The organism is Rhodococcus sp. PBTS 1 (assembly GCF_001620025.1).
Lineage (GTDB): Bacteria > Actinomycetota > Actinomycetes > Mycobacteriales > Mycobacteriaceae > Rhodococcoides > Rhodococcoides kroppenstedtii.
Map to the genome: position 1 here is coordinate 3,656,268 of NZ_CP015219.1, position 230,686 is coordinate 3,886,953.

Genomic DNA, 230,686 nt, shown 5'->3' on the forward strand with positions numbered 1-230,686 from the left:
GTACTCGTCGTCGATGTCGCCCAGCCCGCCGCGCAGCAGGAACTGGCCGTGGTCCATCGCAAGGACCACCTTGTAGGACAGGGACGGAACAACTCCTGGTTCAGTCATGGGGTGCACGCTGCCATGTCGCGCGTATTCATGCTGCGGGTCATGCCCGGTCTTTCGGGTCTGCGCTCAAGATGAGCGAAGGTGGGGAATGACCGCCGAGGGCTAGAATGCCGCAGCATTACAGTCAGCCAAGTGCGCCGGATGCTCAGTGAACGTTCCGCTCATCGAACTCGTGCTGGTTACGACCTCCGCTGAGGAGCATCCGGTCGGGCGACGCCGAGGGTGGTCGCGCCCGTAGCGCGCTGTTGATGACCGCCAACCACGACCCGCCTGTCGACGTCCAGTGGTTCGATCAGCAGCATCACAGGTCAGGTCGGTGGCCCGCTACGCACACCCGTCAGTCCCACGGCGCGCAGTTCCAGCTCCGCGAGCTCGTGTATCGCGGTCACGTCGCCGGCGCGCCACCGTCCCGCCGCATTAGGGCACGCGGCGATCACGTCGGTCGGTCGACGCAACGTCAGCGCCCGTAACGCCAACAGATCCTCGACACCTGGCGAGGTGGCCGACAACTCGGCAACTTCCCTCGCGCGCCGCACGAATCGGAGACGGCTCCGCAACCACACCAGCATCACGATCGAAATCGGAACGGCCGCCACGATCACCGACAGCCCTGTCGCGACGGTCTCGACCGCAGCGATCTGCGTCAGCCCTGCATCGCGAAGGGTTGTTCCGGCACCGCTCGCGCGGTCGAAAGGATCCCGCACTCGATCGCCGACGAGCGGAATGCCCGCGACGGTGTCACCCGCTTGACGGAGGTTCGACGACAACGACGTTCCGGCGTCGGCGATACGTCGACCGGGCTCTGCGAAGAGCTGAGGGGCGTCGTGGAGACGCATTCCGACTCGGATCCAGAGGACGACCCACAGCAAGACCACGACATCTACGACTATCTGACGGGTGCGCATCGCGGGTGTGCTCGCGTAGAAGATCATCCTCCGAGGCTAGGGCCGGGCTGTCACCGAGTGCAGCGGCAGCAGCGCCGCTGGGACGTCACCAACACGAGTCGTGGCGAACCTACTGGCCGACACCCACCGTCACTGTCAGCGCCGGGTCGATACCAGCGGGCCTGATCATCTCCGCGGACGGCCGCGTCACCGGTACCCACCGCTGTCGATGCAGTTTGCCGCTGCGCTCACCGCCGCGAACACCGCGGGGTCTCAGGACCTTCCGCTCATCATCACGGACGACCGGGCCCCCACGCCGCCGCTGCCGTGCCCGGTCGCAGGGTCGTCCTGCTTCGACGGTTGAGCGTCGACACCCACCTTGCCCTCGTCTTCCGCCGCGTCGGACGACCGACGCCCACCCGTATCGGAGTACGCCATGACCGACGACCGCGCCGTGATCGACGACCACGTCGATCGCGTTCGATGACCGCACACTCGACGCCGATCCCCGGCCGATGACGCCGAGCTCGTCGCACCCGATGACCCCTTCGCCGCTACGGCTCAGCCGTGACGTTCCGGTGGAGTGCCCCCTACCTGGTCGACCTCGACGCGAAGTTCCTGCGGTCCGAACACCTGCACTTCGGCCGACTCGACTTCCTCGCCCAACTCGGACTCGTCCCGAATCGAACGACGACGACCCCGCGTCCGGCCAACGCACGCCAGAATGCGGACATGTTCGACGGGTTCGACGAATCGGTGATCGACGTCCACGACGCGTCGATCCTGACGAGGACGGGTGGTGCAGGCGGGTTCCCGGTCCTTCTCCTGCACGGTCACCCCCGCACCTCGGCCACGTGGCACCGTGTCGCACCGCTTCTTGTGGCGGCCGGCCACACGGTGGTGTGCCCGGATCTCCGCGGCTACGGGCGATCACGCGGACCCGCCCCGACCCCGGACCACGGCGCCCAGTCCAAACGAGCCATGGCCGCCGACATGGTGCAGGTAATGACGCACCTCGGGCACGACCGGTTCGCGCTCGCCGGTCACGACTGCGGCAGCTACGTCGCCCTCCGACTGGCGCTCGACCACCCCGACAGAGTCGCCGCGCTGAGTCTCCTCGACTGCATCCCCATCACCGAGCACCTCGACCGGATCACGAGCGACTTCGCGACCAAATGGTGGCACTGGTTCTTCTACGCCCAGCCCGAACTCCCCGAACAGGCCATCGGCGCCGACCCCGAACGCTGGTACCGAGGTGATCGAGACCGGATGGGCGAGGACAACTACCAAGAGTGGCGTGCTGCGATTCACGATCCCGCCGTCGTTCGGGCCATGCTCGAGGACTACCGCGCCGGCCTCACCATCGACGCCGACCACGAGCGCGCCGACCGAGCCGCGGAACGCACCCTGACGATGCCGACCCAAGTGCTCTGGTCCACCCGCGACGACCTCGAAGACCTCTACGGCGATCCTCTTGTCATTTGGCGACCGTGGGCCCCGCACGTCGTCGGCGGGGGGATCGACTCCGGCCATCACATGGCCGAGGATGCCCCCGCCGACCTCGCCGCATCCCTCATCGACCTCATCGCGTCGGCAATCGACGGATCATCACCTTGAGTCCGGCGGTCAGGGCCGGGCCGACGACACCACCCTGCTCAACATCTGGCCACACGCCAACCGACAGCCGTTTGTCGGGCGTCAACGCACCGGGATTGTGCGATACCGAACGCGCTCGTCCGTGTTTCGATGATTCACGTGACACCGAGCTTTTGCGCGGCGAACGACACACCTGGGTACCGGGAGTGGCCGTCGACCTCCGGTCTGATCAGAACCTGTTGGCGGGTCCTGGCCGATCGCGACGGTACCTGGACGACCGGCGGCGCAGAGTACTGGGGTTTGGTCTTCTCCGAGAACCCCGACGGTGCGGTCAATGCGCAGGTGATAGGCCCGTCCGTGCGGCCGCGACCGATGACGGTGCGCGCCGGGGACCTGTCGTGGGGAGTCGACTTCGAGCCGCACGTCGTCGGCCGCGGCGTCGTGAAGAGCGACATCATCGACGGGGACCTCGACCTCCTGACCGAGATCGTCGGGGAACGGTGGTGGTTCACCCTGGGCGGGGTTCGCCTCCCAGTCCCCCGCCACGACGAACTCGACGCCGCCGTAGAGCACATGGCGGACGCCGGTGCACTCGAGCTGGATCCGACAGTCCGCACGGTGCTCGACGGCACCGAGGTCGACCTGTCCGACCGGACCGTGCGACGCCAATTCGCGCAGACGACGGGGCTCCGTCGAGGACAAGTTGCGCAAATCCGCCGCGCCCGTCGGGCGTTCGCCCTGCTGCAGCAGGGCATGTCCCCCGCGGAGGCCGCCGCCGCTGCGGGTTACGCAGACCAAGCCCACATGACGCGACAGCTCCGCATCCTCACCGGCTCGACTCCCGGGGCTCTGCCCGGACGTGACGGGTTCTCCATGTCCTGACCGCGTCGGGCCGGTGACCGATTCGTTCAAGACCGACGGCAACGCCGGGCGGCATCGTGTCCGCCATGACGACGACTGCTGCCACCGACCGCGTGACTCCCTTCGAATGGCGCGTGCCGCAACGAAAGCTGGACGATCTGACCGCTCGCCTCCGACAAGCCCGCCTACCCGGAGTGCTCGGGGACGGCACCGACGAAGTCGGCTTCAGCACCGCCGCCGCCCGCGACATGCTGACCTACTGGCGCGAGCACTTCGACTGGCGCCAGGTCGAAGAGAAGATCGCCACGCTCGATCACGTGCTGGTCGACGTCTCCCACACGACGGGCCGCCCGGGCCAGCGAGTACACGTGGTGCGGGCAACCGGAAAGCCCGTCACTGCTGCCGCCGCGCCGATCGTCTTGCTTCACGGGTGGCCCGATTCCTTCCTGCGTTTTCGGCACCTCCTCGCGCCTCTCACCGCCGCCGGTCACGACGTCTACGTTCCTTCGCTTCCCGGTTCGGGATTCTCCGAACAAGTTCCGGGCCCCGCTACGGTGGCAGCGGCTGCGGGAGCGATCGCGGCCGCGCTCGTCGAACTCGGGGTGACCCGGTACGCAGTGCACGGCGGCGACTGGGGCAGCGCCGTGGCCGAGGCGCTGGCAATCGACCACCCTGACGTGGTGACCGCCGTACACCTGCAAGACGTGCCCTGGCGGCACTACTTCGCCGCGGACCGCACCGACGCGACCCCGGCCGAATCGGCGTTCTACGAAACGGCCGACGCCTGGGCCGACCAGGCCGCCTACGTCGCCGTGCAATCGACGCAGACCACCACACTCGCACTAGCCCTGGCAGACTCACCGCTCGGACTCGCCGCCTGGTGGGCCGAAAAATACCTTGCCTGGACCGACACCCCGGTCGGGTGGGACGAAATCCTCACCCAGGTCTGCCTGACCTGGTTCACCCGCACCGAGCACTCCGGCATGCGGTGGTACTCGGGATTAACCGAGTCCGACGAGGAGGTCGAATGGAGTTCGGAATCGACGTGGACCGCGGCCGTGCGGCAGCCGGTAGCCGTGGCGATCTTTCCCGCCGACATCCATGTGCCCCCGCGCGAGTACGCCGCCCGAGCATTCCCCACCCTGCAGCGCTTCACGATCATGCCCGAAGGCGGACACTTCGCTGCTCTCGAACATCCCGACCAGCTCGCCGCGGACATCGCCGCGTTCCTGGCGGACCTCGGCTGATTGGGCTACTCCGCAACTGTTCGTCGTCACCGGTCGCCGCCAATCCCGTCGACCAAGAAGGCGACTTTGCAGCAGCAGCATCTACCAGGTCCAATGCAGTCGCCCTGATCGTTGCCCCTCGTTCTGGTTCGTCGAACTCGTGTGTGCCCACCCAGAAGGCTTGTTAACGCACCAACCTACTTGGGCCCTTCAACACGTTCCCATCAAGCCGAGGACGGCAATCAAACACAGGGTGCGATCCGAGACGCACCTAAGCCACGGCTGCGTTCACGTCGCCGTCAATCCCAGTAGTCACTGATAGCTCACCTACAGCTATGGACCCGGTCGCCGCCCGAGGAGCAGTCGCTCCAACCATCGAACCCGCATGCGAGGCTTCTCGAGACGATTCATAGCGACACCGATAAGCCACCGGATGCCGGCGATTATGCCGGCGACAGTGGCCAGGCCGAAGAAAGACACCGCAAATTTCCCAATTGACCGCACGTGCTCAGCGGTTACTACCGAGATCCACCCCGAACGCGCCAGAGCTGCAGCAAGCAATAACGCTATGATCGACCAGAACATGATTTTTGCCTTGTTCAGGTGGCGGTCATAGGTGGCAAAAACCCGAAACGGGTTGTCTGGTGAAATATTCGGTTCGCTGCGCCAGTAGTACACCAACTGAACGTTCGCCGGGTGCATGTAGGCAACACGCTGGAGGTAATTACTCCATGCCCGGGTCTCCAGAATGCGCATATTGCGCGTCTCGGGGCTGGCCGTCAGCAGTTGGTACTGGTCGGGCAACATGGCGAAGAAATTTACTTTCTCAATTGGTACGATCTGACTACGAAGAGTTACCTCACGAGCACGATTTCGACTTTCACGTACATCAGCGATTCGGAAATCCAGGATGACCCCGCCAAACGGACTCCGCGGGGTCAGCAGCGGCCTGTTAGCAAAAACACGCAGTCGGAACCGCACATAAACCTTAGAACCCGGCAACACTGGAGATGCCAGCGGAACGCGGTAGTGGGATGAGCGGTGAAGTTGGTCCGATTGATTGATCGCAGTCACGTTTGCGGTATCGACATGACGAAGTTGAAACTCGGCGCCGGACGTGAGCCTCAGCGTGTGGTCTGGGTTCGTACCCGAGATGTTTACCGGTTCACCGAATATGAGCTCCGCCGTCTCGGGGTGCAGCAGCGTGTCGTGCAGGTCCATACAGCCCTGAAAATGGTCGCCTCGGTAGCCATCTTCGACCTTAAACGGGAGGAGAAGATCCACAGCGTCGACCGACTGCGAACCATTAGCCGAAATTTCCAGGCCTAAGTCGAAGTAAAGGAGCCGCCGACCGGGAAGGAATGAGCGCAGCACCCAGATGTTGATATGACATTGGGTGATGGCAAAGTTAGCGTTACTCGGATCCAAGACTGCAAAGTACCCCACTGCGTCTCTACTTCGACGCAGTAAAGACGTAGGATTGCGGTGCGGACTTCACTCCAAGCGATTGCAACAAAAGTGGGCGATCGAGACGCCATGGTTGAGCAATGCCAATCGCAGTAGGGCGGCTTGCTCCAAGTAGATAGGATTGAACGAAGCTACGCTCCCCACTGTCTTCTTCCAGCTCGCGCAAATCAACGCCGGTAACATCAACAATTTTGTCGACCGAAAAATAACCTGTTACCGCCTGCACAGGTGCCGGCTCATAAATGTACACCTTAAGGCCCGAACCAAACCGCGGACGTCGACGGCGGAATTCAAACCGTTTGCATCCTGCGTAGATACGGTCCGCGTGCCAAGTCCGAATCGACATCACTGCGCTCAATGCAGCTCCGTTGGCAGGCAGGTCATGACGTACTCGCTGCGCTCCGGGCCATACCGATGCCATTCATGGGCCACAGTAAGAAACCCGACCGGACGGAGAGCTCGATTGAGCTGATCGTGGTTGTTCTCAGCCACCGTGACATGGACCTGCTGGACCCGCTCAAGCACCCAGCGGTCGTGGAGGGCGCGAATGAAGGTTCCGCCCAGCCCGCAATTACGGAACTCGTCTGCGATCAAGAATGTACTGAGCTTGAGCCGCCCGGACCCCTTCGGCGTTTCGATAGCGACGCCCGCCACCGCGTTGTCGACCTCAACGAGAGTGCAGCGAGCCCTACCCGCTAATGCGTCGTCCAGACGACGCTCTAACCATGCATCGCCGTGCGGGTACAGCTCAGGCAACACCGCTAGCAAGTCGCGCGTGCGCGGTAGATCGTCGCGACTGAGGCTACGCGTTGCGGGTTGCCCTAGCCGAGCAGGGAGGCCCTGCGATCGACGAGTACGCATCAACAGTGCGTCCTTCCTCCCGCCGCGACGAACCTAACCGTGGGCACCAGAGTAGCGCTGCACCAGGACAAGAACCCGGCATTGCACGGTTGCGCCGCGTGTCCGAGCTGCGGCTGCCCCGCGGCTTGGCGTAGCTCACACAACGCCTCAAAGTCAGACTGTCTGGTTTGAGGCGCAACGCGGCCAGCATCTATCTGAACCTGTAGCAGGTCTGCACCGGAACGATTCGTCGGTCATCGGGGGACTCGACGAACAGTTCGAGCTGCTAGACCGGCCAACACCTGGCACTGGAGAGCTGCCGGGCTACCCTAACGACGTCATAATCCAATTTCAATGACGGCGTTCCTCATCAGGGGTGCATGCTCCCGTGCGTAGCGTTCGAGCATGGCGGGTGTGGTGTGGCCGGTCTGGCGCATGATGGCGTGGGCGTCGGCGCCGTTGCGGAACGCTTGTGTCACAAAGCCGGCTCGCAGTGAATGTCCACCGAGCTGAGCGACGAGGTCGGCGTCGTAGTTGGCGCGTTCGGCACGGCGTCGGATGGTCTTGTGGATCGCAGCCCCGGACAGGGGCGTGATGCCGAGGTTGCCATTCTTCGCGATAGCTCGGAACAGCGGTGCGCGTGCCGCGGTGCGAGGCACTCCCCCGCGGCACACATGCTCGTCGAACGGGTCGCGGCCGCGCAGTAGCCGGATGACGGAAAGGCGGCCGCCGGCGTCAAACGCTGACACAACCTGCACCCACCGCACGTACGCACACGGTGGGCAGGTGGTGTGTGAGTCGGTGGCGGGTAGCGCCCGGACGACACCGCGGCCTTCCTGGTCGGTCTTCGTTTTACGCAGTCGGATGTGCAGACCGTCCTCGCGATGCAGTGTGACGTCGCGGCATTCGAGGTCGGCGAGTTCGGAGCGGCGAAACGCTCCGGCGAACCCCAGCAGCAGCAACGCGGTGTCGCGGCGCTCCAGCACATCGTCGGCCCAACCGCCGCACTGAAAGCGGGCGGTATCGACGAGGTGCCGTATGTCGGATACGAGCAAGGGCGCCCGCTGGGCACGAGGTCGGTCGCCAGCGGCGGCGTAGTCGCGGCGGATGCCGGCGAGCGTGGCGGCGACGAGTTCATGGGCCGACGGCGGCGGGTACCCGGCGGTGCGGTGGTAGTAATTGAGAGCCGCCAACCAGGCCGACAAAGTGCTGGCTGCGTACTCTTTCTCCCCCACCGCGGTGACGGTGTCCGCAGCGTCGACGAGGTACGCGGCGACAGTGACGGGGTGCGCCGGCAGCGCAACGTGCCCGTTGAGGGCGCACCACTCGGTGAAACGGCGCCACCCGGATCCGTAGGCGCGGCGGGTCCCGGCCGACTGGGACGATTCGACCGCGCCAGCGATGCGCGCAGCGACCGCAGGGGGTATCGCCGGCTCTGCCGCGCCCTCGGAGGGACCCGAAACAGTCGCGAGAGGTGTCACCGGGGCCGGTTCGGCTGGTCGAAAGTCCACATTCGCAGCCTAGACCACTTGACCGACACGGTTGAGGGACGAAACTGTGCTGAACTGGCAATTCACCCGAGACGGCGCGATAAGTGGAATTATCGGGGCCGCTCCTGTCGTATCGCGCCGAACTACCGGATGCGTGGCCCCCTCTGCAGCGGCCCACTCCGTTGCGGAAAGGGCCGTCCTTCGTTGTGGGTCAACTCCAGGTAGTCGATGTATCGCTCCACCGCCTCTGCAGCGAGGTCGGACGGGCCCCGAGGTGCCCCGGGTGTGGCCATCAACGCTTCGGCCGCGTTCAGCAATCGTTCACTGGTCTCGACGTAAAAGTAGAAGGTCCTTTTGGTCTTGGTAGGCCTGTCCGTCGCTGACGGCTTCGGTGCACTCGCCTCTAAATTTGCTACTGGCGCGGGCAACGGATCGAGGGGGCTGGAACTGCCCAAGCTACTTTTCAGGCGTTCAGGGCGTGCCACTGCCGACTCCCTCCATGAGGAGCTCCGACGTACGGCGGTAGATGCCGGCTAAATTGCGGGCATCCGTCGTACCCCAGTCGAGGAGACTGGTCTGCGCCTCAGCGGAGTCCTTCAACACCACTCGCTTGGGAACAGGGTCTCCGATGATTGCGATGCAGTCAGCGATTTCAGCCAGCTGCTCGCGACCGGCGACGGTGTTGCGTTCGTGGAGGTTGATGATCGCGCCCACCAGCTCCAACGTCGGGTTGTAGCTGCGGCGAACCACGTCGATGGTTCGGCGTAGCCGTGCCAGTCCGTTCGCAGAGAAAAGTGCAGACTGACTTACCACGACGGCTCGCCGGGCCGCGACCAGCGCATTGATCGTCAACAGGTCCAGGCTCGGCGGGCAGTCGATCACCACCAGCTCGTAGCTCGGAGCTAGTAGCTCGAGCGCATCGCGGAGCCGTCGCTCGCGGCCAGCGCCACCCAGGATCAACTCGTCCCGTACGAAAGCAAGGGATTCCGAGTTCGGATCGGTGGCCACCAGATCGACGCCGCCCCAGATGGACGGTGCCACCACGTCTGCGAGGGTTGCGTCCGACCTGCCTGACAGTGCATCCGCAATCCCCGCGTCGCCAGGAGATGACCCACCGGAGCTGAGGACTGTACTCAGGTTTCCTTGCGGGTCCATGTCGAGCGCCAGAACTCGGTGGCCGGCGCGGCGGGCGGCATCAACGATGTGGAAGGTGGTTGTCGTCTTACCTACTCCACCCTTCTGATTACAAAAAGCAAGCACGTTGTGTGACATGTGCATGTCCTCTCACTGGTGGGTGATTCCTGAGCGCTGGTTTGCCTTACGCGCAATACCTGAAATACGGGTAAAGGAAGTTCGGCAAGGGATGACTGCATCGGACGTCTGGCAGCACCGCAATCCATACACGCCATACCAGCCACGCCCGATACCGGTAAGTACTGATTGGGATGCGTTACCCGCACGGGACTAATTACCCGTAATGCAAACGCTGCGGGAATAACTGTCAATGCTGCGAACACCTCCTGCAGAGCAATGACCGGTAATTCGTGTGAGGTCATCGAACCCACACCGAAGTCGGTCGTACGCTGGACCTGCTGCGCGTTCTGCGGGCACCGCGGATCGAAATTGTGAACATCGAGGTTGGTCCCGTCTACTACGTCGGACTTCGTGCTGCTTCACCCGGACCCCCCAGGGGTGAACCCCATCGTCCGCACCCACGTTGTCCGCTCCACGCCCTCTGGCCCCGCGTCGTGACGACGCGTGGCTGATCGGTATCGCCACCCTGTGAATGATCAGTTCGCAGAAGTGGTGCCTCGCGGCCGGTCGACGAGGATCGCTAAAGGGTGCACAGGCAACGGCGGCAGGCTGGTTATCGTCGGGCTCTGCCTGAAAACGACGCGCCGACGAGATGCCTGCATCATGTCCATGACGATGCGGGCATGTCGATCGGCTGTGAGTGTGCGATAGCGGGACGAGTCACCGCCTCGGAGGCCTTTTCCACGAATGGTAAAAAATGCCTTGAAGGAAATCGCTCGCTGATCTAGAGTCTTCTTCTGAAGCCTTCTTCCTTGCAGGTGGTGGGCCTGGTGCCCTCGGCTCCGGTGCTCGACACACCGGGTTCAGCCGAGGGCACCTTCGTCTCGAGAAGGGCCGGCGTCAGCGCCACTCAGGCAACGCCCGCGTCGCCAGTGCTCTGAGACTCCAGACGTTCGATGTACTCGTCGATGGCCGTGTCCGGTATCAGGCGGCGCTTGCCGACCTTGACGCTCCGGATCTCGCCAGACGCGATCTTGTTGAAGAAGCTGGATCGACCGAGCCCGGTGCGGGACATGCCTTCCTGCACCGAGAAGAGCTGCCTGCTCATCACATCCTCCTGCCGTGAATCACCACCGGCTTCCCGCTCTTGCGGTTGGTCTCGAGTGGTTCCACCACAAGATAACTCCATCGTCGATTCACCGCAATATAAGGCGATCCCTGCCGTAAGATGCGTGTACATGACGCAGGAGTGGACCCAACAGCTGGTCGACAGGGTGGGGAAAGAGGTACGCCGTGCGCGAACCGCCTCCTCTCCACCCCTGTCGGGCCAGGCACTCTCAGACCGTACGGCGGAGCTGGGCCACCCGATCTCGCGCGCCGTCATATCCGACTTGGAGACGGGTCGGCGCCGCGGTCTCGACGTTGCCGACCTCATTGTGTTGGCGGCCGCGCTGCGAATATCCCCCGTGCAACTGCTGTTTCCCGAACTTCCGCGCGGCTCTGTGGACGTCCTGCCCGGGCGACCGCACGAGTCCCACGACGCGGTGCGATGGTTTGCCGGCGAGGCCGGCTTGTTCGTCTCGTCGGGCGAGTGGGAAACAGGAACCGGCGAGTCTGCAAAGGTGTGGACTCGGGAAGAGCTGGCGCCGGAGATCGACCGCATCACAGTTACGCGTCAGTGGCTCAGGGCAATCGCCTCGATGAGGGGGGCGCAATCGCAGATCAAGCGAGCTCTCGCATCCGAGGAACCACGGGAACAGATCAGCACTCTGGAAGATCTGTACGACGACGCACGAGATCGCGCTGAAAAGCTGGTCAGGCAGATGATTGAGCTCGGCATGGACGTCAGGGAGGGCGATCCCCGTGTCTGACTTGTCGTTTCTTCGGGTCGCCGGGAATCGGGCGCCGAAATTCCCGCTGGCGCGAGTCGGTGAGAACCCGCCATCTCCGAGACCGGTCCATCGTCGTGGCTAGGCAACAACTGCCACCGCAGATCAAGAAGATCTCAGTCCACGACAAGCGCACTGGTGCAACGGTGACCCGGTACGAGGTTCGCGTTGATACGCCCAACCCCGCAGCCGCGTCCACGTCCTCGGATGGAACCCTCACTCCACCCCGTCGTTCGCAGAGTCGACGACGATTCGCCACCGAGAGGGAAGCGCGCGCTGCGCTCACTCGTGCTTTCGATGACCGCAACGATCCCATGTACGTTGCGCCGTCCACCGTAACGGTCGACGAAGCCTGCTCGGCTTACCTTTCCGGTCGACACAATCTGAAGCCAACGACTCTCGTTTCCTACACGCAAGCTCTCAAGCCCATCCGGCTCGTACACGGGGACACCCCAATACAGAAATTGACCAAACAGCATCTCGACACGCTCGTTCGTGACCTTCTCTCCGGTTCGATGCCGAAGAGCGCTGGTCGCCGGAAGCCGTGGAAAGCCATCTCGGTGAACCACATGTTGAACGTCGTGTCCATGGTGCTCACCCAAGAGGTCAAACAAGGGCGATTGGTGCGCGACGTCGCTGCCCTGGTCGACCGATTGCCCCGTGAACACCACAAAACCGAGACGTACACCCAGGACGAAGTCGTGCTGATCTTGGATGCCGCGTCCAGCTCGCGCGTCGGGCACGCTTGGGTGCTGGCGCTCTACGGTCTTCGACGAGGTGAGATCTGCGGGCTTCGGTGGCGGGACGTGGATCTCGAGCTGGGCACGATCACGATTGCCAACAACCGAGTCAGTGTCAACGGCCGAGCGTCGGACGGAGCACCCAAATCACGAAGCTCACGGCGGACGCTCCCCTTGACCGACGCACTCCGAAGAAGCCTGCTCAGCGCGAGGGAAACGCAAGCGGGCGAGTCGACAGCAGCCGGTCGGGACTACCAGGAGGGGAGCCACGTCGTCTGCGACGAGTTGGGCCGCGCCTACCACCCGGACAGCATTTCCGGCCTATGGGAGAGGTTCACCCTCCGCGCAAAGGTACGACCTCTGAGGTTGCATGATTGTCGACACTCGTGCGGAACTCTGATGCACCTTCAAGGTGTTCCGATAGCAGTGATCGCAGCCTGGTTGGGGCACAGCGACAACGCGTTCACCATGCGCACGTACGTCCACGCTCAGGGCGATGCAATGTTGGACGGCGCCGACGTACTACAGACCATGATGACAGCCCGGACTGCAGCCGACTCGGACAGGGATCCGCAACCTCCTTCCCAGGAGTGAGCACCCACGTCACGCTCGCGCAGGGCTTCGTCCAAGGTCGTACAAAGTTGCCAAGGCGGTACGCAAGGACCAGTTCGGTTCGGGATGTGTCATTCTGTGTCACCCTGACGCCCTTGAAGTCCCCAACACAGAAGTACCTGACCAGCATCGTGGCTGGTCAGGTACAGGATGTAGATGGAGCCGCCTTGGGGAATCGAACCCCAGACCTTTTCATTACGAGTGAAATGCTCTACCGACTGAGCTAAGGCGGCGCGGCCCCGCGAGGAGCCGGGACGAGTCTAACCACTCGCCCCGGCCACCACCAAAACGGGCCCCTACCTCGCCGCCGCGCCCAGCGTGGCCACCATCGCGTCGACGGCGAACTTGGGCTTGACGTTCATCTCGAGCGCCTCCCGGCACTGCAGGATCGCCTCGATGCAGGTCAGCAACGACTCCGACGAGCACACCGACGCCAGCCCCCGCGCCTGGTCGACCATGTCCGGGTGGGTGAGCGTGGACTCGGCACCGAACGACTGGGCCAACGCGTCCCGGTAGAGCCCCGCGAGGTCGATGAGCGCTCGGTCCAGCGCGTCGCGGCCGGTGCGGGTCCGGCGGGACTTCTGCCGCGCCTCGAGCTCCTTCAGCACGCCTGCCGAGCCGCGCAGCGCGCCCGCCGCACCCTTGCCGGTGCCGCCCGCGCCGAGCGCGGTGCGCAGCTCCTCGGTCTCCTGCTCGTCGCGCGCCGCGTTGAGCTCGACCGCGTCGAGTTCGGCAGCCTTCACCAGCTCCTCGACGACGGCGTACTGCGTGGCGGGACGCAGCGCGGCCTTGGCGATGCCCAGGGCCCGCTGGCGGCGGTCGCGCGCGTCGGCGTCCGTCGCGAGTCGCCGAGCCCGACCGACGTGCCCACCGCCGACGGAGGCCGCCCACGCGGCCGTCTTCTCGTCCAGACCGTCGTTCCCGCGCAGGACGCGGGCGATGTCGTCGGGCTTGGGGGTGACGAGCGCGACGTGGCGGCACCGCGAGCGGATGGTGACCGCGATGTCCTCCGGATCCACCGACGGCGCGCACAGCAGGAAGATGGTCCGCGCCGGCGGCTCTTCCACCGCCTTGAGCAGAGCATTGTAGGCCCGTTCACCGAGCCGGTCCGCGTCCTCGATGACGACGATCTGCCACAGTCCGGTGGACGGACGACGCGCGGCCATCTGAACGACGTCCCGCATCTCCTTGACCGAGATGGACAGGCCTTGCGGGACGATGCGCCGCACGTCGCCGTGCGTTCCGTGCAGGGTGGTGGTGCACGCGTGGCAGCGGCCGCAACCGACGACGTCCGGATCGGTGCACTGCAGCGCGGCGGCGAAACAAACCGCGGCGATGGACCGGCCCGAGCCGGGCGGGCCGGTGAAGAGCCACGAATGCGTCATGCGCGACCCGATGTCACCCTCGCGGGCGGCGTGCGCCGCGTCGGTCAGCTCGGCCACCACCTCGTGCTGGCCGACCAGCCGATCGAACACTCCCGCCATGACGGCGAGCCTAGTGCTGCGCTCCGACACTGCCCGACCGACGGCCGCGCAAGCGCGCGATGCCGGCCAGGACGGCCACCACGATCGAGCCGACGATCAGACCCAGCAGCGCCGAGAACAGCGTGTTGACGATCCAGGCGAGGACTCCGCCGATTCCGCCGACGCCGTGCACCGCCTCCTCGGCGTGATGCACCAGCTCGTACAGCGGGTGGAAGCCGAGCTCGTCGATGCCGACCAGCAGAATGTGGCCACCGACCCACAGCATCGCCGCGGTGCCGACCACGGACAGCACGCTCATGACCTTCGGCATCCCGCGGACCAGACCGCGACCGACGGTCTGCGCGATGCCCGACGACGTGTCGGCGAGACGGAGGCCGATGTCGTCCATCTTCACGATCAACCCGACGACGCCGTAGACCACCACGGTGATCACCACGGCGACGACGGCGAGAATGATCAGCCGCGACCAGAAGCCCTCCGAGGCGATGGTGTCGAGAGCGATCACCATGATCTCGGCGGAGAGGATGAGGTCGGTGCGCACGGCTCCGGCGACGACGGTGTCCTCGTCCCGCGGGCCGTCCTCCTCGTGATCGTGCGCGCCGTGACCGCTGATCGCGCCCCAGATCTTGTGCGCCGCTTCGTAACTCAGGTACGCGCCGCCGACCATGAGGATCGGCGTGAGCAGCCACGGCAGGAACTGGCTGAGGAGCAGCGCGATCGGCAGGATGATGATCAGCTTGTTGCGCAGCGAGCCGACCGCGATGCGCCTGACGATCGGGAGTTCCCGCTCCGCCGCCAGGCCCCGGACGTACTGGGGCGTGACCGCGGTGTCGTCGATGACCACTCCGGCGGCCTTCGCGGTGGCCTTTCCGGTGGCGGCGCCGACGTCGTCGATGGACGCCGCCGCCAGGCGCGCGAGCGCGGCGACGTCGTCGAGCAGGGCAACCAGTCCTCCGGCCATGGGCCGACCTTACGCCGTACTCGGGTCGGCCGATCAGCCGTCCGTGGCCTCCGACGCCGTGGACTTCGCCGCGGCCGTCTTCTTGGCCGGTGCCTTCTTGGCCGCCGTCTTCTTCGCGGTGGCCTTCTTCGCGGCCGTCTTCTTCGCCGGGGCTTTCTTGGCCGCCGTCTTCTTGGCTGCGGTCTTCGTGGCTGCCTTCTTGGTGGCCTTCTTCTTCACCGGACCGCGCGCGCGACGGTCGGCGAGGAGTTCCATCGCCCGCTCGTCCGTGATCGTGGCGACCTCGTCGCCCTTGCGCAGGCTCGCGTTGGTCTCCCCGTCGGTGACGTAGGGGCCGAAGCGGCCGTCCTTGATCACCATCGGCTTCTCGCTCACCGTGTCCACACCGAGCTCACGCAACGGCGGAGTCGCCGCACCCTGACGGCCGCGACGCTTCGGTTCGGCGTAGATCTTCAGTGCCTCGTCGAGCGTGACGGTGAAGATCTGCTCCTCGGTCGCCAGCGAGCGCGAGTCCGTGCCCTTCTTCAGGTACGGGCCGTAGCGGCCGTTCTGGGCGGTGATCTCCTCCTTGGACTCGGGATCCACACCCACCACGCGCGGCAGCGACAGCAGCTTCAACGCGTCCTCGAGCGTGACGGTCGCGAGGTCCATCGACTTCAGGAGCGAGCCGGTGCGCGGCTTGACGGCCGCCGCCTTCTTCGCGGCCTTCTTGGCCGGCGCCTTGGCCTTGGTGGCCACGGCGGTTCCGCCGCCGTCGGAGCCACGTTCCACCGGAACAATGTCCGGGACCGGCTCGGGCTCCTCGGGGACGATCTCGGTGACGTACGGGCCGAAACGCCCTTCCTTGGCGACGATCTCGTGTCCGCTCGCCGGATCGACACCCAGCTTGCGGCCCTCCTGCGGCGTCGAGAACAGCTTCTCGGCGTACTCGACGGTCAGCTCGTCCGGCGGCAGATCGTCGGGCAGGTTGGCGCGCTGGGAGATCGGGTCGCCGTCGGGATCGTCGGGGTTCTGCACCATGCGCTCGAGATAGGGCCCGTAGCGGCCCACGCGCACGTGGATCTCGCGTCCCTCGGCGTCGTCGAACAGCCGGATGGAGTTGATCTCGCGGGCGTCGATGTCCTCGAGGTTGGTGCCCACCATCTTCTTCAGGCCACCCGAGCGGGCAACCGACCCCTCGGCGCCGGTCTCACCGCCGAAATAGAACGCGGTCAACCAGTTTCCGCGACGCTCGCGGCCGTCGGCGATCGCATCGAGGTCGTCCTCCATGCCGGCCGTGAAGTCGAAGTCCACCAGGCGGCCGAAATGCACCTCCAGCAAACCGATCACGGCGAACGCCACCCAGGACGGGACCAGCGCGCTGCCACGCTTGTAGACGTAGCCGCGGTCGAGAATGGTCTTGATGATCGACGAATACGTCGACGGGCGACCGATTCCCAGCTCTTCGAGCGTCTTGATGAGCGACGCCTCGGTGAAGCGAGCGGGCGGGTTGGTGGTGTGACCGTCGGGATCGAGGCCGGTGGCCGTGACCGCCTGCCCCTTCTCCAGTGCGGGCAAGCGGGATTCGGCGTCGTCGGACTGACCGCCGGCCTGATCGTCGACACTCTCGACGTAGGCCTTGAGGAAGCCCGGGAACGTGATCGTCCGGCCCGACGCACTGAAGGTGCAGTCCTCACCGGTTCCCGCGGTGCCCGAGATCCGCAGTGACAGCGTGGTTCCGCGCGCGTCCGCCATCTGCGACGCGACGGTGCGCTGCCAGATGAGTTCGTAGAGACGGAATTCGTCGGTGTCGAGAGAGCTGTGCAGCTGGCCCGGCGTGGCGAAGGAGTCGCCGGCCGGTCGAATGGCCTCGTGCGCTTCCTGCGCGTTCTTCACCTTGCGGGTGTACTGCCGCGGGGAGTCGTGCACGTACTCGGGGCCGTACAGCTCGGTGGCCTGACGACGGGCGGCATCGATGGCCGACGCCGACAGGTTCGTCGAGTCGGTACGCATGTAGGTGATGTAGCCGTTCTCGTACAGCCGCTGCGCGATCCGCATGGTGCGCTCGGAGGACATACGGAGCTTGCGTCCGGCCTCCTGCTGCAGCGTCGACGTCATGAACGGCGGGTACGGGCGCCGCGTGTACGGCTTCGACTCGGCCGAGGCGACGGTGAGATCGACGCCGTCGAGGGCCTCGGCGAGACGACGGGCATGGGCCTCGTCGAGCACGGTGACACCGTCGGACTTCAGCTTGCCGTCGGCACCGAAGTCGCGGCCCGTCGCCACGCGGGCACCGTCGACCGACACCAGCCGAGCGCCGAACGCCCGCGGGGTCGCCTCGGCGCCGGCGTCGAGCTGGGCCGAGATGTCCCAGTATTCGGCTGAGCGGAACGCCATGCGCTCCCGCTCGCGCTGGACGATGACGCGCGTCGCCACCGACTGCACGCGGCCCGCCGACAGCTTCGGCATGACCTTCTTCCACAGAACCGGCGAGACCTCGTACCCGTAGAGGCGGTCGAGGATGCGGCGTGTCTCCTGGGCGTCGACGAGGTCGGTGTCGAGGTCGCGGGTGTCGTCGGCCGCGGCGAGGATGGCCGGCTTCGTGATCTCGTGGAAGACCATCCGGCGGACGGGCACCTTGGGCTTCAGCGTCTCGAGCAGGTGCCAGGCGATGGCCTCGCCCTCACGGTCGGGGTCGGTGGCGAGGTAGAGCTCGTCGGCGTCCTTCAGGAGCGACTTGAGCTCGCTGACCTTCCCCTTCTTCTCGGGGCTGACGACGTAGAGGGGCTCGAAGTCGTGATCGACGTCGACACCGAGACGCGCCCACGATTCGCCTTTGTACTTGGCGGGCACGTCGGCGGCACCGCGTGGGAGGTCGCGAATATGACCCACCGACGCCTCGACCACGTAGTCCTTGCCCAGGTAGGGCGCGATCTTGCGGGCCTTGGTGGGCGACTCGACGATCACCAGACGACGGACGCCGCCGGACGACGACCCCGTCGACTTGTCCCCTGCTGCCACGTGCTGCCGAACCTTCCTGGCCTCGCCGGACGAGACCCCTTCCAACCACGGTCGACGCCTCGAACCGCTCGAGGTCGACACCATACAGAGTGACACACGTGCACCGATCCGCCGTTTCGGCGCGATCGGCGGGGGCGTCCGCGCCTGTCACGACGCGTGGGCGGTGCCCGGTCTCACGGCGCCGTGGGCGCACGGTGTCACGGCGTCGTCGGCCACTCCACCACACCCGGCGGCGCCTCGCCCACCGTGTCGACCAGGCGCCCGAGCCGTCGTCGACCCGTGATGCGCAGTTCGGGCGTGGATCCGCGGGCTCCGGCCAGCGTCGGCGCGATGCCGACGCGCATCAACGACTCCGCGAGGACGGGATGCGTGTCCGGTGCGTGCGGGTCCAGGCCGAACGCGAAGCGGGACCCGTCGGCGGCGAGCCGGCCCGAGGCGAGCGCCCAGGCGCGCAGTGCCCGCGGTCCGGGTGTCCACCCGGCGGGCACCGCCTTGACCGCCCCGCGGGTCCAGGACCGCGCCGTCGGCATCAACTCGGGAGTCGGGGCGGACCTGACCAGCGGGTGACCCTCGTCGGTGTCCGCGATCTCGGGTGTGATGCCGCAGTCGGCCATCATGTCCGCGATCGCCTGCGCTCGCCACAGCCGGTCGACGACGACGGACACCCGCGCTCCGCCCGCGACCGTCACCACCTGACCCGGAGCAGCCAGCAACCCCGCGAGGTCGTCCACCGCGGGCGGTGTCGACTCGGCGGAGAAGAAGGACAACTGACTCACAGTCGCGACAGTAGGTCACCGATGACCCCGGCGGGCGGCGACGGGTCGAGAGCACATCGGGCCCGTGACGGACGAATCCCCCGCCACCCGGAAGGGGTGACGGGGGATTCGCGCCTCGTGCGTGGATCCGATCCGAGGATCAGACTGCGCGGACGCCCGTGGCCTGGGGGCCCTTGGTGCCCTGGCCGACCTCGAACTCCACGCGCTGGTTCTCCTCGAGGGTGCGGAAGCCGCTGCCCTGGATCTCGGAGTAGTGGACGAAGACGTCAGCGGAGCCGTCCTCGGGTGCGATGAAGCCGAAGCCCTTTTCGGCGTTGAACCACTTCACAGTTCCCTGTGCCATGCTTGTCTATCCTTCTTCTTGACCACCGGATGCGGTGAACGGCACTTACAGTTCACCGGGCCGGTTCCGACCGCCGACGTGATTTCCCCCCGGAGGGTGGAGCTTCACGCACCGCGCTCGCAACAATAGATCCTGCGAGCGTGAACACGAACACAGAAGCTGCGACCGAGAACAGTGAACCACGTCGCGCGTCCGCACGCGACAGTCGCGCGCAACAAGTTCGTAAACCTTGTCGGGGCCCGCCGTCGGTGCTCGCACCTACCATCCGACCTGCGTCCCCATCGGCATCAGAGAACAGGACAGAACAGTTGAGCGCCACCGTCGACACGTCCGCCACCAGCTTCGGCGGCGCGTTGTTGGACCGTGCTCTGGCCGGGACGCCGACGGGGGAATCGCCGCTGACCCACTCGGTCGAACTGCCCGGTCGCGAGGCCCGGACGGCACCGTGGCCGGAGTGGCTCGATTCCCGGATCGTGCGCACGTTCGTCGACTGCGGCATTCCCGAACCCTGGAGTCACCAGGCCGACGCGGCGACGCTCGCGAAAACCGGCCGGCACGTCGTCGTCTCCACGGGAACGGCGTCGGGCAAATCGCTGGGTTATCGCATGCCCATTCTGTCGACGCTGTCCGAGAATCCCCGCGCCACCGCGCTGTACCTCGCCCCCACCAAGGCGCTCGGATCCGATCAGCTCCGGGCCGCGGTGGACATGACGGACACTCTCGCTCGCGCCGGATTTCCCGACATCGCGCCCAGCGATTACGACGGTGACACTCCCGTCGAGGTCCGCCGTTGGGCGCGCGCGAACTCCCGCTGGATCTTCACCAATCCGGACATGCTGCACCTGTCGCTGCTGCAGGGCCATCGTCGGTGGGCGCACTTCTTCCGCAACTTGGCCTACGTCGTGGTCGACGAGTGTCATTCCTACCGGGGGGTCTTCGGTTCGCACGTCGCCCTGGTGATGCGTCGACTCCGCCGCATCGCCGCGCGGTACGGCGCGAATCCGACGTTCGTGCTGGCCAGTGCCACCGCGTCGGCGCCCGGCGCGGCGGCGAGCCGCCTCATCGGAGCGCCGTGCGTCGAGATCACCGAGGACGGCTCCCCGCACGGTCCGCGCACCGTCGCTCTGTGGGAACCGCCGCTGCTGGACGTGACCGGCGAGAACGGCGCTCCGGTACGCCGCGCCGCCGGGTCCGAGGCCGCGCGCATCATGGCCGATCTGGTGGTCGAGGGCGCCCGCACGCTCACCTTCGTCCGGTCGCGGCGCGGCGCGGAACTCACCGCCCTCGGCACATCGAGACTGCTCGCCGACGTCGACCCGGACCTGCCGGGTCGCATCGCGGCGTATCGAGCCGGGTACCTCGCCGAGGACCGACGCGCCCTCGAGCGCGCCCTGTCCGACGGACGACTGCTCGGCGTGGCCACGACGAACGCGCTGGAACTCGGCGTCGACATCGCCGGCCTCGACGCCGTCGTCGTCGCCGGCTTCCCCGGCACCGTCGCCTCGTTCTGGCAGCAGGCCGGTCGCTCCGGACGTCGTGGTCAGGGATCTCTGGTGGTCCTGGTCGGGCGGGACGACCCGTTGGACACCTATCTGGTCCACCATCCGTCGGCGTTGCTGGACAAGCCGATCGAAGCGACGGTCACCGACCCCACCAACCCCTACGTGCTCGGGCCCCAGTTGCTCTGCGCCGCAGCGGAACTGCCGCTGTCCGACGACGAGATCGCCGAGTGGAACGCCGAGGACGTCGCCCACCGCCTGGCGGAGGACGGCGACCTCCGCCGTCGGCCGCACGGGTGGTACGTCACCTCCGACACCCCGCCGCACGGCGAGATCGACATCCGCGGTGGCATCGGCTCGCAGATCGCGATCGTCGACGGCACCACCGGCCGCATGCTGGGCACCGTCGACGCCGGCCGCGCCCCCGCCACCGCCCACCCGGGCGCGGTGCACATCCATCAGGGCGAGTCGTTCGTCGTCGACACGCTCGACTTCGACGACCACGTCGCCGTCGTGCACCCCGAGGAACCCGACTGGACGACGTCGGCACGCGAGGTCACCGAGATCGTCGTCGAGGACTACCTCGCGCACCGTCGGCACGGCGAGGTCGACGTCGCCCTGACGCGCGTGCAGGTCAGCCATCAGGTGGTCGGCTACCTGCGGCGGCTGCCGTCCGGGGAGATCCTCGACTCCGTCGAACTCGACATGCCGGTCCAGACCCTGCACACCCGAGCGGTGATGTACACGATCACGCCGGAGCTGCTCGCCCGCGCCGGCGTCGGGCCGGAGCGCGTGCCGGGGTCGCTGCACGCCGCCGAGCACGCGGCCATCGGCATGCTCCCGCTGGTGGCCACGTGCGACCGGTGGGACATCGGCGGCGTGTCCACCGCGCTGCACGGGGACACCGGCCTGCCCACCGTGTTCGTCTACGACGGGTACGACGGTGGGGCAGGCTTCGCCGACCGGGGACACGCGGTGCTCGCGACCTGGCTGGCCGCGACCCGGGACGCGATCGCGTCGTGCGAGTGCCGATCCGGCTGCCCCTCGTGCGTGCAGTCACCGAAGTGCGGCAACGGCAACGATCCGCTGGACAAGGACGGCGCGGTCCGCGTGCTCGACGCCGTGCTGGGCGAGCTGGCGGACTAGGCGTCCACCGTCGCGGGCTCGCCCAGCGAGACGGGCAACGACGAATATCCGTGCAGGACACGGGTGTTGCGACGAGTGCCGGCCCCGACGGTGGTGAGGTTCGGGAAGCGATCGAACAGGGTGCGCAGCGCGACCTCGCTCTCGGCGCGAGCCAGCGCCGCACCGAGGCAGAAGTGCCGACCTCCCGAGAACGAAAGGTGCTTGTTGGCATTGGGCCGGCCGACGTCGAAGCGGTCCGGGTCCTCGAAGACCTTCGGGTCCCGGTTACCCCCGGAGAGGGCGCACACCACGATCTTGCCCTTGTCGATGGTCTTACCGGCCATCTCCACCTGATGCCTGGCCACGCGCGCGGTCATCTGCACCGGCGTCTCGAGGCGCAGCATCTCGTCGATCGCGTTGGCCCACAACGACGGATCCTCCTGCAGGCGCGCAAGCTGATCGGGGTTGCGCACCAACAGGTCGATGCCACTGCCGAGCAGATTGACGGTGGTCTCGAAGCCGGCGGCGAGGACCAGACCGGCCGTCGCGCGCAGCTCCTCGTCGTTCAGGTAGACGCCGTCCTCGGAGGCATCGATGAGCTGGCTCATCAGGTCGTCGCCCGGGTTCTTCCTCAGCTCGGCGATGTGCGCGGACAGCCACGCGTCGAATCCCCGCAGGCCCTTCTCGACTTCCTCGAACTGCGGCCACGTGAGGCCCAGATCGAGGCTGGGAGCGGCCAGCTCACCGAACTCGAGCACCCGCTGCTGCTCGCTCGCCGGCACGCCGAGGACGTCACTGATGACGGCGACGGGCAGCTTGGCGCAGTACGCGGGCACGATGTCGACGGTGGACGCCCCGCTCGCCACCAGCTCGTCGAGAAGGGTGTCGGCGACCTCCTGGACACCGTCGCGCATCTTGTTCACGGCGCGCGCCGTGAAGACGGACGACACGAGCTTGCGGTACCGGGTATGCGAGGGCGGCTCGACCGCCAGCAGTGACGGCGGGGCCAACGGGTGCAGCGCGCCCGATCGCGTTCGCTTCTCGATGAGCCGCATCGGCGCGGGCATGTTGCTGCCCTGGTTGACGGTGCGGAAATCGTCCGACCGCAGCAGGTCGAAGATCAGCGCGTGGTCGACGGTCAGGAAGGCCACTTTGCCCTTCACCAGGGGTCCGCGCTCACGGAGCTCCTGGTGGATGATCTTCGGGTTGGCGCGTGTCGCGGGGTCGGCGATCAGCTTCGCCTGCGGATCTCCCGTACGAACCCCCAGCTTGGCGACCGTACGCACCAGCCCGTGTACCGCGGCCCAGCGCAGTCGCGCCTTGGCTCCGTCTAACAGTCCTCCACCGTGTGTCATCTACTCGCCCCCGTCGTCGTCGTCGCGCACCCCAGCACGAACACTTCTCTCACTATGCGCAGTTCGCGCCGGACTGTCTACCGTCCGAGGCATGCGTTTGCGCCGTGCCGTCGCCGCCCTGTGGGTGAGCACCGTCCTCTACTGGCCCGCTCAGGTCCTGGTCGCCAAGGCGTGGCCCACCCCGTACAGCTGGCGCGACGACGTCATCAGCGCACTCGGCGCCGCGACCTGCACCGAGTACTGCTCCCCCGATCACGCGCTGATGAACGCCACCTTCGTCGCGGTCGGCGCCCTCACCGCCGCGGGGGCTGCCCTTCTGGTTCCGCAGACCACGGGTCGCGATCGCGCCGGCTGGCTCCTGATCGCTGCCTCCGGACTGGCCACCTCCGCCGTCGGGTTCCTCCCGCTGGACGTCTCGTCCGCCGCCCACAATCTGGCCGCGCAGATCCACTGGGCACTCCAGGTCGCAGGCATGATCGTCCTCGCCACCGGGTCGGTCGGACGAGACCGACGTGCACGGGCCCTGGCCGCCGCGTGCACTGCCGCCGCCGTGATCGGCGGCGCCGCCTTCCTCACCCCCGGCACGTGGGGGCTCGGAGCCGGGCTGTCCGAGCGGATCGCGCTGGACAGTCTGAACGTCTGGACCATCGGCATGGGTGTGCTGCTGCTCCGCGGCCTGCGACCGGTGAGCCCTTCCCGCTGACCGCTCCTGCTCTCGCGGACAGTGCACCATCCGCAGCTGCACGAACCATCCGCGGAAAGCGCCGCTCACTCCACCGGCCCCGCCCGCGACACCGCAACGGCCTCCCGGACCCCGAACCGCCCCAACCGCACGGTCACTCGGAATCGCACCTCGAGATCCCACCCCTCGGCGGCGCAGGTCGCGAGCACCGCTCCCATGCGGTCACCCACGACCCGCGCCGCCGCGCACCCCGCCGCGTCCCCCTCGACCAGGGCCGCGGCCCCGGCCAGCGCGGCGAGATCCGCAGCCGCCTGCACTCGATGTCGTGCAGCAACGGCTGCCCCCACCCACATCACCGTCGCGGTGACCACCACGAGCGACAGCACCACGAACGCCCCGATCACCGAGGCCGACCCGCGATCCCCCTCGCTCACCGCGGGTCCGCCTCGGGTTCGACCACTGCGACCGCCTCGGCGGCGACCTCGACTCCGGGCAGCGGCGACGCCGCCTCGACCCGCACCGTCACCCACTCCCCGTCCCGCGTCACCACCACCTCGGAGTCCCGCGGCGCGACGCGACGGGCAGCGACGACGGCATCTGGATCCCCCAGCGCGGACAACCTCGCCCCTTCCCGCGCCGCATCGACACAGCGGATGTGCGCGGTGACCGTCACCAACGCCCCCACGCACAGCACCACCACCGCCACGATGGCGGCGATGGCCAGTGCCGCCTCGACGGTCACCGCCCCGGCGTCCCCCCTCAGACCGTGGTCTGCAGAGCCCGGTCGATGATTCCGGTGAGGGCGGAGACGATCGAGTCGCCCGTCACCACCGTGTAGAGCACCGCCCCGAAAGCGGCGGCCGCGATGGTGCCGATGGCGTACTCCGCCGTCGACATCCCGTCGTCCTCCGCGAGGACCTCGAGCATCCTGTTCTGCACCCTGTGCACCACGGACATGTTCTCCCCCTTCGTGATCCGCCGAGGCCGATCCCCGACGGCGTTTCTGTGGACCCGTCACGGGATCCCGCCTCCCTGAAGCACCGACCCGGCCAGTCCGACGACCACCGGCACGATGCCGAGGCAGACGAACGCGGGCAGGAAGCACAGCCCCAGCGGACCGGTGACGAGGACCCCGGCTCGATCCGCGCGGGCGACGGCCTCGTCCTCGGCCCGACGACGCTGTTCCGCCGCGGAGCCGGCCAGCGCATCGGCCACCGAGGTCCCGGACCGTGCGGACCGTCGCAGCGCACGGGCCACGGTCTCGGTCGCCGGGTGTTCGGCCAGTGGAGCCCACGCCGATTCCGGTTCGGCACCCAGAGCGAGCAACGCACCGGCGCGGGTCAGCGCGGAGGCCAACGGCTCGGGTGCGAACTCGGCGACCGCGTGCGCGGCTGCCGGGACGGTGGCGCCGCCGCGCACGCAGGCGGCGAGGAGATCGAGGGTTCCGGCGACCGCGTGCGCATCACAGCTCGGCGATGCCGTGGCCGGGGCCGACGGCTCCCGAACCGACCCACGCCGGCACACGGACCGAGCGGGGGCGACCAGCACGGCGAGCGCGAGCAGGATCGCCGCCCCCGTCACCGGACCACTCCCGCCACGATGCGATCGGTCCACAGCAGCCCCGCGCACACCAGCGTCACGCCGACGACGCCGAGCACCCCACCCGCGCCGTCCCCGCTGAGGACTGCGAGTGGCGCCGCCCCCATCGCCTGGCCGAGAGCGATACCGAGCACCGGCAACACCGAGAGCACGGTGGCCGTCGCCCTCGCCCCGGCCGTGGACGCCTCGGTGCGACGACCGAACCGCACCCGCGCGTCGAGATCGTCCCGCACGGACCGCAGGACGACGGCGGGCGCGAGGCCGTGCCGCTCGCAGATCACCCAGGCGGAGGCCATCCGAGTCCAGTCAAGCCGGCTGTCTCCTTGCTCTCCGGCGCCGGTGAGCCCGGTGGACAGGGCCCCGCCGAGCTCGGAATGGGCTGCGGCCGCGGCGAATCGGGAACCCACCTCACCGGGGTGATCACGAGCGACCGCCCGACAGGCCGCCGCGGGATCGGCACCCACCGCGAGTTCCGCGACCATCGTGTCCACGCCGCCGACCAACGCTGCGGTGACGGCGCGGTCGGCCCGGCGGCGCGTCGTCGCCCGCCGGCGCAGGAATACCGTCGCCGTGACGACGGTGACCGCGATCGCCGGCGCCGGGCCGAGCGCAAGGACGGTGGCGAGCACGACGGCCGCAGCGGCGATCACCGGTAACCGCCCGGAGCCGATCCGGACGACACGGCGTGGCCCGTGCACCACCCGTCGGCGCGGCGGTCGCGACGGCCACACCAGAAGCGCCGCGGCGAGAACCAGCAGGCTCACCGTGCCCCCTCCGACCCGAGAAGCTCCTGCAGTCGCGCCCGGCCCGGCCCCGTCGGTGCGTCCCGCGACCACGCCGGGAGCACGCGACACACGCCGTCGTCCCCCGGCGTCACGACGCCGATCGAGGCGAGCACCCGGCGGCCGTCGTCGAGTCGCGCCGTGTGCAGCACCACGTGGACCGCGGCGGCCAGCTGACTGTGCAGGGCGGCGCGGGACAAGCCACCGAGCGCCGCCAGGGCTTCGAGGCGCGCAGGAACCTCCTCGGGCGAGTTGGCGTGCACCGTCCCGGCTCCCCCGTCGTGCCCGGTGTTGAGCGCGGTCAACAGGTCCACCACCTCCGGCCCGCGCACCTCCCCCACCACGATGCGATCCGGCCGCATCCGCAACGCCTGGCGGACGAGGTCGCGCACGGTCACCTCGCCGACTCCCTCGACGTTGGCGGGGCGGGCCACCAAGGTGACGACGTGGGGGTGGGCCGGGGCAAGTTCCGCCGCGTCCTCGACGCAGACGATGCGCTCGCGGGGGTCCACCTCACCGAGCAGTGCCGCGAGCAGGGTCGTCTTCCCGGTTCCGGTGCCACCGACCACGAGGAACGCGACCCGGCGAGAGACGATGCGCCGCACCAGATCCTCCGCGCCGTCCGCGAAGGTGCCGGCCGAGGCGAGCGCGCCGAGCCCCTGCGACGCCGGGCGCAGGACGCGCAACGACAGGCAGGTGCCGCCGCGTGCGACGGGCGCGAGGACGGCATGCAGACGCACCCCGAAGGACGCAGAATCGACCCCCGGCAGGCGGCCGTCCACCCACGGCTGGGCGTCGTCGAGGCGGCGTCCGGCCGCGACCGCCAGCCGTCCCGCGAGCCGCCGCACGGCCGCGTCGTCGTCGAACCGCACGTCGGCGCGTTCCAGTCCGCGGCCGCGGTCGACCCAGACCTCGTCCGGACCACTGACGAGCACGTCGGTGACACCCGGTTCGTGCAGTACCGCGTCGAGGACGCCCGCTCCGCGAAACTCCGTGTCGAGGACGTGCAGGACACGGAGCAGCTCCGCGTCCCCCACGACGCCACCTGCCTCGGCGCGGACGGCGGCGGCGATCGCGGCGGGCGTCGGCTCGGAGCCGTCCGCGGTCAACCGGTCGCGGACTCGCCTCAGCAGATCACCGGTGACCCAGCCCGTCACGACGGACCCCCCACCAGGGCGAGGACGGCGGCTGCAGCGGCGGCGAGCGGCGACCGGGGTCGCAGATCCAGCCCGCCGTGGTCCAGGGTTGCGGCGAGACGACGCTCGGGGCGCATGGTGGCCAGGACCGGTGCCTCCGCGGTGCGCTCGACGTCGTCCGCACGCAGTCCCCCGGGGGCCGGGCCGCGAATCACGAGACCGACGTTCGCGGTGCGACTCTGCAGAGTCGCGACGACGGCGCGGGCCGCCCACGAACCCCGCACCGTCGCCGGCACGACGACCGTGACCAGGTCGGCCGCCTCCACGGCAGCCCACTGCTCGGGCCCGGGCGAGCGCGGTGCGTCGCAGACGGCGAGTTCGCCCGCACGCCGAACGGACGCCAGCACCGCGGTGAGGGCGCCGGGGTCGACGTCCGAAGGTCGGCCTCGTGCGCAGGACAGCACGGCGAGGCGATCACGCGCGGGCAACGCGTCGTGCAGGGCACGAGCGTCGACGCGGCCGCCGACGACCAAGTCGGGCCACCGCAGTCCCGGCCGATCGTCCACGCCGGCCGCGAGGTCGAGTCCCCCACCGCACGGATCCGCGTCCACCAGCACCGTGAGCGCCGAGCGTGCCGACGTCAGGGCGAGTGCCGTCGCGAACACCGAGGCCCCGGCTCCGCCGCAGCCGCCGATCACCGTGACGACGGCGCCGTCCGCGTCGCGTCCCGGAACGGCCGCGATCAGCGCCATGAGGTCGGCTTCACGGTTCGGCAGGTCGAGCACGTGCGGTGTCCCGAGGGTGGCCGCGCTCTGCCACGCCGTCACGGTCGGCGCGCCGTCCGAGACCACGACGACGCCCGGACGGCGCGGGTGCCGTCGGCGCACCGCGTCGGCGGCAGCGGACTCGGAGAGCACGACGGTGGTCGCGCCGAGCCACCCCGCTCGGTCCGGGACCGTCGGCCGCACGTCGACCGCACGTCCTGCCGCGGCCACGACCCGTCGCACGTGGTCGGACAGGGTGGGCTCGTCGATCACGACGGTCACGGCGGCGTCGGACGCGGCAGCGGGGGTCGGCGCGGAGAATTCGGGCGAGGTCACGCCGCCGATCGTGCGCCGAGCGGGAGGTCGGGTGAGCCCGCCCACTCCCACCCCGGGGATGACGACGAGGCCCGGGGAGAACGCCGTCGGCGAGTCGGACCGGCGTGCTAGGCGACCGGCGAGAGACCCCGGACATGGGACGACCCCCGCCAGGGGGGGGGAGGAGGCGGGGGTCGTCGACGTTCAGCCCCGGGGGGTCGGGCTGAACGCGCCCGATTCGTGACCGGGCACAACGAAGTCTACACCCGACTGCGCTCGGACCACATCGCCGCGCGGCGAGTCGTCACAGCAGGTCCGGCGGACTTTCGAAGACCTGCAGGCCTGCCCGTTACCCTGGCCGAGTGAGCAGCCCCGAGGCACCCGGACGCATCGCCGCGTTCTTCGATCTGGATAAGACGATCATCGCGAAGTCCTCCACCCTGGCGTTCAGCAAGCCCTTCTTCGACGGCGGACTGATCAACCGGCGCAGTGTGCTCAAGAGCAGCTACGCCCAATTCCTGTTCCTGGTGTCCGGTGCGGACCACGATCAGATGGAGCGCATGCGCATCCACATCGCGAGCATGTGCACCGGGTGGGACGTCGAAACGGTTCGCACCATCGTCGCGGAAACCCTGCACGACATCGTGGATCCTCTGGTGTTCGCCGAGGCCGCCGATCTGATCGCCGACCACAAGTTGCGCGGTCACGACGTGGTGATCGTGTCCGCGTCCGGCGAGGAGGTGGTCACCCCGATCGCCGACGATCTGGGCGCCGACCATCACGTCGGTACGCAGATGGCGATCGAGGACGGCAAGTACTCGGGCGAGATCTCGTTCTACTGCTACGGGCCGGGCAAGGTCGAGGCGATGGAGAAGCTCGCCGCCGAGCACGGGTACGACCTGTCCCGCTCGTACGCATATACCGACTCGGTCACCGACCTGCCGATGCTCGAGGCCGTCGGGCACCCGACGGCGGTCAATCCCGATCGTGGTCTGCGCAAGGAGGCCGCGAGCAAGGGGTGGCCGATTCTCACCTTCTCGAACCCGGTCTCGTTGCGCAGCCGGTTCACCGCGCCGTCGTCGAGCACCGTCGCCGGGGTCGCTGCCTCGCTCGCCGCAGTGGCGGCCGGCGCGGTCTCCTACGGTGTGCTGCGCCGCCGTCGCTGACGCGACCACTGCGACGAGCTGCTGAATCGATCGGGCCGCGGAACCTCTTGCTGTGGCGTCGATCACAGAGTAAGAATGGACGCACGGAAAGACGGAAGGCCAAGAGCGAGCCGGAAGAGAAGGAACGCTCTCCCAGCCGGGCTTTCCCGGCACGGACCGACGGTACCCACGCGTAGCGCGCCGCTATGGAGGCACAAGTGTTGTGGGCCTGCGGAATTCGGGCGGACGACGTGAGAACTCTGCACTGGTTGCGGACACGAACGAAGGTCGCCACGCATTCTCGCCGAGGCCACGTGGAGTTTCTCCACCGCAACCCACCCTGCACGCCTGGTAACCGCGGATTCCGTGCCGACGGGCGACGACGCCGGAGTGAGATCCCGGCACCGTCGCCCGTTGTCATGTGCGGGCCCGTCGGGTCGCCTCAGGCCGGCTGCGCGTTCTCCGCGATCGTCGTCGCCTCGGCGGCACCCGCCTCGAACGACCCGCAGCACAACAGGACCCAGCTCCCCACGCCGCGCTCGGTACCGCCCGCGAAGCCCTCGACACCCGTGCGGTAAGCGGCGAGCCGCTTGGCCCAGCTCTCCTCCGGCACACCCAGATTGTGGGGATCGAAGCCGGACGCGACGGCCACCAGCCGAGACGCCGCGCGCGCGACCACGCCGTCGGCCGTCCCGAACGGCCGCAGGGACACCAACTCTCCGTGGACGATCGCCGCGACCACCGGCGCCGGCGCCCGCGTCCCGCCGGTGACGAGGTCGGCGAGGATCGACAGCCGCTGCGCGACGTCGTCACCCGCCCGCGGACGACCCAGCTGGTCCTGATCGTCGACGAGGTCCGCCGCAGCCAACAGATGGAGACGAGCCAACGCCTGGAGCGGGGCGCGTCGCCACGTTCCGACGGTGCTGGTGAGCGCGTCGCCGTCGAGTGCCTGCGCCACCCGGAGCGCACCGGCGAGGATCGGCGGGGCCGTGCCGTCGTCGGCGACGGCGGTCGAGGACCCCGCGATCACCGCCGACGCGCGGGCCGCCCGCACCGCCGCCTCGGCGGCCGTGGCCGGCCACCCCCGTCGGTTCGTCTTGTGCCGGTGTACCTCGGCGAGCGCGTCGCGAGCCCGGTCGGCGGCGTCCCGGACGCCCGGTAGGTCGAGGATCGGAGCCAGCGGATCGGTCACGGGGCGAATCTACCGACCGCCCGCCTGCTCGGCGGCCAGCAGTTCCGCCCGCTCCCGGCGCCGCACGGCCTGCTGCTCGGGGTCCGGCACGGGCACGGCCGCGAGCAGACGCTTGGTGTACGGGTCGGACGGCGAGCGCAGGATGCGGTCGGTGCGGTCGAACTCGACCAGCTTGCCCTTGCTCATCACCGCGATGCGACGGGCCAATACCTCGACGACGGCGAGGTCGTGACTGATGAACAGGCACGCGAACCCGTATTCGCGCTGGAGCTCCTGGAACAGCTCGAGCACCTTGGCCTGCACCGAGACGTCGAGAGCCGACGTCGGCTCGTCAGCCACCAGCAGAGTCGGTTCGAGGGCGAGGGCCCGGGCGATGCCCACGCGCTGCCGCTGACCCCCCGAGAGCTGGTGCGGGTACCGGTTGCGCATGTCGCGGGACAGGTGCACCTGGTCGAGGAGCTCCTCCACCTTCTTGTTCCGCTGCGTGCGGTCCATCTCGGTGTGCAGGAGCATCGGCTCCGCGATGGACTGGCCGATGGGCCAGCGGGGGTTCAGCGACGACCCCGGATCCTGGAAGACGATGCCCACCTTGCTGCGCACCGGGCGCAGCGCACGGGTGGACGCCGACGTGATGTCGGTACCCGCCACGGACAACGACCCGGAATGCAGCTTCAGCAGACCCACCGCGGCCTTGCCGATGGTCGACTTGCCGGAGCCGGACTCGCCCACCAGGCCGACGACCTCGCCCGGCTCGATGGACAGGCTGACCCCGTCGACCGCGCGGAACCCGCCGGTGCGGCGGGAACCGGGGTACTCGATGACGGCATCGGTGAGCTCGAGGGCGTAGGTGACGTCCGGGGTGTCGTCGGTGCCCTGCTCGCCCGCGCGCGATCCCAGATGGGGAACGGACGCGAGCAGCTCGCGGGTGTAGGCGTGGTCCGGGCGGTGGAAGATGTGGTCGGCGGTGCCCTGCTCGACGATGTCACCGTTCCGCATCACCAGGATGCGGTCGGCCATGTCGGCGACCACGCCCATGTCGTGCGTGATGAGCACGATGGCGGCGTCGACTCGGCCGCGCAGATCCCGCATGAGCTCGAGGATCTCGGCCTGCACGGTCACGTCGAGCGCCGTGGTCGGCTCGTCGGCGATGAGCACGGCCGGCTCGGACGCGAGCGCCTGAGCGATCATGGCGCGCTGACGCTGACCACCGGACAGCTGGTGCGGGTAGTAGCCGACGCGCTTCTCGGGCTCCGGCATCTCGACCAACCGCAGCAACTCGATGACGCGGTCCTTGGCCTGCGCCTTGGTGACGTCGCTGTGCGCGCGAATGGCCTCGGTGATCTGCCAGCCGATGGTGTAGACCGGGTTCAGGGCCGTCATCGGCTCCTGGAAGATCACGGCGATGTCCTTGCCGCGCACGCCGTTCAGCTCGCGTTCCTTCAGGCCCGTGAGTTCGCGACCGTTCAGCGTGATGCTGCCCGCGACACGGCTGTTGTCGGCCAGCAGCCCCGGGATGGCCATGGCCGTCGTGGACTTGCCCGAGCCGGATTCGCCCACGATGGCGAGGATCTCCCCGCGCGCCACCTCGAAGGACACGTCGCGCACCGCCGTGCGCCAGGTCTTGTCGACCTCGAAATCGATGGTCAGACCGGAGACACCGAGGATCGGGGCCGCCGCGTCCGATGTTGCCTGTTCCGTCATCGTCAGCTCCGTTTCGGGTCGAGCGCGTCACGCAGCGCGTCGCCCATGAGGATGAAGGCCAGCACCGTCACCGACAGGAAGGCTGCCGGGAAGAGCACCAGGTGCGGCGAGGTGGAGATGTAGTTCTGGCCCAGGTTGATCTGCAGGCCCCACGAGATCGCGGGCAACTGCAGACCGATACCGAGGTAGGACAGCGTCGCCTCCGCGGCGATGAACGTGCCGACGGCGATGGTGGCGTACACCAGTACGGGCGCCAGGGCGTTCGGCAGGATGTGCCGGACCAGGATGCGGTAGGTGCTCGCACCGAGAGCCTGTGCGGCCTGGACGTATTCGCTCTGCTTGATGCTGATGACCGACGAGCGGACCAGACGCATAGCGGTCATCCAGCCGAAGGCCACCAGGGCCAGGGCGACCGTCACGACGGTGCGCTCGCTGGTCACGGTGAGGAGCACCAGGGCACCGAGAAGCAGCGGGATACCGAAGAAGATGTCGGTGAACCGCGCCAGCAGGCTGTCGAGGAAGCCGCCGAAATAGCCTGCGAGAGCGCCGATCAGCACGCCCACGATCAGGACGCCGATCACGGCGAGCAGGCCGATGGTGAGCGAGATCCGCGCACCGTAGATGACATTGGCGTAGTAGTCGCAACCCTGCAGGTCGGTACCGAACCAGTGCTCGGCGCTCGGCTTCAGCCGGGTGTTCGTCAGGGTGCAGTCGCGCGGATCGATGCCGCGGGCGAACAGCTGCGGCACCACGGCCATGAGAACGAGGACCAGGGTGATGACGGCGCCGAACCAGAAGAACGCGCTGCGCCGCAGCTTCTTCCACGCGTTGCCCCAGAGGCTGGCCTGGCCGACGAGGTCCTGCGCCTCACCGGTGACGACGTTGCCCGGCTCGCCCTCGGCGGCCGCGTGCTGTGCATCGGAGGTCATGGTGCCTACTCGTATCGGATTCGGGGGTCGAGCAGTGCGTAGAGCACGTCCACGACCAGGTTGAAGAAGATGTAGAAGAACACCATCAGCGTCACGATGCCGACGACGACGGCGCCCTCCTGGTTCTGCACGGCATCGAAGATCGCGCGCCCCAGACCGGGAATGTTGAACACCGACTCGGTGACGATCGCGCCGCCGAGCAGCGACCCGACGTCGGCACCGATGAAGGTGACGACGGGAATCATGCTGTTGCGCAGGGCGTGCCGGAACACGATGCGTCGGTATCCGACGCCCTTGGCGCGGGCGGTGCGGATGTAGTCCGCCGCCATCGCCTCCGACACCGCGGTGCGGGTCAGTCGGGCGACGTACGCCATGGACAGCGCCGCGAGCACCAGGCCGGGCAGCAGGTAGCTGTACCAGCCGGCGTTGATGCCGGCGATGGGGAACAGATCCAGCTTGTAGCCCAGCAGGTACTGGGCGACGAAGCCGAGCACGAACACCGGCACCGACACCAGCAGCGTGGTTGAGACCAGCACCAGGTTGTCGAAGAAGGAGTTCCGGCGCAGGCCGCTCAGGACACCGGCGGCGATACCGATCAGTGCCTCGAAGACGATAGCCACGATCGTCAGCCGCACCGTGACGGGCAGGCGCTGCGAGATGGTGTCCAGAACGGGTCGGCCGGCGAAGTCGGATCCGAAGTCGCCCTGCAGAAGTCCGCCGACGTACTTGACGTACTGCACCAGGAACGGATCGTCCAGGTTGTACTGCGCACGCAACTGCGCGACGACGGCGGGGGCGAGCGGGCGATCGCCCGCCAGGGCGCGAATGGGGTCGCCCGGCAGGGCGTAGACCATCGCGAAGATCAAAAAGCTGGCGCCGATGAGGACCGGAACGGTCAACAGCAATCGGCGAGTGATGAAGCGACCCACTTCGGTTCTCCTCGACAGGGGCCTCGCGCCGTGCGGCACGGGCCGACAGGTCACGCACCGGTGGGGCGCTCTGCTGTCAGGCAGAACGCCCCACCGGGTGGTCGATCAGTTGACCGTGACGTCCGCGACCTCGATGTCGCCGAACAGGTCGATCTTGACGTTGTCCACGCGGTCGCTCCACACGGCCTGGTTCAGGCCGTAGAACAGCGGGGTGGCCGGCAGGTCGCGGAACAGGATGTCCTCGGCCCGCTGGTACTGCGTGGTCGCGTCCTCCAGGCTGTCGGCGTTGTTACCGTCCGACAGGGCCGCGTCGAACTCCGGGTTGGAGTAGAACGGCTTGTTCGACCCCGCCGGCGGGAGAGCCGCCGTGCTGTACGTGGGAGCCAGGAAGTTGTACAGCGACGGGTAGTCCATGATCCAGCCGGAGCGGAACGGGCCGGTCATGCCCTTCTGATCCTGCAGCGGCAGGTACTGGGCGAACTGGAGGTCGCCGCGCAGGACGTACTCCACGCCGAGGTTGGTGCGCAGCTGGTTGCCGATGGCGGTCATCCAGGTGTCGTGCGCCGCACCGGCGTTGAACCACAGCTCCACCGGCTGGGACCGGTCGAAGCCGGCCTCGTCGAGCAGCTGGTTCGCGCGATCGACGTTCAGCTCGCACTTGCTGCCGCAGGCGTCCTCGCGGTACCCGTCGACCACGGGCGAGCCGAAGGACGTCGCCGGGGTACGGGTGTTGGTGAAGATCGCCTCGGTGATCGCCTGGCGGTCGATCGCCATCGAGAATGCCTCGCGCACACGCGGATCGGAGTACCGCGGGTCGTACGTCGGGAACCCGAGAGCCGTGATGTCGGGACGCGCGCGCTCGGCGTAACGGTCACCGAACTGGTCGCGGGCGGTGGCCCACGCGTCCGACGGCAGGTCCAGCATCACGTCGAGACCGCCGGCCTGGACGTCGGTGTAACCGGTGTTCAGCTCGGTGTAGACCTTGAACTGCACGCCCTGCGCCTGCGCCGGGTCGTCGCCCTTGTAGTCGTCGTACTTGGTCAGGGTGATGCCCTGGCCCTGCACGAAGTCCTGGTCGGCCTTGAACGGGCCGTTGCCGATCGGCTTGCGGCCGAACGCATCCGGGTCCGCGTAGAACGATTCGGGCAGCGGCGAGAACGCCGAGTAGCCCAGCGTCACCGGGTAGATCGCGAACGGCTCCTTCAGCTGCACGCGAATGGTGGTGTCGTCCACCGCCGTCAAGCCGGACATCGCCGTCGCGGCGGGCGCGGCGCCGTCGGCGGCCTGCAGATCGTCGTAACCGGCGACGTTCTCGAAGAAGTACGACGCCTGGTACGCGTTGGTCGAATTCGCCGTGTAGTTCCACGCGTCGACGTAGGACTTCGCGTTCACCGGCGTGCCGTCGTGGAACGTCCAGTCCGGCTTCAGCTTGATGGTCCAGGCGACCTGGTCGTCCGACTCGACGGACTCGGCGACGCCGTTGTACTCGACCTCGCTGGTCTCGTCGTTGTAGGTCACCAGCGGGGTGAACAGTGCCTTGAGGACCTGGTTGCCCTCGCTCTCGGTGGTGTTGCCGGGAACCAGCGGGTTCTCGGGCTCGCCGATGTAGAGGCTGTAGACGCCCTCCGCGCTGGAGGAACCTCCCCCGCCACCACAGGCCGCGAGCATGCCGACGGCCACGAAGCCGACCGACACGATCGCGAGCGCGCGCTTGATCCTCACAATCGATCCTCCATACATGTCCTGCGGGACAGGGTGCTGCCCTCGACAGATCCGTGGACGTCCACGGGCTCGGGTGTGGCCGCATGCGATGGTGCGACCCGGATATTCGCTTGACTGTAGACACACTCCGCACCCGTGTCGTCGACTCCCCCGAAATTGGCGGCCACCGAAACACAGCCGTAATTCGGGCAGGACCGGACCTGTCCGGTCGGACAGCCTGATGGGACGGTTTTTCGGACCCCTCGCCGCCCGTCGCCGCAGACCACCGCCCATCGCGCTCAACCGACCTCTCGGCGCACGCGCCGTCGTGCTGCCCGATGCAACGGTGCGGCGCCCGTCACACGTGACTACCCTCACACCCGTCAGAGAAGACCAGTCCGAGAGGGGCCAGGAGCACCATGACCGAGACGGTGACCGGCGGCGACGCAGCCGCGGCAACGACCGACACGACGGAGTCGGAACACCCCGTCTCCTACGCTCCGAGCGAGGAGTTCGTCCGCCAGGCCAACGCCGGCAAGGAGCTCTACCGGGCCGCCGAGCAGGACCGACTGGCCTTCTGGGCCGAGCAGGCGAACCGCCTCCACTGGCACACCCCCTTCGAGAAGGTCCTCGACTGGTCGGATGCACCCGTCGCCAAGTGGTTCGTCGGCGGCGAACTCAACGTCGCCTACAACTGCGTCGACCGGCACGTGCACGAGGGCCGCGGCGACCAGGTGGCCATCCACTGGGAGGGCGAGCCCGGCGACAGCCGCGACCTCACCTACAGCGATCTCCTCGCCGAGGTGAGCCGCGCCGCCAACGCCTTCACCGACCTCGGCCTCGTCGCCGGCGACCGCGTCGCCATCTACATGCCGATGGTCCCCGAGGCCATCGTGTCGATGCTCGCGTGCGCGCGACTCGGCCTCACGCACAGCGTCGTCTTCGCCGGCTTCTCCTCGTCCGCGCTGCGTTCGCGGATCGACGACGCGCAAGCCAAGCTCGTCGTCACCACCGACGGACAGTGGCGTCGTGGCAAGGCGGCACCGCTCAAGGAATCCGTCGACGAGGCCGTCGACGGCGCGGAGTCCATCGAGCACGTGCTCGTGGTCCGGCGCACCGAGATCGACACCCCGTGGACGGAGGGCCGCGACCTCTGGTGGCACGAGACCGTCGGGCAGGCGTCCGCGGAGCACGAGGCGCAGCCGTTCGACAGCGAGCATCCGCTGTTCATCCTCTACACCTCGGGAACCACGGGGAAGCCGAAGGGCATCATCCACACCTCCGGCGGCTACCTCACCCAGACCGCCTACACCCACCACTACGTCTTCGACCACAAGCAGGGCCAGGACGTCTACTGGTGCACCGCCGACATCGGCTGGGTCACCGGCCACAGCTACATCGTCTACGGCCCGCTGGCCAACGGAGCCACGCAGGTGGTCTACGAGGGAACGCCGAATTCGCCCGACGAGCACCGTCATTGGAACATCGTCGAGAAGTACGGCGTCACCATCTACTACACCGCGCCGACGTTGGTCCGCACGTTCATGAAGTGGGGCCGCGAGATTCCGGATGCCCACGACCTGTCGTCGATCCGCCTGCTGGGCAGCGTCGGCGAGCCCATCAACCCCGAGGCGTGGCGGTGGTTCCGTGACGTCGTCGGCGGCGGCACCGCACCCATCGTCGACACGTGGTGGCAAACCGAGACCGGCGCCATCATGGTCTCGCCGCTTCCCGGTGTCACCCACACCAAGCCGGGATCGGCGCAGACGCCGCTGCCGGGCATCTCCGCCAAGATCGTCGACGACGACGCCAAGCCGCTCGGTCCCGGCGGCAACGGCTACCTGGTGCTCGACGAGCCGTGGCCGTCGATGCTCCGCGGTATCTGGGGCGACATGGAGCGGTACAAGGACACCTATTGGTCGCGCTACGCGACCGAGGGGTGGTACTTCGCCGGCGACGGGGCCCGGTTCGACGACGACGGCGACCTCTGGGTTCTCGGACGCGTCGACGACGTCATGAACGTCTCCGGCCACCGCATCTCCACCTCCGAGGTGGAATCCGCCCTCGTGAGCCATCACGGGGTGGCCGAGGCGGCCGTCGTCGGCGCGTCGGACGAGACCACCGGCCAGGGCATCGTGGCCTTCGTCATCCTGCGCGGCGGCGTCGAGAACACCGGCGACGAGCTGATCGCCGAGCTCAAAGCACAAGTGAGCAAGGAAATCTCGCCGATCGCGAAGCCGCGCCAGATCACGGTGGTGCCGGAGCTGCCGAAGACCCGGTCCGGCAAGATCATGCGCCGCCTGCTGCGCGACGTCGCCGAGGGCCGCGATCTGGGCGACACCTCGACACTGGTCGACCCGGCCGTCTTCGACGCGATCAGTCAGGCCAACGCGAAGTAGTTCCCCGCCTCCCCTTCCGCGCTGCCACCGTGCACCGGCGCTGCGAGCATGCAGCGCGCGAGCACGGTGGCAGCGCGGGAGTCGGTTCAGACCCGGTCCAGGTCCGCATCCCGCGTCTCGCGCATGACCACCAGCGCGAAGAGCGTCAGCGCCGCCGCCACGGCGAGGTACACCCCGACCCAGGCCACGCCGTAGGAATTCACGAGCCAGGTGGCGATGAACGGCGCGACGGCCGCACCGAGGATCGAGGCGGTGTTGTACGAGATGCCCGAGCCCGTGTAGCGCACGTTGGTCGGGAACAGTTCCGGCAGAACGGCACTCATCGGTCCGAACGTCAGACCCATCAGGGCCAGACCGACGCACATGAACACCAGCATGCGGCCCGCGGTGGCCGTCTCCGGAGCGGCGACCCACCCGAAGCTCAGGCCGAACACGATGATCGCCGACGTCACCACGATCAGCGTGATGCGACGTCCGAACCGGTCCGCGAGCCAGCCGGAGACGGGGACGAACGCCGCGAAGAACAGCACCGAGATCAGCTGCAGCCCCAGAAAATCCGTGTAGGCGATGGACACGGCGACCCCGCTGGCGTCGACCACCTTGCCGGTGCCGTAGCTGACCACCCACGTCGTCATCACGTAGAACAGCGTGTAGGTGGCCAGCATGACGAAGGTGCCGAGGACCAGCGGCCGCCAGCTGGTGCGGAAGACCTGCGCGGCGGGCGTCTTGACCCGCTGCCCCTGCGCGACGGCGCGCTTGAACACCGGGGTCTCCTCCAGCTTGAGCCGGACGTAGAGGCCGATGATCACCATGACGGCGCTGAGCAGGAACGGCACGCGCCAGCCCCACGTGAGGAAGGCGTGATCGGACGCCGAGGTCTTGGCGTCGTAGTCCATCAGCGTCATCAGCACGAGGAAGATGCCGTTGGCCATGAGAAAGCCGATCGGCGCGCCGAGCTGCGGCCACATCGCGGCCCACGCTCGCTTGCCCTTCTTCGCGGTCTCGGTGGCCAGCAGAGCCGCCCCGCTCCATTCCCCACCGAGGCCGACACCCTGCGCGAAGCGCATCAGCGCCAACAACATCGGAGCGATGATGCCGACGCTGTCGTAGGTGGGCAGGAGCCCGATGAGGAAGGTCGCGATGCCCATCGTGAGGAGCGACCCGACGAGGGTCGCCTTGCGGCCGATGCGGTCGCCGAAGTGACCGAAGAGGATGGAGCCGACCGGCCGAGCGACGAACGCCAGGCCGAAGGTGGCGAAGGAAGCGAGCAGCGCCGTGGTGTCGTTACCCGCCGGGAAGAACAGGCGAGGGAACACCAGCACAGCGGCAGTGGCGTAGATGTAGAAGTCGAAGAATTCGATGGAGGTACCCACCATCGAGGCGACGACGATGCGGCTACGGGGAACCCCGTCGACCACGTCGGCGTCGGTTGTCGGACCGTCGGTGGGAACCTGGTCCGCGGAAGTGCTGGTCACGTGTGTGCTCCTGCGGCATGGAGATCGGAAGTACGAGAAGACCCGACCGGGGCGGGTCGACCCGGGAAAAAATACCCGAGTGCTCGCTCGGGCGGACCGAATCCCGCTGCGCGCGGTCGGTGGGACTCGGGGAAGATAGGGTGAGCCCCGACGGGGTATGGATCCCATCGGGCGTGCCGGACGGCACGCGAGACGAGAGAACGTCGAAGGGGACACACGTGAGCAGCAGCCGAGGCAACTCCCACGCCGACACCACCGTTCCGGCCGGCGTGTCCTCCATTCCGCTCACGGACGTCGACAGTCGGTCGAACCCGGCCACCGCCAGCATCGGAGCACTGGTCAAGGACGCCACCACCCAGGTCTCGACGCTGGTGCGCGCCGAGGTCGAGCTGGCCAAGGCCGAGGTCACGGGCGAGATCAAGAAGGGCCTGCAGGGCAGCGTCCTGTTCGTGCTGGCCCTCGCCGTGCTGATCTTCAGCTCGTTCTTCTTCTTCTTCTTCCTGGCGGAGCTCCTCAACACCTGGGTCGTGCGGTGGCTCGCGTTCCTCATCGTCTTCCTGATCATGGTGGCCATCACCGCGCTGCTCGCCTTCCTCGGCTACCTGCGGGTGAAGAAGCTGCGCAAGCCCGAGAAGACCATCGACTCGCTCAAGGCCACCGCGACCGTGATCCCGGGTCAGCGCGGCTCCGACGCTCCCGAACTGGCCGCGAAGGACGTTCGCGCCCCGCTCACCCGCTGACGCCGGCGGTGCCCGCACCGGATCCCGCCACGGTTCGACTTCCGGGACCGTGGCGTCACCGCGACGTGCGGGCCAACGGCATCAAGTTCCACGTCGCGGAGATCGTCCCCGACCGGTCGATCGACGACCCCACGCCCGAACTGGTCCTGCTCGTCCACGGGTTCGCCGACCTCTGGTGCTCCTGGCGCGCGCAGGTGGTCGACCTCGGCGCCGCCGGCTATCACGCCGTCGCCGTCGACCTACGGGGCTACGGGGACACCGACAAGCCACCGCGCGGGTACGACGGCTGGACCCTCGCCGGCGACATCGCCGGATTGATCCGCGCGCTCGGCCACACCGACGCCCACATCGTCGGCCACGCCGACGGTGGGCTGGTCTGCTGGGCCACGGCGGCGCTGCATCCTCGCTCGGTGCGCAGCATCGCCCTGCTCGCGTCCCCGCATCCCCTGGCGCTGCGCCGCGCGGCCGTGCGTGACCGCGGACAGCGACGGGCGCTGCTGCCCACCTTCCTGCGGTATCAACTCCCCCGCGTCCCGGAGCGCGCCCTCACCGCGCGGGACGGCGCAGAGGTGGAACGGCTGGTTCGCGAGCGCTCGTCGGAGAGGTGGCAGGGCTCGCCGGACTTCCCGACGACGGTGGACGTCATGCGGCGGGCCATCCTCGTGCCGGGGGTCGCCCACAGCACGCTGGAGTACCAGCGCTGGGCCTTCCGGAGCCAGTTCCGACCGGACGGGCGCCGGTTCGCGTCCGTCGTCGACACCGTTCTGGACCTGCCGGCACTGCAGATCCTCGGCGGCGCCGACCCCTACGTCGTGAGCCGCACCGCCCGCCGCGACGCCCACTGGGCTCCCCGCATCACGACGCACGAACTCCCCGGCGTCGGCCACTACGTGCACCACGAAGCGCCGGAGCGCGTCACCGAGTTGCTGCTGGAGAATCTCCGCCGCTCGTGAGGGGGTCCTCGAGGTGGGCCACCGCCGCGTCGAGACCGACCCGCAGTCGACCCGACGGCGGCGCCTCGCCCCGCACGAAGGCCCGGACCGCGGCAGCCACCGACGCACCGCCGAGCGCCACGTCGCCCGCCAACTGCGGCCACGTCGACAACGACGTACCGATGTGCGGCAGCGACGCCGCCATGCGCGGCGTGATCGACTCGGCGCCCAGGATGCGGGGGGCGAGACGAGCGCGGTCCTCCGCCGACAACGACGCGAGTCCGGCGAGGTCGAGATCGCCGAGCAGGCCGTGGAAGAACGGGCGGGCACCGTCGAGATCGAACCGTTCGACGTCGAGGACCCCGCCGTCGCTGGTCTCCATGATCACCGGGATGCCCCGCCGACGAGCGTGCTCGCGCACGAGGAACTTCGCCGCGACGGAATCGCATTCCTCGATGACGAGGTCGAGGCCGTCCAGGAAGTCGTCGATCACGGCTTCGTCCACTCCCGTCGGGAAGGTGCGCACCGTGAGATACGGGTCCACCTCGGCGATCCGCCGCGCAGCGACGACCGACTTGTTCACGCCGAGGTCGAACACCGTGGCCGGGACGCGGTTGAGGTTCGACAGGTCGAGTTCGTCGAAATCGGCCAGCCGCAACTCACCGCACAGTCCCTCGAGCGCGAGGGTGTGCGCCACCGCGTGACCGACGCTGAGCCCGACGACGCCGATCCGGACATCGAGGGCGCGGGCCTGCTCGTCGAGCGTGAGTTTGTCCCGGTTCCGGTCGAGCCGCAGGCGTCGGAAGCCGACCGGGCCGAGGACCCGGACGAGCGAGCGTCGCCACGGATAGTGCACCCACCGCACGGGCTCGTCCGGACCCGCGACGGGCGTGGGCAGGAGAGCCCCGAGCGAGAGTGCCTGCTCCGCCGTCGTGTCGATCACGGTGGTCGACTCGTCGTGCAGCAGCACCTCGGCGGCGCGGGTGTCCGCATCGTCCCGGGGATCGAACACGCGGTGGGTCACACGGACTCCGTTCTGTCGGCGACGACGACCGGTCGGCCGGCCGTCACGACGCTCCTCGCCGCAATACCTCGAGGCGATCGCGCCGGGACGAGATTCCGCCGAGCGGCCACTCCACCGGGTCCTCCAGGGCGAAGGCGACGCGGTCCCGGCCGGAGGTCTTCGCGGTGTACAGCGCGCGGTCCGCGGCGTAGGTCAGGCGGTCCAGCGTGGTCTCGACATCGACCACCGCATCTGCCGAGCCGGGCCGCACGTCGGCCTGAGCGACGCCGATACTGACGGTCACGTCGCAGGACGAGCGCACGGCCTCGAGAATGTGCTCCTCGAGTCCGGTCACCGTGGCGGCCACCCGCAGGACCAGGAACTCCTCACCACCGAGCCGGGCGACGACGGCGTCGGACGGCACCTGCCGCGCGATCGCCTCCGCGACGGTCGTCAGCACGTCGTCACCCGCGGCGTGGCCACGGGTGTCGTTGACGGCCTTGAAATGGTCGACGTCGACGAGCGAGACCACGACGGCCTTCCGCGTGAGGCACGCACGGGCGAGGAGCGCTTCCACCTCCGGCAGCATTCCGCGACGGTTCAACAGACCGGTGAGGGGATCGGTGTTGGCGAGAGTCTCGAGACGCTCGGTGACCGATTCCAGGGACGTTCGCATCGCGGCGATGAGCAACGCCGGCACGATCACGGTGGTGACCGCGGCGCCCGCCGCGACGTAGCGGACCACTCCCTCGGCACCGTTGATGCTCAGCGCGACGGCGAGAATCACCGCGGCACCGGTCAGGGACAGCGTGACCCGGCGAGGCGATCCCGACGCCGCGAGCGCCGGCACGACCGCGAGCATGGCGGTGACGGCACGCGCGCCCGACGGGTCCGCGATGAGGAACGCGCACACGGCCACGCCCAGCATGCCGCCGGATCCGAGCACCGTGAACTGACGGTCGGTCAACGTACCCACCCGCACGGTGAAACCCACGGTCACGACGGTGAAGACGACGATGCCGACCAGGATCGGCAAGGTTCCGGGACGGAGGAACGTCGGCTCGAGTACCGCGATCAGCAACAGCGGCAGCGCACCGCCGGCGCTGAAGATGACCCCCTTGGAGCGTGTGTCGAAATGCGACTCGCGCTCCGGCCGGAGACGCCGGTCGGCACGGCGTGTCATGCGTGCCTCACCTCCCCGGGGGACGATGCGCCGACGGAACACCGATGTCACCTCGTACCGACGAACGAGTCCGGCCACCCCCGACAGTGCGGACCCACGTCGCCACCGTACGCGGGGAACGCTCCCCGCGGCACCTTCGTCGCACGATCCTCAGACGACACAGGCGCCGGTTCCGACGGCGTTCCCGTTCTGCAGGCCCAGAGCGACCTCTTCGGCGACTTCCGCTGCCGTGAGCACGAATCCGGTATCCGGATCGTCCACCGCCGCACCGAACACGACGCCCAGAACCAGACCGTCCGTGCTCATCAACGGACCGCCCGAGTTGCCCTGCCGGATCGACCCGCGCACCGTGTACACCTCGCGTTCGACGGTGCCCGTGCGATAGATGTCCGGGCCCGACAAGTTCAACGTCTCGCGCACGCGCGCGGGCGACGCCGTGTACGGCCCGCCGCCCGGATAGCCGAGCACGACGGCGTCGGTGCCGGGCTGCGCTCGGTCGGGGGCGAACTGCAGGACGTCCGCGCGCAGACCGGGCACGGCGAGGACCGCGACGTCGATGGACGGATCGAACAGCACGACGTTCGCGTCGAGCGGACCGTCCTGCGTGTCGACGGCGACCGACGACGTCCCCGCCACGACGTGGGCGTTGGTGATGAGCCGTTCGGGTCCGATGACGAACCCGGAGCCCTCCAGCGCGCGCTGGCAACTCTGCGCGATCCCGCGAACCCGCAGGACGCTGTCCGCGACGTCGGCGGCCACCGGCGACTGCGCGACGCTCGGGTCGGGCGGGCCCACGTCCGCGACCGGGGTGCGCCCGAAGGGGCCGATGACGTCGGGCAGTCCTGAGGTGTCGAGCAGCGCGGAGAAGTCGTTGGGAATCTCGCGCACCCAGTCCGGCGCGAGTCGGTCCACCGCGCCGAGCACCGCCGACCCGCGGACCGCGGCGGCGATCTGCGGTTGCGAGGTGGCCGTCAGGGGCACCGCGAGCAGCCATGCAGCCACCAGTACCGCCACGGCCTGCAAACCGGCGCCGATCACGCTGTCCACGCCGCGGGCCACCGGACTGTGGATGCCGCTGCGCAGCGCGCGCCCCAGCACCATGCCGGCGATCTCGCCGACGACGACCACGACCACGATGAGCCCGATACCGGCGAGAATGCGCAGGCGAGGTTCCTCGACGTGGACCAGCACCTTCGGGGCCAGCAGGATGCCCGCCACCGCGCCGATGACGACGCCCAGGAAGGCGAAGGCCGACGCGACGGCGCCCTGGCGCCACCCCGAGGACGCCGCGAGCACGGCGACCAGCACGACGACGATGTCGAGCCACGTCGATCCGGTGACCGTCACAGCAGCTCCGATCCCGCGGCGGCCAGGGCGGTCTCGAGATCTCGCACGTCCGCGGTGTCCCAGGGGACGGTCCATCCGGCCGTGTCGAGAATGCCCGCCAGCACGCCGGCGGTGAATCCCCACACCAACATGCCGCGTACGTCGAACGCCGGTCCCCGGTAGCCCAGCGGATGCCGGACGACGAATCGACGAGCCGGATCCAGCAACTCGCGCAGCGGTACCGCCTCGACCCGCGCCACCTCGGCCGTGTCGATCACCCGGACCGGCCCGGGCCGACGCCAGTAGGCCAGCACCGGCGTGACCTCGAATCCCGACGGCGGCACGAAGATCGGGTCGAACGTCGCGAGTGGATCGACCCCGTCGGAATCGAGGCCGGTCTCCTCCGCGGCCTCGCGGAGGGCCGTCCCCACGGCGCCGCCGTCGCCCGGGTCCGCGGCTCCGCCCGGAAACGCGACCTGACCGCTGTGCTGGCGCAGCGAGGACGCCCGTTGCGTCAGCAGGACCGTCGCGTCGTCGGGCAGGGAGTCCGCGGCGGGGTCACCGCCGAACAGCACCAGCACGGCAGCAGGCCGTCCGTCCGCATCCGGCGGTGTCTGCAGCCGGGTGATCGGATTGTCCGGGTGCTGCGCCATCGATCCGGCGTCGACGAGACCCTGCAGCCACGACGGCCCGCTCACGTGGTCACCCCCAGTCGCGTGCGGACCGCCTCGGCGATCTCCTCGACCGACCGGAACGGTTGCGGCAGCACGGCGGCGACGTCGCCGGACGGGTCCAGCAGCACGGACACCGGCAGCACCGCCGGCGCGCCCACCGCCGCGGCCACGGACTTGCCGTCGTCCTGCACGCCGGGGAGGCGAACGCCGTAGTCGGTGAGTCGGGCAAGCGCGCTGCCCTGCTGCGGATCCTCGTGCACCGTCAGAACGGTAACCGCATCACCGGCGCGCGCCGCGTACTGCTGCAGATACGGCAGTTCCTCGGCGCACGGTTCGCACCAGTGCGCCCACAGATTGAGCACGACGGGCCGACCGGCCACCGCGTGCCCGAGATCGATCGGTTCGCCGTCCGCGAGGCACGTCACCTGCAGGCCGGCCAGCGGGCCGGTGGACTCCGCGGCACCACCATCGGCCGGCCGCGGACACTCCGCGAGACCCGCCGCGGCCCGCTCGGCGCCGAGGTCGACGGTCGGCGCGTCACCGGTGGCGGTGGTGCCCGCCCGGTCGCGGTACTCGGCGAAGCTGCCCGGCGTCGACACGTCGTCGTCGCGAGGCCAGATGGCGACGATCAACGCGATCACCACCACGAGCGCAGCGAGCGACCACCGAGCGGCCGACGACGGTCTCACCGCTCCACACCGGCCAACGCGAGAATGTGGTCGGTCTCGGGACCGCGCACGAGGGCGGCGGCCTTGCGCGCGTCCGTGGGCCCGGTGCCGTTGGCGGGACACAGCGGAGCGAGCGGACAGACGCCGCACGCGGGCGTCCGGGCATGACAGACCCGGCGGCCGTGGAAGATCACGCGGTGCGAGAGCACCGTCCAGTCCTTCTTCGGAATCAACGCACCCACCGCGTGCTCGACCTTGACCGGATCTTCCTCGGCGGTCCATTCCCATCGGCGCACGAGCCGACCGAAGTGCGTGTCGACGGTGATCCCCGGGACGTCGAACGCGTTGCCGAGCACGACGTTGGCCGTCTTGCGACCGATCCCCGGCAGGGTGACCAGGTCCTTCAGGCGGGGCGGGACCTCGCCGTCGAACCGCTCGAGCAGCTCCCGACCCAGGCCGATCAGCGACGTCGCCTTGTTCCGGTAGAAGCCGGTGGAGCGGATGTACTCCTCGAGTTCCGTCCGGTCCGCCTCCGCGTAGTCCCGCGCCGAGCGGTACCGGGCGAACAACGCGGGCGTCGTCTCGTTCACCCGCTTGTCCGTGCACTGCGCCGACAGGATCGTCGCCACCGCGAGCTCGAGCGGCGTGGTGAAGTCCAGCTCACAGTAGACATGCGGGAACACCTCGCCCAGCTGTCGGTACATCCGCCGGGCGCGGCGCGTCAACGCCAGCGGAGTCTCCGACCGAATACCCACGTGAGGGCTGTTTCCGGGTGTTCTGGGCACGACCACGACTCTACGGACACGCTCCGACAGAGCCCTCGATCCGTCCGGCGGACCACCCCGCCGCCGTGGCCGAGGCGGGTCGCCACCGTGTTCTCCCCGTGACCGAGGCAGTGTTTACTCCTCGGTATGCAAGCTCTCGCTGTGGTGCTGTTCCCGGTCTTGCTGATGCTGTTCGCGCTCGCCATGGAGCGCTTCGAGGTCCGCCTCAACCGCGTCGGCGTCCGCGAGCAGGAAGTGCAGGAGTTCCTCGACGCCGCCAGCTCCTCCGAGGTGGCGACGCTCGCGGCCGAGGGCTTCCCGCACGCCCTCGCGCGCTTCAAGACCCGTCGTCGGCGCGGCGGCGAGGTCGCCGACGACGACATCGCCATGCTCGACGACAGGGCGCGCCGCGCCAGCTGACACACCCGTGGGTGGCCGTGCTCACTCCCCGACCGCCCGAGCGACGTAGACTTCCCTCCCGGTACGACTGGACGCAGTCGGATGGCTACGAACGGCGCAGTCATTCGCGGATCGGCAAGGAGCACACGTGGACGAGGTTCTGGCACGGGCCGGCATCTTCCAAGGGGTCGAGCCGTCGGCGGTGTCGGCGCTCACGAAGCAGCTGCAGCCCGTCGACTTTCCGCGTGGACACGTGGTCTTCAACGAGGGCGAGCCCGGGGACCGCCTCTACATCATCGTGAGCGGCAAGGTGAAGCTCGGCCGCCGCTCCCCGGACGGCCGCGAGAACCTCCTGACGATCATGGGACCGTCCGACATGTTCGGCGAGCTGTCCATCTTCGATCCGGGCCCGCGCACGTCCACCGCCACCACGGTCACCGAGGTCCGCGCCGTGAGCATGGACCGCGACGCTCTGAAGGCCTGGATCGATCAGCGTCCGGAGATCGCCGAGCAGTTGCTCCGCGTGCTCGCACGTCGCCTCCGTCGCACCAACAACAGCCTCGCCGACCTGATCTTCACCGACGTGCCCGGTCGCGTCGCCAAGGCACTGCTGCAGCTCGCGCAGCGTTTCGGCACCCAGGAAGCCGGCTCCCTGCGCGTGGTGCACGACCTCACGCAGGAGGAGATCGCGCAGCTCGTCGGCGCCTCCCGCGAGACCGTCAACAAGGCGCTGGCCGACTTCGCACACCGGGGTTGGTTGCGCCTCGAGGGCAAGAGCGTTCTGATCTCCGACTCCGAGCGCCTGGCGCGTCGCGCCCGATAGTCGCAGCGCGTCGCGCCCGATAGTCGCAGCGCGTCAAGCCCGACAGTCGCGCCCGATGACGACAGCGGTCAGCTGCGCAGGTACTCCAACTGCGCCTTGACCGACATCCGGGCCGCCGGCCACAGCCGCTTGTCTACGTCCGCGTAGACGTGGCGTACCACGGCCCGTGCCGACGCGTCCGCACCGAGGACGTCCAGGGCCCCACGTACCTGGTCCAACCGCTGTTCGCGGTGCGCGCGGTAGGCGCGAGCGAGCACGGCGGTGTCGGGATGGTCGGGTCCATGGCCGGGCAGGACGGCTCGCCCCTCCCCCAGTTGTTCGAGCCGGTCGAGGGAGGCGAGATAGTCGCCGAGGCTCCCGTCCTTACCGTCGAGCACCGAGGTCCCGCTGCCCAGCACGGTGTCACCGGTGAGGACGGCGTCGGGCAACAGGAAGCTCACCGAGTCGGCGGTGTGACCGGGCGTGGCGACGACGGTGAGGTCCAATCCGGCCGCGGTGATCACCTCGCCGTCTTCGAGCGGTGCGGCGTCGCCGCGAAGGTAGGTGGAGGTCACGGCGCGTACGGGCGCGCGAGTCAGGCGGTGCAGCCGGGCGATGCCGCCGGTGTGATCGTGGTGGCGGTGGGTGACGAGCACGAGGGCGACGGGTCCGCACGCGGCGACGGCGTCGACGTGGGCGCGGCTGCGCGGTCCCGGATCGACCACCACGCACCGGTCCTCGCCCGGTGCGCGCAGAATCCAGGTGTTCGTCCCGTCGAGGGTCATCTTGCCGGGGTTGTTCGCCAGCAGGACCGACGCCGTGGGTGTCACCCGGCGGAGTTGCCCGTAGGCGGGATGCGCGAGACCGGCCATGATCCCACCCAACCACACCCCGGATCGGCACAGTCGGGGTGCAGCTCGAGAAGAACGAGGAGAGAACCGTGCGTATCGGACTCGTCGGCGCCGGCCCTTGGGCGCGCCAGGCCGCCGTTCCCGCCCTCACGGCACACGACGGCGTCGACTTCGTCGGCATCTGGGCGCGCCGCCCGGAGGCCGCGGCGGAGGTGGCGCCAGGGGTGCCGGTCGTCGATTCGGTCGACGCGCTGATCGACACGGTCGACGCGGTGGCGTTCGCCGTGCCGCCCGACATCCAGGCGGACCTGGCGGTGCGGGCGGCGGAGGCGGGCCGACACGTGTTGCTGGACAAGCCGATCGCCGGGACGGTCGACGATGCCGAGCGGCTGGCGGCGGCCGTGGATCGGGCCGGCGTGGGCTCGATGGTGACGCTGACGCGTCGCTTCGCCGAGGAGACGCGTTCGTTCCTTCGCTCGGCCGGCGCGCAACGCACGGCCGGCGTCACCGCGACGTGGCTGTCCGGGGCGTTGCTGGGCGGTGAGTACGCCGGCTCGACCTGGCGTCACGACGGCGGCGCGCTGATGGATGTCGGTCCGCACGTCGTCGATCTGGTGGAGGCCGTGCTGGGCCCGGTCACCGACGTGCCCTTCGCGCGTCGTGACGTCGACTCCGACACGTGGGCGATCACGCTCGACCACGACGGCCGGGTGAGCCAGGTGACGCTGTCCATGCGAACGCCCGTGCGGCCGTCCGTGCTGCGTGTGTCCGCGAGCGGGCCCGACGGGCTGGTGGAGCTGCAGGAGCGCACCACCCCGCCGGACCGGTGCTACGCGGTGTTGCTCGACGAGTTCCTGGCGTCGGTGCGGCTCGGAGTGCCGCACGAGTGCTCGGTGCACCGCGGCCTGCACCTGCAGCGCGTCCTGGCGCAGGTGACCGCGCGGCTCACCGAGTAGGGCGGCTAGGTCCGCACCTCGACGATCAACTCCACCTCGACGGGGGCGCCGAGCGGCAGTTCGGCGACACCGACCGCGGATCGGGCGTGGACACCGGCGTCGCCGAAGACGTCACCGAGCACGTGGGAGGCGCCGTTGATCACGCCGGGTTGTCCGGTGAAACCCGGTGCGGAGGCGACGAATCCGACCACCTTGACCACGCGGGTGATCGACTCGAGACCGACCAGCGCGTCGATCGCGGCGAGCGCGTTCAACGCGCAGAGTCGGGCGGCCTCCGTCGCGACCTCGGGATCGACCTCGGCGCCGACCTTGCCCGTCGCGTGGAGAGCGCCGTCCACAATCGGCAGCTGCCCGGACGTGAAGACGTGGTTGCCGCTGCGCACGGCCGGGACGTAGGACGCCACCGGCGGCACGACCGGCGGCAGGGTCAGGCCGAGCTCGGCCAGGCGCTCGCGGATCATCAGCCGACGGGACGCTTGAAGTAGGCCACGAGCTGCTCGCCGGTGGGCCCGGGGGTCACCGTGACCAGTTCCCAGCCCTGGGATCCGAAGTTGTCGAGGATGGTCTTGGTGTTGTGGATCAGAAGAGGTGCGGTGAGGTATTCCCACGTCGTCGATGCGCTCATGGGTGCAAACCCTAGCGAAGACCCGTGAAAGACCCTCGCCAACCGGACTTTCTATAGGCTCGGCGCTGTGTCCGACAAGCCCGACATTCCCGAGAACCCGGCGACGCACGAGTCCACCGGCTGGCCACCCGAGGCGGCGCGGGCGCGTCTGCACTTCGTCTCCGGCAAGGGTGGCACCGGGAAGTCGACCGTCGCGGCCGCGTTGGCCCTCGCTCTCGCCGCGGGCGGCCGGAAGGTCCTGCTGGTCGAGGTGGAGGGCCGCCAGGGCATCGCGCAACTCTTCGATGTCCCGCCGCTGCCGCCCGTCGACACCAAGGTCGCGTCCGCGGAGGGCGGCGGCGAGGTGTACGCCCTGGCCGTCGACATCGAGACCGCGTTCCTCGAGTACCTCGACATGTTCTACAACCTCGGTTTCGCGGGGCGTGCGATGCGGCGAGTCGGGGCGATCGAGTTCGCCACGACGATCGCGCCGGGGCTTCGCGACGTGCTGCTCACCGGCAAGGTGAAGGAGCGCGCGGTCGCGACGAGCAAGGACGGTCGCCCGCTCTACGACGAGATCGTGGTCGACTCGCCCCCGACGGGCCGGATCGGCAGCTTTCTCGACGTCACCACGGCCATGCGGGATCTGGCGAAGAGCGGGCCGGTGCGGTCGCAGAGCGAAGGCGTGGTGCGCCTGCTGCACTCCGAGCAGACCGTGGTGCACCTGGTGACGCTGCTCGAGGCCCTGCCCGTGCAGGAAACCGCCGACGCCGCAGCCGAACTCGCCGCGGCCGACCTACGGCTGGGCACCGTCGTGGTCAACCGGAGTACCGCGTCGTACCTGCCGGACGCGGTGTTGGACGAGGCCGCCGACGGTGTCATCGATTCCGCCGCGGTGCAGCGCGTGCTCGCCGGGGCGGGAATCACGTTGTCCGAGGACGACTTCGCCGGATTGCTGACCGAATCCATCGAGCACGCCGCGACCGTGCGCACGCAGCGGGAGAGCGCGCGCCGGCTCGAGACGCTGCCGGCGGCGCGGCTGGTGCTGCCCACGCTGCCCGACGGGATGGATCTCGGCGGTCTGTACGAACTGGCTGCTCACTTGACCGAACAGGGAGTCCGCTGATGGCCACCGTGCCCACTCTCGACGTCGCGTCCATTCTCGAGCACCCCGCATCGCGCATCGTGGTGTGCTGCGGTTCCGGCGGCGTCGGCAAGACGACGACGGCCGCGTCGATGGCCCTGCGCGCCGCCGAAAGCGGCCGAAAGGTGGTGGTGCTCACCATCGATCCGGCCCGACGGCTCGCACAGGCACTCGGGGTGGGCGAGCTCGACAACAGCCCGCAGCCCGTCGCGCTGGGCCCCGAGGCCACGGGCGAACTGCACGCGATGATGCTGAACATGCGGCGCACGTTCGACGAGATGGTGATCGAACACTCGACGCCGGAGAAGGCCCAGCAGATCCTGAACAATTCCTTCTACCAAACCGTGGCGTCGTCGTTCTCCGGCACGCAGGAGTACATGGCGATGGAGAAGTTGGGGCAGTTGGCCGCCGACGGCGAGTGGGACCTGGTGGTGGTCGACACCCCGCCGTCCCGTAACGCCCTCGATTTCCTCGACGCACCTCAGCGGCTCGGCTCGTTCCTCGACGGCCGCATGATCAAACTGCTGATGGCCCCCGGGCGGGGTATCGGCCGCGTCGTCACCGGCGCCGTCGGGCTGGCGATGCGGGGCGTCTCGTCCATCGTCGGCTCTCAGATGCTGTCGGACGCTTCGGCGTTCGTGCAGTCGCTCGACTCGATGTTCGGTGGCTTCCGCGAACGCGCACGCCACACGTACGAGCTGCTCCGCCACGAGGGCACCCATTTCGTGGTGGTGGCGGCGGCCGAGCCGGACGCCCTGCGAGAGGCGTCGTTCTTCGTCGACCGCCTCAGCGCCGACGGGATGCCCCTGGCCGGCCTGGTTCTCAACCGAACGCACCCGACGCTGAGCTCGCTGTCCCCGGACCACGCGTCGAGCGCGGCGGACACGGTCTCCGGCTCCGGCGATCCCGACGACGAGCTCGCCGCCGGGATCCTGCGCGTACATGCCGATCGGTCCCGCACGGCCACCCGCGAACTGGCCTTGCTGCGCCGCTTCACCGCGGCACATCCGCGGGTGCCGGTGGTGGGTGTGCCGTCGTTGCCGTTCGAGGTCTCGGACCTGACCGCCCTGCGCGCCGTGGGCGATCAGCTCACCGGAACGGCCTGACCGACCGGCCGGAATCCTGCGCCCGTACCGCCGGTCCGGTTGACCTCGTGCACGATCGATTCCATGGTGGTGACCACCGCCGGGCCGACGCAGGGCACGCCGAGGTAGGCGTTCACCATGCCGATCACGGCGTCGCCCTCGACCACCGGCGCACCCGAATCACCCTGTCCGACACAGAGAGCCGAGAAGGCCTGCTGCGTGCCGAGCACGTCGCCGACGGTGAGTCCGCACGTGCGGCCCGTGGACCGCCCCTGCTTGCACACCGCGTCGGCGAACGACGGCGGGGCGCCCACCCCAGTGATGGTGGTCTCGCCGATCGTCGTGACGGGGAGCGTCTCGCCGGCATCGAACTCGATGACGGCGGTGTCGTAGTCGGGCAGGACCCGCACGATGTGTCCGACCACGCGGTCCCGGTCGAACTCCGGGGTCACCGCGTCGCCGGGACCACCGCAATGACCCGCGGTGAGTCCGACGCTCCGGCCCGCGTCGTCCGTTCCCACGGCCGTCACCGTGCAGATGGATCGGTCGGCGATCACCACGGGAGAGCCGCCGCCGACGGGCACCGGGTCGGCAGCGGAGGCGATGCCTCCGCTGCCGACCACGAGACCGGCGAGCACGACGGCCGACGCTGCGACATGACGCGCTCGCACGGCGCCTACTTCTTCGGAGCCGGGGGCGCCTGCAGCAGCGTCACGAACTGCTGAGCGTTGCCCGCGACCGCACCGAGACCGCCGATCGCCGTGCCCGCCAGGGACGCGCCCGAGCCGAGCAGCACCGCGCCGCCGATGCAGCCGGCGAGCGGGCCCGCTCCGAAGAGGAGCGCCACGGGTGCCGACACGACGCCGGCCGCGGTGGCGCCGAGGAGGCAGCCGCCGACCAGACCGCTGGCGGCACCGAGGAATCCGCCCACCGAGGCGCTGAGCGCGATGTTGTCCTTGACGCCGGCGACGGCGGCCGGGAGGTCGACCGGCACGGTGCCGGGGAGGTCGTAGACCGGGGTGGTCGGCGCCGCGGCGTCGACGGCGAGGGTGGCGGTGTTGCCGTCCACCTGCGCGGAGACGGGGTGGACCACGCCGTCCAGCGCCAGTCCGAGCGGAACGGAGTCGACGACGACACCGGCGGCGTCGCGCACCACGAGGTGCTTGTTCTCGGTGCTCAGGGTGCCCGAGTCCGTCGTCACCAGGACGCCGGTGCCGGCGGCCACCGCGTTCCAGTGCACCTCGGGTGCCGTCGGGTTCGCATACGCGGTGGCCGACGCCCCGCCCAGAGCCACGATCGTCATGGCGGCGACCGCCGCCATCCTGTTGAGCTTCATGCCAGTCCTTTGCCGCGTCGAGGTCGAGCCCGGGTGTCGGGCCGACGAATGCGGAGCCGTCGAGCTCCGGGCACGGCGAAACAGACCGTCTCGTCAGAGGTGAGGTAGTCGAAAGTCGCTGTGCCGACGGAAGTCTCGGTGGGGCCGGGGCGCGTGTCAATCGACGGCGAGGTGTCCGCCGGGCGACGGAACGGCGGCGGGACGGACCGGGGACACGGGACCGGAACGAGCGGTCCGCGAGCGATGGAGCGGGCGGGCTGTCGGCGGCGCGTCGAGTGGCGGGCGACGGCGTCGACAGGGCATCACCGCAGGTGACGGGGCCACGAGGCGGCGGGAGGCGGCGAGGTGATCCCGCTCGGCGGACCGACGAGGATCGGGCAAACGGGACGGACCGGCGGGCGAGAGCACGAGACCGCATGACGACGAATCGGGACGGATCGGACGACACCGTCGCGGCGGGACGGCGATACCGGCCCCACCCGTCCGTCGTCCGTTCACCGAGAATTCATGCTCCGGCGGACCGCAACATGGTGGCCGATAGTGAACTGTCCCACCGCAATTCGGACATCGCGGTGGGACAGGACAAGCGTGCGTCGGATGCGGAGTCAGACCGCCGACTGGTGCTGACGCTGCGCCTCGAAGAATTCGGCCCACGACTCGACGTCGGGGTGCTGCTTGATCAGAGCGCGCCGCTGACGCTCGGTCATGCCGCCCCAGACACCGAACTCGACCCGGTTGTCCAGAGCGTCGGCTCCGCACTGCATCAGAACGGGGCAGTGACGGCAGATGGTGGCGGCCTTGCGCTGCGCCGCACCGCGAACGAAGAGCTGGTCGGGGTCCACACCCCGGCACCGCGCCTGCGAGACCCACGCGATGCGCGCTTCGGCCTCTCCGATGTCGAGCGCGGAGTTCGACGTTCCTGCGTGCATTCGAAGATCCCTTCACCGTCCGAGAACACCGGGACCAGCCGGTGTCCGGTACCGCTGCCGTGATGCGCCACCTGCTGCACACCCACCCGAGCGCTACCCCACTAACCGGAGTGATTGTTAGCTGAATCACAACGGCCTGATCAATGTAAGCGACAGCCCAGCAGCGAAGCAAGGTGGGCGGTCAGATTTCTGGTACGGGCGTGCGGACTGTGACGTAAGCCCAGGTCACGGGGTCGACGCGGGCGGGCTGCCGCCGAGACCACCGGACCGCGGCCCGGCGACCCGTACTCTGTTCAGCGTGTCGATCGCCAGAACAGTCGCCAAGCTCGCCGGGTGCAGCGCCCTCGCGGGTGCCTTGCTCGCCGGAGTGATGTTTCCGCTCGCCGGTGGGTTCGGCTACGCCTCCAACCGCGCGGCCGACACCGTGGACAACGTCTCCGCCGAGTTGGTCGAGGGCACGGTTCCGGCGGTGTCGACCATGGTCGACGCCGCGGGCAACCCCATCGCCTGGCTGTACGAGCAGCGCCGATTCGAGGTGCCGAGCGATCGCATCTCCAACGAGATGAAGCTCGCCATCGTCTCCATCGAGGATCGTCGCTTCGCCGAGCACGACGGCGTCGACTGGCAGGGCACCGTCCGTGCATTCCTCACCAACACCACCAGCGGCCAGGTGGAGCAGGGCGCATCGACGCTCGATCAGCAGTACGTGAAGAACTATCAGTTGCTCGTCGTCGCCAAGACCGACGCGGAACGTCGGGCGGCGATCGAGACGACCCCCGCTCGCAAGATCCGTGAGATTCGCATGGCGCTCACGCTGGACAAGCGACTGACCAAGGACGAGATCCTCACCCGCTATCTCAACCTGGTGCCGTTCGGTAACTCGTCGTACGGCATCCAGGACGCCGCCCGGACCTACTTCGGGGTGGACGCGGCCGACCTCACGCTCACCCAGGCCGCCATGTTGGCCGGCATGGTCCAGTCGAGTTCCGCGTTGAACCCGTACACGAACTACGACGGCGTCATGGACCGTCGCAACACCGTGCTCGACACGATGATCCAGAACATCCCCGAGCGCGCCGCGGAGATCGAGGCCGCGAAAGCCGAGCCCCTCGGTGTCCTGCCGGAGCCGAATCAGCTTCCGCGCGGATGCATCGCGGCCGGCGATCGCGGGTTCTTCTGCGACTACGCCCTCCAGTACCTCGCCGACGCCGGCATCAGCAAGGAGCAGGTGGACAAGGGCGGGTACCTCATCCGCACCACGCTCGACCCGGAGGTGCAGGCCAGCACGTCCGCCGCCTTGACCGGGAACAGCAATCCCAACCTCGACGGCGTCGCCACGGTGATGAACGTGATCGCGCCGGGCCAGGACGATCACCGCATCCTCGCGATGGGGTCGTCGCGTCGCTACGGACTGAACGGCGACGCCAACGAGACGGTGCAGCCGCAGCCGTATTCCCTGGTCGGCAGTGGCGCCGGATCGATCTTCAAGATCTTCACCACCGCGGCGGCCATGGAGAAGGGACTCGGCACGTCGGCCGTCCTCCAGGTCCCCAGCCGCGTCGAGGTCAAGGGCCTCGGCGACGGCGGTGCGCGCGGCTGCCCGCCGTCGACCTACTGCGTCACCAACGCCGGAACCTATCCGGCGGCCCTCTCGGTGACCGACGCTCTCGCTCAGTCGCCCAACACCGCGTTCGTGAAGCTCATCGAATCGGTCGGCGTCACCCCGACCGTCGACATGGCCGTCCGCCTCGGACTGCGGTCCTACACCCTGCCGGGCACCGCCGGCCAGGGGACGGACCAGAGCCTCGCCGACTACCAGAAGGAGGCCAACCTGGGCTCCTTCACCCTCGGCCCCACCTACGTCAACCCGTTGGAGCTGTCCAACGTGGCCGCCACCATCGCCTCCGGGGGCAAGTGGTGCCCGCCGAACCCGATCGACAGCGTCTTCGATCGCAGCGGCAAGCAAATCCCGGTGACGCACCAGGCCTGTGAGCAGGTGGTCGAGCCCGGGTTGGCGAACACCCTGGCCAACGCGATGAGCAAGGACGACCAGCCGGGCGGGACCTCCGCGTCCGCGGCCGCGTCTGTCGGATGGACGCTGCCGATGGGCGGCAAGACGGGGACCACGGAGTCCCACCGGTCCTCGGGCTTCCTCGGCTTCACCAACCGCTACGCGGCGGCCGCCTACACCTACGGCGACTCGCCGACGCCCAGCGAGATCTGCTCGTTCCCGCTGCGCCCGTGCGGATCGGGCAACCTGTTCGGCGGTAACGAGCCCGCCCGCACCTGGTTCGACGCGATGGATCCCGTGGCCACCAAGTTCGGCGACGTCTCGCTTCCCCCGGTCGATCAGAAGTTCGTCCGCGGGTCGGCCAACGGCCAGGTTCCGGACGTGGTGGGACTGAACCAGGGGTCGGCACAGTCGCAGGTGCAGGCCGCCGGCTTCCGCGTGTCCATCGCCACCACTGCATCGTCGGAACGACGAGGCACGGTGGTCAGCACGTCGCCGTCCGGTTCGGCGATCCCCGGCTCGACGATCACGCTGTACGTGTCGGACGGTTCCGTGCGTCCGTCGCCGGCCCGGCCCGCGCCCGGCCTCACGCTGCCGTCGTTGCCGCCGGACGTGACCATCCCGCCGATCCCCGGCCTCACCGCACCCCCGCGGTAGGGTCCGGCCGGGGCTCGGCCTCCGGAGCTCGCGTCAGAGGCGGGCGCGCACCGCGGCGGAGAGCCGTGAGCCGTCGGCCTTGCCCGCGGCAATGGCGGTGGCGGCCTTCATGACCTGGCCCATCTGCCGCATGCCCGGCCGCTCGCCGAGCTCCTCGGCGACCTGCGCGATGGCGGTGTCGGCGACGTCCGCGAGTTCGGCGTCGGTGAGCGGGGTCGGCAGGTACTCGTCGATGATCTGTGCCTCGGCGCGCTCCGTGGCGGCGAGTTCGCCGCGCCCGTTCTGGGTGTAGATCTCGGCGGACTCGCCGCGCTTCTTCGATTCCTTGGCCAGCACCCGCAGCACGTCGTCGTCGGTCAACTCGCGTGCTTCCTTGCCGGCGACCTTCTCGGCGCCGATCGCCGACAGCAGCATGCGCAGCGTGGCGGTCCGCAGCGCGTCCTTCGCCTTCATCGACGTGGTGAGGTCCGCGCGCAGGCGCTTTTCGATGTCAGAGTTCTCGGCCATGCTCGAAACGGTATCCTCGACGAGGTGTCCGGCAAATCCGCGTTCCCTTCTCGTCCGGCCTCCGCCGCGTCCGTCGGTGCTGCCTCGTCCGCTCGCGCGGCCCGTGAGGTTCTGTCCACCCCCGCCGGCGTCGCCGCCCTCGCGGTCGGCAGTGCGGCCGCGGGACTGACGTACGCGACGGCCGTGGAGCGCAACGCCTTTACGCTGCGGGAGGCGACCCTCCCCGTCCTGGCGCCCGGCAAGCCCTCGCTGCGGGTGCTCCACATCAGCGACCTGCACATGATGCCGAACCAGAAGCTCAAGCAGACCTGGCTGCGAGAGCTCGACCGTCTCGAGCCCGATCTGGTGGTGAACACCGGGGACAACCTGTCCCACCGGAAGTCGGTTCCGGCGGTGGTGCAGTCCTTGGGCGGTCTGCTCGGTCGGCCCGGCCTGTTCGTCTTCGGCTCCAACGACTATTTCGCACCGGTGCCCAAGAACCCCCTGAAGTACTTCCGGAAGAACCACCCCCGCGTGTTCGGCGACGCGCTGCCGTGGCAGGACCTGCGCGCCGCGTTCACCGAGCGCGGGTGGCTCGACGTGACCCACGTCCGTCGTGAACTCGAGGTGTCCGGTGTGCGGATCGCCACCGCCGGCGTCGACGACCCCCATCTCCAGCGCGACCGGTACGACACGATCGCGGGCAACCCCAACCCGGTGGCGGACGTCAGCATCGGACTGACCCACTCCCCCGAACCCCGCGTGCTCGATCGCTTCGCCGCGGACGGGTACGACCTGGTTCTGGCCGGGCACACGCACGGGGGGCAGCTGTGCCTGCCGTTCTACGGTGCGCTGGTGACCAACTGCGGACTCGACCGATCGCGGGTGAAGGGTCCGTCGCGGTGGGGCGCGCACACACGTCTGCACGTCTCGGCCGGCCTGGGCACCTCGCCGTACGCCCCCTACCGGTTCTGCTGCCGCCCCGAGGCCACCCTGCTCACGCTCGTGCCGAGCGGTCGCGCACGGGAAAGTGCGCCCGAGGTGGGCGTTTCGCGTTCCGAGGCGGTCGTGCGTTAGAGTGATGCGGCTGCCCGCGAGGGTGGTGATCACGGGGTGTGGCGCAGCTTGGTAGCGCGCTTCGTTCGGGACGAAGAGGTCGTGGGTTCGAATCCCGCCACCCCGACTCGTGGTTGAGACACGAAGGAAAGGCCCTGCGCCGGGATGCCGGTGCGGGGCCTTTTCGCTTCCCCGGGCGCACCGCGCGGTTTGCTTATCATGACGGCATGACCCGTACCCGGCTCGTCGTTGCGATCGTCGCCCTCGGGGTGGTTCTGGGGCTCACCGGATGTTCGACGTCGTCCTCGGCGGACGCTCGCTTCGACGGGCTCGTCGCCGGTGAGCGCGTCTACGACCGGACGGGGTTCTCGCTCGACGGCGCGGAGACGGACGCCCTCGACCGACGGCTCGAGTCACTGCGGGCGGAAACGGGCGCCGACGTCGTCGTCTACGTGCGCGAACTCGACGCCGATCCCGACGAGACGCTCGACCAGGTGGAAGCGCTCCAGCAGGCCTGGGTCGCGGCCACCGGCGTCGACCAGGACGTCGCCGGTGCGATCCTGATCAACCGCGAGCCCGGCACCACCGACGAGGCCCGCGCCGGCATCTTCGTGGGGTCCCGATTCGACGACGGCAACGTCCCGTCGAACGAGCAGGAAGCCATCGTCGAGGACGCACTGATCCCGCCGCTGAAGGACGGGGACGTGGCGGGCAGCCTGAACGCCGGTCTCGACCGGCTGCAGTCGTCCATCGTGAACGGCCCGCCGGTCACGGCGCTGGATCGATTCGCGGACGGGCCGGGGTCGACCTGGTTGCCCTGGACCGGACTGGCCGTGGTGCTGGTCGCCGCCGTCGCGGCGTTCTCGCTGTACCGTCGTCGGCCACGGCCGAGTCTGCCCCCCGAGTCGCCGACGACGCACCGGCCGGACCACCGCACCGACCCGGCGGTGGCCACGGCACTGGTGCACCGCAGCAACCAGGCGAGCGCCACGTCGGCCACCGTGCTGGCGCTCGCCGCCGACGACGCCGTCGCCTTCGAACCCGACGGGAAGAAGCACGGGAAGCCGACGATCCGCGTCCGACTCCTGGACGAGAGCAAGGCCCGGGGAGAGGTGCCCCGCGCCGTGTGGGGCCGGCTGGCCGAGCACGCCGTGGACGGCGTCGTCGACCACGCAGCGCTGACGAAGGTCGCGTCGAACACCCGCTCGATCGGTCGGGTGGTCGAAGCCGAGTTGGACGCGCGGGGGTGGCGTGCCCACGGAACCGGACCGGTGCGCTGGGCGTTCGGTGGACTCGCCTTGCTCGGCGGCGCGGTCATGGTGGGCGCGGCGGTGGTCGCCGCGGCCGGGGCACCGATCATGCTGGTCGCGGCGATTCCGGGCGGGTTGTTGCTCGTGACCGGCCTGATCATGACGGTGGCCTACCCGGGCCTGACCGCCGCCGGCCTCGACGCCGCCCGGCCGTGGGAGGCGTACCGGGACGGCATGAAGGCGGCCGCGAAGAAGGACGACACGGCCGTCGACCTCGACTCGGCGCTGCCCGACATCGTCGCTCTGGGTCTCGGTTCGGCGTACCGGAAGCGTCTCGAGTCGGGCCCGGAACTGCGGGCGTTCACCGCGCCCGCCGGACTGCCGCTCGCCGTCGATCCGTCGGTGGTGAACTGGGCCGCGTTCACCGCGACGTTCGGAGCGAGCTCGTCGTCCGCCACGGTGTCCGGCGGGGGCGCCGGGGGCGGGGGCGGCGCGGCGGGCAGTACCTGAGCCGGCCCCGTCCTCACCGCGGCGCCGGTCAGGACGACGCTGCCCGCAACTTCTCCAGCAGCGGACCCGCCGCCTCGGCCAGGAAACGCTCCTGTGTCTCGTCGCCCACCTGCACCAGGGCGATGTCGGTGTAGCCCGCCTCCCAGTAGGGCTTCACCTTCTCGACGATCGCGTCGAGGTCCGGTCCGCACGCGATGGTGTCGGCGACGTCCTCGGGCCGCACGAACTGCGTGGCCCCGGCGAAGCCCGCCGTGGTGGGCAGGTCGGCATTGACGGCCCACCCGCCCGCGAACCACCGAAACTGCTCGTGCGCCAGCGTGATCGCCGCCTGCTCGTCCGGACCCCAGCAGATCGGGATCTGGCCGATCTTCTTCGACTTCTGTGCGAGGCCGGTGCCGACGTGCCGCGCCTTGTCCCAGCCCTCGATCAGCTCGGGCTTGGGCTCGGTGGAGATCATGTGGTCGGCCAGCGGGGCGAACCGCTCGATGGACTTCTCGCCGCTGACCGCGACGCCGATCTCGAGCGGGGTGTCGGGGGTGTCCCACAGCCGCGCCGAATCGACGCGGTAGTGCTCGCCCTCCCACGTGATCAGCTCGCCGGACTGCAGCTGTCGGATGATCTTGACGGCTTCCTCGAACATGTCCTGCCGCTTGTCCACCGACGGCCAGCCCTGGCCGACCACGTGCTCGTTGAGGTTCTCACCGCTACCGAGACCCAGGGTGAAGCGTCCGTCCGCGAGGATCTGGAGGGTGGCGGCCTTCTGCGCGACGACGGCGGGGTGATAGCGGATGATCGGGCAGGTCACGTACGTGTAGAGCTCGACCCGCGAGGTCACCTGCGCGACCGCGCCCAGCATCGTCCAGGCGTAGGACGCGTGGCCCTGCGCCGACAACCACGGCGAGTAGTGATCGCTCGAGACCTCGAAGTCGAACCCGACGTTCTCGGCCTTTTGCGCGTAGTCGACGAGCTGCTTGGGCCCGCTCTGCTCGGTCATGAGGGTGTATCCGAAGCGTGTCATGTGTTGTCCGTTCGTGCGTCGAGTGTTCGGGACCTAGATGGTGGCGACGGATCCCGAGTCGACGCGGTAGTTGCTGCCGTTGACGAAGGCGGCGCGCTCGGAGCACAGGAACGTCACCACGGCCGCCACTTCCTCCGGGGTACCCCGCCGACCGAGTTCCATGAACGGACGTTCTTCCTTCAGGAAGCTCTCGATTGCCTCGTCACGATCGGTGCCACGCTCGTCGGCACGCTTGTCCATCATGGCGTCGGTCATCGGCGTGTGAATGAAGGCCGGTGACACGGCGTTCACCAGGACACCCTCCGACGCGTAGGTCTTGGACAACCCCTTGGTGAGCGAGAGGATGCCGGCTTTGGCTGCGCAGTATGGCAATTCGTCGATGTAGGGCTGCTCGGCGTCCTCGGAGGCCAGCAGGACGATGCGACCCCATCCGCCCTGGCGGAGTTCCGGGAGGAATGCGCGGATCAGCCGCACCGGTCCGAGCAGGTCGATCTCGACGGTCGACGCCCACCCGTCGTCGTCGATCTCGTGGAACAGTCCCTGCGCACCGGTGACGCCGGCGCTCTGCACGAGGATGTCGACGGAGCCGAGGGCCTCGACGGCACGCCGATGCAGGTTCGCGACCGACTCCGGATCGGTCACATCCGCCGCGATCGCGGTGACGGCGCCGTCCGGTCCGGTCAGCTTGCCGGCCGACTCGGTCAGCTTCTCCTCGTCCTTGTCGCTGACGACGACGCGAACGCCCTCGTCGAGCAGCATCTGTGCGGTGCACCAGCCGATGCCCGAGTCGGCACCCGTGACGACGGCCGTGCGGCCCTTGATTCCGAGATCCATGAGTGCGCTCCAGTTTCCTTGTGGGTCAAGCGGTGTGGTCGTGTCCGCGAGCGAGGGTCAATGCGGAATTGATGAGGGCCAGATGGCTCAGGCCCTGCGGAAAGTTGCCGAGGTGGGTGGTGGTGCCGCGGTCCGGAGTGCGGTGCGGATCGACCATCTCCGCCCACAGCCCGACATCGTTGGCGCTGGTGACCAGGCGATCCATGAGATCCGACGCCTCCTCCTCGCGGCCGATGTGCGCCAGGGCGTTCACCACCCAGAACGAACACGCCACGAAGGTGCCCTCGACGGTCTGCATCCCCGAATAGCGATACAGGTGATCACCCGCACCGAGTTCGGAGCGGAGGGCGTCGATGGTCGACGACATGCGTGCGTCGTCGGTGCACGGGCTGCCGGCGTGCAGCAGGACCGACGCGTCCAACTGATCGGTGCCGGGGTACCAGACGTAGGCCTGTTTGTCCTCGGACCAGCAGTGGACGCGAATCCACTCGGCGATGCGGTCGCGTTCGGTGACCCAGCGGTCCGCGATGCCCGGGATCATGCCCTGCTCGGACAGGTGGACGGCTCGGTCGAGGGCGTGCCAGCAGCCCATTTTCGACGACGTGTAGTGCTGTTCGCCCGGAAGCTCCCACAGTCCGGCGTCCTTGCTGCGCCAGATGTCGCACGTCGTGTCCGCGATGGCGGCGAGCAGTCGACCGGTCGGCGCGTCGAGGATGTTGCCGGCGTCGACGTACAGGGAGACGATGTCGAACAGATCGCCGAAAATGCCCTGCTGCAGCTGGGTCGCCGCGTCGTTGCCGGCGATCACCGGGCCGATTCCACGCCAACCCGGAACATCGGGATACGAACTGCCGCCCGGGATTTCACCGTTCAGCGTGTAGAAGACCTGGGTGAGCTTGTCGTTGCGGCGGATGATGCGCAGCAGCCAGGCGACCGCCGCATGCACCTCCTCGCGCAGACCGAACCGGATCATCGCCTTGATCGTGTACGCGGCGTCGCGCACCCACGCGTAGCGATAGTCCCAGTTCTTCGCACCCGCCCACCGCTCCGGGAGCGAGGTGGTCGCGGCAGCAGCGATTGCCCCGGAGGGGCTGTACAGCAACAGTTTCAGAGCCAGCGCGCTGCGGTGCACCGCCTCCTTCCACGGCCCGTCGTACCGGAATTCCTCCGACCAGTGCTGCCAGTTGCGCACGGTGCGGTCGATGCCGGCGTCGACTTCCTCCGGGGTGGGCAGGTACAGCGGTTCGACCTCGGTTCCGACGACGGCGATCGTCGACCGCGAACCGTCCGTCGCAGTGAATCGCCCACGGATGGACCGGGTGTCCTTGTCGACGTCGTCCGCGTTCAGGGTGCGGACACCGAGAGTGATGCCGTCGACCCGCAGGACCGTGCCGTGCACGGTGTCGTACGCCCACGGCGAGGCGTTGCCCAAGCAGGTTCCGGGGACGACGGCCCACTCCATGTCGACGGTGCCCGACACGCCCTCCACCCGACGGGCGAGCTCGGTCCACGGAAGACGTCCCGCGACACCGGTGTTGAGGGAGTCCGTCATCCGTGCCACGCCCGTCTCGGTGGTGAACGTGGTGATGAGGACGTTGGTGCCGTCGTAGTAGGAGCGCTCGGTGGTGTACTCACCCACCGGATGCAATGCGATGTAGCCGCCCTCGTCTGCGTCGAGCAAGGCCGCGAACACCGGCCGGGTGTCGAGGTTGGGGACGGGGAGCCAGTCGATCCGCCCGTCCGCAGCGATGAGAGCCACCGTCCGACCGTCGCCGATCGCCGCGTAGTTCTCGATTCCGGTGTAGCCGTCGTGCCTCATCGTCGGTCGAGCAACCGTGCGATCGCCGAATCGTCCAGCGAGGACCGAAGATCCGCGGGGTCGTCGTACACCTCGATCGCCCCGGCGTCCCGCAGTTCTGCGGCCGAGATGCCGCCGCTGCGCACCCCGATGCAGTCGACCTTCGCCGACCTCGACGCCTCGACGTCCCACACGCTGTCTCCGACGAACACGGCGCGATCCGCCGGCACACCCGCACGCTCGAGCGCGATGTCGACGATGTGCGGCTCGGGCTTGGCCGTCTCGACGTCCTGCGACGACGTGGACTCCGAGACGATGTCGTCGACACCCAGAACGTCACGGAGGATGGACAATTCGTTCTCCGGCGCCGACGTCGCAAGCACCACCTGCAGGCCGCGTCGCTCGATTTCGGCGAGAAGCTCGCGCGTTCCGGGCAGCGGCTCGAGCATCGGAGCAAGTTCCTCGTAGTACTGCGTGTGGAGTTCCTTCGCGTGCTGCGCTCGCTCCTCCTCGGCGTCACCGGTGAGCGACTCGAGGAGCTTGCCGCCGTCCATGCCGATCGACCGATGCGTCCGCCACGCCGCCACCGGAATCCCCGCCTCACGGAAAGCGCGGGTCCAGGCGTGGACATGGGCGTAGTTCGAGTCGACGAGGGTGCCGTCGATGTCGAAGAGCACGGCGGGGGACATGGTCACCCCGGTCGGCTACCCGGCGGTCCATTTTCACAAACGGTCGGGGGGCACGACCTGCTGCTTTCGGTGGTGCACCTGCGCAGGTTGCAGCCAACCTCACCGGTTGCAACCCGCGCACGTGGCGGGAACCTGAGCAGGTGCAGCCGCCACCGCGAACCTGCTCCCCTTTCCGCAACCTGCTCCGGTTACAACAGGAGCAAGTTGCGGAAGCCGGAGCAACTTCAGCCGCGGACCGCCGACACCACCCTGACCGGCGCGCCGTCGGTCGTGCGGGGCGTCCACACACCCTGCACCGTTGCGGCAGCGACTGCTACCGGGGTCACCGCGTCGGCAGGAACGGTGGTGCCGTCGTCACAGCTCAGCCCTCCCCCATCGTCCGCGGTGCAGACCACTCCGTCGGCTGTGGTCAGCCGAGTCACCGCGTCCCCCGCCGAACCCGTGAAGGTCGTCGCGGGTGCGGTCGTCGTGGTGGGAGCGGTCGTCGTCGTGGTCGGCAAAACACTGGTCGTGGTCGGTAAGACAGTGGTCGTGCTCGGCAATGTGGTCGTCGTGGTCGGCGTGCTCGAAGCGGCGCCCGTCGTGGTCGGCGCGGCGGTCGTCGTAAGAGTCGAGCTGGTGGTCGCTGCGACCGTTGAGGTCGGAGTAGCGACCCCGGTGCTCGTGGTCGTGGATGGCGAGGACGTCGTTAGGCGTTCGACGTTTGCAGACCGTAGAGCGACCCCGCTCGGTGCGACAGCTGCCGAGGTCAGAGCCGAGGCACCTACGCCACAGACTGCTTCGACGAGAACCACGGAAAAGGTCAGGTCCAGGAGAGGCACTCCAAGTGCGGAAACTCGACTCACACGACCGTCGACGGTCAGCCTCGAACGTGCGCCCTGACTATCCGCACTGACGACACTGCTGATCGTTCCAGTGACGCCCGGCGACAGGTCGACGGTCCCCTGGCTTACATCGAAACGAGCTGAGGAATTGGCTGGAGGAACAGCAATGGGCGCGCCCTTGATCGACACCGTTCCTCGATTACCCGCGCCCGCGTTGGCCGCAGACGGCGTACCAGCGACCGTGACGGCGGCCGGGGCTGACAGGTCGCAGGCCACAGAAGTGGACACGGGCGACGGAACCGCCACCGCATCGATCGAGGTGAGGCCCAAGAGAAGATCGGCCCGAAGAACGTACGAACTCAGTGTGCTCGACGCGAACACTTTCTGAGTCGCCTGCGGACAGCCCGCCGGCGCTCCAGGCCCCCATGTGTACGAAGCGCAGCCAACCCCCCCGATACTCGCGTTCGGGGACGCCGAGCCGCGGGAAGCAACAGTATTCACAGCCCCCAGAATTCCGCCCATGCGGTACGGCCCGCCGGTGGACCCGGGAGAACTACCCGGAAGCGACTGATCGCGCGAAGCATTCGGCCCGAGCCACGGCAGGTTCGGTCCAGCGGCCAGAAGACCGACAGACGGGGTCACCGACGTCACCGTCCCCGCCTGCGCGGCGGCGCTTCCCGACGTCGGCCAGGACCCGGCAGTGACGTTCGCGCTCAGGTGATCTCGACCGAACCAAGCGGCGTCGGTGGCCTCCACCGGAACCGTCCACACCGTGAGGACCGTGGCGGCGCCGAGCACGAGGGCCGCGAGACGACGGCGGCGGTTCATGTCCGCTGCTTCGGGGTGCGTGGCCAGAACACGACGACGACCAACACCGTCATGGCGATCGTGAGCGCGCCGAGCACGAACGGGTTGGAGAACCAGACGACCACGCGAGCCAGACCCGGCATCGACCACAGCACCTTGCGCACCTCGGTCACGGAATACCCTGCGGGATCGGGGTAGTCGTTGGCGTCGCCCTTGAGTTCGAGCAGCGTGGCGCCGCCGGCGCTGGGCGACGTGCGCACCACGCGGTGCGTCACGGGGAGTTCGCCGACGCGCGCCACGGTCACCACGTCACCGGGCACTACCGACGCCGCGGGCACCTCGCGCACCACGGCCAGCGATCCTGTAGGGATGGTCGGCGACATCGACCCGGTCTTGAACATGATGAGCGAGATGTTCATGGTCACCGACAGCGCCACCGCCACGATGCACACGACGCCACCGGCCGCCAGGACGCTCAGCACGGCGTCCGCGATGCGGGCGGCGAGACGTCGGTCCGGGCGCCGGATGCGGTGAGTGGTCATCGAGTCAGCTCCCGTTCGGCTGCGCGGTGCCGTCGAGCGTCCAGCGCACGGTGGTGGAGGATCCCGGAAGGGAGGGGTCGGTCCAGACTGCTGTGGTGTCCGGGAGGGTAAGGCGAAAGCACAGCGGCACAGTCGTTCCCGTTGCTGTGGGGGTTCCCGCCGGGAGAAGGACGACGCCCTCCGCGGAACCGGTGGCCACCGGAACACCCGCCGCGGCGGACCCGACGACGACGTCGGATGGCGGTGCGCCGGACACCGCGGCGGCGGTGCACGTGGCCGATCGAACCACGGTGTAGCGCAGCGCGGACCCGAGCGCGTTCTGCGGAGCTGCGCCGACCACCGTGATGCCGACAGCGGGGGAATCCGTGGTCGTACGGAGCGTCACGGGCCAGAACACGGATGTGCCGGGCAGCATCGCGGGGGCGGCGCGGTTCACCACGGCCGGAGCGTCCTCCGCGTGCAGCGCCCACGGTTCGACACCGTCGACGAGGGATTCGAACGCGACGTCGGCCGCGGTGAACTCGGCGCTTCCCGAGACGCGGTCACCCCACGCCGCGACCACCTCGGACGATCCGACGACGACGGCACCCGCACCGGCCAGCAGGCCGACGGCGGCGAGTGCCTGCACTCGCCGCCCCGCTCCCCCGTGAAGTCGGAATGGGGACATGCGCAACTTATTCGACGGCGGTGGCCGCGAACTGCCAGACGACCGGACCGGTGGTGGTGCCGGCCGAGGCGGCTGCGCCCTCCTGAGGTTGGAAGTAGACCTCGAAGCAGAGGTCGACGACGGTACCGTCGGCGAGCAACCTGAACGGCGAACCCGGTGTGTCGAGCGGCGCGTCCGACACGATTCGCGTTCCGCCCGTCCGATCACCGTCGGGAACGCACGCTGCGCGTGGTACGTCGATGTACACCGAGTACTGGAGGAAGGCACTCAAGGGACTGGATGCGGGGAGTTGTGCGCCCTGCAGAATCACGTTGGCGTCGAAATCACCGCCGTCGCCGTCGCCGACGCGCAGCGACAAGGGCGCGGTCACCAGGTCGTCGGGCGCGAGGTCACCGAATCCGGGTGAGAAGTCGAAGGTCCCAGCATCTTCGGCAGTGTCATACTCGGCCCAGTCGGATCCGGTGAAGTTGCCCTGGATGTTCCAGTTGGAGGCCGAGAATTCGGCCTGCCCGAACACGTTGTCCGTCCACGCCGCCAGGGTGACGGCCGCGCCGACGCCGAGGACGAGACCGCCGGCCAGCAACGCGCGGACCTTGCGGCGGCGGTCGGAGCGGTCGTCGCGCTCCGATTCGTGTGAGAGATCGGTAGTCATGACGGGCCCCTGTTCCCTTCGCTGCGCCATTCCAGCAATGGCTGCGAGGGCACTGTAGAACCAAATGGAGCCCATCACATTCCAAACGTTCTCCTTATTCCGGGTAACCATCCGGCGGAACCCGGGGTAGCACCAACCGGACGCGATGATAGAGACCGAGAAACTCGGACCGGCCGATCGTTCGGCACCCGCACTCGGTACCAGTCGCCGCAGCAGGGCCGCAAAGCGCGATTGCGACAGGCTTTCGGACACGCCCGCCCTAAACGTGATTTACGTCACACATAGGTACACCCCACCCCGGCGGACCGGGGTGGGGTGCGGGGACCTGCAATCAGACCCGAGCAGCCTCGTCCGCGGGGTCGTCGACGGCACCGGCTCCGGTTGTGGGAGCGGTCTCGCCCTGCCCGGCGCGCACACCCTCCTCGACCTTCTTGCCGATCTCGGGGTCGACGTTCCGCCAGTACTCGAACACGCGCAGCAGCACCGGCTCGGTCACGCCGTTGAGGGCGTGGCCGACGATGTTGTCGACCAGCCGATCACGGGCGTCGTCGTCCATGACCTCCCGCACCAACTGCCCGGCCTGGACGAAGTCGCCGTCCTCCGGGTGCTGGACGTAGTCGGTGCGCACGAACCGCGGCTCGAAGTCCCACGCGCCGTCGTCGCCGTAGCGGTTGCTGTCGGCAGCGGGACCGTTGTACGAGTTGGGCGCGTACACCGGCGTGTCCGCCGAGTTGTAGTGGATGTTCATCGCGCCCTCCTTCGAGTAGGAGTTGATTTCCGCCTTGGCGCGGTTCACCGGCAGCTGCGCGTAGTTGGTGCCGATGCGGTAGCGATGTGCGTCCGCGTAGCTGAAGATGCGGCCGAGCAGCATCTTGTCCGGGCTCACGCCGATGCCGGGCACCAGGTTGGACGGCTCGAAGGAGCTCTGCTCGATCTGGGCGTGGAAGTTTTCGGGATTGCGGTTCAGCGTCATCCGGCCGACCTCGATCAGCGGGTAGTCCTTCTGCGACCACACCTTGGTCAGGTCGAACGGGTTGAACCGGTAGTTCTCCGCCTCGTCGTACGGCATGATCTGCACCTTCACGGTCCAGCTCGGAAAATCGCCGTTGCGGATGGATCCGAACAGATCCTGACGGTGGTGATCGGGCGACGTGCCGGCGAGTTCGTCGGCCTTGTCCTGCGTCAGGTATTCGATGCCCTGATCGGTCTTGAAGTGAAACTTCACCCACGACTTGGTGCCGTCCGCCGCGATGAACTGGTAGGTGTGCGAACCGAAGCCGTCCATGTGGCGGAACGACTTCGGGATGCCACGGTCGCCCATGAGCCACGTGACCTGGTGCGCCGACTCGGGAGAGAGCGTCCAGAAGTCCCACTGCATGTTGTTGTCTCGCAGACCGGAGTCCGGCATCCGCTTCTGGCTGCGGATGAAGTCCTGGAACTTGAGCGGATCGCGCACGAAGAAGACCGGCGTGTTGTTGCCAACCATGTCCCAGTTGCCCTCGGTGGTGTAGAACTTCAGCGCGAAACCGCGCGGGTCACGCCAGGTGTCCGGGCTGCCCTGCTCACCGGCGACGGTGGAGAAGCGCGCGAGGACCTCGGTGGTGGCGCCGGGCTGGAACACCGCAGCCCGCGTGTACTTCGAGATGTCTCCGGTGACCTCGAACGTGCCGAAGGCACCCGATCCCTTGGCATGCACCACGCGCTCCGGCACCCGCTCCCGGTTGAACTGCGCCATCTTCTCGATGAGGTAGTGATCGTGCAGGAGAATCGGCCCCTGCGCACCGGCGGTCAGCGAGTGCTCATCGCTCGGGACGGGAACTCCCGCGTTGTTGGTGGTGGGCTTGGGCGTCGTCATGGATCCACTGCCTCCTGCTGATCGGGGGACGCGGGGGCAGCCGCGTCATCGGAACGGCTACCCGCTCCCCCGCTCACGCAACCGTGACCCGGTCCGAACATCGTCCGGACCGGGCTGGGGCCGAGTGAGGACCGGGCAGCGTCAGCGATCCTGACCGACCACCGTCAGCGGCAACCGGAGAGCGCCCGGTGCGTGCGCCGGCACCACCGGTGCGGCCGGCGTCTGCGGCGGCAGGGACACGTAGTCGCCCTGCATCGGCGGACGACGGTCCTCCTCGCCCTTGTTCGGCCACAACGCCAGAGCGCGCTCGGCCTGGGCGGTGATGGTTAGCGACGGGTTCACCCCGAGGTTGGCGCTGACCGCGGAGCCGTCCACCACGTGCAACCCCTCGTACCCGTACACCCGGTGGTAGGGATCGATGACGCCGCGCTCGGGCGTGGCCCCGATGACGCACCCGCCGAGGAAGTGCGCCGTCATCGGAATGTCGAAGACGTCGGCGAAGGACCCGCCGGGATCGCCGCCGATCTTGTCCGCCGCCTTGCGAATGGCGACGTGACCCTCCGGGATCCATTTGGGCGGCGGGGTGCCACCGCCGGGCCGCGAGGTGAGCCGCCGACCGAATCGGCCCTTCTTCGACCCCAGTTCGAGCGAGTTGTCGTCCGTCTGCATGACCAACGCGATGACCGTGCGCTCCGACCAGTTGCGCACCGACAGGCTCCGCAGCGTCGCAGCCGGATGCCGCACGGCGACGCCCAGGGTCTTCAACGGCCGGGGCAGTCGACCGCCACCGTCGCTGAGCACGGTCTGCAGGAGCCCGATGGCGTTGCTGCCCTTGCCGTATCGCACCGGCTCGATGTGCGTGTGGTCGTTCGGGTGGAACGACGACGTGATGGCCACGCCCTCGGTGAAGTCGATCTGGCGGTCGCGGGCGGTGGCCGCGAGCACCGCCTCGGAGTTGGTGCGCACCACCGAGCCGAGTTTGTCCGACAGGCGGGGCAGCTCACCGCTCTCCTTCATGGCGAGCATGAGCTTCTGGGTGCCGTAGGTGCCGGCCGCGAACACCACCTGAGAGGCGGTCATCACGGTCTCGCTGCGGCGCAGCTTCGCGCCCGTGCGGCGCACGCGTACCTCGTACCCACCGCCGGACCGAGGGCGCACCGAGGTCACCGTGGTGAGCGGATGCACGGTCGCCCCGGCACGTTCGGCCAGGTGCAGGTAGTTCTTGACCAGCGTGTTCTTCGCACCCACCCGGCAGCCGGTCATGCAGGACCCGCATTCGCTGCAGCCGGTTCGGGTGGGACCGACGCCCCCGAAGTAGGGATCGGGAACGTCCTTGCCCTTCTGTCCCGGCGCACCGAAGAACACGCCGACGGGCGTCGTGCCGAAGGTGTCGCCGACGCCCATCTCCTCGGCGATGTCGCGCATGATCTTGTCGGCGGGGGTGATGGTGGGATTGTCCTCGACGCCGAGCATGCGCTTGGCCTGGTCGTAGTACGGCGCCATCTCCTTCTCCCAGTCGGTGATGTCACCCCACTGCGGATCCCGGAAGAAGGGGGTCGGCGGCTGATACAGGGTGTTCGCGTAGTTCAGCGACCCACCACCGACACCCGCACCGGCCATGACGAGGACGTTCGGCAGCAGGTGGATCCGCTGCAGCCCGTAGCACCCGATCAGCGGCGCCCACAGGTACTTTCGCAATCGCCAGCTGGTCTTGGGCAGTTCGTGATCCTCGAACCGTCGACCCGATTCGAGGACGCCCACTCGGTAGCCCTTCTCGGTGGCGCGCAACGCCGCGACGCTGCCGCCGAAGCCGGACCCGATCACGATGACGTCGTACGTGTCCTTCATGCCTCCACCTTCTCGGTCGCGCGGTCGTCCTGCGTCGCAGCCACCGGACGCAGCGTCCGGTAGTTCTCTCGATCGAAGTTCTTGGTGGCCCGACGGAAGAGCCAGGTGAACGTCGGCCACATCGCCGAATTGCGGCCGCTGGCATCGAGATACCAACTCGAGCACCCGCCCGTGTTCCACACCGTGCCGGCGAGATCGCGGTCGAGGCCGGCGTTCCAGGCGTCCATCGCGTCCGGACGCACGTCCACCGCGTCGACGCCGGCGTCGGACATCTCCCGCAACGCGGATTCGAGGTAGGCCGACTGCGATTCGAGCATGTAGACGATCGAGCTGTGCCCGAGGTTCGTGTTGGGCCCGTACATCATGAACAGATTGGGGAAACCGGCGACGGTGGTGCCGCGGTACGCCCGCGGGCTGCCCTGCCACCGCTCGGCGAGCGTGACACCCTCCCCGTCGCGGATCAGGTGCGCCACAGGGGGTTCCGTCGGGGTGAACCCGGTTCCGAAGACGATGACGTCGACCTCGCGCTCGCGACCGTCGCGGTCGACGACGCCCGTGGGCGTCACCGCCGTCAACCCGGAATCGACCAACTCGACGTCGGGACGCTGCAGCGTGTCGTACCAGTCGTTGGAGAGCAACATGCGCTTGCAGCCGATGGTGTACGACGGCACGATGCGCTCACGCAGCGTCCGATCCCGCACCTTGCGACGGAGGAAGGCCGTGGCCACCAGATGCGCTGCGCCGAGCAGCTTCGGGCGACGGGCCATCATCTCCACGTACATCTCGCGGTAGGCGTAGATGGCGCCGCGCTGCGCCTTGAGCGTCCAGGGCGCGCGGCGGTACAGAGCGCGCTCCAGCGGTCCCCTGGTGCGGTCCGCGCGCGGGACCACCCACGCCGGGGTGCGCTGGAACACGACGGTGCGGTCGGCGATCGGCGCGATCTCCGGCACGAACTGGATGGCCGAGGCCCCCGTCCCGACGACGGCGACCCGCTTGCCGGCGAGTTGCACGTCGTGATCCCAGGTGGCGGAGTGGAAGGTCTCTCCCTGGAACGTGTCCAGACCCGGGACCGCGGGCAGCTTGGGGGTCGAGAGGGTGCCCGTCGCGGCGACGAGGACGCGCGCCGTGCACTCGCCCTTCTCGGTGGTCACCTGCCATCGGCAGCGATCGTCGTCCCAGCGCGCCTCCACCAGGGCGCACCCGGTGATCAGCCGCTCGCGAATACCGTGTCGGTCGGCCACCCCGCGCAGGTACTCGTGGATCTCCGGTCCCCGCGCGAAGGTGTGCTTCCAGTCGGCGTACGGGGCGAACGAGAACGAGTAGAGGGACGTCGGGACGTCGCAGGCGACACCGGGATAGGTGTTGTCCCGCCACGTGCCCCCGACGTCGTGGGCCCGTTCGATCACGGTGATGTCCGCGGCCGGGTTCTGCCGCAGGACGCGGGCGACGACGCCCATCCCGGCAAACCCGGACCCGACGACGAGAATGTCGGTGTGCGCGGGCAACTCTCGCGTCGACGGATCGAGTGAGGTGGTCATGCCTCCGTCACCGCCTTCTCCCACACCGGCAGCAGTCGTGCCCGCATGTCCTTCTCCTCTCCGGGTGAGCGCAGGATGGCGGACACCGCCATGCCCCTGGCCAGTTCGATGCTCAGTTCGAAGGCGGCGGGACTCATCCGGTCGCCGTAGATCTCACGTCCACCGAGTTCGAGCGCCTCGGTGACCTTGCGTTCGAGCGGCAGTACGGCCGCGTGCAGCGACGGATCCGTCCGGGCGGCCACCCACAGCTCGAGAGCCGCGTGGAACAGCGGCCCCGAGAACGCCTCGAGCAACAGCTCGAGCCCGGCCGCGTCCCGATCGACGGTCAGGAATTCCGCGAGCCGACGGTCGACGAGGTGCTCGACGGCGGCGACCACCAGGGCCTCGCGAGTGGGGAAATGGTGCAGCTGCGCTCCGCGCGAGACGCCGGCGCGACGGGCGATCTCCTGGGTCGACGTCCGGGCGTAGCCGAGGTCGACCAACACGTCGATCGCGGCGTCGAGCAACCGCGCGCGGGTCGACGCCGTGCGCTCTGCCTGGGTGCGCCGCGCCGGGACCGTAGTGGTGTCGCTCACATCGACGACGATAGCGACAAACTTACAAACAGTCCAGACTGACTTTAAGTTGCTCGACGCGCCGCGTCGGCCAGGATGCCCAGCATCGCGTCGACGGCGACAGGCCACGCGAACTCCTCCGCGCGGGCACGGGCGGTGTGCCGGCCGCCGCCCGGCAGGGTCAGCGCCTCCGCGATGCCGTCGGCGAAGTCACGCCCCGTGTTCGCCACGGCCGCGCCGCACGCCGGGGTGACGATCTCGGCGGAGGCCGACGTCGCCGAGACCACGGCCGGCGTGCCCGACGCGAGGGCCTCGAGCGCGGCGAGCCCGAAGGTCTCGTGGGGACCGGGCGCCAAGGCGACGTCCGCACCTGCGAGCAGGCGCGCCACCCGGATCCGATCGTCCACGAAACCGGTGAACTGCACCGGCAATCCGGCCGCTCGACGCTCCAACGCCGCCCGACGCGGTCCGTCACCGACCACGGTCAGCTCCGCGTCGACGCCCGTCCGTCGCAGGTGGGCCAGGGCCTCGATACTGCGTTCCGCGTGTTTCTCCACCGACAGCCGCCCGCAGTGCACCAGGCGGACGAGGCGACCTTCGTTCCGACGACGCCGTCGCGGATGGAACAGGTCGAGATCGACGCCCAGCGCCACCCGCCGGGCGTCGACGTCGATGCGGTCGAACTCCTGTTGCGCGAACTCGGTGGTGCACACCACCGCGTCGTGACCGGCCGCGCTCCGACGGTTGGCCAGGTCCGCCAGCCGCCGCGCCGCGGAGCCGGGCAGTACCTGACCGAGCAACCGGTCCAGCCGCTCGTGACTGATCATCACGCTCCCCACGCCCCGCTCGCGCGCCCACGCGCCGAGCCCGCGCAGCGTCAGCCGGTCCGACACCTCCAGCACGTCCGCGCCGATCTCATCGACGACCTCGGCCGTGGGTCCGGGGCGCGCGGCGCGATAGCCCCCGGTGAACGGCAGTCCCGACGACGGGACCTCGATCCGTCGCACCCCGTAGGCCGTCGTCGACTCGGCGTACGACGTCCCCGGCACGATCAGTGTCACCCGGTGGCCGCGGGCGACGTAGCCCGCGCCGAGCTGGTCGACGGCGGTCCGGAGCCCGCCCGATCGCGGGCCGTAGAAATTGGCCACCTGCACGATGCGCATGGCGGGAGTATCGGCAGGCGGGGTCCGAGAACCGGTGTACGGCGACGGGCCGTGCGGCGAACGTCGAACGAAATCGCCGCGTCGGGCCCGCCGAGGTGACCGACCCGGTCGCGCCGAGGAGACCGACCCCGGCCGGCCGCCGGGGAACCCGCGCCCGACCGGGCGCGTTGTCTCGATGACCGATCGCCCGACCCGGAGGACTCGCCATGACCACGCCCGCACGTCGCCTCACCCGTTCCCGTCGCAGCAAGGTCGTCGCGGGCGTCTGCGGCGGACTGGCCGAGCGGTTCGGACTGAGCCCCAATCTGGTTCGGCTGCTCTTCGTGCTCTCGTGCATTTTGCCCGGACCGCAGTTCGTGGTGTACCTCCTGCTCTGGATCGCGATCCCCAAAGCGGCATACTGACCGACCCGGTCCGCGCACCTGCCGATCGTCCCGATCGGACCCCCGAATCACGGGAGTCCGATCGTCCCGATCGGACCCCCGAATCACGGGAGGATGGACACTTGCGCCCATTCCCGAGGGCGTCCTAGTGTCGTTGCGACGCCCGCGCCGGGCCCGCCTCGCGGCGGCGATCCGGACGGGCCACCCTCGCTCGTGACGATCGAACCCGCGTCGTCCGCGCACGTGCCCCGCCGATCACGATTCGCCCTCACCCTTCCGGGCGATCCGAGGACGCCGATGCCTGCTCTACCCCCGAACGACCCGTCGGTCCCCCCGCCCGACCCCGCTGGGGCGCGCTACGCCTGGCGGTCGCTGGACCGACACGACGCCGCTCGCCTGTGGGACGACCTGGTGGACTGGGTTTGGTGGCTGCGTGATCGGTACGAACTCACCGAGACCGTTCCCGGGTGCTGGTACCGCCACGGCCCGGTGGTCGAGGAGTTCACCGCATTGTTCGCCTGGTGGCGGGCCGCTCACGCCGCTGTCGACGTGCCCGGACAGCAGGACGACGCCGCGATGCGACGCCTGGCCGACTGGCACTCCGACGGATTGTGGGCCCTGATCGACCGGCTGCACCGCCTCACCGATTTCGATCGCTGTCGCGCCGAGGGCTGCACGCACACCTCGGGGTTCCTCCACGCACCGGACGGGGCCGCCGAGTCGATGGAACCGATCGAGATCGAGCCCGTGACGATCGACGCGGACTACGCGGGCGACTACACCGGCGACGACGTCGCGGACGCGGACGTCGTCGCCGTGCTCGGCGAGAACCTCATGCTGTCGGCCGTCGTCCGCGGCGAGGCCACGGCTCTGGACACCGACTCCCGACACGGGCGCTACCGCATGGGCGGCCGGTTGTGGTCCTGGAGTCCGATTCTCGGCGGGTACATCCCGTCGGAGGATTCGATCTCCCGGAACTGACGCCGCCGCGTCAGGTCGCGAGCAGTTCCGCGATCTGAATCGTGTTGAGCGCGGCACCCTTCCGCAGGTTGTCGCCGGAGACGAAGAGCGCGAGACCGCGTCCGTCGGGCACGCCCGGGTCCTGCCGGATGCGACCGACGAGCGACTCGTCGATGCCCGCCGCCGCCAGCGGCGTCGGGACGTCGGTGACCCGCACGCCCGGTGCCGACGACAGCAGTTCCGTCGCCCGCTCGACCGACAGCGGCGAGGCGAACTCGGCGTTGATCGACAGCGAGTGCCCGGTGAAGACGGGCACCCGAACGCAGGTGCCGCTGACGAGCAGGTCCGGCAGACCCAGGATCTTCCGGGACTCGTTGCGCAGCTTCTGATCCTCGTCGGTCTCGCCGCTCCCGTCGTCGACCAGCTTGCCGGCGAGCGGCAGCACGTTGAAGGCGATCGGGGCGGTGTAGACCTGCGGATCGGGGTAGGTGAGCGCGCTGCCGTCGTGCACCAGCTTCTCCGCGTCGGCGACGACGGCGCGGGCCTGGGTGGCCAGCTCCTCGACGCCGGCGAGACCACTGCCGGACACGGCCTGGTAGCTGGAGACGATCAGACGCTGGAGGCCGGCCTCGTCGTGCAGCACCTTGAGCACCGGCATCGCGGCCATGGTGGTGCAGTTGGGGTTGGCGATGATGCCCTTCGGCAGGTTCCGGACGGCCTCCGGATTGACCTCGCTGACCACCAGCGGCACGTCGGGGTCCTTGCGCCATGCCGACGAGTTGTCGATCACGGTGACGCCCGCCGCGGCGAACCGCGGAGCCTGCTGGCGGGACATGGTGGCGCCCGCCGAGAACAGGGCGACGTCCAGACCCGTCGGGTCCGCGGTGGACGCGTCCTCGACCACGATCTCGCCGTCGCCCCAGGGCAGCGTCTTCCCGGCCGACCGGGCGGACGCGAAGAAGCGCACCGACGCGGCGGGGAACTTCCGCTCCGCGAGGAGCGTGCGCATGACCGCGCCGACCTGTCCGGTGGCGCCGACGACGCCGATGTTCAGTCCGCTCATGGTCCTACCGTCCTGTTCCGCCGTGGACCACGGCGAGCTCGTCGCCGCCCAGTCCGAACGCCGCGTGCAGCACGCGCACGGCGTCGTCGAGCTCGGAGTCCTTGGTGAGTACCGAGATTCGGATCTCCGAGGTGCTGATGAGGTCGATGTTGATGCCGGCCTCGGCGAGCGCCTCGCAGAACGTGGCCGTGACGCCGGGGTGGGACTTCATGCCCGCACCGATCAGGGAGACCTTGCCGATGTGGTCGTCGTAGAGGACCTTCGAGAACCCGATCTCCTCCTGCATCGCCGTCAGCTTGGTGACGGCCGTGGGGCCGTCGGTCTTCGGCAACGTGAAGGTGATGTCGGTCTTGCCGGTCTCCACCTTCGAGATGTTCTGCAGGACCATGTCGATGTTGATCTCGGCGTCGGCGACGGCGCGGAAGATCTTGGCCGCGTAGCCGGGCTCGTCGGGCAGGCCGACCACGGTCACCTTGGCCTCGCTGCGATCGTGCGCGACGCCGGTGAGGATGGCTTCTTCCACTGGGATGTCCTCCATGGATCCGGACACGATGGTCCCTGGCTTGGTGGTGTACGACGAGCGGACGTGCACCGGAACGTCGTACCGGCGGGCGTATTCGACGCACCGGAGCATGAGCACCTTGGCGCCGCACGCGGCCATCTCGAGCATCTCCTCGAAGGAGACCTTCTCGAGATGACGGGCGTCCGGAACGATGCGCGGATCGGCGGTGAAGATGCCGTCGACGTCGGTGTAGATCTCGCAGACGTCGGCGTTCAACGCGGCCGCGAGGGCGACGGCGGTGGTGTCCGACCCGCCGCGACCGAGGGTGGTGACGTCCTTGCTGTCCTGGCTCACGCCCTGGAAGCCGGCGACCAGCACGATCGACCCCTCGTCGAGGGCGTCCCGCACCCGGCCGGGGGTGACGTCGATGATCTTGGCGTTGCCGTGGACGCCGGTGGTGACGACGCCGGCCTGCGACCCGGTGAAGGACCGCGCCTCCGCGCCGAGCGAGTGGATGGCCATCGCGACCAGCGCGTTGGAGATGCGCTCGCCGGAGGTGAGCAGCATGTCCATCTCGCGGGCGGGCGGGGCCGGGCTGACCTGCTGGGCGAGATCGAGCAACTCGTCGGTGGTGTCGCCCATCGCGGAGACGACCACGACGACGTCGTCGCCGCGGCGCTTGGTCTCGACGATCCGCTCCGCCACGCGCCGGATGCGCTCGGCGGTGGCCACCGAGGACCCCCCGTACTTCTGGACGACGAGTGCCACGCTGGTACTACCTCCTGCTTGTCGACGAGATCGGTACGGTGCTGACTTCGCTCCTGGTCGGGTCGGCGAGTCAGCCTACCGAGAACGCCTCCGATCGGGGCAATCGCGTGCTCGCTCCTACCATCGATCCGTGACCCGACCCGATTCCCCAGCCCTTCCGCCGCGGCAGGGATTGCGACGGATGTTCGTCGAGGTCCCCCCGCGCGGCCGACGGTGGCCCGCCGGTGTCCGGGCCGCTCTGGCCTTCGGCGTTCCGGCGTTGGTCCTGCTCGCGCTCGGTCACCAGACGGAGGCGCTGCTCACGGCGGCGGGCGGATTCGCCGTTGTCTACGGCGAGGGACGCGCGTTCCGGGCGCGGTGGGCGGTGGTGCTCGTCGCCGGTGCGGCCCTCGTGGCGTCGGCGGCCGTGGGCGGCCTGGTCGGGCAGTACGCCCCCGCGCACACGGTCACGGGCGGCGCGATCCTCGTCGTGGTGCTGGCGGTGACCGCGGTGATCGGCGCGGTCGTGGTCGATGCGCTGCGGCTGGGTCCGCCCGGCCCGTTCTTCTTCGTGTTGACGTGCGCCATCGGATCGGTGGTGCCGCTCGCGGGGGTGTCGTGGGCCGTCAACGCCGGCTGCGTCGCGATCGGCGCGGCCTGGGCCGCGATGGTGTCGATGTCGCCGGCGGTCCGAGACCCGATCCGGAGACGACGCGCCGACCCCCGCCGGGCCCCCGAGCGTGACGCAGTCGCCGCCGCCGAGCGTGCGGTCGCGGCGTTCCTCACCGCTCGCGACGACACCGCTCGGGACGATGACGGCTCGGACGGCACCGCCGGTCACGAGCATGCGTCCGGCAATCGCGTCGTCTCCGCTCGACATCGGGCGGCCACAGCCGTCGACACCGCCTGGGCGACGCTGCACGACGCGCGGATGCCGGCCCGCCGACCGGACGATCCGCTGGTCGCGCGCCTCCTGACCGTGCACCACACGTTCGCGACGGCCGGCGCCGGCCTGCCCCCGAGCCCCGACCACGCCGCCGACGCCGTGCACGACGGCATCCCCATGGCTCGACCGTCGGTCGCCTTCCGACTTCGCCGGGCCCTCCACCCGCACTCGCACGCGACCACCACCGCGGTGCGCGTCGGCGTCGCCTCGCTCGTCGCAGGCGGTCTGGCCGTCGCCGCCGGGCTCGGCCGACCCGACTGGGCCGTGGTCGGTGCGGTGCTGGTGCTCCAGCAGGGGCCGGATCGACCACGGGGCCTGGTGCGTGCGGCCCACCGACTCGCGGGGACCGCGCTGGGCGTGGTGCTCTTCGCGGCGATCTTCTCGCTGCACCCGTCGGGGTTCGTTCTGGTGCTGATCCTCATGGGACTGCAGTTCCTCGTCGAGTTGGTCATCGCCCGCAACTACGGCATCGCCGTCGTCTTCATCACCCCGCTGGCCCTCCTGATCGGCGGCGCCTCGCACCCCGGCGCGCAGGCGTGGCCCCTGGCGGCGGAACGGCTGCTCGAGACCACCATCGGCGTCGCGTGCGCGGTGGCGGCGCTGTGGGTGGTCCTGCACCGGGCTCACCGGCGGTGCTTCGACTGGTGCCTCGTCCGGACCGTCACGGCCTGCGAGACCCTGCTGGTCCACCTGCGCGGCGCCACGGTGGACGCGCCCTCGTCGATGGCCCTGCGCCGGGACGTCCAGTTCGAATTGACCGGGGCCGCGCTGGCCGCGGAACACGCCGTCGGGGACGACCGTGCGTGGGCGTCGAGGCAGTGGAATCGCTACCTCCGAGTGGACACCGTCGGGCACGGCCTGCTGGCGGCGTGCCGGACCCGCGGCGTGGGCACGATCGATCCCGCACCGTGGCTCACCCGACTGCCACGAGAGAACCCCCGGGATGTTCCGAGCGGCGCATCGGAGTAAGGTGACGCCCATGTTCGGCGCCGGGTACGCCCTCCTCCTTCGTCGCCGCGACGGGGTCTGACCACCAGACCGGCACCCTGTCGCGGGTCTTTTCGGCGCCGGTCGACCCCTCATCTCGCCAACGGAGAGTCACCATGTCACCCGCCGACGCATTCGTATCCGGTTCGCGCACCGTCACCACCCCGACGAAGCCCGCGCCCTCGGACCAGCCCGCCTGGAACACCCAGAAGACCTCGTCCATGCCGACGTTCCGGTACCGGCCGTTCGCCGACGAGGTCGAGACCGTCACCCTCCCGGACCGCACCTGGCCCGACAAGGTCATCGACCGCGCCCCCCAGTGGTGTGCCGTCGACCTGCGGGACGGCAATCAGGCGCTGATCGATCCCATGAGCCCGGCCCGCAAACGGCGGATGTTCGAACTGCTGGTCCGCATGGGCTACAAGGAGATCGAGGTCGGGTTCCCGTCCGCGAGTCAGACCGACTTCGACTTCGTCCGCGAGATCATCGAGGACGGCGCCATTCCCGACGACGTGACCATCCAGGTGCTCACGCAGTGTCGGCCCGAGCTGATCGAGCGCACGTTCGTCGCCTGCGAGGGCGCGAACAAGGTGATCGTCCACTTCTACAACTCGACGTCGATCCTGCAGCGGCGGGTGGTCTTCCGGGCGGACGCCGACGCGATCGAGAAGATCGCGACGGACGGTGCCCGCAAGGTTGTCGAGGAATCGCTGAAGTTCCCCGACACCGACTGGCGGTTCGAGTACTCCCCCGAGTCCTACACCGGCACCGAGCTGTCCTACGCCAAGCGGGTGTGCGACGCCGTCACCGAGATCATCGCTCCCACTCCGGAGAAGCCGATGATCCTGAACCTGCCGGCCACCGTCGAGATGACCACGCCGAACGTCTATGCGGACTCCATCGAGTGGATGCATCGCAACCTCGCCCGGCGGGACTCGATCGTGCTGAGCCTGCATCCCCACAACGATCGCGGAACCGGCGTCGCCGCAGCCGAACTCGGCTACGCCGCGGGCGCGGACCGCATCGAGGGCTGCTTGTTCGGCAACGGTGAGCGCACCGGCAACGTCTGCCTGGTCACCCTGGGCCTGAACCTCTTCACCCGCGGTGTCGACCCGCAGATCGACTTCTCGAACATCGACGAGATCCGCCGTACGGTCGAGTACTGCAACCAGCTGCCCGTCCACGAGCGCCATCCCTACGGTGGCGATCTGGTCTACACCGCGTTCTCGGGCAGCCACCAGGACGCGGTCAACAAGGGTCTCGACGCGATGAAGGTCGCAGCCGACGAGCAGGATCGGGACGTCGACGACATCCTGTGGCAGGTGCCGTACCTGCCCATCGATCCGAAGGACGTCGGGCGCACGTACGAGGCCGTGATCCGGGTGAACTCGCAGTCCGGCAAGGGCGGCGTCGCCTACATCATGAAATCCGATCACGGTCTGGCCCTGCCGCGTCGGCTGCAGATCGAGTTCTCCTCCGCCGTCCAGCGCGTCACCGACGGCGAGGGCGGCGAGGTCTCGCCCAAGGCCATGTGGGACGTCTTCGCCGAGGAGTACCTGACTCCGATCACCCCGCTCGAGCGCATCCGTCAGCGCGTGGCGGCGTCCGAGGTGGACGGGGGCACCGACTCCATCACCGCCACCGTGAAGATCGACGGCACCGAGCAGGAGATCACCGGCGCCGGCAACGGCCCGTTGGCGGCGTTCGTCGACGCGCTCGGTTCCACGGGGTACGACGTGCGCGTGCTCGACTACTCCGAGCACGCGATGTCCGCCGGGGACGACGCGCAGGCCGCCGCGTACGTGGAGGCCTCGGTCACCCTGCCGGGCGGCCAGGAGCACACGGTGTGGGGCGTCGGCATCGCCACGTCCATCACCACCGCGTCGCTGCGGGCCGTGGTCTCGGCGGTCAATCGGGCCGCACGACGCAACTGACCACATTTCGCCCCCGCACCGCCCACGGGTGTGACAGGCTGCAGGCCTGTGGGCGGTCGCGGTGGGCGAACTGCGCCCCGGACCCCATCCGAGACCGGCGCGGACGTGGGTGAGCCGAGCGGAGTCGAAGGGGAGGGTGTTGGCCGAGCGTGACCCGGGCTCGATGTCGAATCCCGTCGTCGCCGTCGTCGCCGAACACACCGAGCAGGACCTCCGGATCGTCACCGTCCGCGGCACCCTCGACCTGAGCTCGTCGATCCACCTCGCGCCGGTGGACACGTCCGTGCGGGCGGTCCTCCTGGACCTGCGCGATGTCGACTTCCTCTCCTCCGCGGGCATCGCGGCGCTCATTCGCGTGCGCAACGACGTGCCCCCGCACACCCCTCTCGTGGCGGTCGCCGATCACCAGGAAGTGGTGCGGCCCTTCGAACTCAGCGGCCTCGATCGGCTGATTCCGGTGGTTCCGGACCTCGAGACGGGCCGTCGCCGGGTGGAGTGACGGCGTCCAGCAGCGAGGCCACCTCGTCGTCGAACGCGCGCAGGACCGCGCGCACGGCCGGGCGAAGATCCGCGCCGGGCCGGATGGCGACATCGTAGACCCGCGCCGCGCGCACCCCGGCCAGGCGACACCGCGCCACGGCCGGGTGGGCCGAGGCGTACCGCGGCATGAGGGCGATGCCGTGGCCGGCCGAGACCAACTCCTCGATCAGCCGAAAATCGTTGATACGCATGACCACTCGCGGCTCGACGCCCGTCACCGCGGCCACCGAGAGCAACACGTCGTCGACCGGGAAGCCGCCGCGCACGCTGATCCAGCGCTCGTTCGCGAGCTCACGCACTTCCACCGACTCCCGTCCGGCCAACGGATGGTCCGGGGGCACCACGAGATCGATGGGCTCGCGCAACACGGTGCGCACCGCCACGCGCTCGGAGGCGATGGTCGGGGCCCGCTCGTCGCGATGGGTGAGCACGACGTCGTAGTCGGCCAGCAATCGCGGCACCGCAGAGGCCGGCACGTCCTCGTCACGGGCGTCGACGGTGACGCCCGACGTCGCCATCCGGTGCAGCACGCGGGGCAGGAGCAGGGCTGCACCCGACGGGAACAACGCCACTCGCACCGTGCCGCGGGGCGTCTCCGAGAACGAGTCCATCTCCGCCACGGCCCGGTCGAGTGCGGACAGCACCTCGTCGACGTGCGGCAGCAGTGCCCGACCCGCCGCCGTGAGTCGGAGCCGACGCCCGTCGGGCTCGAGCAGCGCCACGCCCGCCTCCCGGGTCAGCACCTTGAGTTGCTGCGAGATCGCGGACGGGGTCGTGGACAGCGCCGCCGCGGCAGCGGCGACCGTGCCGCGATCGGCGACCTCCCGCAGCACCCGCAGACGACGGACATCCATGTAGTGAAACTACATGGACAGGTCGGAACAATTCGATGGTGCTACAGCCACGCCGGCCTCACCATGAAGGTCATGACCACCCGCGACCGCCTCCTCGGCCTCACCGTCGTCATCCTGTGGGGCCTGAACTTCCTGGCCATCCGCGCCGGTCTCGACCAGTACCCCCCGTTCTTCTTCGCCGCGCTGCGGTTCGCGGTCATCGCCGTTCCCGTCGTGCTGTTCGTCCGCCCGCCCCGCGTCCCGAAGCGCTGGCTTCTGCTGTACGGCACCGGGTTCGGGCTCCTGCAGTTCGCCTTCCTGTTCGCTGCCATGAACGCCGGCATGCCCACCGGACTCGCCTCGCTGGTCCTGCAGTCCTCCGCCCCCTTCACGGTGGTGCTCGGGGCGCTGCTGCTGCGCGAGCACGTCGGACCGCGGCAGTGGCTCGGCATCGGCGTCGCCGTCGGCGGCATGGTCCTCATCGGCTGGGACCGCGCGCAGACCGCCACCCTGATCCCCGTCCTCCTCACCCTCCTCGCCGGGCTGAGCTGGGCCTTCGGCAATCTCGGCAACCGCCTGGCCAAGTCCACCGAACCGATGCGGCTGATGCTGTGGATGACCGTCGTCCCGCCACTGCCGCTCTTCGCGCTGTCCGCCGCCGTCGAGGGCCCGACGGCCGGCTGGTCCGCCCTCGCCGTGTCCGTCACCACCGGACAGCTCTGGGGCCTGGTCGGACTCGCCTACATCGTTCTTCTCGGCACCATCGTCGGCTCCGGGCTGTGGACCGTGCTCATCGCCCGCAACCCCGCCGGCGTGGTCGCGCCGTTCTCGCTCCTGGTGCCGGTGGTGGGCATCGCGGCCTCGTGGATCGTGCTGGACGAGACACCGTCGGTGCTCTCCCTCGTCGGCGCCGCCGTCGTCATCGGTGGTTGTCTATGGGGTCTCGGGACCACCCGGCGCGGCGCCGAGCTGTTACGGCCGGAACTGGCGGCGGTCGGTCCGGTCGACGACACGGACCGATCGCATGCTCCGGTCAGCGACATGGACCGATCGCATGCTCCGGTCAGCGACATGGACCGATCGCATGCTCCGGTCAGCGCTGATCGACCGACCGTGAACTGCGCGCCACGATCGACGTGACCACGGTGAGCACCGCGACCGCGATCATCGCGACGAAGGTCCGCCCGTAACCGTTGAGCAACTGGTCGACGGCGGACTCGCCGATCTCGCTGATGGTCCCGGCGAACACGAAGCGGCGCAGCTCGATCGGCAACGTGCTGGTGACCACCGACAGGATCACGGCGGTCCCCACCACGAAGCCGCTCGACTGCAGCAGCAGCCGCATGGCGTTCGCGATGCCGAGACGCTCGTCGGGAAGGTCGCGCATCAAGGCGGTCGCGTTGGACGGCATGAAGAGACCGGAACCGATTCCGGCGAGCGACAATCCGACCAGCAGCACGGCGACGTGCAGTCGACCCGTCGCGGCCGCGAACAGCACGACGAGCGCGATCACGGTGACGACGTTTCCGGTCACCGTGAGGGTCGACGCGGAGATACGGCGTTGCAGCGGACCCGACGACAGTGATGCGATCAGTGCCGCGACGGCCACGGGCAACACCATCACTCCCGCGACGACCGGTGAGACTCCCAGCACCGCTTGGAAGTACAGCGCCATCAACAGGACCACACCGCTCTGCGAGATGGAATTCAGGAACGACGCGACGAGGCCGAAACCGAAGGGCCAGTACAGGAACAGTGCGGTGTCGATCAGCGGATCGGGCACGGTGCTCTCGTACCAGAGGAACAGGGGTATCACCACACAGCTCAGGGCGATGCCCCCGATCACCAGGGGGTGACTCCACCCCAGCGACGTCGCCTGCGACAGAGCGGCGAGACCCCCGGTCAGAGCGACCAGGATCATCGCGTTGCCCCGGAGATCGAGGGACTGCCGAGCACGTTCGGTCGGGACGGACTTCAGCGCCACCGCGCCCCAGATCAGGCACAACACGCCGATGGGCACGTTGAACCAGAACACCCAGCGCCAGCCGGCCGACTGAGCGAGCAGACCGCCCAGGGTCGGGCCGGCCAGTTGCGCGATGGAGAACGAGGCGAGGTAGATGCCCATCCCCTCGCCCAGTCGGTGCCGAGGGAACGCGGCCGTCACCAGCGCCGCGCTGTTGGTGAGCAGCATGGCGCCGCCGGCCGCCTGGATCACTCGGAACCCGACCAGCCACCACGCGCTCGGCGCCAGCCCGCACGCCACGCTGCCCAGCGTGTAGAGCGCGAGACCGGTCAAGTACATCGTGCGCCGACCGAACATGTCCGCCAACCGGCCGAAGACCACGAGCAGGACGGTGTTGGTCAGGAGGTACGCGAGCAGGATCCAGCTGGCCGCGACGCTGCTCGCGTCGAAGTGCCGGGCGACCGTCGGTAGCGCCACGTTCAGCGCGCTCCCGGACATGCCCGAGACCATGCTGGCGAACGCGACCACGCTGAGCGTGCGCCAGGCGTCGCGCATGACCTGCGGATCGTCTCGGATCGGTGCACCCGCCGCCGCGGCGAGGTCCGTCTCGCCGGCGCGAGTGGTCACGCGCGGGCCTCCGAGCCCACCGGTTCGGACGCTGCGAGGTACCGCTGAATTGCCTCGACGGACGACGCCGCAGCCCGGCGGACGTCCGGATCGGTGAGGTTCGGGTACATCGCGGTCACCAGCTCATCGACCGTCAAGCCGCTGTCCTCGTCGGTGAGCGCCGCGACCTGGGCGATCCGACGCAGGCGTGCCGCCAGCCGGCGGTTCGCGGCGTCGGCCAGGCTGTCCAGGACGGGCCCGTGCCCGGGGCGCACGGTCACGTGCGAGCGAGCACCCAAGTCCGCCAGAGTGCGTAGCGTCCGCAGCATGTCGGCCATGAGCGAGGGCCGGACCATCGGTGATCCGGAGCCGAGAATGGTGTCGCCGGTGAAGATCTCGCGGTGAGCCGGGAGGAGTATGCACACGGAGTCGCGGGTATGGCCGGGTGTCGACAGGACGGTCGCGTCGATCCCGTCCGCGACCGTCACGCTGCGCTGCGCCGATCCCCGGGGCGCCGTCGTGGACACGGCGGTGGTCGCGTCCAGCAGGGTCGCCCCGCTCCACCGCAGTACGGCGTCGGTGGCCCCGTGGTGATCGTCGTGGTCGTGCGTGATCAGCACGGTCGACACCGACCGGCGACCCACCGCGCGACGCAGGGCCTCGACGTGGCGGGCATCGTCGGGACCGGGGTCGATCACCGCGCACGTCGACCCGCCGGGCACGCCGACGATCCAGGTGTTGGTGCCCTCGAAGGTCCAGGCACTCGGGTTCGGCGCCAGCAGCCACTCCACACACGACGCCACGCGCATCGGCTCACCGGCCGCGGGTACCTCGCCGAGATACGTCCCCATGTCGAGCACCTCTCTAGAAGTTACTTCTAGAATTGTACTCGACTATCGGCCACTGGGGCACAGAAGATCTCGAGATCGAATACCCGGCCCACCCACGCGAGAAGGGCCGGCCCCACGGCGGGGAACCGGCCCTTCTCGCGCTCGGTCGGACGGCGGTCAGACGGAGAGCTTGCGTATCAACTCCTCCATGAAATCGGCCACCACCGTGGCCTGTTTGCGGGTGCGGCAGTGCACCACCACTTCTCGCGACGACTCGACGATCACGTCCGTGAGGACGCCGAGCGTGATGCGGTTGCGGCTGGTGTCCGCCGGACCGAGCAGGGCCGAGTTCTGCCGGATCCACTCGATCCGGCCCTCCCGCCGGCGACGTTCGAACCCGGGCGGCCCGTCGTTGTCCAGGAAGACCGCGGCCACGTCACGACGCTGCCAGCTCCCGGCGAGGAACGCCCGAGCTCCGACGCAGAACAACTCCAGAGGGTCGTCGGTGCCGGCCCGGCGCTCGGCCGCCACGGCCGCCCGGACCTGCTCGAGGTGCGCCGAATTGTGCCGGTCCCAGAGTGCGGTGTAGAGCTCGGACTTCCCCCCGAAATGGTGATAGAGGCTGCCCGTGCTCGACCCAGCCCGCTCGACGATGTCCGAGATGTTCGCGTTGAGGAAACCGGACTCCGCGAAGACGTCCTGGGCGGCGTCGAGCAGACGACGTTGCGTCTCGCCGGTCTTGCTCCACTGCCACGACGCGGCCTGCTTCTCGGCCATGATCTCCCCCTGGTTCGACGTCCCGACTCCAAAGCGTAATTCTAGAATTCGGGTCCGTCAAGCAGGTCAGGCGGCGCCCAACACCAACGTCGCCCCCGCGGCGAACATCCCTCCGTTCCCCTGCACGAGCGAGGTTCGGACATTCGGCACCTGCGCGGCGGCCTGGCCCCGCAGCTGGCGGACCGACTCGATCACCGCGAACATCCCGTACATGCCGGTGTGGGTGTACGACAGTCCGCCGCCGTTGGTGTTGACCGGAAGCGAACCCCCGGGCGACGTGTTGCCCTCGCGGACGAAGTCGCCGGCCTCGCCTCGTCCGACGAACCCCAGGTCCTCGAGGCCGTAGAGGGGCAGGTGCGCGAACGCGTCGTAGATCATGACGTGGTCGATGTCGTTCGGCCCCAGGCCGGCCGAGGCGAACGCCGCCGCGCCGGACCGCGCGAAACCCTTGAAGGACGTCATGTCCGCCATCATCGAGATGCCGGGGCCCTCGTATCCCTCGCCGCTGCCGAGCACGTGCACCGGCGCGACGTCGAGGTCGCGGGCACGATCGGCCGTGGTCAGGATCAGGGCGCCACCCCCGTCCGTGACCAGACAGCATTCGAGCAGATGGAACGGCCAGGCGATCCACGGCGACGCCTCGACGTCGTCGACGGTCAGTGGATCGCGGAACTTGGCCCGCGGGTTCATCGCCGCCCACTTGCGTTGCGCCACCGCCACATCGGCCAGATGCCGGCGTTCGGTTCCCGTCTCCTTCATGAACCGCACGAAGGGAAGAGTGAATCGGCTCGGCGGACCCGTCACACCGTACGGCGCCTCGAACTGTCCCACCGGGGAGGCCGGATCCGGTGAGTAGCGCGGCGTCCCGACCCGGGAGCGGCCCGACTCTCCGTGCGTGATCAGCACCACCGAGCACTGCCCGGCCTCGAGTGCGGCGACGGCGTGCCGCACGTGGGTCAGGAACGAGGTCCCGCCGACGCTGGTGGTGTCCATCCACCGCGGCTCGAGCCCGAGGGCGTGGGCGACCGTCAGCGGGCCCGGTGCGGACACACCCGCGATTCCGTCGATGTCCTTCGGGTCGATCCCGCTGTCCGCGATGGCGTTCCGCGCCGCCTCGGTGTGCAGCATCAACGTCGAGTGGTCGGGAAGACGCCCCAGGGTGTCGGTCTCGGCCGCACCCACGATTACCACCCCGCCACTCATCGCGCTGCTCCGGTCGCCGGCTCGAACATCGGGACCGCGATCTCGCCCCGTCGTTCGAAGACCACCGTCAGCGGCATGTCGAGATCGAGCAAATCCGGATCGGGCTCGATCCCCACGATGTTCGTCATCATGCGCGGTCCCTCCTCGAGGTCCACGACGGCCACCACGTAGGGCAGGTCGTCCTCGTAGCCGGGGCCCGGCCGGTGCTCGATCACGAAGGTGTGCAGGGTCGCTCGACCCGAGCAGGGCAACCAGTCGACGTTCGTCGACAGGCACTCCGGGCAGAAGTCCCGGGGATAGAAGTACGCGACGTCGCAGTCGAGGCACCGCCGGACCACGAGCCGGCCGGCGGCCGCCTCGGTCCAGTAGAACTCCGTGTCGGGGGTCGGGGTGGGCACCGGACGACGGGACCGGGTGCCGGTCGCGTCCGTCGTCCGAGGCGTCGAGATGGTGCTGGTCATGCTCACTCGTTTCTCGTCGAGGGCGGAGCCCGGCACGCGGCGCCGGGCGAGGGGCGAGGGGCGGGTCAGTACGGCAGGGCCGCGGCGGAGGCGCTGCCGATCCGACCCGTGACGTCGTGCAATGCGCAGGTGGACACGGCCACACCGTCCGTGACGACGCGATCGATGTTCTCGAAGCCGATCCACGGTCCGACCGGGAGGCGCGAGAGATACAGCGTCACATCGCCGTTGATGTAGTGCAGGCGTGTCGCTCCCATGTTGGTGAACGGGCTGACCCAGTCGGCGGCCATGGCAGCCACCTCGAACGGACTGCCCGCGGTGTTCTCCACCATCGGCGCCGTCTCGCGGAACCACGCGAAGCGGCGGTCGTCCGGATCGGTCACCCGTCGGACCTCCCCGAAGTGGCGCGGAGCCGTCCGCGTGGGCGGCGCGACCAGATCGGGATTCGGCGGGCGATGCGAGATGTGCGTCCAAGCCACCTCCTCGTCGGCCGCCCCGGAGCGCAGTGCCAGCACCGAGGCCCGTGCCACCACGATCCCGTCGACCGACGCGTCGACATCGATCACCCGAATGCGGCGTCCGTCGCGGACGGTGTGCGCCGCGATCGTGATCGGCTGCAGGGGGATGGGGCGGAACAGGTCGACGGTCATCCGACTAGGGACGAATCCCTCGGCCGGGAGGGCGTTCTCGACTTCCCTGGCCATCAGACCGCAGACGAGCCGGCCGGCGACGAGGCTCTCCGACCACGGGCTACGGGCGTGCGCCCGCGGCTCGTACCGGCCGTCGCCGCCGACGAAGAACGCCTCGAGGGAGCCGCCCGGGGCCTCGGCGGAGCCGCCTGCGGCCGTCCCGTCCTGCACGGTGGCGGTCATGCGACCACCGCGCTGCCACGATCGAGCACCACGGTCCCGTCGTCCAGCGACGTCCGGAAACGAATGCCGTCGGGCATGTTCCACACCTCGACGGTGAGGCACTGGCCGGGTCGGACGGGACGGGTGAAGCGTCCCGACATGGAGGTGAGGCGGTCACCGTCGGACTCGCAGGCCGTCCGGATCAGTGCCCGGCCGGTGATCCCGTAGGTGCACAGCCCGTGCAGGATCGGGCGGTCGAATCCCGCCCGCGCCGCGAACGACGGATCGGAGTGCAGCGGGTTCCGATCTCCCGAGAGCCGGTAAAGCAGAGCCTGTTCCGGCCGGGTCGGATACGTGACGACGGCGTCGGGGGACGTCGTCGGCAACGCTTCGGCGGTCGGCGGCGCGATTCCCCGCCCCGCCACCGTCTCGCCCCGGACGAACATCGACGACCGAGTGGTGACCATCGGTACGCCGCCGTCCGCCGTGCGCGACGACGACTCGACCGTGATCAGCGCACCGGACCCCTTGTCCACCATCGAGGTCACGGTGGACGTCACCTCGACGTCGCCCTCGACGGGCAGGGGCGCGTGCAGCTCGAAGGATTGTTCCGCGTGCACGAGCATCGCCGGATCGAAGGATCCCATCGGCCGGCCGAGCCCGCCCTGCCCGACCAGGACGCCGTAGGTCGGCAGGACCTTCTGCTCGACGCCGGCCGAGTTCTCGGTGACGTACGGCAGGTCGGCCGGGTCACCGGCCTGCCCTGCCCCCACCCCCACTGCGTAGAGCAGCGCGTCCGCCGAGGTCCACCGGCGCCGTCGGGTGGGGCCGGGCGATCCCACGAGGTCGGTGTCGAGACTCATGGTCCGACCGTCTCGGGAACGAGGCCGTTCATGCCCGCGTTCGGGGCTGCCTCGGCCACCAGGCCGGGGATGACCGACCCCAGCTCGCCCGGGTTCCAGCGTCCGCCCCGGTCGACAGTCGGGCCCGCCCGCCAGCCTTCCGCGACGCTGATCCGACCGCCGCGGACGTTGAAGACCCGCCCGGTGACCCCCGCCGCCTCGGGGCTCGAGAGCCAGACCACGAGCGGCGCGATGTTGTCGGGGGCGCTCTCGTCGAAGGCGCCCTCCGGCACCGTCGGTCGCGCCGACGCACCGGGGAGGTTCTCGGTCATGCGGGTCAGCGCAGCCGGTGCGACGGCGTTGACGGTGACGCCGTAGCGGGCAAGTTCCATCGCGGCGATGACCGTAAGGGACGCGATGCCGGCTTTCGCGGCGCCGTAGTTGCCCTGACCGATGTTGCCGTAGATGCCCGACGACGACGTGGTGTTGACGACGCGGGCGTCCACCGCGGCACCGGCCTTGGACCGGTCCTTCCAGTGGCGTGCCGCGTGATGCAGGCAGAGGAACGTTCCACGCAGATGGACGCGGATCACGTCGTCCCATTCGGCCGCGGACATGTTGACCAGCATGCGATCCCGCAGGATACCGGCGTTGTTCACCAGCGCGTGCAGCTCGCCGTACGTCTCCACCGTGCTTTCGATCAGCCGGCGTGCGCCGTCCTCGTCGGACACGTCCGATCCGTCGACGCGCGCAGTGCCACCCATCGAGCGGATGAGGTCCACCACCTCGCCGGCGGGTCCGGCGGCGGTGCCGGATCCGTTCACGTCCGCACCGACGTCGTTCACGATCACCGTGGCGCCCTCACGGGCGAACTCGAGCGCGTGCCCGCGCCCGATGCCACGGCCGGCGCCGGTCACGACGACGACGCGTCCTTCGCACAGTCCACTCACAGCGTGTTCTCCGTTCCGGGGTTCGGCAGAGTCCAGGTGATCAGCGCGTCGAGTGCCTCGCACTCGCCGCCCGTCACGGACAGGGGATTGATCTCCAGTGCCTGCAGGCGGTCGCCAAGTCCGTGAGCGACCGCGGCGATGCGCTCGACGACGAGGGCGAGCGCCTCCACGTCGACCGGCGCCCGACCACGCGCACCGCGCAGCAACGCCGTGCCACGCAGGCTCTCGATCGCGCGCACGATCTCGCGACGCCCGACGGGGAGGACACGAATGGCCGCGTCGTCGAGGATCTCGACCCAGACGCCGCCGAGACCCACGGCGAGCGTCAGGCCCCACACGGGGTCCCGCACCACGCCCACCAGCATTTCGAGTCCGTCCTGTGAGCGGTGCGGCTGCACCAGGAGCGCGACGGGCGTGGTGGTGCGCCCGGACAGAGCGTCGAACACGGACCGGGCAGCGTCCGACACCTCCTCCGGCGTCCGCAGATTCAACTTCACGCCGCCGATGTCGCTCTTGTGACCCAGCCCGTCGGCCGAGGCCTTGACCACCACGGGGTACCCGAGGGCCTCGGCTGCCGCGACGGCCTCCGCCACCGTGCTGACCCGCTCGGTGGGGACGACGGGAACTCCGTGCGAGGCAAGGAATCGCCCCGCCTCGTACTCGGTCCACATGCCGCTGGGTTCGCCGTCGAACACGCTCGGCCGAGGCTCGGGTGCGGCGTCCGCGCCCAGGGCGCGACGCCGAACCTCCTCCCACCGAACGGCATTGGCGATCGCCGAGATTCCGTGCTCGATCCCGCCCACGACGTGCGGGAAATTCGTGCGCTGGGCGACCTCGCGTCCGTACTCGGTGACGTCGGTGAGCACGGTGGACAGCACCACCGTGGGAACCGCGGTCCCGCGCACGCTCCGCGCCGAGTCACCGTAGGCGGTCAGGGTCAGCTCGGGATCGTTGCCGGGTACGCGCGGCAGTTCCGAGAGCAGGACCGCGAAGTCGACCTCCGGGTCGCGGGCGACCACCTCGAGGGAACGACGCATGAGGGTCCGGTCGATCACCACGTAGCCGGTGACGTCGAGTGGATTCTGCACGGTCGCGAACGCCGGCACGATCGCCTGCAGCTCGCGCGTCGTGTCCGCGCCGAAGGTCGGGAGGACGAGGCCCTCGTCCTCGGCGCGGTCGGCGATGATCTCCGACGCGCCGCCCGAGGGCGTCACGACGCCCAGTCGTGGGCCCGGAAGTCCGCCGCCGAGACCCGCCATCAGTCCGGCGGTGAGGATCAGGTCCTCGAGGGACCGCACCCGGACCACGCCCATCTGCTCGAACGCGGCGTCGATGACGGCGTTGTCGCCGACCAGGGCGCCGGTGTGCGCCAGAGCGGCGCGGGCACCGAGCGCGCTGCGCCCGATCTTCAAGGCGACGACCGGCTTGCCGGCCTCCAGCGCCCGCCGTGCGACCCGCCGGAATTCGTCCGGGTCCCGGACGGATTCGAGGAACAGCGCGATGACCGAGGTCGCGTCGTCGTCGACGAGGTAGTTCATGACGTCGGTGACCGACATCATGGACTCGTTGCCCATCGCCGTCAGGAAGCTGGTGCCGATGTTGCGCGACTGCGCGAACTGCAGCACCGAGCTGGCCAGGGCACCGCTCTGCAGCACGAATCCCACGGACCCGGTGATCAGGGGTCGCCCGATCGGCAATCCGTACGGGGTGATGCCGGCGGAGGCGTTGATGAAGCCGTTGCCGTTGGGGCCCAGCACCGTCAGGCCGGAACTGCGGGAGAACCGCACGATTTCGTCCTCGAGTGCCTTGCCCTCGGGACCGGTCTCACCGAATCCCGAGGTGAGGATCACCGCGGCGCGGACCCCGCACGTCACCGCGTCCTGCAGGGTGGGTAGGACCGCCGTGGTGGGGACCATGACGAAGACGAGGTCCACCACCTCGGGAAGGTCGGCCAACGACCGGTAGGTGCGTTCGCCGTGCACGACGTCGGTCGAGCGGTTGACGAGGTAGAGCGACCCGCCGAAGTTGCTCCCTCTGATGTTCTGGAAGGTGTTGAGCGACCAGGGCGATTTGTCGGTCGCCCCGATCAGCGCGATGGAGCGCGGCTCGAAGAGCGCGCGGAGGTCGAGGTCGCCGAGAGCCGGATCGGTCGCCGTCGAGGTCGTCACCGTCGGATTCATCACCTCAGTGCCCGAAGCCTTCCGTGTTGACGTGTCCCTTGATCAGGTTGCGTGCGATCGTGCGACGCTGGATCTCGTCGGTTCCCTCGAAGATGCGCAGGAGTCGCAGCTCGCGGTACCAGCGCTCGATGGGCAGCTCCTTGGTGTAGCCCATGCCGCCGTGGATCTGCAGGACGCGGTCCACCACGTTGTTCGCGGTGATCGATCCGTGCAGCTTCGCCACCGACGACACGTGCCGGGCGTCCATCCCCTGCGCCACCGTCCACGCGGCTCGCAGGGTGAGCAGCTTCGTGGATTCGATCTCGATGTGGGAGTCCGCGATCTGCCACTGGATCGCCTGGTACTCGGCAATCGGGTGACCCATCGACACCCGGTTCTTCGAGTGCTCGATGGCCATCTGCAGCAACCGCTCCGCCGATCCGATCGCCCGTGCCGGAATCATGTACCTACCCTGCCCGATCCAGGACATCGCGAGGTCGAAACCCTTGCCGACTTCGCCGAGGACGTTCGACTCGGGCACCCGGACGTCGACGAACGACAGGGCGGCGGGCCCCCACTGACCCATGGTGGGGATCGGCGTGGACGTCCACCCCATGTCACGGTCGACGATGAAGCAGGTGACACCGCCGTTCGCACCCTTGTCGCGGTCGGTGACGGCGAAGACCATGACGAAGTCGGCCTCGTTGCCGCCGGTGATGAAGATCTTCTCACCGTTGATCACCCAGTCCGATCCGTCCTTGACGGCGCGTGTGCGGATGTTCCTCGCGTCGGAGCCGGCGCCCGGTTCGGTGATCGCGAAGCAGGATCGCCGCTCGCCCTCGATGGTGGGAATCAGGTAGCGCTGCTTCTGCTCGTCGTTCGCGCCGTAGAGGATGTTGTCCGCGGACCCGCCGAAGGAGAACGGCACGAACGTGCGGCCGGCCTCGGCGGCGATGATTGCACTCATCACCGGTCCGAGTTCCGCGCCGCCGTATTCCTCGGGTGTGTTGATTCCCCAGAATCCGGATTTCCGCGCCTTCGCGCGCAATTCTTTCACCACGGAATCCTCGAGACCGGGCCGGCCCTCGCGTTCGTTGCGCAGCACCTCGGATTCGAGCGGGATGACTTCCTTCTCCAGGAATGCGCGGACGGACTTGCGCATCAATTCTTCTTCTTCGTTCAGTGCGAAATCGACCATGTCGCGTGCTGCCTTCCGAGTGGGGCGTACGGGTCGGCCGGGCCGGAACGCGGTGTCGAACGTGCGCCGGAGCCGAGCCAGAACGGGATTCTAGAACTGCGATCTAGGGCAGCGTGCGACAGCCGATCCGGTTTGTCAACCCCCGCCGGCCGGGGCCCCGGTATCGCTTGACACCCGGGTCGTTTTAGAACATTCTTCTAGAAATCGCACTGAGACGCAGATCACTCCACCGGTGGTGCAGGACTCGGTTCCGCACTCTCCCAGGCTTTTCGACTCACGGCGACGACAGCCCCCACACCACTCGAACGCTTGTTGGAGGGAGAACCCGATGACGCGACGATCGGCTCTGAAACGAGTCCTGACGTTGCTGACCGTCTCCGTACTCGCCGCCTCGTGCGCGGACATCGACCAGCGCACTTTCGACCCCGCCGCTCTCGACCGCGACGCGTCCGTCGTCTACGCCCAGATCGTCGTGCCGAGCAGCATGGATCCGCACCGCGGCGTGACGGAGAACGACCTGCCGCTGCTCCAGGTCATCTACGACCGCCTCACCGACGTCGACACCGACGGCAATCCGATCCCCATGCTCGCGGAGTCCTGGGAGCTCGACGACACAGCCGGCACCTTCACCCTGACCATGCGGGACGGTGCGACGTTCTCCGACGGAACACCCGTCGACGCGGCCGCGGTCAAGGCGAACATGGACCGCATCCTCACCGACCCGCAGTCCACCATTCGCAGCCAGGTCGATCGGACCATCGGATCGGTGACCGTTCTCGACGAGCGGCGAGTGCGCTTCGATCTGGTCGGGCCCGGCGGCGCACTGCCGACGCTGCTCGCCTCGCGGCCGGGCATGATGGTCTCTCCCGCGGCCCTGAACAATGCGGACCTGGATCAGAATCCGGTCGGCGCAGGTGCATTCGTGATGACCAGCAGCATTCCCGGCACTGCCTATCATTTCGATCGACGCCCGGACTACTGGGACGACGACGCCTACCGATTCGCGAAGCTGACGTTTCTCATCCAGCTCGACACCGCGACCAGAATGAATTCGCTGCGCGCCGGCGAATCCACCATGACCGGTGTCGTGGGTCCGCAGAAGGAGGAGGCGCGAGCCGGCGGACTGCAGGTCTTCACTGCGACGGGGGCCAGCACCAGCATGGCCCGCATCTCGCTGAACTCCGCCCGCAGCGAATTCGGTGACAAGCGCGTCCGGCAGGCGATGAATCTCGCGATCGACCGCGAGGCGATCTCGCGCGTTCTGTACTCCGGGGACTGCATCCCCGGGGCGCAGCCCTACCCCGAGGGCTACTTCGCGCACAGCGACGCGCTCGACGACTCCGGCTGGGCCGACCACGACCCCGACCGCGCCCGCGCGCTGCTCGAGGACGCGGGCCTGGCGAACGGATTCACCTTCACCGCAGCGGTTCCCAGCCTGTCCATCTACCAGAACAACGCCCAGGTGGTGCAGCAGAATCTCGCCGACATCGGCATCGACATGAAGATCGAGGTCATGGACGCGACGCAGTCGCGGGCCCGGTTCGTCTCCGGCGAGGCCGACGCCCTGGTGGGCCAGTTCGGCGGCGGGACCGACCCCGGCCTCTATGCCCGCGCCGCGTACCTCCCGACCGGCGGCGACAATCCCGGCGGCCTCACCACCGACCGCATGCCCGCCCTGCTCGAGAGCACGGCGCGCAGCACCGACGTCGACGAGCGGGCCCGCGCCTACCAGGACCTGCTCGCCGAGGCCTTCGACATGGGACCGGCCCAGATCGTGCTGTGCCACTCGGTGACGTCCGTGGCCAGCCAGGGCAACGTCGGCAACTACGAGTTCTACAAGACCGGCGGCACCGGGCTTCGCACCATGGACGTCAGCCGATGACCACCCGACCCCCGACCACCGAGGTGACGTTCCCGTGCTGATCTTCGTCCTGAAAAGACTTCTCGCCGCCGTCCCCGTCCTGCTCATCGTGACGGTGCTCAGCTTCTCGATGATTCACCTGATTCCCGGCGACGCCGCCGTCGTCGCCGCCGGCGAGAACGCCTCGGCGGACCAAGTGGCCGCCACCCGAACGCAATTGGGACTCGACCGCAACATCGTCGTCCAGTACGTGTCCTGGGTCGGCAATCTCGCGACCGGCGACTTCGGTACGTCGCTGCTCAGCAGTCATCGCAACATCGACGCCATCCTCGAAGCCCTGCCCGTCACGCTCTCCCTGGCGTTCGTCGCGTTGTCGTGGTCGCTCCTGGTCGGCGTCGTCGCCGGTGTGCTCGCCGGACTGCGCCGCGGCACCTGGATCGACCGGACCCTGACCGGCCTCACCACCCTCGGCATCTCCATGCCTAGCTTCTGGCTCGGCATGATCCTGGTGACACTGTTCTCGCTGCAGTTCCGACTGTTCCCCGCCACCGGCTACTCCCCGCTCGGCGACGGCGTCGTGTCCTGGTTCTCGCACCTCGCGCTGCCGGCCTTCGCGCTCGGCACGGTGACGGCGGCCGAGATCGCCCGGCAGGCCCGTGCCGGCGTGGTCGACGTCCTCGAACGGGACTACATCCGTACCGCCACCGCCAAGGGCCTTCCCCGATGGAAGGTCGTCATGAAGCACACGACCAAGAACGCCGCCGTCCCCGTCGTCACGGTGTTCGGCCTCCAGACCGCCGCGCTCATCGGCGGCGCGGTGATCGTCGAGCAGGTGTTCGGCATGCCCGGGCTCGGATCCGTCGCACTCAAAGCCATCCTCGAGCGCGACTTTCCGGTGATCCAGGCCTTCGTGGTCGTCATCACTCTGTTCGTCCTGATCGTCAACCTCCTCGTGGACGTGTCGTACGCCTACTTCAACCCGAAAGCGCGGCAAGCATGACCATCAGACAAGTTGCGTCACCGCTCGACACGGTGCGACCACGCGTCGCGTCGCCGTCCCGGCCCACCGGCCGCCGCACCACACCGTCCCCGGGCCGCGCCTTCGCCCGCCGGGTGTGGTCCTCGCGGACCAACAAGGTGTGCCTGATCTTCCTCGGCTTCCTCGTCGTCGTGGCCGCGGCAGCGCCTTGGATCGCGCCGTACGATCCGGCGCACCAAAAGTTGGCGTCCGCCTTCCTGCCGCTGTTCTCGGACGGGCATCTCCTCGGCACCGATCAGCTCGGCCGCGACACCCTGAGCCGGCTGATCCACGCGACGCAGATCTCCCTCGTCGCCCCGCTCATCGCCGTCGGCTTCGCCGTCGTCACCGGTCTGCCGCTCGGTCTGCTCGCCGGATACCTCGGCGGCCGATTCGACTGGATCGCAGGGCGTGTCGCCGACGCCCTGATCGCGTTGCCCGCCCTCGTCCTCGCCCTCGCCATCATCGCGATCTTCGGTCCCGGACTGGTCAACGCGATGCTCGCCGTCGGCGCGGCGTCGGCACCCCGCCTGTTTCGCGTGGTGCGGGGGTCGACCATCAACGTGCGCGAGGAGACCTACATCGAGGCGAGCAAGGTGGTCGGATGTTCCACCGCCCGCACGGTGCTCACGCATGTCCTCCCCAACGTCCGGTCTCCGCTGCTGGTGCAGGTGACGCTCATGATGTCGCTCGCTCTGCTGGCCGAGGCCGGCTTGAGCTTCCTGGGTCTCGGCGTCCAACCCCCCACGGCCAGTTGGGGTTCGATGCTGCGCAGCGCATTCGACAACCGGTTCCAGAGCCCGTGGATGGTCGTCCCTCCCGGCATCGCGATCGTGTTGACCATCCTCTCGCTCAACATGCTGGGCGACGGCATTCGTGACGCCGTCGGTCAGGAAAGGAGAAAGTCGTGACGCTGCTCGACGACGCCCCCCACTCCCTCGGGACCGGCGATTCGCTCCTCGCCATCGACGGACTGCGGGTCGAGTTCCGCACCGAGGCGGGCTGGACCCCGGTGGTCACCGACGCTCATCTCGACCTCGCCCCCGGCGGCACCCGCGCCCTGGTCGGCGAATCCGGATCGGGTAAGACGGTCACCGCACTGGCCGTGCTCGGACTGCTCCCGAAGCACAACAGTCGTGTCGCGGCAGGGTCGATCGAGTTCGGCGGCGACGAACTGCTGGGCAAGTCCGAGCGGCAGATGCAGCGCATCCGTGGACGGGAGATCGCCATGATCTTCCAGGAGCCGATGACCAGCCTGAACCCGGTCTTCACCGTCGGCGAGCAGATCGCCGAAACCGTGCGGATCCACCGCGGCACCACCCGCAAGCGTGCCTGGGCGCGCGCCGTCGAGGTGCTCGATCTCGTCGGGATCCCCGCCGCCGCACGACGCGCCAAGGACTACCCGCACAGCTTCAGTGGCGGCATGCGCCAGCGCGCCATGATCGCGATGTCGATCGCGTGCGAGCCGAAGCTGCTCATCGCCGACGAGCCGACCACCGCCCTCGACGTCACCGTGCAGGCCGGCATCCTCGCCCTGCTTCGACGTCTGCGTTCCGAACTCGGCACCGCCGTGTTGCTCGTGACCCACGACCTCGGTGTCGTCGCGGACTTCTGCGACGAGGTCACGGTGATGTACGCGGGCGAGCCCGTCGAGACGGGTCCCGTCGGCCCGCTCTTCGCGGACCCGCTGCACCCCTACACCTCCGGGCTCCTGGCGTCGCTCCCCCAGCGGATCGCGCCGGGCGACGATCTGGTGGCCATCCCCGGCATGGTGCCGCGGCCGGAGCAGATGCCCGTCGGCTGTCGGTTCGCGCCGCGATGCACCCATGCTCGGGCCGGCGTCTGCGACGGCGACCACCCGCCTCTCGTGCCGATGGGTGGTGACCGCAGCACCCGCTGCGTCCGGGTGGTCGGCGGCGACGTGACCGACCTCCTGCCGCCGCTGTCCGCCCGAGCGGTGCCCGCGCGCCGTGCGGAGCCCCTCGAGGCCGCGGACCCGACCGACACCGGAACCCCGAACACGACCACCCCCGACAGCACGGAGACTCGAGCATGACGATCACCGCGGACTCCTCCGTCCTCCTCGAGGTCAGGGACCTCGAGAAGTCCTTCGTGCGGTCGCGCGACCTTCTCGGCCGGCCGCGCGAGCAGGTCCGCGCGGTGCGCGAGGTCGACCTCACCCTTCGCGCCGGCGAAACCCTCGGCATCGTGGGTGAATCCGGCTCGGGCAAATCGACGCTGGGTCGCTGCATCCTCGGACTGGACACCCCGGAGAAGGGTGAGGTGGTCTTCCAGGGCGAGAACCTGATGACCCTGTCCCGCCGTGCGCTGCGCCGCCGGCGCCGCGATCTGCAGATGATCTTCCAGGACCCGTACGCCTCGCTCGACCCGACCAAGACCGTCGGACATGCGATCGCCGAACCGATGCGCATCTTCGAGCGCACTCCGCGTCACGAGGCCGAGGCCCGCGTCGCCACGCTGCTGACCAAGGTGGGCCTGCGGACCGAATTCGCTCACCGCTATCCGGGTGAGATGTCCGGCGGCCAGCGACAGCGAGTGGCCATCGCCCGCGCACTGGCGCTCGACCCCAAGGTCATCGTGGCCGACGAGGCCGTCTCCGCGCTGGACGTCTCCACGCAATCGGAGGTCATCAACCTCCTGGTGCACCTGTCCGCGGAGTTCGATCTGACCTGTCTCTTCATCTCGCACAATCTCAGCGTGGTGCGGCACGTGAGCGACCGGATCGCCGTGATGTACCTCGGCCGGATCGTGGAGATCGGTTCCGCGGAGGAGGTGTACGAGCGCCCGACGCATCCGTACACCCGAGCGCTGCTGTCGGCCATCCCCGTTCCCGATCCCGCGATCCAGCGTGCGCGACCCAAGACGATCCTCGAAGGCGACGTTCCCGACCCCGCCCACCCGCCTGCCGGGTGCGCCTTCTCGAGCCGTTGCCCGCTGGCGCAGCCCGTGTGCCGTACCGAACAGCCCGCCTTGCTCCCTCGCGCGAACGGCACTCTCTCGGCCTGCCACTTCGCTCTCTAGGCTGCGTCTGTCACCCCCGTCACCCCCGCCGTCCGCCGCCCGGGCGGCGCGGTCGGGGTGTGGGAGGATCGATCACCATGGTCGACAGCACTTCGTCCCGGCGCGCCGCCGCCCCCCGCGGCTCGATCGGCCTGCGGGGCCGGATCGCCCTGGGAGCCGCCTCGGCCACCGCCTGGGCGTCCCGGAAGGCCGGTCGCGGTCAGGGGTCGATGATCGGTGGCCTCGTCGCACTCAAGATCGACCCCGCGCTGATGACGCGCCTGGGTCGCGGGCGCCGCACCGCCGTGATCACCGGCACCAACGGCAAGTCCACGACCACTCGGATGACGGCCGCCGCCCTCGGCACCCTCGGCGAGGTGGCCACGCAGGCCGACGGCGCCAACATGGACGCCGGCATCGTCGCGGCGCTGACGGCCCGTCGCGCCGCCCCCCTGGCTGCGCTCGAGGTGGACGAGCTGCACGTCCCCCACGTCTCCGACGCGGTGAACCCCGAGGTCGTCGTGCTGCTCAACCTCAGCCGCGACCAGTTGGACCGCGTCGGCGAGATCAACATGATCGAGCGGAAATTGCGAGCGGGCCTGGCCCGTCACCCCGAGACGATCGTTGTGGCCAACTGCGACGACGTCCTGGTCACCTCGGCGGCGTTCGACGCGCCGAACGTGGTGTGGGTGGCCGCGGGCGCAGGCTGGGTGAGCGATTCCGTCAGTTGCCCGCGCACCGGTGAACCCATCGTGTGGGACGGACCCCGCTGGCGCAGCACGGCGCCCCTCGCGGACGGCCGCGAGTTCGCCCGGCCGGAGCCGTCGTGGTGGCTCGACGACGAGAACCTGTACGGCCCAGACGGTCTCGTGCTGCCGATGTCTCTCGCGCTGCCGGGCCGCGCCAACCGCGGCAATGCCGCCCAGGCCGTCGCGGCCGCCGTCGCGATGGGTGCGCGTGCCGAGGACGCCGTCGCCGCGGTGTCCACGGTCGGTGAGGTCGCCGGACGCTACGGCACGGTGCAGTACGGCCCGCACACCGTCCGAATGTTGTTGGCCAAGAACCCCGCCGGGTGGCAGGAAGCCCTGTCGATGATCGACCCCGACGCCGACGGTCTGGTCATCGCCGTCAACGGTCAGGTCCCCGACGGCGAGGACCTCTCGTGGCTGTGGGACGTGCGGTTCGAGCACTTCGAGAACACCCGCGTCGTCGCGTCGGGCGAGCGAGCGACCGACCTCGGCGTGCGCCTCACCTACGCCGCCGCCGAGCACGAGGTCGTCGCTGATCCGTTGCGCGCCATCGAGTCCTGCCCCCCTGGCCGGGTCGAGGTGCTGGCGAACTACACCGCGTTCCGCGACCTGGGTCGCGCACTGGCCCGCGAGACCGCCAAGGAGGCTCCCGGTGCCTGACACCGTCCGCATCGGCCTGGTCCTGCCCGACGTCATGGGCACCTACGGCGACGGCGGCAACGCCCTCGTTCTGCGGCAACGCCTCCGGATGCGAGGGCAGGACGCCGAGATCGTCTCCATCACGCTGAACGACCCGGTCCCGGACTCCCTCGACGTCTACGTCCTGGGTGGCGCCGAGGACTCGGCGCAGCGGCTGGCGACTCGGCACCTGACTCGGTATCCCGGACTCCAACGTGCCGCCGAACGAGGGGCGCCCGTGCTCGCGATCTGCGCCGCCATCCAGGTGCTCGGCCACTGGTACGAGACCAGTTCCGGGGAGCGCGTCGACGGTGTCGGCATGCTCGACCTCACCACCGCGCCGCGGACCGAACGCGCCATCGGCGAGGTGGTCACCCGGCCCGCGACCTCGGCACTGAGTCAGACCCTCACGGGCTTCGAGAACCACCGCGGCGGAACCACTCTCGGGTCCGACGCCGCCCCGTTCGCTCGCGTCGAGCGTGGGGTGGGCAACGGTGTCGGCGACGGGACCGAGGGTGTGGTGCAGGGCTCCGTCATCGGCACCTACATGCACGGGCCGGCCCTCGCGCGGAACCCCGAGTTGGCGGATCACCTCCTGGAGACGGCGCTGGGGCGGACGCTGGAGCCGCTGCACCTGCCCGACGTCGAGCAGCTGCGCACGGAGCGTCTGCGCCGCTGACGTCCGCGGGCGCCGGTGCCCACAACTCGCCCGCTCCGACGGGATCCCGGCGATCCGACCGAGTTGTGGACGATCGGGCCCGGTTCCGGCGCGAGTTTCGCCACCCGATCCGCCCCGAACCCGCGAATCCGCGGAACCTCCCTCGAGAATGTGCCGAAACTCGCGCGCCGGGCGCCGGTGCCCACAACTCGCGTCGGGCCACGGGATCCCGGCGATCCGGCCCAGTTGTGGACGATCGGGCCCGGCGCTCAGACGCCGACGGACTCCTGACGCCGTGAGGCCCGCCGGGTGAGGAGCGTGGCGATCACGGGCGCGGCGATCAGCATGAGCACCAGCCGGATCAGCTGCACGCAGGCGACGAAGGTGACGTCGGACCCCGTCGAGGCGGAGACCGCGAGCACCGCGGCCAGGCCGCCGGGGGTGGTGGCGAGGTAGCCGGTGAGCATCGAAGTCCCGGTCAGCTCCGCGAGCAGCCACCCGAACAGCGCGCAGACCACACCGACGCCGACGACGAGGGCCACGGCGTAGGGGAACAGGCGGCCGATCAACCGCAGACTCTGCAGGGTGAAGGCCAGCCCCGCCTGCCATCCGATGATCAGGAACGCCACCGGCAGCACCGCCGCCGGAACGTCGAGGTCACCGGGCCAGCCGGACAGGGCGCACGCCCCGGACACGAGCAACGGACCGAGAGTGGCCGGCGCAGGGAGGCGCAGCAGCCGGCCGACGACGATGCCCACCACGACCGCGGCGACGACGAAGCCGAGGGCTGCCCACCACGGGTACGACCGGCCGCCCGTGTCCGACGCTGCCACCGCGTGGGTGTCGGCGTGGAACGCGAAGGTGACCACCAGCGGCATGGTGACCACCACGAGCGCGACGCGCAGGTACTGCACCACGGCGACGACCCGCTCGTCCCCGCCGAGTTCCCGCGCCGCGGCGACGAGTCCGGTGGCGCCGCCCGCGATGAGCGACAGCATCCCCGTTGCGGCGGTCACCTCGCGGTTCAGTGCGAGAAGGGCGCCGGCACCCGCGCTGACCACCAACGTCGCGACGCCGACGAGCACTGCGGGAATCGCGTTGTCGCCCAACGACCTCAACGTGTCAGGATCGATCATGAGCCCGATCGTCACCGCGAGGGCACCCTGCGCCGCCATCGATCCGAGACGCGGCACCCGCGCGGGCCCCAGCCCGGTGAGCGCGAAGATCACCGCGACCACCAGGGCCGCGAAGAGCGACGGGGCCGTCAGACCGGCGGCGTCGAGCGCGACCCAGCCGGCCACGGACACGGCCGTGAGCGCCACCCAGCGGGCGGCGCTCACGGCGACGGTGCGAGCTCGGGTCACTTGACCAGCAGCACCGGAATCGAGGTCTCGAGCAGCAGTCGCTGCACCGACTGACCCATGAGGAACTTTCCGACGGCGGAGCGGTGACGCGAACCCACCACCAGCAGTTCGGCTTTCGCGTCCTCGACCAGTCCCAGGAGGGTGCTGACGGCGTCGGGATCCGGCTGGCCCGCCAGCAGCGTCCAGGCCGCGTCGGGTTCCCCGATCTCGTCCAGGCCGGCGAGCACGGCGTCCCTGACCGCAGCCGATTCCTTGGCCTCGGACGCCGGGTCCGGCGATCCCGAGAACGCATGCAGAACAACCAGATCGGTGCCGAGCACGCGAGCCTGGGTGAGGCCCGAGGCCAGCGCGCGACGCCCTTCTGCGGCGGTGTTGTGGACGACGGCGACACTCATGACGTGGTCTCCTCTCGACGGTCCGGGTCAGCCCATGGGGATCTGGCCGAGGAGCACACCGACGGCCAGCATCGCCAGCGAGACGACGGTCGCGCGCCAGAGCACCTTCTTGTGGTGGTCGGCCAGCGAGACACCGGCGAGGGTGACCAGCAGCAGGATGGCCGGGACCAACGGGCTCTGCAGGTGGACGGGCTGACCGGTGATGGAGGCCCGCGCCATCTCGACGGGCTCGATGCCGTACTGCGCGGCGGTCTCGGTGAGCACCGGGAGGATGCCGAAGTAGAAGGCGTCGTTGGTCATGAAGAACGTCAGCGGGATCGACAGCACACCGGTGATGACGGCGAGGAACGGACCCATCGAGCTCGGGATCACGCCCAGCAGCCACTCGGCCATGGCCTCGACCATGCCGGTGCCCGAGAACACGCCGGTCAGGACGGCCGCGGCGAGCACCATGGCGACGACGGAGACGATCGAGGCGGAGTGCCGAGCGATGGCCTCGCCCTGCTCCTTGACCTTGGGGAAGTTGACGGTCAGCGCGATCGACGCCGCGATCATGAACAGCACCGGGATGGGCAGGATGTCCATGACGAGGACGACGAGCAGAGCGACGGTCAGAGCCGCGTTGAACCACAACAGCTTCGGGCGCAGGGTGTCACGCTGCGGGTCGAGTCCGTCGATGAACTGGCCGGCACCGCCGTCGGCGTCGCCGCCCGCACCGCCACCGGTCCGACGCGCGGGGCGAGCCGTGTCGCTGCCGCCGCCACCGACGGACACCATCTCCTGGTCGAAGACGAGCGAGCCGAGACGACGCCGCTCCATCAGACCGAGGTGGACCGAGAACAGCAGGACGATCACCAGGCCGGCGACGAGCGAGGGCACCATCGGAACGAAGACCTCGGACGGCGAGATGCCGAGCGCGGACGCGGCCCGCACCGTCGGTCCACCCCACGGGATGATGTTCATGGTGCCGTTGGCCAGACCGGCCACCACGGTCAGGATGACCGGGGAGACACCGAGTTTCAGGTAGAGCGGCAGCAGCGCGGACGTGACGATGATGAACGTCGTCGATCCGTCGCCGTCCAGCGAGACCACCATGGCCAGCACGGCGGTACCGACCACGAGCTTCATGGGGTCGTTGCGCACCAGTCGCAGAATGCCGCGCACCAGCGGATCGAACAGGCCGACGTCGATCATGATGCCGAAGAAGATGATCGCGAAGAACAGCAGGGCGGCGGTGGGGGCCAACGACTTGATGCCGTCGGTGATCATGTCCCCGATCCCGAGCCCCGCGCCGGCGAACAGGCCGAAGATGACGGGCACCAGGATCAACGCGACCACGGGGGTCGCGCGTTTGGTCAGGATCAGGAACATGAAGGCGGCCACCATCAGGAAGCCGAGAATCACCAACATGGGGTCACTCCTCGTTCGGGGTCGGGCAGGGCAGCAGGACGCAGCAGGGCAGGGGTGGAATGGGTGGGCCGCGCTCAGGCGGCGGGATCGAGCGTGGCGGCGACCATGTCCGCCTGATCGCGCAGGAAGGCGCGGAAGTCGTCACCGGTCAGGAGGGCGTTCTGCCATCCGTTCCGTTCGGTGAGGCGGGCCCAGTCGTCCGAGGCGACCAGCTCGCCGACCTGCCGGATCAGGGTCCGAACCCGGTCCGGCGGTAGGCCCGGCGGCGCCATCAGACCCCGCCAGTTGTCGAAGACCAGGTCGACGCCCTCCTCGCGCAGGGTGGGTGCGTCGACCCCCGCGACGGCGTCGTCCGAGCTGACGGCCAGCGCACGGACGGTGCCCGACGCGAGCTGGTCCAGGTATTCGCTGACGCCCGTGGTGGCCACGTCCACCTCGCCGGTCAGCAGCGCGGGGAGAAGCTCACCGCCGCCGTCGAAGACCCGGTAGCCGGTGGCGTCGGGATCGACGCCGATCGCGCGCGCCAGCCGCGTTCGGAACAACCCGTCGGGCCCACCGGTGGCGGATCCGCCGCCGAAGCGGAGGTCGTCGTCGGCGCGCCAGCGAGCCACCAGATCGTCGAGAGTGCGCAGCGGCGACGCCGCCGGCACCAACACCACCTCGGGCTCGGTGACCAGGCGGGCGATCGGCGTCACGTCGTCCAGCGTGTACTCGGACGGAATGGTCGCCAACGCGCCCACGAGCCCGAGGCCCATCATGAGCAGCAGGTGTTCGTTGCCGCGTTCCGCGGCGAGCCGACCGAGACCGACCACACCGCCCGAGCCGGGCAGCACCAGGACGTCGTCGACCGCGACGCCCTGTGCCGCCCAGGCTCGGGACACGCTGCGGGCGGTCAGGTCGTAACCGCCTCCGGCGACCGACGGGGCGATGATGCGCAGCCCGGGTTGGGTCGCACCGGTCACCATCGACGTGACCGACCCACCGCACGCGGACAGCGCGAGGGTCAGCGCCGTGAGCATCACGAGGATGCCGCGGCGAACACGTCGGATGTCGGTCACGAGTCTCACTCTGACGCAGCTTGTGACTGTGGTCACCCTTTGGTGCACAGTTCGCGTTGTGTTCATTCTGCGCGCTCCGTCCGCGCGTAACCCTGACGCGGCCGGATCGACGTCCGTACCGGACCTCGAATGCTTCTGGCGGGACGAGAAACCGTCGGGTGTCTCGATCGGCGGGGTTTGAATCGCCGGGTTACCGAGGACTTGCCCGAACCTGGATTCGTCGGCGGAGCGCCGGTCACGTTTCTTCCCCGACCACGGACAGTCCACCGAAGTCGTCGGAGCCACGGAACCGACGCGACCGTCTGGACGAAAGACTTCGTAATGTGCTGTCCAACAGGCTAACTCACTGTTCTACTGCGTCTCAAAATACCGAAACACGGGGGCCGTTCCACGCCCGTCCTATCGGACCTGGCGTTACCGTCCGAGACGTCGTCCACCGTTTCCGTGTAAGGAGCGAATCAATGTCGGATTTCCGGATCATGATCATCAATCAAACGCCACACACCCTGGTGGCCTTGGACTCACGCGGAACGTCGTGGTCCGGCTACAAGCGGGAGGACGTGGGCGTCTCGGTACAGCCCGCCGAGGTCGCCTGGCTCCACGATCCGACCGGCGACGCCGGCAATCCCGGCAACAACTGGGGGTGGCTCGACTACGAGGTCGGCGCCGGCGGCAACCGCATCCAGGTGTACGCGTGGCACGGCCACAGCCGGGACGCAGCCCAACTTTCGGTCGGTTGGTACAACGAGCAGTCGAGCAACGACAACCCGCAGCCCGCCGGGGCGCTTCCCGGTGATCTGGGCTTCGTTTACCTGAACGCAGCCGGCAACGACGGTCTGATCGTTCTGGGCGGCACCCGGTGGGCCGGCTAGCGCCAGAGCGCTTCTTGCGAAGGACCCCGGCCCGACACCGAGGTGCTTCGTAGGCCGTTCATGCTGTTCATCGTCACGCCGGCGGTACCGTGCAGGTCGTGAGTCGACGGCTGCGGGTCAGACGGACCCTGTCGGCGCAACTCCTCGCGCTCCAACTCCTGATCGTGGTGGCGGTGCTCGTGGTGGTGGGTGCGCTGTCGCTGGCGCAGTCGTCGGCGACGTTCCAGCGTGAGCAGGGTCTACGGGTGCAGTCGGCGGCGGAGAACCTGGCCGCGAACCCCACGGTCCGACAGTTGCTGCCGAGTGCCCAGCCGCGCATCCGCTCGGGACTGCAGGGCGCGCTCGACTCGGTTCGTGCGGTGTCCGGCCTCGACTACGCACAGCTGACGGACACCGACGGCCGGATCGTCGCCGCGACCGACCCCACGCGCATCGGGGAGACCTCGGCCGACGAGGGCGCGGGCGCACGCGTCGGGCGCAGTTGGACGGGTCTGGCCGAGACGAGCGAGAACACGGCGCTCGAACCGGGGAAGTCGGTGCAGTCACAGGTTCCCGTGCTCGGTCCCGACGGGGGCATCGTCGGCGTTGCGATCGTGGGTCGCGAGTACCCGTCGGTGTGGTCGAGGCTCGCGCAGTCGACGCCGGACCTGGTGATCTACCTCGCCGTGGCGACGCTGCTGGGAGCGGTCGGCTCGATCCTGCTGGCCCGGCGGGTCAAACGGCAGACGATGGGCCTCGAGGCGGGCGAGATCGTGGACCTGGTCCGCCAACGCCAGGCGATGCTCGAGGGTCTGAAGGAAGCCGTCGTCGCGCTCGACCCGAAGGGCACGGTGCTCCTGCTGAGTCGCAGCGCCCACGACATGCTGGGACTCGGGGCCGACAGCGTGGGCAAGCAGGTCGACGACCTGGGCCTCGACGACCGCATCGAGCGCGTGCTCCGCCACCCGAGCGACGACGGCGATCAGCTGGTGTTGACCGGCGACCGCATCCTGGTCTTCAACACGGTCCCCATCGAGGAGTCGGGACGCATCGTCGCCACCGTGACGACGTTCCGCGACCGGACGGAACTCAGCGAGATCGAGAGCAAGCTCGACATCAGCCGCACCAGTTCGACCGCGCTGCGCGAGCACATCCACGAGTTCGACAACCAGCTCCACACCATCTCCGGACTGGTGCAGCTCGGCGAGTACGACGAGGTGGAGCGGTACGTCGACGGCATCACCGAGCACCGCGAAAGGCTCACCTCGGCCGTGACCGACCGCGTCGCCGACCTGGGGGTCGCGGCGCTGCTCATCGCCAAGATCGGCGCGGCGGCCGCCCGGTCGGTGACCGTCGAACTCACCCCGGATTCGTCCCTGCGGCGCGCCGACGACGACGCCTCGCGAGACCTGTGCACGGTGGTGGGCAACCTCGTCGACAACGCCGTCGACGCCCTCCTCGAGCACGGAACGCCGGATGCCACCGTGCGGGTGACCATCACGCAGGACGACGACGACCGCGTGACGGTGACGGTGGCCGACAACGGTCCCGGCATCGCCGACGCCGACGTCGACCGCGTCTTCGAGCAGGGGTGGAGCACGAAGGGGACGTCGTCGGACGGACACGGCTTCGGCCTCGCGCTGGTGCGGGTGGTCTGCCGCCGCGGGAGCGGCGAGGTCCGGGTGCGGACCGTGGGCACGACCGAGGCGGCGGAGAATGGTCGCTGGACGGTGTTCGTCGCGACCCTCGACGTCCCGTCCAGGGCGCACGAGGCGGCGAGCGCGGGGAAGGAACGATGACGTGCTGAAGGTGCTGGTGGTCGACGACGACTTCATGGTCGCCCGTGTCCACACCGGTTTCGTGGGCAAGGTGCCCGGGTTCGAGGTCTGCGGCGTCGCCCACACGGCGCAGGAGGCGTTGGAGAAGGTGGAGTCCGCCCGGCCCGACCTGGTGCTGCTCGACGTGCACCTGCCCGGGGTGACGGGCCTCGACCTGATCGGCCCGTTCCGCGAGATCATCCCCGACCTGGACGTACTGGTGATCACCAGCGAGCGGGAGGCCGAGTCGGTGCAGCGGGCCCTGCGCTCGGGTGCGGTGCACTACCTGATCAAGCCGTTCAAGTTCGCCGCGCTCCAGGAGCGGTTGGACCACTACCGGCACACGCGTGAGGCGTTGGCGGCCGCGCAGGAAGCGGAGCAGGACGCCGTCGACAAGGCGTTCGGCCTGCGCGGCTCGCCGTCCCGGCTGCCGAAGGGGCTGAGCGCCGAGACGCTCGCCACCGTCGAGCAGCAGCTGCGCGAGGTGGAGACCGAGGACCCGGGGCGAGCGGTGTCGGCCAGCGCGATGGCCGACCGCACCGGCATGTCCCGGTCCAGTGCGCGGCGCTACCTCGAGTACCTGTCGGACGTCGACAAGGTGCTCGTCTCGCTGGACTACGGCAGTGTGGGACGCCCGGAGCGGCTGTACCGGTTGCGGCGGTAGGGGCTTACCCCATCACGCGACGGCCGGCCACCGCGCGTCCGAGCGTGAGCTCGTCGGCGAACTCGAGATCGCCGCCCATCGGCAGTCCCGACGCGAGCCGGGTCACCGATAGGCCGGGGAAGTCGCGCAGCATGCGCAGGAGGTACGTCGCGGTCGCCTCGCCCTCGGTGTTGGGATCGGTTGCGATGATCACCTCGGTGACGTCGACCCCGTCATCCTGAGTGCCGATGCGCGTCAACAACTCTCGCACCCGCAGTTGGTCCGGGCCGATGCCGCTGAGCGGATCCAGCGCGCCCCCGAGCACGTGGTAGCGCCCCTTGAACTCGCGGGTGCGCTCCACGGCCTGCACGTCTTTCGGCTCCTCGACCACGCAGATGATCGAGCGGTCACGCCGCGGATCGGCGCAGATGCGGCACTGCTCCTTGTCCGAGACGGTCCCGCAGATGGTGCAGAACTGCACCCCGTCACGAATGCGGGCGAGCGCGTTCTGCAGCCGGTCGATGTCCGGCGCCTCGACTCCGAGGAGGTGGAAGGCGATGCGCTGCGCGCTCTTCGGACCGACACCGGGCAGCTTGCCCAACTCGTCGATCAGGTCCTGAACCGGTCCTTCGTACACCCCGAGCGACCTAGAAGCCGGGCAGACCCGGCATGCCGCCGCCGCCCAGCCCGGCCAGCGGCCCGAGCTTCTGCGAGGCCACCTCGCCGGCCGCGCGCGAGGCGTCGGCGAGAGCGCCGACGATCAGGTCCTGCAACGTCTCGACGTCCTCGGGATCGACCACCTTGGGGTCGATGGTGATGCCCGTGACCTCACCGCTCCCGGTGACGGTGGCGACGACGAGTCCGTTACCGGCGCTGCCGGTGACCTCCGTCGCGGCGATCTCGGCCTGCGCGGCCATCAGTTGCTGCTGCATCTGCTGCGCCTGCTGGAGCAGCTGGGACATGTCGGGCTGATCGCCGGGTTGCACCGTCGGTGTCCTCTCGGAGGGGGAAAGCGTGCGTCCAGCCTAGTCGTCCGTACCGACATCGCCCGGCCGCGGGACCCGGGCCTCCCAGCGTCGTCGGCGTTCGTCGTCGCTCTGCTCCCACCACGGGGTGCCGCGCTCGCCGAGCGCGACCTTGGCCGCCTGCACACCGGCGCGCGACTCCGGCGCGCCGCCGGTGCGCCGCACGTCGCGTCGCCACGCCATGAGAATCGACCGCAGTTCGGCCTGCCGGTCCTCCGGGATGGCCGGGTCGGTCGCCCGCCAGCGGCGCCCGTCGATCACCACGTAGTGGCCGTCGGGCGTCCGCTCGGGGCCGGACTCGCTCACCCGACCTGGCGGGAGAGGTTCTCGAGGACCTGCGCCTGGATCTTCTTCAGGCCGAGCGGGGCGAACGTCTTCTCGAAGAACCCGCCGATGCCGCCGGCGCCGGTCCACTCGGTGGTCGTGGTGACCTCGGTGCCCTGACCCGCCGGCGCCACGCGGTACGTGGTGACCATGGAGGAATTGGCGTCCGTCTCGGTGATCGTGTCGCCGGCGACGCGAACGGAGGCGCGGACGTCGCGCGCACGCTTCTTCGTGGCCTGCAGGGTCCAGGTGGCCACGGTGCCGTCGCCCTGACCGCCCTCGACGACGGTGAAGTCCCGGTACTGTTCGGGCAGGATCCGCGGGCGCACGGTCTGGTAGTCCGACAGTGCCGCCAGCACCTGCTCCGGGGTCGCGGCGACGGTGTGGGACGTGCTGGCGCTGACCTTGGCCATGAACGCATTCCTCCTGAGCGTCGGGGGTCTTTCGTCCCATTCTTCCACGGTGCGCACGGTCCCCTCGACGCTGCCGAGAGACGTCCACCCGGCAACGGTTGCGTGACGGACCCCCACCATCCGTAGTCCTGCGAACGATCGCGATATAGCGTTCTCGCGTGGATCGCACCGTTCAGTCTCCGACCGGCAACACTCCGGGCCCGCACGAGGTGGGCGCGGCCGCGCACGCCGAGGGCGTCCGACGCCTGGTCGCGAGCTATCGGGCCATCCCGCGCGAGCAGACGGTCCGGCTGGCCAAGAAGACCTCCAACCTCTTCCGGGCCCGCCAGGACACCCGCGTTCCCGGACTCGACGTGTCCGGTCTCGGCAAGGTGATCTCGGTCGATCCCGTCGCGCGCACCGCCGACGTGCAGGGGATGTGCACGTACGAGACCCTGGTGGACGCGACCCTGCGCTACGGACTGGTGCCGCTGGTGGTGCCGCAGCTCAAGACCATCACCCTCGGCGGCGCGGTCACGGGCCTCGGCATCGAATCGACGTCGTTCCGCAACGGCCTCCCCCACGAGAGCCTGCTGGAGGTGGACGTGCTGACCGGCGCGGGCGAGGTGGTCACCGCGCGCCCCGAGGGCGAGCACGCGGACCTGTTCCACGCGTTCCCCAACTCCTACGGCACGCTCGGCTACTCGACCCGCCTGCGCATCGAACTCGAGGCCGTCCCGCCCTACGTCGCGCTGCGCCACGTCCGGTTCCACGACCTGCAGTCGGTCCAGGACGCGATGGACGCGATCGTCGACGCCGGTGAGTACCGCGGCGAGCGCGTCGACTACCTCGACGGTGTGGTGTTCACCGACTCCGAGGCGTATCTGACGCTGGGCCGGCAGACCGACGAGCCCGGGCCGGTGAGCGACTACACCGGCATGCAGATCTACTACCGCTCGATCCAGCACGACGACCACGACGACGCAACCACGCCCCGCACCGACCGTCTCACCGTGCACGACTACCTCTGGCGGTGGGACACGGACTGGTTCTGGTGCTCGCGAGCGTTCGGCACCCAGAACCCGCGGATCCGACGGTTCTGGCCGCGCCGCTACCTCCGCAGCAGCGTCTACTGGAAGCTGATCGCGCTCGACCGGAAGTACGACATCGCCGACCGGCTCGAACGCCGCAAGGGCAACCCGATCCGCGAACGCGTGGTGCAGGACATCGAGGTCCCGATCGAGAACACCGCCGCGTTCCTGCGGTGGTTCCTGGACGAAATCCCGATCGAACCGCTGTGGCTCTGCCCGCTGCGCCTTCGCAGTGGCACGCGGGAGTGGCCGCTGTATCCGCTGCGCGCCGGCCACACGTACGTCAACGTCGGGTTCTGGTCCTCGGTGCCCGTCGAGGAGGGCGCTCCCGAGGGCGCCGCCAACCGCCGCATCGAGCGCCGCGTGTCCGAGCTCGACGGCCACAAGTCCCTCTACTCGGACTCGTTCTACGACCGGGACGAGTTCGACGCGCTCTACGGCGGGAACCATTACTCCCGCGTCAAGAAGATCTACGACCCCGATTCACGTCTGTTGGATCTGTACTCGAAGGCGGTGCAACGTCGATGACCCTGTTCCGAGAGAACTACAAGGACTATCAGGTCGGCTCCCCCAAGCTGACCATCGCGGAGATCCTCGAGCAGTTCACCGAGGGCGACATTCCGGTGCGCTTCAGCGCGTACGACGGCTCCGTGGCGGGCGACCCCGACTCGGCCTACGGACTGAACCTGCTCACGCCCCGCGGCACGACGTACATCGCCACGGCTCCCGGCGATCTCGGGATGGCGCGTGCGTACGTCTCCGGTGACCTCGAGATCGTCGGCGCCCACCCGGGCGACCCGTACGACGTGCTGCGCATGCTCGGCGACGACCTCCACTTCAAGCGTCCCTCGGCGCGGACGTTGGCGGCGATCACCCGCTCGCTCGGCTGGGAACTGTTGCGTCCCATCGCCCCGCCGCCGCAGGAGTCGCTGCCGCGGTGGCGGCGGATCGCCGAAGGACTGCGGCACAGCAAGACTCGCGACGCGGACAGCATTCACCACCACTACGACGTCTCGAACACGTTCTACGAGTACGTGCTCGGCGAGTCCATGACCTACACGTGTGCGGCGTACCCGACGGAGGACGCGACGCTCGAGGAGGCGCAGGAGAACAAGTACCGCCTGGTCTTCGAGAAGTTGCGGCTGAAGGAAGGCGACCGGCTGCTCGACATCGGTTGCGGATGGGGCTCGATGGTGCGCTACGCCGCCCGCCGCGGCGTCCGTGTCATCGGCGCGACCCTGTCGGCGGAGCAGGCGGAGTGGGCCCAGCGGGCCATCGAGGCCGAGGGCCTCGGCCACCTCGCCGAGGTGCGCCACAGCGACTACCGCGACATCGCCGAGACCGGCTTCGACGCCGTGTCCTCCATCGGGCTCACCGAACACATCGGCGTCGCGAACTACCCGGCGTACTTCGGCTTCATCGCGAGCAAGCTGCGGCCCGGCGGGCTGGTTCTCAACCACTGCATCACCCGACCGGACAACCGGTCCGCCGCCCGCGCGGGCGGGTTCATCGATCGGTACGTCTTCCCCGACGGCGAACTCACCGGATCCGGCCGCATCATCACCGAGATGCAGGACATCGGCCTCGAGGTGCGGCACGAGGAGAACCTCCGCGAGCACTACGCCCTCACGTTGCGCGACTGGTGCCGCAACCTCGTGGACAACTGGGACGCGTGCGTTGCCGAGGTCGGCGAAGGTACCGCCCGCGTCTGGGGTCTCTACATGGCCGGTTCGCGACTCGGCTTCGAGCGCAACGTCGTTCAACTCCACCAGGTTCTCGCGGTCAAGCCCGACGGCAATCGCTCTCACCTGCCGCTGCGTCCGTGGTGGAATGGCTGAGTGACCCTCTCCCTCCGCCGCGCCGCCGCCGTCGTCACCTGCGTCGTCGCGGGCCTCGTGCCCACCGTTCTCACCGGACCGGCAGCATCGGCCGCACCGGCCTCCGAGCCCGGGACGCTGCTGTCGAGCTCGCCGCTCGCGGAAGATCTGCTTCCCGACGGTGCGGCGTCCGGCACGCTGGTGCGCTACAGCACGCTCCGCACGGCGGGCCAAACCGGGGAGTCGACCGGGCTGGTCTACGTGCCCGAGGGCGAGACGCCGGCCGGCGGATGGCCGGTGGTCTCGTTCGCGCACGGCACCACGGGCGTCGCCGACGCCTGCACCCCCTCGCTGACCGGCGGGACGGAGTACGAACGGCCGGCCATCACCGAGTGGCTGCGGAACGGCTATGCCGTCGCCGCCACCGATTACGCCGGCCTGGGCACGCCGGGTGTGCACGCGTACCTCGACGGCCCCGCGTCGGGAGCCAACGTCGTCGACATCGTGCGCACCGCACACCGGCTTCTCGGCGACGAGCTGTCCCCGCGTTGGCTCGCCACCGGGCTCTCGCAGGGCGGCAACGCCGCGTACTTCGCCGCCGCCGTCGGGACCGAGCGCGCGCCGGAACTCGACTACCGCGGCGCCGTTCCCATCGCCGGGCCGACGCAGCTGGATACGCTGCTCCCTCCGTCGGGACCGGTCTTCCCGCCGATCGCCCCGAGCGGATACGTCGGGTACGTGATGTACATCCTGGCCGGATTGAACGATCAGCGGCCGGACCTGAACGTCCCGAGCTACCTCACGCCCCGCGGGCTGGATTACCTGAACGCCGCGACCACGTTGTGCGGCAACGACTTCCGAGCGTTCCGAGAGGCCAACCCGGTGGTGCTGCGCGATCTGCTCACGCGCCCGCTCGACGACCCCGCGATGAACGCGACGCTGCGCGAGATGCAGGCCGTCCCCGTCGCGGGCTACGACCGGCCCCTGCTGGTCACGCAGAGCCTGGTCGACCAGACCGTACCGGCGCCGCTGACCTTCGCGCAGACCGCGCGCATGTCCGCGGCCGGCACGGACTTCTCGCTCGTCACGTTCCCGGACGCCGACCACGTGGGCACGCTGATGGCCTCGATGCCGGCGGCCCTGGACTTCGCTCGCACCGTGATCGGCTGACCACCGACCGACCCCGAACAGCACGCGACCCCCGCCCTCCCGATGCCGGGAGTGCGGGGGTCGCGTCGTTCTCGTGCGTCAGCGCAGGGACTGGGGCGGGGTGAACCGCTCGCCGTACTGCTTGGCCAGCTCCTCCGCGCGGGCCACGAAGGCTTCCTTGCCCACGGTGCCGTCCGCGGCCTCGTAGCCGACGATGTACTGGTGCACACCGCCGGTCCACGCCGGGAAGCCGATGCCGAAGATGGAGCCGATGTTGGCGTCGGCGGTGGTGTTCAGCACGCCCTCGTCGAAGCACTTCTGCGTCTCGATGGCCTCGATGAACAGCATGCGCTCCTTGAGGTCCTCGAACGGGATCTCGGCGGTGCCGGACTTGAACGCGTCGCGCAGCCCGGACCACAGACCGGCGCGCTTGCCGTCGACGTACTCGTAGAAGCCGGCGCCCTTCGCCTTCGACGGACGCTCGAACTCGTCGACCATCTTGTCGATCACGGAGCCCGCAGGATCCTCCGGCGGCGTGCCACCGGAGGCGACCACCGCGTCGTAGGTCTCCTTGCGGATCTTCTGCATGAGGGTGAGCGTCAGCTCGTCCGACAGCTGCAGCGGCGGCGCGGGGTAGCCCGCCTGCAGGCCCGCCTGCTCGATCGACGACGGCTCGACGCCCTCGCCGAGCATCGCGATGGCCTCGTTGATGAAGGTGCCGATCACGCGCGAGGTGAAGAAGCCGCGGCTGTCGTTGACGACGATCGGGGTCTTCTTGATGGCCTGCACGAGGTCGAATGCCTTGGCCAGAGCCGCATCCGAGGTCTTCTCACCGCGGATGATCTCCACCAGCGGCATCTTGTCGACGGGCGAGAAGAAGTGGATGCCGATGAAGTCCTCCTGCCGCTTCACACCGGTGGCGAGACCGGTGATCGGGAGCGTGGAGGTGTTCGAGCCGAGCAGCGCGTCGGGTGCCACCAGGTCCTCGATCTCCTGGAAGACCTTGTGCTTGAGGTCCTGCGACTCGAAGACGGCCTCGATCACCAGATCCGCGCCCTCGACGTCCTTCGCGTCGGCGGTGGGGTGGATGCGGGCGAGCAGCGCGTCCGACTTCTCCTGCGTGGTCTTGCCGCGCGAGAGCGCCTTGGCCTCGATGGCCTCCGAGTACGCCTTGCCCTTCTCCGCGGACGCGAGCTCGACGTCCTTGAGCACGACGTCGATTCCGGCCTTCGCACACACATAGGCGATTCCGGCGCCCATCATGCCGGCGCCCAGCACGGCGACCTTGGAAAACTGCGTCTTCTCGTAGCCGTCGGGACGCGACTTGCCGGCGTTGATCGCCTGCAGGTCGAAGAAGAACGCCTGGATCATGTTCTTCGACACCTGGCCGGTGACCAGGGAGGTGAAGTACCGCGACTCGATGGTGGACGCGTTGTCGAAGTCGACCTGCGAACCCTCCACGGCCGCAGCCAGAATGGCGAGCGGAGCCGGCATGTTGGCGCCCTTGATCTGCTTGCGCAGGTTGGACGGGAAGGCCGGAAGGATCTGGGCCAGCTTGGGATTCGACGGCGTACCGCCGGGGATCTTGTAGCCCTTGACGTCCCACGGCGCGACGCCGCCCTCGGGGTTGGCCTTGATCCATGCCTTGGCGGCCGGGACCAGTTCCTCGACACTACCGACGACCTCGTCGACCAGACCGAGCTCCTTCGCCTTGGCGACGCGGAACCGGGTGCCCTGCGAGAGGACCGACATGAAGCCGTTCTGAATGCCCATCATGCGCGTGATGCGGGTGACGCCGCCGCCGCCGGGGAGCAGGCCGAGAGATACCTCGGGCAGACCGAGCTGCACGCCGGGCACGTCCGCCGCGATGCGGTGGTGCGTGGCCAGCGCGATCTCGAGGCCGCCGCCGAGCGCAGCGCCGTTGATGGCGGCGACGACGGGCTTGCCGAGGGTCTCCAGGCGGCGCAGCTGCGCCTTGATCAGCTGCACCTCCTCGAACACCTGCGCGGCGTCGTCCTTGGTCGCCTTGATCATGTTCTTGAGGTCGCCGCCGGCGAAGAAGGTCTTCTTCGCCGAGGTGACGACGACACCGGTGATGGAGTCCTTCTCGGCCTCGAGGCGGTCCACGGTGGCGCCCATCGAGTTCTTGTAGGTCTCGTTCATCGTGTTGGCGCTCTGGCCGGGATCGTTCATGGTCAGCGTGACGATGCCGTCGGCGTCCTGATCCCACTCGATCATGTTCTCGCTCATGTGTTGTCGGTTCCTCAGACTCGCTCGATGATGGTGGCCACGCCCATGCCGCCGCCGATGCACAGGGTGATCAGTGCGTGGCGGCCGTTCCGACGCTCGAGCTCGTCGAGCACGGTGCCGGTGATCATGGCGCCGGTGGCACCGAGGGGATGGCCCATCGCGATGGCGCCACCGTTGACGTTCAGCTTCTCGCCGGGGATCTTCAGATCCTTCTGGTAGCGCAGCACCACCGAGGCGAAGGCCTCGTTCAGCTCGAACAGGTCGATGTCGTCGACCGTCAGCCCGGCCGCGGCCAGCACCTTCTTCGACGCGGGCGTCGGCCCGGTCAGCATGATGGTGGTGTCGGCACCCGACGTGGCCGTCGCGACCACGCGGGCGCGCGGCGTCATCCCCATCGACTTGCCGGCGTCCTCGCTGCCGACGACCACCAGGGCGGCACCGTCGACGATGCCCGACGAGTTGCCGCCGGTGTGCACGTGATGGATTTTCTCGACCCAGTGGTACTTCTGGAGCGCCACGTCGTCGAAGCCGCCCATCGCGGCGACGCCCTCGAAGGCCGGCTTGAGCTTGCCGAGCGACTCCGCCGTCGTGCCGGGGCGCATGTGCTCGTCGTTGTCGAGAATCACCAGGCCGTTCTGGTCCGTCACCGGGACGACCGACTTGGTGAAGAAGCCACCCGACCACGCCGCCGCGGCGCGTTCCTGCGACTGCACGGCGTACGCGTCGACGTCGTCACGCGTGAATCCCTCGATGGTGGCGATGAGGTCGGCGCCGATGCCCTGGGGCACGAAATACGTGTCGTACGCGGTCTGCGGGTCCATCGCCCACGCGCCGCCGTCGGAGCCCATCGGCACGCGGGACATCGACTCGACGCCGCCCGCGATCACCAGCTCGTCCCATCCCGAACGCACCTTCTGCGCGGCCAGGTTCACGGCCTCGAGGCCGGAGGCGCAGAAGCGGTTGAGCTGGAAGCCGCCGACGGTGTCGGGCATCTTCGCGGCCAGCACGGCCGTGCGGGCGATGTCCGCGCCCTGGTCCCCCACCGGGGAGACGACACCGAGGATGAGATCGGAGATGCGGTCCTCGTCCATGTCGGGGAATCGACGACGAAGCTCGTCGATCAGGCCGGTGACCAGCGAGATCGGCTTGACGGAATGCAGCGCGCCGCCCTTGCCCTTCCCTCGCGGTGTCCGGATCGCCTCGTAGATGTATGCCTCTGTGGTCACTGCGCGCAGTTCCTTCCGAGAAGTGGATCGGGCGCGTCGACGCAGCGCGTCGGCGCCCACGAGGTACAGACCTCGACGATGGTCACACTAGGCGCGCGGGCGCGTGCTCGACAGGTCCGAAACGAGCACGAGATGTGACCGCGCGGTCAGGAGAAGAACAGTGCGTTCGCCGCCGACGCCGCGAGAACGAAACCGACGATCCCGACGACCCAGCCGACCACGGTGTCGGCCCGTGCCGAGAGGACGCGATCGATCCGGGTGAGCGGGCCGTCCAACCGCTGCCCGACGGCCAGCCGCGTACCCGTGATCGCCGCGGCCGGCGCGATCATGACCAGGCAATACGCCACCAGGGTCACCGCCGCCGTCGGCGCCGAGACCCCCGCGGACACCAGCAGCCCGATCGCGCCGAGATACGGCAGCATCGTCGCCAGCTCGGACAGACCGGCCACCAGCGCGAGCCCGACGACGCCGGCCCCCGACGTCGTCACCCGCTCGCGCCACCGCGCCACGTCGTTCGACCCGCGTCGCGAGTCGAACCGGAAGCTCCAGGCGAACAGGGCGAGACCCAGCACCAGCTGTGCCCCGCGGACGGCCGGGTGATCGACCCACCCGGACGCCACGGTCACCCCGAGCCGGGCCAGCGACCACAACGCCATGCCCACCACGGCGTAGAACGACGCCAGCACGGCCAAATACCCGGCGAGGCGTCCGACCCGCGGTCGGCCCGGCGCCAGCAGGAACCACAACGGCACCACGAGCGTCCCGAGGGACGTGCTGTCGACGAGCGCCAGACCGGCGAGCGCAGCCAGCAGGGTCGCGGTCATTCGACGCGCCGCCGATCACGGGACCACAGCGAGCCCACCAGGTCGACCACACCCACGGCGACGAGCACCACCCCGAGCGGCCCGCCGCGGAACCACAGGAACTCCGTGTCCCGAGCGAACACCCACAGGCAGACACCCACCACGATCAGCGCCGCCGAGCCGAGAACCTTCCACCACTGCGTCATGCCGGTCAGACTGCTGCGCCGAGCCTCCGTCGGCATCGGTCGTCGGAGTCACTCCGTGGTCATCCGAAGGAGTGACGACCACCGGCCGCGGGCGTGCTGTGATGGGCCGGTGAGCCCCCGACGGATCCCGCTCGACGTCGCCATCGCCGGCGGCCTCTTCGCGGTCGGGGCGGTCCTGTACCTCTCGGGGCTGTTCTCCCTCGGCACCGGCCGCGCCGACGTTCCGCTGGGCGTTCGCCTCTCGCTGCTCGCCGCCCTCTGCCTCGTCGGGTGCGCGCGTCGCACCCGACCGGGAACGGCCCTCGCCCTCGGAACCGTGCTCTTCGCCGTCGATCTCGTCCTCGGCCCGTCGGTTCCCGTGTGGATCGTCCTCGCCGACCTGCTCTACGCCGCCGTCCGACACGGGTCGCCGCGAGTGGGTCGAGCAGCCGGCTATGCGACCGGCATCGGCGTCGTCGTCCTGGCGGGCGTCGTGCTGGCGGTGGAGCACGACATCCGACCCGCCGCGGGCGCGCTCGTGGTGAGCGCCCTGTTCTTCGGGACTTCCCTCTGGTGGGGCCTGGCCATCAGGCGGCAGGTGGAACTGACCGGTATCGAACGCGAACGGGTGCGGGCCCACCGCATCCTGGCGGAGCGTGACCGCGAGGCCGCCGTCGCCGAGGAGCGCAACGCCATGGCCCGCGACCTGCACGACGTCATCGCCGGACATCTGTCGTCGATCGCCATCCACTCCACGGCGGCGCTGTCCCGCGACCTCGACCCGGCCGTACGGGAATCACTGATCGCGATCCGCACCGGCAGCACCGCCGCGCTGACCGAGATGCGCGCCATGATCGACGTCCTCCACGCCGACGCCGCCGACCCCGCCGTCGCCCCGCCCCGGTTGGCGGACCTGCACGTCGTCGTCGACGCCGCCCGTGCGACCGGCACCGACGTCTCGGTCGCCCTCGACGTCGGTGATCTGCCCACCGTCGTCGACCACGCGGCGTACCGGATCGCCCACGAAGCCGTCGTCAACGCGATGAAGCACTCGGCCCGTCGGCCCATCGACGTCACCGCGGACCGCACGGGCACCGAACTGCACCTGGTCGTCCGCAACGACGTCGGTGCGGAGTCCGGCGAGACCCGGCGGGTCGGCCGCGGGCTCGCGAACATGAGGCACCGCGCGCAACTGCTCGGCGGCGACTGCACCGCGGGTCCGTGCGGCGCGGACTGGGTGGTCCGAGCGCGCCTCCCGGTGGGGTCGGCCTCGTGATCACGGTGGTGCTGGCGGACGACCACGCCGCGATCCGCGCCGGCCTTCGCATGCTGCTGGGCGGGCACGACGACATCGACGTGGTCGCCGAAGCCGAGAACGGCGCGTCGGCCGTCACGGTGGCCCGGACGCATCGCCCCGACGTGGTGCTCATGGACATTCGGATGCCAGGGATGGACGGCATCGAGGCGACCCGGCACATCGTCGAGACGACGGCGAGTCGAGTCCTGGTACTCACCACGTTCGATGTCGACGACTACGTCTTCGCCGCCCTGCACGCCGGCGCCTCGGGGTTCCTGCTCAAGACGGCGTCGGCCGACGAGTTGGTCGGCGCCGTGCGCAGCGTCGCGGCCGGGGACGGCGCGCTCGGTCCCGGCGCCACGCGGGCGGTGATCGAACGGTTCGTCGCCAGTCCCCGTACGACGACAGCACCGGTCGGGTACGACGACCTCACGCCCCGCGAACGCGACGTGCTCCACCTGCTGGGCCGGGGACTGTCCAACCACGAATTGTCGACGTCGCTACAGGTCAGCGAGGCCACGGTGAAGACCCACGTGTCGCGCGTACTGGCCAAACTCGGACTGGAATCACGCGTGCAGGCCGCGATCGCCGCCGCCGAGGCCGGACTCTAGACCTCCTTGATCGGCGTCGCGCCGAGCTCGGTCTGCAGCAGTTCGAGGGCCACCTCGTCGGGATCGCGACGCGTCGCGGGATCGACCGGCTCCTTCGCCTGCTCCATCATCTCCTCCTGCTCCTCCGGACTTTCCGGAGGCGGAGGGCCGTCGTAGGAGTCGTACCCCGGATCCGGATAGTCCGGCTCCTCGGGGGGCGGCGGGATGTCGTCCGACCCGTCGCGGCCGTCCGGGGATCCGTTCGACTGCGTGGGCGGCGGCGTCGACCGGGACGGGCGCGAGAACCGAGGCGGCGCCGGACGCTCCTTCGGCGCCGCTGCGGGTGCCGCGGAGGGCGTGGGGGCGGCAGCAGCACCGCCCACCTCGCACTGCACCGTCCACTCGACCCCGAACACGTCACGCAACGCGTCGACGATGACCGCGGCGTTCCTCGGCTCGACCAACCGCTTCGCCAGCGGGGCGGAGTCGTGGGCGAGCACGAGGGTGCCGTCGGTGACCGCCCGGACGGTGGCGCCGGACAGCATCACCTCGACCGTCCGGCTTCGCTCCCGCACCTTGCTGCGGACCTCCGACCACACCGCGCGGATGTCGGCGGCGTCCGGGCCGGTCGCCGCAACGGGTTCCGGTTCCGGCTGGGGTTCCGGGGTGGGCTCGGGTGCGTACTCGGGGGCGGCATGAGGTTGCGGCTCGGGGGTGGGTTCCGGGGTCGGTTCCGGGCGCGGCGGTTCCTGCGCTGCGGGTTCGGGCGCCGCTGGTTCCGGCGCCGCGGGCTGCGGAGTGGGCTGCTCCCGGCGCGGAGGTTCCGGGGCAGGGTGTTCCTGGCGCGGGGGTGCCGGGGCGGGGGATGCCGGGGCAGGCGGCTGCTCGACCGGACGTTCCTGGCGCGGCGGCTCGGGGCGCTGCGGCTCCGGGCGCGCCGGTTCCGGGGCGGGTGGTGCGGCGGCGGCGCGCTCGGACGGTCGGACGAACCGCGGTGCGGCCTGCGTGTCCGCGGGGGCGGCAACGCGCGGGGTGTCGGCGCGCGGGGTCTCGGACCGCTCGGCGGCGACGCGACCCTGCCGGTGCTCGGCGTCCACCGCAGCCTGCTCACCGGCCGGAAGACTGACGTCGAGACGTCGTTCCAAGCGTTCGATGCGTTGCAGCACAGCGCTTTCCGCGTCCGACGCCGCCGGCAGCAGCATGCGTGCGCACATGACCTCGAGCAGCAACCTCGGCGCCGTGGCACCACGCATCTCGCCCAGCCCGGCGTGCACCGTCTCGGCGTAGCGCGCCAGGGTGGCCGGCCCGATGCGCTCGGCCTCGTCCCGCATCCGCTCGATCATGTCGGCGGGGGCGTCGACGAGACCGCGCTCCCCGGCGTCGGGCACCGCGCGCATGAGGATCAGATCCCGGAAGCGGTCGAGGAGGTCGACTGCGAAGCGGCGCGGATCGTGCCCCGCGTCCATGACCTTCTCCACCGTTCCGAACAGCGCAGCACCGTCCTGCGCGGCCAGGGCGTCGACCGCTTCGTCGATCAGCGCGACATCGGTGACCCCGAGCAACATAAGCGCGCGCGAGTACTGGACACCCTCGTCTCCCGCACCGGCGAGCAGCTGGTCGAGAACACTGAGCGTGTCACGCGGCGACCCCCCACCGGCCCGAATCACCAACGGATACACGGCATCCTGCACCGTCACGTTCTCTTCGGCGCAGATACGTTCCATCAACCCGCGCATCGCGACGGGCGGGAGCAACCGGAACGGGTAGTGGTGCGTCCGGCTGCGAATGGTCGGCAGCACCTTCTCCGGCTCCGTGGTGGCGAACACGAAGATCAGATGCTCCGGCGGCTCCTCGACGATCTTGAGCAGCGCGTTGAATCCGGCCGTGGTGACCATGTGCGCCTCGTCCACGATGAACACGCGGTAGCGCGACTCGGCCGGGGCGTAGAACGCCCGATCCCGAAGCTCTCGTGTGTCGTCGACACCGCCGTGGCTGGCGGCGTCGAGCTCGATCACATCGAGGTTGCCGGGACCACCGGGCGCCAGGGCCACGCACGAAGGGCAGACACCACACGGCGTCGACGTCGGGCCCTGGACGCAGTTGAGCGAGCGAGCCAGGATGCGCGCCGACGACGTCTTGCCGCACCCGCGCGGGCCGGAGAACAGGTAGGCGTGATTGATGCGGCCGGAATCCAGGGCGACGGACAGCGGCTCGGTGACGTGCTCCTGGCCCACCACTTCCGCGAACGACGCTGGACGGTACTTCCGGTACAAGGCCACGTCGAGGAGACTACCGACGTCCTCCGACAGTCGAGAATCTACGAGCCGGCGCTCTCCTTGGCCGCCTTCTTCGCGGCCTTCTTGAAGTCGCGGACCTGCCCGAGCGACTCCGCGTCGACCACGTCGGCGATCGACCGCCTCGACCCGTCCTCGCCGTAGGCACCGGCCGCCTCCCGCCACCCGGGCGGGTCCACACCCATCTGCTTGCCCAGCAACGCCAGGAAGATCCGGGCCTTCTGATCGCCGTATCCGGGCAGCGCCTTCAGTCGCTTCAGGACTTCCTTGCCGTTCGGCTCGCCGTCGGTCCAGATGGCGTCGGCGCGGCCGCCCCACTCGTCGACGATGTACGCGCACAGCGCCTGGATACGCTTGCCCATCGAACCGGGGAAACGATGCACCGCCGGCGTGGTGCTGCAGTACTCGAGGAACGTGTCCTCCGGCATTTCGGCGATGGTGTGCACGTCGAGCGACCCGATCCGATCCACCAGCTTCTTCGGCCCCGCGAACGCCGACTCCATCGGCACCTGCTGGTCGAGCAACATCCCGATGAGCAGGGCGAGCGGGTCGGAGGCGAGCAGTGCGTCGGCGTCCGGGTCGCCGACCAGATGGAGGGTCCTGGCCATGGGTCCAGTGTGGCACGGGGCAGTCGCGCGCTGGAGTCACCCAACTGCCAGGGCCGCGAGTACCCGTCGGGCGAGGCGACCGTCCGCGAGGTCCGCCCAGGTCCAACGGATCACTACGTATCCCGCGGCCCGGAGCGCGTCCTCGCGCAGCTTCTCGCGGACGACGGCATCACTGCCCTGGTCCCCGGCGTACTTGGTCAGGCCGTCGAACTCACCCACGACCCCGTCCCACAGGAAGTCGACGCGGTAGGTCTTCCCGTCGACCACGATCTCGACCTGCAGGTCTGGGGCCGGGACGTCGAATCTGTCGAAGTAGACGCGGCTGCGGGATTCTCCGACACTCTCGCTGCGGCCGTCGACGAACGCTGCCACGCGTCGCGCGCGAGCGATGCCCGCCCGCTGACCACTCCGTTCCACGGCGGCTGCGAGGTCGGAGTAGTGCAGCGAAGCCGCATCGCCGGCGCAGACTGCGGCCTCGAACGACTCGTAACACGCGAGGTCGACGACCGTTCTGGCGGGTGAGGTCACGCGGATACCTGCGTGCACCGTCGTGTCGTCTCCACCCAACTTGTGACAGTGAAGGTAACGATCCGGCCCGACACGTCCGCGCCGCCCGTTCGTCGCCGTCACGTGCACCTTGTCCGGCGGGCCTCCGAGAAGCGGCAAGCCCCACAACACCGCGGCCGACTCGTGACTCAGGACCAGGTCCGAACCGCCGGAGGTCACGACGGCTCGGGCGGTCAGCAGGTGCCGCATCTCCGGGGTCGCGTCGAGGAGTGCACTCCGCCCAACGAAGCACCCCCGGCGAACGGCAGCTATGGACCCGCTCCGCAGCGCCTGCCGGATCTCGGAATCGGAAACACCGCGCTTCGCCAACTGGCTGCGGGTGAGGAGTGGGTCGCCGGACACCCGCTCATCGTGGCCGAGATCGGCTCTCGACGGCCCGGGCTATCCACAGGCTCCGAACTTGCTCCGGTTCTTGCAACTTGCTCCTGCTGTAACCGAAGCAAGTTGCGGAAAGGGGAGCAAGTTCGGTCTGCCGTGGTCTCGGTTCGAACTTGCTCCGGTTCTTGCAACTTGCTCCTGCCGTAACCGAAGCAAGTTGCGGCAAGGGGAGCAAGTTGGGGCGCGCTGCGCAGCCCAGCAACCCCCGGAGCCCTACCCCCGCAACTTCTCCGTCGCGGCGAGCAGCACGCAGGTCGCCACCCCGTCCATGGCGGCGGCGAGCTCGTCGGTGGAGGGGAAGCTGGGGGCGAGGCGGATGTTCTTGTCCTCGGGATCCTGCTTGTACGGGAAGGCGGAGCCGGCGGCCGTGAGGGCGATGCCCGCGTCCTTGGCCAGGGCGATGGTGCGGGCGGCGGTGCCCTCGAGCACGTCGAGGCTGACGAAGTACCCGCCGGTGGGCTCGGTCCAGGATGCGACCTTCGACGCGCCCAGCCGGTCCTCGAGAATCTCCTGCACCAGCGCGAACTTCGGCGCGAGGATCTCCCGGTGCTTCGCCATGTGTGCCCGCACGCCGTCGGCGTCACCGAAGAAGCGCAGGTGGCGCAGCTGGTTGAGCTTGTCGGGCCCGATGCTCTTCTTGCCGAAGTGCGACAGGTACCAGTCGAGGTTCGCGGTGGAGGCACCCAGGAAGCTCACGCCGGCGCCGGCGAAGGTGACCTTGGACGTCGACGCGAAGACGTACGGGCGGTTGGGGTGACCGGCCTCGTCGGCCATGCCCAGCACGTCGTACGCCGGGGGGAAGGCCTCACCGAGCGGATGCACGGCGTAGGCGTTGTCCCAGAACAGCCGGAAGTCGGGGGCGGCTGCGGGCATCGTCGCGAGCGCTCGTACCACCTCGTCGGAGTACACGGCACCGGTGGGGTTGGCGTAGTTGGGCACGCACCACATGCCCTTGATCTGCGGATCGGCGGACAGCAGCCGCTCCACCTCGGCCACGTCGGGGCCGTCGGGGTTCATGCGCACCGGGATCATCTCGATGCCGACGCTCTCGGTGATCGCGAAGTGCCGGTCGTAGCCGGGACTGGGGCACAGGAAGCGCACGACGGGCTCCTGCGACCACGGCCGCACCGAGTCGACGGTCCCGTGCAGCAGCGCCCACACCACGAGGTCGTGCATGATCTCGAGGCTCGCGTTGTTGCCCGCCACCAGGTTGGCCACGGGGATCGACAGCAACTCACCGAAGATGGCCCGCAGCTCGGGCAGCCCCTGCAGTCCGCCGTAGTTGCGGCAGTCGGTTCCGGACCCGTCGCGGAAATCCGCCCCCGGGAGCGTGAGCAGCTCCGACGCGAGGTCCAGCTGCTCGGGCGACGGCTTACCGCGGGTGAGGTCGAGGGCGAGGCCACGGGCCTGCAGCGCGCGGTACGCCTCGGTCTGCTTCTCGTGCTCCGCAGCCAACTCGTCGGGGTTCATCAGTCCGAGTTGCGTCGTGGGCATGACGAGAGGGGCCTTTCGAGGGGCTGACCGCGCGGGAGAAATTAAGGGGACCCCGCGCACCCGGCAGAGCCCGTTGACCCTTGCTGCCTTCCGGCCCTGGGGGAGTTCACAGGATGCGCGCCGCGCGGGATCCGCCGACGAGTCTAGCCGTACTCCCGCCGCGGCACCGAACTCCCTGGTCGCGGGACCGATTCGCCCCGAACGGGGTGACGCCGGTATGGTGATCCACGGAGGATTCGCCTAGTGGCCTATGGCGCTCGCCTGGAACGCGGGTTGGGTTAACGCCCTCAGGGGTTCAAATCCCCTATCCTCCGCCACGTCGAGGCCCCGCACAGCACGTGCGGGGCCTCGCCGCATTACTGGTCCCGTTCCAGCACCCACGTCACCGGCGCAGGGTCGGCGTCGCTCACCACGACGGCCGCCCATGCCTCTGCGGTGGAGACGTCCTCGTGGACCGCGGTGGCCAGCACGTCGTCGGTGGCGGTGTCACGAACTCGATACATCGGCATGGCCGTCGAGTGCCCGGACCGACGCACCCGAAAACGACCGTCAGAACAGCGCTTCCTGCACCGCCGGCAGCACGGTCTCGTACTCACCGAATTCGATGCGGCGCCCCCGCAGCCGGGACAGGTCGGCCACGTAGACCGTGCCGGGATCGACGGCGACCTCCGCGCCCACCGCCGACCCGACGCCCCACCGCACGTCCAGTCCGTGCGAGCCGACGCCCGGATCGAGGGGGTACGACGTCCGTCGCCCGGCGAACACGTCGTCCCGCGTCGGTGCCTCCCACCGTTCGTCGACGACGGCGAAGGTGTCGTCGGCCACGTCGGAGGACGGATCGGCGGACAGCTCCCCCAGCACCTCCCGCGCGAACGACGCCGCGTCGGCGTTGGCGGCGTCGAGTGCCGCGAGAGCCGCGAGGTCCAGGGGCCGGGCGAGTCCGGCGACCTTGACCGACGCGCGGACGGCCTGTCGCAACCCGGCCGCGTCGGTGGTGGCGTCCTCGAGGATGCGCACCACGCGGCCGTCGACGGCGCGGGCGACGTACCGTCCGACCAGTGCGCCCTGCTCGAGAAGCCGGGCGCTCTTGCGGGGGTCCGCTGCGGTCCCCACCTTGGTCTCGCCGCCGGCGAACGTGGCCACGTACAGCCAGTGCGGTTGCAGCACAACGCGTTCGAGCGACTTCGACAGGAAGTTCTGCCGATGGACGATGTGGACGAAGCGGTAGGGGTCCGCGGCGGCGCAGTCGGCGCAGTGGACGCCCGACGACGCCCGGTTCCCGCGCGGACAGGCGCTCGCCCGTCCGTCCTCGTCTCGGCGCCCGGTGCACCACAGGATTCCGGCGTCGTCGACCGCGCGGTAGCGGAGCGAGCCGAGGATGTCGCGGGTGGTCGTCTCGCCCGTGGCGACGTTCGTGAGCGCGAGCCGCGGCCCCGGCCACTGCACTCCGCGAACGACGTGCCGATCCATGCGCGCCCTCTCCTGTCATGATGCGTCGATGCCGCTGCCGTCCCTCGTCCGCTCCGCCCGTCACCGCCTGACCACCCGGCACGGGGGAACGATGTCGCCGGAGCGGGCGTCGCGTCGACTGTCCGCCTACGTGTACGGCAACGTGCTGGTGCTGGCGGCGGTCGCGGCGGCTCCGCTGGGCTACGTCGAGGACGGTACGGCCGCCCTCCTGGTGCTGGGCACCGGGGTCTCGACGTTCCTCGCCCACATCTTCGCGGACACGGTTGCGGCGAGCGCGATCCGCGCCGAGCGCCGTCACGTCCTCGAGGAGCTGCGCGACTCCGTCCCCATCGCATCGTCCGCGGCGGTGCCTGCCGCCCTGCTGGCGGTGGCCACCACGGACCTGGTCTCCGCGGCACTCGCGCAGGCCCTGTCGGCAGGGCTGATCGCGCTGCGGGTGTCCGGTATCCCCGTCGTGGCGGCGCGGTTGCGCGGAAGCGCGGTGTCCTTCCGCGTCGTGGTCGCCGGCGTCGTCCTCGCGGTGGTGGCCGCCGTCGTCGTCGCCGTGAAGATCGTGCTGACGCACTGACCTGCGTCGATCTCGTCGTGTCCGTTCGTTCGCGTCGCAAACCCCTTGTGATCGATGACGCTCTCGCCCCCAGAATGTCGGACTTCTCGTGACGCCGGAATGCCGATCTCGCCGCGGCGCCGGGGCACACTGAGGACAGTTCGACGGAGGGACACTCATGGCGGCATTCGAGTCCGCACATCCGACGATGCACACGCTCGTCGTTCACGGTGACGCGCTGCGCTATCTCGACGTGGGCACCGGCCCCGTGGTGGTACTGATCCACGGCCTGCTCGGCAACCACCGCAACTGGGCACCCCAGGTGGAGACGCTGTCGCAGAACTACCGCGTGATCGCACCGGATCTTCTCGGCCACGGTGAATCGGACAAGCCTAGCGGTGACTACTCCCTCAGTGCGCACGCCGCGACCGTGCGTGATCTGCTGCGGTCCCTCGACATCGAGTCGGCCACCTTCGTCGGGCACTCGCTCGGCGGCGGTATCGCGATGCAGACGCTGTATCTGTTCCCCGAGCTGGTGGAGCGGATGGTTCTGGTGGCCAGCGGCGGCCTCGGTCCCGAAGTCAGCCCTTTGCTACGGGCGGCGACACTACCCGGCAGCGAGCTGGTGCTGCCGTTCATGGCCAACCGGGCGCTGCGCGGCATCACCGACCGAGCGCTGACCGGCCTCGACAAGCTGGGGTTGCCGCTGATGAGTCCCAGCGCCGCGGAGGCGTGGGACGCGTTCGGCAGCATCGAGGACCGCGGGACCCGCCGCGCCTTCCTCGCCACGGCTCGGTCCGTGATCGGCTTCCACGGTCAGACCATCAGCGCCACACCGCACTTCGCGAGCTTCCCGACCATCGACGCCATGCTGGTGTGGGGCGAGCGGGACACCATCATCCCGTTGTCCCACACCGACAACGCCCGCGCGGAACTCCCCACCGGCCGCGTCGAGATCTTCCCGCGCGCCGGGCACTTTCCGCATCTGGACTATCCGGACCGCTTCCACCGCGTGTTCGAGGAGTTCATGGCCGAGACGGCCGGCATGCCGCGTCCGGAACTGGTCGCGGCCGAGACCCACGGCTGACCGAACCACCCGAGACAGAACGAGGGCCACACCGAATTCCGGTGCGGCCCTTCGTCTCTGCTCGCCCTACTTCAGCCCGACCTTTGCCAACTCGGCCTCGGTGGCCAGGGTCTTGGCGTCGGCGACGTCGATGGACTCGAGCGCGATACCGCGCGTCTCCCGCGCCACGACGACCGCGACGAACGTGATGGCCGCCGACGCGAAGAGGTACCAGGCGATCGGCACCGACGAGCCGTAGACGTCGAGCAGCTTGACCGCGATGATCGGCGCGAGCGACCCGGCGACGATCGAGGTCACCTGATAGCCCAGGGACACACCGGAATAGCGCATCCGCGTCGGGAACATCTCGGACATGATCGCCGGCTGCGTCGCGTACATGAACGCGTGGAACACCAGGCCGATGATGATGGCCAGCATGATGACGACGTTGTGGCCGCTGTTCATCATCGGGAAGGCGAAGAAGCCCCACGACGCCGTGGTGACGGCACCGACGAGGTACACCGGACGACGTCCGACCGTGTCCGCGAGCCGGCCGACCATCGGGATGACGGCGAAGTGGACCGCGTGCGCGGCGAGCATCCACCACAGGATGGTGCTGGTGTCCGTTCCCACCTCGACCTTGAGGTAGGTGATGGAGAAGGTGACCACCAGGTAGTACATGACGTTCTCGCCGAAGCGCAGGCCCATCGCGGTGAAGACGCCGCGCGGGTATCGCTTGACCACCTCGAACACGCCGTAGGACGCGGCCTTGATGATCTCGGTCTGCTTCTGGGCCTCGAGGAAGATCGGGGCGTCGGTGACCTTGGTGCGGATGTAGTAGCCGACGAACACGATCACGGCCGACAGCCAGAAGGCGATGCGCCAACCCCAGGACAGGAAGTCGTCCTCCGGCAGCGTGGTGGTGAGGATCAGCAGCACAATCGTCGCGAGGAGGTTGCCGCCGGGAACGCCGGCCTGCGGCCAGCTGGCCCAGAAGCCACGACGCGCGTTCGGGCTGTGCTCGGCGACGAGCAGCACGGCACCGCCCCACTCACCGCCGACCGCGAAGCCCTGGATGAACCGCAGCGCGACCAGCAACGCCGGGGCCCAGTAGCCGATCTGGTCGAACGTCGGCAGGCAGCCCATGAGGAACGTCGCGCTGCCCACCAGGACCAGTGAGAACTGCAGCAGCTTCTTACGGCCGTACTTGTCGCCGAAGTGGCCGAAGACGATGCCACCGAGCGGGCGGGCGACGAAGCCGACGGCGTAGGTGACGAACGCGGCCAGGATGGCGTCGAGCTCACTGGTGCCCTCGGCGAACATGATCTTGCTGAAAACCAGCGTCGCCGCCGTGCCGTACAGGAAGAACTCGTACCACTCGACCACGGTGCCCGCCATGGATGCGGCGACCACCTTCTTCAGACCCGACGGTTCCTCGTCGCGGTCGACCCTGTCGGTCACCGACATGTCCCACTCCTCGCCTGATCGACCCCGTGACCGGGATTCGCTGTAGCCCGACTCCTGTGACCAGGAGCACATGTGCCGAGTATCGACGTTCGTGCGTCCGCACCACAATGGACGCTCCCGCACGACGAGCCTGCAAAGATGCACACATGTTCCCGATCGGTCGGTCGCTCCCCAGCGCCGACGACCTGCTCGTGCTGCTGGCCGTCGGCCGCAGCGGACGGTTCACGACGGCGGCGGACACCCTGGGCGTCAACCACACCACCGTCTCCCGCCGGATCGCGTCGCTCGAACGCGCGCTCGGAGGTCGGGTGCTGGTCAAGACGTCCGGCGGATGGGAACTGACCGCCCTCGGACGGCGAGCGCTCGACGCCGCGGAACACGTCGACGGCGTCGTACGCGGATTGGTCGACCCCGACGGTGCTCCGCTGGGCGGCGTCGTGCGCATCTCGGCGACGGACGGCTTCAGCGCGTACATCGCCGCGCCCGCCGCGGTGGAGGTACGACGACGGCACCCGGCCGTCTCGGTCGAACTCATCGCGGCCACCCGACGGGCGTCGGAGGCGCGGTCGGGCATGGACATCGAGGTCGTCGTCGGGCAACCGCGCGTCCACCGGGCGGAAGCCATCCGGGTGGCCGACTACTGCCTCGGCCTCTACGCGACGCGCGAGTACCTCGCCCGCCACGGCACACCGGCCAACCGGACCGAACTCGAGACGCATCCCCTGGTCTACTTCGTCGACTCGATGTTGCGGGTCGACGATCTCGACCTGGCCCACACCGGCGCCGGAACCGGCGTCCGGCTCCCCGCGATGGCGGGGTCCGTCAGCTCCACCAACGTCTTCGTCCACATCGAGGCCACCCGCGCCCACGCGGGCATCGGCCTGCTCCCCTGTTTCATGGCGGACCGGCACGACGACCTGATCCGCGTCCTCCCCGACGAGGTCACCGTCACCCTCGCGTACTGGCTGGTGGCGCGGACCGACACGTTGCGACGCCCGGAAGTGGCCGCCGTCGTCGACGCGATCCGGGCGCAGGCACGCTCGCGCACCGCCGAGCTGCTCGGCCGCGCCGGGGCGGCGCGGTGAATGGTGCGGGCCGGTTCGCACCGAGCCCGTCGGGCGATCTGCACGTCGGCAACCTGCGCACCGCGGTGTTGGCGTGGTTGTCCGCGCGGCGGAGCGACCGGGCGTTCCTCATCAGGATCGAGGATCTCGATCGGGTGCGGGAGGGGTCGGCGGACCGTCAGCTGGCCGATCTCGCCGCGCTCGGTCTCGTCGCCGACCAGCCGGTCCTGACCCAGTCGTCGCGCCGGGCGGCGTACGACGGCGCGATCGCGACCCTGCGCGCGGCCGGCCGGGTGTACGAGTGCTTCTGCACGCGTCGCGAGATCCAGCAGGCGGCCTCGGCTCCGCACGCGCCCCAGGGCGCGTACCCCGGCACCTGCCGGAACCTGACGGACGCGGAGCGGGACGAGCGACGACGCGCGGGTCGACGCGCGGCGCTGCGACTGCGGGCCGACGTCGCCACCGCGACGGTGCACGACGTCCTGCTCGGCCCGTACACCGGCGTCGTCGACGACCTGGTCCTGCGTCGCACGGACGGCGTGCCGGCCTACAACCTGGCCGTCGTCGTCGACGACGCGTTCCAGGGCGTCGACCAGGTCGTGCGCGGCGACGACCTGCTCCCGTCGTCACCGCGTCAGGCGTATCTCGCGGGCCTGCTGGGCGTGCCTGTCCCGGAGTACGTCCACGTCCCCCTCGCGCTCGGGCCGACCGGCGCACGCCTGGCCAAACGGGACGGCGCCGTCACGCTGCGTGACCGGCTGGACGCGGGCGCGACGGCGGGCGACGTCCTGGCCGAGATCGCCCGCTCGATCGGCGTGGACGAGTCGACGTCGTCGTGTTCGATCGAGGACGTCGCCGACGCATGGTCGCCGAGCCGACTGCCGCGCGAGCCGTGGTACGTGCTCGGTCACTGTTGACGTCGTGCTCGACTGAGTCACCGCACTACTTTTCGAGCTGTTCGGACGTACAGTGTGCGCGTCAGAACTCGACGATCGACCCGGACGAGAAGGACACCATGACCTCAGACGGTTTCGACCCGAGCAAGGATCCCCAGAACCCCGGCGGCTATCCGCCGCCGTATGAGGGCTCGTACCCGCCGCCGCAGAGCAGCTACCCACCCCCACAGGGCAACTACCCACCGCCGGGAAATTATCCGCCGCCTCAGGGCAATTACTCACCGCCGGGAAACTACCCACCGGCACAGGGCAACTACCCCACTCCTCCACCGGCATTCGATTCCTCCTTCGCGCGAGGCCCTCAGCTGACGGTGGGAGGCGCCATCTCCTACGGGTGGCACAAGTTCTCGCAGAACGCACTGACCTGGGTCCTACTGCTTCTCGCCATCGCGGTCGTTCAGAGCGTCCTGAACGTCACCCTGCGCTCGGATCGACTCGTTCTGAGCTTCGTGTTCACGGTGATCGTGACCGTTATCGGTTATCTGATGCAGGCAGCCTTGACTCGCGGCGCCCTGCACGAACTCGACGGCAACAAGCCCACCTTCAGCGCCTTCTTCCAGTTCTCGAACGTGGGCGCAATCATCCTCGCGGGACTGCTGGTCGGGGTTCTGTCGACGCTGGGATTCTTTCTCCTCATCATTCCCGGAATCGTGGTCGTTTTCTTCACCTGGTGGACCTTCGACTTCGTGATCGACAAGCCCCAGGACCCGGTGACCGCCGTTCAGTCCAGCTGCAAAGCCATCGCATCGAACGTCGGCACCATCTTCTTGCTGGCCCTGGCACTCGTCGGACTCAACATCGTCGGCGCTCTGCTGCTGCTCGTCGGGTTGCTGGTCACCGTGCCGGTCAGCATCCTGGCTTCGACCTACGCGTATCGCGTCACGGTCGGCGGCCGCGTGTCCTGATCCCCACCGCACGACCGCTCGACGGGCGCGAATCCCCTTCCGGGATTCGCGCCCGTCGTCGTCTCGGTGCTTGGATCGACCGGTGACTGCTACCAACACCACCGACACCGACGGTGACACCAAGTCTGGGCAGGTCGCGTTCGCCCATGTCAGCCGCGGGTACTACCCGACGATCGTCGCGCTCTTCGTCGCGACGCTGCTGATCTCGAACGTGGCCGCCAGCAAGGGTGTGGCCTTCTTCGGCACGTCCGAGCTCGCGCTCGGCCCCCTCCAGATCCTGCCCATCAACACCGACGGCGCGTTCTTCCTCTTCCCCCTCGCCTACATCCTGGGCGACGTGCTGTCCGAGGTGTACGGCCTGAAGGCCGCGCGCCGCGCCATCTACCTCGGCTTCGGCTCCCTGCTGCTGATGTCCGTTTGCTTCTGGGTGGCCATCGAGCTGCCCGCAGCCTCCTTCTACGAGAACCAAGCAGCCCTCGAGACCGTGGTCGGCGTCGTGCCGCGCCTGGTTCTCGCCGGGCTCGCCGGCTTCGTCGTCGGCCAACTGCTCAACGCCGTCGTGCTGGTGAAGATCAAGGAACGCACCAAGGAGAAGCACCTCTGGGCGCGCCTGATCGGGTCCACCGTGGTGGGCGAATTCTTCGACACCCTGATCTTCTGCGCCATCGCCGCCGGCGTCATCGGCATCTCCACGTGGGCGGACTTCGTCAACTACGTCGTGGTCGGATTCCTGTGGAAGACGCTCGTCGAGGTGATCGTCCTGCCCATCACCTACGCCGTGATCGGCTACATCAAGAAGCGCGAACCGACGTACGCCTGACGGCCCGTGCGCCTTTTGCGCATCCAGGGATGCGCAAAAGGCGCACGGACGCTAGTAGAACCGGCCGAGAGTCTCGGCCTTGAACTCGTCGAACCGACCGTCGTGGATCGACGCCCGGATGTCGTCGACCAGGCGCACCGTGAACCGTTCGTTGTGGATCGTCGCGAGCGTGGAGGCCAGCATCTCCTTGGCCTTGAACAGGTGGTGCAGATACGCCCGCGTGTAGTGCGCGCAGGTGTAGCAGTCGCAGTCCCCATCGAGCGGCGTGAAGTCCCGGCGGAAACGCGCGGTGTTGACGTTGTACCGCCCGTCGCGGGTATAGATGGCCGCGTTGCGGGCCACCCGGGAGGGATTCACGCAGTCGAACGTGTCCGCCCCGTTCTCGATGGCGACGAAGAAGTCGTCCGGCTCGCTGATCCCGAGCATGTGGCGCGGCTTGTGTTCGGGCAGTTCCTCGCTCACCCACCGGACGATCGTGCCGAGATTCTGCTTCTCGAGCGCCCCGCCGATGCCGTAGCCGTCGAATCCGCGTCCCGACTCGCCGACGATCGACTCGAGTCCGCGCGCGGCCTGGCGGCGAAGATCCTCGTACTGCGCGCCCTGGACCACCCCGAACAGGGCTTGGTAGGGCTTGTCCGCTCGCTCGCGGGTCAGACGCTCGTGCGCGGCGATGCAGCGCACCGCCCAGGCCTGCGTCCGGTCCAGCGAGAGTTCCTGGTACGCACGGGTGTTCATCAGCGTGGTCAGCTCGTCGAACGCGAACATGATGTCCGCACCGAGCTGGTGCTGGATCTGCATCGACACCTCGGGGGTGAAACGATGACGCGATCCGTCCAGGTGGGACTTGAACGTCACGCCGTCGTCGTCGACCCGAGCGAGTCGCTCCTTGCCCTCGGCGATCACGTCGTCGGACTGCACGCGCGAAGCGTCCATCGAGATGACCTTCTTGAACCCCACGCCGAGGGACATCACCTGGAAGCCGCCGCTGTCGGTGAACGTCGGTCCGTCCCAGTTCATGAACGCACCCAGGCCGCCCGCCTCGTCCACGATGTCCGGCCCCGGCTGCAGATACAGGTGATAGGCGTTGGCCAACAACGCCTGGGCGCCCAGTTCCTTCATCGTTTCCGGCAGAACGGCTTTCACCGTCGCCTTCGTGCCGACGGCGATGAACGCGGGGGTCTCGATCGTGCCGTGCGGCGTGCGCAGCGTGCCCGTGCGACCCAGCTGCCCGTCCAGTCGGGTTCCGACGGTGAAGAAATCGTCCTGCGGTGCGCTCACGATCCCATCGAACCAGACGCCACCTGCTGCTCCTGCAGGCCCGACGCGGACAGCCGGTGGTAGGCGCCGCGAGCGGCGAGCAGTTCCTCGTGCGTGCCCTGCTCGACGATGGACCCGTTCTCCATGACGAGGATCAGATCCGCGTCCCGAATGGTCGAGAGCCGGTGCGCGATCACGAAACTCGTCCGATCGCTGCGCAGCGCCGCTGTGGCCTTCTGCACGAGCAGTTCGGTCCGCGTGTCCACGGAGCTGGTGGCCTCGTCGAGAATCAGCACCGAGGGGTCGGCCAGGAATGCCCTCGCGATGGTGATGAGCTGCTTCTCGCCGGCGCTGACGTTGCCGCCCTCCTCGTCGATGACGGTCTCGTACCCGTCGGGCAAGGAGTGGACGAAGCGGTCCACGTAGCTGATGCGAGCGGCCTCCATGACCTGCTCGTCCGTAGCGTCGACGTTGCCGTAACGGATGTTCTCCCGGATGGTCCCGCCGAACAACCAGGTGTCCTGGAGGACCATGCCCGTGCGAGATCGCAGCTGGGCTCGGGTCATGTCGCGAATGTCGACACCGTCGAGGGTGATGGAGCCGGAATCGACGTCGTAGAACCGCATCACGAGGTTGACCAGGGTGGTCTTGCCGGCGCCGGTCGGGCCGACGATGGCAACCATACGGCCGGGTTCGGCAACGAACGAGAGGTTCTCGATCAGCGGCCGCTCGGCGTCGTAACGGAAGGACACGTCCCGGAACTCGACCCGTCCGCCGCCGGCCGAGCCCCGGGCGTCCGCCGGGTCGACCTCCTCTTCCTCGGCGTCGAGGATCTCGAAGATGCGCTCGGCGGAGGCGACGCCGGACTGCAGCAGGTTCACCATCGACCCGATCTGCGTCAGGGGCTGGGTGAACTGCCGGGAGTACTGGATGAACGCCTGCACCTCACCGAGACTCAGACTGCCCGACGCCACCCGCAGACCACCGACGACGGCGATGGCCACGTAGTTGAGATTCCCCAGGAACATGATGGCGGGCATGATGATTCCGGAGATGAACTGGGCGCGGAAGCTGGCGCGGAACAGACCCTCGTTGCTCTCGTGGAACACCCGGGCGGTCTCGTCCTGTCGGCCGTAGGCCTTCACCAGTTCGTGTCCGGTGTAGGCCTCCTCGACCTGGGCGTTCAGCGAGCCCGTCTGCGTCCACTGAGCCACGAAATGGGGCTGCGACCGCTTGGCGATCACCGCGGTCACCAGCACCGACACCGGCACCGTCAGCAGGGCGACGAGAGCGAGCAGCGGCGAGATCCACAGCATCATCCCGAGGATGCCGACCACGCTGATGACCGAGATCACCAGTTGGCTCAGCGTCTGCTGCAGGCTCTGCGAGACGTTGTCGATGTCGTTGGTGACCCGCGAGAGCACGTCGCCACGCTTGGTGGAATCGAAGTAGCGCAACGGAAGTCGGTGGATCTTGGCCTCGACCTCGGTGCGAAGCCGCTTGATCACGCGTTGCAGGGCGATGTTGAGCAGGTAGCCCTGGAACCACTGCAGCACCGCGGACGCGACGTACAACGCAAGGACGATCAGCAGGACTCGGCCCACCGCGTCGAAGTCGACTCCCCGGCCGGGCACCAGGTCCATCGCCGAGATCATGTCGGCACGCGAGGAATCCCCCTGCGCCCGAAGCCCCTCGACCACCTGCTCCTTGCTCAGCGACGGATCGAGCGATCGCCCGACGATGCCGTCGAAGATCAGGTCGGTGGCCCGGCCCAGCACGCTGGGCGCGACGACAGTGAGCACCACACTGGCCAAGGCGAAGAACAGGATCACCGCGAGGACGGCGCGCTCCGGTGCCAGGCGCCCGGCCAGCCGTTTCACCGACGGTCCGAACGTCATCGCCTTCGTGCCCGGCGCCCCGGGCCCGGCGGGGCGTGTCACGACACACCCGCCGCGCTGCGCTGCGAATCGACGATCTCCGCGTAGGTGGGACAGGTCTCGAGCAGCTCCTCGTGCGTGCCGGTCCCGACCATGCGTCCGTCGTCGAGCACGACGATCCGGTCGGCGTCGCGCACGGTCGAGATCCGTTGCGCCACCACCAGAACGCACGACCGACGGGTGATCGGGGCCAACGCCGCCCGCAGGCGAGCGTCGGTGGTGAGGTCCAAGGCGGAGAACGCGTCGTCGAACACGTAGACGGCGGGCCGGCGAATGACCGCGCGGGCGATGGCGAGCCGCTGACGCTGGCCGCCCGACACCGTGGTTCCCCCTTGGGCGATCGCGGTGTCGAGTCCGTCGGGCATGGCCCTGACGAAGTCGGCCGCCTGAGCGACCTCGAGCGCCTCCCACATCTCGGCCTCCGTCGCGTCCTGTTTGCCGTACCGCAGGTTCGACGCCACCGTGCCCGAGAACAGGTACGGACGCTGCGGCACCACGCCGATCTCGGCCCGCAGCACCGCGGGGTCGAGATCGCGGACGTCGGTTCCGCCGACGCGCACGACGCCCGTCGTCGCGTCGATCAGGCGGGGCACCAGGTTGATCAGGGTCGACTTGCCGGACCCGGTGCTGCCCACGATCGCCGTCGTCGTACCGGGGTCGGCGCGGAACGACACGTCGCACAGGACGGGCGATTCCGCTGCGGGGTAGGCGAATCCCGCACCGACGAACTCGACGGTGGAGGGCGAGGTGGCGAACGGCTGCGGGTTCGACGTCGGCACGACCGACGACGACGTCGCGAGCACCTCGGAGATGCGCTCGGCACAGACGCCGGCGCGCGGGATCATCATCGCGATGAACGACGCCATGATGACCGACATCAGAATCTGCATCATGTAGCTGAGCAGTGCCGTGAGCGACCCGATCTGCATCCGGCCGTCGTCCACCGCGTGCCCGCCGAACCAGATGACCGCCACGCTGGTGACGTTCGAGATGAGCATGACGACGGGGAACATCAGGGCCATCAACCGACCGACCTGCAGGGCGGTCGCGGTGAGGGCGGTGTTCGCCTCGTCGAATCGCCGGATCTCGTACGGCTCCCGCACGAAGGCGCGAACCACGCGGATACCCGTGATCTGTTCGCGCAGAATGCGGTTGACGGAGTCGATGCGCTTCTGCATGACCTTGAACGCGGGAATCATGCGCGCCACGACGATGCCCATCGCGATGGCCAACGCGGGCACGGCGACGCCGAGCAGCCAGGAGAGCCCGAGATCCTCGCGCAGCGCCATGACGATGCCGCCCACGCACATGATCGGGGCCATCACCAAGATGGTGCAGCCGGCGAGCACCAGCATCTGGACCTGCTGCACGTCGTTGGTGTTGCGGGTGATGAGCGACGGCGCCCCGAACGTACCGACCTCCCGCGCGGAGAACGTGCCCACCCGATCGAGCAGCGCACCGCGCAGATCCCGCCCCACTGCCATCGCCGCCTGCGCCCCGCAGTACACGCCGCCGATCGAGCAGGCGATCTGCACGGCGGAGACCGCGAGCATGATCGACCCGGTCGACAGGATGTAGCCCGTGTCGCCGAGCGTCACACCGTTGTCGATGATGTCGGCGTTCAGGCGCGGCAGGTACAGCGAGGCGGCGGTGGCGACGAACTGCAGGACCACCACGCCGAGCAACAGCCGTCGGTACGGCGCGAGGTAGCGACGGAGCAGCGGGATCAGCACGGCATCAGCCTGTCACCTGTTCCTTCTCCCGTTCCACCGTCCGAACCAACTTCTCGCCCTCGATGTCGACGTTGGGCAGGATGCGGTCGAGCCAGCGCGGGAGATACCAGGCCTTGTCGCCCAGCAGCGCCATGACCGCCGGGATGAGGACCATGCGCACCACGAAGGCGTCGAAGAAGACCGCCGCCGCCAGCGCGAAGCCGATGGACTTGATGAACGCGTCCGGTTCGAGCATGAACGCCGCGAACACGGAGATCATGATGACCGCGGCAGCCGCGACGACGCGCGCTCCGTACTTGAAGCCGGTCACGATCGCCTCGCTCGCGTCGGCACCGTGCACGTAGGCCTCCCGCATCCGCGAGACCAGGAACACCTGGTAGTCCATCGCCAGACCGAACACCACACCGATCAGGAAGATCGGCATGAAGCTGACGATCGGCTGCGGGTTGGACACCAGGCCCAGTCCGCCTTCCTGGAACAGGAACACGGTGGCACCGAACGTCGCGAGCACGCTGAGCAGGAAGCCGAGCGTCGCGGTGAGCGGCACCAGGATGGACCGGAAGACCACCATGAGCAGCAGGAACGCCAGGCCGACCACGACGGCGAGGTAGGGCACCAACGCGTCCTGCAGCCGCTCCGAGACGTCGATCTCGAGCGCGGTCTGCCCGGTGACGCCGTAGGTCACGCCGTACTGCGACTGCAGGTCGCCCTCCGCACCACGCAGCGCGGTGACGAGATTCTGGGTGTCCTCGCTGATGGGCGAGCTCTTCGGGGTCACCGACACCAGCGCGGTGTCGCCCGCCGGGTTGAGACCGGCCTGCTGTGCGTTGGCGACGTCGGGCTCCGACGACGCCCGCTCGACGACGGCGGCGAACGCCGCCGCACGATCGGCCTCCGGCACCGCGCTGCCGTCGACCACCATGAGCAGCTGGCCGTTGCGGCCCGGGCCGAAGCCCTTGTCGATCAGGTCGTACGCCTCGCGGGCCGGCGTGCCCGGTTCCGCCGTGGCGACGGACGGCAGAGCCAGGCGCAGCGACGTCATGGGGCCGGCGATGACGCCGAGCACGATCACACCCAGGACCAGGACGATCGCGGGTCGCTTCATCACGATGCGGACCCAGCGCAGACCGTTGGTCGGCTTGTCGCTGTGTTCGGGATCCGGGACGGTGCGGATCTTCCCGGCGAACGCCTTCCGGCCGAACAGGCCGAGCACCGCGGGCAGCATCGTCAGCGCCACCAACACGGCGACGAACACGCCGAACCCGGCCGCGAGACCCATCTGGGAGAGGAAGGGAATGCCGACCACTCGCAGCGCGACCAGCGCGATGAGGACCGTCGTCCCCGCGAACACCACGGCGCTACCGGCGGTCCCCACGGCGCGCCCGGCGGCTTCCTCGCGATCCTCGGTCTCCGAGAGCTCGTTCTTGAAACGCGCGACGATGAACAGCGAGTAGTCGATGGCGACGGCCAGACCGATCATGATCGCGAGGATCGGCGTGAACTGGGTCAGCTCTGCGAAGCCCGACGCCGTGGTGATGGTGAGACTGGTGACGCCGATACCGACGATGGCCGTGATGAGCGGCAGGCCGGCGGCGACGAAGGATCCGAACATCACCACGAGGACGACGGCCGCGACGGCCAGACCGATGAGCTCGGCCGTCCCGCCCGGCGGGCTGGCCGACTGCATGGCGCTGCCGCCGATCTCGACGGTCAGGCCCGCGTCACGGGCGGGCTGGGCGGCGTTCTCGAGGTCGGTGCGGGTCTGGTCGGTGATGTCGGTGACCGTGCCGGAGATCGGCACGGTGACGATGCCGACGGTCTTGTCGGGCGAGAGCGGTGAGACTGCTGCGGCATCGGCCGCGGCCACGTCCGGCGGCGCGCCGGCCTGCGCGTACTGATCCACGATCGCCTGATTGCCCGCGACCGGATTCAGCAGCGGCTGCGCGCCCTCCGGCACGGGACCGGCGGCCGGATCGACCTTCGCGCTGTCCTTCACGGCACCGATGCCGCGGATATTCGCGATGGTGGCGTCGATGGCCGCGGTGGCCTCGGGGCTCTCCAGGGTGGTTCCGGCCGGCGCCTCGAACACGTACTGGGCGGAGGCCGCCGTCAGCGGGTTCTCGCCCCCGCCGAATCGCTCGGACTGCAGGTCCAGGGCCTGCTGCGCCGGTGTCCCGGGGATGGAGAACGACGTGCTGGTGGGGCCGGACAGCGTCGCGGCGCCGACGCCGGCGAGCACGAGGATCGCGAGCCAGATCGGCAGCACGATGCCTTTGCGTCGATACGCGAACCGCCCGATGCGGTACAGGAAGGTGGCCACGGGTTTTGCTCCTCGGTCGGATGGTTCGACGGTCGGGTGGTTCGAGTCAGACGGACGGGGACGGGCCCGGGAGGGGCGTGTTCAGCCCCTGCTCGAGCTGCTGCAAGGCGTGTTCGACGACCGCGCGGGCCGATCGGTGCTCGGGATCCTCGGCGACGTAGGCCAGCGCGGCGCTCACGGCGGCGCCGACGGAGGCCTGGGCGAGGGTGGGGAAGAGATCGCGGCGGGCGTCGAGGCCCGTGCGCTCGGCGACCACCCGACGGAACTCGTCGGACAGCGACTTGTCGAAGGCGAGCTTCTTGGCCAGGAGCGACGGCGTCTCCTCGATGAAGCGCGCCGTCTCGATGGTCTCCGCCAGTTCGCGCTCGGGGGCGGTCACCACCTCGAGCAGCAGGTACCGCACGGAGTCCCAGAAGTTCTCGTCCGCGGGGCGGTTCTCGAGCAGGTCGACCCACTCGAACGCTGCCTGCTGGAGATGGAAGAGGGCGGCCTCCTCCTTGCTGGAGAAGTAGTTGTGGAAAGTCCGCGTGGAGACGCCCGCGTGGGCTGCGATGGCTTCGGCGGTCACGCCGTCGAAGCCCAGTTCGCGGCCGAGGCTGACCGCCGCGGCGCTGAGTGCGCTGCGCGTCTCCGCCTTCTTGCGGTCACGCAGGCCGGGTTCCGTCGTCACCGCACCCAGGGTACGGAACTTGCGCAGCTCGGCAAGTTTGCAGACGGACGCAATAATGTGACGGTCCCCACCCCACCCGGCGGTGTCGCGGGGACATCAGCGGGGTAGCGGCGCGTCAGCCCCGGTCGGAGAAGAGGTGGGTGTAATCGGGCTTGGCGACGGGGGTGGTCGCCTCGGCCGCGGGCGTCTCGGTGACATCGCCCTCGGCGGACGCGTCGACGGGAGCGAGGAAGAGCGGAGTGGAGTCCATGTGACCCTTTCGGGCAGGGGGAGGGAGCGCAGAATGCCGAAGAGTTCGATGTCCGAACTCGGCGCGCTTCGATCTCGACCCTACGCCATGTCCCGGTCGACCGGATCGCCCCCGCCCCGGCGCGTCGATCGCGTCAGTTCTTCGCCAACGTCACCAGGAAGTCGACCGTGCCGGTGGGCTCGACGGTCACGAATCCGAGCGACGGCGGCTCGACGCCGAAGTCCGTCCAGGTGACCGGAATACCGCCCGAGGCAACGAGATTCGCGCCGTCACGCAACACCGAGGCGTCGACCGTCACCGGCCGGGTCTGCCCCTTGAGCGTCAGTTCGCCGGTGAGGGGGACGGTGGCGGTGGTGCCGTCGGTGGGCACCGACGACAGGTCGACCGGCTCGGTGACGGTGAACGTCGCCGTCGGGTTCGCCGCGACGTCGAAAATGTTGCCGCGGAACTGATTGTCGCGGCGGTCGCTGTCGGTGGTGATGGTGCCCGTCTGCACCACGATCTCGCCGGCGGTCAGCGTCGACCCGTCGACGGTTGCGGATCCGCTCACGTCGCGCGTGGTTCCGACGACCGTGACGTCGGCGCCGTTGAGCACCTCCGCGACGGTGTAGCCGGCGGACGTCGGGTTGCTCTCGCTTCCCGGAGTGACGGTCCACTGCCCGTCCAGGTCGCCCTCGGCGGCGCGGGCCCCTTCCGTGGATACCGTGGCCGCGGGGTCGCTGCTCTCGAGCGAGGCGTAGATGCGTGGCCCGACGAACAGGGCGATCACTGCGACGACCACGACGGCTCCGACGATCCACCACTTCTTCATGGGGTCGACTTTAGTTGTGGTTTCAACGATCTGCGCGGTCGCGAGCTGGGAATCGCCTGTGAAACGACGAAACCCCCCGGTGTGACGGGGGGTTTCGTTCTGGCGGTGGCGGAGGGATTTGAACCCTCGGACGGGGGTTACCCGTCACACGCTTTCGAGGCGTGCTCCTTAGGCCGCTCGGACACGCCACCGCCGACCAGGCTACCGGAGGGGGTGCGCGATCGAGAAATCGCGGCCGGAGCAGGGCCTCAGTGGCCGGTGAGCTTGTCCTTGATGTTGGACGCGGCGTCCTTGACCTTCTCCACGCCGTCCTTGACGGCGGAGGAGGCCTGGTCGCCCTGACCCTCGGCGCGGAGCTGGTCGTCGCCCGTGGCGTTGCCGGCGGCTTCCTTGCCCTTGCCCTTGAGGTCCTCTGCCTTGTTCGAGATCTTGTCGTCCAAGCCCATCGTGCTCTCCTGTTCGTCCCGAAGGACAGTTGCCGCGTAGAACACGGACGTCCACCCCTCCGTTTCGGCGAGGCAGGCGACGCAGCGTTGCGTCTGTCGTTCTACGTCAATGCAGATACCCGGGCTCGCGCCGCGACGAAACATCGCGGGCGCGATGGAAGAAGGCCGTGACCGAATCGGAACACTCGCGTTCCAGCACTCCCCCGGCCACCTCGGGTCGGTGGGTCAGGCGGCGGTCGCGCACCACGTCCCACAGCGACGAGACCGCTCCGGTCCGCGGCTCGTACGCGCCGAAGACGATGCCCGAAATGCGTGACATCACAGCGGCTCCCGCGCACATGGTGCAGGGCTCGAGCGTCACCACGAGGGTGCATTCACCGAGGCGCCAACCGTCGCCGTGCCGCGCCGCGGCGGCCCGAAGGGCGAGGATCTCCGCATGCGCGGTGGGATCGCCGTCCTGCTCGCGGCGGTTGGTCGCCTCGGCCAGGACGGTCCCGTTCGCGTCGACCACCACCGCGCCGACGGGCACGTCGTCGTCGGGTGTCGTCGCGGCGACAGTCAGCGCGCGCCGCATCCACCGCTCGTGGTCCGCGGCGGGAAGCACGTCAGTGCTGGAGCGAGTCGAGCACGGCGGCGAACTCCTTCGCGAAGCCCATCCTCTGCGCGATCATGCCGAGTTGCTCGTCCGGATAGAGATCGGTCTCGGCGACGATGACGCCGAGGACGGGCTCGGGGAGCCCCATGTCGCTCAGCAGGTCGAGATCGCCCTCTTCCCACGGCTCGACGTCGTCCAGCTCGTCGGGGTCGAGATCCGGGACGTCGATGTTGAGGCGGTCGAGGACGTCGGCGGCGATGTCGTAGTCCAGCGCGGCGGTGGCGTCGGACAGCAGAACCCGACTGCCCGACGGCGCGGGGCGCAGGACGACGAAGAACTCGTCGTCGACGTCGAGCAGTCCGAAGACGGCGCCCGCGCTGCGCAGCTCACGCAGCTCGGTCTCGGCGGTGGACAGGCTGGTGAGGGCATCCGACGACAGGGCGCGGCACGTCCACTTGCCGTCCTCGCGCACGACCGCGACCGCGAACCCCTCCAGGTCGTCGTACTCGTCGGAGGAGGCGTTCCCACTCCCACGCTGTGCAGCCATGCGCGCAACCGTAGTCGCTGAGAGCGGTGTCGATACGTCGACCTCCCTGCGGATGTGCTTTTCTCACAGCTGTGAACTCACCCGATCGTCCCGTCTGCGTGCTGGGTCTGGGTCTGATCGGCGGATCGCTGATGCGGGCCGTCGTGGCGTCCGGTCGCCCGGCCCACGGCTGGAACCGCTCCGCGGGCGCCGTCGACGCCGCTCGGCTCGACGGATACGACGTCACCGGCGACCTCGAGACCGCCCTGCGGCGTGCGGCCGACGAACGCGCCCTGGTCGTCGTGGCAGTACCGATGACGGCGGTCGACGACGTCCTCACCGCAGTCGCGACGTTCGCTCCCGACTGCCCGTTGACCGACGTCGTCAGCGTCAAGGTGGAGATGGCGGACGCGGTCGCCCGGCACGGGTTGTCCGCCGCGTACGTCGGCGGGCATCCGATGGCGGGCACGGCGGCGTCGGGATGGATTGCCGCCGACGCCGACCTGTTCCGCAACGCCGTCTGGGTGGTCACGGTCGACGACGGGACCGACCCCGACGTCTGGATGCAGGTGGCCTCCCTCGCCCTGACCTGCGGATCCGTCGTCGTCCCCGCGCGGTCCGACGAACACGACCGTGCCGTCGCCCGCGTCTCCCACCTCCCGCACGTGCTGGCGGAGGTGCTCGCGAGCGTCGGTGCCGACGGCGGCGAACTCGCGCTCCGACTCGCCGCCGGATCGTTCCGGGACGGGACGCGTGTGGCCGGCACCGCGCCCGCATTGGTCTCCGCGATGTGCGACGCCAACGCCGCGGCCCTGCTCGAGGCCGTCGACGATGCCCTGGCCCGGCTCACCAGGGCACGGGAGATCCTGGCGTCGGACTCCTCCACGACGGAGCTGACCCGCGACGGTCACCGCGCGCGCTCACGCTACGAGGCTCAGCTCCAGTGGTGGGAGATCACCGACGTCGTCGTCGGTGCGGACGGGTGGGCGGACGCGATGCGCGATCGGGCGCGGGCGGGCGGCGTCGTGCAGCGGTTGCCGGCGCGCCGCGCCGTCACCTGACCGGGCCGATCAGATGCGGTGGGCCATCCCGTCGTATCCGACGACGAACCCCTCGGAGTCGACCGTGACCTTCGAGTGGCCCATCGGGGAGTCCACCTCGAACTCGGTCGGACCCCCGCGGTAGGAGAGGGTCTCGGCGCGGGCGGTCAGGTCCGGCAGTCCGACGTAGACCACGGGAACCTGCTGGTCTGAGGCGTCCGCGCTGTGGAAGCCGAGACGGCGGATCGCGAGGGTGTTGAAGAACGGGCTCCACACCAACTCGGTGTCCAGCGCACCGTCGAAGTCGCTGCGGGTGGGGGACGCACTGTCGATCAACCAGAACCCCTGCGAGTCACGGCTGATGGAGATCTGACTCTCCCCGGCGGCCACCGCGGACCGCACGGAGAGCCGCTTGGTCACACCGGACTCGTCGGTCACCAGGTCGTACGACGCCGAGAACGCGGGGTGCTCGTCGCAGGCGCCGGCGATGATGCGGCCGGCGGCCTTGATGCGCTTGCCGTTGATCTGCACTCGCACCGATTCCATGCGGGGTGCCTCGAGCGCGCGCCAGGTGAGAACGGCCGGCCACGACGATCCCGAAACGTCGGCGGACGACAGGGACGTGGGTGCGGGAGTGGTCACGTGCACACGGTAGAGCACCGGGCCGCGCCGAGGAGCGGAGCAGCCAGATTTGTCCGTGATCGTGATTCTCGCCTACTCGTCCCGTGCCGGTTGCCGACAACGGCGAGACCGTGACCAGCGAATTCGCGTCGGAACGCGTGAACGACGCCACCAGCACCGATGCCCGCGAGAGTGCTCACAGCCGCGCGATAAGCTGACCCGTGGAGTGCCGGGAAGTCTGGTCGGCGGCTCACCGGTGGCCTCATGCCGGTCCCGACCGGTCCCCGAACGAAAGTCTCCGATGCCTGCCTCTCCTCGCCTGTTCGGCCTCGGCTCCTGGTCCGAAGCGTCCCGGATCACCGCCGTGCTGCGCCGCGAGACGGTCGGCGGTGCCCTGTTGCTGGCTGCCGCGGTGACCGCCCTCGTCTGGGCCAATTCCCCGTGGTCCGCGGCCTACCACTCCCTCATGGACCTGCGCGTCGGACCGTCGGCACTGCATCTCGACCTGACGCTGGCGACCTGGGCGGCCGACGGGCTGCTCGCCATCTTCTTCTTCGTCGTCGGCCTCGAGCTGAAACGGGAGTTCGTGGCGGGCGACCTCCGCGATCCCGCCCGCGCCGCGCTGCCGATCGTCGCCGCGGTGGGCGGCATGGTCGCCCCCGCGCTGATCTACGTGCTGATCAACGGTCTCGCCGCCGACGGCGCACTCCGCGGTTGGGCCGTCCCCACGGCCACCGACATCGCGTTCGCCGTCGCGGTCCTCGCCGTCGTCAGCTCGCACCTGCCGATCGCGCTGCGCACGTTCCTGCTCACCCTCGCCGTCGTCGACGATCTGCTCGCGGTGACGGTCATCGCGATCTTCTACACCGACGAGCTGAACGTGGCCGCGCTCGCCGGGGCGATGGTGCCGCTCGCGCTGTTCGCCCTGGCCGTCCAGAAACGAATTCGATCCTGGTGGTTGCTGATCCCGCTGGCCGTGGTCACGTGGGTTCTCATGCACGAGTCGGGAGTGCACGCGACGGTCGCGGGCGTCCTGCTGGGCTTCACCGTGCCGGTTCTGCGGAGCCGGGCCGCGGGTGGGCCCGAGGCCGGACCGGGTCTCGCGGAGCACTTCGAACACCGCATCCGTCCCCTCTCCGCCGGGGTGGCGGTCCCGCTGTTCGCGTTCGCGGCGGCGGGCGTGACGGTCGGCGGTCTCGTCGGACTCGGCTCGGCGCTGCGCGACCCCGTCGCCCTCGGCATCGTGGCGGGACTGGTGATCGGCAAGTTCCTCGGCGTGTTCGGAACCACCTATCTGGTGGGTCGGTTCACCCGCGCCACCCTCGACGAGGGGCTCGCCTGGCGCGACGTGGGCGGGGTGGCGATGCTGGCCGGCATCGGGTTCACCGTCTCGCTGCTCATCGGGGACCTCGCGTTCGGCATCGGGTCCGAACGCGACGATCACGTGAAGGTCGCCGTCCTTACCGGGTCGGTAGTGTCCGCGACGCTGGCCACGATCGTCCTGCGCAGCCGCAACCGCGTCTATCGCGCACTCGAGGAGGACCAGCTGCGTGACGACGACGGCGACGGCATTCCCGACGCCTACCAGCGGGGGAAGCAGGACGGTCCGGCTGGACGGTAGCGCGGCGCCACGGGCCTGTCGGTGCCTCCCGGTAACGTCTGCGTCGGTCGAGATCGGGTCGCACGGCGCCGGTCGGTGGGACGAGTGATGCGGAAGCGAGGACCGGCGTGGGCACAGGCACGATGGTCGGTCTCTTCGCCGGCATCGGTGGCCTCGAGCTGGGTCTGACGCAGCACGGGTGGTCCACCGAGTTGCTGTGCGAGATCGATCCCGGTGCCGGATCCGTCCTCCGGACGCGGTTCCCCGACGTGCCGCTGCACCGCGACGTCACCGCGCTGCGGTCCCTTCCCGCGGGCACGGAGCTGGTCGCCGCGGGCTTTCCGTGCCAGGACCTGTCCCAGGCCGGTCGCACCGCGGGAATCACGGGGGCGCGTTCCGGCCTGGTGGACCACGTCTTCCGCCTCGTCGCACGCCGCCGCGGCCCGCGCTGGCTGGTCATCGAGAACGTTCCCTTCATGCTGCAGCTCGGTCGGGGGGCCGCCATGCGGCACATCACGCACGCGCTCGAGGATCTCGGCTACACATGGGCGTACCGGGTGGTGGACGCCCGAGCGTTCGGGCTTCCGCAACGCCGCCAGCGTGTGGTGATGCTGGCGTCGCGGACCGAGGATCCTCGAGAGGTGCTGTTCGGCACCGACTCCCTCGTGCCGCACCCGGTGGAATCCGAGTCCGTGCCCTGCGGCTTCTACTGGACCGAGGGGGTGCGCGGGCTGGGGTGGGCCGTGAACGCGGTGCCCACGCTCAAGGGAGGATCGACGCTGGGCATCGCAAGTCCGCCGGCGGTGCGTCTGCCCGCAGGCGAGCTGGTGACGCCCGGCATCACCGACGCCGAACGCCTCCAGGGTTTCGACGCCGGATGGACTGCACCGGCCGTCGACGTCCCCGGGGTGCGGGCCGGCCACCGCTGGAAGCTGGTGGGCAACGCGGTGAGCGTGCGGATGGCGTCGTGGATCGGCGAGCGGCTGGCCGACCCGATGGTGTACGACGCCTCGGCGGACGCGCCGATCGTTCCCGGGCAGAGATGGCCGACGGCGGCGTGGGGACGTGACCGCCGGGCCTACCGAGTCCCGGTCGGTACCTGGCCCGTCGAGAACCCGTACGAGGATCTCGCGGACTTCCTGACGGAGCCGAAGTTGTTGTCGGAGCGGGCCACCGCCGGTTTCCTCCGCCGCGCGCGGTCCGGCAACCTCCGCTTCGAGCCCGGATTCCTCGACACCGTGGACGCGCATCTCGCGCGGATGCGGGCCGAGGACCGCGAGCCGGTGCGCGTCGCCTGATGTACCCGCTGACGTTCGCGCTCGACTTCTCCGGCGACCGCCCCTCCCCCACCGCCGACCGCGGGGAGAAGAAGAACTACGCCCAGCGGCTCTCCAACCACCTCGCGCAGGTGGTCGCCGACGGTCTGCGTCCGCGCTACCCGTCCATCACCCCCGATGCCCACGGGGTGGGCCAGGAGGCGCAGGTCGACGTGGCCAAGGGCCGCAAGCGACTCGACGTCAAAGCGCTCGACCCCACGCTCGGACTGATCCTGTGCGTGTCCATCAAGACCTACAGCTTCCAGGACTACAGCCCCACCACCGGGCGGTTGGGTCGCTGGACCAAGAACATCGTCCGCAACGATCACGAACTGCGCGGCGAGGCCATGGTCCTGCATCAGCGGCAGCCGTACAGCGTGCTCGTCGGCGTGATGTTCGAGCCGTGGTCCACCTGCGAGGACGGTGATCCCACCAAGTCCAGCGACGTCGGGAAATCGTCCTTCGCCCACCACGTCACCACGCTCGCGAAACGGTGCGGGCGCGGGAAACGACCCGTCGTCGGCAGCAGCGAACGAGCGTGGGTGGATCTCGGGGCCGAGGACACGCGCTACGACCTGTTCGAGAAGGTCTTCATCGGCTTGTACGAGCCGGACGGGCCGTACCGCGGCGACGTCCGGTTCTTCGACGTCGAGGACGCACCGCCCCGCAACGGGCGCCCCGCCGAGCGGTCCCTGCTGCACTTCGACGAGTTCCTCGACGTCGTGCACGCCGAGGTGGAACGCCGAAACCGCTTCGCGCCCAGCTGGTCCGAGCCGGACGACGAGGACTGACGCCCGCCATGGCCGAGCGTCCGCGCACCGACGCCGCCACCAGCGCGCGCCTGTCCAAGCAACGCCGCCGCGACACGAAGCCGGAGCTCGCCCTGCGGCGCCTGTTGCACGCGGCCGGTCTGCGCTACCGCGTCGACCGGGCTCCGCTTCCCGGACTGCGTCGTCGTGCCGATGTGGTGTTCACCCGCGCGCGGGTGGCGGTCTACGTGGACGGGTGCTTCTGGCACAGCTGTCCCGTGCACGCCACCCACCCCCGCAACAACGCGCAGTGGTGGGCGGACAAGTTGGCGGGCAACGTCGCTCGCGACCGCGACACCGACCGGCGACTCGAGGAAGCCGGCTGGACGGTGGTGCGGATCTGGGAACACGAAGATCCGACGGCCGCGGCCGAGAAGGTCGTCCGCGCCGTGCGGGCCGACGAGGCCGACGAGCCCGACGAGCCGAGCGACTAACGCTCGTGACGGCCGCCGCCGGTCTCCGGCGAGTGCGGACTCACCGGACCGCGATCGTCGCCGTGCCGCTCACCGGCGGCCGGCGCCCCGGTACCGAAGCCGAGGGGGCCGGCCGAGTCGATACCGTCGCGTGCTCCCTCACGCCCGCCACCGCGGACGGTCTCGTCGCGCACGTCGCCACGCACGGCGTCGTCACGCCCGTCGCCACGCACGGCGTCGTCACGCACCGCGTCGTCACGTCCGTCGCCACGCACGGTCGGATCGAGCTTGTTCGCCCGCTCCCACTCCTTGTCGAGCTCGTCGCGGCTGCTGGCCGCGTCGCCTCGATGCTCCTGCGCGCGCTGGGCGGCCAATCGGGCTTCCGCGGCCTTGGCGTCGGCCTCGGCCGCGGCGCGGCGCGCGTCGGCCTCGGACTTCTGCGCCAGGGCCTCGCGCTGTTCCACCTCCGCGGAGCGCTCGGCCGCCTGCTCGCGGATGCGCTGCGCCTCCTCGAGGCGCTTCTGCTTGCTCTTCTTCGACAGCGCCACGGCCACGGCGGCCAACAGCAGCACGACGACGACGGCCACGACGATCCACACGGTGGTGTTCATCCCGGGCGGCTACCCGGGTGGGTGCCCGTTCACACCCCGAGCGGCTCCCCGATCACGCGGGGGCTCCCCCAATCGGGGGAGCCGGACCGTATTCGCGGTGCCGTTCGTGCGGTCACAACCACTTCTGGCGACGGAACACCAGATACAGCACGCAGGACGCGACCAGCATCGTCGTCACGGCGGCGGGATACCCGAAGCGCCAGTGCAGCTCGGGCATGTGGTCGAAGTTCATCCCGTAGACCCCGGCGATGAGCGTCGGCGCGAACAGGATGGCGCCCCAGGAGGAGATGCGCTTGACCTGTTCGTTCTGCTCGAGGCTCACCTGCGTCATGGCCCGCATCTCGTCGTTCTGCCGCTGACCGACCAGCGTGGTGTGGACGGACAGCGCGTTCTGCAGCGTCGCGCGGAAGGAATCGACGCGCTCGGTGATGCGGATGGCATGGTCGAGCACGTCGCGCAGGTTGCGCCGCAGCTCGAGATCCACGTTGTACTTCTCGGAGCCGCGCCCGAGCGCCTCGATCATCGCGACCAACGGGTGGGTGGCGCGCTGGAACTCGATCACCTCGCGCGAGAGTTCGTAGATGCGGCGGGAGACGTCGGGATCGCCGTCGAAGAGCTGGTCGTCGATCTCGTCGATGTCGTTCTCGAGCCCCTTCACCACGGGCTCGTACTCGTCGACCACCTGGTCGAGGATCGCGTAGAGCACGGCCTCGGCGCCCAGGTCGAGCAGGGCCGGTGCGCTCTCGAGCCGTCGGCGCACCACGGAGAGATTCGGCGATTCCGCGTGCCGGATGGTCACCACGAAGTCCGGTCCGCAGAAGACGTGGACCTCGCCGAACTCGACCTTCTCCGTCTCGTCGATGTAGCGAGCCGGGTGCAGCACGACGAAGAGCTGATCGCCGTACCGTTCGAGCTTGGGCCGCTGATGCGCGGAGACCGTGTCCTCCACGGCGAGCGGATGCAGACCGAACTCCTCGGCCACGGACGCGATCTCGTCCTTGTCCGGCCGGTACAGACCGATCCACGCCATCCCGCCGCACTTGCGGAGCAACTCGTAGGTCCGATCGAGGCTCTCCGGCTGCTCGGTGCGCGCACCCTGCACGTACACGGCGTTGTCGACGATGGTCACGTCGTCCTCCTCACCCGTTGCTCGGCACTCGCCCCCGACCCGTCGAGGAGTCTGTCACGGTCGGCAGCCCGGTTCTCGAGAGACTTCGACGGTTTGACATCCGTACCGTGCGCACCACGCGTCGGTACCCCGCCGACGGCGCTCCACTATTGCTCGTTCGGCGCCCTGTCACCGGCGGTGACAGTACCGTTGTCGCCATGGCTGAACGCGGTGCTCGCCCCCAGGTCTCGGTCCTCCGGCGAACCATGCTGAAGGCGTTCAAACATCTGTCGAACCCGCTGCGGCCGGACGACTACTTCGAGATGATCAATCCGCTGTGGACCACGCGGGAACTCCGGGGAAAGGTCGACCGTGTCGAGCGCGAAGGCACCGACGCCGTCTCGGTCTTCATCAAGCCGGGATACGAGTGGGGTGGCCACGAGCCCGGTCAGTACCTCCGTCTCGGCGTCCTGATCGACGGCCGCTATCACTGGCGCGCGTACTCGCTGACCTCCGATCCGCACGGCGACAACGGCCTCATCTCCGTCAGCCCCAAGCTCGTCCCGGAGGGCACCGTCTCGCCGTTCCTCGTCGAGAAGATCAAGCCGGGTGACATCGTCCGCCTGAGCGAGGTCGAGGGCGTGTTCACCCTGCCCGATCCCGTGCCGGACAAGCTGCTCTACATCAGCGCCGGCAGCGGCATCACGCCGATCATGAGCATGCTGCGCGAGCTCGACCACCTCGACCAGATGAAGGACGTCGTGGTCATCCATTCCGTCCACAGTCGCGACCAATGCATGTTCGCCGAGACGCTCGAGCGTCTGGATCGCAAGCATTCCACGCTGCAACTCGACATTCGAGTGACCGAGGATCGCGGCCGCATGAAAGCGTCCGATCTGGACGAGTTGTGCCCGGACTGGCGGGAACGGCAGGCATTCTGCTCCGGCCCGGCCGATCTGTTGGACGATCTGAAAGCGTGGTGGAAAGAGAACGGCGATCCGGACAAGTTCCACAACGAGAGTTTTCAGCCCGTCATCGGTAGCGGCGACGAGGAAGGCGAGGGCGGCACGGTCCGCTTCCTGCGCAGTGACAAGGACGTCGAATGCGACGGCGGCACACCGATTCTCGCGGCCGGCGAGGAGGCCGGTCTGGACCTCAAGTTCGGCTGCCGTATCGGCATCTGCCACACCTGCACGGGCACCCTGAAGAAGGGGCGTTTGAGGGACTTGCGGAACGGGGAAGTCTCGGAGCCTACGGGGCAGGCAGTACGCATCTGCGTCAACACTGCCGAGGGAGACATCGAGATCGATCTCTGACGAGACCGGTTGCCATTACCGCCACGCGGTATCTACAGGGGAGGAATCGTCATGAGCGTCGACACCAGCCGACCGAAGGACGACATCGTCAGCCCGCTCGCTCATCTGAGCGACGAGACCATCGAACAATTGGCCAAGGAGTTCGACGCCATTCACGACGAGGTCTATGCCGACCTCGGTGAGCGCGATCGCAACTACATCACCACCGTCATCGCGGCGCAGCGTCAGCTGGCCGTGGCGGGCCGGGTCATCCTGTTCGGATCGAAGTCCCGCACGGCGTGGGTCGCCGGAACCGCATGCCTCGGGATCGCGAAGATCCTCGAGAACATGGAGATCGGCCACAACGTCATGCACGGCCAGTGGGACTGGATGAACGATCCGGACATCCACTCGTCGGTGTGGGACTGGGACACCGCGTCCACCGCGGAGGCGTGGAAGCACTCGCACAACTACGTGCACCACACGTACACGAACATTCGGGGCAAGGACAAGGATCTCGGATACGAGATCATGCGGATCGATCCGCACCAGAAGTGGTCGCCCGTCTACCTCGCGCAGCCGTTCTACAACCTGCTGCTCATGGCCTTCTTCGAGTGGGGCGTCGCGCTGCACGACCTCGACATCGAGGGGATCCGCCGCGGCGAGCGCCCGGTCAAGGACGTCCTCGTCGACCTGCGCGGCATCGCCACCAAGGCACGTCGTCAGATCGTCAAGGACTACATCGGCTGGCCCGCGGTCAGCGCCGTCGCCTACGGCGCGGCCCAGGTGGTCACCGGCGGACGGGTGTCCGGCCGTGGCAAGTCCAAGCTCGGCAAGCGGCTGCGCGACGTGAGTTCCGCTCGCGGGGCGCATCGGGTGGCGTCGGTCCTCGACCGCCACGGCGCCGGGATCGAGCAGACGTTCGTCAACACCTTCGCCGCGAACTTCGTCGCCAACATCATCCGCAACGTGTGGTCGCACGGCATCATCTTCTGCGGCCACTTCCCGGATCAGGCGTACACCTTCAGCCAGAAGGAAGTGGAGAACGAAACTCGCGGCGGGTGGTACGTCCGTCAGCTCGTGGGTGCGGCCAACATCGAGGGCTCGGCCCTCTTCCACCTCATGAGCGGCAACCTGAGCTACCAGGTGGAGCACCACCTGTACCCGGACATGCCGAGCACCCGGTACAAGGAAGTCGCGCCGAAGATCAAGGACATCTGCGAGCGCTACCAGCTGCCGTACAACACGGGCCCGCTGTCCAAGCAGTGGGGCACGGTGCAGCGCACCATCATTCGACTGGCCTTCCCCGGCGGCAAGCCGCGCCCGAAGCCCGGCCCCTACCGCGGTGAGCGCGTCGGCGGCTCGTCCTCTCAGCCGAGCGAAGCGGCCCGCTTCCGCAACCGCGTGCCCGCCGGACACCCGGACGCCGGTCCGGAGCACAACGGCGGCGGCGTCGCGGCCGACATTCCGCCGCGCGGCGACGACTGACCCTGGAACGCGAGAAGAGCCGCCCACCGATTCGGTGGGCGGCTCTTCTCGTCATGAACTCCGTATCAGCGCACCGCGCGCCGCACCCGCAGCGCGCCGGAGACGAAGAAGGCGATGACCGCGCCGACGACCGCGGCACCCAGCAGAGCGACGCCCTGGCTCAGGTCGAGATTCCACCCGAGGAAATCGATCGTCGTGGAATTCGAGTTCTGGAGAACGAAGATCACCAGAGCCACGACGAGGACGAGCGAGAGCAGCAAGGACAACGTCGAGAGAAATCCTCCGGCGCGCTTGCGGCCGGTGTGCGTGGTGTGGGCGGTATCGGTCATGGTCATGCCTTTCGCAGAGCCTCCAGCGTCTGCCGGGGGCGATGATGAGGGGGTTACTCCGACCCGCGAATCACGAAACATGGCTGCGCGGTACGGAATTCGTTAATCGGACAGAAAAGACACGAGCGGCGCCGAACCCATTCGGGATCGGCGCCGCTCGGAGAACGAGGTTCCTTACTTGAAGGCATCCTTCACGTTCTCGCCGATCTTCTTGGCGCCGGCCGAACCCTGGTCCTTCTTGCCCTCGGCCTCGAGGTCCTTGTTGTCGGTGACGTCACCGACAACTTCCTTGGCCTTGCCGATGGCGTCCTCTGCAGCGTTCTTGGCCTTGTCGACGAATCCCATGAGAAATCCTTCCTCTCGATGCGACGGCGTCTCCATCGCGTTCTGGATATGAGTCGAGACGACTCGCCGAAAGCGCACGCCCCCGTTCGGTGATGCCGGTCACATTCGTGTATCGGACGGTCACACGTACCCGGGGCGTCACCCGGCCAGGGCGAAGGCGACCAGGAATCCCGCTGCCGTCGACAACCCCACCCACCAGCCGCCGTCCTTGTACGCCTCCGGCATGAGGGAGTCCGCGAGCACGGCCAGGGTCGCGCCACCCGCGAACGCCTGTACCGCGGAGATGCCGACGTCCGGGATCGAGTCCGCCAGGGAGTGCCCCACCACGGTCACGACCACCAGGACGGCGCCGGTGAGCGACCAGAGCGCCAGCGCCCGTGAGGCGGAGAATCCGTGCCGAGCCCGCATCAGTGCCGCGCCGCCGACGGCTTCGGGCACGTTGCCGACGGCGACGGCCACCAGCAGCACCACGCCACCGCCCGCGGTGAGGGAGACCCCGAGCGCCGTGTTCTCCGGAACTCCGTCCAGGATCGTGCCCAGCATCAGCGCGGGGCCGATGGCCGCCGGACCCAAGCGGTTCTCGATCAGATGATTCGCGCCCACGTAGACGCCGGCTCCGGCGATCAGCGCCAGACCCGACACGACGATGCCCGCCTGCCGGAACGCCGGTTCGAAGAGTTCGGACGACACGGCGGCGATCATCGTTCCGGCACCGAAGGCCATCAGCGCTGCCAGAACCCGCCCGGGCAGCGACCATCGCAGCCCGACGGCCGCGCCGATCACCAGCGGCAACGCGGTTCCCAGGCCGTAGAGGACTGCGGTCAGCACGACACTCGCTCGGTCACCGGCCGTGCGTACCCCCACCGACGGTGGGTTACGCACTCGGGTCGTCCCCTACCCGCGCCCGAGAATCGCGGTGATCGCGACCGCCCCGGCGAGGATCGCCAGGACAACGACCAGCGCGACGTGTCGCGGGAGGCGCCCGGACCGTCCGATCAGCAGCACCACGGCGAGACCCGCCACGACGGCCGTGGCCGCGACGGCGAGGGCGTGCGACTGCACCGCGCGCGCCGCGATCAACGCCGTCGCCGCGGCGGCGAGGGCGGTTCGCCGCCGCGCCAGCACCGTCCGCTCCGGGGCCAACCCCGTCATGCCGCGAGACCCACGAGGAAGACGACCACGGCGACGGTGAGGCCCACGGCCAGCACCGCCGTCGTCGCCGGAACGGGGAGCGGCTCCCGTCGTCGCAATGCGATCTCCACGCGCATCCACCGCACCAACGACGTGGCGCCGACGACGGCGGCCAGGACCGCGAGCCCGACCACCAACGCGGCGTGAACCGGCCCCGGCACCACCCGGTCACCGAACGCCTCCAGCGCTGCCGCGGCGGCGAGCAGGCCGAGAGCGGTCCTGATCCACGCGAGGAAGGTGCGCTCGTTGGCAAGGGTGAAGCGCGGATCCGGATCGGTTCCGCTCCGGAGATCGCGGGGGCGTGGCATGCGCACGAGTGCAGTCTCCCGGGTGGGTCAGCGGCCGGGACGCCACCGCTCGTAGTTTCGGCGCTCGCGTTCCTCGCGGGCGACCTTCTTCGGATTCTGCAGATCCGGCGACAACCCGTGCGCGGCCAGACGGCGTCGGCGGTTCGGCTCCATGTAGGCCAGGGAGTAGAACAGCGCGAGCAGGACGGCGAGGAGGATCATCGCGCCGCGCAGCCACAGTTCACCGGGAAAGAGCAGGAACGCCAGGAAGATCGGCAGGAACGGCACCATGCTGCGGAGCAGGTGGCGCGGGACGGCCGTGTCCCCGATCAGGTCGTTGCGGACCCACCCCTGCAGCTCCGGGGGCAGTGTTCGCCCGACCGAGTAGCCGAGCCACTGCACGGGGTTGGGACGACGGGCACTCATTGCTCGATCCTTTCGGCAACGGAATTCGCGTGGTGGTTGACCACCGAGAGGGCCGCGTGGAGCCGCTCGAGGTCCGCCGTGTCGACGCCGAGAGCCTCGACGACGCGGGCGGGAACCTTCTCCGCTTCGGCGCGGAGATCGTGGCCGGCGGCGGTGAGATCGACGACCAGTCGCCGCTCGTCGTCCTCGCTCCGCCGGCGTGTGAGAAGGCCCCGGACCTCGAGCCGTTTGAGCAGGGGCGTCGCCGACGCCGGGTCCAGGCACAGCGTGCGGGCGATGTCGCCGGCGGACTGCGGCGTTCGCTCCCAGAGCGCGAGCATGACCAGGTACTGCGGGTGCGTGAGGCCCAGGGGCTCGAGGATGGGGCGATAGACGCCGAGCACGGCCCGATTGGTGACCGCCAGGGCGAAACACACCTGGCGGTCGAGCGCGAGAGGATCGGTCACCGTCACGCACTCGACTCTACGCCAACAATTAGTGGTCCAACTATCGGCCGCGTCACAGCCCCGACGCACCATGGGGCAGAGTGAGCGCGTGCTGATGTCCCTTCGTGCGCTCCGCCAGATGGCGCCGTGGCGCGCCGGGCGCGGCCCGGTCCGTGCCGACACCACCGTCACCTGGTTCCGAGTCGCCCCGTCCGACCTCGACGTGCTGCTGCACATGAACAACGGCCGCTACCTGTCGATTCTCGACGCGGGCCGCGTCGACATGTTCGTCCGCGGTGGACTCTGGACGGCCCTGCGCCGAGAGGGGTGGCACCCGGTGGTGGCGGCGCAGTCGATCACCTACATCGCCTCGCTCACCTTCTGGACCCGCTTCTCGGTCACCACACGGTTGCTCGGATTCGACACCAAGAACGCGTACCTGGAGCAGACTTTCGACGCGGGCGGGCGCATCTGCGCCTCCGCCGTCGTCGCCCTCCGCATCCTCGACGGGGAGGGCCGCTCGGTCCCCAGCGCGCGCGTGCGCGACCTGTTCGACCCGGCCGCGGTGCCGGCGCTCGTCGACGATCGCGACATCCCGTTGGGCCGACGGACGCAGCACGACGTCGTGACGACGTTCGACGGTCCCTGACCGCCCGCGACCGGGTGGTGGGTCAGCGCGGCGAGTACATGATGATCGCCACGCCGACCAGGCAGACCAGCGCACCGGTGACGTCGTACCGGTCGGGGCGAAAGCCGTCCATCACCATGCCCCAGGCCAGCGACCCGGCGACGAACACGCCGCCGTACGCGGCGAGGATGCGGCCGAATTCCGCATCCGGCTGCAGCGTGGCCACCAGCCCGTAGGCGCCCAACGCGACGACACCGAAGCCGATCCAGAGCCAGCCACGGTGCTCGCGAATGCCCTGCCATACCAGCCAGGCACCGCCGATCTCGAGCACCGCGGCCGCCCCGAAGAGCGCGATCGAGCGCAGAACGGTCATGCGGGAAGGGTAGAGGTCCGGAGGCGGCCCACCCTGCTGCCGGGCGCTCAGCCCCGCCGCACCCGATCGGCGAAACTCGCGCTCGCTCCCCGGAGCGCGGCGATGCGGTCCGCACGCGCCGCGTCCATGTCGTATCCGGGGAAGGGCCGCGGCGGGTCACGACGGACGTTGGCCGAGCACTGGAAGTCCCGGCAGACGAGGGTGCCCACGGTGCTGCCGCGCTTGCCCGCCGGGCCGGCGAGCTTGGCCGCGTAGAAGACGACGTCGTTCGGCAATCGGACGTCGCGGCACCAGGAGCACTGCGTTCGCACCCGGGGAGTGGCGTCGGCCTGGCGCAGCAGGATCCCGATCGGTTCGCCGTCCGGCGCGGGGATCACGGCGTAGGCGCGGCCGTCGAACTTGGTGTCGCGCCACCCGAGGTAATCGAGGGCGTCGAAGTCGAGTGCCTCGAGATCGGGGAGGGACGCGTCGGAGCGTTCCTTCTTGCTGGCGTTGACGAAGGAGGCGCGCAGGTCGGACGAGGACAGAGTGTGCATGGGAGAACAGCCGTTCTTCGGATGCGGGCGCCGGAGCGCCCGTCGGTGTCGTCAGGGTAGGACCGAGGACCGGTCGTCGCGGGGGGAGCGAGACCGGTCGGGGCGCGTTACCTGATGCCGGCGCCCGAAGCGCCGACCACCTCCGATTCGAGGATCGGGTTCATCGTGGACACGCCTCGACGGTAGCACCGCGTGCGGCGCACACACGAGACCCGCGGGCGATGCCGATCGACTACCGGTTGCATATCGAGATCGGTCGAGGTCTACTCGTCGGGACCCGCCGACCACCCTCGACATCGGGAGACGACCGTGACCACCGAGCCAGCCCCCGACACCCCCGACATCCGCACGACCGTCTTCACCGGGCGCTGGCCCGAGCTGGAGATCGGCGGAACCTTCTCGCCCACGACCGCGACGCTCTTCACCGGGCCGACCGAAGCCGTGCTGGTGGATGCGGTGTGCCTGCGCGAGGACGTGGCGTCCCTCGGTGACCTCGTCGCCGACACGGGCAAGACGCTGACGACGATCGTCGTCACCCACGGCCACGCCGACCACTACTTCGGCATTGCCGAACTGCTGCAGCGGTTTCCGACGGCCCGCGCCGTCGCGCTGCCGTCGGTGGTGGCCGACATCGAGCGCACCATGGCCGAGCAGACCGCGCAGTGGGAGATCCTGTTCGGCGACCGCGTCGTCGACTGCACGGTGATCCCGGAGCCGTTGACGGAGACCACGCTCGCCGTCGACGGCGCGCGCATCGACGTCGTCGAGGTCGAGCAGGCGGACATCGCGCCCACCAGCATCGTGCACGTGCCCGACGCGAAAGCCGTGGTCGCCGGGGATGCCGTGTACAACGAGATCCACCCCATGCTCGGGCTCTCGAGCCCCGACCGATGGCCGTTGTGGCAGAACACCATCGACCGGGTCGAGGCGCTGGAACCCGAGATCGTCGTCGCCGGCCACAAGCGACCGGACTCCGACGATCGCGCCGTGCAGTCCATGCTCCGGACCACCCGGCAGTACATCGCGGATTTCGCTGCCGCGTTCGAGACCGCCTCGTCCGCCGACGAGTTGATCGAGACGATGGTGTCGGCGTACCCGGGTCACGGCAACCGGTGGACACTGGAGTTCTCGGCTCGGCAGGCGTTCGCCGTCCATCGGGGCCGACACCGAACCGAATGAAAGCGAGGCGGGCGTGAAGGACGTCGGGCAGAGATCGTCGTGTCCCATCAATCTGAGCATCGAGTTGGTGGGCGACAAGTGGACGCTGCTCGTCCTGCGCGACATCATGTTCGCCGATCGGCGGCACTTCCGCGTCCTGCTCGCGGAGTCCGTCGAGGGCATCGCGTCCAACATCCTCTCGGACCGCCTCAAGTGGCTCACCGAGCACGGTCTGCTCACCCGCAGTCCGGATCCCGCCCACCGCCAGAAGTTGCTCTACAGCCTCACCGAGCGATCGATCGACCTGGTGCCCGTTCTGGTGCAGCTGGGCGTATGGGGCGGGCTCCACACCGATGCGGATCCCGCCGTCGTGCGCACGTTCCGTGCGCTCGACGACCAGGGGTCGGACGGGTTGCGACGCCTGATGGATGCGTTGCGCGTCAGGCACATCGGTGGCGACGACGACCCGCCGTACGACTCCGATCTCGCCCGTCTCCACGAGGAGTACGACCAGAGCGGCGCCTAGCCGATCGACGCCGCCGAACCGATTGCAGAACGCAATCACTCGGTCTACCGTGGGGGCGGAGCGGGGCGGAGCGGGGCGGAGCGGGGCGGCGATCGTCGACCGCCCACAGGGGGGGGAGTGAACGATGAAGCGCGACATCGAGTTCGCGGTCGAGGACGGGACGATCCTGCGGGGCGTGGTGCACACACCGGCCGACGGCCCTCCCCGGCCCGCCATCGTCATGGCCCACGGTTTCAGCGGCATCAAGGAGCAACTGGACCACTACGCCGCGGCATTCGCCGAGGCCGGTTTCGCGGTGCTGCTCTACGACCACCGGTCCTTCGGCGCCTCCGACGGTGTCCCGCGCTACGAGGTGGACCCGGCCGCGCAGATCGCGGACTGGCGAGACGCCATCACCGTGGCGCTCCGGCTACCCGAGGTCGACGCGAGCCGTCCCGTCGGAGTCTTCGGCTCGAGCTTCGCCGGCGGACTCGCCATGGTCGTCGCCGCCGTGGATTCCCGTGTCGGTCCGGTCGTCTCGCAGATCCCCAACGTCAGCGGCCGCGCCAACGCCCCGCTGCTGTTCGGGCCGGAGCGCATCGAGACGCTGCGGGCGATGCTGGTCGACGATCGAGGGGAGCGACTCGACGGCGGCGAGGCGGCGACGGTCCCGGTGTTCTCGGACGATCCGACCGTGACCTGCGCCTTGCCGTCCGCCGTCGACATGGCGTGGATCGACCTCACCGAGCAGAAGTCGTCGTGGCGCAACGTCGTCACGCTGCGGTCGGTCGAGCATCTGCTCTCCTTCGAACCGGCGGCCTGGCTCCCCTCGCTGCGCGACAACCCGTTCCTCATGATCATCGGCGAGACCGACGACTGCACCTTCCCGGCGCCCCAACGCGACGCGTTCGAACTCGCGCCGGAACCGAAGAAGCTGGTGGTGCACGAGGGCGGTCACTTCGACACGTACACAACCCATTTCACCGTCTCCGGTGGTGCTGCGCGCGACTGGTTCGTCGAGCATCTCCCGGTCGGCTAGCCAACCCGATCGATCCCGTCCCCCGTCCCGCCGTCCGAGTCAGGAGCGAAGCCGTGCCGCTGTGGAACATTCACGCCCCCGAGGGGCTCTACACGCCCGAGGACAAGCAGGGGATCGCCACGATCGTGACCCGGCTGTACGAGAAGTACGGCGAGATGCCGCGGTTCTACGTCAGCATTCTCTTCCACGACCACCCGCCCGAGAACTTCTACATGGGTGGCAAGCCGGCCGAGAAGTTCGTTCGCATCTGGATGGACCACATCGCGCTGCACGTCGGCGCCGAGATCCACGGCCAGTGGTTGGCCGTCGTGGACACCTCGCTCGCGTCCTACCTCACCGAACGCGGGATCGACTACGAGGTCCACGGCGACGAGACACCACGCACCATGTGGTCCATCAACGGAATCCTGCCGCCCCCCACCGGATCCGACGACGAGACGCGGTGGCGGGAGGAGAACACCCCCTCGCCACTGACGAGCACCTGAGTCGGGTGGGCCGTCACCCGTTCCCGGCGAGCAGTTGCGCGAGGTGCACTCCCCGGCGCTCGGTGAGGTCCGACAGCTGCGTTCGGCACGAGTAGCCGTCCGCCAGCACGACGGCGGAGTCGTCGGCCGTGCGCACCGCGGGCAGCAGATGCTGGTCGGCGACGGCGAGGGACACGTCGTAGTGGCCCTTCTCGACGCCGAAATTCCCCGCGAGACCGCAACATCCGCCCAGCCGGGTCACCTCGGCGCCCGCTGCGCGGAGCAGCCCGGCGTCGGTGTCCCATCCCATCACCGCGTGATGATGACAATGCGGCTGCGCCACGACGGTGGTGCCCGTGAGGTCCGGGGGCGCCCAACCCCGCTCGGTGAGCAGCTCGGCGAGTGTGCGGACCCGGCTCACGACGGCCTCGGTGGCGGGCGCTCCCAGTAGACCCGCCGCGTCGGATCGGAGCGTCGCGGTGCACGACGGCTCCATGCCCACGATCGGCACTCCCGGCTCGGCAGCGTTCCCCAGGCGGTCGACCGTGCGCCGGAGAATGCGGCGGGCCGCGTCCAACTGCCCGGTGGTGATCCAGGTCAGTCCACAGCACACCGGGCGCGCGGTGATGCGCGGCGCGAAACCCGCCGCCGTCAACACCTGCACGGTGGCGATGCCGACCTCGGGCGAAAAGTGGTCGGTGAAGGAATCGACGAACAGGACGACGGGGTCGCCACCTGCCGATCGATCGGACTCGGTGCGGGCGAACCACTCGCGGAACGTCTCGGTCGCGAAGGCCGGGAGCGTGCGGCGACGGTCCACGCCGGCGGCCGCGAGCGCCGCACGCCGCACGGGCGGGAACCGCAGTACCGCGTTGACGAGACCGGGGGCGCGGCTCGCGAGACGCGCCCACTGCGGCAGGCGGCCCAGCGCGTAGTGCGACGCCGGCCGGAGTCGCCGCCGGTAGCTCTGGTGCAGCATCTCCGACTTGTAGGTCGCCATGTCCACCCCGGTCGGGCAATCCGACGCACATCCCTTGCAGGACAGGCAGAGATCGAGCGCGTCGTGCACCTCGGGCGAACGCCAACCCTCGGTCACCACCGTGCCGACGGCCATCTCCTGCAGCACCCGCGCCCGGCCTCGGGTGGAGTCCTTCTCCTCCCGTGTCGCCAGGTACGACGGGCACATCACGCCGCCGACGGCCGTGGTGTCGACGCGGCACTTGCCCACTCCGGTGCAGCGATGGACGGCCTGCGTAACGTCCCCGCCGTCCTCGTCGAAGCGGAATCCGCTGCGGCGCAACGGCAGCGCCATCGGCACGCGAAGGTCGGCATCGAGCGGTCGGGGATCGACCAACACGCCCGGGTTGAGAATGCCGTCCGGGTCGAACACGTTCTTCACCGCGGCGAACAGATCGAGGGCGCCGCCCGAGTACATCAACGGCAGCAGTTCGCTGCGCGCGCGTCCGTCGCCGTGCTCGCCGGACAGCGACCCCCCGTACGCGGACACCATGGTGGCGGCGGCATGCAGAAACTCGCGGAACTCCCGCACTCCCCCGCGTCGGTCCAGCGGGAAGTCGAGACGGATGTGCAGGCACCCGTCACCGAAATGGCCGTAGGGCAATCCGGTCACCCCGGCATCGGCCATCAGGGCTTCGAAGTCGCGCAGGTAACTGCCGAGCCGCTCCGGTGGCACGGCCGTGTCCTCCCACCCGGCGTGCGCCGGGCGGCCGATGGGACTGCGGGCGGAGAGCCCGGACCCGTCGGCACGGATGCGCCACAAGCGATTCGCCGACGCGGTGTCGGTGACGACCGCACTGTCGGAGGCTCCGCACCCGCGCGCCACTTCGTCGGCGCGGGCGAGCACCTCGTCCGGATCGTCCCCGGCGAGCTCGACGAACAACCAGGCCGCGCCGCCCGGGAGCGGTGGGACGGCGGCGTCGCCGAAGCGGGTCCGGACCACGTCGACGATGCGAGCGTCGATGCCCTCGCACGCGGTGGGCCGGAACCGCAACACACTCGGCGTCGCGTCGCCCGCGTCGGGCATTTCGGGGTAACCGAGGACCACCAGGACGCGGTGCTCCGGCTCCGCGACGAGTCGCACCGTGGCGAGCCGCGTGATCGCGAGCGTGCCCTCGCTCCCCACCAGCATGCGGGCGACGTCGGTGCCGCGCTCGGGCAGCAGGTGCTCGAGCGAGTAGCCGGACACCTGCCGGACGAAGCGACCGAATTCGGTTCGGACGGTGGCCAACCCGCGCCCCACGACACCGCGCAGGGCATCCACGGTGGCGGAGTCCGGCGGCGTCGCACCGCTCACCAGGTGCAGCCGCTCGCCCGTGCCCGTCAGGACGTCGAGCGCCGCGATGTTGTCCGACGTGCGGCCGTAGCCGAGAGCCCGGGTGCCGCAGGCGTTGTTGCCGATCATCCCGCCGACGGTGCAGCGCGTCGACGTCGAGGGGTCGGGACCGAAACGCAGGCCGTGGGGCGCCGCGGCTCGCTGCAGCACCGCCTGCACGACGCCGGGCTCCACCACCGCGGTGCGGGCGTCGGGATCGACGGACACGATGCGCTGCAGATGCCGGGAGGTGTCCATCACGACGCCCGTTCCGACGGCGTTGCCCGCGATCGACGTGCCCGCGCCGCGCGTGGTCAGCGGCACGCCCGTCCGGCGACACACGTCGAGGACGGCGTCGATCTCGTCGACGTGGCGGGGCCGGGCGACCACCATCGGCACGACGCGGTAGAGCGACGCATCCGAGGAGTAGGCGGCCCGCGTGGTCTCGTCGACCAGGACGTCGGTCACGCCGACGTCGCGTAACGCCGAGGCGAGCAGATCCGGTTCCCTCACACCCCGGACGCTACGCCGTCGTCACGACCCCGCCGATGTTTGGAACTCGGGTCGGGGGTACCGCTCGGTCATGGACCAGTCACGCGCACCCTTCCTCGACGCGGTGGCGGCGTACCACCGCGCGGACCGGTACGGATTCACGCCGCCCGCTCACCGGCGCGGGGCCGGCGTCGATCCCCGCGTGCGCGACGTGCTCGGCGCGGACAGCTTCCGCTCGGACCTGCTGGCGTCCGGCGGAGTGGACGACCGATCGTCGTCGCACGGGTACCTCACCGACGCCGAGAATCTGATGGCCGACGCCGTCGGAGCGCGCTCGGCGTTCTTCTCGACGTGCGGCAGTTCCCTGTCCGTGAAGGCGGCGATGATGGCGGTCGCCGGCAACGATCCGGGTGGGCTCCTGGTGGCGCGGGACAGTCACAAGTCGATCGTCGCGGGACTGATCTTCAGCGGTGTGACTCCCCGGTGGATAGCGCCCCGGTGGGACACCGACCTGCACCTGTCGCATCCCCCCTCCCCCGATCGGGTGCGGCGGGCGTGGGAGGAGAACCCCGACGCGGCGGGCGCCCTGGTGGTGAGTCCGAGTCCGTACGGCACGTGCGCGGACATCGCCGGCATCGCCGAGGTCTGCCACGAACGCGGGAAGCCGCTCATCGTGGACGAGGCATGGGGCGCGCACCTGCCGTTCCACGACGAGCTGCCCACCTGGGCGATGGATGCGGGCGCCGACATCTGCGTGGTCAGCGTGCACAAGATGGGCGCCGGGTTCGAGCAGGGGTCGGTCTATCACGTCCAGGGCGATCTGGTGGACGACCGGCACGTGGCCATGTGCGCGGACCTGCTGATGACCACGAGCCCCAACGTCCTCGTCTACGCGGCCATGGACGGGTGGCGACGTCAGATGGCCCAGCACGGCACCGAGATTCTGGGCGCCGCCCTCGCCGTGGCCGATCGGGCGCGGCGGGACATCGAAGCGGTGGCCGGGCTCGAGGTGATGGACGAGGAACTGATCGGTGCCGAGGCGTCGCACGAACTCGACCGCCTCCAGGTGCTGATCGACGTGTCCGCGACCGGAGCGACCGGCTACGCCTGCGCGGACTGGTTGCGCCGGGAACACCGCCTCGATGTCGGCCTCAGCGACCACCGCCGCATTCTCGCGACGTTCTCGCTCGCGGACACCCGGGAGACGGCGACGAGACTGGTACGGGCGTTACGCGAGCTCCCCTCCGCGGCAGCCGACTTCTCCGAGGCGCCACGAATCGATCTGCCCGATCCCGCGGATCTGAGCCTGCGCACGGTCATGACGCCACGAGACGCGTTCTTCGTTGAGACCGAGTGCATTCCGGCCGCCAGGGCCGTCGGACGGGTCGCCGCCGAACAGATCACGCCCTACCCGCCCGGCATCCCTGCCGTGGTTCCCGGCGAGGAACTTTCCGAGGGTGTGATCGACTACCTCACCACCGGTGTCGCCGCGGGCATGAACATTCCGGACGCTGCGGACACGAGCCTCGAGACGTTCCGGGTGGTTCGCTGAACCCGTTCGTGCCACGCTCGGTACTCATGACGACTCCCTCCATCGGCACCGTCTTCACCCCCGCCCACGATCCCACCCGTCTTCCGGCAGCAGCCCGCGCGGCGGAGTCCGCGGGGCTCGACGAATTCTGGCTGTGGGAGGACTGTTTCAGCCACGGCGGACTGACCACCGCGGCCGTGGCGTTGGCCTCGACGTCCCGTATCCGGGTGGGGCTCGGTCTCATGCCGGCGCCGCTGCGCAACGTCGCGCTGACGGCCATGGAGGTGGCGTCGCTGCATCGCCTCTTTCCCGGCCGCTTCCTGCCCGGCGTCGGCCACGGGGTGCAGCGCTGGATGGAGCAGGTGGGGTCCCGCGCCGCGTCGCCCATGACGCTGTTGGACGAGTATCACTCCACGCTGCGCGCGCTGCTGGCCGGAGAGGAGGTCACCGTCGACGGTCGGTTTGTTCGACTCGACGCGGTGCGATTGCAGTATCCCGTCCCCGGTGCGCCGCTGATGGTCGGCGGGGAGGGGCCGAAGACGCTGCGGTTCGCGGCGTCGCATGCGGACGGCACCCTGCTCTCGGCGGCCCTGACCGACGACCGACTCCGCGCCGCCTGCGCGGAGGTCCGCGGGGCCGCGTCGACCGACGATCACCCGATCGTTGCACCGCGACTGGTCGCCGTGGGACCCGGTGCGGCGGACCGTCTGCGCGCCGAGGCCTCCCGCTGGGGGTTCGAGTCCGCGGACGAGATCGCCGTCGCGGGCGACGCCGGGGAGGTCGCTGCGAAGTTCGCTCGGCTCGGCGAGATGGGCATCACCTCGGTGCTCGCTCACCCCACCGACGACGAGCCGGACCTCGAGGGCTGGACCGCCGTGATCGGGGAGGCGGCCGCCCAGCTGCGGTGACCGCGTGATCCCCGCGGGCCCGACGGGTCGGAACGCCACCGGGCGGTCGGGCCTCGGCGCGTAGATTGATCGGCGCCGCCGACCGTCGACGGACCCGTCCGACCCCCGAGGAGCCGTCCATGCCCGGTTCCACCGCCCGCGCGGCGGTCTCGGTGGGCCTGGTCGCCGCGGGAGGCGCGGCCGGAACCGGCGTTCGGTACGCGGTCGAGTCCGCGCTGCCGCATACCGGAACCGGCTGGCCCACCGGCACTTCGATCGTGAACGTCGTCGGGTCCTTCGTTCTCGGCGTTCTGCTCGAGGGGTTGGCCCGGCGTGGCCCGGACACCGGGTCACGCCGTCGCCTCCGACTGCTGTTCGGCGTCGGGTTCTGTGGCGCACTGACGACCTACAGCACGTTCGCGCTCGAGATCGTGGAGTCGATGCGGCAGGGCGCTGCCCCTCTCGCCGCGGCCTACGCCGCGACGTCGATCGTCGCGGGCCTCGTCGCTGCCGGGGCGGGACTCGCCACGGCCGGGGCCGTGCGGAGGGCCCCGTCGTGATCGCGGTGCTCGTCGTACTCGCCGGCGCCGTGGGGGCGGTCGCCCGGTTCGGCGTGGACTCCGCGGTCGGCCGCCGATGGTCGACCACGGTGCCGTGGGCGACCGTCGGCATCAACGTGTCGGGCTCGTTCCTGCTCGGGGTGCTCGCCGGAGCGGTCGCGCAGCACTCTGCTCCGGACGCCTGGCAGACCGTCGTCGGGACCGGGTTCTGCGGCGGTTACACGACATTCGGAACGGCGATGGTTCAGGCCGTCCGGCTCGGACACTCGGGGCGGTCCGGGGCCGCAGCGGTGAGCGTTCTCGGCACCCTGGTCGCCTCGGTGCTCGCGTGCGCCGGCGGCGTTGCGGTCGCGGCGTGGGCCTGAGTGCCATACCGTCTTCTTGACGGTCATCACCATCGCTGCATAGTGTGACCGCACTCACTCCCGAGACGAGGAACTGCCCATGACGCCTCCCCAGCCCACGAGACAGCGGTCCGGCCTGCTGATTCTCGCCCTCTGCTTCGTCACCATCGTCTTCGACGGGTACGACCTGGTGGTCTACGGGTCGACCGTGCCCACCCTGATCGCCTACGAAGGATGGGACCTCGACACGGGCTCCGCGGGCCTGATCGGCAGCCTCGCCCTGGTCGGCATGCTGCTCGGCACGCTCTCGGTCGGCCTGGTCACCGACCGGTTCGGACGACGTCGCATCATGATCGGGTCCATCGCGTGGTTCTCCCTCTGCATGCTCGCGACGGCCTTCGCCCCGAACGAGGTCGTCTTCGGCTTCCTCCGGTTCCTGACCGGCATCGGCCTCGGCGGCGTGGTGCCCACCTGCATCGCACTCACCGTCGAGTTCGCGCCGAAGCATCGTCGTCAGATCTCGAACGCCGTGATGTTCAGCGGCTACTCCGTCGGCGGTGTGAGCGCTGCGCTCCTCGCGATCGCACTGCTGCCCGAGACCGACTTCCGCGTGCTCTACGCCCTCGGCGCCCTCCCGCTGATCACGTTGCTGCCCATCGTCGTTCGCTACCTGCCCGAGTCGGTGTCCTACCTCGCCGCCACCGGCCGCGAGGACGAGGCGCGTGACGTCGCCGCTCGGCACGGGTTGGTCTACGACGACATCGTCGCGCCGGTTCCCGCAGCAGCAGCAGTCGACACCGCGCCCCCGGTCTCGAGCATGCGCGAACTGTTCACCCCGCGGTGGCGCCGCTCCACCGTCCTCTTCGCCGCCGCCAACTTCTGTGGCCTGCTGCTGGTCTACGGCCTCAACACCTGGCTCCCGCAGATCATGCGCAGCGCCGGCTTCGCGCTCGGGAGCTCGCTAGCGTTCCTCCTGGTGCTCAACCTGGGCGCCATCGTCGGCGCGATCAGCGCATCCTTCATCGCCGACCGGATCGGCGTGCAGAAGGTGGTCACCGCGTCGTTCCTGCTCGCCTGCGTCGCCATCTTCCTCATCAGTCTGAATCTGCCTGCAGGGCTGCTGTTCCTGCTGGTCGCGGTGGCCGGCCTCGGCAGCGTCGGCACCCAGATCCTGGTGGGTGGCTTCTGCGCCACCCACTACCCGCAGAAGCTGGGTGCGACCGCGCTCGCCTGGTCGCTCGGGATCGGCCGCATCGGTGCGATCTGCGGTCCTCTCCTCGGCGGTCTCATCGCCGGGTGGGCGATGGGGTACCAGGTGAACTTCTACGCCTTCGCGGTGGTGGCCGTGGCCGGCGCGCTCGTGGTCGGCTCGATCCGCACGCAGAACCGTCAGGACCCGATCGGCTCCCCGAAGAGTCCCGCGACGATCTCGCCCACCGCATCGACCCAGACGGGGTAGGTGCGCTGGTCCAAGGCCATGGACCCGACGTCGGTGGTCCGGCAGCCCGGTGCTGCCGGAACACCGGCGAAGCGGTCCCGAAGCCACAGGATCGCGCTGGGGAACGCGATCACCTCGAGGCTGAGGTGCTCACTGAAGTGGTCGCGCGTATAGGTGACGTTCGCTACCGGACGGCTGCAGTACGCGTCCACCATCGCGTTCACCGGACCGACCGGCACCAGCCAGTCCGGATTCGAGTGGTACACGTAGAGCGGCATGTCGGGGGTCGTGCCGCCGAGAGTCAGCGGACCCAGCGCCCGCCGAACGACGGGGTCCTCCAACGGATCTCCGTCGGTGCGCAGGAACCCCTTCAGATTCAGGAACGGCAGGAGCGCGGACGACCATCCGACGCAGAGGTTGTCCTTCGCCGCGAAGAGAGCGCGCCCCGCGGGGTCGATGGTGCGGTCCAGGAACTGCGCCAGCTCCGGATCCTCTCGGCTCGCCCCGATGATGCCCGAGGCGACGATGCCCGAGCCGAGGGCGTTGTTCGCGTTGTTCACCAGCGCCGCGACCTCCGCGGGGGTACCGCCCTCGGTGACGCCGACGATGTCGAGCTCGGGTGCGTAGGACGCGGCCAGCTCGGCGGCGTGGCCGGTGGCGATCGCGCCGCCGGAGTAGCCGCTCATGCCGACCTTCGTGGCGACGCCGGGCAGGTCCATCGGCGCGAAGTTCTCGGCCGCGCGAATTCCGTCGAGCGTGATTCGGCCGGCGACGGGACCGGACGCGAAGGCGTTGTTCGGACCCTGATGGTCGGGGACCGACACCGCCCACCCCTGGGCGAGCGCCGCCTGCACCTCGAGGAACTGCGCGCCCGAGGTCACCGCCCCGGTCACCGGCCACGGCACCGCGCCCTGCCGCATCACGTACGACGGCGAGCAGTACGCGGCGAGGGAGTCGACCGCCATCTGCACCGACAGCAACGGCCGCGGTTCGGCCGAGTCGCCCCGCGGCCTGACCACGGTGGTCACGGCCGGGATCGGCTCGCCCCGACCGTTGGTCGACCGGTAGGCCAGCTGCCAGGCGTCGACCGGCGTCGGGAGGACGTTCAGCGTGCCGAGCTCCACCGGACGCGCGGCGATGATCTCGCCCGGCTCGGCCGCGGCGACGACCTCGGCCGGCGGGTCGTGGAACTCCGTGTCGTACTCGGGGCTCGGCACGAACGGTGCCGGCACCGGCGGAATCGCCGGTTGCGCGACGGCCGGTGCCGCGGCGGCCGGCGAGACGGACAGCGCCGACGCCACGGCGAGCACGGCGATGCTCGCCGTGATGCGCCCGCGTCGGGACCGAGGGAGGACGACGACCACCGGTGACTCATCTCCGCGTCGGGCCGCGATCGGCCATGAGCCGCCCGCCCGACGCTGACCTGACTCGGCACGGCTCACAATCTTGGACACGCGTGTCCGAGATCGTGCGAGGACTGTAGACCGGGTGTGGTTCGAAACACAATCACCGGCCCTCGACGCTGCGCGGCGTCACGACGCGTCGTCAGTCACCGATCCGGTGCGGTGTGTCCAGATCCGGAACAAAGGCGCTGAGCACGGCGACCATCGTGTCGACGATGCCGTCGACCGGAGGCCGCGGGTCGGGCATACGCGACCAGGTGGAGATCAATTCCGTCAACGCGCCGATGAACGCCGTCGCCGCGAACTCGTGACCACCCGGCGGGACGAAGTCTCCGCCGAGTTCGCCCCGCAACGTCGCCTCGATGAACGCCGCCCACTCGGCGCGACGACGGCTGCGGTGCTGTTCCACCGCATCGCTCACCCCGAGCATCTCGAGATACGACACACGCGCTCGCCGGGGATCGCTGCCCAGCGAGTCGATCAGGGCGGTGATCGCGGCGGTCACCAGGGCGCGTCGATCACCGTTCTCGACCGCCGCCAACGCGGCGATCACGGCGTCACGGGCGTCGTCCTGCACGGCGTCGTACACGTCCAGCAGAAGTTTCTCCCGGTTCGGGAACGCGTCGTAGAACTGGCTGCGCGCGAGACCCGCCGCGGCACAGATGTCCGCGACCGACGTTGCGGCGTAACCCTTCTCGCCGATCACCGCCAGACCCGCGGCGAGGAAGCGGCGCCGACGCTCGGCGCGCCGGTCGGACAGCGCCCGGCCACCGTAGACGCGTTCGGAGTCACCGGCGACGTTCACCGCAGCAGCGTACCCGGGGCCGCGTGGGGCCTCCGACCGGACGCAGAACGAAACGATCCCCCCACCCGGCCGGGCCGGATGGGGGGATCTCTGTGCGCCCGAAGGGATTCGAACCCCTAACCTCTTGATCCGTAGTCAAGTGCTCTATCCGTTGAGCTACGGGCGCATGTCTTCTGTTGTGTCCGACCGAAGCCGGGTTCTCCGACCGAAGTCGAAGGTGGCGGAGGCGAGAGGATTTGAACCTCCGGACCCGGTGAAGGGTCAAGTCATTAGCAGTGACTCCCATTCGGCCGCTCTGGCACGCCTCCTGAGCCTTCTTCCGAAGGGCACCGGTCCTTTCGAACCGCCGAGAGAGAAGACTACACATGCCCCACAACGGACGCAAAACCGCTGGCCGACGGCGCCCCGGCGGTCCCGAAGACTCAGCGCAGGTGGCTGTCGAACCAGTCGAAGATGCGGCGCTGAGCGTCGACGACCGCGTCCTCCCCCGCCGTCGTCCCCGACTCGGGCGACACCTCGTCGGGACGATGGTCGAGGCCGTCGTAACTCACGACGAGCGTCGCCACCGGCGCCTCGGCGACGGCGTCGCGCAGCCGGTCGACGTGCGCCGCGGGGATGCGCTCGTCGCCCTGGCCGTACAGACCGAGCCACGGCGCCTGCAGGGACGGCGCCGCCTCGAGCAGCGCCCGTGCGTCCGGCGTCAACGGCTCGACGATCCCGGGCGCGGCGACGCTCACCGCCGCACCGACGGGCCGGTCGGTGGCCACCAGCGCCGCCGCCGTCCCGGCGTCGTCGAACCCGATGACGCCGATGGTGTCGGCGTAGACGCCGTGACCGGTCAACCACGTCACCGTGGCGTCGAAGTCCTCGAACAACGCGTCGCCGAACACCTCGTCGTCCGACGCGGCGCGGTGGAAGAGGTGCGGAGCGGCCACCAGCCAGCCGTCCTCGGCGAGCGCCTTCATGAAGTCCAGGAGTGCGCGCGAGAATTCGCGCGACTCGTGCAGGACGACGATGCCGCCGCGCGGAGTGGACGCCGGTCGGAACGTCGTGAGCGGGACACGCTCGGCCGACTCGGTGCCGTCGTCCGCACGGCGAAGAGGGGCCGAATCCTCGATCGATGCCGTCATGGGACCACCGTAGAACTGCCGCGCGCATCTGGCGAGAGCCTGCGGCGGGCCGACGCGCATAATCGGATGTCGTGACCGCTCGCACACGCCCCGACCTCGACGCCATCCCCGGATACATTCCGGGCCGCACCGTGGCGGGCGCGATCAAGCTCGCCAGCAACGAGACGACGGCGGGTCCGCTGCCGAGCGTCCGAGACGCCATCGCCGACGCCGTGGCCGGGGTGAATCGGTACCCCGACAACGCCGCGACCGCGCTGACCGACGCCCTCGCGGACTTCCTCGACGTCCCGTCGGCGAACGTCGTCGTCGGATGCGGGTCCGTGTCGCTGTGCCAGGAACTGGTGCAGGCGACGTGCTCAGCGGGCGACGAGGTGGTGTTCGGCTGGCGATCGTTCGAGGCCTACCCGATCGTCACCCTGGTCGCCGGCGCCACCGCCGTGCGTGTCCCCCTCACCGACGACGACGTCCACGATCTCGACGCCATGGCCGCCGCGGTCACCGACCGGACGCGTCTGATGTTCGTCTGCAACCCGAACAACCCGACCGGCACCGTCGTCGACCCGGCGGACCTCGACCGCTTCCTCGACACCGTCCCCGAGCACGTGCTGGTGGTGCTCGACGAGGCGTACTTCGAGTACACGGACCGCCGGATCGACGGGGTCGAGGTCGGCCGCACGCGGCCCAACGTCATGGTCCTGCGGACGTTCTCCAAGGCGTACGGCCTGGCGGGTCTGCGCGTCGGGTACGGCGTCGGGGCGCCGTCCGTTGTCACCGCGATGAAGAAGGTGCACACCGCCTTCAGCGTCAGCTCGGTCGCCCAGAGCGCGGCGATCGCCTCGCTCGCCGCGTCCGACGAGTTGCTCTCCCGCACGGAGATCGTCGTCGCCGAACGGGCCCGCCTTCGCGACGGCCTACGCGAAGCCGGCTACCAGGTGGCCGACTCCTTCGCGAATTTCGTCTGGCTACCGCTGGGCGCGGCCTCCGGCACGTTCTCGGCGGACGCGACCGACGCACGAATCCTGGTGCGCGCGTACGGCGACGACGGGGTCCGCGTCACCGTGGGCGACCCGCACGAGAACGACGCCTTCCTCGACTTCGCCGCCGCGGCCGCGACCCGTTACGTCGCGACCGCCTAGACCCCGAGAGCGCGGGCGATCACGGGCCAGGACGCCCGCATCTCGTCCTGCCAGTACCGCCACGAGTGGGTGCCCCAGGGCTTGCGCACGACGGTCGCCGGCACGCCCGCGCGGTTCAGGGTGTCCACGAACCCGTTGGTGCAGAGATTGGCCGCCGCCTCGAGCGGGCCACCGACCAGAAGCGCGTCCGTCAGCTCTTCCAGCGGTGAGCCGCCGGCCTCGTACGGGCCGGGCAGACCCGTGCCGGACGACACGTAGATCTGCTTGCCGCGCAACGCGTCCACGCGCAGGCTCGGATCGTTGTCCGCCCATGCCGGGTCGGAGTTCGACCCCCACATGTTGGTCGCGTCCCCGCCCGTCGATCCCACGGTGGTCCGCACGGCGTTCTTGGTCTCGTTGCTGCGGTTGTCGTAGCACCCGCTGAACGCGGCGACCCCGGTGTACAGGGACGGGTGCTTGGCAATGAGGTTCATCGCGCCCTGCGCGCCCATCGACAGTCCCATGAGCGCGTCGACGCCGTTCCCGGAGAACTGTGCGTCGATCAGCGGGGGGAGCTCCCGCGTCAGGAACGTCTCCCACATGTTGACCCCGAGCACCGGATCCGGGCGCTGCCAGTCCGCGTAGTAGCTGCCCCGGCCACCGATGGGGAGAACGACGTTGACCGGCTTGTCGGCGAAGAAGGCCACCGCGTCGGTCTTGGCGGTCCACGTGCTCTCGGTGTAGTTCGTCTCCTCGCCCGCGCTCACACCGTCGAGCATGTAGAGGGACGGGCGAGGCGCGGAACGATCGGCCGGCAGGAGAACCTGGACCGAAATGTCCCGACCCATGGACGGAGAGAACACGGAGACCATCGCTCGCCGGTCGGTCTGCATCGCGACCGAGACGACGCGGGCACCGGTGTCCCCCACCAGCGCCACCGGACCGGCCGGATCGGCGGTGGCGACGGCCGGCGCGGTCACGGCGAGCGTCGTCGTCGCCAAGCACGCCCCGACGAGGGCCGCGAGACGTCGCATGTCGGTCCCTTTCGTCGTGGCCGGCGATGAGGGGCCGTCGGCCCCGAGCCGTGCGATACATGGCGCAGACGAGGCTACTGCGCAGTAAGGACCACCAGAATCCTGTCCAGTGCATCCGCGCAGGTCCTGGAATCGGTCACAACGCCGGTTAAAGCTGACCGGAACACTGCGCGCAGTCAGCGAAAGAGACCGTCGGACCGTGTACAGGCGCTTGTCGATGCGTTACCGTCTCGATACCGCCCTGTGTTTAGTCACAAATTTGACGCGGTTTGCGTTGTGCAGATGCAAGTCGAAAAGGGCACTTTCAACGATTGTTGCGGACTCAACAGTCGTTGAAATAGGGTATAACACCAGGTCACAGGGGGTGTGACAACGGACACTCGATGGGCAGTTCGAATGAATGCCGGAAAACAAGACGCTTGGTTCGATCCGCCAAAACAATCTTCGTCCCCGTTAAGGGTTGTTACCGTACACCGAGAACCAGCCCAACCGGCATGAACTACACAGTCATGGGGGAGCCAGATGACTACACCGAAGACCGCCGCGAGCCCGCTTCCGAGCAACGTCGAAGCCGGGCTCATCGCCGGCACCAAGGGGAACAATCTGGCCCTCAGCGACCTCCGCGGAGTCGCCCGTCATCTGGTCGACCACTTCGCCGCCAACACGCCCTGCGGCACTCTCCCGGGCGAACTCCTGCACGGCGACGTCACGGAGGTGACCGTCAAGTGCCTCGGCCTCGCCGTGCGCATGCTGGAGTCCGGCAACACCCCGTCCGAGAAGGATCTCGCCAACGTCCACGACGCCGCGGCGCGGTGGGCCCGTGAAGGCGTCCCGCTCCGGGCCATTCTCCGCGCCTACCACGACGGGTTCCGCTACGGACTCACCCTGGTGGGTCGCCAGACGGCCGGCCAGAAGGTCGAGGACGTCACCGCCAACTCTCTGGTGCTGGTCACCCTGCTCGAGGCCGTGACCACCGAGGTCTCCATGGCCTACGTCGACGAGTACCGGTCCGTGGCCTCCGAGCATCACACCGCCACGCACACCCTCGTCACGACGCTGCTCAGCGGCGGCAAGAACGCCACCGCCACCGCCCAGCAGTGCGGCATCGACCTCGCCGACGACTACCTCGTCCTCGCACTGCACTTCCCGCAGCACCCCGACGAGGCCAACCCCGTCGTCGACCGCACGGTGTCGGCCCGCCGCAAGCTGCGCCGCATCCAGGCCGAGCTGGCCACCTCGTGCGGCAAGTCCCCCCTCGCGCTGCTGAGCACCGAGGGCGGCACCATCCTGCTCCCCGCACCCCGCGACCGCGAGTGGGTCGACGCGCTGATCGAGCGTCTCTCCCGCGCCGGCGAGGTGGCCGTCACCGGCGCCGTCACCTCCTCCGACCGCGACGACATCCCTGCCGCCGCCGAGCACGTGTACGAACTGCTCTCGCTCGCCCGGCAGCTGGGCCGCCCCGCGGGGCTCTACCGCACCGAGGACCTGGTGCTCGAGTACCAGCTCACCCGTCCCGGACGTGGTCGCGAGCAGCTGCTCCGCGCGCTCGAGCCGCTCGACGACGCCCCCGAGCTCCTCGAGACCCTCACCTCGTACCTCGGACACGAGCTGAACCGCCAGCGCACCGCCCGGCACCTGTTCGTTCACGCGAACACCGTCGACTATCGCCTCAAGCGCATCGGCCAGCTCACCGGGATCGACCCGTCCATTCCGTCGGGCCTGCGCTACCTGCAGGCGGCCATCGTGGCGCGCGGGCTCGAGAACGCGAAGAACGCCCAGAGCGCTGCCGCTGCGGCGGCCAAGACGGCGCGCAAGCGCTGACCGTTCCCCTCCTCGGCCCCCTCGCCCCCTGTGGTGAGGGGGCCGAGGTGCGTTCGGGGCTGGGCTCGGGGCGGCAGCTGCTCGGGTTTCCACCACCCTCACGGGTTGCAACCGGTGCAGGTGGCTGCAAGCTGCGCAGGTGGGGTGTCGGGCGGCGTCCACGCGAACCTGCTCGGGCTTCCGCAACCCTCACAGGGTGCAACCGGCGCAGGTGGCTGCAAGCTGCGCAGGTGCGGTGGCGGAAGCGGAGGGATTTGAACCCCCGGACGCTGTTACACGTCTCTCGCTTTCAAGGCGAGTGCATTAGGCCGCTCTGCCACGCTTCCCGGTCGACCACCCAGATAGTCGAACACCTCGAAATACTAGTGCCCGCGGGTGCCCCTGCCTCACCCACCCGCGAGGATGCTGCGGTCGACCTCGGCGAGGGAGGTCAGGCCGGCGAGGCCCATGGTGATGTCGAGGTCGGCGAGGATGCAGCGCAGGGCGTGCTGGACGCCGTCACGGCCGGCGAGCCCCAGGCCGTAGACCCACGGCCGGCCGTAGAGCACCGCGTCGGCACCCAGCGCGAGGGCGACGAGAATGTCGGAGCCGGACCGGATTCCGGAGTCGAGCAACACCGTGGACGAGCCGCCCACCGCGTCGGCGACGGGGCCGAGCGCGTCGACGGCCGCGATGGCGTTGTCCACCTGCCGCCCACCGTGATTGGACACGACGACGCCGTCCGCTCCGGCGTCGACGACGGCTCGTGCGTCGTCGGGATGCAGGATGCCCTTGACCAGGACGGGCAGGTGGGTCCACTCCTTCACGCGCGCGATGTCGGCAGGGCGAAGGGTGTGGTTGCCGAACATCCCCACCCAGGTGAGCACCGCGATCTGCAGGGCCTCGTCGCTCGACTCGGGCGGTGCGGCGAGACGCGACCGGAACACCGGATCGGACAGGTAGTTGGCGATGCCCTGCGCCTTCAGGAACGGCAGGTGGCCGAGGTCGAGATCACGGGGGCGCCAACCCATTCCGGGGGTGTCGGCGGTGACCACGATCGCCTTGGCGCCGGCTGCGGTGGCGCGGCGGACGAGCGATTCGGCGACGCCCTCGTCGGCGGGCCAGTAGAGCTGATACCACCAGTTCTCCCCGGACACGGCCGCGACGTCCTCGATGGGGGTGGACGACGCCGTCGACAGCACGGAGCCGATGCCGAGCGCGCTGGCCACCGAGCCGACGACGGGTTCGGCGTCGGGATGCACCATGCCGAGCACCCCGATCGGTGCCGTGAGAATCGGCGCGTCGAGACGCAGTCCGAACAGGTCGACGGAGAGGTCGCGGGCGTCGGGCGCGCTCGCCCCGCGCCACATGCGCGGCACGATGCGGTGCCGGCCGAACGCCTCGACGTTGTTGGCGGCCGTGCGCTCGGTGGACGCGCTCCCGGCGATGTACGCGAACGCGGCGGCCGACAGGGTCTCGCGAGCACGGGCCTCGAGTCCGGCGGCGGTGGTGGGGAGGTCCGGCGCGGTTCCGCCGAGGCCCGTCAGGTAGATCTCGTTCTGGAAGTTGCCGAATGCACTCACCCGTCGACGCTAACCGCTCGGGCGCGCCCGCCGCACCCGTTTCTCGCCGCGCAGCGCGCCCGGTCCGGCAGGATGGCGGGCATGCCCGATCCCTACGTCGCTGCCGCCGACCGTTACGACCACATGCCCTACCGCCGCACCGGCGCGTCGGGTCTGAAGCTCCCTGCCATCTCCCTCGGACTGTGGCACAACTTCGGCGACGACAAGCCACTGGCGACGCAGCGCGCGGTGCTGCGACGGGCCTTCGACCTGGGCATCACCCACTTCGACCTGGCCAACAACTACGGTCCCCCGGCCGGCAGCGCGGAGATCAACTTCGGGCGAATCCTGAAGGAGGACTTCGGGCCCTACCGCGACGAGCTGGTGATCTCGACCAAGGCCGGGTGGGACATGTGGCCGGGCCCCTACGGTTTCGGCGGATCCCGGAAGTACCTGCTCTCCTCGCTCGACCGTTCCCTGGAGCGCATGGGACTGGACTGCGTCGACATCTTCTACAGCCACCGCGCGGACCGTGAGACACCCGTCGAGGAGACCGCGGGCGCGCTGATCAGTGCGGTGCAGCAGGGCAAGGCGCGCTATGCCGGCATCAGCTCCTACTCGGCCGCCCGCACCCGGCAGATGGCGTCGCTGCTGTCCGACGCAGGTGTGCCGTTGCTGATCCATCAGCCCAGCTACTCCATGGTGAACCGGTGGATCGAGTCGGACCTGCTGCCGACCGTGGACGAGCTGGGCGTCGGGGTCATCGCCTTCTCGCCGTTGGCGCAGGGCATGTTGACCGACAAGTACCTCGACGGCGTCCCCGAGGATTCCCGTGCGGCGCAGGGCAAGTCGTTGAACCCGGACTGGCTCACCGACGAGATCCGGGAAAACCTGAACGCGCTGAACGACATCGCGTCGTCCCGCGGTCAGAGCCTCGCGCAGATGGCGATCGCGTGGGCGCTGCGCGACCGGAGGGTGACGACGGTACTGCTGGGCGCGTCGTCGGTCGACCAACTCGAGGACAACGTCGCGGCACTCCAGCGCCTCGATTTCGACGACGACGAACTGTCCCGTATCGACGCGCACGCCCCGGACGCCGGCGTCGACATCTGGGCGGACTCCACGCGGATCTGACCCCGGATCAGCCGGCGGGCCTACCCTGAGAACCATGCATGCGATCACGCTGACCGAGTACGGCGACCCCGACGTCATGGTCTGGGCCGAGGCGGCCGATCCCTCGCCCGGAGCGGGCGAGGTGGCCATCACCGTCACCGCCGCCGGGGTCAACCGGGCGGATCTGCAACAGCGCCAGGGCAATTACCCGCCGCCACCGGGGGCCTCCGAGGTCCTCGGCCTCGAGTGCTCCGGGGTGATCGAGGCGCTCGGTGACGGCGTGACGGGACTGCAGGTGGGCGAGGAGGTGTGCGCCCTCCTCGCCGGCGGTGGTTACGCGGAGCGCGTCGTCGTCCCCGCGGAGCAGGTCCTTCCGGTTCCGGCCGGTGTCGACCTCGTGGTCGCGGCGTCGCTGCCGGAGGTGGCCTGCACGGTGTGGTCGAACGTCGTCATGTACGGCGGGCTCGGCGCGGGAGACACGCTGCTGATCCACGGCGGCGGAAGCGGAATCGGCACGCACGCGATCCAGGTCGCGAAAGCCCTGGGCGCTCGCGTTGCGGTGACCGCGGGCTCGGCCGAGAAACTCGAGACGTGCCGGTCCTTCGGCGCCGACATCCTGATCGACTACAAGGAGCAGGACTTCGTCGAAGCACTTCGCGAGGCCACCGACGGCCACGGCGCCGACGTGATACTCGACAACATGGGCGCGAAGTACCTGTCCCGCAACGTGTCCGCCCTCGCGATGGACGGACGCCTCGTCACGATCGGCATGCAGGGCGGCCGGAAGGCGGAGTTCGACTTCGCCGCGTTGATGGCTCGTCGCGGCAGCGTGCACTGCGCGGGCTTGCGCGCCCGTCCCGTGACGGGGCCGGGTGGCAAGGCCGAGATCGTGCGCCAGGTGCGTGAGCGGGTGTGGCCGATGATCACGGACGGATCCGTCACTCCCGTTGTGTACGAGGAGGTTCCGATCGCCGAGGCACCCCGCGCACACCGGCTGCTCGACGAGCACTCCACCGTCGGCAAGGTGATCCTGCGGGTCCGGTGACCCGTCCGGGTCGGCAGACCTGTCAGGCCATCGAGTCCAATACCGACGCGAGCTGGTCGATCTCGTGCCGGGTGGTGTACGGAGCGAGGCCGACCGTGATCGCTCCCCCGGCGTCGGCGACACCCAGCGCTTCGAGCAGGCGGCTGCCGCCGTGGACACCGGAGACCACGTCGATGCGGTGGTCGGCCAGGCGGGCCGCCACCTTGTCCGATTCCACCCCGTCGACGCTGATGCTGACGCACGGCACCCGGCTCGCCGCCGTCCCGATCGTCATGAGATGCGGTCGGTCGAGCCGGTCCAGGAGGTAGGCGAACAGGGAATCGTGGTAGTCCTGGAGCGATCCGATGGACATCTCCAGCTTCTGCCGGCGCGTTCCCCGCGCCCCCTCGTCGAGCGACGCGAGGCAGTCGATGGATGCGGTGGCCCCGGCGAGCAGCGAGTAGTGCAGTCCGCCGAGTTCGAGCCGCGCGGGGCCGGTGGCCTGCTGGTCCAGCGCGATGGACGGCAGCCGATCGAGCAGGCCGGGATCGCGGAACATCAGCGCGCCGACCCGCGGGCCGCCCCACGCCGCCGCGTTCACGGCGACCACGTCGGCCTTGAGGTCCTCGATGTCGAGCACCGCGTAGGGCGCCGCACCGGACGCGTCGACGACCATCAGCCCGCCGACGTCGTGCACCAGGTCCGCGGCCACGCGCACGTCGGGCGCCGACCCGACGAGCGACGACGCCGCCGTCACGGCCACCAACCGCGTGTTGGCCGCCACCAGCTCGTCGAACTGCCACGTCGGCAGCTCGCACGTCTCGATGTCGACCTCGGCCCACTGGACCTGCGCGCCGTACCGGTTGGCGATGCGGAGCCACGGCGCGACGTTCGCTTCGTCGTCCAGCCGGGAGAGGACGATGCCGGTGCCGAGACCCAGCCGAGTACTCAGCGCCTCGGCGAGCCACGCGAGGAGCACCGAGTGATCCGGGCCCAGCACCACCCCCTCGGGTGAGCCTCCGACCAGATCTGCGACGGCCTGCCGGGCCTCCTCCACCACCTGCGTGCTGCGACGCGCTGCGGGATACCGAGAGGAGTGGGACGTGGCCGAATTCCGGAACGTCGTCGACACCGCCGTCGCGACGCGGTCCGGAATCTGCGCACCCAGCTGCGGATCGAGATGTATCCAGCCGTCGCCGAGCGAGGGAAAGAGCCCTCGTACGCGGGCGACGTCGTAGGTCATGCCGAACACTCTAGGCGTCGTCGGCGACTCCTCGGTGGGTCGGAGGGTCGGCCGCCTTCTGTTCTGTCGGCGACCCGGGTCAAGATGGAGTCATGACCACACCCCCCGGTTCGGAATCCTCCGCTTCCACCGACGGTGACGGGTCCGACCACGTCGTCGTCATCGGCCCGGACGGGCAGCCGATCGCCCTCAGCCCCCGCGAAGCCGCGGCTGCGGCGGCCCGGGCGAACGTCACGGGAGCCGACTCGTCCGACGACGACGACAGCGAGTCGCTGGCCGACATGGTCGAGCAGCCGGCCAAGGTCATGCGCATCGGCACCATGATCAAGCAGCTGCTCGAGGAGGTGCGCGCCGCTCCGCTCGACGACGCCAGCCGGACCCGCCTCAAAGAGATACACACCTCGTCCATCCGCGAGCTCGAGCAGGGCCTCGCGCCGGAACTGCGGGACGAGCTCGAGCGGCTGGCGCTCCCGTTCGGGGAGGACGCGGTGCCGTCGGACGCGGAACTGCGGATCGCGCAGGCGCAGCTCGTCGGCTGGCTGGAGGGGCTGTTCCACGGCATCCAAACGGCGCTCTTCGCCCAGCAGATGGCCGCTCGGGCCCAGCTCGAGCAGATGCGTCAGGGGGCACTCCCGCCCGGCGTCGCCATCGGCGGCAGCGGTCCGGCCCAGCACAACCAGGGAACCGGTCAATATCTCTGACGGGTACTCTCGTCCGTCGTGGTAGCACCAGCGATCGACTCGGACACCGGCGGCGAACCCGCGTCGGACTCCCAGACCTATCGCCGGGCGGTTCGTGACCTGCGGGAGGGCTACGCCCAGCGTGAGCTGTGGCTCAGCCTCGGCTGGCAGGACATCAAGCAGCGCTACCGCCGGTCCGTCATCGGCCCGTTCTGGATCACCATCGCCACGGGCGTCCAGGCCGTCGCCATGGGCCTGCTCTACTCGGTGCTCCTCGACATCGACCTGCGCTCGTTCCTGCCGCACGTCACCGTCGGCCTCATCATCTGGAACCTCATCAGCGCGTCGATCCTCGAGGGTGCGGACGTCTTCATCGCCAACGAGGGGCTGATCAAACAGCTGCCCTCGGCGCTGAGCGTGCACGTCTACCGCCTGGTCTGGCGCCAGGTCCTCCTGCTCGGGCACAACCTGCTGATCTACCTCATCATGCTGGCCGTGTTCCGGCCGGAACTGCACTGGACCATCGTCACGGCCATTCCGGCGTTCTTCCTCATCGTCGTGAACATGGTGTGGGTGGCGCTGCTGTTCGGCATCGTCGCCACCCGGTACCGCGACCTGGCGCCGATCCTGGGCAGCCTGGTCACGCTGCTGTTCTTCATGACGCCCATCGTGTGGACCACCGCCAACCTGCAGACCATGGGCGGCGAAGCGGCGCAACGCGCCCGCCTGGTCGAGATCAACCCGCTCTTCCACTACCTCGACATCCTGCGCGCGCCGTTGATCGGCGAGGACCAGCAGGCGTATCACTGGTACATCGTGCTGGGCTGCACCGCAGTCGGCATCGCTCTCACCATGGTCGCCATGCGCACCTTCCGCGCCCGCGTGCCCTACTGGGTCTGATCGGAGACCGCGACCATGACCGTCAGCATCGACACGCATTCCGCGTGCGTGGACTTTCCCATCTTCGACGCCAAGACCCGCTCGCTGAAGAAGGCGTTCCTGGGCAAGGCCGGCGGGACGATCGGCCGCAACGCCAGCGACGTCGTCGTCGTCGAGGCGCTGCGCGACATCACCCTGTCCCTGCGCGAGGGCGATCGCGTGGGACTCGTCGGCCACAACGGTGCCGGCAAGTCGACCCTCCTGCGGCTGCTCGCCGGAATCTACGAACCCACGCGCGGCAGCGCCGTCGTTCGTGGCCGGGTAGCGCCGGTGTTCGACCTCGGCGTCGGGATGGACCCCGAGATCTCGGGCTACGAGAACATCATCATCCGTGGGCTGTTCCTGGGACAGACCCGGAAGCAGATGGCGTCGAAGATCGACGAGATCGCCGAGTTCACGGAGCTGGGCGACTACCTGGACATGCCGCTGCGCACCTACTCCACCGGGATGCGCGTGCGCATCGCGATGGGCGTGGTGACCAGCATCGACCCCGAGATTCTCCTGCTCGACGAGGGCATCGGCGCGGTCGACGCCGAGTTCATGAAGAAGGCCCGCACGCGGCTGCAGGAGCTGGTCAAGCGCTCCGGCATCCTCGTCTTCGCCTCCCACTCCAACGAGTTCCTCGCCCAGCTCTGCGACACCGCGATGTGGATCGACCACGGTCAGGTGCGGCAGCAGGGCGGTATCGAGGACGTCGTCCGCGCCTACGAGGGTGACGACGCAGGTGACCACGTTGCGCACATTTTGCGCGAACTCGCCGCGAGCGACAGCGAGCGCGACGGCACCGCGAGCGACAGCGAGCGCGACGGCACCGCGAGCGACGGGGAGCGCGGTGCCTGAGACGATCGTCGGCGTCGTCGTCACGCATCGTCGTCGGGCACAGTTGGCGGGGTCCCTCGCCGTCCTCACCGCGCAATCGCGGCCGCTCGACCATCTGATCGTCGTCGACAACGCGTGCGAGGACGACGTCCGGACGCTGGTCGACGCCCAACCGACGGCGACGACCTACCTCGGCAGCAAGCACAACCTCGGCGGCGCCGGCGGTTTCGCCCTGGGAATTCTGTACGCGCTCTCGCTCGGCGCGGACCGGGTCTGGTTGGCCGACGACGACGGACGACCCGAGGGTCCCGACGTGCTCGCCACACTGCTGCGCTGCGCCGAGACCCACGCGCTCGACGAGGTTTCGCCGGTGGTCTGCGACATCGACGAGCCCGACCGTCTCGCCTTTCCGCTGCGCCGGGGCACGGCGTGGCGGCGCTGGCGGTCGGAGTTGGGAACAGACGACTTTCTGCCGTCGTATGCGTCGTTGTTCAACGGAGCGTTGTTCACGGCCGCGGCGATCGAGGCCGTCGGCGTGCCCGATCTGCGCCTGTTCGTGCGCGGCGACGAGGTCGAGGTGCACCGTCGACTCACGCGCTCGGGGCTGCGCTTCGGGACGTGCCTGCAGACGGCTTACCTGCACCCGAACGGCAGCGACGAGTTCAAGCCGATTCTGCGCGGCCGCATGCACACCCAGTACCCCGACGACGCCGTGAAGCGGTATTTCACCTACCGCAACCGCGGGTACGTCCTGGCGCAGCCCGGAATGCGAAAGCTGTTGCCGCAGGAATGGATTCGTTTCGGGTGGTACTTCCTGGTCACCACCCGCGACATCGCCGGACTCCGGGAGTGGCGCCGCCTTCGCGCCCTCGGTCGCACCGAGCATTTCCGCCGTCCCTGACCCGACGAACCGGACGCGTGGTCGGCCGGGCGGTCCACTACGGTATGTGTCCATGACACGACTGCGGTGGCCGCGATGAGGTGGGGTCGGCGCATCCGGTCGTCGGCGCGCGCGAAGGTGGTGCGGGCCGTGCACGAGGTGGTCGCGGAGACCACCGAGGACGCCGAACGTCGGCACCGGGAATTGCTCGATCTGCTGGTGGGTCAGGCCCGCACGATCGCCGAGCTGCAGGAGTCGGTGTCCACCCTCGAGTTCCGGATGCGACGGGACCTGCCGTTCGCCTCCGACGTCGAGGCGGCCGCGTCGAGCGCGGACTTCGTCGAGCAGCACCTACCGAAGGTCCCGTCCTTCACGCATCCCACCGCCACCCTGCGTCACGCCGTCGACGCCGTGTCGATCGACGGCATGGCGCTCGAATTCGGCGTCGCCACCGGAACGACGCTGAACGTCATCGCCGAGCAGTGGGCCGAGGGCGCCAACGTGGGCGTCGTGGCGGGCTTCGACACGTTCGAGGGCCTTCCGGACACGTGGCGAACCGGCTTCGAGGCCGGCACCTTCGCGCAGGACACGCTGCCGGAGGTTCCCGGGGCGCACCTGGTCCGGGGCCTGTTCCAGGAGACGCTCGGCCCGTTCCTGTCGAAGAACCGCGGGCCCGTGGCGTTCGTCCACATCGACGCCGACCTCTACTCCTCGGCCGACTTCGTCCTGCGCCGACTCGAGTCCCGTCTCCGACCGGGCACGGTGATCGTGTTCGACGAGTTCTTCAACTTCCCCGGTTGGCAGGCGCACGAGTACCGGGCGTGGACCGAGTTCGTCGAGCGGACAGGCGTCGAGTTCGAATACCTCGCCTACACCTCGAACGGTGAACAGGTGGCCGTCAGGCTCGCGTGACCTCGCGGGCGTCGAGTCCGTAGAGGCGGGCCCAGTTCTCGCGGGTGGTCAGATCCGTCCGCGCTGCTCGGTAGGACTGCGTCACCGACGGTGTCTCCTTGCGGAGGCGTGCCAGCGCGGTGCGCCCACGCTGCAGCAACTTCAGCGCTCGGTCACGGTCGCGCACCCTCACACGCACACCCTCCTGCGACCGGTCGGTGACCACCGCGTGCGCGAAGAGCGAGACGTGCCACCAGTGGGCGTCGTCGGCCGAGATGGCGACGGGGCCCGGATGGACGCGGCCGCGAAGCTGCTGGACGATCCGCTTGGCGAGGACCGCCCACTCCATGCTGGGTTTCGGGTGCGGCCCGGCCGGCGTGATCACCATGTCCGCGGGACGGACACCGGGAACGTCGTTCGCGTTGTGCCGCTTGGTCTCTCCGTAGCGAGCGCGCTCACGCCTGATGGCAGCGGCGGCTCCCATGCCGCCGTCCTTCAGCAGCGCAGGACCGCCGAGGAAGTCCTCGACGGACTTGATCAGGGTGTAGGCCATGCCGTACTGCATCGAGACGAGGTACCGCAGCAGGTCTCGTCGCAACTGCTTGGCCAGGGCGACGCCGTCCAGCTCGGTGTGCAGGGCGGCGGTGATCATGCCGTTCCGGAGGTTGAAGTAGCGATGCCACTCGTCCCAGTCCTTCCAGGCGAAGTCGGCATGCCAGACCGCCGCGCCGGGCAGCGTGACCGTCGCGAAACCGTGTGCGCGAGAGCGGTAGCCGTACTCGATGTCGTCCCACTGGAAGAACAGGGGGAGCGGATAGCCGACCTCGGCCACGATCTCCGACGGGATGAGGCAGGACCACCACCCGTTGTACCCCGCGTCCACCCGCACTTCCTGCTGCTTCTTCTTCAGGACGCTCTTGTCGGCAAAGGCGTCCTTGACGTGCAGTCCGGCTTCGAGACGCTGCAGATTCGCGACCTCGGCACCCACGTGCACGCGGTCCGGGTGCAGGAGATAGAGCATCTGCGCGCCGACGATGGCAGGCTCCACCGTCTTGTTGGCGAAGGCGTTCATCCGGACGAACGCCTCCGGCTCGCACAACACGTCGTCGTCCATGAACACAACGTTGGCGGGGTCTCCCCCCTTGCCCTGAACCTCGTACAGGCCGCGGGTGAAACCGCCCGCGCCGCCCAGGTTCGGCTGCGTGATGTAGACCAGCTTCTCACCCAGATCGCCTGCGACACGTTGAAATAGCGCGCGGGTCTCGACCCGGTCCGTGCCCTGATCGACGACGTAGACGTGATCGACGTCGCGCAGCGCCAGGGGATCGTCCGCCAGCGCGGCCACGGTCGCAGCGCAATCGTCCGCGCGATTGAACGTGCACACCACCACCGAGGTGGGACGCATGCGTTCCGGTGCCGCCACCCGCCAGGTCGCATCGTCGAGAACGAAGTCGCCGGACGAGGTCATCATGCGGACGAACAGCGCGCCCCCGTCCAGGAACTGCGTCGTGGGAACGGTGATGCTCACGCGGTCGTCCGAGTCGGTCACGGCGCGACTGGCCATGATCCGCTCACGGCCCTTGTAGTCGGTGGCGACCACGTCGAGCCGAGCCCGACCGTCGACACGGGCGTCGAACGTCACCTCGGTGACGGTGGTCCAGCGCTGCCAATAACTGGCCGGAAATCGGCCGAAATAGCTGTTCGTGGAGACGACGCTGCGTTTGGCCACAGTGACCGCTGCGCGTGAACGCTCGGCGGATCCCTTGGTGATTCCGGCGTACATGTCTGCGCTGACCAGCGGTGACGGCCCGTCGAACAAGACCCGCTGTGCCACCATCGTTCCGAATGTCGTCGGAACGACGGCGTCGCTGTTCATGATGGAAATCACCCTCCGCGTCGCATTCTCTTGGCATTGCCCGGCGAGAAGCGGACAATCGATCGTCGAACGGAGTCAGGCTATCAATGTGGGCCTGCGAGGCCCGCATTCGCGACGGAGCGGCGGCGGCGACCCATCAGGGACGTCGCGACCGATGCCAGAACGACGATCACGGTGGCCGCAAGGGCGGCCGCACGACCGAACGCCAATCCCGGGGGCGTGTACTCGACCCGGAGCAGTCCGTCGCCCGCCGGCACCTCGACCTCCAGCAGCCCGGCCGGTCCCTCCGCCACCTCCACCGGCCGGCCGTCGACGGTCGCGGTATATCCCGGCCATGCCAGCCGAGAGAACACGACCGTTCCCGCGCGGTCGGCGTTCACGTCGACCGTCTCGGTCATCGGTGAATCGGCGCGGGTTTCGGCGTCGATCCCCGCGGACGACCAGGTGACCGGTCCCGCGGAGGCCGCGATCGGGCTGTCGCGCACCCAGACGACGCGAGCAACATCCGCCGCGGCCACTCGCCATCCGATCGGTGGCGGTCCGTCGCTGACCCGCGGCGCCAAGGTCCGTTGGATCACCAGTGTGGACACCCCCATCACATCGACGAGAGGTGCGTCGATGTCCGCGGATGCCGGTGCGAAGATCCGCTCCACTGCGTCGCCACAGACCGCGCCCCGATAATCCATGCACAACTCATCGGCGAATGCATCGAATCCCATACCGGTGTAACTGGTCACGGCGCCGAGATCAGCGACTCTGGCCAGGTTGCCGAACAACAAACGCCCCTCACGCGTGTCCTCGGTCGTCACCGACAGCCGATCCGCGAGTTGCAGCACCACCCCTCGATACTCGATGGCGCCCCGCCTCATGTCGGCGACCGAGAACACCGGCGACCCACCGTCCGGTAGCGGAGCGGGCCGAAATTCGTCGTCGGACGTGATGGGCTGCGCGACCGAAGGGAACGCCGAGAACTGAACCATCGACACCACACCGGTCACGACGACGGCGACGGCGACGAGCGCGACAATCCCCGCTCGACGCCCGGCGACGACGGCGGCAGCGACACCCGCCCCGACGACGGTCAGGCCCACGAGGTGTTCGAGCCCGAGGTCGGGGCGAACAGCCCAGGCGGAGTAGGCACCGAACGCCACGATGCCGACAGTCGCTCCCACGCGCCGCCGCGTGACAGGTGCAAGCCCACGACTGAGCAGCACAGCGAAGCCGAGTGCCGAGACCAGGTACAGGTACTCGACCAGTCGGAACGGCCACCGGAAGAGCCAGAGATTGGACGGCGCCAGAGTCGCGATCAGGTAGAACGCCCCGACGACTGCCAGCCCGACACCACCCGAGATCGCTCGCCGGTCGCTCCATCGCAACCACGGAAGCAGCGGCAGGACGAACCAGGCGAGGTAGGTCGACGGCACGCTGTCGAGCGGGCCCTTCCAATTCGCGATCGACGGGAGATACGTCGGCGAACTTCCGGCTGCGAGATCGCCGAGATCCGGCACGAGGAATGTGTCGTTCGCAATCGCGGCCAAGCTCTGCCGGGTGGTCACCTCGCTCGCCCCGAGCAGGGGCAGGAACACCATCAGTGCCACCGCGCCCACACACGCCCCCATCAGGGTGAGCAGGAGAAGACGGCCCACGTCGCGACGCAGGATCAGTTCGATTCCCAGCGCGGCCAGAACCACCACCAGACCCAGCGGGGCGTAGGGGTTGCCTGCGGTCATGGCGAGGAAACCGAAGGCGAACGGAACGATCATGGGGAGACGACCGAGGGCGAATCGCCGAGCCGACCACCAGAAGTGGACGAACCACGTGAAGGCGGCGAGTCCGGCCGGCCACCCGGCGGCCTCGTACCACAGGGTCAATCCGGAGACAGGGATCGCCACGGCGATCAGGAACGACGGTCCTCGGTGCGCACCGTAGGTGCGGGCAAGGAGGTAGACACCGATCGCCAGGATCGCCAGCATCTCGGTGGCGACCACGAAGGCGGCCAGCGAGAGGTTGTCGAAGTAGGAGACGAGGACGAAGTTGGCGAGATTGACCGGGTTCCAGATGCCGTTGAGCGCCTCTGCCGCGTAGTTGCCGCCCATCCACGCAGCTGGGTCCATCGCGACCCACTGCCCACTACGCAACTGCGATCCGAAGACGTGCCAGAGCGGTGCGAACTGCTCGTACATGTCGCCGACGTAGAAGAACAGAGTGCCGCGCCACTGTGCCAGAGTCGCGAGGCCGACGACGGTGACGGCGGCCAGTACTCCGACCAGCACGTCCCACCGGCGTCCGGGACGCGGGTCGCCGACGGCGGCGTCGTCCACTGCCGCCATCGCCGCGGTGGTTTCGGTCGACGCGGTCATCGGTCAGCCGACCCGGTCGAGCCCGTCGGCGCGGTCCGGGGCACCGGCGCGCTCCGACCGACGAGCAGGCGCCGGGAGAGCAGAAACGTCACGGGAATCGCGGCAGCCGCGGCGACCAGCGGAGCGACACGCTCGTCCATTCCGAGACCGCTGACGAGGACGATCACTCCGACCGTCGTCATCACGTAGTTGGTGGCATTGGTGAGCGGCCACAGGGCGAACTTTCGCCAGGTGGGGCGCGTGCGGAAGGTGTAAAGGCAGTTGAGGAAGAAGGAGAACACCATGGCGCAGGCGATGGCCAGCAGGTGTGCCATCCAGTACGGGACGGCCAGTCGAAACAGCAGGTAGAGGCCGTAGTACACGCCGGTGTTGAGGACACCGACGAGCGCGAACCGAAGGACGTGTGTAGGCATACGATTCGTTGTCAGGCGTCCTCGTCGCGACGGGGGGCTCGCCGAGCGGGCCCGTTCGGGGTCGACTCGACAGCAGGAACCGCATGCGACGGGCGGAAACGCCCGGTCGATCCGTCGGAGGACCGCTCGACCCGTCGATCGGCTCGCGACCCGGCGGGCATGCCGGGCTCGGTCTCCGCGACCAGGTAGTGGGGCCGTTGCTTCACTTCGTAGTAGATGCGCCCCACGTACTCCCCGATGACGCCCAGGAACAACAACTGCAATCCGCCGAATCCGATGATGGCCGCCACCAGCGTGACGTACCCGGGCACCGTGACCCCGGCGACGACTGCCGCGGCGATCAGGAACACCACGTAGGCGAAACCCACGATCATCGCGGCGGCACCGAGGTAGATCGCCAGCCGCAGTGGGGCGTTGTTGAACGACATCACGCCGTCGAGTCCGTAATTCAGCAGACGTCGCAACGTCCACTTGCTCTCCCCACCGCCCTGCCGCGGTTCGTTGCGGTAGTCGACGGTGGCCACCGGGAAACCGATCCAGGAAAACAGACCCTTCGAGAACCGGTTGTACTCGCCCATCTGAAGAAGTGCGTCGACAGCCCTCCGGCTCAGCAGCCGGAAGTCCCCCGCGCCGTCCTCGATGGACACGTCGACCACGCGGTTGACGACCCGGTAGTACATCCGCGACAGGGCGGTTCGTCCGCGCGAATCTCCGTCTCGCGTGCGGCGGGCGACCACCTGGTCGTATCCCTCGCGGTGGAGGCGCACCATGTCCTCGATGAGGTGCGGAGGATGCTGAAGGTCGGCATCCATGATGACCACGGCGTCGCCTCGGGCGTAGCTCAACCCGGCCAGCATGGCCGACTCCTTGCCGAAGTTCCGGCTGAAGGACACGTACCGCACTCGCTCGTCGCGCTCGTTGCGATCGCGCATGACGGCCTTGGTGCCGTCGCGGCTTCCGTCGTCGACCAAGACCAATTCGAGAACGGTTGCCCTGCCGTCCGGATCCACCGGCAGGTTCGGTTCTATCGAGAGAACGGCGTCCACCAGAGCGTCCAGAACGCTCTCCTCGTTGTGACACGGAACGACGACGCTGAGCAGCACCACTCCCCCATCGTCGTCTCCACGCGCCGTACCGGGCGTCGGCCGTGAAGTCTACTCATACCGCTCGGCACGATCCCCGGGTCGATCAGCGTGTCGAGGCCGCCCCGGTGACCCGCTCCGTCCCGGCGTAGGCGGCTTCGGTGACGTCCTTCTGCGGTCGCCACCAGTGCTCGTTGGTGCGGTACCAGTCGATGGTGGCGGTGAGTCCGGCGCGGAAGTCGGAGTAGGTGGGTCTCCAGCCGAGTTCGGTGCGCAGGCGGGTGGAGTCGATGGCGTAGCGCAGGTCGTGGCCGGGGCGGTCGGTGACGAAGTCGAAGTCGTCGGGTTGTTTGCCGCAGAGTTCGAGGATGGTTTCGACGACGGTGCGGTTGTTCGCTTCGCCGTCGGCGCCGATGAGGTAGGTGCGGCCGAGTTCGCCGCGTTCGACGATGGTCCAGACGGCGTCGTTGTGGTCGTCGACGTGGATCCAGTCGCGGACGTTGGCGCCGGTGCCGTAGAGGCGGGGGCGTACGCCGGTGAGGACGTTGGTGATCTGGCGGGGGATGAACTTCTCGACGTGTTGGTAGGGGCCGTAGTTGTTGGAGCAGTTGGAGATGGTGGCGCGGAGGCCGAAGGAGCGGGCCCAGGCGCGCACGAGCAGGTCCGAGGAGGCCTTGGTGGAGGAGTAGGGGCTCGAGGGGTTGTAGGGGGTGTCCTCGGTGAAGCGGGCCGGGTCGTCGAGTTCGAGGTCGCCGTAGACCTCGTCGGTGGAGATGTGGTGGTAGCGCACGTCGTGGGTGCGGACGGCCTGGAGGAGGGTGGTGGTGCCGACGACGTTGGTGCGCACGAACGGCCAGGGGTCGGCGAGGGAGTTGTCGTTGTGCGATTCGGCGGCGAAGTGGACGACGAGGTCGGTCTCGGCGACGAGGCGGTCGACGAGGTCGGCGTCGCAGATGTCGCCTTCGACGAAGGTGATGCGGTCGGCGACGGGGTCGAGGGAGGCGCGGGTGCCGGCGTAGGTGAGGGCGTCGAGGACGGTGATGTCGACGTCGGGGCGGGTGCGCAGGGTCAGGTGGACGAAGTTCGCGCCGATGAATCCGGCACCCCCGGTGACGAGCATCCTCATGCGCGGAAGAGTACGTGGCGGGCGGTTCGTGCCGCAGTCTGAGAGACTCGCTCCCCGTGCGAGGAATCATCTTGGCGGGGGGTACGGGATCGCGGTTGCACCCGATCACGCAGGGGATCAGCAAGCAGTTGGTGCCGGTCTACGACAAACCGATGATCTACTACCCGCTGACGACGCTGATGCTCGCCGGAATCCGCGACATCCTGATCATCACCACCCCGCAGGACGCCGACCAGTTCGCGCGCCTCCTCGGCGACGGCTCCCAGTTCGGCATCTCCCTGACCTATACCGTGCAGCACGAACCGAACGGCCTCGCCCAGGCGTTCGTCCTCGGCGCCGACCACATCGGCACCGACGCCGCTGCCCTGGTGCTCGGCGACAACATCTTCTACGGCCCCGGCCTGGGCTCGCAGCTCTCGCGCTTCGAGAACCTCGACGGTGGCGCGGTGTTCGCCTACGAGGTCGCCGACCCCTCCGCCTACGGCGTCATCGAGTTCGACGATCACGGCCGGGCGATCTCCCTCGAGGAGAAGCCCGCCGCCCCGAAGTCGACCTTCGCGGTGCCGGGGTTGTACTTCTACGACAACGACGTCGTCGACATCGCCCGCGGACTGACCCCGTCCCCGCGAGGGGAGTACGAGATCACCGACGTCAACCGCCACTACCTCGACGCGGGCCGCCTGCAGGTGGAGGTGCTGCCCCGCGGCACCGCCTGGCTCGACACCGGCACCTTCGAATCGCTGCTCGAGGCGTCGAACTACGTACGCACCATCGAACACCGGCAGGGCCTGAAGATCGGCGCCCCCGAGGAAGTCGCGTGGCGACGCGGCTTCCTCACCGACGACGACCTACGCACCCGCGCGGAAGGCCTGGTCAAATCCGGCTACGGCACCTACCTGCTGAACCTGCTCGAGCGAGGCCACCGATGAACATCCGAGAACTGCGGGTGCCGGGGGCGTTCGAGATCACCCCCCGCCAGTTCGGCGACGACCGCGGCGTGTTCTTCGAGTGGTACAAATCGTCCGCGTTCACCGAGGCCGTCGGGCACCCGGTGGACCTGGTGCAGGCCAACTGCTCGGTCTCCGCCGCCGGGGTGCTGCGCGGCATCCACACCACGATCGCCCCGCCCGGGCAGGCGAAGTACGTCACCGCCGTCACCGGCGCGTTCCTCGACGTCGTGGTCGACCTGCGCCCCGACTCCCCCGCCTACGGCACCTGGGACTCGGTGCTCATCGACGACGTCGACCGCCGCGCGGTGTACCTGCCCGCCGGCCTCGGGCACGCCATCCTCTCCCTCGAGGACCGTTCCACGGTGATGTACCTGTGCAGCCTCGAATACAGCCCCCACCTCGACCGCGACATCCACCCACTCGACCCCGACCTCGCCATCGACTGGCCCACCCACGGCCGCGACGGCACGACGCTGACCTACCAACTCTCCGACAAGGACGCCGCCGCTCCGCCGTTCTCGGAGTGGGCGTAGCCCTCGTGCGCCTTTCGCACATCCCTGGATGTGCACAAGGCGCACGGGCGCGTCAGGACACGCGGAAGATGACCGTCCGCTGCACGACGAAGTTGATGACGGTGGCCGTCCCCTGCGCGATGACGAAGGCCACTGCGCTGTAAACCACCGTCTCCGGCCAGAGATGGCCGAACAGCGTGTACAGCACGTTCTGCACGCCGAAGGTCGCGAGGTAGAGCAGGACGACGGCGACGAAGCGCTTCCGACTCGGCGCGGCGGCGAACGTCCACCGCCGGTTGATGAGGTACGCGACCGTGGTCCCGACGACGAACCCGACGGCCTTGGCCAGCGAAAGCTGCACGTCCAGGCCGTACTGCAGGGCGATGGTGATGGAGAAGTCGACGATCGCCGACAGCACGCCGGTGACGAGGAAGCGCACGATCTGCGTGCGCAGATCCGGAGCGGCGTCGGCCGTGTTCTCCGTCAGCGGGAGTTCGACCGGGAGCGGTGCATGGGGCTGGTCCGACACGCGTGCGAGCGTAACCCCCGAGCCCCCGGGCGCCTTCGCGTCGCGGAGGACCGGCGCCGTGAGCCTGTAACCTCACTACCGATGTCCATCACCGATATGCCCCCTACCAGCGCGCGCACTCTCACCGGGTGGGCCCGCACGTCGCCCACCACGGCGCAGGTTCTCTCCACGCCGGACCCGGCCGTCGTCGCCGACGCGGTCCGCGTGGTGGCCGAGCAGAACGAGAGCAAGCCGTCGCACCTGCGTCGCGGTGTCATCGCGCGCGGGCTGGGTCGCAGCTACGGCGACAACGCGCAGAACGGCGGCGGCCTCGTCGTCGACATGAGCGCGATGAACCGCATCCACTCGATGAACGCGGAGACGCACATCGTCGACGTCGACGGCGGCGTGAACCTCGACCAGCTGATGCGCGCCGCGTTGCCGCTGGGCCTGTGGGTTCCGGTGCTGCCGGGCACGCGCCAGGTGACCATCGGTGGCGCGATCGGCTGCGACATCCACGGCAAGAACCACCACAGCGCGGGGAGCTTCGGCAATCACGTGCGGTCGATGGACCTGCTGCTCGCCGACGGCACCGTCCGGCACATCACGCCGGACGGCGAGGACTCGGCGCTGTTCTGGGCCACGGTGGGCGGCAACGGGCTGACGGGCATCATCCTGCGCGCCACCATCGAGATGACCCCGACGGAGACGGCGTACTTCATCGCCGACGGCGACGTCACGGCGAGTCTCGACGACACCATCGCGTTCCACAGCGACGGCAGCGAGAGCAACTACGACTACTCGAGCGCCTGGTTCGACGCGATCTCCGGTCCGCCGAAGCTGGGCCGCGCCGCCATCTCCCGCGGCTCGCTGGCACGGCTGGACCAGCTGCCGACCAAGCTGCAGAAGGACCCGCTGAAGTTCGACGCCCCCCAGCTGCTGACGTTCCCCGACGTCTTCCCCAACGGTCTGGCGAACAAGTGGACGTTCGGGCCCATCGGCGAGCTCTGGTACCGAAAGTCGGGCACCTACCGCGGCAAGGTCCAGAATCTGACGCAGTTCTATCACCCGCTCGACATGTTCGGTGAGTGGAACCGCGCGTACGGATCCGCCGGCTTCCTGCAGTACCAGTTCGTGGTGCCGCCGCAGGCCGTCGAGGAGTTCAAGCGCATCATCGTCGACATCCAGCGGTCGGGGCACTACTCGTTTCTCAACGTGTTCAAGCTGTTCGGCGAGGGCAATCAGGCCCCGCTGAGCTTCCCCATCGCGGGCTGGAACGTCTGCGTCGACTTCCCCATCAAGGCCGGTCTCGGCCGCTTCGTCGCCGACCTGGACAAGCGCGTCCTGGAGTTCGGCGGCCGTCTCTACACGGCCAAGGATTCGCGGACCTCGGCCGAGACGTTCCACGCGATGTACCCCCGCATCGACGAGTGGATCGGTGTTCGCCGCTCCGTCGACCCCACCGGCGTGTTCGCCTCCGATATGGCCAGAAGGTTGGAATTGCTGTGACGATCGATGCCGTAGGCGACCCGCAGACGATCCTGGTGCTGGGTGGCACCAGTGAGATCGGCCTCGCCATCACCGCGGAGTACCTGGCCACGGCGCCCGCGCGGGTGATCCTCGCGGCGCTGCCGAACGATCCGAAGCGCGACGCGTCGGTGGCGCAGATGCAGGCGGCCGGTGCGCGCGAGGTCGAGGTGATCGACTTCGACGCCCTCGAGACCGACGCCCATCCCGCCGTCATCGAGAAGGCCTGGGCCAAGGGCGATGTCGACGTCGCGATCGTCGCGTTCGCGGTCGACTTCGACCCCGAGGAGCTGTGGCAGGACCAGCGCAAGGCGGTCCTCACCGCGAACATCAACTACACGGCCTCGGTGTCGGTCGGCGTGCTGCTCGGCCAGAAGATGAAGGCGCAGGCCTCGGGACGCATCATCGTGATGTCCTCCGTCGCCGGTGAGCGGGTCCGCCGTTCGAACTTCGTCTACGGCTCCACCAAGGCCGGTCTGGACGGCTTCTACCTCGGACTGGGAGAAGCGTTGCGCGAGTACGGTCCTCGCGTCACGGTCATCCGCCCCGGCATGGTGCGCACCGAATTCAGCGCCCACGTCGACGAAGCTCCGCTGACCGTGGACAAGGAAGACGTCGCCAAGCTCGCCGTCGCGTCCGCCCGCAAGGGCAAGGACCTGGTGTGGGCACCGGGCCCCTTCCGCTTCGTGATGATGGGGCTGCGGCACGTGCCGCGTCCGATCTTCCGCAAACTCCCCATCTGACGGTGCGGGCGGCAGCGCCGGCGCGGACGGCTCTCACCGTCGCCGCCGAAGCACTGGCGGCCGTGGTGGTGGCCGCGCTGGTCGTGGCGATGGGCCTGACGGCCTTCTCCGTGGTGCAGTGGCCGGCGTTCAACTCCTCCAACGTCACTCGGGCCGTCACCACCGTGGGCCAGGTGATCGCGATGGGGGTCCTCGCCGTCGCGGTCGTGCTGGCGCGCCGTGACGCCCGGCCGCTGCTGTGGAAGCCGCTGTCCTGGATCGGGCTGTCCGGCTTCGTCACCGTCACCCTGGGTATGCCGCTGGCAGCGACGAAGCTCTACCTGTTCGGTGTCTCGGTCGACCAGGAGTTTCGCACCGAGTACCTGACGCGCCTGACGGATTCGCCGGCGCTGCAGGACATGACGTACGCGGACCTGCCGCCGTACTACCCCGCGGGCTGGTTCTGGGTGGGCGGACGGCTCGCGGACGCGCTCGGCCTCGCGGGCTGGGAGGCGTACAAGCCCTGGGCCATCGGCTCGCTCGCGATCGCGGCCGTGATCGGCCTCGTGCTCTGGTCCGCCCTGGTGCGGTGGGATCTCGCGATCCTCGCCGCGCTGGGCGTGACGGCCCTGATCCTGGCGTACGCCTCGCCCGAGGCGTACGGGGCGGTGATCGCCGTGCTGATCCCCCCGATGCTGGTGCTCGCCTGGGGCGGCCTGCATCGTCCCGGCGCCACCCGCGGCGCCGGCTGGGGCGCCGTCGTCGCCACCGGACTGTTCCTGGGCATCTCCGCGACCGTCTACACGCTCTACCTCGGCTTCACGGCCTTCGCCGTCACGCTCATGGCCCTCACCTCGGCGGTTCTGCGCTACCGCGCGACGAGATCTGCACGCGCCGTGTTGGATCCGGCCCTTCGCCTCGTCGCGATCGCGGCGCTGTCCGGACTCCTCGCCCTCACCGTCTGGGCGCCCTATCTGTCGGCAGCGCTGACCGGCCGCACCGCCGAGTCCGGCACGGCCCTGCACTACCTCCCCGCCACCGGCGCCGAACTGCCGCTGCCGATGACGCAGTTCACCCTGCTCGGCGCCCTGTGTCTCGTCGGCTCCGTGTGGATCCTGGTCCGGCTGAAGGATTCCCGACGCGCACAGGCCCTCGGAATCGGTGTGGTGTCGGTCTACCTGTGGTCCCTGCTGTCGATGCTCGCGACCGTCGCCGGCACCACCCTGCTGGGATTCCGGCTCGAACCCGTCCTCCTCGCCCTGCTCGGCGCGGCCGGGGTGTTCGGCGTGGTCGACGGTGCCCGCGTGCTCTACCTCGTCACCTCCGAATCGACGCGGGTCCGGACGGCGTCGGTGGCCGTCGCCGTGGTCGGGGCCGTCGCGTTCGCTCAGGACATTCCCCACGTGCTGCAGAACGAGATCACCGTCGCGTACACGGACACGGACGGAAACGGCGACCGCGCGGACCGTCGTCCGCCCGGCGTCGCGTCCTACTACGGCGAGGTGGACGCCGCACTGCAGGCGGCTCGCCCGGGGCCGCGGACCGACACCGTCGTCCTCACCTCGGACACGTCCTTCCTGGCCTTCCTGCCCTACTTCGGATTCCAGGGACTCACCAGCCATTACGCCAATCCCCTCGCCGAGTTCGCGGCGCGGGCGGACGCCATCGAGTCCTGGACCGAGCTCACCACCCCGGACGAGCTCGTCGCCGCGCTCGACGCCGCGCCGTGGCGCGCACCGGACGCGTTCCTGTTCCGGCGCGGCGCCGACGGCTACACGCTCCGCCTCGCCGAGGACGTCTACCCGAACGACCCGAACGTCCGCCGCTACACCGTCACGTTCCCCGAATCTCTCTTCGACGACCCGCGATTCGACGTCCAGGAGATCGGCCCGTTCGTGCTCGTGGTCCGCGCGTCGGGCGACGCCCCGTGACCGCCGTTGCGGTGGCCCCGTCCGCCGACGACGAGACGGTTGCGCCCCGACGCCGTCGTCCGGACGTCGTGGCCGCCGCGGTCTACCTGGCCCTCGCGTTCGTCGTCCTCGGCAACCAGTGGCGCCATCTCGGCACGGGGTACCTGCGGTACTCCGGTCAGGACCAGACCATGTGGGAGTGGTTCTTCGCCGTCACCGCGAAATCGGTGGCCTCGCTGCAGAATCCGCTGTTCTCGGATCTTCAGAACGCCCCGGCCGGGGTGAACATGATGGCGAACACCGCCATGTTGGGCCTGTCGGTTCCTCTGACTCCCGTGACGCTCGTCGTCGGACCCACGGTGACGTTCGCACTCGCCCTGACGCTCGGACTCGCCACCACCGCCTTCGGGTGGTACTTCCTGTTCTCCCGCAAGGTGATTCGCTCACCGCTGGCAGCCGGTCTCGGTGGCCTGATCGCGGGTTTCGCGCCGGGCATGATCAGCCACGCCTCGGCCCACCCCAACTTCACGGTGCTCGGTGTCCTCCCCGTCCTGCTGTTCTGCCTGATCCGGCTGGGGCAGGGCCGGAGCGTGCGTCGACACACCGTGGTCCTCGGTCTGCTGACGGCGTGGCAGGTGCTCCTCGGCGAGGAACCCCTGCTGATCTTCGCCATCGCGGTCGCGCTGATGCTGCTCGCCCACACCGTCGTCGCGCCACGCAGCACGCTCGCCGCGGTGCGCCGGGCCGCCGGCCCCGTCGTCGTCGCCGCCGTGCTCGCGGGCGTCCTGGTCGCCGGTCCGCTCTGGTGGCAGTTCCGGGGACCCCAGAGTTACAGCCACCTCGACCACCAGTTGCCGGGAAACTCGCTCTTGTCGTTCGTCGCGTTTCCTCCCCAGTCGCTGGGCGGGCTCGTCGTCCCGGTGCAGGATGTCGCTCTGAACCCGACGGAACAGAACGCCTACTTCGGCGTTCCCCTGCTGCTGCTCGTCGTGGCGTGCGTCGTCGTGCTGCGGCGTCTGCCGCTCGTCCGCGCCGCGGCCGCGACGATCCTGGTGCTCGCGGTCCTGTCCATCGGAACCGAACTCGCGATCACCGAGGACCCCGTCGCACGGTGGGCTCCGGGCGAGTGGCTCAACCGCACTCCCCTGCTCGAGTCGGTCCTCGAGACCCGATTCGTCCTCGCCGCCGTCCCCCTCGTGGCGATGCTCGTCGCCCTGGTGACCGATCGCGTCCTCGCCGACCGCTCGTCCGGCGGGCGTCGGCGCGTCGGCCTCTGGGCGGGCGCCGTCGCCGTCGCGCTCGTCCCGCTTGTTCCCGTTCCGTTGCCCACGGCCGAGCGCACCCCCGCCCCGACGGTCCTCGCCGACGGCACCTGGCGCGACCTGGTGGGTGTCGAGGACATCGACGGGGTAGCGAGCGGCACGGTCGTCACGGTGCCGATCCCGAGTCCCGGCAATGCCGATGCTCTCCGCTGGCAGGTCGACGCCGGCCTCGAGTATCGGATCGCCGGCGGCTACTTCGTCGGCCCCAGCGGAGAAGCCGACGGCGAAGCGAAATACGGTGCCGTCGACCGGCCCACCGCACTCCTGTTCGGCCGGGTCGCGCGGACCGGGGACGTCCCGGACATCTCGGACGTCGATCGCTCCCGCGCGCGCGAGGACCTCGCCTACTGGAACGCCGACGTCGTCGTCCTTCCCGACGACGCCCCGGACGCCGTCGCCCTGCGCCGCACCGTCGCGGCCCTCCTCGACGACCCCGGTGCACGGGCCGGCGACGCCGTCGTCTGGGACGTGCGCGGCGTGCGGGAATGACGGGACGCGAGGGGCCGTCGCCTAGCATCGGGGCCGTGTCGAACGCTGTTGCCGAGTCTCCCTCCACCGTCCACCCGGCAGCACGGTCGGTCCGCACGGCTCGTCTCGTGGCGGTGGTCACAGGCGTTCTCGGCACCCTGCTCGCACTCGTCACCCCGTTCCTGCCGGTCGAGCAGGACGCCGCGACCATCTCGTGGCCGAGCGGCGACTTCGAGTCGGTCTCCGCCCCGCTCGTGTCCTACCGGCCCCTCGCGCTGGACGCGACCATCCCCTGCTCGGCACTCGCCGACGCACCGGCCGACAGCACGGTGCTCGCCACCGCGGCACCGGGTGCGCCCGACGCGCGTCGGGTCGGCCTGGTGGTGTCGACCGACGCCGACCGCACCCTGTCGGTGGTGCTGCGGGACCAGTTGCTGCTCTCGGCCCCGGCCGACGCGCTCGCCGCGTGCGACGCCCTCACCGTCACCTCGACGCAGGACGGCACCACGGTCACGCTCGGCGACCGCATCGGCGAGATCGCCGGTGACCAGCGCCCGCAGACAGTGGGACTGTTCACCACACTGAGCGGTCCGGCGCCCGACGGCACCTCGGCCACGGTCGACGTCGACTCCCGCTTCTCGTCGTCGCCGTCCGCCCTCAAGCTCGTCGCGATGATCGTGGGCGCCCTCCTCACCGTCGCATCCCTGGTGGCGCTGCATCGACTGGACGGCTCCGACGGCCGTCGATCCCGCCGGTTCCTGCCCGCGCACTGGCTCCGCCTCACCGGTGTCGACGCCGTGGTGCTCGGCACTCTCGTCGTCTGGCACGTCATCGGTGCCAACACCTCGGACGACGGCTACCTGCTCAACATGGCCCGCGTCTCCGAGAACGCGGGATACATGGCCAACTACTACCGCTGGTTCGGTGTCCCCGAGGCGCCGTTCGGCATGCCGTACTACGACATGCTCGCGGCGCTGACCAAGGTCTCCACGGCCAGCCCGTGGATGCGCCTGCCCGCCTTGATCGCCGGCATCCTCTGCTGGCTGATCATCAGCCGCGAGGTCATCCCGCGGCTCGGCCGCGCGGTCCGCACCCGTCCGGTCGCGGTGTGGACGGCGGGCCTGGTGTTCCTCGCCTTCTGGCTGCCGTACGACAACGGCCTGCGTCCCGAGCCCGTCATCGCACTCGGTGCGCTCGTGACGTGGTGCTCGATGGAGCGGGCCATCGCGACGGGGCGGCTGCTGCCCGCCGCGGTCGCCGTCGTCGTCGCCGCGTTCTCGCTCGCCGCCGGCCCGACGGGCCTCATCGCCATCGCCGCCCTGCTCGCCGGATCGCGCCCGGTCCTGCAGATCGTCGTGCGACGACGCCACACGCTGGGTCTTCCGGCGATGATCGCGCCGATTCTCGCGGCCGGCACGGTGGTGCTGGTGGCGGTGTTCGCCGACCAGACGGTGGCCTCGGTGCTCGAGGCGACGCGCGTGCGGTCCGCCGTCGGCCCCAACGTCGCGTGGTTCGACGAGCGGTACCGCTGGGACGCACTCCTCAACATCTCGCCCGACGGGTCGCTCGCCCGCCGGTTCGCGGTGTTCGCCATGCTGCTGTGCCTGGTGACGTGCGTCGTCGTGATGCTGCGCCGCGGCGGTCGGATCCCCGGCACCTCGCTGGGCCCGTCGCGCCGCATCCTCGGCATCGTGGTCGGCGCACTCGCCCTCATGATGTTCACCCCCACCAAGTGGACCCACCACTTCGGCGTCTACGCCGGGCTCGCCGGATCCCTGGCCGCCCTCGGTGCAATCGCCGTCATCTCCGCCACCGAACGCTCACCGCGCAACCGCACGGTGTTCGGCGCGGCGGTGCTGTTCCTCACGGCGCTCGCCTTCACCGGCTCCAACGGCTGGTGGTACGTCTCGAGCTACGGCGTGCCGTGGTTCGACAAACCGCCGTCCATCGCCGGCAAGGGCTTCGCGACGGTCCTGCTGGGCCTGACGGTCCTGGCACTCGCCGTGGCCGCATGGCAGCACTTCCGTGCGCCGTTCCGGCCGCCGCAGCCCACCCGGCTGCGTCGATGGAGCGGAGCTCCGCTGACCGTCGTCGCGGCCGCCGTCGTCCTGTTCGAGATCCTCTCGCTGGTCAAGGGCGCCGTGTCGCAGTACCCGGCCTACTCCGTGGCGCGCTCGAACCTGAACGCCCTCACCGGCGAGACGTGTGGCCTCGCCCGCGACGTGTTGGTGGAGTCCGACCCGAACGCCTCGATGCTGCAGCCGCTGGACCCGACAACGGGCGTCGATCCGCTGGCCGGCACGTCGACCGTCGGCTTCACGCCCGACGGCGTCGCGAGCGACCTCTCGGCGGACCGGGAGACCTCGGGCACCACCGGCGGCGCGAACTCCGTCGACCCGTCCGACACCGACCAGACCAGCACCGCGAATACCGCCGGCACCGGCGGCGGCACCACCGCGGGCACGGGCGTGAACGGCTCGCGGGTGGCGCTGCCGTTCGGACTCGACCCCGCGACGACGCCGGTCCTCGGCAGCTTCGGGTCCGGCGACGCCGCCCCTGCGACTCTCGAGTCGAGCTGGTACGCGTTGCCGCAGACCGACGACTTCCTGGCGATCACGGCGGCCGGACGCATCCGGTCCGTGGACGCCGACGGCATCGTCACCCCCGGCGCGTCCCTCGAGGTGGAGTTCGGTGTGGCCCGGGGCGACGACGAGCAGGTGCTCGGCCGGGTCACCCCGATCGACATCGGCCCCGCACCGTCCTGGCGCACGCTGCGGGTCGCCCCGGCGGACATCCCCCGCGAGGCGAACGCGGTGCGGTTGGTGGCCACCGACGACGACCTCGCCGGGGATCAGTGGCTGGCCGTCACGCCTCCGCGGTTGCCGCAGACCGAGACGCTGAACACCGTCGTCGGGCCGACCGCGCCGGTCCTGCTGGACTGGTCCGTCGGGCTGGCCTTCCCGTGCCAGCGGCCGTTCGACCACCGCTTCGGGGTCGCGGAGCTGCCGGAATGGCGCATCCTGCCCGACCGCACCGGCGCCGAGTCGACCAACGCGTGGCAGGACTCCATCGGCGGTGGGCCGCTCGGTTGGACCCCGCTCGTCCTGCGGGCGGACACGGTGCCGACCTACCTCGCCGACGACCTGCGTCGGGACTGGGGGTCGCTGGAGCGGTACACGCCGATCGACCCGGATGCGTCACCGGCCGACGTGGACGTCACCACTGTGACGCGATCCGGTCTCTGGTCGCCCGGTTCCATCGGCTACCAGTAGGTAACCGGCGATTCGGGTGCGGCGTCACGGTCGCATAACATCGGTAGCCGTGCCTGACGCTCCTTCCGTGCCGCCCGCGCCGACACCCGACCGCGAAAGCAAGGCAGTCGTCTCGGGAACGGACCGCCGGAACGACGTCCGAGCGCAGTACCGCACGACCCGGCTGATCGCCGTCGTCGCCGGTCTGTTGGGCACGCTGTTCGCCGTTCTGACGCCGTTCCTGCCGGTCACGCAGGACGACGCGTCGATCGGCTGGCCCCAGAACGGCACGCTCGACAGCGTCGACGCGCCGCTGATGTCGCAGGTCCCGCAGTCGATGAGCGTGACGGTGCCGTGCACGGCGGTGGCCGCGCTCCCCGCCGGCGGCGGACTGCTGCTCTCGACGGCACCGGCCCGCGGCGAGGGCGCGGCGCTCAACGCGATGTTCGTCCGCGTCTCCGACACGTCGGTGGACGTGCTGGACCGCAACGTCGCGATCGCCTCGGCGCCGCGGTCGCAGGTCGAGTCGTCCGCCTGCACGGCCATCCGGTTCGACTCCGACATCACCGCCACCACCGCCGCGTTCGAGGGACTGACCGACGACGCCGGCGTGCCTCGCGTCGGTCGGCTCGACGGGGACTTCCGGCCCCAGGTGGTGGGCATCTACTCCGATCTGTCCGGACCGGCGTCGGCGTTCCCCGGCCTGTCGGTGGACATCGCGGTCGACTCGCGGTTCTCGTCGTCGCCGACGCTGCTCAAGCTGCTCGTCATGGTGGGCGCAGTCGGCACCACCGCCCTCGCGCTCGGCGCGTTGGCGCGGCTCGACGGCATCGACGGGCGGACGCACCGCCGCTTCTTCCCGGCCGGGTGGTGGAAGCCCTCCGGTATCGACGGCGTCGTGGTCGGTGCGTTGGTCGGCTGGCACTTCTTCGGCGCGAACACGTCCGACGACGGTTACCTCCTCACCATGGCCCGTGTCTCGGAGAACGCCGGGTACATGGCCAACTACTTCCGCTGGTTCGGCGTCCCCGAGGCGCCCTTCGGCTGGTACTACGACGTGCTGGCCGCGTTCGCGAAGGTCTCCACGGCGAGCCCGTGGATGCGTCTGCCCGCGTTGATCGCGGGCGTGCTCTGCTGGCTGGTCATCAGCCGCGAGGTGGTTCCGCGGCTCGGCCGCGCCGTCCGCACCAACTCGGTGGCGGTATGGACCGGCGGCCTGGTCTTCCTCGCGTTCTGGCTGCCGTACGACAACGGTCTGCGTCCCGAGCCCATCGTCGCGCTCGGCGCCCTGCTCACGTGGTGCTCGGTGGAGCGGGCCATCGCCACCGGACGCCTGCTGCCCGCCGCGGTCGCCGCGATCGTCGGGGCGTTCACGCTCGCGTCGGCGCCGACCGGATTGATGTGTGTCGCGGCCATTCTCGCCGGCATCCGACCGCTGACCCGCATCGTGGTCAAGCGGCACCGGGCCGTGGGGACGCTGCCCCTGCTCGCGCCCATCCTGAGCGCCGGTCTGCTGGTGCTCATCGTCGTCTTCGCGGACCAGACGTTCGCCGCCGTGCGGGAATCCACCCGCGTCCGGACGCTGATCGGACCGAACCTGCCGTGGTACAACGACTTCCTGCGGTACTACTACCTCTTCGTCCAGACGGTCGACGGCTCGCTCGCGCGCCGCTTCGCGTTCCTGGTGATGCTGCTGTGCCTGTTCACCACGCTGGTGGTGCTGTTGCGGCGCAAGCGGATTCCGGGTGTGCCGTCCGGACCGGCGTGGCGGTTGATCGCCGTCGTGTTCGGCACGATCTTCTTCATGATGTTCAACCCCACCAAGTGGACCCACCACTTCGGGGTGTACGCCGGCATCGCCGGTTCGCTGGCCGCGTTGACCGCCGTCGCGGTGTCCGCGAGCGCCTTGCGGTCCCGACGTAATCGCACCGTCTTCGTCGTCGGGCTCGTCTTCGTTCTCGCCCTGTCCTTCTCGGGCATCAACGGCTACTGGTACGTCTCGAGCTACGGCGTTCCGTGGTTCGACAAGGTGGTCTCCGTCAGCGGCATCCAGTCCAACACCGTGCTGCTCGGACTGTTCTTCGTCGCCGTCGCGCTGGCCGGGTGGCACTACCTCCGCGAAGGCTTCGCCGCGCCGCAGCCGAAACCCGGCACGGTCCGCGGGCGCCGGATCCGGAAGTTCGCCGCGGCGCCGCTCACCGTGGTCGCCGGGCTCATGGTGCTGTTCGCGCTGGCGTCCCTGCTCAAGGGCGCGGTGTCGCAGTACCCTGCGTACTCGCTGGGCCGCTCGAACGTCCAGGCTCTCGCCGGTAATTCCTGCGGCCTCGCCCGCGACGTCCTGGTCGAGTCCGATCCCAATCAGGGCATCCTGCAGCCGCTTCCGGGTCCCGTCGATCCCGAGCTGGGCCCCCTGGGCGGCGAGAACCCCGTCGGCTTCAGCGCCAACGGCGTGCCCACCGACCTCAGTGCGGACGCGGTGGAGGTCAAGCCCGGCCAGGGCAACACCGACTCCCAGTCCGTCGGTGCCTCCTTCGAGGAGGGCCAGTCGTCGGGTACCGCCGGCGGTGTCGGCGCGGTCGGCGTGAACGGCTCCACCGCCGCACTGCCGTTCGGCCTGAATCCCGCCACCACCCCGGTGCTGGGTTCGTACCAGCCCGGTGTGCAGACGCCGGCCCGCGCCTCGTCCAGCTGGTACGGCCTGCCCGCGGCATCCGACGACGCACCCCTGATCGTCGTCTCGGCCGCCGGCCGCATCTGGTCCGAGGACCCGGTCGCGGGCACCACCACCTACGGGCAGTCCCTGCGCCTCGAGTACGGCCGCACCCAGCCCGACGGCACCGTCGCCGTGCAGGGCGACTACCTGCCCAAGGACATCGGCCCCGCACCGTCGTGGCGCAACCTGCGCATCCCCCGCGCGGACCTGCCCGCCGACACCGACGCCGTCCGCATCGTCGCCAACGATCCCAACCTCACCGGGGACCAGTGGCTGGCCTTCACCCCTCCGCGGGTGCCCGTGGTGACCACGCTGCAGGACGAGATCGGCTCCGAGCAGCCCGTGCTGCTCGACTGGGCCGTGGGTCTGCAGTTCCCGTGCCAGCGGCCCTTCGACCACCGCGTCGGCGTCGCAGAGGTGCCCGGCTACCGGATCCTGCCGGACCGCGGGCTGGCCGTGTCCTCCACCGACACGTGGCAGGCGGGCGAGAACGGCGGCCCGCTCGGGTTCACGGAAATGCTCGCTGCTCCCGTCGCGATCCCGACGTACCTGAACCACGACTGGGGACGGGACTGGGGCTCGCTGGAGCGCTACGACCGGTTCGAGCCCTCGGCGACCGCCGCGGACGTCGAGGTCACCGAGCGCACCCGCTCGGGACTGTGGTCGCCGGGGACGCTGCGGGTCTACTGATCCGGGTGTCCTGAGTCGAGGGGCCGGACCGGCGGCAGGGTCGGCGTCGCTCCCTCGAGGAGGACTCGGCGCGCCTCGGACACGGTGTGTTCGCGCCACAAGGCTTGGACGGGCGCCTGCGGCGCGCCCGCGATGGCGACGATGCGTACGCGACCGCCGACCGCCGACCCGGGCTGCTGGGTGACGAAGGCGAAGCTGTCGGTGCCGACCACTGCGGTTGCCGGTGTCGTCCCCTGAACGGTGTTGACGCGGATGCGCGGGTCCGTCCCTGCTCGTCGACACACCGACAGCAGGTAGTCGGTGTAGAAGGACGCGCCGGGCGGCGCCCAGACCGTCAAGGGGTACTCGGATAGTTCCCGGATCGTGACGACCGCGCGATCGGCGAGCGGATGCTCGGCCGCCAGCGCAGCGTGAAGCACGTCGTACGAGATGACCGCGCCGGCCAGCCGCGTCGGGGGTACGACGCCGCGTCGCAGCCCGAGATCAAAGCGGCCGCTCGCCACACCGTCGGTCATGTCCGCCGGGTAGGCCTGATGAACCTCGATAGGTAGGTCGGGACATCCCGCGCGCACGGCGTCCATGGCCAGAAAGACCTCGTCCGCCGTGATGGCCGGGGTGTGGGCGACCACGAACGGTCGATGGGGCTCGCGGGCGGTCGCGACCGTGGAGCGCGCCAGATCCTGTGCGGCCGCCAGGACCGCCGCGGACCCGTCCCGCAGTGTGCGACCGGCGGGAGTGAGTGCGACCCGTCGGCCGGACCTGGTGAACACCGACACCCCGAGTTCTCGTTCGAGGCGGCGGATCGAGCTGCTGACCGCCTGCTGAGTCAGGTGCAGGTCGGCAGCAGCAGCGGTCATGCTGCCGGATTCCGCGACTGCGACGAAGTGCGAGAGGCGAGCCAGGTTGACCGTCGGAGGACGCGAATCCATGGTCTCAGCCTGTCAGCGCACTCGGAACTTCACAACTGCTGGCTGTTGTTCGACGCCAGAGTTTTGCTTTTCAATTGTTCGTCACGTTCCTACGGTGGGAGTCGTTCCCAACAGCAACGACAAAGGACCTGGGCCATGACTCTGAACGGAAAGAACGTGATCGTCGCCGGCGGCGCGAAGAACCTGGGCGGGCTGATCAGTCGGACGTTCGCCGACAAAGGCGCCAACGTCGCCGTGCATTACAACAGCAGCGCCACCGCCGAGGCAGCCACGCAGACAGTCGACGATCTGCGCACCCTCGGCGTCACCGCGACAGCGATCCAGGGAGACCTCACCCGACCCGACACGGTCACCGACGTGTTCGACACGGCGGTTCGCGAACTCGGCGGACTCGACATCGCCGTGAACACGGCGGGCAAGGTCTTGCGCAAGCCGATACTCGACACCAGCGAGGCGGAATACGACTCGATGGCCGACATCAACGCCAAGGCGGCGTACTTCTTCATCAAGGAAGCAGCACGGACCGTGCGCGACGGTGGTCGGGTCATCACGATCGTCACCGCGCTCCTGGCGGCCTTCACCGACGGCTACTCCACCTACGCCGGCGGAAAGGCGCCCGTCGAACACTTCACCCGCGCCGCCGCGAAGGAACTCGCTCCCCGCGGAATCTCCGTCAACGCCATCGCACCGGGTCCGATGGACACACCGTTCTTCTACGGGCAGGAGACGGAGGAGCGGGTCGCCTTTCACAAGAGCCAGGCGATGGGCGGCCGCCTGACCACGATCGAGGACATCGCCCCCATCGTCGAGTTCCTCGCCGACCCCGGAGCCTGGATCACCGGACAGACGATCTTCGCCAACGGCGGGTACACCACTCGCTGACGACGCGACGCCGTGGATCAGATGGGGAACAGGTGCTGCTTGCGCGGGCGGCGCTCGGGCGCCCGGTCACGCAGCAACCGCAGCGCCTTGCGGATCTCGAGGCGCGTCGTCGACGGCTCGATGACGGCATCGATGTAGCCGCGCTCGGCGGCGATCCACGGCGTCGCGACGTGCTCGTTGTAGAAGTCGATGAACTGCTGGCGGATCGCCGGCGCGTTCTCGCCCGCCTCGGCGAGCTGCTTGCGCGCCATGATCGACACGGCCCCCTCGGCGCCCATCACCGCGATCCGCGCCGTCGGCCAGGCGAAGTTGATGTCCGCGCCGAGCTGCTTCGAACCCATCACGGCGTACCCGCCGCCGTAGGACTTGCGGACCACCACCGTCACCTTCGGCACACTGGCGCAGACGTACGAGAAGATGAAGCGCCCACCACGCTTGATGACGCCGATCTTCTCCTGCTCGAGCCCCGGCAGGAAGCCCGGCGTATCGGTGACCAGCACCAGCGGGATGTCGAAGGCGTTGCAGATGTTGATGAAGTGCGAGGCCTTGTCCGAGCTCGCCGCGTCCAACGCACCGGAAAGCACCATCGGCTGGTTGGCGACGACACCCACCGGGCGACCGTCGACACGCGCGAAGCCGACGATGACGTTGTTGGCAGTCTGCGCCGTGAGCTCGTGGAACTCCCCGTCGTCGAAGATGCGCAGCAGGATGTCGTGCATGTCGTACCCGGCGTTGTCCGAATCCGGCATGAACACGTCGAGCGCGCGATCGTCCTCGGTGACCTCCGGTTCGAGGCCGGGGTTGATCACCGGCGGCGCCGAGTTGCAATTGGACGGCATGTACGACAGGTACTTGCGCACCCACTCGAACGCGGCCTTCTCGTCCGCCGCCACGTGGTGGACGTTGCCGTACTCGGCCTGCTTCCGGGCACTGCCGAGATCGTGCAGGCTCACGTCCTCACCGGTGACCGACTTGATGACGTCGGGACCGGTCACGAACATGTAGGCCTCTTCGGTGGCCACGACGATGTCGGTATTGATCGGGGCGTAGACCGCGCCGCCGGCGCACTTGCCCAGGATCACCGAGATCTGCGGGCACATGCCGGACAGCGGTTCCTGGCGACGGCCGAGCTCGGCGTACCAGGCGAGCGAGGTCACGGCGTCCTGCACGCGAGCGCCACCGGAATCGTTGATACCGATGCAGGGGCAACCGATGTCGGCCGCGAACTCCATGATGTGCGCGACCTTGCGGCCGAACATCTCGCCCACCGTGCCGCCGAACACCGTCTGATCGTGCGAGAAGACGGCCACGGGCCGGCCGTCGATCAGCCCGTGCCCGGTGACGACGCCGTCGCCGTAGAGCGCGTTCGGGTCACCGGGGGCGCGCACCAGGGCGCCGATCTCGACGAAGGTGCCCGGATCGAGCAGCATGTCGATGCGCTGGCGGGCGCTCGGAATGCCCTTCTTGGCGCGCTTGGCGATGGCCTTCTCGCCCGCCGGCTCCTTCGCCTGATCGAGTTTCTCTCGGAGCTCGGCGAGCTTGGCGGCGGTGGTCGACGTCACGTGTGCGACTCGCTTTCCTTCGGCGTGGATGCTGCCGAGATCGTCTGCAACTTCTTCGTCAGGTCCGCCGCGATCGCCGAGATGTACGGCTCGTCGATCACGGCCAGGTGGTCACCGCCGATGTGCACGATGTCCAGGTTCGGTGCGTACGGGCCCCACCCGCCGTGCTCCTCGCGCCTACCCAGTCGCGGCTCGAGGGCAATGGCGTCGTCGTGGTACTTGTCCGCCATGTACAGCGTGACGTCGCCGTCGTAGTGCTCCGGCTGCGCCGTCTGGATGGCGCGGTTGTCGAGCCACGACGTCCGCTGGTGCTCGATGATGCCACTCGGAATCTTGGCGCTGGACATCTTCAGCAGATCCATGATGATGGCGATCTGACCGTCGTCGTCGGCCTTCGCCAACCGCTCGTACGGCAGCGGGTAGTCCACGTTGTAGAGCTTCTTGCCCACCTGCGCGTACCGCTTCCAGCGCAGCTCGATCTCCTCCGGGGTGTCCGGAATCGGCTCGTACGGCATCACCGTGTCGATGAGACCCACGTAACGCACGTCCGCTCCCTCCGCCCGCAACAGCGTCGCCACGGCGTAGGACAGCACGCCTCCCAGGGACCAGCCCATGAGGACGTACGGGCCGTCGCCCTGGATCTCCCGCAGGATCGGCAGGTACTCGCGAGCCCGCTCCTCGATGGGGCCCTCGGTGCGCTCGAGCCCGTACATCGGGGTGTCGGCCGGCAGGCGGCGCAACAGCGGCTCGTACACCACGCACGAGCTGCCCGCCGGGTGGAAGACGAACACCGGCACGGCGGTCGACCCCTCGGGGCGCGCCCGCAGGGTCCGCACCAGACCGGTGACGTCGCCGGCTTCGAGGAACGGGCGCACGACGTCGGCGAGCTGCTCGATGGTCTCGGAGTCGAGGATGTCGTCGAACGTCACCTCGCCCTTCGCGCGCTCGCTCAGGCGCTCGGCCAGCTTCTCCGCGGTAGGGTCGTCCAGGACCGGCAGCGGATTGAAGATGCCCTTGGCGGACTGCCCGGTGACGGTCGCCCAGGTGGCGAACGTCAGCCGCTCGGCCGCGTCGCGCGGGGCGACGTCGGTACCGGTGGCCTCGGCGAAACTCTTCGCGTCCGACGCGTCGCTGCTCGGGGCGACCGCCGGTTCCGTCACGGCCGGGGCCGTGTCGGTGACCGGTGCCTCGAACGCCGTCGCGACGGACGGTCCGGTGGCCTCCGGTTCCGGAGTGGACTCGGTGGTGTCCGGCGCCGCGGTGGCCGCCGCCGTGGTGTCCGGAGCCGCCGTCGCCGCCGCTTCCCGGGCCTCCTCCGCCTCGCGCTCGCGGCGCTGCTCCTCGGCGAGCGCCTCGACCTCCTCGCGGTTCTCCAGGGCGTAGCGGAGGTACTTCTCCACCTCGCGCAGGCTGGCGTCGCGCACGGCCTGCAACTGCACCTGGGGAATGTCGAACTCGAACTCCACCCGGTTCTTGATGCGCACGGCCATGAGCGAGTCGAGGCCCAGTTCGATCAGCGGAATTTCGGCCGGCAGGTCCTCGGGTGCGTAGCCCATGGACTCGGCGACGATGATCGCGAGCCGCTCCTCCATGGTCTGGGTGCCCTCGGGATCCCAGCGGTTGCCGAAGTCCTCGACCACCTCGGGCTCGTACTCGACGCCGTCCCCGACGGTGGCGTCGGCGACACTCGGGGCGGCTGCGGACGCCGGAACGCCGGCGGACACCGCTGCGGCACCGGACGTCACGACGGCCTCGGCCCAGGGGCGGAAGGTCCCGCCGTCGTTCCACTGCAGCTGCAGGGCAGCACCGCCCGGATGCGGGGTCAGCACCGTGGTGATCGACCCCGTGGTCGGCACACTGTCGACGACGTCGGCACCGCCGACACCGCCGACGACCGCACCGACGGCGACGTCGGACAGCACCTCGGACGCCAGCCGTCGGACCAGGTCGTCCGCGGAGGCGACGCGCGCGACGGGGGTCTCCCACACGGTGCGCCCGTCCGGAAGAGCGACGCGGGCGGGCGACCCGCCGAGGGAGACGTCGGCATGCAGCCAGTGCTCCTTGCGCAGGAACGCGGTGCGCGGGATGGGCGCGTACTCGCCGGGGCCGATCACCGCGGCCAGGTCGACCGGGTGTCCGTGCACGTACAGCTCGGCCAGCGCGGCCCGGAACGTCGCCGGCTCGCTCTCCTTGCGCTTGAGCGTGGCGATCAGCGTGGCGTCGGGAACGCCCGCGGCCCATGCGGTGGCCGCGACGGACATGAGCGCCACCGGGTTCGGTGCCAGCTCGACGAACGTGGTGTAGCCGGAGTCGACGGCCGTCTTCACCGCCTGGGTGAACCAGACCGCGTGGCGCATGCCCTTGGTCCAGTAGTCCACCCCGTGGATCGGGTCGTGGCCGGCGCGGTAGAACGCCTCCTTGTCGACCGACGAGAACACGGCGGTGTCCAGCGGGTGCGGCTCGATACCCATCAGTTCGGCGGCCAACTCACCGAGGAGCGGATCGACGGCCGACGTGTGGCCGGCTCCGCGCACGTCGAGCACACGACCCATCTTGCCGAGCGACTCCGCGTGCTCCACCAGCTTCTGCACCGGCTCGGCCGGACCGCCGACGGTGGTGTGCGTGGGGGCGGCGTAGACGCTGGGCTCGACGCCGGGGAAGCGCTCCGCCAGCTCCGCCACCTCGGCGGCGGAGAACTCCACCAGGGCCATGGCGCCGGCCTCGGCGTCGCCGAGACCTTCCTGCCCCTCGCCCAACAGGCGGGAGCGGGCGACGATGATGCGGACGGCGTCCTCGAGACCGAGACCACCCGCCGCGTACGCCGCGGCGACCTCGCCCATCGAATGGCCCACGACCGCAGCGGGAGTCGCGCCGTAGGCACGCAGGGTCTCCACCAGTGCCACCTGGATGGCGAAGATGGCGACCTGGGAGTTCTCGAACTCGTACGTCTGCGCGTCGTCGGCGACGATCGCGCGAATCGAGTAGCCGGACTCGTCCTCGATCAGCTCGTCGACGCGGTCCAGCGCGGCGGCGAACAGTGGCTCGGCCGCGTAGAGCTCCTTCGCCATCTTGCGGTGCTGGGCTCCGAACCCGGAGAACACCCACACCGCACCGTTGGCGGCGGGGCTGTCGGACGACAGGACGCCCGTGCCCGGCTTGCCGGCCGCGACCGCGCGCAGACCGGTGATCGCCTCGGCCCGCGTGGTGGCCAGGACCACCGCGCGTGACCGACCGTGATTGCGCTTGGCGAGGGCGCGCGCGACGGACTCCAGATCCGTCGTGCTGCCCGCTTCGGTCTCGAGCCAGTCGGCGAGCTCCGCAGCGGTGCGACGACGCCGCGACGGCATCGACGCGGACACCGCCAGCAGCACCGGCAGCGCGGGCTCGGCAGCGGCGTCGGACGGCGCGTTCCCGGTGGGGTCGGCACCGCCGGTCACCTCTGCGAGCACCTTGCGCACCTCGGCGTCGGTCTCCTCCGGCGCGCCCACGGGCTCGCCGACCAATGCCTCAGGGTCGACGGCGGTCGCATCGAACGCGACGGCACCGTCGGTGGCGGGCTCGGCCTCGGCGGCGCCGGGAACGTACTCCGCGACAACGACGTGGGCGTTGGTGCCGCCGAAGCCGAATCCGGAGACGCCGGCGACGGCCGATCCGGAGTACCGGGGCCAGGCCGTGGGGGTGTCGATCACCTGGAGGTGCGCGGCGTCGAACGGGATGTACGGGTTGGGCCCGGCGTAGTTGAGCGACGCCGGCAGCCGGTCCTCGCGCATCGCGAGGACCACCTTGATCAGACCCGCTGCGCCCGCCGCACTCTCGAGGTGGCCGAAGTTGGTCTTGGCCGATCCGAGCAGAGCCGGGGCCTCGGCGGACCGTCCGCGGCCGACGACACGGCCGAGCGCGTCGGCCTCGATCGGATCGCCGAGGATGGTGCCGGTGCCGTGTGCCTCGATGTAGTCGACGGTCGACGGCAGGATGCCGGCGTCCCGGTAGGCCGCCCGCAGGACGTCGGCCTGGGCGTCGGGGTTCGGGGCGGCGAGACCGTTGGACCGGCCGTCCTGGTTGACCGCGCTGCCCTTGATGACGGCGAGGATGTCGTCGCCGTCGCGCTCGGCGTCCTCGAGACGCTTCAGCACCAACAGGCCGCCGCCCTCGGATCGGATCATGCCGTCGGCGTCCGAGGAGAAGGCCTTGATGCGTCCGTCCGGCGCCAGCACGCCCGTCTGTCCGAAGCCGAGGGTCGCCGCCGGCGCGAGGATCATGTTCACGCCGCCGGCCAGGGCGACGGTGGATTCGCCGCTGCGCAGGCTCCGCACGGCCTGGTGCACGGCCACGAGCGAGGACGAGCAGGCGGTGTCCAGCGCGACCGAGGGACCGCGGAAGTCGAAGTAGTACGAGATGCGGTTGGCGACGATCGACGTCGACGTCCCCGTCAGGGCATAGGGATGCGGGTCCGTGTCGCTGATCGCGATCATCTGGTAGTCGTTGGTCGACGTGCCGACGAACACGCCCACCGGCGCGCCCTTCAGACCGCTGGCCGGGATCCGCGCGTGCTCGAGCGCTTCCCACGCCAGCTCCAGCGCGAGCCGCTGCTGCGGATCGACGTTCGCGGCCTCGCGCGGCGACATCGCGAAGAACTCCGCGTCGAAACCCTTGACGTCGTCGAGGTAGCCACCCTTGGTGACGGTGGTCCGCACGGCCTCGGCGATGCGGGCGTCGCCGAGGAACTCCGACCAGCGACCCTCGGGGAGGTCGCCGATGCCGTCGCGGCCCTCGATGAGCAGCTCCCACGTCGACTCGGGGGTGTGCCCGGCACCGGGCAGTCGGGTCGAGAGACCGACGACCGCGACGTCGTGACCCGTGCCCGCGGACGCTCCGAGGTAGAAGGCGTCGTCCGCGGCGCCCTCCGGGACGTCGGGTTCGCCCTCGATGATGCGCGTGGCCAGCGACGCAATCGTGGGGTGCTGGTAGGCGACCGTCGCGGTCAGCGTGACACCGACCAGCTCCTCGATCTCACCGCTGAGCGCGACGGCGTCGCGGGACGAGAGACCGAACTCCTCCATCGGACGATCGTCGGAGATCTGCGAGACCGGCTGCCCGGTGACCTCGGCGACCCAGTTGCGCAGCCAGTCGCGCAGCTGGGCGACGGTCATGTCCGACGACCCGTCGGCTCCCGTCGTGCTCGCCGTCTCGTCGGTCCCCCCGGAATCACCGGTGATCTCGGCGTCCCCGGTGCGGGTGTCCACGGTCGTCTCTTCTTCAGCCATCGAATCGCCAAACTACCCGCGGGGGGTGATCATGCTTCGGGAGCGGTCTCGTCCGCGACCTCGGGAGCGTCGGGGAACGCGGTCTGCTGGTATCCACCGCGCAGCGTCCCCTCGATGTACGCCGCCTTGCAGGCGCGACGGGCGATCTTGCCGCTGGAGGTGCGCGGAATCGACCCCGCGGGCACCAGCAGCACGTCGCGGGCGGTGACGCCGTGGCGAGCGGAGATCGCGGCCCGCACGGTGTCGGCGATCGGCTGCGGGTCGGCCTTGCCGGCACCCGGCGCACGCTCGGCGACGATGACGAGCTGCTCGGACGCATCGCCCGGATCGCGGCTCAGACCACCCGCGCCGAACTCGAAGACGACGTCGGGGAGCTGGTTCGCCGGCACGGCGAACGCCGCGACGAAGCCCGGACGCAGGGCCGAGCTCGACTCCTGGGCCGAGTACTCGAGGTCCTGCGGGTAGTGATTGCGACCGTCGACGATCACCAGGTCCTTCACGCGACCGGTGATGTAGAGCTCGCCGTCCACGTAGACGCCGTAGTCGCCGGTCCGCATCCAGTTCGCGTCCTCGGCGACGCCGTCGGCGTGGCTGCCCTCGGAGAGCCGGGAGACGAGCTTGTTGTGGAACGTCTCCGACGTCTCCTTGCTCCGGCCCCAGTACCCGCGTCCGATGTTCTCCCCGTGCAGCCAGATCTCACCGACGTGACCGTCGGCCACCTCGGCGGCGGCGTCGGCGTCGACGATCGCGGCCCACTGGCTCCGCGCGACGTAGCCGCAGGACACCTGCGGAATGGCGTTGGGGGCCGACTCGTCCACGCGGACGATGCGGCCGGCGTTGAGCTCGGTGCGGTCGACGTGGATGACCTTGGCTTCGTCCGAATGCTTGGTCGAGGACACGAACAGGGTGGCCTCGGCCATGCCGTACGACGGCTTGATGGCGGTCTTGGGCAGCCCGTACGGCGCGAAGGCGTCGTTGAACTTCTTCATCGACGTGGTGGTGACCGGCTCGCTGCCGTTGATCAGGCCGATGACGTTGGACAGGTCGAGCGTGTTGCCGTTCTTGGGCAGTCCGCGCTGCGCGGCGTGCTCGAACGCGAAGTTCGGCGCCGCGGCGAACGTCCCCGCGCCGTCCGACACGGCGGCGAGCTCCTTGATCCAGCGCCACGGCCGCTGCACGAACGCGCGCGGGCTCATGATGGTGATGTATTTGCCGCCCAGCGCGGGCAGGATCACCGTGAGCAGGCCCATGTCGTGGAAGAGCGGCAGCCAGGTGACGCCGCGCGAGTCCTCGTTGAGCTCGATGGCGTCGACCATCTGCAGGGCGTTGACGCCGACGGCGCGGTGCGTGATTTCCACACCGGCGGGCGTCCGCGTGGACCCGGACGTGTACTGCAGGTACGCGATGTCGTCGATCGACGCGTCGGGCTCGACCCAGCTCTCGCCCACGGTGTCCGGGATGGCGTCCACGGCGATGATGCGCGGACGCTTGGCGGCGGGCAGAGCGCGGAAGAACTGACGCACCCCGGCCGCGGAATTGGTGGCGGTGAGAATGGCCGACGGCTCGCAGTCGCCGAGCACCGCGTGCAGACGGTCGCTGTGACCGGGCTCGTCGGGATCGAACAGCGGGACCGCGATGGCACCGGCGTAGATGGCACCGAAGAAGGACACCACGTAGTCCAGGCCCTGGGGCGCGAGGATCGCCACCCGATCGCCGGGGGACGTCACCTGCCGCAGACGAGCACCGACCGCGCGCAGACGAGCACCGAACTGTGCCCAGGTGAGCTCGTGGACCTCGCCCTCCCGCTCGCGGGAGTAGTCGATGTACCGGTAGGCGAGAGCGTCACCGTTCTCGGCGACGTTCTCCTCGACGTGGCGCACCAGCGTCAGACCCTCGCGGATCCGGATCCGGCCGGTTTCGTCGACGAAGTCGTCGAACGAGTCTTTCATCTCATCTCCTCCGAGGCGCTGAGCACCGTGTGTCCGTGGCGCTGCCACACCGTGTCCACGTGGCGCCGCCGAGCGAGCGCGTCGCGCGTGGTCGTACTGGGGTGGGAATGCCGACAATCGGCGCCCGACAATTGTCGACGCAGCCGACGATAGGGTACAGACCGTGCGTCCATGTCATTCCCCCGCCAGCAGCGGAATGACCGGCGCGAACGCTTCCATCTGAGTGGGGAAGACGCCGACGTAGGACATGCCGGTGGCGGCACGGACCCCGCGCACCTGCTCGGCGATCTCCTCGAACGACCCGATCGCGATGTAGGGCGAGCGCAGGACGTCCTCGACGGTCAGCTTGACGTCGACGTCCATGTTGGGCGGGAAACCATTGTCGAGTGCACCGAGCACCATCTCCGCCGTCTGTTCCCGGTCGTCCGAGATCAGAATGGTCGTGATCGTCCAGTTCAGCTCGATGTCAGCGAAGCGGTCGCCTGCGGCGCGGCGGATGACCTCGACCCGCTCGATGCTCTTCTCCATCGTGATCTCGGAGAGCTTGAGCTTGCCCTCCTTGGTGGTGCTGGGCACCAGCGAGATGATGTCGGCGTGCTTGGCCGCCAGAGCGAGCATGCGCGGTCCGCCGCCGCCGACGGCGATGGGCGGACGCGGGCCCTGCCGCGGACGCGGGCTGCCCTGCAACCCTCGGACCTGGTAGTGCTTGCCCTCGAAGGTGCACTCCTGACCCCGCAGCAGCACGTCGAGAATGGTGAGCGACTCGTCGAGCTTCTCGATGCGGACACCCGGGCTCTCGTAGGCGATGCCCGCCTTGTCGTATTCCTCTTTCATCCAGCCCGCGCCGATACCGAACTCGAGCCGACCGCCCGAGATCTGATCGATGGTGGTGGCGTCCTTGGCCAGGACCGCCGGATGGCGGAAGCCGTTGGCCAACACCGCCGTTCCGAGCCGGATCTTGTCGGTGGCCACCGCCAGCGCACCGAGCGCGGCGATCGGGCCCACCTGATTGCCCAGGTGATCGGGGATCATGAAGCTGTCGTAGCCGAGTTCCTCGGCCTTCTGCGCCAGCTTCACGAAGCGACGCGCGCCGCCCTCGTCCGGGTTGCCTTCCCCGCCGGCTGCGAAGCGGAACGGGCGCACAGGCGCAGCGGCAGCTGTCATCGAGTCGTGTCTCCTGTGCTGACGGTCGGGGCGCTCGGGCAGGGTCTCGCGGTGGTCCTCGCGACAGTCCCGCCGAACGGCCGAGGACACCGGGGCGAGAACCGAGGAGCCACTCTAGCCGTTACCGGCTCGAGACCAAAAGCGCCTGTGACACGCACACACGACGGTGCGGGAGACCTTGTCCTCACGCCAGTCCGTCACACGCGGATCGCGTGCCACCTCACGAATGGGCCGGTGTCGGCGCCGAGTCGATCAGCCCGGCAGCCCAGTCGCGTGTCCATTCGACCGCCGTCGTACCGGCGTCGTCCACGACGTACGACGCGTAGCTCCCGTGGACGGGGTTGCCGGCCGCCCCCGCGAGGGCACCGAGCGACGACGGGATGTTGCGCAGCGACATCGCCTGCGGCGGCGCGGCGCAGATGAGGTCGCCGGGCGCGCAGATGCTGTAGGTCCGATCGGCCAGGGCCCCGAAGCCACCGCGCCGCTCTCCCGTCATCGTGATGCCGGGGACGTCGAGACCGCCGAGGGCGACCTCCGCACCGACTCCGTCGACGGGTGGACCGACCTGCTGGGCACTGACACCGTCCCGTCGCCCGTCGGCGATGAGCGTGACGCCGAGGACGCGGTCGGCCGGCACCGGGCCGTCGCCGGCCCCGATCGCCGCGGCGAGGTCGCCGACGATCACCGCACCCTGCGAGAACCCGGCGAGCACGTACGACGTCAGCGGGCAGTCCGAGTAGCGCTGCGCCAGAACGTCGTTGGCCCGGGCTGCACCCTCCGAACGACTGACGTTGTACGACGCCTGCCCGTCCGGCGGGAAGGCGATGGGATTGGAGAACTGGGCGACGTACGGGACGGTGTAGACCTCGGCCCGGTTCGGCGGGAAGCGGTTCTGCAGTTCGGACGTCACCTTCAGCATCAACGACGCCGGGTTGGCAGTGGGTGCGTAGGGGTCGTCGCCCGCGTTGGATTCCCAGGTCCCGGGGACCGACAGGACCATCACGTCGGGACACGACGCCGGCTGCGAGGTGGGCGGTGCGGCGTCGGGCTCTCCCGGACGACCACGGTCCGGCGTGGTCAGCCGGCCGGCGAGCAGGTACCAGAGCAGCAGGACGACCAGCAGCACCACCAGGACGATCGCAACCACGACGGCCAGCATCCGGAGCGGTGATCGGCGGCGGGCGTCGCCCCGCCCTCGTGACGACACGTCCGTCTACCCGCAGTAGGTCGACCGCGCCGCGTCGATGTACTTCTGCGCGGTGGCGGCGGCGTCCTCGGCACTGATCTCGGTGCCGCTGGCCGACGCCTCGGCGCCGACGTTGGCGGTGACGAAGGTCGAGATCTGATCCGCGGCGACGCCCTCGCTCTGCGCCGCGCAGATGTAGTTGGCGGTGCCGATCGCGATGTCGCCGTTGCCCGCGACGGTCACGCCGTCCGCACGCAGGCGGTCGAGGAACGCGTCGGAGCGTGGGTCGCGCGGAACCTCGGTGGGGCCCGGGTAACCGCTGGGCACGGCCTCCTGCTCCTCGGCGGCCGCGCCGGACGAGGCGGCACCGGAGGTGGTGGTCGCGGCGCTGCTCGAGCTGGTCGGGCCGGTCGAGGGCGCCTCGCTGGTCGCCTCGGCGGTCGTCGACGCGGACGGCGTGGGGGTACTGCTGGCCGACGAGTCGTCGCCGCCACAGGCGGTCAGCAGTGCCCCGGCGGCCGTCGCCAGCAGGACGGGCGCAAGGAAGGAAACGACTCTCGATGTCACGTGCGGGTCCTCTTCGGGTCGAGACGGGTGCCGAGCGCAGCACACGCTACCGACCGGGGCTGAGAGAACTCTGTGCTCTCTCTCCGACAACCACTGTCGACTACCGACGGTCGTCGTCGCCCCGATCGGTCGCGCGTCAGGGAACGATCTGGACGTTGCCGTCGCGCACGGTGACGAAGCCGTTCTGGAAGTTCTGCTGAACGCCCCCGGGAATCGGGAACTCGTCACTGGTCACGTACCCCAGCCGCCCGTTCTCGTAGCCCACGCTCTTCCACGCGTCGAAGATCGGTCCGTTGCGGATCACCCAGGCACCGGTGGCCGGCGACCAGTAGATGTTGCCGCCCTCGAACTGGGTGAAGCGGCCGTTGTCGCGCACGGCGATCTCGTTGGTGCGCGCGAAGCCGAGAGGCCCGTTCTCCCACCCGGTCTGGCCGTACTTCTCCATGATCGTCCCGAGCACCGCATGCGTGCCGGTGTCCGGCGAGAAGTACATGGCGCCGATCTCGAAGCCCTGCACCGCACCCGGGCGGTTGGGGGTCGCGACCTCGTCGCGCAGCTGGTACCCGAGCGGTCCGCGCTCGTAGCCCTGACGCGCCCATTCGTCGAGGATCGCGCCGCGGACGGCGTGCGCGCCGGTCTGCGGCGTCCAGTAGACCATTCCGTTGCGGAAGGAGTTGTAGCGTCCGCGGCCGTCCGGCACGCCCAGTTCGCCGGAGGTCGGCATGCCGAGCACGCCGGCCGGTCCGCCGAGTCCGGAGTACGCGCCGCCGATGGCACCGGCCACCACGTGCGTCCCGCTGTCGGAGGTGAAGATGCGCCCGACGCGGAAGTCCTGCGCGCGCCCGCCGGGGACGTCGTACTCCGCCGTCAGGCAGTCACCGAGCCACCCGTTGGCGCTGGCCGCGCCCCCGATCGCGCCGCCGACCGAGCAGGCGGGCTTGTCCGCCTCGACGCCCAGCGCGGTGGCGATCTGCGGCCAGGCCTGCTTGACCTCGAACTGCCAGTAGCTCCACGCGTGCACGCCGGACGGCCGATAGTTGATGGTGGCCGGGATGCCCAGCTTCGTCAGCTTGGTGGCGAAGGTCTGGGAGGTCAGTCGCGAGAGGATCTCGAGACCCATGCCGGCGTAGTTGGTGCTGATGCCGGGGATGTCGGACGGCTGGTCGTACGGTCCGGCGGCGCCGCTGCCGCTGGAGACGTAGAGGCTGGTGCCCTTCAACTTCTCGGCGAGGACGTACGGATCGTGCTGGGCCCACAGGTCGCCCGACGGCACGCCCCACATCGACCCGACGTCGAAGCCGCCGGCGTCCTGCATCGCGTAACCGATCGCCTGCGGCATACCGAGCGTCGAGGTCGAGAGGATGCCGGAGAACGAGCCCGCGAACCGGAAGAAGCCGGGGTTGCGCGCGGCCAGCGTCATGGCCGCGGTGCCGCCCATCGACAGTCCGGCGACGGCGCGGACGTCCGTCGACCGCCAGTCGCGCTCGAGGATCGGGGGGAGCTCCTTGGTCAGGAAGGTCTCCCACTTGTAGTTGCGTCCGTTGTTCTGCTCGACCCAGTCGGAGTAGAAGCTGGACTGGCCGCCGACCGGCAGGACCACGTTGACGTTCTTGTCCGCGAACCACGTCTCGGCGTCGGTCTCGGCGGTCCAGCCGTTCTCGACGTCGGTCGCGCGCATGCCGTCGAGCAGCCACAGCGTGGGGAACGACGCCCCCGGGCTGCGGTTCCAGTCCCGCGCGAGCAGGATCTGGACCTGGATCGGCACACCCATGGACGGCGAGTTCACCCACACCGCGACGCGGCGATCGGTGAGCCAGTCGACGCGAGCGACGGACGCGCCGGCGTCGTTCTGCGCCCGCACGGGTGCGGCCTGCACCGGCGCGGCGGCTGCGGGCACCGCGAGGGCGGTCGTGGTCGCGCCGCCGACGAGCGGCAGCACCAGCGCCAGAGCGACCGCGGACATTCGCAGTCGGCGTCGGCCGGTCGTCCTCGGTACACGCATGGGGCTCTCTCGCTTCCTCGGGTGGCAACGCGGACGGCGGGCTCGGATCCCGGGGGACCCGGGAACAACAGCGCCGTCGGCGTGGTCGGTAGTTCCGATTTCTACACGTCGCGCGGCCTCTTCCCCGAGAGGCTCGCTGTGACGGATGGTGCGAATGTTACTCGGTGACGGGGTCCGGACAGACGAACGACCCCGACACCGCGGTGTCGGGGTCGTTCGTCGGAGTTCCGTTCGGGACTCGGGTCAGCCGATGTTGGCCCGCAGATCGGGCATCATCTGCACGATCTGGTCGAACCAGTAGCCCCACCGGTGCGTGCCCTGACCCGGGAAGCTGTAGGTCACGTTGTTCGCGCCGATGGACGCCATCCGCACCTGGAATGCGCGGCTGTTGGCCAGAGCCAGAGCCTCGAGGCCCATGCCGTTGGCGGTGTTGTAGTAGTCGAGCAGCGAGGCCGGGCGGTCGTAGACGCCGGGCAGACCGCTGGCGGCCGAGACCCACACGCGGGTGCCGTTGTCACGCAGACGCGGGGCGAAGACGAACGGGTCGTTGCGCAGCCACGCCGGATCCCAGGGCGGTCCCCACATGGAGTCGACGTTGTAACGGCCGGCGTCGAGCATGGCCACGCGGATCGCCTCACGCATGCCCGGAGCCGAGATGTTCAGGTAGCCGGACAGCGATCCGGCGTAGCTGAACTGGTTCGGGTGGTAGGCCGCCAGCGTCAGTGCGGCGGAGCCGCCCATCGACAGGCCGACGACGCCGTTGCGGGTGCGGGAGAAGCCGAGCCGGTTGCCCAGCTCGTTCGGCAGCTGCTGCGTCAGGAACGTCTCCCACTTGTACGTGGTGCGCTGCCCGTTGAAGTTCGAGGGGGCGTACCAGTCCGAGTAGAAGCTGGACTCACCGCCGACCGGCTGAACAACGTTGATGTTGTTGTCCGAGAGGAACGAGCCGGCGTTGGTCTCGTGCTCCCAGCCGCTGATGTCGTTGGTCGCCCGCAGACCGTCCAGCAGGTAGACGACCTTGCTGGTGTTGCCGTCGGCGGCACGCCAGATGCGGCTTTTGATCGGACCCATGTCTGAGTTGGCCACGAAGTCGAATCCGGCGCGCACCTCGGCGTTCGCGACCGGACCGGTGCCGACCACGGCCAGGCCGAGCGGCACGGCCGCGGCCATCACCAGGGAGACGACGGCACGACGCATACGGCGGCCGACTCGGGGGGTGCGAAGGCGAGTTGCCTTTCGCGGCTGAGCGCTGGCATCACCAGCGGCTTCGGTCACGAACCCGTCACGCATACATTCGGCCTCTCACCATCACACGTGCGGCCGGTCGGCCACACCGCTTCGTTCCGTTCGATCGGGCGACGTTCCCGTTTCGCTTCACGAACGCCGTCCCTCGGTTTCGTCCACTGCGCGCACGTCACCCGGTGGGCGCGTTCGCACGTCGACGCACATCATCTCTGCATATCCCCCGCGACGATGACAGCGTTACACAACCGAGATGCAAGATTCCAGCCGGTCGCGTCATGACATCGCACGGTCGACGGCGAAACAGCACCACGCGACACGCCGTGTGTGACGTAGATCTCACTCACGACGTCGGCCCGGTCGGCGTGCGCTCGGGCGGCGGGGTCAGGCCGCACCGCTCGATCTCGTACTTCGGCACCCGATCGATCCGGTAGGCCGCGAAGTCGAACGCGTGCTTGAGGTTCTGCACGAACCGCGCGCGCGTCAGCTCCGAGCGGTAGGACGTCAGCAGCGCCTCGGTGTCCGGACAGGTCAGCGCGACCTTCGCCTGCGCGACCCAGTCCTCGTCGAGGTAGAAGGGCAGGAAGGGGTGCACGTCGACCATCCCCGTGTCGGCGACCACCCAGTCCGGGAACAGGTTCTTGTCGTGGCCGATCCGGCCGTTCTCGAGCCGCTCGGTGTGCGCCGCCAACGGGTACGCCAACCCCATCTGGTCGAGCACGCGCACGTCGAGTCCGACGTTCATGCTCGTCATGCCCAGGTTGAGGAAGAACACCACGTGCTCGGCCCCGCCCTCGGGGATCGGCAGCGGCGGCGGCACCACGTCCCAGCTGGTGAACTGCGCCGACGGCAACAACAGGCCGCCGTCGGGCGTGCGCTCGATCGCCTCGACCATCGCTCGCATGCGCGGGTAGTCGAGGTAGTCGCTTGCCAGGATCGGATGCCGATGCCCGGTGTTGACGGAGTAGAAAGCACGCTCGTCGACGATCCCGCTGCGGCCGACCTGGGTGCCCTGCGGCATGGCCACCGTGAACGCCGCGGCCACGGCCCACACCAGCACGCCCACCCACACGAGTAGGGCGCTCACCAGCGCGATCGGGCCGCGGCGCAACGGGACGGGAATGACCGCCACGGGCAGCAGAAGCAGGAACAGCGCCGGCAGCAACGTCCGCCCGTGCATGAAGTCGCCCCCCACCCGCACGGCGTAGACCACCGACAGCAGACCGGAGAACAGCGCGAACGCCACCACCGCCGAGGGCGTCCGCAGCCGCTCGAGACCGCGCACACGGTCGGAGCGCACGCCCGAGCGCGGTACGACGATCGCCCACACCGCGGCGGCCACGCCGACGAGGAGCAACGGCACCCACAGCGCATACGGCCCCACCAGATTGCCGAGGTAGGTCAGCCCCTGGTCCCACTTGGCGCCGCCGGCGTCCTTCGAGACCGCCGTGTTGGGGTACGGCAGCGCGTAGTAGCCC

At 69.4% G+C, this 230,686-nt stretch carries 212 protein-coding genes, 7 tRNA genes and 1 other RNA gene (2 of these 220 only partly in view); 84 read left to right on the top strand and 136 right to left on the bottom strand.

All coding sequences use genetic code 11. From position 1 onward, the window contains the following. The 3 genes from A3Q40_RS20640 to A3Q40_RS16785 all read right to left on the bottom strand — a co-directional run. Positions 1-108, bottom strand: partial view of a hypothetical protein gene (locus tag A3Q40_RS20640; protein ID WP_201132880.1) — the 5' portion only. The gene continues 1,086 nt to the left of window position 1, outside the view; 108 of the gene's 1,194 nt are visible here — the first part of the coding sequence; its start codon is at positions 106-108; its stop codon lies off the left edge, out of view. A gap of 308 nt (positions 109-416) precedes the next feature. Next, positions 417-1,040, bottom strand: coding sequence for a hypothetical protein (locus tag A3Q40_RS16780; RefSeq protein WP_068103920.1), 624 nt, complete (start codon positions 1,038-1,040; stop codon positions 417-419). A 225-nt stretch (positions 1,041-1,265) separates the two neighbouring features. Beyond that, positions 1,266-1,430, bottom strand: a complete 165-nt coding sequence (locus A3Q40_RS16785) for a hypothetical protein (protein WP_157889656.1) — start codon at positions 1,428-1,430, stop codon at positions 1,266-1,268. A 129-nt stretch (positions 1,431-1,559) separates the two neighbouring features. On the opposite strand from A3Q40_RS16785, the gene A3Q40_RS16790 reads away from it, so the two are divergent. The 3 genes from A3Q40_RS16790 (at position 1,560) to A3Q40_RS16800 (ending at position 4,696) form a co-directional block, all read left to right on the top strand. After that, positions 1,560-2,609 (top strand): alpha/beta fold hydrolase, encoded by a 1,050-nt coding sequence (locus A3Q40_RS16790; RefSeq protein WP_235606340.1) that lies wholly within the window; start codon positions 1,560-1,562, stop codon positions 2,607-2,609. 279 nt (positions 2,610-2,888) lie between these two features. Then, positions 2,889-3,470, top strand: coding sequence for a helix-turn-helix domain-containing protein (locus tag A3Q40_RS16795; RefSeq protein ID WP_068103924.1), 582 nt, complete (start codon positions 2,889-2,891; stop codon positions 3,468-3,470). A 65-nt stretch (positions 3,471-3,535) separates the two neighbouring features. Continuing rightward, positions 3,536-4,696 carry an epoxide hydrolase family protein gene (locus A3Q40_RS16800; RefSeq protein ID WP_068103926.1) on the top strand — a complete coding sequence of 387 codons (1,161 nt, stop codon included), beginning with the start codon at positions 3,536-3,538 and terminating at the stop codon, positions 4,694-4,696. A gap of 312 nt (positions 4,697-5,008) precedes the next feature. On the opposite strand, the gene A3Q40_RS20455 is transcribed toward A3Q40_RS16800, so the two are convergent. The 6 genes from A3Q40_RS20455 to A3Q40_RS16825 form a co-directional block, all read right to left on the bottom strand. Then, a complete protein-coding gene (locus A3Q40_RS20455; protein ID WP_157889657.1) occupies positions 5,009-6,103 on the bottom strand; it encodes a hypothetical protein in 1,095 nt (364 codons plus the stop codon). A gap of 25 nt (positions 6,104-6,128) precedes the next feature. Continuing rightward, a complete protein-coding gene (locus tag A3Q40_RS20460; RefSeq protein WP_157889658.1) occupies positions 6,129-6,500 on the bottom strand; it encodes a hypothetical protein in 372 nt (123 codons plus the stop codon). Continuing rightward, positions 6,497-7,003, bottom strand: a complete 507-nt coding sequence (locus A3Q40_RS21080) for a GNAT family N-acetyltransferase (protein ID WP_335340809.1) — start codon at positions 7,001-7,003, stop codon at positions 6,497-6,499. Before A3Q40_RS21080 ends, A3Q40_RS20460 begins: the two co-directional genes overlap by 4 nt. Positions 7,004-7,320: 317 nt before the next feature. Next, positions 7,321-8,463 carry a site-specific integrase gene (locus A3Q40_RS16815; protein ID WP_157889659.1) on the bottom strand — a complete coding sequence of 381 codons (1,143 nt, stop codon included), beginning with the start codon at positions 8,461-8,463 and terminating at the stop codon, positions 7,321-7,323. A 480-nt stretch (positions 8,464-8,943) separates the two neighbouring features. After that, positions 8,944-9,744 (bottom strand): ParA family protein, encoded by an 801-nt coding sequence (locus A3Q40_RS16820; protein WP_068106461.1) that lies wholly within the window; start codon positions 9,742-9,744, stop codon positions 8,944-8,946. An 892-nt stretch (positions 9,745-10,636) separates the two neighbouring features. After that, positions 10,637-10,834 carry an excisionase family DNA-binding protein gene (locus A3Q40_RS16825; protein ID WP_068106464.1) on the bottom strand — a complete coding sequence of 66 codons (198 nt, stop codon included), beginning with the start codon at positions 10,832-10,834 and terminating at the stop codon, positions 10,637-10,639. A gap of 130 nt (positions 10,835-10,964) precedes the next feature. Here A3Q40_RS16825 and A3Q40_RS16830 point away from each other — a divergent pair, with 130 nt between their 5' ends. After that, complete coding sequence (locus A3Q40_RS16830) at positions 10,965-11,597, top strand: transcriptional regulator (protein WP_069973058.1); 633 nt, start codon at positions 10,965-10,967, stop codon at positions 11,595-11,597. A 482-nt stretch (positions 11,598-12,079) separates the two neighbouring features. Further along, entirely contained in the window at positions 12,080-12,949 is an 870-nt protein-coding gene (locus tag A3Q40_RS16835; protein ID WP_235606341.1) for a site-specific integrase, read from the top strand. Positions 12,950-13,124: 175 nt separating this feature from the next. Here the strand turns inward: A3Q40_RS16835 and A3Q40_RS16840 are convergent. From A3Q40_RS16840 to A3Q40_RS16865, 6 genes are all read right to left on the bottom strand, one after another. Next, a tRNA-Thr gene (locus A3Q40_RS16840) sits at positions 13,125-13,200 on the bottom strand. A gap of 63 nt (positions 13,201-13,263) precedes the next feature. Continuing rightward, positions 13,264-14,451 (bottom strand): DNA polymerase III subunit delta', encoded by a 1,188-nt coding sequence (locus A3Q40_RS16845; protein ID WP_068103947.1) that lies wholly within the window; start codon positions 14,449-14,451, stop codon positions 13,264-13,266. A gap of 10 nt (positions 14,452-14,461) precedes the next feature. Then, positions 14,462-15,412, bottom strand: coding sequence for a DUF808 domain-containing protein (locus A3Q40_RS16850; protein WP_068103949.1), 951 nt, complete (start codon positions 15,410-15,412; stop codon positions 14,462-14,464). A 33-nt stretch (positions 15,413-15,445) separates the two neighbouring features. Beyond that, positions 15,446-18,412, bottom strand: coding sequence for a type I DNA topoisomerase (gene topA, locus A3Q40_RS16855; RefSeq protein ID WP_068103951.1), 2,967 nt, complete (start codon positions 18,410-18,412; stop codon positions 15,446-15,448). A 197-nt stretch (positions 18,413-18,609) separates the two neighbouring features. Further along, positions 18,610-19,188 (bottom strand): hypothetical protein, encoded by a 579-nt coding sequence (locus A3Q40_RS16860; protein ID WP_068103953.1) that lies wholly within the window; start codon positions 19,186-19,188, stop codon positions 18,610-18,612. 139 nt (positions 19,189-19,327) lie between these two features. Then, entirely contained in the window at positions 19,328-19,531 is a 204-nt protein-coding gene (locus A3Q40_RS16865; RefSeq protein WP_005248460.1) for a cold-shock protein, read from the bottom strand. 308 nt (positions 19,532-19,839) lie between these two features. Here A3Q40_RS16865 and A3Q40_RS16870 point away from each other — a divergent pair, with 308 nt between their 5' ends. Further along, positions 19,840-22,176 (top strand): DEAD/DEAH box helicase, encoded by a 2,337-nt coding sequence (locus tag A3Q40_RS16870; RefSeq protein ID WP_068103959.1) that lies wholly within the window; start codon positions 19,840-19,842, stop codon positions 22,174-22,176. Here the strand turns inward: A3Q40_RS16870 and A3Q40_RS16875 are convergent. Continuing rightward, the gene (locus A3Q40_RS16875; protein ID WP_068103961.1) at positions 22,173-23,510 is read right to left on the bottom strand and encodes a cytochrome P450; all 1,338 of its coding nucleotides are present in this window, start codon (positions 23,508-23,510) and stop codon (positions 22,173-22,175) included. The two genes, A3Q40_RS16870 and A3Q40_RS16875, sit on opposite strands and share 4 nt — an antisense overlap. 91 nt (positions 23,511-23,601) lie before the next feature. On the opposite strand from A3Q40_RS16875, the gene A3Q40_RS16880 reads away from it, so the two are divergent. Then, positions 23,602-24,213, top strand: coding sequence for a DUF998 domain-containing protein (locus A3Q40_RS16880; RefSeq protein ID WP_068103963.1), 612 nt, complete (start codon positions 23,602-23,604; stop codon positions 24,211-24,213). A gap of 65 nt (positions 24,214-24,278) precedes the next feature. On the opposite strand, the gene A3Q40_RS16885 is transcribed toward A3Q40_RS16880, so the two are convergent. Genes A3Q40_RS16885 through ssd form a run of 7 tightly spaced genes read right to left on the bottom strand, consistent with a single transcriptional unit; the run spans position 24,279 to position 28,809 of the window. Further along, on the bottom strand, positions 24,279-24,626 hold the full coding sequence (locus tag A3Q40_RS16885) for an Rv3654c family TadE-like protein (RefSeq protein ID WP_068103965.1): 348 nt from the start codon (positions 24,624-24,626) through the stop codon (positions 24,279-24,281). Continuing rightward, complete coding sequence (locus A3Q40_RS16890; RefSeq protein ID WP_201132882.1) at positions 24,623-24,934, bottom strand: TadE family type IV pilus minor pilin; 312 nt, start codon at positions 24,932-24,934, stop codon at positions 24,623-24,625. Before A3Q40_RS16890 ends, A3Q40_RS16885 begins: the two co-directional genes overlap by 4 nt. A gap of 17 nt (positions 24,935-24,951) precedes the next feature. Further along, positions 24,952-25,149: a DUF4244 domain-containing protein gene (locus tag A3Q40_RS16895; RefSeq protein ID WP_068103971.1), complete on the bottom strand. Its 198-nt coding sequence runs from the start codon at positions 25,147-25,149 to the stop codon at positions 24,952-24,954. A 57-nt stretch (positions 25,150-25,206) separates the two neighbouring features. Further along, positions 25,207-25,773, bottom strand: coding sequence for a type II secretion system F family protein (locus A3Q40_RS16900; protein WP_235606342.1), 567 nt, complete (start codon positions 25,771-25,773; stop codon positions 25,207-25,209). Beyond that, on the bottom strand, positions 25,770-26,555 hold the full coding sequence (locus tag A3Q40_RS16905) for a type II secretion system F family protein (protein WP_068103975.1): 786 nt from the start codon (positions 26,553-26,555) through the stop codon (positions 25,770-25,772). Before A3Q40_RS16905 ends, A3Q40_RS16900 begins: the two co-directional genes overlap by 4 nt. After that, complete coding sequence (locus A3Q40_RS16910) at positions 26,552-27,730, bottom strand: TadA family conjugal transfer-associated ATPase (RefSeq protein WP_068103977.1); 1,179 nt, start codon at positions 27,728-27,730, stop codon at positions 26,552-26,554. Before A3Q40_RS16910 ends, A3Q40_RS16905 begins: the two co-directional genes overlap by 4 nt. Beyond that, positions 27,727-28,809, bottom strand: coding sequence for a septum site-determining protein Ssd (gene ssd, locus A3Q40_RS16915; RefSeq protein ID WP_082834187.1), 1,083 nt, complete (start codon positions 28,807-28,809; stop codon positions 27,727-27,729). Before ssd ends, A3Q40_RS16910 begins: the two co-directional genes overlap by 4 nt. 341 nt (positions 28,810-29,150) lie before the next feature. Between ssd and A3Q40_RS16920 the strand changes: the two genes are divergently transcribed. Continuing rightward, the gene (locus A3Q40_RS16920) at positions 29,151-29,954 is read left to right on the top strand and encodes an HAD family hydrolase (protein WP_068103982.1); all 804 of its coding nucleotides are present in this window, start codon (positions 29,151-29,153) and stop codon (positions 29,952-29,954) included. A gap of 421 nt (positions 29,955-30,375) precedes the next feature. Here A3Q40_RS16920 and A3Q40_RS16925 read toward each other — a convergent pair whose 3' ends face one another. The 5 genes from A3Q40_RS16925 to A3Q40_RS16945 form a co-directional block, all read right to left on the bottom strand. After that, positions 30,376-31,125 (bottom strand): oxidoreductase, encoded by a 750-nt coding sequence (locus A3Q40_RS16925; RefSeq protein WP_068103983.1) that lies wholly within the window; start codon positions 31,123-31,125, stop codon positions 30,376-30,378. Positions 31,126-31,134: 9 nt separating this feature from the next. Continuing rightward, positions 31,135-32,826, bottom strand: coding sequence for an ABC transporter ATP-binding protein (locus A3Q40_RS16930; protein WP_157889661.1), 1,692 nt, complete (start codon positions 32,824-32,826; stop codon positions 31,135-31,137). Between the two features lie 2 nt (positions 32,827-32,828). Next, entirely contained in the window at positions 32,829-33,755 is a 927-nt protein-coding gene (locus A3Q40_RS16935; protein WP_068103985.1) for an ABC transporter permease, read from the bottom strand. Between the two features lie 5 nt (positions 33,756-33,760). Next, positions 33,761-34,684 (bottom strand): ABC transporter permease, encoded by a 924-nt coding sequence (locus A3Q40_RS16940; protein WP_068103987.1) that lies wholly within the window; start codon positions 34,682-34,684, stop codon positions 33,761-33,763. Positions 34,685-34,789: 105 nt separating this feature from the next. Then, positions 34,790-36,406 carry a peptide ABC transporter substrate-binding protein gene (locus A3Q40_RS16945; RefSeq protein ID WP_069972979.1) on the bottom strand — a complete coding sequence of 539 codons (1,617 nt, stop codon included), beginning with the start codon at positions 36,404-36,406 and terminating at the stop codon, positions 34,790-34,792. Positions 36,407-36,804: 398 nt separating this feature from the next. Here A3Q40_RS16945 and acs point away from each other — a divergent pair, with 398 nt between their 5' ends. After that, positions 36,805-38,784 (top strand): acetate--CoA ligase, encoded by a 1,980-nt coding sequence (acs, locus tag A3Q40_RS16950; RefSeq protein ID WP_068103989.1) that lies wholly within the window; start codon positions 36,805-36,807, stop codon positions 38,782-38,784. A gap of 86 nt (positions 38,785-38,870) precedes the next feature. On the opposite strand, the gene A3Q40_RS16955 is transcribed toward acs, so the two are convergent. After that, entirely contained in the window at positions 38,871-40,160 is a 1,290-nt protein-coding gene (locus A3Q40_RS16955) for an MFS transporter (RefSeq protein WP_068106482.1), read from the bottom strand. Positions 40,161-40,477: 317 nt separating this feature from the next. Between A3Q40_RS16955 and A3Q40_RS16960 the strand changes: the two genes are divergently transcribed. After that, a complete protein-coding gene (locus A3Q40_RS16960; protein WP_068103991.1) occupies positions 40,478-40,999 on the top strand; it encodes a phage holin family protein in 522 nt (173 codons plus the stop codon). A gap of 8 nt (positions 41,000-41,007) precedes the next feature. Next, complete coding sequence (locus A3Q40_RS16965) at positions 41,008-41,952, top strand: alpha/beta fold hydrolase (protein WP_068103993.1); 945 nt, start codon at positions 41,008-41,010, stop codon at positions 41,950-41,952. Here A3Q40_RS16965 and A3Q40_RS16970 read toward each other — a convergent pair. From A3Q40_RS16970 to nth, 6 genes are all read right to left on the bottom strand, one after another. Continuing rightward, positions 41,915-42,955, bottom strand: a complete 1,041-nt coding sequence (locus A3Q40_RS16970) for an Rv1355c family protein (RefSeq protein ID WP_068103995.1) — start codon at positions 42,953-42,955, stop codon at positions 41,915-41,917. The two genes, A3Q40_RS16965 and A3Q40_RS16970, sit on opposite strands and share 38 nt — an antisense overlap. A gap of 43 nt (positions 42,956-42,998) precedes the next feature. Continuing rightward, positions 42,999-44,117, bottom strand: coding sequence for a GGDEF domain-containing protein (locus A3Q40_RS16975; RefSeq protein WP_157889662.1), 1,119 nt, complete (start codon positions 44,115-44,117; stop codon positions 42,999-43,001). A 150-nt stretch (positions 44,118-44,267) separates the two neighbouring features. Continuing rightward, positions 44,268-45,464, bottom strand: a complete 1,197-nt coding sequence (locus tag A3Q40_RS16980; RefSeq protein WP_068103998.1) for a MarP family serine protease — start codon at positions 45,462-45,464, stop codon at positions 44,268-44,270. Next, a complete protein-coding gene (locus A3Q40_RS16985) occupies positions 45,461-46,096 on the bottom strand; it encodes an NUDIX hydrolase (protein WP_068106486.1) in 636 nt (211 codons plus the stop codon). The genes A3Q40_RS16980 and A3Q40_RS16985 overlap by 4 nt, the downstream gene beginning before the upstream one ends. Before the next feature lie 41 nt (positions 46,097-46,137). Next, on the bottom strand, positions 46,138-46,806 hold the full coding sequence (locus A3Q40_RS16990) for a TlpA family protein disulfide reductase (protein ID WP_068103999.1): 669 nt from the start codon (positions 46,804-46,806) through the stop codon (positions 46,138-46,140). Next, on the bottom strand, positions 46,803-47,489 hold the full coding sequence (gene nth / locus A3Q40_RS16995; RefSeq protein ID WP_082834188.1) for an endonuclease III: 687 nt from the start codon (positions 47,487-47,489) through the stop codon (positions 46,803-46,805). The genes A3Q40_RS16990 and nth overlap by 4 nt, the downstream gene beginning before the upstream one ends. 207 nt (positions 47,490-47,696) lie before the next feature. Between nth and A3Q40_RS17000 the strand changes: the two genes are divergently transcribed. Both A3Q40_RS17000 and A3Q40_RS17005 read left to right on the top strand, forming a co-directional pair. Continuing rightward, positions 47,697-47,969, top strand: a complete 273-nt coding sequence (locus A3Q40_RS17000) for a hypothetical protein (RefSeq protein WP_068104004.1) — start codon at positions 47,697-47,699, stop codon at positions 47,967-47,969. 127 nt (positions 47,970-48,096) lie between these two features. Beyond that, positions 48,097-48,771, top strand: a complete 675-nt coding sequence (locus A3Q40_RS17005; protein WP_027506688.1) for a Crp/Fnr family transcriptional regulator — start codon at positions 48,097-48,099, stop codon at positions 48,769-48,771. Between the two features lie 68 nt (positions 48,772-48,839). Here the strand turns inward: A3Q40_RS17005 and A3Q40_RS17010 are convergent, their stop codons facing one another. Further along, positions 48,840-49,622: an MBL fold metallo-hydrolase gene (locus tag A3Q40_RS17010; protein WP_068104005.1), complete on the bottom strand. Its 783-nt coding sequence runs from the start codon at positions 49,620-49,622 to the stop codon at positions 48,840-48,842. 68 nt (positions 49,623-49,690) lie between these two features. Here A3Q40_RS17010 and A3Q40_RS17015 point away from each other — a divergent pair, with 68 nt between their 5' ends. After that, entirely contained in the window at positions 49,691-50,557 is an 867-nt protein-coding gene (locus A3Q40_RS17015) for a Gfo/Idh/MocA family protein (protein WP_068106489.1), read from the top strand. Positions 50,558-50,562: 5 nt separating this feature from the next. Here A3Q40_RS17015 and A3Q40_RS17020 read toward each other — a convergent pair whose 3' ends face one another. Together A3Q40_RS17020 and A3Q40_RS20645 are read right to left on the bottom strand one after the other, a co-directional pair. Then, positions 50,563-51,018 (bottom strand): RidA family protein, encoded by a 456-nt coding sequence (locus tag A3Q40_RS17020; RefSeq protein WP_068104007.1) that lies wholly within the window; start codon positions 51,016-51,018, stop codon positions 50,563-50,565. Further along, on the bottom strand, positions 51,018-51,182 hold the full coding sequence (locus A3Q40_RS20645; RefSeq protein WP_167323208.1) for a hypothetical protein: 165 nt from the start codon (positions 51,180-51,182) through the stop codon (positions 51,018-51,020). The genes A3Q40_RS17020 and A3Q40_RS20645 overlap by 1 nt, the downstream gene beginning before the upstream one ends. A 67-nt stretch (positions 51,183-51,249) precedes the next feature. Here A3Q40_RS20645 and A3Q40_RS17025 point away from each other — a divergent pair, with 67 nt between their 5' ends. Both A3Q40_RS17025 and A3Q40_RS17030 read left to right on the top strand, forming a co-directional pair. Next, positions 51,250-52,287 carry an ArsA-related P-loop ATPase gene (locus A3Q40_RS17025; RefSeq protein ID WP_371828482.1) on the top strand — a complete coding sequence of 346 codons (1,038 nt, stop codon included), beginning with the start codon at positions 51,250-51,252 and terminating at the stop codon, positions 52,285-52,287. Continuing rightward, positions 52,287-53,411: an ArsA family ATPase gene (locus A3Q40_RS17030; RefSeq protein WP_068104009.1), complete on the top strand. Its 1,125-nt coding sequence runs from the start codon at positions 52,287-52,289 to the stop codon at positions 53,409-53,411. The genes A3Q40_RS17025 and A3Q40_RS17030 overlap by 1 nt, the downstream gene beginning before the upstream one ends. Here A3Q40_RS17030 and A3Q40_RS17035 read toward each other — a convergent pair. The 3 genes from A3Q40_RS17035 to A3Q40_RS17045 form a co-directional block, all read right to left on the bottom strand. After that, positions 53,390-54,061 (bottom strand): hypothetical protein, encoded by a 672-nt coding sequence (locus A3Q40_RS17035; protein WP_068104011.1) that lies wholly within the window; start codon positions 54,059-54,061, stop codon positions 53,390-53,392. The genes A3Q40_RS17030 and A3Q40_RS17035 overlap by 22 nt on opposite strands. Positions 54,062-54,066: 5 nt before the next feature. Next, positions 54,067-54,726 (bottom strand): hypothetical protein, encoded by a 660-nt coding sequence (locus A3Q40_RS17040; RefSeq protein WP_068104013.1) that lies wholly within the window; start codon positions 54,724-54,726, stop codon positions 54,067-54,069. A gap of 605 nt (positions 54,727-55,331) precedes the next feature. Further along, positions 55,332-55,655 carry a WhiB family transcriptional regulator gene (locus A3Q40_RS17045; protein WP_068104015.1) on the bottom strand — a complete coding sequence of 108 codons (324 nt, stop codon included), beginning with the start codon at positions 55,653-55,655 and terminating at the stop codon, positions 55,332-55,334. 298 nt (positions 55,656-55,953) lie between these two features. Between A3Q40_RS17045 and A3Q40_RS17050 the strand changes: the two genes are divergently transcribed. Continuing rightward, complete coding sequence (locus tag A3Q40_RS17050; RefSeq protein WP_269465601.1) at positions 55,954-58,323, top strand: penicillin-binding protein; 2,370 nt, start codon at positions 55,954-55,956, stop codon at positions 58,321-58,323. Positions 58,324-58,356: 33 nt separating this feature from the next. Here the strand turns inward: A3Q40_RS17050 and A3Q40_RS17055 are convergent, their stop codons facing one another. Further along, complete coding sequence (locus tag A3Q40_RS17055; RefSeq protein ID WP_068104017.1) at positions 58,357-58,830, bottom strand: GatB/YqeY domain-containing protein; 474 nt, start codon at positions 58,828-58,830, stop codon at positions 58,357-58,359. A gap of 111 nt (positions 58,831-58,941) precedes the next feature. On the opposite strand from A3Q40_RS17055, the gene A3Q40_RS17060 reads away from it, so the two are divergent. From A3Q40_RS17060 to A3Q40_RS17070, 3 genes are all read left to right on the top strand, one after another. Beyond that, positions 58,942-59,886: a metallophosphoesterase gene (locus A3Q40_RS17060; RefSeq protein WP_068106498.1), complete on the top strand. Its 945-nt coding sequence runs from the start codon at positions 58,942-58,944 to the stop codon at positions 59,884-59,886. Between the two features lie 32 nt (positions 59,887-59,918). Beyond that, positions 59,919-59,992: transfer RNA gene (locus tag A3Q40_RS17065), tRNA-Pro, on the top strand. A 100-nt stretch (positions 59,993-60,092) separates the two neighbouring features. Then, positions 60,093-61,625, top strand: coding sequence for a TPM domain-containing protein (locus A3Q40_RS17070; protein WP_068104019.1), 1,533 nt, complete (start codon positions 60,093-60,095; stop codon positions 61,623-61,625). 28 nt (positions 61,626-61,653) lie between these two features. Here the strand turns inward: A3Q40_RS17070 and A3Q40_RS17075 are convergent, their stop codons facing one another. From A3Q40_RS17075 to A3Q40_RS17090, 4 genes are read right to left on the bottom strand one after another with little or no spacing between them, the layout of a single operon-like run. Continuing rightward, positions 61,654-62,643 (bottom strand): LLM class F420-dependent oxidoreductase, encoded by a 990-nt coding sequence (locus tag A3Q40_RS17075; protein WP_068104021.1) that lies wholly within the window; start codon positions 62,641-62,643, stop codon positions 61,654-61,656. 33 nt (positions 62,644-62,676) lie between these two features. After that, on the bottom strand, positions 62,677-63,477 hold the full coding sequence (locus A3Q40_RS17080) for an SDR family NAD(P)-dependent oxidoreductase (protein ID WP_068104023.1): 801 nt from the start codon (positions 63,475-63,477) through the stop codon (positions 62,677-62,679). A 25-nt stretch (positions 63,478-63,502) separates the two neighbouring features. Further along, positions 63,503-65,296, bottom strand: a complete 1,794-nt coding sequence (locus A3Q40_RS17085; protein ID WP_068104025.1) for a glycoside hydrolase family 15 protein — start codon at positions 65,294-65,296, stop codon at positions 63,503-63,505. After that, positions 65,293-65,964, bottom strand: coding sequence for an HAD family hydrolase (locus tag A3Q40_RS17090; RefSeq protein ID WP_068106500.1), 672 nt, complete (start codon positions 65,962-65,964; stop codon positions 65,293-65,295). Before A3Q40_RS17090 ends, A3Q40_RS17085 begins: the two co-directional genes overlap by 4 nt. A gap of 384 nt (positions 65,965-66,348) precedes the next feature. Here A3Q40_RS17090 and A3Q40_RS20465 point away from each other — a divergent pair, with 384 nt between their 5' ends. Beyond that, on the top strand, positions 66,349-66,846 hold the full coding sequence (locus tag A3Q40_RS20465; protein ID WP_157889663.1) for a hypothetical protein: 498 nt from the start codon (positions 66,349-66,351) through the stop codon (positions 66,844-66,846). A 766-nt stretch (positions 66,847-67,612) separates the two neighbouring features. On the opposite strand, the gene A3Q40_RS17100 is transcribed toward A3Q40_RS20465, so the two are convergent. The 8 genes from A3Q40_RS17100 to A3Q40_RS17135 form a co-directional block, all read right to left on the bottom strand. Beyond that, on the bottom strand, positions 67,613-68,137 hold the full coding sequence (locus A3Q40_RS17100; RefSeq protein WP_068104029.1) for a signal peptidase I: 525 nt from the start codon (positions 68,135-68,137) through the stop codon (positions 67,613-67,615). Between the two features lie 4 nt (positions 68,138-68,141). Then, on the bottom strand, positions 68,142-68,765 hold the full coding sequence (locus A3Q40_RS17105; RefSeq protein WP_068104031.1) for a hypothetical protein: 624 nt from the start codon (positions 68,763-68,765) through the stop codon (positions 68,142-68,144). Positions 68,766-68,811: 46 nt separating this feature from the next. Further along, on the bottom strand, positions 68,812-69,708 hold the full coding sequence (locus A3Q40_RS17110) for a SipW-dependent-type signal peptide-containing protein (protein ID WP_235606343.1): 897 nt from the start codon (positions 69,706-69,708) through the stop codon (positions 68,812-68,814). Between the two features lie 79 nt (positions 69,709-69,787). Then, positions 69,788-71,311, bottom strand: coding sequence for a catalase (locus A3Q40_RS17115; RefSeq protein ID WP_068104035.1), 1,524 nt, complete (start codon positions 71,309-71,311; stop codon positions 69,788-69,790). Between the two features lie 141 nt (positions 71,312-71,452). Next, positions 71,453-73,159, bottom strand: a complete 1,707-nt coding sequence (locus A3Q40_RS17120; RefSeq protein ID WP_068104037.1) for a GMC oxidoreductase — start codon at positions 73,157-73,159, stop codon at positions 71,453-71,455. Then, positions 73,156-74,697, bottom strand: coding sequence for a flavin-containing monooxygenase (locus A3Q40_RS17125; RefSeq protein ID WP_068104039.1), 1,542 nt, complete (start codon positions 74,695-74,697; stop codon positions 73,156-73,158). Before A3Q40_RS17125 ends, A3Q40_RS17120 begins: the two co-directional genes overlap by 4 nt. Further along, positions 74,694-75,272 carry a TetR/AcrR family transcriptional regulator gene (locus A3Q40_RS17130; RefSeq protein WP_068104041.1) on the bottom strand — a complete coding sequence of 193 codons (579 nt, stop codon included), beginning with the start codon at positions 75,270-75,272 and terminating at the stop codon, positions 74,694-74,696. The genes A3Q40_RS17125 and A3Q40_RS17130 overlap by 4 nt, the downstream gene beginning before the upstream one ends. 44 nt (positions 75,273-75,316) lie before the next feature. Next, positions 75,317-76,414 carry a glycosyltransferase gene (locus tag A3Q40_RS17135; protein WP_068104043.1) on the bottom strand — a complete coding sequence of 366 codons (1,098 nt, stop codon included), beginning with the start codon at positions 76,412-76,414 and terminating at the stop codon, positions 75,317-75,319. A 206-nt stretch (positions 76,415-76,620) separates the two neighbouring features. On the opposite strand from A3Q40_RS17135, the gene A3Q40_RS17140 reads away from it, so the two are divergent. Both A3Q40_RS17140 and A3Q40_RS17145 read left to right on the top strand, forming a co-directional pair. Continuing rightward, the gene (locus tag A3Q40_RS17140; RefSeq protein ID WP_068104045.1) at positions 76,621-76,818 is read left to right on the top strand and encodes a PspC domain-containing protein; all 198 of its coding nucleotides are present in this window, start codon (positions 76,621-76,623) and stop codon (positions 76,816-76,818) included. A gap of 276 nt (positions 76,819-77,094) precedes the next feature. Next, a complete protein-coding gene (locus A3Q40_RS17145) occupies positions 77,095-77,778 on the top strand; it encodes a hypothetical protein (protein WP_157889664.1) in 684 nt (227 codons plus the stop codon). Positions 77,779-77,788: 10 nt separating this feature from the next. On the opposite strand, the gene A3Q40_RS17150 is transcribed toward A3Q40_RS17145, so the two are convergent. Together A3Q40_RS17150 and A3Q40_RS17155 are read right to left on the bottom strand one after the other, a co-directional pair. Further along, complete coding sequence (locus A3Q40_RS17150) at positions 77,789-78,820, bottom strand: aspartate-semialdehyde dehydrogenase (protein ID WP_068104050.1); 1,032 nt, start codon at positions 78,818-78,820, stop codon at positions 77,789-77,791. Between the two features lie 4 nt (positions 78,821-78,824). Next, positions 78,825-80,090, bottom strand: a complete 1,266-nt coding sequence (locus A3Q40_RS17155; RefSeq protein WP_068104052.1) for an aspartate kinase — start codon at positions 80,088-80,090, stop codon at positions 78,825-78,827. A gap of 130 nt (positions 80,091-80,220) precedes the next feature. Here A3Q40_RS17155 and A3Q40_RS17160 point away from each other — a divergent pair, with 130 nt between their 5' ends. The 3 genes from A3Q40_RS17160 to A3Q40_RS17170 all read left to right on the top strand — a co-directional run bounded on the left by A3Q40_RS17160 (position 80,221) and on the right by A3Q40_RS17170 (position 84,435). Further along, positions 80,221-81,984 (top strand): FUSC family protein, encoded by a 1,764-nt coding sequence (locus A3Q40_RS17160; protein ID WP_157889665.1) that lies wholly within the window; start codon positions 80,221-80,223, stop codon positions 81,982-81,984. Between the two features lie 134 nt (positions 81,985-82,118). Continuing rightward, complete coding sequence (gene leuA / locus A3Q40_RS17165; RefSeq protein ID WP_068104056.1) at positions 82,119-83,936, top strand: 2-isopropylmalate synthase; 1,818 nt, start codon at positions 82,119-82,121, stop codon at positions 83,934-83,936. A 163-nt stretch (positions 83,937-84,099) separates the two neighbouring features. Beyond that, entirely contained in the window at positions 84,100-84,435 is a 336-nt protein-coding gene (locus A3Q40_RS17170) for an STAS domain-containing protein (protein WP_157889666.1), read from the top strand. Here A3Q40_RS17170 and A3Q40_RS17175 read toward each other — a convergent pair. Next, positions 84,368-85,330: a LysR family transcriptional regulator gene (locus A3Q40_RS17175; protein ID WP_068104060.1), complete on the bottom strand. Its 963-nt coding sequence runs from the start codon at positions 85,328-85,330 to the stop codon at positions 84,368-84,370. The genes A3Q40_RS17170 and A3Q40_RS17175 overlap by 68 nt on opposite strands. 72 nt (positions 85,331-85,402) lie before the next feature. Between A3Q40_RS17175 and A3Q40_RS17180 the strand changes: the two genes are divergently transcribed. Then, positions 85,403-86,449 carry an EamA family transporter gene (locus A3Q40_RS17180; RefSeq protein ID WP_082834189.1) on the top strand — a complete coding sequence of 349 codons (1,047 nt, stop codon included), beginning with the start codon at positions 85,403-85,405 and terminating at the stop codon, positions 86,447-86,449. Here the strand turns inward: A3Q40_RS17180 and A3Q40_RS17185 are convergent. The 10 genes from A3Q40_RS17185 to A3Q40_RS17230 form a co-directional block, all read right to left on the bottom strand. Next, positions 86,403-87,899: an MFS transporter gene (locus tag A3Q40_RS17185; protein ID WP_068104062.1), complete on the bottom strand. Its 1,497-nt coding sequence runs from the start codon at positions 87,897-87,899 to the stop codon at positions 86,403-86,405. The two genes, A3Q40_RS17180 and A3Q40_RS17185, sit on opposite strands and share 47 nt — an antisense overlap. After that, positions 87,896-88,729, bottom strand: a complete 834-nt coding sequence (locus tag A3Q40_RS17190; RefSeq protein WP_157889667.1) for an MBL fold metallo-hydrolase — start codon at positions 88,727-88,729, stop codon at positions 87,896-87,898. Before A3Q40_RS17190 ends, A3Q40_RS17185 begins: the two co-directional genes overlap by 4 nt. 156 nt (positions 88,730-88,885) lie before the next feature. Then, entirely contained in the window at positions 88,886-89,485 is a 600-nt protein-coding gene (locus A3Q40_RS17195; protein ID WP_068104064.1) for a TetR/AcrR family transcriptional regulator, read from the bottom strand. A gap of 66 nt (positions 89,486-89,551) precedes the next feature. Further along, entirely contained in the window at positions 89,552-90,667 is a 1,116-nt protein-coding gene (locus A3Q40_RS17200) for a thiolase C-terminal domain-containing protein (protein ID WP_235606344.1), read from the bottom strand. A gap of 17 nt (positions 90,668-90,684) precedes the next feature. Next, positions 90,685-91,149 carry a Zn-ribbon domain-containing OB-fold protein gene (locus A3Q40_RS17205; RefSeq protein WP_068104067.1) on the bottom strand — a complete coding sequence of 155 codons (465 nt, stop codon included), beginning with the start codon at positions 91,147-91,149 and terminating at the stop codon, positions 90,685-90,687. Between the two features lie 65 nt (positions 91,150-91,214). Further along, the gene (locus tag A3Q40_RS17210) at positions 91,215-92,021 is read right to left on the bottom strand and encodes an acyl-CoA thioesterase domain-containing protein (RefSeq protein ID WP_068104069.1); all 807 of its coding nucleotides are present in this window, start codon (positions 92,019-92,021) and stop codon (positions 91,215-91,217) included. Then, positions 92,018-92,863, bottom strand: coding sequence for a MaoC/PaaZ C-terminal domain-containing protein (locus A3Q40_RS17215; protein WP_068104071.1), 846 nt, complete (start codon positions 92,861-92,863; stop codon positions 92,018-92,020). The genes A3Q40_RS17210 and A3Q40_RS17215 overlap by 4 nt, the downstream gene beginning before the upstream one ends. Further along, entirely contained in the window at positions 92,860-93,792 is a 933-nt protein-coding gene (locus tag A3Q40_RS17220) for an SDR family oxidoreductase (RefSeq protein WP_068104073.1), read from the bottom strand. Before A3Q40_RS17220 ends, A3Q40_RS17215 begins: the two co-directional genes overlap by 4 nt. Then, positions 93,789-95,960, bottom strand: coding sequence for an acetate--CoA ligase family protein (locus A3Q40_RS17225; protein ID WP_235606345.1), 2,172 nt, complete (start codon positions 95,958-95,960; stop codon positions 93,789-93,791). The genes A3Q40_RS17220 and A3Q40_RS17225 overlap by 4 nt, the downstream gene beginning before the upstream one ends. A gap of 16 nt (positions 95,961-95,976) precedes the next feature. Further along, positions 95,977-97,149: an acyl-CoA dehydrogenase family protein gene (locus A3Q40_RS17230; RefSeq protein ID WP_068104075.1), complete on the bottom strand. Its 1,173-nt coding sequence runs from the start codon at positions 97,147-97,149 to the stop codon at positions 95,977-95,979. Positions 97,150-97,477: 328 nt separating this feature from the next. Between A3Q40_RS17230 and A3Q40_RS17235 the strand changes: the two genes are divergently transcribed. From A3Q40_RS17235 to A3Q40_RS17265, 7 genes are all read left to right on the top strand, one after another. Beyond that, positions 97,478-99,031 (top strand): ABC transporter substrate-binding protein, encoded by a 1,554-nt coding sequence (locus A3Q40_RS17235; RefSeq protein WP_068104077.1) that lies wholly within the window; start codon positions 97,478-97,480, stop codon positions 99,029-99,031. Positions 99,032-99,065: 34 nt separating this feature from the next. Beyond that, positions 99,066-100,010 (top strand): ABC transporter permease, encoded by a 945-nt coding sequence (locus tag A3Q40_RS17240; RefSeq protein WP_069972981.1) that lies wholly within the window; start codon positions 99,066-99,068, stop codon positions 100,008-100,010. Continuing rightward, the gene (locus A3Q40_RS17245) at positions 100,007-100,939 is read left to right on the top strand and encodes an ABC transporter permease (RefSeq protein WP_068104079.1); all 933 of its coding nucleotides are present in this window, start codon (positions 100,007-100,009) and stop codon (positions 100,937-100,939) included. The genes A3Q40_RS17240 and A3Q40_RS17245 overlap by 4 nt, the downstream gene beginning before the upstream one ends. After that, entirely contained in the window at positions 100,936-102,084 is a 1,149-nt protein-coding gene (locus tag A3Q40_RS17250) for an ABC transporter ATP-binding protein (RefSeq protein ID WP_235606346.1), read from the top strand. The genes A3Q40_RS17245 and A3Q40_RS17250 overlap by 4 nt, the downstream gene beginning before the upstream one ends. Beyond that, positions 102,081-103,070: an ABC transporter ATP-binding protein gene (locus A3Q40_RS17255; protein WP_068104081.1), complete on the top strand. Its 990-nt coding sequence runs from the start codon at positions 102,081-102,083 to the stop codon at positions 103,068-103,070. The genes A3Q40_RS17250 and A3Q40_RS17255 overlap by 4 nt, the downstream gene beginning before the upstream one ends. A 77-nt stretch (positions 103,071-103,147) precedes the next feature. Next, complete coding sequence (locus tag A3Q40_RS17260) at positions 103,148-104,458, top strand: Mur ligase family protein (RefSeq protein WP_068104083.1); 1,311 nt, start codon at positions 103,148-103,150, stop codon at positions 104,456-104,458. Between the two features lie 34 nt (positions 104,459-104,492). Next, the gene (locus A3Q40_RS17265) at positions 104,493-105,155 is read left to right on the top strand and encodes a type 1 glutamine amidotransferase (protein ID WP_068106511.1); all 663 of its coding nucleotides are present in this window, start codon (positions 104,493-104,495) and stop codon (positions 105,153-105,155) included. A gap of 248 nt (positions 105,156-105,403) precedes the next feature. Here A3Q40_RS17265 and A3Q40_RS17270 read toward each other — a convergent pair whose 3' ends face one another. From A3Q40_RS17270 to A3Q40_RS17285, 4 genes are all read right to left on the bottom strand, one after another. Beyond that, positions 105,404-106,498: an AbrB family transcriptional regulator gene (locus A3Q40_RS17270; RefSeq protein ID WP_068104085.1), complete on the bottom strand. Its 1,095-nt coding sequence runs from the start codon at positions 106,496-106,498 to the stop codon at positions 105,404-105,406. Next, complete coding sequence (locus A3Q40_RS17275; protein ID WP_068104087.1) at positions 106,495-106,893, bottom strand: universal stress protein; 399 nt, start codon at positions 106,891-106,893, stop codon at positions 106,495-106,497. The genes A3Q40_RS17270 and A3Q40_RS17275 overlap by 4 nt, the downstream gene beginning before the upstream one ends. Positions 106,894-106,920: 27 nt before the next feature. Next, positions 106,921-108,303, bottom strand: a complete 1,383-nt coding sequence (locus tag A3Q40_RS17280; protein WP_068104089.1) for a CitMHS family transporter — start codon at positions 108,301-108,303, stop codon at positions 106,921-106,923. 74 nt (positions 108,304-108,377) lie between these two features. Next, positions 108,378-109,361 carry a Bug family tripartite tricarboxylate transporter substrate binding protein gene (locus A3Q40_RS17285; RefSeq protein WP_235606347.1) on the bottom strand — a complete coding sequence of 328 codons (984 nt, stop codon included), beginning with the start codon at positions 109,359-109,361 and terminating at the stop codon, positions 108,378-108,380. Between the two features lie 461 nt (positions 109,362-109,822). On the opposite strand from A3Q40_RS17285, the gene A3Q40_RS17290 reads away from it, so the two are divergent. The 3 genes from A3Q40_RS17290 to A3Q40_RS17300 all read left to right on the top strand — a co-directional run bounded on the left by A3Q40_RS17290 (position 109,823) and on the right by A3Q40_RS17300 (position 112,693). Continuing rightward, entirely contained in the window at positions 109,823-110,233 is a 411-nt protein-coding gene (locus tag A3Q40_RS17290) for a hypothetical protein (protein WP_068104093.1), read from the top strand. Between the two features lie 98 nt (positions 110,234-110,331). After that, positions 110,332-112,011 (top strand): sensor histidine kinase, encoded by a 1,680-nt coding sequence (locus A3Q40_RS17295; protein ID WP_235606348.1) that lies wholly within the window; start codon positions 110,332-110,334, stop codon positions 112,009-112,011. Position 112,012: 1 nt separating this feature from the next. After that, entirely contained in the window at positions 112,013-112,693 is a 681-nt protein-coding gene (locus A3Q40_RS17300; RefSeq protein ID WP_068104095.1) for a response regulator, read from the top strand. A 4-nt stretch (positions 112,694-112,697) separates the two neighbouring features. Here A3Q40_RS17300 and recR read toward each other — a convergent pair whose 3' ends face one another. From recR to A3Q40_RS17320, 4 genes are read right to left on the bottom strand one after another with little or no spacing between them, the layout of a single operon-like run. Next, positions 112,698-113,309 carry a recombination mediator RecR gene (recR, locus tag A3Q40_RS17305; protein ID WP_068104096.1) on the bottom strand — a complete coding sequence of 204 codons (612 nt, stop codon included), beginning with the start codon at positions 113,307-113,309 and terminating at the stop codon, positions 112,698-112,700. Between the two features lie 10 nt (positions 113,310-113,319). After that, entirely contained in the window at positions 113,320-113,658 is a 339-nt protein-coding gene (locus tag A3Q40_RS17310) for a YbaB/EbfC family nucleoid-associated protein (protein WP_068104098.1), read from the bottom strand. A 39-nt stretch (positions 113,659-113,697) separates the two neighbouring features. Then, the gene (locus tag A3Q40_RS17315; RefSeq protein ID WP_068104100.1) at positions 113,698-114,003 is read right to left on the bottom strand and encodes a hypothetical protein; all 306 of its coding nucleotides are present in this window, start codon (positions 114,001-114,003) and stop codon (positions 113,698-113,700) included. Next, on the bottom strand, positions 114,000-114,434 hold the full coding sequence (locus A3Q40_RS17320) for an SRPBCC family protein (protein ID WP_068104102.1): 435 nt from the start codon (positions 114,432-114,434) through the stop codon (positions 114,000-114,002). Before A3Q40_RS17320 ends, A3Q40_RS17315 begins: the two co-directional genes overlap by 4 nt. 209 nt (positions 114,435-114,643) lie before the next feature. Here A3Q40_RS17320 and A3Q40_RS17325 point away from each other — a divergent pair, with 209 nt between their 5' ends. From A3Q40_RS17325 to A3Q40_RS17335, 3 genes are read left to right on the top strand one after another with little or no spacing between them, the layout of a single operon-like run. Further along, the gene (locus A3Q40_RS17325) at positions 114,644-116,032 is read left to right on the top strand and encodes an FAD-binding oxidoreductase (protein WP_068106517.1); all 1,389 of its coding nucleotides are present in this window, start codon (positions 114,644-114,646) and stop codon (positions 116,030-116,032) included. Next, the gene (locus A3Q40_RS17330) at positions 116,029-117,342 is read left to right on the top strand and encodes a class I SAM-dependent methyltransferase (protein ID WP_068104104.1); all 1,314 of its coding nucleotides are present in this window, start codon (positions 116,029-116,031) and stop codon (positions 117,340-117,342) included. The genes A3Q40_RS17325 and A3Q40_RS17330 overlap by 4 nt, the downstream gene beginning before the upstream one ends. Further along, positions 117,343-118,491 (top strand): alpha/beta hydrolase family protein, encoded by a 1,149-nt coding sequence (locus tag A3Q40_RS17335; protein ID WP_068104106.1) that lies wholly within the window; start codon positions 117,343-117,345, stop codon positions 118,489-118,491. Between the two features lie 78 nt (positions 118,492-118,569). On the opposite strand, the gene A3Q40_RS17340 is transcribed toward A3Q40_RS17335, so the two are convergent. From A3Q40_RS17340 to A3Q40_RS17355, 4 genes are all read right to left on the bottom strand, one after another. Further along, positions 118,570-120,720: a 3-hydroxyacyl-CoA dehydrogenase NAD-binding domain-containing protein gene (locus A3Q40_RS17340; RefSeq protein ID WP_068104108.1), complete on the bottom strand. Its 2,151-nt coding sequence runs from the start codon at positions 120,718-120,720 to the stop codon at positions 118,570-118,572. Positions 120,721-120,734: 14 nt separating this feature from the next. Further along, complete coding sequence (locus A3Q40_RS17345) at positions 120,735-121,946, bottom strand: acetyl-CoA C-acetyltransferase (RefSeq protein WP_068106520.1); 1,212 nt, start codon at positions 121,944-121,946, stop codon at positions 120,735-120,737. 146 nt (positions 121,947-122,092) lie between these two features. After that, positions 122,093-122,770, bottom strand: coding sequence for a GAP family protein (locus A3Q40_RS17350; protein ID WP_068104110.1), 678 nt, complete (start codon positions 122,768-122,770; stop codon positions 122,093-122,095). Further along, positions 122,767-122,955 carry a hypothetical protein gene (locus A3Q40_RS17355; RefSeq protein ID WP_068363951.1) on the bottom strand — a complete coding sequence of 63 codons (189 nt, stop codon included), beginning with the start codon at positions 122,953-122,955 and terminating at the stop codon, positions 122,767-122,769. Before A3Q40_RS17355 ends, A3Q40_RS17350 begins: the two co-directional genes overlap by 4 nt. A gap of 109 nt (positions 122,956-123,064) precedes the next feature. Between A3Q40_RS17355 and A3Q40_RS17360 the strand changes: the two genes are divergently transcribed. Both A3Q40_RS17360 and A3Q40_RS17365 read left to right on the top strand, forming a co-directional pair. Further along, a complete protein-coding gene (locus A3Q40_RS17360) occupies positions 123,065-124,210 on the top strand; it encodes a sensor histidine kinase (RefSeq protein WP_068104114.1) in 1,146 nt (381 codons plus the stop codon). Next, a complete protein-coding gene (locus A3Q40_RS17365) occupies positions 124,207-124,842 on the top strand; it encodes a response regulator (protein ID WP_068106522.1) in 636 nt (211 codons plus the stop codon). The genes A3Q40_RS17360 and A3Q40_RS17365 overlap by 4 nt, the downstream gene beginning before the upstream one ends. Here the strand turns inward: A3Q40_RS17365 and A3Q40_RS17370 are convergent. The 5 genes from A3Q40_RS17370 to ffs form a co-directional block, all read right to left on the bottom strand. Beyond that, positions 124,839-127,100: a DNA polymerase III subunits gamma/tau gene (locus tag A3Q40_RS17370; protein WP_068104116.1), complete on the bottom strand. Its 2,262-nt coding sequence runs from the start codon at positions 127,098-127,100 to the stop codon at positions 124,839-124,841. The two genes, A3Q40_RS17365 and A3Q40_RS17370, sit on opposite strands and share 4 nt — an antisense overlap. 38 nt (positions 127,101-127,138) lie before the next feature. After that, positions 127,139-127,723, bottom strand: coding sequence for an HhH-GPD-type base excision DNA repair protein (locus A3Q40_RS17375; RefSeq protein ID WP_068104118.1), 585 nt, complete (start codon positions 127,721-127,723; stop codon positions 127,139-127,141). A 36-nt stretch (positions 127,724-127,759) separates the two neighbouring features. Then, positions 127,760-128,251 carry a hypothetical protein gene (locus A3Q40_RS17380; RefSeq protein ID WP_157889668.1) on the bottom strand — a complete coding sequence of 164 codons (492 nt, stop codon included), beginning with the start codon at positions 128,249-128,251 and terminating at the stop codon, positions 127,760-127,762. Positions 128,252-128,881: 630 nt separating this feature from the next. Then, complete coding sequence (locus A3Q40_RS17385; RefSeq protein WP_068104121.1) at positions 128,882-130,162, bottom strand: aminotransferase class I/II-fold pyridoxal phosphate-dependent enzyme; 1,281 nt, start codon at positions 130,160-130,162, stop codon at positions 128,882-128,884. A gap of 41 nt (positions 130,163-130,203) precedes the next feature. After that, positions 130,204-130,298, bottom strand: an RNA gene (gene ffs, locus A3Q40_RS17390) — signal recognition particle sRNA small type. 93 nt (positions 130,299-130,391) lie between these two features. Between ffs and A3Q40_RS17395 the strand changes: the two genes are divergently transcribed. After that, positions 130,392-130,479, top strand: a tRNA-Ser gene (locus tag A3Q40_RS17395). Between the two features lie 39 nt (positions 130,480-130,518). On the opposite strand, the gene A3Q40_RS20470 is transcribed toward A3Q40_RS17395, so the two are convergent. Both A3Q40_RS20470 and A3Q40_RS17400 read right to left on the bottom strand, forming a co-directional pair. Then, entirely contained in the window at positions 130,519-130,665 is a 147-nt protein-coding gene (locus tag A3Q40_RS20470; protein WP_156511634.1) for a hypothetical protein, read from the bottom strand. A gap of 46 nt (positions 130,666-130,711) precedes the next feature. After that, on the bottom strand, positions 130,712-131,632 hold the full coding sequence (locus tag A3Q40_RS17400) for a DUF2797 domain-containing protein (RefSeq protein WP_068104123.1): 921 nt from the start codon (positions 131,630-131,632) through the stop codon (positions 130,712-130,714). Between the two features lie 28 nt (positions 131,633-131,660). On the opposite strand from A3Q40_RS17400, the gene A3Q40_RS17405 reads away from it, so the two are divergent. Together A3Q40_RS17405 and A3Q40_RS17410 are read left to right on the top strand one after the other, a co-directional pair. Beyond that, positions 131,661-132,200, top strand: a complete 540-nt coding sequence (locus tag A3Q40_RS17405; RefSeq protein ID WP_068104124.1) for a hypothetical protein — start codon at positions 131,661-131,663, stop codon at positions 132,198-132,200. A 157-nt stretch (positions 132,201-132,357) separates the two neighbouring features. Continuing rightward, positions 132,358-133,266 (top strand): alpha/beta fold hydrolase, encoded by a 909-nt coding sequence (locus A3Q40_RS17410; protein WP_235606349.1) that lies wholly within the window; start codon positions 132,358-132,360, stop codon positions 133,264-133,266. 66 nt (positions 133,267-133,332) lie between these two features. Here the strand turns inward: A3Q40_RS17410 and A3Q40_RS17415 are convergent, their stop codons facing one another. After that, positions 133,333-134,712: an MFS transporter gene (locus A3Q40_RS17415; protein WP_068104126.1), complete on the bottom strand. Its 1,380-nt coding sequence runs from the start codon at positions 134,710-134,712 to the stop codon at positions 133,333-133,335. Between the two features lie 146 nt (positions 134,713-134,858). Here A3Q40_RS17415 and A3Q40_RS20650 point away from each other — a divergent pair, with 146 nt between their 5' ends. The 4 genes from A3Q40_RS20650 to A3Q40_RS17435 all read left to right on the top strand — a co-directional run bounded on the left by A3Q40_RS20650 (position 134,859) and on the right by A3Q40_RS17435 (position 138,457). Next, positions 134,859-135,797 (top strand): LysR family transcriptional regulator, encoded by a 939-nt coding sequence (locus A3Q40_RS20650; RefSeq protein ID WP_068104128.1) that lies wholly within the window; start codon positions 134,859-134,861, stop codon positions 135,795-135,797. Continuing rightward, positions 135,794-136,693 carry a tRNA glutamyl-Q(34) synthetase GluQRS gene (gluQRS, locus tag A3Q40_RS20655; protein ID WP_068104130.1) on the top strand — a complete coding sequence of 300 codons (900 nt, stop codon included), beginning with the start codon at positions 135,794-135,796 and terminating at the stop codon, positions 136,691-136,693. The genes A3Q40_RS20650 and gluQRS overlap by 4 nt, the downstream gene beginning before the upstream one ends. A gap of 98 nt (positions 136,694-136,791) precedes the next feature. Further along, complete coding sequence (locus A3Q40_RS17430) at positions 136,792-137,637, top strand: hypothetical protein (protein WP_068104132.1); 846 nt, start codon at positions 136,792-136,794, stop codon at positions 137,635-137,637. An 82-nt stretch (positions 137,638-137,719) separates the two neighbouring features. Continuing rightward, entirely contained in the window at positions 137,720-138,457 is a 738-nt protein-coding gene (locus A3Q40_RS17435) for a queuosine precursor transporter (RefSeq protein WP_068104134.1), read from the top strand. A 51-nt stretch (positions 138,458-138,508) separates the two neighbouring features. Here A3Q40_RS17435 and tgt read toward each other — a convergent pair whose 3' ends face one another. The 11 genes from tgt to A3Q40_RS17485 form a co-directional block, all read right to left on the bottom strand. Continuing rightward, a complete protein-coding gene (tgt, locus tag A3Q40_RS17440; protein WP_068104136.1) occupies positions 138,509-139,735 on the bottom strand; it encodes a tRNA guanosine(34) transglycosylase Tgt in 1,227 nt (408 codons plus the stop codon). Beyond that, entirely contained in the window at positions 139,732-141,612 is a 1,881-nt protein-coding gene (locus A3Q40_RS17445; RefSeq protein WP_082834193.1) for an ABC transporter ATP-binding protein, read from the bottom strand. Before A3Q40_RS17445 ends, tgt begins: the two co-directional genes overlap by 4 nt. A gap of 38 nt (positions 141,613-141,650) precedes the next feature. Beyond that, positions 141,651-143,384: an ABC transporter ATP-binding protein gene (locus A3Q40_RS17450; protein ID WP_068104142.1), complete on the bottom strand. Its 1,734-nt coding sequence runs from the start codon at positions 143,382-143,384 to the stop codon at positions 141,651-141,653. 4 nt (positions 143,385-143,388) lie between these two features. Further along, positions 143,389-145,704, bottom strand: coding sequence for an MMPL family transporter (locus tag A3Q40_RS17455; RefSeq protein ID WP_068104144.1), 2,316 nt, complete (start codon positions 145,702-145,704; stop codon positions 143,389-143,391). Between the two features lie 46 nt (positions 145,705-145,750). Continuing rightward, entirely contained in the window at positions 145,751-146,374 is a 624-nt protein-coding gene (locus tag A3Q40_RS17460) for a TetR/AcrR family transcriptional regulator (RefSeq protein ID WP_235606350.1), read from the bottom strand. A 115-nt stretch (positions 146,375-146,489) separates the two neighbouring features. After that, entirely contained in the window at positions 146,490-146,624 is a 135-nt protein-coding gene (locus tag A3Q40_RS21045) for a hypothetical protein (protein ID WP_256365877.1), read from the bottom strand. 133 nt (positions 146,625-146,757) lie between these two features. Next, positions 146,758-147,435: a YceI family protein gene (locus A3Q40_RS17465; RefSeq protein ID WP_068104147.1), complete on the bottom strand. Its 678-nt coding sequence runs from the start codon at positions 147,433-147,435 to the stop codon at positions 146,758-146,760. 100 nt (positions 147,436-147,535) lie between these two features. Then, a tRNA-Ser gene (locus tag A3Q40_RS17470) sits at positions 147,536-147,626 on the bottom strand. Between the two features lie 57 nt (positions 147,627-147,683). Next, positions 147,684-147,881, bottom strand: a complete 198-nt coding sequence (locus A3Q40_RS17475; protein WP_068106530.1) for a CsbD family protein — start codon at positions 147,879-147,881, stop codon at positions 147,684-147,686. A 106-nt stretch (positions 147,882-147,987) separates the two neighbouring features. Then, positions 147,988-148,455, bottom strand: coding sequence for a nucleoside deaminase (locus A3Q40_RS17480; protein WP_068106533.1), 468 nt, complete (start codon positions 148,453-148,455; stop codon positions 147,988-147,990). Positions 148,456-148,486: 31 nt separating this feature from the next. Next, positions 148,487-149,023: a tRNA adenosine deaminase-associated protein gene (locus A3Q40_RS17485; RefSeq protein WP_068104148.1), complete on the bottom strand. Its 537-nt coding sequence runs from the start codon at positions 149,021-149,023 to the stop codon at positions 148,487-148,489. Positions 149,024-149,154: 131 nt separating this feature from the next. Here A3Q40_RS17485 and A3Q40_RS17490 point away from each other — a divergent pair, with 131 nt between their 5' ends. After that, positions 149,155-150,063, top strand: coding sequence for a prephenate dehydrogenase (locus A3Q40_RS17490; protein ID WP_235606608.1), 909 nt, complete (start codon positions 149,155-149,157; stop codon positions 150,061-150,063). A 9-nt stretch (positions 150,064-150,072) separates the two neighbouring features. Here the strand turns inward: A3Q40_RS17490 and A3Q40_RS17495 are convergent, their stop codons facing one another. Next, entirely contained in the window at positions 150,073-150,684 is a 612-nt protein-coding gene (locus tag A3Q40_RS17495) for a putative glycolipid-binding domain-containing protein (RefSeq protein ID WP_308125011.1), read from the bottom strand. A gap of 280 nt (positions 150,685-150,964) precedes the next feature. Here A3Q40_RS17495 and nhaA point away from each other — a divergent pair, with 280 nt between their 5' ends. From nhaA to A3Q40_RS17515, 4 genes are all read left to right on the top strand, one after another. Next, positions 150,965-152,284, top strand: coding sequence for a Na+/H+ antiporter NhaA (nhaA, locus tag A3Q40_RS17500; RefSeq protein WP_068104149.1), 1,320 nt, complete (start codon positions 150,965-150,967; stop codon positions 152,282-152,284). A 122-nt stretch (positions 152,285-152,406) separates the two neighbouring features. Next, complete coding sequence (locus tag A3Q40_RS17505; RefSeq protein WP_068106542.1) at positions 152,407-153,561, top strand: DNA cytosine methyltransferase; 1,155 nt, start codon at positions 152,407-152,409, stop codon at positions 153,559-153,561. Then, positions 153,561-154,370: a hypothetical protein gene (locus A3Q40_RS17510; RefSeq protein WP_068104151.1), complete on the top strand. Its 810-nt coding sequence runs from the start codon at positions 153,561-153,563 to the stop codon at positions 154,368-154,370. The genes A3Q40_RS17505 and A3Q40_RS17510 overlap by 1 nt, the downstream gene beginning before the upstream one ends. Positions 154,371-154,378: 8 nt before the next feature. Beyond that, complete coding sequence (locus A3Q40_RS17515) at positions 154,379-154,822, top strand: very short patch repair endonuclease (RefSeq protein WP_068104153.1); 444 nt, start codon at positions 154,379-154,381, stop codon at positions 154,820-154,822. Here A3Q40_RS17515 and A3Q40_RS17520 read toward each other — a convergent pair. Then, positions 154,819-155,412, bottom strand: coding sequence for a hypothetical protein (locus A3Q40_RS17520; RefSeq protein ID WP_068104154.1), 594 nt, complete (start codon positions 155,410-155,412; stop codon positions 154,819-154,821). The genes A3Q40_RS17515 and A3Q40_RS17520 overlap by 4 nt on opposite strands. Positions 155,413-155,524: 112 nt before the next feature. Next, entirely contained in the window at positions 155,525-156,541 is a 1,017-nt protein-coding gene (gene corA, locus A3Q40_RS17525; RefSeq protein ID WP_068104156.1) for a magnesium/cobalt transporter CorA, read from the bottom strand. 197 nt (positions 156,542-156,738) lie between these two features. Between corA and A3Q40_RS17530 the strand changes: the two genes are divergently transcribed. Continuing rightward, positions 156,739-157,836: a ferredoxin reductase gene (locus A3Q40_RS17530; RefSeq protein WP_068104158.1), complete on the top strand. Its 1,098-nt coding sequence runs from the start codon at positions 156,739-156,741 to the stop codon at positions 157,834-157,836. 51 nt (positions 157,837-157,887) lie between these two features. Beyond that, a complete protein-coding gene (locus A3Q40_RS17535) occupies positions 157,888-159,303 on the top strand; it encodes a fatty acid desaturase family protein (RefSeq protein WP_068104160.1) in 1,416 nt (471 codons plus the stop codon). Positions 159,304-159,368: 65 nt separating this feature from the next. On the opposite strand, the gene A3Q40_RS17540 is transcribed toward A3Q40_RS17535, so the two are convergent. The 7 genes from A3Q40_RS17540 to A3Q40_RS17570 form a co-directional block, all read right to left on the bottom strand. Further along, positions 159,369-159,638, bottom strand: a complete 270-nt coding sequence (locus tag A3Q40_RS17540; protein ID WP_068104163.1) for a lipopolysaccharide assembly protein LapA domain-containing protein — start codon at positions 159,636-159,638, stop codon at positions 159,369-159,371. Between the two features lie 168 nt (positions 159,639-159,806). Next, a complete protein-coding gene (locus A3Q40_RS17545; RefSeq protein ID WP_068106546.1) occupies positions 159,807-159,977 on the bottom strand; it encodes a CsbD family protein in 171 nt (56 codons plus the stop codon). A 138-nt stretch (positions 159,978-160,115) separates the two neighbouring features. Next, entirely contained in the window at positions 160,116-160,805 is a 690-nt protein-coding gene (locus A3Q40_RS17550; protein ID WP_068106549.1) for a ZIP family metal transporter, read from the bottom strand. A 66-nt stretch (positions 160,806-160,871) separates the two neighbouring features. After that, complete coding sequence (locus A3Q40_RS17555) at positions 160,872-161,129, bottom strand: hypothetical protein (RefSeq protein WP_068104165.1); 258 nt, start codon at positions 161,127-161,129, stop codon at positions 160,872-160,874. Continuing rightward, entirely contained in the window at positions 161,126-161,476 is a 351-nt protein-coding gene (locus A3Q40_RS17560; RefSeq protein ID WP_068104167.1) for a YidH family protein, read from the bottom strand. Before A3Q40_RS17560 ends, A3Q40_RS17555 begins: the two co-directional genes overlap by 4 nt. Positions 161,477-161,503: 27 nt before the next feature. After that, complete coding sequence (locus A3Q40_RS17565; protein ID WP_068104169.1) at positions 161,504-161,881, bottom strand: DUF5313 family protein; 378 nt, start codon at positions 161,879-161,881, stop codon at positions 161,504-161,506. After that, positions 161,878-162,333: a MarR family winged helix-turn-helix transcriptional regulator gene (locus A3Q40_RS17570; protein WP_068104171.1), complete on the bottom strand. Its 456-nt coding sequence runs from the start codon at positions 162,331-162,333 to the stop codon at positions 161,878-161,880. The genes A3Q40_RS17565 and A3Q40_RS17570 overlap by 4 nt, the downstream gene beginning before the upstream one ends. An 88-nt stretch (positions 162,334-162,421) precedes the next feature. On the opposite strand from A3Q40_RS17570, the gene A3Q40_RS17575 reads away from it, so the two are divergent. Continuing rightward, complete coding sequence (locus A3Q40_RS17575; RefSeq protein WP_235606610.1) at positions 162,422-162,955, top strand: thioesterase family protein; 534 nt, start codon at positions 162,422-162,424, stop codon at positions 162,953-162,955. 22 nt (positions 162,956-162,977) lie between these two features. Here A3Q40_RS17575 and A3Q40_RS17580 read toward each other — a convergent pair whose 3' ends face one another. Next, on the bottom strand, positions 162,978-163,307 hold the full coding sequence (locus A3Q40_RS17580) for a YnfA family protein (RefSeq protein ID WP_068104175.1): 330 nt from the start codon (positions 163,305-163,307) through the stop codon (positions 162,978-162,980). Positions 163,308-163,354: 47 nt separating this feature from the next. Next, the gene (locus tag A3Q40_RS17585) at positions 163,355-163,843 is read right to left on the bottom strand and encodes an FBP domain-containing protein (protein WP_068104177.1); all 489 of its coding nucleotides are present in this window, start codon (positions 163,841-163,843) and stop codon (positions 163,355-163,357) included. A 309-nt stretch (positions 163,844-164,152) separates the two neighbouring features. On the opposite strand from A3Q40_RS17585, the gene A3Q40_RS17590 reads away from it, so the two are divergent. The 4 genes from A3Q40_RS17590 to A3Q40_RS20480 all read left to right on the top strand — a co-directional run bounded on the left by A3Q40_RS17590 (position 164,153) and on the right by A3Q40_RS20480 (position 167,030). Continuing rightward, positions 164,153-165,022: an MBL fold metallo-hydrolase gene (locus A3Q40_RS17590; RefSeq protein WP_068104178.1), complete on the top strand. Its 870-nt coding sequence runs from the start codon at positions 164,153-164,155 to the stop codon at positions 165,020-165,022. A 13-nt stretch (positions 165,023-165,035) separates the two neighbouring features. After that, positions 165,036-165,527 (top strand): winged helix-turn-helix transcriptional regulator, encoded by a 492-nt coding sequence (locus A3Q40_RS17595; RefSeq protein WP_068104180.1) that lies wholly within the window; start codon positions 165,036-165,038, stop codon positions 165,525-165,527. Between the two features lie 124 nt (positions 165,528-165,651). Then, a complete protein-coding gene (locus A3Q40_RS17600) occupies positions 165,652-166,545 on the top strand; it encodes an alpha/beta hydrolase (protein ID WP_068104182.1) in 894 nt (297 codons plus the stop codon). A 53-nt stretch (positions 166,546-166,598) separates the two neighbouring features. Continuing rightward, positions 166,599-167,030 carry a tautomerase family protein gene (locus A3Q40_RS20480; RefSeq protein ID WP_068104184.1) on the top strand — a complete coding sequence of 144 codons (432 nt, stop codon included), beginning with the start codon at positions 166,599-166,601 and terminating at the stop codon, positions 167,028-167,030. Between the two features lie 13 nt (positions 167,031-167,043). Here the strand turns inward: A3Q40_RS20480 and A3Q40_RS17610 are convergent, their stop codons facing one another. Next, positions 167,044-169,854: an FAD-binding and (Fe-S)-binding domain-containing protein gene (locus A3Q40_RS17610; protein ID WP_068104186.1), complete on the bottom strand. Its 2,811-nt coding sequence runs from the start codon at positions 169,852-169,854 to the stop codon at positions 167,044-167,046. A gap of 70 nt (positions 169,855-169,924) precedes the next feature. Between A3Q40_RS17610 and A3Q40_RS17615 the strand changes: the two genes are divergently transcribed. The 5 genes from A3Q40_RS17615 (at position 169,925) to A3Q40_RS17635 (ending at position 174,614) form a co-directional block, all read left to right on the top strand. Further along, positions 169,925-171,385 carry an aminotransferase class I/II-fold pyridoxal phosphate-dependent enzyme gene (locus A3Q40_RS17615; protein WP_068104188.1) on the top strand — a complete coding sequence of 487 codons (1,461 nt, stop codon included), beginning with the start codon at positions 169,925-169,927 and terminating at the stop codon, positions 171,383-171,385. 26 nt (positions 171,386-171,411) lie between these two features. Continuing rightward, positions 171,412-172,272: an LLM class flavin-dependent oxidoreductase gene (locus tag A3Q40_RS17620; RefSeq protein ID WP_068104190.1), complete on the top strand. Its 861-nt coding sequence runs from the start codon at positions 171,412-171,414 to the stop codon at positions 172,270-172,272. 119 nt (positions 172,273-172,391) lie between these two features. Then, entirely contained in the window at positions 172,392-172,811 is a 420-nt protein-coding gene (locus A3Q40_RS17625; RefSeq protein WP_068104192.1) for a fluoride efflux transporter FluC, read from the top strand. Next, positions 172,808-173,176 carry a fluoride efflux transporter FluC gene (locus A3Q40_RS17630; protein ID WP_068104195.1) on the top strand — a complete coding sequence of 123 codons (369 nt, stop codon included), beginning with the start codon at positions 172,808-172,810 and terminating at the stop codon, positions 173,174-173,176. Before A3Q40_RS17625 ends, A3Q40_RS17630 begins: the two co-directional genes overlap by 4 nt. Positions 173,177-173,255: 79 nt before the next feature. After that, positions 173,256-174,614 carry an MFS transporter gene (locus tag A3Q40_RS17635; protein ID WP_069972984.1) on the top strand — a complete coding sequence of 453 codons (1,359 nt, stop codon included), beginning with the start codon at positions 173,256-173,258 and terminating at the stop codon, positions 174,612-174,614. Here the strand turns inward: A3Q40_RS17635 and A3Q40_RS17640 are convergent. From A3Q40_RS17640 to A3Q40_RS17660, 5 genes are all read right to left on the bottom strand, one after another. Then, positions 174,545-175,957 carry a lipase family protein gene (locus tag A3Q40_RS17640; RefSeq protein ID WP_371831490.1) on the bottom strand — a complete coding sequence of 471 codons (1,413 nt, stop codon included), beginning with the start codon at positions 175,955-175,957 and terminating at the stop codon, positions 174,545-174,547. The genes A3Q40_RS17635 and A3Q40_RS17640 overlap by 70 nt on opposite strands. A 181-nt stretch (positions 175,958-176,138) precedes the next feature. Beyond that, entirely contained in the window at positions 176,139-176,801 is a 663-nt protein-coding gene (locus A3Q40_RS17645) for a TetR/AcrR family transcriptional regulator (RefSeq protein WP_068104197.1), read from the bottom strand. A gap of 93 nt (positions 176,802-176,894) precedes the next feature. Then, positions 176,895-176,967: transfer RNA gene (locus A3Q40_RS17650), tRNA-Arg, on the bottom strand. Between the two features lie 52 nt (positions 176,968-177,019). Continuing rightward, positions 177,020-177,109, bottom strand: a tRNA-Ser gene (locus A3Q40_RS17655). A gap of 114 nt (positions 177,110-177,223) precedes the next feature. Then, positions 177,224-177,931: a dienelactone hydrolase family protein gene (locus A3Q40_RS17660; protein WP_068106554.1), complete on the bottom strand. Its 708-nt coding sequence runs from the start codon at positions 177,929-177,931 to the stop codon at positions 177,224-177,226. A 71-nt stretch (positions 177,932-178,002) separates the two neighbouring features. On the opposite strand from A3Q40_RS17660, the gene hisC reads away from it, so the two are divergent. Then, positions 178,003-179,067 carry a histidinol-phosphate transaminase gene (hisC, locus tag A3Q40_RS17665; protein WP_068104199.1) on the top strand — a complete coding sequence of 355 codons (1,065 nt, stop codon included), beginning with the start codon at positions 178,003-178,005 and terminating at the stop codon, positions 179,065-179,067. Here hisC and A3Q40_RS17670 read toward each other — a convergent pair. Next, positions 179,064-180,080 carry an alpha/beta hydrolase gene (locus A3Q40_RS17670; protein WP_068104201.1) on the bottom strand — a complete coding sequence of 339 codons (1,017 nt, stop codon included), beginning with the start codon at positions 180,078-180,080 and terminating at the stop codon, positions 179,064-179,066. The two genes, hisC and A3Q40_RS17670, sit on opposite strands and share 4 nt — an antisense overlap. Before the next feature lie 522 nt (positions 180,081-180,602). Here A3Q40_RS17670 and A3Q40_RS17675 point away from each other — a divergent pair. Next, complete coding sequence (locus A3Q40_RS17675; protein WP_068104203.1) at positions 180,603-181,901, top strand: PucR family transcriptional regulator; 1,299 nt, start codon at positions 180,603-180,605, stop codon at positions 181,899-181,901. Between the two features lie 236 nt (positions 181,902-182,137). Here the strand turns inward: A3Q40_RS17675 and A3Q40_RS17680 are convergent. Both A3Q40_RS17680 and A3Q40_RS17685 read right to left on the bottom strand, forming a co-directional pair. After that, positions 182,138-182,227 (bottom strand) — tRNA-Ser (locus A3Q40_RS17680). A gap of 60 nt (positions 182,228-182,287) precedes the next feature. Next, positions 182,288-183,463 (bottom strand): alpha-hydroxy-acid oxidizing protein, encoded by a 1,176-nt coding sequence (locus A3Q40_RS17685; RefSeq protein WP_068104204.1) that lies wholly within the window; start codon positions 183,461-183,463, stop codon positions 182,288-182,290. An 81-nt stretch (positions 183,464-183,544) separates the two neighbouring features. On the opposite strand from A3Q40_RS17685, the gene mgrA reads away from it, so the two are divergent. Together mgrA and A3Q40_RS17695 are read left to right on the top strand one after the other, a co-directional pair. Next, positions 183,545-184,576: an L-glyceraldehyde 3-phosphate reductase gene (gene mgrA, locus A3Q40_RS17690; RefSeq protein ID WP_157889671.1), complete on the top strand. Its 1,032-nt coding sequence runs from the start codon at positions 183,545-183,547 to the stop codon at positions 184,574-184,576. 34 nt (positions 184,577-184,610) lie between these two features. Next, positions 184,611-185,600 (top strand): NAD(P)H-quinone oxidoreductase, encoded by a 990-nt coding sequence (locus A3Q40_RS17695; RefSeq protein WP_068104209.1) that lies wholly within the window; start codon positions 184,611-184,613, stop codon positions 185,598-185,600. Positions 185,601-185,622: 22 nt separating this feature from the next. On the opposite strand, the gene A3Q40_RS17700 is transcribed toward A3Q40_RS17695, so the two are convergent. After that, on the bottom strand, positions 185,623-186,822 hold the full coding sequence (locus tag A3Q40_RS17700) for a cysteine desulfurase-like protein (protein ID WP_068106558.1): 1,200 nt from the start codon (positions 186,820-186,822) through the stop codon (positions 185,623-185,625). Positions 186,823-186,914: 92 nt separating this feature from the next. Here A3Q40_RS17700 and A3Q40_RS17705 point away from each other — a divergent pair, with 92 nt between their 5' ends. The 5 genes from A3Q40_RS17705 to A3Q40_RS17725 all read left to right on the top strand — a co-directional run bounded on the left by A3Q40_RS17705 (position 186,915) and on the right by A3Q40_RS17725 (position 191,052). Next, the gene (locus A3Q40_RS17705) at positions 186,915-187,523 is read left to right on the top strand and encodes a bacterial proteasome activator family protein (protein WP_068104211.1); all 609 of its coding nucleotides are present in this window, start codon (positions 186,915-186,917) and stop codon (positions 187,521-187,523) included. Between the two features lie 18 nt (positions 187,524-187,541). After that, positions 187,542-188,402 carry a galactan export ABC transporter permease subunit Wzm/RfbD gene (gene wzm, locus A3Q40_RS17710; RefSeq protein WP_068104213.1) on the top strand — a complete coding sequence of 287 codons (861 nt, stop codon included), beginning with the start codon at positions 187,542-187,544 and terminating at the stop codon, positions 188,400-188,402. A 15-nt stretch (positions 188,403-188,417) separates the two neighbouring features. Beyond that, the gene (gene wzt, locus A3Q40_RS17715) at positions 188,418-189,281 is read left to right on the top strand and encodes a galactan export ABC transporter ATP-binding subunit Wzt/RfbE (RefSeq protein ID WP_068104215.1); all 864 of its coding nucleotides are present in this window, start codon (positions 188,418-188,420) and stop codon (positions 189,279-189,281) included. Beyond that, the gene (glfT1, locus tag A3Q40_RS17720; RefSeq protein WP_068104217.1) at positions 189,274-190,161 is read left to right on the top strand and encodes a galactofuranosyltransferase GlfT1; all 888 of its coding nucleotides are present in this window, start codon (positions 189,274-189,276) and stop codon (positions 190,159-190,161) included. Before wzt ends, glfT1 begins: the two co-directional genes overlap by 8 nt. A 75-nt stretch (positions 190,162-190,236) precedes the next feature. After that, positions 190,237-191,052 (top strand): class I SAM-dependent methyltransferase, encoded by an 816-nt coding sequence (locus A3Q40_RS17725; RefSeq protein ID WP_068106561.1) that lies wholly within the window; start codon positions 190,237-190,239, stop codon positions 191,050-191,052. On the opposite strand, the gene A3Q40_RS17730 is transcribed toward A3Q40_RS17725, so the two are convergent. From A3Q40_RS17730 to rfbB, 5 genes are all read right to left on the bottom strand, one after another. Further along, a complete protein-coding gene (locus A3Q40_RS17730) occupies positions 191,039-192,907 on the bottom strand; it encodes a glycosyltransferase (protein ID WP_068106564.1) in 1,869 nt (622 codons plus the stop codon). The two genes, A3Q40_RS17725 and A3Q40_RS17730, sit on opposite strands and share 14 nt — an antisense overlap. 83 nt (positions 192,908-192,990) lie before the next feature. Continuing rightward, positions 192,991-195,267 carry a hypothetical protein gene (locus A3Q40_RS17735; RefSeq protein WP_082833993.1) on the bottom strand — a complete coding sequence of 759 codons (2,277 nt, stop codon included), beginning with the start codon at positions 195,265-195,267 and terminating at the stop codon, positions 192,991-192,993. Continuing rightward, positions 195,264-195,680: a GtrA family protein gene (locus A3Q40_RS17740; protein WP_068104219.1), complete on the bottom strand. Its 417-nt coding sequence runs from the start codon at positions 195,678-195,680 to the stop codon at positions 195,264-195,266. The genes A3Q40_RS17735 and A3Q40_RS17740 overlap by 4 nt, the downstream gene beginning before the upstream one ends. Positions 195,681-195,691: 11 nt before the next feature. Further along, on the bottom strand, positions 195,692-196,786 hold the full coding sequence (locus tag A3Q40_RS17745; RefSeq protein ID WP_235606351.1) for a glycosyltransferase family 2 protein: 1,095 nt from the start codon (positions 196,784-196,786) through the stop codon (positions 195,692-195,694). Between the two features lie 82 nt (positions 196,787-196,868). Then, positions 196,869-197,888 (bottom strand): dTDP-glucose 4,6-dehydratase, encoded by a 1,020-nt coding sequence (gene rfbB, locus A3Q40_RS17750; RefSeq protein WP_068104221.1) that lies wholly within the window; start codon positions 197,886-197,888, stop codon positions 196,869-196,871. Between the two features lie 56 nt (positions 197,889-197,944). On the opposite strand from rfbB, the gene rfbA reads away from it, so the two are divergent. Further along, entirely contained in the window at positions 197,945-198,817 is an 873-nt protein-coding gene (gene rfbA, locus A3Q40_RS17755; RefSeq protein ID WP_068104223.1) for a glucose-1-phosphate thymidylyltransferase RfbA, read from the top strand. Next, positions 198,814-199,371 (top strand): dTDP-4-dehydrorhamnose 3,5-epimerase family protein, encoded by a 558-nt coding sequence (locus A3Q40_RS17760; protein ID WP_068104225.1) that lies wholly within the window; start codon positions 198,814-198,816, stop codon positions 199,369-199,371. The genes rfbA and A3Q40_RS17760 overlap by 4 nt, the downstream gene beginning before the upstream one ends. 52 nt (positions 199,372-199,423) lie before the next feature. Here the strand turns inward: A3Q40_RS17760 and A3Q40_RS17765 are convergent, their stop codons facing one another. Next, positions 199,424-199,879: a GtrA family protein gene (locus tag A3Q40_RS17765; protein ID WP_082833994.1), complete on the bottom strand. Its 456-nt coding sequence runs from the start codon at positions 199,877-199,879 to the stop codon at positions 199,424-199,426. Between the two features lie 81 nt (positions 199,880-199,960). On the opposite strand from A3Q40_RS17765, the gene A3Q40_RS17770 reads away from it, so the two are divergent. From A3Q40_RS17770 to A3Q40_RS17795, 6 genes are read left to right on the top strand one after another with little or no spacing between them, the layout of a single operon-like run. Further along, positions 199,961-201,367, top strand: a complete 1,407-nt coding sequence (locus tag A3Q40_RS17770; RefSeq protein WP_068104227.1) for an FAD-binding protein — start codon at positions 199,961-199,963, stop codon at positions 201,365-201,367. Next, entirely contained in the window at positions 201,364-202,128 is a 765-nt protein-coding gene (locus A3Q40_RS17775; RefSeq protein ID WP_068104228.1) for a decaprenylphospho-beta-D-erythro-pentofuranosid-2-ulose 2-reductase, read from the top strand. Before A3Q40_RS17770 ends, A3Q40_RS17775 begins: the two co-directional genes overlap by 4 nt. Then, the gene (locus A3Q40_RS17780) at positions 202,125-204,038 is read left to right on the top strand and encodes a galactan 5-O-arabinofuranosyltransferase (RefSeq protein WP_068106575.1); all 1,914 of its coding nucleotides are present in this window, start codon (positions 202,125-202,127) and stop codon (positions 204,036-204,038) included. The genes A3Q40_RS17775 and A3Q40_RS17780 overlap by 4 nt, the downstream gene beginning before the upstream one ends. After that, positions 204,035-205,828, top strand: coding sequence for a hypothetical protein (locus tag A3Q40_RS17785; protein WP_069972985.1), 1,794 nt, complete (start codon positions 204,035-204,037; stop codon positions 205,826-205,828). Before A3Q40_RS17780 ends, A3Q40_RS17785 begins: the two co-directional genes overlap by 4 nt. Further along, positions 205,825-209,079: an arabinosyltransferase domain-containing protein gene (locus tag A3Q40_RS17790; RefSeq protein ID WP_082833995.1), complete on the top strand. Its 3,255-nt coding sequence runs from the start codon at positions 205,825-205,827 to the stop codon at positions 209,077-209,079. The genes A3Q40_RS17785 and A3Q40_RS17790 overlap by 4 nt, the downstream gene beginning before the upstream one ends. Positions 209,080-209,128: 49 nt before the next feature. Then, positions 209,129-212,461 (top strand): arabinosyltransferase domain-containing protein, encoded by a 3,333-nt coding sequence (locus tag A3Q40_RS17795; RefSeq protein ID WP_082833996.1) that lies wholly within the window; start codon positions 209,129-209,131, stop codon positions 212,459-212,461. Here A3Q40_RS17795 and A3Q40_RS17800 read toward each other — a convergent pair. After that, a complete protein-coding gene (locus A3Q40_RS17800) occupies positions 212,455-213,390 on the bottom strand; it encodes a LysR family transcriptional regulator (protein WP_069972986.1) in 936 nt (311 codons plus the stop codon). The two genes, A3Q40_RS17795 and A3Q40_RS17800, sit on opposite strands and share 7 nt — an antisense overlap. 135 nt (positions 213,391-213,525) lie before the next feature. Between A3Q40_RS17800 and A3Q40_RS17805 the strand changes: the two genes are divergently transcribed. Next, positions 213,526-214,272 (top strand): SDR family oxidoreductase, encoded by a 747-nt coding sequence (locus A3Q40_RS17805; protein ID WP_068104234.1) that lies wholly within the window; start codon positions 213,526-213,528, stop codon positions 214,270-214,272. Between the two features lie 17 nt (positions 214,273-214,289). Here A3Q40_RS17805 and A3Q40_RS17810 read toward each other — a convergent pair whose 3' ends face one another. The 9 genes from A3Q40_RS17810 to zomB all read right to left on the bottom strand — a co-directional run. Beyond that, positions 214,290-215,834, bottom strand: a complete 1,545-nt coding sequence (locus A3Q40_RS17810) for an acyl-CoA carboxylase subunit beta (RefSeq protein ID WP_068104236.1) — start codon at positions 215,832-215,834, stop codon at positions 214,290-214,292. Beyond that, complete coding sequence (gene pks13, locus A3Q40_RS17815) at positions 215,831-220,984, bottom strand: polyketide synthase Pks13 (RefSeq protein WP_068106581.1); 5,154 nt, start codon at positions 220,982-220,984, stop codon at positions 215,831-215,833. The genes A3Q40_RS17810 and pks13 overlap by 4 nt, the downstream gene beginning before the upstream one ends. A 143-nt stretch (positions 220,985-221,127) precedes the next feature. After that, positions 221,128-223,047 carry a long-chain-fatty-acid--AMP ligase FadD32 gene (gene fadD32, locus A3Q40_RS17820; protein ID WP_068104238.1) on the bottom strand — a complete coding sequence of 640 codons (1,920 nt, stop codon included), beginning with the start codon at positions 223,045-223,047 and terminating at the stop codon, positions 221,128-221,130. A gap of 174 nt (positions 223,048-223,221) precedes the next feature. Further along, the gene (locus A3Q40_RS17825; protein WP_068104241.1) at positions 223,222-224,211 is read right to left on the bottom strand and encodes an LLM class F420-dependent oxidoreductase; all 990 of its coding nucleotides are present in this window, start codon (positions 224,209-224,211) and stop codon (positions 223,222-223,224) included. A 220-nt stretch (positions 224,212-224,431) separates the two neighbouring features. Then, positions 224,432-225,370, bottom strand: coding sequence for a cutinase family protein (locus tag A3Q40_RS17830; protein WP_068104242.1), 939 nt, complete (start codon positions 225,368-225,370; stop codon positions 224,432-224,434). 54 nt (positions 225,371-225,424) lie between these two features. Continuing rightward, the gene (locus A3Q40_RS17835; protein WP_068104244.1) at positions 225,425-225,964 is read right to left on the bottom strand and encodes a DUF732 domain-containing protein; all 540 of its coding nucleotides are present in this window, start codon (positions 225,962-225,964) and stop codon (positions 225,425-225,427) included. A gap of 136 nt (positions 225,965-226,100) precedes the next feature. Beyond that, positions 226,101-227,966: an alpha/beta hydrolase-fold protein gene (locus A3Q40_RS17840; protein ID WP_068104246.1), complete on the bottom strand. Its 1,866-nt coding sequence runs from the start codon at positions 227,964-227,966 to the stop codon at positions 226,101-226,103. Between the two features lie 243 nt (positions 227,967-228,209). Continuing rightward, positions 228,210-229,163, bottom strand: a complete 954-nt coding sequence (locus tag A3Q40_RS17845; protein ID WP_235606352.1) for an alpha/beta hydrolase — start codon at positions 229,161-229,163, stop codon at positions 228,210-228,212. Positions 229,164-229,551: 388 nt separating this feature from the next. Next, a protein-coding gene (gene zomB, locus A3Q40_RS17850; protein ID WP_068104248.1) for a flagellar motor control protein ZomB crosses the window boundary here: on the bottom strand, positions 229,552-230,686 show its 3' portion. The gene runs 740 nt beyond the window's last position; only the last 1,135 of its 1,875 coding nucleotides appear in the window; the start codon falls outside the window, past its right edge; its stop codon occupies positions 229,552-229,554.

Excerpts from the sequence above, each read along its gene's own strand:
- mgrA (WP_157889671.1), top strand. The coding sequence starts at position 183,545 with ATGCCCGATCCCTACGTCGCTGCCGCCGACCGTTACGACCACATGCCC.
- A3Q40_RS17615 (WP_068104188.1), top strand. The coding sequence starts at position 169,925 with ATGGACCAGTCACGCGCACCCTTCCTCGACGCGGTGGCGGCGTACCAC.
- A3Q40_RS17350 (WP_068104110.1), bottom strand. The coding sequence starts at position 122,770 with ATGACCGCGACCCTGCTGGCTGCGCTCGCCGGTCTGGCGCTCGTCGAC.
- A3Q40_RS17840 (WP_068104246.1), bottom strand. The coding sequence starts at position 227,966 with ATGCGTGTACCGAGGACGACCGGCCGACGCCGACTGCGAATGTCCGCG.
- A3Q40_RS17275 (WP_068104087.1), bottom strand. The coding sequence starts at position 106,893 with ATGAGTGTCGCCGTCGTCCACAACACCGCCGCAGAAGGGCGTCGCGCG.
- A3Q40_RS16930 (WP_157889661.1), bottom strand. The coding sequence starts at position 32,826 with ATGACGGAACAGGCAACATCGGACGCGGCGGCCCCGATCCTCGGTGTC.
- A3Q40_RS17280 (WP_068104089.1), bottom strand. The coding sequence starts at position 108,303 with ATGTTGGTGATTCTCGGCTTCCTGATGGTGGCCGCCTTCATGTTCCTG.
- wzt (WP_068104215.1), top strand. The coding sequence starts at position 188,418 with ATGACCGTCAGCATCGACACGCATTCCGCGTGCGTGGACTTTCCCATC.
- A3Q40_RS17660 (WP_068106554.1), bottom strand. The coding sequence starts at position 177,931 with ATGACGGCATCGATCGAGGATTCGGCCCCTCTTCGCCGTGCGGACGAC.
- A3Q40_RS17760 (WP_068104225.1), top strand. The coding sequence starts at position 198,814 with ATGAACATCCGAGAACTGCGGGTGCCGGGGGCGTTCGAGATCACCCCC.
- A3Q40_RS16825 (WP_068106464.1), bottom strand. The coding sequence starts at position 10,834 with ATGAGCAGGCAGCTCTTCTCGGTGCAGGAAGGCATGTCCCGCACCGGG.
- A3Q40_RS16820 (WP_068106461.1), bottom strand. The coding sequence starts at position 9,744 with ATGTCACACAACGTGCTTGCTTTTTGTAATCAGAAGGGTGGAGTAGGT.
- A3Q40_RS17805 (WP_068104234.1), top strand. The coding sequence starts at position 213,526 with ATGACTCTGAACGGAAAGAACGTGATCGTCGCCGGCGGCGCGAAGAAC.
- A3Q40_RS17485 (WP_068104148.1), bottom strand. The coding sequence starts at position 149,023 with ATGGCTGCACAGCGTGGGAGTGGGAACGCCTCCTCCGACGAGTACGAC.
- A3Q40_RS17740 (WP_068104219.1), bottom strand. The coding sequence starts at position 195,680 with ATGCCTACACACGTCCTTCGGTTCGCGCTCGTCGGTGTCCTCAACACC.
- A3Q40_RS17385 (WP_068104121.1), bottom strand. The coding sequence starts at position 130,162 with ATGCCCACGACGCAACTCGGACTGATGAACCCCGACGAGTTGGCTGCG.
- A3Q40_RS17205 (WP_068104067.1), bottom strand. The coding sequence starts at position 91,149 with ATGACCAGCACCATCTCGACGCCTCGGACGACGGACGCGACCGGCACC.
- A3Q40_RS17565 (WP_068104169.1), bottom strand. The coding sequence starts at position 161,881 with ATGAGTGCCCGTCGTCCCAACCCCGTGCAGTGGCTCGGCTACTCGGTC.
- A3Q40_RS17075 (WP_068104021.1), bottom strand. The coding sequence starts at position 62,643 with ATGACACGCTTCGGATACACCCTCATGACCGAGCAGAGCGGGCCCAAG.
- A3Q40_RS16935 (WP_068103985.1), bottom strand. The coding sequence starts at position 33,755 with ATGACCTCCGATGCACAGCACGCGGCCGCCGAGGGCGAGCCGGGCAAC.
- A3Q40_RS17670 (WP_068104201.1), bottom strand. The coding sequence starts at position 180,080 with ATGCGACGTCTCGCGGCCCTCGTCGGGGCGTGCTTGGCGACGACGACG.
- A3Q40_RS17170 (WP_157889666.1), top strand. The coding sequence starts at position 84,100 with ATGTCGAATCCCGTCGTCGCCGTCGTCGCCGAACACACCGAGCAGGAC.
- A3Q40_RS16880 (WP_068103963.1), top strand. The coding sequence starts at position 23,602 with ATGCGTTTGCGCCGTGCCGTCGCCGCCCTGTGGGTGAGCACCGTCCTC.
- A3Q40_RS17410 (WP_235606349.1), top strand. The coding sequence starts at position 132,358 with ATGGCGGCATTCGAGTCCGCACATCCGACGATGCACACGCTCGTCGTT.
- A3Q40_RS16830 (WP_069973058.1), top strand. The coding sequence starts at position 10,965 with ATGACGCAGGAGTGGACCCAACAGCTGGTCGACAGGGTGGGGAAAGAG.
- A3Q40_RS17195 (WP_068104064.1), bottom strand. The coding sequence starts at position 89,485 with ATGGCCGAGAAGCAGGCCGCGTCGTGGCAGTGGAGCAAGACCGGCGAG.
- A3Q40_RS17735 (WP_082833993.1), bottom strand. The coding sequence starts at position 195,267 with ATGACCGCGTCGACCGAAACCACCGCGGCGATGGCGGCAGTGGACGAC.
- A3Q40_RS20650 (WP_068104128.1), top strand. The coding sequence starts at position 134,859 with ATGTTCCCGATCGGTCGGTCGCTCCCCAGCGCCGACGACCTGCTCGTG.
- A3Q40_RS21080 (WP_335340809.1), bottom strand. The coding sequence starts at position 7,003 with ATGCGTACTCGTCGATCGCAGGGCCTCCCTGCTCGGCTAGGGCAACCC.
- nhaA (WP_068104149.1), top strand. The coding sequence starts at position 150,965 with ATGCCTGCCTCTCCTCGCCTGTTCGGCCTCGGCTCCTGGTCCGAAGCG.
- A3Q40_RS17600 (WP_068104182.1), top strand. The coding sequence starts at position 165,652 with ATGAAGCGCGACATCGAGTTCGCGGTCGAGGACGGGACGATCCTGCGG.
- A3Q40_RS17000 (WP_068104004.1), top strand. The coding sequence starts at position 47,697 with ATGCAAGCTCTCGCTGTGGTGCTGTTCCCGGTCTTGCTGATGCTGTTC.
- A3Q40_RS20470 (WP_156511634.1), bottom strand. The coding sequence starts at position 130,665 with ATGTATCGAGTTCGTGACACCGCCACCGACGACGTGCTGGCCACCGCG.
- A3Q40_RS17245 (WP_068104079.1), top strand. The coding sequence starts at position 100,007 with ATGACCATCAGACAAGTTGCGTCACCGCTCGACACGGTGCGACCACGC.
- A3Q40_RS17215 (WP_068104071.1), bottom strand. The coding sequence starts at position 92,863 with ATGAGTCTCGACACCGACCTCGTGGGATCGCCCGGCCCCACCCGACGG.
- A3Q40_RS16865 (WP_005248460.1), bottom strand. The coding sequence starts at position 19,531 with ATGGCACAGGGAACTGTGAAGTGGTTCAACGCCGAAAAGGGCTTCGGC.
- A3Q40_RS17055 (WP_068104017.1), bottom strand. The coding sequence starts at position 58,830 with ATGGCCGAGAACTCTGACATCGAAAAGCGCCTGCGCGCGGACCTCACC.
- A3Q40_RS17175 (WP_068104060.1), bottom strand. The coding sequence starts at position 85,330 with ATGGATGTCCGTCGTCTGCGGGTGCTGCGGGAGGTCGCCGATCGCGGC.
- A3Q40_RS17700 (WP_068106558.1), bottom strand. The coding sequence starts at position 186,822 with ATGACCTACGACGTCGCCCGCGTACGAGGGCTCTTTCCCTCGCTCGGC.
- A3Q40_RS17120 (WP_068104037.1), bottom strand. The coding sequence starts at position 73,159 with ATGAAGGACACGTACGACGTCATCGTGATCGGGTCCGGCTTCGGCGGC.
- A3Q40_RS17415 (WP_068104126.1), bottom strand. The coding sequence starts at position 134,712 with ATGTCGGTGACCGACAGGGTCGACCGCGACGAGGAACCGTCGGGTCTG.
- A3Q40_RS17635 (WP_069972984.1), top strand. The coding sequence starts at position 173,256 with ATGACGCCTCCCCAGCCCACGAGACAGCGGTCCGGCCTGCTGATTCTC.
- A3Q40_RS17255 (WP_068104081.1), top strand. The coding sequence starts at position 102,081 with ATGACGATCACCGCGGACTCCTCCGTCCTCCTCGAGGTCAGGGACCTC.
- A3Q40_RS17045 (WP_068104015.1), bottom strand. The coding sequence starts at position 55,655 with ATGCACGCAGGAACGTCGAACTCCGCGCTCGACATCGGAGAGGCCGAA.
- A3Q40_RS17125 (WP_068104039.1), bottom strand. The coding sequence starts at position 74,697 with ATGACCACCTCACTCGATCCGTCGACGCGAGAGTTGCCCGCGCACACC.
- A3Q40_RS17150 (WP_068104050.1), bottom strand. The coding sequence starts at position 78,820 with ATGAGCGGACTGAACATCGGCGTCGTCGGCGCCACCGGACAGGTCGGC.
- A3Q40_RS17010 (WP_068104005.1), bottom strand. The coding sequence starts at position 49,622 with ATGGCCGGTCTCGCGCATCCCGCCTACGGGCAACTCCGCCGGGTGACA.
- A3Q40_RS17145 (WP_157889664.1), top strand. The coding sequence starts at position 77,095 with ATGCCTGCTCTACCCCCGAACGACCCGTCGGTCCCCCCGCCCGACCCC.
- A3Q40_RS17585 (WP_068104177.1), bottom strand. The coding sequence starts at position 163,843 with ATGCACACTCTGTCCTCGTCCGACCTGCGCGCCTCCTTCGTCAACGCC.
- A3Q40_RS17730 (WP_068106564.1), bottom strand. The coding sequence starts at position 192,907 with ATGAACAGCGACGCCGTCGTTCCGACGACATTCGGAACGATGGTGGCA.
- A3Q40_RS17405 (WP_068104124.1), top strand. The coding sequence starts at position 131,661 with ATGCCGCTGCCGTCCCTCGTCCGCTCCGCCCGTCACCGCCTGACCACC.
- A3Q40_RS17100 (WP_068104029.1), bottom strand. The coding sequence starts at position 68,137 with ATGACCACTCACCGCATCCGGCGCCCGGACCGACGTCTCGCCGCCCGC.
- A3Q40_RS16985 (WP_068106486.1), bottom strand. The coding sequence starts at position 46,096 with ATGGCGCAGCACCCGGACAATCCGATCACCCGGCTGCAGACACCGCCG.
- A3Q40_RS17260 (WP_068104083.1), top strand. The coding sequence starts at position 103,148 with ATGGTCGACAGCACTTCGTCCCGGCGCGCCGCCGCCCCCCGCGGCTCG.
- A3Q40_RS17555 (WP_068104165.1), bottom strand. The coding sequence starts at position 161,129 with ATGACGGGGTTGGCCCCGGAGCGGACGGTGCTGGCGCGGCGGCGAACC.
- A3Q40_RS17705 (WP_068104211.1), top strand. The coding sequence starts at position 186,915 with ATGACCACACCCCCCGGTTCGGAATCCTCCGCTTCCACCGACGGTGAC.
- A3Q40_RS17290 (WP_068104093.1), top strand. The coding sequence starts at position 109,823 with ATGTCGGATTTCCGGATCATGATCATCAATCAAACGCCACACACCCTG.
- A3Q40_RS17510 (WP_068104151.1), top strand. The coding sequence starts at position 153,561 with ATGTACCCGCTGACGTTCGCGCTCGACTTCTCCGGCGACCGCCCCTCC.
- A3Q40_RS17230 (WP_068104075.1), bottom strand. The coding sequence starts at position 97,149 with ATGGTCGATTTCGCACTGAACGAAGAAGAAGAATTGATGCGCAAGTCC.
- A3Q40_RS17090 (WP_068106500.1), bottom strand. The coding sequence starts at position 65,964 with ATGTCCCCCGCCGTGCTCTTCGACATCGACGGCACCCTCGTCGACTCG.
- A3Q40_RS17515 (WP_068104153.1), top strand. The coding sequence starts at position 154,379 with ATGGCCGAGCGTCCGCGCACCGACGCCGCCACCAGCGCGCGCCTGTCC.
- A3Q40_RS17085 (WP_068104025.1), bottom strand. The coding sequence starts at position 65,296 with ATGAGGCACGACGGCTACACCGGAATCGAGAACTACGCGGCGATCGGC.
- A3Q40_RS17135 (WP_068104043.1), bottom strand. The coding sequence starts at position 76,414 with ATGCGCATCGTGCAGGTGGCCAATTTCTACGGCCCGCGATCGGGCGGG.
- A3Q40_RS16785 (WP_157889656.1), bottom strand. The coding sequence starts at position 1,430 with ATGGCGTACTCCGATACGGGTGGGCGTCGGTCGTCCGACGCGGCGGAA.
- A3Q40_RS17180 (WP_082834189.1), top strand. The coding sequence starts at position 85,403 with ATGACCACCCGCGACCGCCTCCTCGGCCTCACCGTCGTCATCCTGTGG.
- A3Q40_RS17445 (WP_082834193.1), bottom strand. The coding sequence starts at position 141,612 with ATGACGTTCGGACCGTCGGTGAAACGGCTGGCCGGGCGCCTGGCACCG.
- A3Q40_RS16875 (WP_068103961.1), bottom strand. The coding sequence starts at position 23,510 with ATGACACACGGTGGAGGACTGTTAGACGGAGCCAAGGCGCGACTGCGC.
- A3Q40_RS17580 (WP_068104175.1), bottom strand. The coding sequence starts at position 163,307 with ATGACCGTTCTGCGCTCGATCGCGCTCTTCGGGGCGGCCGCGGTGCTC.
- leuA (WP_068104056.1), top strand. The coding sequence starts at position 82,119 with ATGTCACCCGCCGACGCATTCGTATCCGGTTCGCGCACCGTCACCACC.
- A3Q40_RS17020 (WP_068104007.1), bottom strand. The coding sequence starts at position 51,018 with ATGATCCGCGAGCGCCTGGCCGAGCTCGGCCTGACCCTGCCGCCGGTC.
- A3Q40_RS17210 (WP_068104069.1), bottom strand. The coding sequence starts at position 92,021 with ATGACCGCCACCGTGCAGGACGGGACGGCCGCAGGCGGCTCCGCCGAG.
- A3Q40_RS17340 (WP_068104108.1), bottom strand. The coding sequence starts at position 120,720 with ATGAGCGAGAACATGATCGAGTGGGATCAGGACGCCGACGGCATCGTC.
- A3Q40_RS17825 (WP_068104241.1), bottom strand. The coding sequence starts at position 224,211 with ATGACAGCTGCCGCTGCGCCTGTGCGCCCGTTCCGCTTCGCAGCCGGC.
- A3Q40_RS17790 (WP_082833995.1), top strand. The coding sequence starts at position 205,825 with ATGACGGGACGCGAGGGGCCGTCGCCTAGCATCGGGGCCGTGTCGAAC.
- A3Q40_RS17465 (WP_068104147.1), bottom strand. The coding sequence starts at position 147,435 with ATGAAGAAGTGGTGGATCGTCGGAGCCGTCGTGGTCGTCGCAGTGATC.
- A3Q40_RS17725 (WP_068106561.1), top strand. The coding sequence starts at position 190,237 with ATGAGGTGGGGTCGGCGCATCCGGTCGTCGGCGCGCGCGAAGGTGGTG.
- A3Q40_RS17430 (WP_068104132.1), top strand. The coding sequence starts at position 136,792 with ATGACCTCAGACGGTTTCGACCCGAGCAAGGATCCCCAGAACCCCGGC.
- A3Q40_RS17375 (WP_068104118.1), bottom strand. The coding sequence starts at position 127,723 with ATGGCCAGGACCCTCCATCTGGTCGGCGACCCGGACGCCGACGCACTG.
- A3Q40_RS17770 (WP_068104227.1), top strand. The coding sequence starts at position 199,961 with ATGTCCATCACCGATATGCCCCCTACCAGCGCGCGCACTCTCACCGGG.
- A3Q40_RS17695 (WP_068104209.1), top strand. The coding sequence starts at position 184,611 with ATGCATGCGATCACGCTGACCGAGTACGGCGACCCCGACGTCATGGTC.
- A3Q40_RS17505 (WP_068106542.1), top strand. The coding sequence starts at position 152,407 with ATGGTCGGTCTCTTCGCCGGCATCGGTGGCCTCGAGCTGGGTCTGACG.
- A3Q40_RS17545 (WP_068106546.1), bottom strand. The coding sequence starts at position 159,977 with ATGGGATTCGTCGACAAGGCCAAGAACGCTGCAGAGGACGCCATCGGC.
- A3Q40_RS16845 (WP_068103947.1), bottom strand. The coding sequence starts at position 14,451 with ATGGCGGGAGTGTTCGATCGGCTGGTCGGCCAGCACGAGGTGGTGGCC.
- A3Q40_RS16780 (WP_068103920.1), bottom strand. The coding sequence starts at position 1,040 with ATGATCTTCTACGCGAGCACACCCGCGATGCGCACCCGTCAGATAGTC.
- A3Q40_RS17030 (WP_068104009.1), top strand. The coding sequence starts at position 52,287 with ATGGCCACCGTGCCCACTCTCGACGTCGCGTCCATTCTCGAGCACCCC.
- A3Q40_RS16800 (WP_068103926.1), top strand. The coding sequence starts at position 3,536 with ATGACGACGACTGCTGCCACCGACCGCGTGACTCCCTTCGAATGGCGC.
- pks13 (WP_068106581.1), bottom strand. The coding sequence starts at position 220,984 with ATGACCGTCGCCCAGCTGCGCGACTGGCTGCGCAACTGGGTCGCCGAG.
- A3Q40_RS17115 (WP_068104035.1), bottom strand. The coding sequence starts at position 71,311 with ATGACGACGCCCAAGCCCACCACCAACAACGCGGGAGTTCCCGTCCCG.
- A3Q40_RS17400 (WP_068104123.1), bottom strand. The coding sequence starts at position 131,632 with ATGGATCGGCACGTCGTTCGCGGAGTGCAGTGGCCGGGGCCGCGGCTC.
- A3Q40_RS17070 (WP_068104019.1), top strand. The coding sequence starts at position 60,093 with ATGACCCGTACCCGGCTCGTCGTTGCGATCGTCGCCCTCGGGGTGGTT.
- A3Q40_RS17040 (WP_068104013.1), bottom strand. The coding sequence starts at position 54,726 with ATGAAGCTCAACAGGATGGCGGCGGTCGCCGCCATGACGATCGTGGCT.
- A3Q40_RS17625 (WP_068104192.1), top strand. The coding sequence starts at position 172,392 with ATGCCCGGTTCCACCGCCCGCGCGGCGGTCTCGGTGGGCCTGGTCGCC.
- A3Q40_RS17355 (WP_068363951.1), bottom strand. The coding sequence starts at position 122,955 with ATGACGCAGTGGTGGAAGGTTCTCGGCTCGGCGGCGCTGATCGTGGTG.
- acs (WP_068103989.1), top strand. The coding sequence starts at position 36,805 with ATGACCGAGACGGTGACCGGCGGCGACGCAGCCGCGGCAACGACCGAC.
- A3Q40_RS17235 (WP_068104077.1), top strand. The coding sequence starts at position 97,478 with ATGACGCGACGATCGGCTCTGAAACGAGTCCTGACGTTGCTGACCGTC.
- A3Q40_RS17190 (WP_157889667.1), bottom strand. The coding sequence starts at position 88,729 with ATGGGGACGTATCTCGGCGAGGTACCCGCGGCCGGTGAGCCGATGCGC.
- A3Q40_RS17830 (WP_068104242.1), bottom strand. The coding sequence starts at position 225,370 with ATGCTGGCCGTCGTGGTTGCGATCGTCCTGGTGGTGCTGCTGGTCGTC.
- A3Q40_RS17140 (WP_068104045.1), top strand. The coding sequence starts at position 76,621 with ATGACCACGCCCGCACGTCGCCTCACCCGTTCCCGTCGCAGCAAGGTC.
- A3Q40_RS17620 (WP_068104190.1), top strand. The coding sequence starts at position 171,412 with ATGACGACTCCCTCCATCGGCACCGTCTTCACCCCCGCCCACGATCCC.
- A3Q40_RS16895 (WP_068103971.1), bottom strand. The coding sequence starts at position 25,149 with ATGTCCGTGGTGCACAGGGTGCAGAACAGGATGCTCGAGGTCCTCGCG.
- nth (WP_082834188.1), bottom strand. The coding sequence starts at position 47,489 with ATGTACCGACAGCTGGGCGAGGTGTTCCCGCATGTCTACTGTGAGCTG.
- rfbB (WP_068104221.1), bottom strand. The coding sequence starts at position 197,888 with ATGAGGATGCTCGTCACCGGGGGTGCCGGATTCATCGGCGCGAACTTC.
- A3Q40_RS17480 (WP_068106533.1), bottom strand. The coding sequence starts at position 148,455 with ATGCGGCGCGCGCTGACTGTCGCCGCGACGACACCCGACGACGACGTG.
- A3Q40_RS17560 (WP_068104167.1), bottom strand. The coding sequence starts at position 161,476 with ATGCCACGCCCCCGCGATCTCCGGAGCGGAACCGATCCGGATCCGCGC.
- A3Q40_RS17080 (WP_068104023.1), bottom strand. The coding sequence starts at position 63,477 with ATGGATCTCGGAATCAAGGGCCGCACGGCCGTCGTCACGGGTGCCGAC.
- A3Q40_RS16955 (WP_068106482.1), bottom strand. The coding sequence starts at position 40,160 with ATGGTGGGTACCTCCATCGAATTCTTCGACTTCTACATCTACGCCACT.
- A3Q40_RS17800 (WP_069972986.1), bottom strand. The coding sequence starts at position 213,390 with ATGGATTCGCGTCCTCCGACGGTCAACCTGGCTCGCCTCTCGCACTTC.
- A3Q40_RS17330 (WP_068104104.1), top strand. The coding sequence starts at position 116,029 with ATGACCCTGTTCCGAGAGAACTACAAGGACTATCAGGTCGGCTCCCCC.
- A3Q40_RS17520 (WP_068104154.1), bottom strand. The coding sequence starts at position 155,412 with ATGAACACCACCGTGTGGATCGTCGTGGCCGTCGTCGTCGTGCTGCTG.
- A3Q40_RS17540 (WP_068104163.1), bottom strand. The coding sequence starts at position 159,638 with ATGACCATGACCGATACCGCCCACACCACGCACACCGGCCGCAAGCGC.
- A3Q40_RS17320 (WP_068104102.1), bottom strand. The coding sequence starts at position 114,434 with ATGGCCAAGGTCAGCGCCAGCACGTCCCACACCGTCGCCGCGACCCCG.
- A3Q40_RS16850 (WP_068103949.1), bottom strand. The coding sequence starts at position 15,412 with ATGGCCGGAGGACTGGTTGCCCTGCTCGACGACGTCGCCGCGCTCGCG.
- A3Q40_RS17845 (WP_235606352.1), bottom strand. The coding sequence starts at position 229,163 with ATGCGTCGTGCCGTCGTCTCCCTGGTGATGGCCGCGGCCGTGCCGCTC.
- A3Q40_RS17490 (WP_235606608.1), top strand. The coding sequence starts at position 149,155 with ATGCGGGCCGTCGTGGCGTCCGGTCGCCCGGCCCACGGCTGGAACCGC.
- A3Q40_RS20645 (WP_167323208.1), bottom strand. The coding sequence starts at position 51,182 with ATGAGCGCATCGACGACGTGGGAATACCTCACCGCACCTCTTCTGATC.
- A3Q40_RS17475 (WP_068106530.1), bottom strand. The coding sequence starts at position 147,881 with ATGGGCTTGGACGACAAGATCTCGAACAAGGCAGAGGACCTCAAGGGC.
- A3Q40_RS16975 (WP_157889662.1), bottom strand. The coding sequence starts at position 44,117 with ATGACACGCCGTGCCGACCGGCGTCTCCGGCCGGAGCGCGAGTCGCAT.
- A3Q40_RS17535 (WP_068104160.1), top strand. The coding sequence starts at position 157,888 with ATGAGCGTCGACACCAGCCGACCGAAGGACGACATCGTCAGCCCGCTC.
- A3Q40_RS17675 (WP_068104203.1), top strand. The coding sequence starts at position 180,603 with ATGACTACACCGAAGACCGCCGCGAGCCCGCTTCCGAGCAACGTCGAA.
- A3Q40_RS17265 (WP_068106511.1), top strand. The coding sequence starts at position 104,493 with ATGGGCACCTACGGCGACGGCGGCAACGCCCTCGTTCTGCGGCAACGC.
- fadD32 (WP_068104238.1), bottom strand. The coding sequence starts at position 223,047 with ATGAAAGACTCGTTCGACGACTTCGTCGACGAAACCGGCCGGATCCGG.
- A3Q40_RS17530 (WP_068104158.1), top strand. The coding sequence starts at position 156,739 with ATGGCTGAACGCGGTGCTCGCCCCCAGGTCTCGGTCCTCCGGCGAACC.
- A3Q40_RS21045 (WP_256365877.1), bottom strand. The coding sequence starts at position 146,624 with ATGGACTCCACTCCGCTCTTCCTCGCTCCCGTCGACGCGTCCGCCGAG.
- A3Q40_RS17575 (WP_235606610.1), top strand. The coding sequence starts at position 162,422 with ATGTCCCTTCGTGCGCTCCGCCAGATGGCGCCGTGGCGCGCCGGGCGC.